Source organism: Bradyrhizobium barranii subsp. barranii, from assembly GCF_017565645.3.
In the GTDB taxonomy this organism is placed as follows: domain Bacteria; phylum Pseudomonadota; class Alphaproteobacteria; order Rhizobiales; family Xanthobacteraceae; genus Bradyrhizobium; species Bradyrhizobium barranii.
The window spans coordinates 8,239,943-8,466,862 of sequence record NZ_CP086136.1; the positions used below are offsets into that span (position 1 = coordinate 8,239,943).

Annotated in this window: 212 protein-coding genes, 25 pseudogenes and 1 riboswitch (2 of these 238 only partly in view); of the genes and pseudogenes, 119 read left to right on the plus strand and 118 right to left on the minus strand. The window is 61.9% G+C overall.

The genetic code is table 11. The features are described from left to right. Positions 1-144, plus strand: the 3' portion of a protein-coding gene (locus J4G43_RS40255) for a hypothetical protein (protein WP_223154068.1). The gene continues 72 nt to the left of window position 1, outside the view; the window shows 144 of its 216 coding nt (coding positions 73-216); its start codon lies beyond the left edge, outside the window; it ends in the stop codon at positions 142-144. A gap of 122 nt (positions 145-266) precedes the next feature. After that, positions 267-950: a helix-turn-helix domain-containing protein gene (locus J4G43_RS40260; protein WP_071915804.1), complete on the plus strand. Its 684-nt coding sequence runs from the start codon at positions 267-269 to the stop codon at positions 948-950. Positions 951-1,038: 88 nt separating this feature from the next. On the opposite strand, the gene J4G43_RS40265 is transcribed toward J4G43_RS40260, so the two are convergent. Both J4G43_RS40265 and J4G43_RS40270 read right to left on the minus strand, forming a co-directional pair. Further along, positions 1,039-1,794: an outer membrane protein gene (locus tag J4G43_RS40265; protein ID WP_208088273.1), complete on the minus strand. Its 756-nt coding sequence runs from the start codon at positions 1,792-1,794 to the stop codon at positions 1,039-1,041. Positions 1,795-1,940: 146 nt separating this feature from the next. Beyond that, on the minus strand, positions 1,941-2,207 hold the full coding sequence (locus tag J4G43_RS40270; protein WP_071913258.1) for a hypothetical protein: 267 nt from the start codon (positions 2,205-2,207) through the stop codon (positions 1,941-1,943). Between the two features lie 260 nt (positions 2,208-2,467). Between J4G43_RS40270 and J4G43_RS40275 the strand changes: the two are divergent. The 10 genes and pseudogenes from J4G43_RS40275 to J4G43_RS40315 all read left to right on the plus strand — a co-directional run bounded on the left by J4G43_RS40275 (position 2,468) and on the right by J4G43_RS40315 (position 12,477). Then, positions 2,468-2,730, plus strand: a pseudogene (locus tag J4G43_RS40275) (hypothetical protein). Positions 2,731-3,113: 383 nt separating this feature from the next. Further along, a complete protein-coding gene (locus J4G43_RS40280) occupies positions 3,114-4,874 on the plus strand; it encodes a B12-binding domain-containing radical SAM protein (RefSeq protein ID WP_208088274.1) in 1,761 nt (586 codons plus the stop codon). A gap of 430 nt (positions 4,875-5,304) precedes the next feature. After that, on the plus strand, positions 5,305-6,489 hold the full coding sequence (locus J4G43_RS40285) for a cytochrome P450 (protein WP_208088275.1): 1,185 nt from the start codon (positions 5,305-5,307) through the stop codon (positions 6,487-6,489). A 393-nt stretch (positions 6,490-6,882) separates the two neighbouring features. Beyond that, positions 6,883-8,991: a carbon starvation CstA family protein gene (locus J4G43_RS40290; RefSeq protein WP_208088276.1), complete on the plus strand. Its 2,109-nt coding sequence runs from the start codon at positions 6,883-6,885 to the stop codon at positions 8,989-8,991. A 94-nt stretch (positions 8,992-9,085) separates the two neighbouring features. After that, positions 9,086-9,244 (plus strand): YbdD/YjiX family protein, encoded by a 159-nt coding sequence (locus J4G43_RS56155; protein WP_071915810.1) that lies wholly within the window; start codon positions 9,086-9,088, stop codon positions 9,242-9,244. A gap of 344 nt (positions 9,245-9,588) precedes the next feature. Next, positions 9,589-9,750, plus strand: a pseudogene (locus tag J4G43_RS40295) (antitoxin); the annotation flags it as partial. Between the two features lie 384 nt (positions 9,751-10,134). Continuing rightward, positions 10,135-10,926, plus strand: a complete 792-nt coding sequence (locus J4G43_RS40300; protein ID WP_208088277.1) for a GNAT family N-acetyltransferase — start codon at positions 10,135-10,137, stop codon at positions 10,924-10,926. Between the two features lie 8 nt (positions 10,927-10,934). Further along, positions 10,935-11,147 (plus strand): hypothetical protein, encoded by a 213-nt coding sequence (locus tag J4G43_RS40305; protein WP_071915812.1) that lies wholly within the window; start codon positions 10,935-10,937, stop codon positions 11,145-11,147. Beyond that, positions 11,144-11,479 (plus strand): type II toxin-antitoxin system HigB family toxin, encoded by a 336-nt coding sequence (locus tag J4G43_RS40310; protein ID WP_223153650.1) that lies wholly within the window; start codon positions 11,144-11,146, stop codon positions 11,477-11,479. Before J4G43_RS40305 ends, J4G43_RS40310 begins: the two co-directional genes overlap by 4 nt. Before the next feature lie 524 nt (positions 11,480-12,003). Continuing rightward, on the plus strand, positions 12,004-12,477 hold the full coding sequence (locus J4G43_RS40315; protein WP_208088278.1) for a hypothetical protein: 474 nt from the start codon (positions 12,004-12,006) through the stop codon (positions 12,475-12,477). A gap of 427 nt (positions 12,478-12,904) precedes the next feature. Here J4G43_RS40315 and J4G43_RS40320 read toward each other — a convergent pair whose 3' ends face one another. From J4G43_RS40320 to J4G43_RS40330, 3 genes are all read right to left on the minus strand, one after another. Beyond that, a complete protein-coding gene (locus tag J4G43_RS40320) occupies positions 12,905-13,702 on the minus strand; it encodes a class I SAM-dependent methyltransferase (RefSeq protein ID WP_208088279.1) in 798 nt (265 codons plus the stop codon). Positions 13,703-14,259: 557 nt separating this feature from the next. Then, positions 14,260-14,763, minus strand: a complete 504-nt coding sequence (locus tag J4G43_RS40325) for a gamma-glutamyltransferase (RefSeq protein ID WP_208088280.1) — start codon at positions 14,761-14,763, stop codon at positions 14,260-14,262. Continuing rightward, complete coding sequence (locus J4G43_RS40330; RefSeq protein WP_208088281.1) at positions 14,760-16,070, minus strand: aspartate aminotransferase family protein; 1,311 nt, start codon at positions 16,068-16,070, stop codon at positions 14,760-14,762. Before J4G43_RS40330 ends, J4G43_RS40325 begins: the two co-directional genes overlap by 4 nt. 99 nt (positions 16,071-16,169) lie before the next feature. Between J4G43_RS40330 and J4G43_RS40335 the strand changes: the two genes are divergently transcribed. Continuing rightward, entirely contained in the window at positions 16,170-17,033 is an 864-nt protein-coding gene (locus tag J4G43_RS40335; protein ID WP_208088282.1) for a LysR substrate-binding domain-containing protein, read from the plus strand. A 90-nt stretch (positions 17,034-17,123) separates the two neighbouring features. Here J4G43_RS40335 and J4G43_RS40340 read toward each other — a convergent pair whose 3' ends face one another. Continuing rightward, positions 17,124-17,948, minus strand: coding sequence for an alpha/beta fold hydrolase (locus J4G43_RS40340; RefSeq protein ID WP_208088283.1), 825 nt, complete (start codon positions 17,946-17,948; stop codon positions 17,124-17,126). A 62-nt stretch (positions 17,949-18,010) separates the two neighbouring features. Beyond that, positions 18,011-19,030, minus strand: a complete 1,020-nt coding sequence (locus J4G43_RS40345; RefSeq protein WP_208088284.1) for an alcohol dehydrogenase — start codon at positions 19,028-19,030, stop codon at positions 18,011-18,013. A 148-nt stretch (positions 19,031-19,178) separates the two neighbouring features. Between J4G43_RS40345 and J4G43_RS40350 the strand changes: the two genes are divergently transcribed. Continuing rightward, the gene (locus J4G43_RS40350; protein WP_208088285.1) at positions 19,179-20,120 is read left to right on the plus strand and encodes a GlxA family transcriptional regulator; all 942 of its coding nucleotides are present in this window, start codon (positions 19,179-19,181) and stop codon (positions 20,118-20,120) included. 210 nt (positions 20,121-20,330) lie between these two features. Here J4G43_RS40350 and J4G43_RS40355 read toward each other — a convergent pair whose 3' ends face one another. Next, positions 20,331-21,050: a hypothetical protein gene (locus J4G43_RS40355; RefSeq protein WP_208088286.1), complete on the minus strand. Its 720-nt coding sequence runs from the start codon at positions 21,048-21,050 to the stop codon at positions 20,331-20,333. A 474-nt stretch (positions 21,051-21,524) separates the two neighbouring features. Then, positions 21,525-22,654 (minus strand): IS3-like element ISRj2 family transposase gene (locus tag J4G43_RS40360; protein WP_085967151.1). Its coding sequence is split into 2 segments (ribosomal slippage): positions 21,525-22,402 and positions 22,402-22,654, totalling 1,131 coding nucleotides; the frame shifts between segments, so codons are not numbered across the junction. A gap of 620 nt (positions 22,655-23,274) precedes the next feature. Here J4G43_RS40360 and J4G43_RS40365 point away from each other — a divergent pair. Further along, positions 23,275-23,484, plus strand: a complete 210-nt coding sequence (locus J4G43_RS40365; RefSeq protein ID WP_225005375.1) for a PRC-barrel domain-containing protein — start codon at positions 23,275-23,277, stop codon at positions 23,482-23,484. A gap of 1,770 nt (positions 23,485-25,254) precedes the next feature. On the opposite strand, the gene J4G43_RS40370 is transcribed toward J4G43_RS40365, so the two are convergent. Continuing rightward, entirely contained in the window at positions 25,255-26,223 is a 969-nt protein-coding gene (locus J4G43_RS40370; protein ID WP_225005377.1) for a c-type cytochrome, read from the minus strand. A gap of 271 nt (positions 26,224-26,494) precedes the next feature. After that, positions 26,495-27,478 carry an ABC transporter substrate-binding protein gene (locus tag J4G43_RS40375; protein ID WP_208088288.1) on the minus strand — a complete coding sequence of 328 codons (984 nt, stop codon included), beginning with the start codon at positions 27,476-27,478 and terminating at the stop codon, positions 26,495-26,497. A gap of 248 nt (positions 27,479-27,726) precedes the next feature. On the opposite strand from J4G43_RS40375, the gene J4G43_RS40380 reads away from it, so the two are divergent. Continuing rightward, positions 27,727-28,950: a mannosyltransferase family protein gene (locus tag J4G43_RS40380; protein WP_208088289.1), complete on the plus strand. Its 1,224-nt coding sequence runs from the start codon at positions 27,727-27,729 to the stop codon at positions 28,948-28,950. Positions 28,951-29,322: 372 nt separating this feature from the next. Here J4G43_RS40380 and J4G43_RS40385 read toward each other — a convergent pair whose 3' ends face one another. Further along, a complete protein-coding gene (locus J4G43_RS40385) occupies positions 29,323-30,300 on the minus strand; it encodes an ABC transporter substrate-binding protein (protein ID WP_208088290.1) in 978 nt (325 codons plus the stop codon). Between the two features lie 132 nt (positions 30,301-30,432). Further along, positions 30,433-30,951 (minus strand): annotated as a pseudogene (locus tag J4G43_RS40390) (winged helix-turn-helix domain-containing protein); the annotation flags it as partial. Positions 30,952-31,122: 171 nt separating this feature from the next. Between J4G43_RS40390 and J4G43_RS40395 the strand changes: the two are divergent. From J4G43_RS40395 to J4G43_RS56160, 3 genes are all read left to right on the plus strand, one after another. Then, positions 31,123-31,479 (plus strand): DUF1127 domain-containing protein, encoded by a 357-nt coding sequence (locus J4G43_RS40395; protein ID WP_208088291.1) that lies wholly within the window; start codon positions 31,123-31,125, stop codon positions 31,477-31,479. Between the two features lie 79 nt (positions 31,480-31,558). Then, complete coding sequence (locus J4G43_RS40400) at positions 31,559-31,864, plus strand: hypothetical protein (RefSeq protein WP_225005379.1); 306 nt, start codon at positions 31,559-31,561, stop codon at positions 31,862-31,864. 245 nt (positions 31,865-32,109) lie between these two features. Further along, positions 32,110-32,490 carry a hypothetical protein gene (locus J4G43_RS56160; protein WP_208088292.1) on the plus strand — a complete coding sequence of 127 codons (381 nt, stop codon included), beginning with the start codon at positions 32,110-32,112 and terminating at the stop codon, positions 32,488-32,490. 52 nt (positions 32,491-32,542) lie between these two features. Here the strand turns inward: J4G43_RS56160 and J4G43_RS40410 are convergent, their stop codons facing one another. Further along, positions 32,543-32,719 carry a DUF2934 domain-containing protein gene (locus tag J4G43_RS40410; RefSeq protein WP_208088293.1) on the minus strand — a complete coding sequence of 59 codons (177 nt, stop codon included), beginning with the start codon at positions 32,717-32,719 and terminating at the stop codon, positions 32,543-32,545. A gap of 53 nt (positions 32,720-32,772) precedes the next feature. Beyond that, positions 32,773-33,009, minus strand: coding sequence for a hypothetical protein (locus J4G43_RS40415; RefSeq protein ID WP_225005381.1), 237 nt, complete (start codon positions 33,007-33,009; stop codon positions 32,773-32,775). 170 nt (positions 33,010-33,179) lie between these two features. On the opposite strand from J4G43_RS40415, the gene J4G43_RS40420 reads away from it, so the two are divergent. The 5 genes and pseudogenes from J4G43_RS40420 (at position 33,180) to J4G43_RS40440 (ending at position 37,489) form a co-directional block, all read left to right on the plus strand. Further along, positions 33,180-33,389 carry a hypothetical protein gene (locus tag J4G43_RS40420; RefSeq protein WP_208088295.1) on the plus strand — a complete coding sequence of 70 codons (210 nt, stop codon included), beginning with the start codon at positions 33,180-33,182 and terminating at the stop codon, positions 33,387-33,389. A 776-nt stretch (positions 33,390-34,165) separates the two neighbouring features. After that, positions 34,166-34,441: pseudogene (locus J4G43_RS40425) on the plus strand (septal ring lytic transglycosylase RlpA family protein); the annotation flags it as partial. Between the two features lie 326 nt (positions 34,442-34,767). Beyond that, positions 34,768-35,031: a hypothetical protein gene (locus J4G43_RS40430; protein ID WP_063984131.1), complete on the plus strand. Its 264-nt coding sequence runs from the start codon at positions 34,768-34,770 to the stop codon at positions 35,029-35,031. A gap of 1,373 nt (positions 35,032-36,404) precedes the next feature. Next, positions 36,405-36,755, plus strand: a complete 351-nt coding sequence (locus tag J4G43_RS40435) for a hypothetical protein (RefSeq protein ID WP_208088296.1) — start codon at positions 36,405-36,407, stop codon at positions 36,753-36,755. A 457-nt stretch (positions 36,756-37,212) separates the two neighbouring features. Beyond that, positions 37,213-37,489, plus strand: a pseudogene (locus tag J4G43_RS40440) (hypothetical protein). Here J4G43_RS40440 and J4G43_RS40445 read toward each other — a convergent pair. Further along, on the minus strand, positions 37,486-37,959 hold the full coding sequence (locus tag J4G43_RS40445; protein WP_208088297.1) for a nuclear transport factor 2 family protein: 474 nt from the start codon (positions 37,957-37,959) through the stop codon (positions 37,486-37,488). The pseudogene J4G43_RS40440 and the gene J4G43_RS40445 overlap by 4 nt on opposite strands. A 1,071-nt stretch (positions 37,960-39,030) precedes the next feature. On the opposite strand from J4G43_RS40445, the pseudogene J4G43_RS40450 reads away from it, so the two are divergent. The 3 genes and pseudogenes from J4G43_RS40450 to J4G43_RS40465 all read left to right on the plus strand — a co-directional run. Continuing rightward, positions 39,031-39,132 (plus strand): annotated as a pseudogene (locus tag J4G43_RS40450) (DNA ligase); the annotation flags it as partial. A gap of 414 nt (positions 39,133-39,546) precedes the next feature. Beyond that, on the plus strand, positions 39,547-39,939 hold the full coding sequence (locus J4G43_RS40460; RefSeq protein WP_208088298.1) for a Phasin protein: 393 nt from the start codon (positions 39,547-39,549) through the stop codon (positions 39,937-39,939). A 74-nt stretch (positions 39,940-40,013) separates the two neighbouring features. Beyond that, a complete protein-coding gene (locus J4G43_RS40465) occupies positions 40,014-41,282 on the plus strand; it encodes an IS256 family transposase (RefSeq protein WP_038952271.1) in 1,269 nt (422 codons plus the stop codon). 1,126 nt (positions 41,283-42,408) lie between these two features. Here the strand turns inward: J4G43_RS40465 and J4G43_RS40470 are convergent. Continuing rightward, positions 42,409-43,968 carry a hypothetical protein gene (locus J4G43_RS40470; RefSeq protein WP_208088299.1) on the minus strand — a complete coding sequence of 520 codons (1,560 nt, stop codon included), beginning with the start codon at positions 43,966-43,968 and terminating at the stop codon, positions 42,409-42,411. 1,532 nt (positions 43,969-45,500) lie between these two features. On the opposite strand from J4G43_RS40470, the gene J4G43_RS40475 reads away from it, so the two are divergent. Continuing rightward, the gene (locus J4G43_RS40475; protein ID WP_208088300.1) at positions 45,501-45,932 is read left to right on the plus strand and encodes a hypothetical protein; all 432 of its coding nucleotides are present in this window, start codon (positions 45,501-45,503) and stop codon (positions 45,930-45,932) included. Between the two features lie 625 nt (positions 45,933-46,557). Here the strand turns inward: J4G43_RS40475 and J4G43_RS40480 are convergent. From J4G43_RS40480 to J4G43_RS40490, 3 genes are all read right to left on the minus strand, one after another. Beyond that, positions 46,558-48,162 carry an MASE4 domain-containing protein gene (locus J4G43_RS40480; protein WP_225005383.1) on the minus strand — a complete coding sequence of 535 codons (1,605 nt, stop codon included), beginning with the start codon at positions 48,160-48,162 and terminating at the stop codon, positions 46,558-46,560. Between the two features lie 330 nt (positions 48,163-48,492). Beyond that, positions 48,493-48,837 (minus strand): potassium channel family protein, encoded by a 345-nt coding sequence (locus J4G43_RS40485; RefSeq protein WP_225005387.1) that lies wholly within the window; start codon positions 48,835-48,837, stop codon positions 48,493-48,495. A gap of 131 nt (positions 48,838-48,968) precedes the next feature. Next, positions 48,969-50,162, minus strand: a complete 1,194-nt coding sequence (locus J4G43_RS40490) for a cupin domain-containing protein (protein ID WP_208088301.1) — start codon at positions 50,160-50,162, stop codon at positions 48,969-48,971. A 389-nt stretch (positions 50,163-50,551) separates the two neighbouring features. Between J4G43_RS40490 and J4G43_RS40495 the strand changes: the two genes are divergently transcribed. Then, positions 50,552-51,082: a hypothetical protein gene (locus tag J4G43_RS40495; protein WP_135178336.1), complete on the plus strand. Its 531-nt coding sequence runs from the start codon at positions 50,552-50,554 to the stop codon at positions 51,080-51,082. A gap of 14 nt (positions 51,083-51,096) precedes the next feature. On the opposite strand, the gene J4G43_RS40500 is transcribed toward J4G43_RS40495, so the two are convergent. The 7 genes and pseudogenes from J4G43_RS40500 to J4G43_RS40525 form a co-directional block, all read right to left on the minus strand. Further along, positions 51,097-51,249: a DUF6745 domain-containing protein gene (locus J4G43_RS40500; RefSeq protein ID WP_208088302.1), complete on the minus strand. Its 153-nt coding sequence runs from the start codon at positions 51,247-51,249 to the stop codon at positions 51,097-51,099. Positions 51,250-51,337: 88 nt separating this feature from the next. Continuing rightward, a pseudogene (locus J4G43_RS56165) lies at positions 51,338-51,763 on the minus strand (DUF6745 domain-containing protein); the annotation flags it as partial. Positions 51,764-51,784: 21 nt separating this feature from the next. Continuing rightward, positions 51,785-52,093, minus strand: coding sequence for a hypothetical protein (locus J4G43_RS40505; protein ID WP_208088303.1), 309 nt, complete (start codon positions 52,091-52,093; stop codon positions 51,785-51,787). A 108-nt stretch (positions 52,094-52,201) separates the two neighbouring features. Further along, entirely contained in the window at positions 52,202-52,546 is a 345-nt protein-coding gene (locus tag J4G43_RS40510) for a DUF8820 family protein (protein ID WP_208088304.1), read from the minus strand. 74 nt (positions 52,547-52,620) lie between these two features. Next, positions 52,621-54,015 carry an ammonium transporter gene (locus J4G43_RS40515; protein ID WP_028158034.1) on the minus strand — a complete coding sequence of 465 codons (1,395 nt, stop codon included), beginning with the start codon at positions 54,013-54,015 and terminating at the stop codon, positions 52,621-52,623. 292 nt (positions 54,016-54,307) lie between these two features. After that, positions 54,308-54,889 (minus strand): amidase family protein, encoded by a 582-nt coding sequence (locus J4G43_RS56170; protein WP_249814695.1) that lies wholly within the window; start codon positions 54,887-54,889, stop codon positions 54,308-54,310. 108 nt (positions 54,890-54,997) lie between these two features. After that, a complete protein-coding gene (locus J4G43_RS40525) occupies positions 54,998-55,372 on the minus strand; it encodes a hypothetical protein (protein WP_225005390.1) in 375 nt (124 codons plus the stop codon). 179 nt (positions 55,373-55,551) lie between these two features. Here J4G43_RS40525 and J4G43_RS40530 point away from each other — a divergent pair, with 179 nt between their 5' ends. Next, complete coding sequence (locus J4G43_RS40530) at positions 55,552-56,298, plus strand: C13 family peptidase (protein WP_207794596.1); 747 nt, start codon at positions 55,552-55,554, stop codon at positions 56,296-56,298. Positions 56,299-56,893: 595 nt separating this feature from the next. After that, positions 56,894-57,097 carry a hypothetical protein gene (locus tag J4G43_RS40535; RefSeq protein ID WP_225005392.1) on the plus strand — a complete coding sequence of 68 codons (204 nt, stop codon included), beginning with the start codon at positions 56,894-56,896 and terminating at the stop codon, positions 57,095-57,097. A gap of 467 nt (positions 57,098-57,564) precedes the next feature. Here the strand turns inward: J4G43_RS40535 and J4G43_RS40540 are convergent, their stop codons facing one another. Together J4G43_RS40540 and ppk2 are read right to left on the minus strand one after the other, a co-directional pair. Continuing rightward, positions 57,565-58,005, minus strand: a complete 441-nt coding sequence (locus tag J4G43_RS40540) for a YybH family protein (protein WP_208088305.1) — start codon at positions 58,003-58,005, stop codon at positions 57,565-57,567. Between the two features lie 177 nt (positions 58,006-58,182). Further along, positions 58,183-58,914 (minus strand): polyphosphate kinase 2, encoded by a 732-nt coding sequence (ppk2, locus tag J4G43_RS40545; RefSeq protein WP_208088306.1) that lies wholly within the window; start codon positions 58,912-58,914, stop codon positions 58,183-58,185. A 298-nt stretch (positions 58,915-59,212) separates the two neighbouring features. On the opposite strand from ppk2, the gene J4G43_RS40550 reads away from it, so the two are divergent. From J4G43_RS40550 to J4G43_RS56175, 4 genes are all read left to right on the plus strand, one after another. Beyond that, a complete protein-coding gene (locus tag J4G43_RS40550) occupies positions 59,213-60,076 on the plus strand; it encodes a transglutaminase family protein (protein WP_038935054.1) in 864 nt (287 codons plus the stop codon). Positions 60,077-61,040: 964 nt separating this feature from the next. After that, complete coding sequence (locus J4G43_RS40555; protein WP_225005394.1) at positions 61,041-61,388, plus strand: hypothetical protein; 348 nt, start codon at positions 61,041-61,043, stop codon at positions 61,386-61,388. A gap of 510 nt (positions 61,389-61,898) precedes the next feature. Further along, positions 61,899-62,063 (plus strand): DUF3309 family protein, encoded by a 165-nt coding sequence (locus tag J4G43_RS40560; RefSeq protein WP_018646276.1) that lies wholly within the window; start codon positions 61,899-61,901, stop codon positions 62,061-62,063. A 187-nt stretch (positions 62,064-62,250) separates the two neighbouring features. Next, the gene (locus J4G43_RS56175; protein WP_208089545.1) at positions 62,251-62,508 is read left to right on the plus strand and encodes a hypothetical protein; all 258 of its coding nucleotides are present in this window, start codon (positions 62,251-62,253) and stop codon (positions 62,506-62,508) included. A gap of 179 nt (positions 62,509-62,687) precedes the next feature. Here the strand turns inward: J4G43_RS56175 and J4G43_RS40565 are convergent, their stop codons facing one another. After that, positions 62,688-62,957: a hypothetical protein gene (locus J4G43_RS40565; RefSeq protein WP_038958099.1), complete on the minus strand. Its 270-nt coding sequence runs from the start codon at positions 62,955-62,957 to the stop codon at positions 62,688-62,690. A 187-nt stretch (positions 62,958-63,144) separates the two neighbouring features. Between J4G43_RS40565 and J4G43_RS40570 the strand changes: the two are divergent. Beyond that, positions 63,145-63,482 (plus strand): annotated as a pseudogene (locus tag J4G43_RS40570) (IS701 family transposase); the annotation flags it as partial. Between the two features lie 28 nt (positions 63,483-63,510). Here J4G43_RS40570 and J4G43_RS40575 read toward each other — a convergent pair. Beyond that, positions 63,511-63,786 carry a hypothetical protein gene (locus tag J4G43_RS40575; protein ID WP_018648614.1) on the minus strand — a complete coding sequence of 92 codons (276 nt, stop codon included), beginning with the start codon at positions 63,784-63,786 and terminating at the stop codon, positions 63,511-63,513. Between the two features lie 209 nt (positions 63,787-63,995). On the opposite strand from J4G43_RS40575, the gene J4G43_RS40580 reads away from it, so the two are divergent. The 6 genes and pseudogenes from J4G43_RS40580 (at position 63,996) to J4G43_RS40605 (ending at position 71,694) form a co-directional block, all read left to right on the plus strand. After that, a complete protein-coding gene (locus J4G43_RS40580) occupies positions 63,996-64,244 on the plus strand; it encodes a hypothetical protein (RefSeq protein WP_225004675.1) in 249 nt (82 codons plus the stop codon). Positions 64,245-64,545: 301 nt separating this feature from the next. Continuing rightward, positions 64,546-65,910: an alpha,alpha-trehalose-phosphate synthase (UDP-forming) gene (gene otsA, locus J4G43_RS40585; protein ID WP_208088307.1), complete on the plus strand. Its 1,365-nt coding sequence runs from the start codon at positions 64,546-64,548 to the stop codon at positions 65,908-65,910. Positions 65,911-66,208: 298 nt separating this feature from the next. Further along, the gene (locus J4G43_RS40590; protein ID WP_038935046.1) at positions 66,209-66,739 is read left to right on the plus strand and encodes a DUF1003 domain-containing protein; all 531 of its coding nucleotides are present in this window, start codon (positions 66,209-66,211) and stop codon (positions 66,737-66,739) included. 742 nt (positions 66,740-67,481) lie between these two features. Further along, positions 67,482-68,824: pseudogene (locus tag J4G43_RS40595) on the plus strand (IS1380-like element ISBdi2 family transposase). A 597-nt stretch (positions 68,825-69,421) separates the two neighbouring features. After that, positions 69,422-70,540: an IS110 family RNA-guided transposase gene (locus tag J4G43_RS40600; RefSeq protein ID WP_208088308.1), complete on the plus strand. Its 1,119-nt coding sequence runs from the start codon at positions 69,422-69,424 to the stop codon at positions 70,538-70,540. A gap of 443 nt (positions 70,541-70,983) precedes the next feature. Beyond that, the gene (locus J4G43_RS40605; protein WP_208088309.1) at positions 70,984-71,694 is read left to right on the plus strand and encodes an IS110 family RNA-guided transposase; all 711 of its coding nucleotides are present in this window, start codon (positions 70,984-70,986) and stop codon (positions 71,692-71,694) included. A 1,558-nt stretch (positions 71,695-73,252) separates the two neighbouring features. Here the strand turns inward: J4G43_RS40605 and J4G43_RS40610 are convergent. The 3 genes from J4G43_RS40610 to J4G43_RS40615 all read right to left on the minus strand — a co-directional run bounded on the left by J4G43_RS40610 (position 73,253) and on the right by J4G43_RS40615 (position 74,674). Further along, complete coding sequence (locus J4G43_RS40610; RefSeq protein WP_208088310.1) at positions 73,253-73,480, minus strand: hypothetical protein; 228 nt, start codon at positions 73,478-73,480, stop codon at positions 73,253-73,255. A 269-nt stretch (positions 73,481-73,749) separates the two neighbouring features. Next, the gene (locus J4G43_RS56515; RefSeq protein ID WP_442869651.1) at positions 73,750-73,833 is read right to left on the minus strand and encodes a DUF3309 family protein; all 84 of its coding nucleotides are present in this window, start codon (positions 73,831-73,833) and stop codon (positions 73,750-73,752) included. 433 nt (positions 73,834-74,266) lie between these two features. Next, the gene (locus J4G43_RS40615) at positions 74,267-74,674 is read right to left on the minus strand and encodes a peptidoglycan-binding domain-containing protein (RefSeq protein ID WP_225005396.1); all 408 of its coding nucleotides are present in this window, start codon (positions 74,672-74,674) and stop codon (positions 74,267-74,269) included. Positions 74,675-74,818: 144 nt separating this feature from the next. Between J4G43_RS40615 and J4G43_RS40620 the strand changes: the two genes are divergently transcribed. Then, positions 74,819-75,948, plus strand: a protein-coding gene (locus J4G43_RS40620) for an IS3-like element ISRj2 family transposase (RefSeq protein WP_129557670.1) whose coding sequence is annotated in 2 segments (ribosomal slippage) — positions 74,819-75,071 and positions 75,071-75,948 — 1,131 coding nt in all. Because the reading frame shifts where the segments join, the coding sequence is not laid out codon by codon here. A 429-nt stretch (positions 75,949-76,377) separates the two neighbouring features. After that, complete coding sequence (locus tag J4G43_RS40625; RefSeq protein ID WP_208088311.1) at positions 76,378-76,605, plus strand: hypothetical protein; 228 nt, start codon at positions 76,378-76,380, stop codon at positions 76,603-76,605. A 286-nt stretch (positions 76,606-76,891) separates the two neighbouring features. On the opposite strand, the gene J4G43_RS40630 is transcribed toward J4G43_RS40625, so the two are convergent. Then, entirely contained in the window at positions 76,892-77,380 is a 489-nt protein-coding gene (locus J4G43_RS40630) for an SIR2 family protein (RefSeq protein ID WP_208088312.1), read from the minus strand. Between the two features lie 986 nt (positions 77,381-78,366). On the opposite strand from J4G43_RS40630, the gene J4G43_RS40635 reads away from it, so the two are divergent. The 6 genes and pseudogenes from J4G43_RS40635 to J4G43_RS55740 all read left to right on the plus strand — a co-directional run. Further along, positions 78,367-78,762 (plus strand): PRC-barrel domain-containing protein, encoded by a 396-nt coding sequence (locus J4G43_RS40635; RefSeq protein WP_038934996.1) that lies wholly within the window; start codon positions 78,367-78,369, stop codon positions 78,760-78,762. 318 nt (positions 78,763-79,080) lie between these two features. Further along, on the plus strand, positions 79,081-80,106 hold the full coding sequence (locus J4G43_RS40640) for an AI-2E family transporter (protein WP_225005401.1): 1,026 nt from the start codon (positions 79,081-79,083) through the stop codon (positions 80,104-80,106). A 274-nt stretch (positions 80,107-80,380) separates the two neighbouring features. Next, positions 80,381-81,787 (plus strand): TAXI family TRAP transporter solute-binding subunit, encoded by a 1,407-nt coding sequence (locus J4G43_RS40645; RefSeq protein WP_208088314.1) that lies wholly within the window; start codon positions 80,381-80,383, stop codon positions 81,785-81,787. A gap of 72 nt (positions 81,788-81,859) precedes the next feature. Next, on the plus strand, positions 81,860-82,024 hold the full coding sequence (locus J4G43_RS40650) for a hypothetical protein (protein WP_208088315.1): 165 nt from the start codon (positions 81,860-81,862) through the stop codon (positions 82,022-82,024). A gap of 133 nt (positions 82,025-82,157) precedes the next feature. Next, positions 82,158-83,192, plus strand: a complete 1,035-nt coding sequence (locus tag J4G43_RS40655) for a Cj0069 family protein (protein ID WP_208088316.1) — start codon at positions 82,158-82,160, stop codon at positions 83,190-83,192. Between the two features lie 3 nt (positions 83,193-83,195). After that, positions 83,196-83,291, plus strand: a pseudogene (locus J4G43_RS55740) (ABC transporter ATP-binding protein); the annotation flags it as partial. A 704-nt stretch (positions 83,292-83,995) separates the two neighbouring features. Here the strand turns inward: J4G43_RS55740 and J4G43_RS40665 are convergent. From J4G43_RS40665 to tnpA, 5 genes are all read right to left on the minus strand, one after another. Then, entirely contained in the window at positions 83,996-84,376 is a 381-nt protein-coding gene (locus tag J4G43_RS40665) for a hypothetical protein (protein WP_208088317.1), read from the minus strand. Between the two features lie 877 nt (positions 84,377-85,253). Beyond that, positions 85,254-85,904 (minus strand): UPF0149 family protein, encoded by a 651-nt coding sequence (locus J4G43_RS40670; RefSeq protein ID WP_063712394.1) that lies wholly within the window; start codon positions 85,902-85,904, stop codon positions 85,254-85,256. Next, positions 85,901-87,451, minus strand: a complete 1,551-nt coding sequence (tnpC, locus tag J4G43_RS40675) for an IS66 family transposase (protein ID WP_035681142.1) — start codon at positions 87,449-87,451, stop codon at positions 85,901-85,903. The genes J4G43_RS40670 and tnpC overlap by 4 nt, the downstream gene beginning before the upstream one ends. 50 nt (positions 87,452-87,501) lie before the next feature. Then, on the minus strand, positions 87,502-87,858 hold the full coding sequence (gene tnpB / locus J4G43_RS40680) for an IS66 family insertion sequence element accessory protein TnpB (RefSeq protein WP_018273742.1): 357 nt from the start codon (positions 87,856-87,858) through the stop codon (positions 87,502-87,504). Beyond that, positions 87,855-88,277, minus strand: a complete 423-nt coding sequence (gene tnpA, locus J4G43_RS56180; RefSeq protein WP_018273743.1) for an IS66-like element accessory protein TnpA — start codon at positions 88,275-88,277, stop codon at positions 87,855-87,857. The genes tnpB and tnpA overlap by 4 nt, the downstream gene beginning before the upstream one ends. Positions 88,278-88,368: 91 nt before the next feature. Between tnpA and J4G43_RS40690 the strand changes: the two are divergent. Continuing rightward, positions 88,369-88,578: pseudogene (locus J4G43_RS40690) on the plus strand (hypothetical protein); the annotation flags it as partial. Positions 88,579-89,045: 467 nt separating this feature from the next. Here the strand turns inward: J4G43_RS40690 and J4G43_RS56185 are convergent. From J4G43_RS56185 to J4G43_RS40705, 3 genes and pseudogenes are all read right to left on the minus strand, one after another. Continuing rightward, a pseudogene (locus J4G43_RS56185) lies at positions 89,046-89,207 on the minus strand (hypothetical protein); the annotation flags it as partial. 23 nt (positions 89,208-89,230) lie between these two features. Continuing rightward, positions 89,231-89,833: pseudogene (locus tag J4G43_RS40700) on the minus strand (DUF2130 domain-containing protein); the annotation flags it as partial. Positions 89,834-89,923: 90 nt separating this feature from the next. Continuing rightward, entirely contained in the window at positions 89,924-90,142 is a 219-nt protein-coding gene (locus J4G43_RS40705) for a hypothetical protein (protein ID WP_208088318.1), read from the minus strand. A 71-nt stretch (positions 90,143-90,213) separates the two neighbouring features. Here J4G43_RS40705 and J4G43_RS55745 point away from each other — a divergent pair, with 71 nt between their 5' ends. Further along, a complete protein-coding gene (locus tag J4G43_RS55745) occupies positions 90,214-90,447 on the plus strand; it encodes an HGGxSTG domain-containing protein (RefSeq protein ID WP_321576356.1) in 234 nt (77 codons plus the stop codon). Positions 90,448-90,666: 219 nt separating this feature from the next. Here J4G43_RS55745 and J4G43_RS40710 read toward each other — a convergent pair whose 3' ends face one another. After that, positions 90,667-91,359 (minus strand): Crp/Fnr family transcriptional regulator, encoded by a 693-nt coding sequence (locus J4G43_RS40710; RefSeq protein WP_208088319.1) that lies wholly within the window; start codon positions 91,357-91,359, stop codon positions 90,667-90,669. Between the two features lie 212 nt (positions 91,360-91,571). On the opposite strand from J4G43_RS40710, the gene J4G43_RS40715 reads away from it, so the two are divergent. Next, positions 91,572-91,802: a hypothetical protein gene (locus J4G43_RS40715; protein ID WP_166350443.1), complete on the plus strand. Its 231-nt coding sequence runs from the start codon at positions 91,572-91,574 to the stop codon at positions 91,800-91,802. Between the two features lie 1,313 nt (positions 91,803-93,115). On the opposite strand, the gene J4G43_RS40725 is transcribed toward J4G43_RS40715, so the two are convergent. From J4G43_RS40725 to J4G43_RS40735, 3 genes are all read right to left on the minus strand, one after another. Continuing rightward, a complete protein-coding gene (locus J4G43_RS40725) occupies positions 93,116-93,646 on the minus strand; it encodes a PRC-barrel domain-containing protein (protein ID WP_208089547.1) in 531 nt (176 codons plus the stop codon). A gap of 1,664 nt (positions 93,647-95,310) precedes the next feature. Continuing rightward, positions 95,311-95,589: a hypothetical protein gene (locus tag J4G43_RS40730; protein ID WP_208088320.1), complete on the minus strand. Its 279-nt coding sequence runs from the start codon at positions 95,587-95,589 to the stop codon at positions 95,311-95,313. Positions 95,590-95,688: 99 nt separating this feature from the next. Next, positions 95,689-95,934, minus strand: coding sequence for a hypothetical protein (locus J4G43_RS40735; RefSeq protein ID WP_208088321.1), 246 nt, complete (start codon positions 95,932-95,934; stop codon positions 95,689-95,691). Positions 95,935-96,084: 150 nt separating this feature from the next. Here J4G43_RS40735 and J4G43_RS55750 point away from each other — a divergent pair, with 150 nt between their 5' ends. From J4G43_RS55750 to J4G43_RS40755, 4 genes are all read left to right on the plus strand, one after another. After that, the gene (locus tag J4G43_RS55750) at positions 96,085-96,354 is read left to right on the plus strand and encodes a hypothetical protein (protein WP_208088322.1); all 270 of its coding nucleotides are present in this window, start codon (positions 96,085-96,087) and stop codon (positions 96,352-96,354) included. 222 nt (positions 96,355-96,576) lie between these two features. After that, positions 96,577-96,942: a phasin family protein gene (locus J4G43_RS40745; protein WP_208088323.1), complete on the plus strand. Its 366-nt coding sequence runs from the start codon at positions 96,577-96,579 to the stop codon at positions 96,940-96,942. 87 nt (positions 96,943-97,029) lie between these two features. Then, on the plus strand, positions 97,030-97,275 hold the full coding sequence (locus J4G43_RS40750; protein ID WP_208088324.1) for a hypothetical protein: 246 nt from the start codon (positions 97,030-97,032) through the stop codon (positions 97,273-97,275). Positions 97,276-97,869: 594 nt separating this feature from the next. After that, on the plus strand, positions 97,870-98,052 hold the full coding sequence (locus tag J4G43_RS40755; RefSeq protein ID WP_208088325.1) for a hypothetical protein: 183 nt from the start codon (positions 97,870-97,872) through the stop codon (positions 98,050-98,052). 357 nt (positions 98,053-98,409) lie between these two features. Here J4G43_RS40755 and J4G43_RS40760 read toward each other — a convergent pair whose 3' ends face one another. The 3 genes from J4G43_RS40760 to J4G43_RS56190 form a co-directional block, all read right to left on the minus strand. Beyond that, the gene (locus tag J4G43_RS40760) at positions 98,410-98,703 is read right to left on the minus strand and encodes a hypothetical protein (RefSeq protein WP_208088326.1); all 294 of its coding nucleotides are present in this window, start codon (positions 98,701-98,703) and stop codon (positions 98,410-98,412) included. Between the two features lie 504 nt (positions 98,704-99,207). Continuing rightward, the gene (gene mgtE / locus J4G43_RS40765) at positions 99,208-100,590 is read right to left on the minus strand and encodes a magnesium transporter (protein ID WP_208088327.1); all 1,383 of its coding nucleotides are present in this window, start codon (positions 100,588-100,590) and stop codon (positions 99,208-99,210) included. 134 nt (positions 100,591-100,724) lie between these two features. Then, positions 100,725-100,844 (minus strand): recombinase family protein, encoded by a 120-nt coding sequence (locus J4G43_RS56190; protein WP_208088328.1) that lies wholly within the window; start codon positions 100,842-100,844, stop codon positions 100,725-100,727. A gap of 35 nt (positions 100,845-100,879) precedes the next feature. On the opposite strand from J4G43_RS56190, the gene J4G43_RS40770 reads away from it, so the two are divergent. Beyond that, the gene (locus tag J4G43_RS40770; RefSeq protein WP_011084514.1) at positions 100,880-101,944 is read left to right on the plus strand and encodes an IS630-like element ISRj1 family transposase; all 1,065 of its coding nucleotides are present in this window, start codon (positions 100,880-100,882) and stop codon (positions 101,942-101,944) included. Between the two features lie 150 nt (positions 101,945-102,094). After that, positions 102,095-102,547: pseudogene (locus J4G43_RS40775) on the plus strand (type II toxin-antitoxin system VapC family toxin); the annotation flags it as partial. A gap of 102 nt (positions 102,548-102,649) precedes the next feature. On the opposite strand, the pseudogene J4G43_RS40780 reads toward J4G43_RS40775, so the two are convergent. From J4G43_RS40780 to J4G43_RS40820, 9 genes and pseudogenes are all read right to left on the minus strand, one after another. Continuing rightward, positions 102,650-102,909 (minus strand): annotated as a pseudogene (locus tag J4G43_RS40780) (integrase core domain-containing protein); the annotation flags it as partial. Continuing rightward, positions 102,908-103,270 carry a hypothetical protein gene (locus J4G43_RS40785; RefSeq protein WP_208088330.1) on the minus strand — a complete coding sequence of 121 codons (363 nt, stop codon included), beginning with the start codon at positions 103,268-103,270 and terminating at the stop codon, positions 102,908-102,910. The gene J4G43_RS40785 and the pseudogene J4G43_RS40780, both read right to left, overlap by 2 nt. A 132-nt stretch (positions 103,271-103,402) precedes the next feature. Further along, positions 103,403-104,191 (minus strand): 3-hydroxybutyrate dehydrogenase, encoded by a 789-nt coding sequence (locus J4G43_RS40790; RefSeq protein ID WP_208088331.1) that lies wholly within the window; start codon positions 104,189-104,191, stop codon positions 103,403-103,405. 85 nt (positions 104,192-104,276) lie between these two features. Then, positions 104,277-105,068: an acetoacetate decarboxylase gene (locus tag J4G43_RS40795; RefSeq protein ID WP_208088332.1), complete on the minus strand. Its 792-nt coding sequence runs from the start codon at positions 105,066-105,068 to the stop codon at positions 104,277-104,279. Positions 105,069-105,107: 39 nt separating this feature from the next. Then, positions 105,108-106,258: pseudogene (locus J4G43_RS40800) on the minus strand (DUF3734 domain-containing protein). Positions 106,259-106,599: 341 nt separating this feature from the next. Further along, positions 106,600-107,118, minus strand: a complete 519-nt coding sequence (locus tag J4G43_RS40805) for a hypothetical protein (protein ID WP_208088333.1) — start codon at positions 107,116-107,118, stop codon at positions 106,600-106,602. Positions 107,119-107,131: 13 nt separating this feature from the next. Continuing rightward, positions 107,132-110,284 carry an efflux RND transporter permease subunit gene (locus J4G43_RS40810; protein WP_208088334.1) on the minus strand — a complete coding sequence of 1,051 codons (3,153 nt, stop codon included), beginning with the start codon at positions 110,282-110,284 and terminating at the stop codon, positions 107,132-107,134. Further along, the gene (locus tag J4G43_RS40815) at positions 110,281-111,357 is read right to left on the minus strand and encodes an efflux RND transporter periplasmic adaptor subunit (protein WP_208088335.1); all 1,077 of its coding nucleotides are present in this window, start codon (positions 111,355-111,357) and stop codon (positions 110,281-110,283) included. The genes J4G43_RS40810 and J4G43_RS40815 overlap by 4 nt, the downstream gene beginning before the upstream one ends. Then, positions 111,354-112,487, minus strand: a complete 1,134-nt coding sequence (locus J4G43_RS40820; protein WP_208088336.1) for an efflux RND transporter periplasmic adaptor subunit — start codon at positions 112,485-112,487, stop codon at positions 111,354-111,356. The genes J4G43_RS40815 and J4G43_RS40820 overlap by 4 nt, the downstream gene beginning before the upstream one ends. Before the next feature lie 196 nt (positions 112,488-112,683). Between J4G43_RS40820 and J4G43_RS40825 the strand changes: the two genes are divergently transcribed. Beyond that, entirely contained in the window at positions 112,684-113,346 is a 663-nt protein-coding gene (locus tag J4G43_RS40825; RefSeq protein WP_208088337.1) for a TetR/AcrR family transcriptional regulator, read from the plus strand. Positions 113,347-113,365: 19 nt separating this feature from the next. On the opposite strand, the gene J4G43_RS40830 is transcribed toward J4G43_RS40825, so the two are convergent. Next, complete coding sequence (locus J4G43_RS40830; RefSeq protein ID WP_208088338.1) at positions 113,366-114,019, minus strand: TetR/AcrR family transcriptional regulator; 654 nt, start codon at positions 114,017-114,019, stop codon at positions 113,366-113,368. A gap of 11 nt (positions 114,020-114,030) precedes the next feature. After that, positions 114,031-114,468 carry a hypothetical protein gene (locus J4G43_RS40835; protein ID WP_225005405.1) on the minus strand — a complete coding sequence of 146 codons (438 nt, stop codon included), beginning with the start codon at positions 114,466-114,468 and terminating at the stop codon, positions 114,031-114,033. Positions 114,469-114,936: 468 nt separating this feature from the next. Between J4G43_RS40835 and J4G43_RS40840 the strand changes: the two genes are divergently transcribed. Together J4G43_RS40840 and J4G43_RS40845 are read left to right on the plus strand one after the other, a co-directional pair. Then, positions 114,937-115,146, plus strand: a complete 210-nt coding sequence (locus J4G43_RS40840) for a hypothetical protein (protein WP_208088339.1) — start codon at positions 114,937-114,939, stop codon at positions 115,144-115,146. A gap of 660 nt (positions 115,147-115,806) precedes the next feature. After that, on the plus strand, positions 115,807-116,409 hold the full coding sequence (locus J4G43_RS40845; protein ID WP_208088340.1) for a PepSY domain-containing protein: 603 nt from the start codon (positions 115,807-115,809) through the stop codon (positions 116,407-116,409). A 513-nt stretch (positions 116,410-116,922) separates the two neighbouring features. Here J4G43_RS40845 and J4G43_RS40850 read toward each other — a convergent pair. Beyond that, positions 116,923-117,453 (minus strand): PRC-barrel domain-containing protein, encoded by a 531-nt coding sequence (locus J4G43_RS40850; protein WP_208088341.1) that lies wholly within the window; start codon positions 117,451-117,453, stop codon positions 116,923-116,925. Between the two features lie 237 nt (positions 117,454-117,690). Further along, the gene (locus J4G43_RS40855) at positions 117,691-118,266 is read right to left on the minus strand and encodes a hypothetical protein (protein WP_208088342.1); all 576 of its coding nucleotides are present in this window, start codon (positions 118,264-118,266) and stop codon (positions 117,691-117,693) included. A gap of 180 nt (positions 118,267-118,446) precedes the next feature. Here J4G43_RS40855 and J4G43_RS40860 point away from each other — a divergent pair. Continuing rightward, positions 118,447-119,212: pseudogene (locus tag J4G43_RS40860) on the plus strand (response regulator). 13 nt (positions 119,213-119,225) lie between these two features. After that, a pseudogene (locus J4G43_RS40865) lies at positions 119,226-120,553 on the plus strand (ATP-binding protein). A gap of 8 nt (positions 120,554-120,561) precedes the next feature. Here the strand turns inward: J4G43_RS40865 and J4G43_RS40870 are convergent. Then, positions 120,562-120,762, minus strand: coding sequence for a hypothetical protein (locus J4G43_RS40870; protein ID WP_028153771.1), 201 nt, complete (start codon positions 120,760-120,762; stop codon positions 120,562-120,564). Positions 120,763-120,986: 224 nt separating this feature from the next. On the opposite strand from J4G43_RS40870, the gene J4G43_RS40875 reads away from it, so the two are divergent. The 8 genes from J4G43_RS40875 to J4G43_RS40910 all read left to right on the plus strand — a co-directional run bounded on the left by J4G43_RS40875 (position 120,987) and on the right by J4G43_RS40910 (position 127,932). Further along, on the plus strand, positions 120,987-121,523 hold the full coding sequence (locus J4G43_RS40875) for a lytic transglycosylase domain-containing protein (protein WP_208088343.1): 537 nt from the start codon (positions 120,987-120,989) through the stop codon (positions 121,521-121,523). Between the two features lie 151 nt (positions 121,524-121,674). Continuing rightward, positions 121,675-121,803, plus strand: a riboswitch (TPP riboswitch). Next, a complete protein-coding gene (locus J4G43_RS40880) occupies positions 121,791-122,801 on the plus strand; it encodes an FAD-dependent oxidoreductase (protein WP_208088344.1) in 1,011 nt (336 codons plus the stop codon). (Overlaps the previous riboswitch by 13 nt.) Continuing rightward, positions 122,792-122,989 (plus strand): sulfur carrier protein ThiS, encoded by a 198-nt coding sequence (thiS, locus tag J4G43_RS40885; protein WP_063981493.1) that lies wholly within the window; start codon positions 122,792-122,794, stop codon positions 122,987-122,989. The genes J4G43_RS40880 and thiS overlap by 10 nt, the downstream gene beginning before the upstream one ends. A 172-nt stretch (positions 122,990-123,161) precedes the next feature. Then, positions 123,162-123,944 carry a thiazole synthase gene (locus J4G43_RS40890; RefSeq protein WP_208089549.1) on the plus strand — a complete coding sequence of 261 codons (783 nt, stop codon included), beginning with the start codon at positions 123,162-123,164 and terminating at the stop codon, positions 123,942-123,944. Then, positions 123,931-124,539, plus strand: a complete 609-nt coding sequence (locus tag J4G43_RS40895) for a thiamine phosphate synthase (RefSeq protein WP_208088345.1) — start codon at positions 123,931-123,933, stop codon at positions 124,537-124,539. The genes J4G43_RS40890 and J4G43_RS40895 overlap by 14 nt, the downstream gene beginning before the upstream one ends. Before the next feature lie 24 nt (positions 124,540-124,563). Continuing rightward, positions 124,564-126,462 (plus strand): phosphomethylpyrimidine synthase ThiC, encoded by a 1,899-nt coding sequence (gene thiC / locus J4G43_RS40900; protein WP_208088346.1) that lies wholly within the window; start codon positions 124,564-124,566, stop codon positions 126,460-126,462. A gap of 141 nt (positions 126,463-126,603) precedes the next feature. Next, entirely contained in the window at positions 126,604-127,338 is a 735-nt protein-coding gene (locus tag J4G43_RS40905) for a cobaltochelatase CobT-related protein (RefSeq protein WP_208088347.1), read from the plus strand. 84 nt (positions 127,339-127,422) lie between these two features. Further along, positions 127,423-127,932: a mismatch-specific DNA-glycosylase gene (locus tag J4G43_RS40910; RefSeq protein ID WP_208088348.1), complete on the plus strand. Its 510-nt coding sequence runs from the start codon at positions 127,423-127,425 to the stop codon at positions 127,930-127,932. Between the two features lie 164 nt (positions 127,933-128,096). On the opposite strand, the gene J4G43_RS40915 is transcribed toward J4G43_RS40910, so the two are convergent. Both J4G43_RS40915 and J4G43_RS40920 read right to left on the minus strand, forming a co-directional pair. After that, entirely contained in the window at positions 128,097-128,825 is a 729-nt protein-coding gene (locus tag J4G43_RS40915; protein ID WP_208088349.1) for an SDR family oxidoreductase, read from the minus strand. A 181-nt stretch (positions 128,826-129,006) separates the two neighbouring features. Then, positions 129,007-129,444: a VOC family protein gene (locus tag J4G43_RS40920; protein ID WP_208088350.1), complete on the minus strand. Its 438-nt coding sequence runs from the start codon at positions 129,442-129,444 to the stop codon at positions 129,007-129,009. A gap of 165 nt (positions 129,445-129,609) precedes the next feature. Here J4G43_RS40920 and J4G43_RS40925 point away from each other — a divergent pair, with 165 nt between their 5' ends. From J4G43_RS40925 to J4G43_RS40935, 3 genes are all read left to right on the plus strand, one after another. Continuing rightward, entirely contained in the window at positions 129,610-130,260 is a 651-nt protein-coding gene (locus J4G43_RS40925) for a glutathione S-transferase family protein (protein ID WP_208088351.1), read from the plus strand. Between the two features lie 81 nt (positions 130,261-130,341). Then, entirely contained in the window at positions 130,342-130,848 is a 507-nt protein-coding gene (locus J4G43_RS40930; RefSeq protein ID WP_225005407.1) for a hypothetical protein, read from the plus strand. 11 nt (positions 130,849-130,859) lie between these two features. Next, on the plus strand, positions 130,860-131,552 hold the full coding sequence (locus tag J4G43_RS40935) for a glutathione S-transferase family protein (RefSeq protein WP_208088352.1): 693 nt from the start codon (positions 130,860-130,862) through the stop codon (positions 131,550-131,552). A 127-nt stretch (positions 131,553-131,679) separates the two neighbouring features. Here the strand turns inward: J4G43_RS40935 and J4G43_RS40940 are convergent, their stop codons facing one another. Beyond that, complete coding sequence (locus J4G43_RS40940) at positions 131,680-132,114, minus strand: hypothetical protein (protein ID WP_208088353.1); 435 nt, start codon at positions 132,112-132,114, stop codon at positions 131,680-131,682. A 528-nt stretch (positions 132,115-132,642) separates the two neighbouring features. On the opposite strand from J4G43_RS40940, the gene J4G43_RS40945 reads away from it, so the two are divergent. The 3 genes from J4G43_RS40945 to J4G43_RS40955 all read left to right on the plus strand — a co-directional run bounded on the left by J4G43_RS40945 (position 132,643) and on the right by J4G43_RS40955 (position 133,965). Further along, complete coding sequence (locus tag J4G43_RS40945; protein WP_038941868.1) at positions 132,643-133,026, plus strand: RidA family protein; 384 nt, start codon at positions 132,643-132,645, stop codon at positions 133,024-133,026. A gap of 183 nt (positions 133,027-133,209) precedes the next feature. Then, the gene (locus J4G43_RS40950) at positions 133,210-133,473 is read left to right on the plus strand and encodes a hypothetical protein (protein WP_063981484.1); all 264 of its coding nucleotides are present in this window, start codon (positions 133,210-133,212) and stop codon (positions 133,471-133,473) included. Between the two features lie 240 nt (positions 133,474-133,713). Next, entirely contained in the window at positions 133,714-133,965 is a 252-nt protein-coding gene (locus J4G43_RS40955; RefSeq protein WP_208088354.1) for a hypothetical protein, read from the plus strand. A 106-nt stretch (positions 133,966-134,071) separates the two neighbouring features. On the opposite strand, the gene J4G43_RS40960 is transcribed toward J4G43_RS40955, so the two are convergent. Then, the gene (locus J4G43_RS40960; protein ID WP_208088355.1) at positions 134,072-134,557 is read right to left on the minus strand and encodes a J domain-containing protein; all 486 of its coding nucleotides are present in this window, start codon (positions 134,555-134,557) and stop codon (positions 134,072-134,074) included. A gap of 111 nt (positions 134,558-134,668) precedes the next feature. On the opposite strand from J4G43_RS40960, the gene J4G43_RS40965 reads away from it, so the two are divergent. From J4G43_RS40965 to J4G43_RS40975, 4 genes are all read left to right on the plus strand, one after another. After that, on the plus strand, positions 134,669-135,436 hold the full coding sequence (locus J4G43_RS40965) for an SDR family NAD(P)-dependent oxidoreductase (RefSeq protein WP_208088356.1): 768 nt from the start codon (positions 134,669-134,671) through the stop codon (positions 135,434-135,436). 204 nt (positions 135,437-135,640) lie between these two features. Beyond that, the gene (locus tag J4G43_RS40970) at positions 135,641-135,889 is read left to right on the plus strand and encodes a helix-turn-helix domain-containing protein (protein ID WP_014492884.1); all 249 of its coding nucleotides are present in this window, start codon (positions 135,641-135,643) and stop codon (positions 135,887-135,889) included. A 50-nt stretch (positions 135,890-135,939) separates the two neighbouring features. After that, entirely contained in the window at positions 135,940-136,062 is a 123-nt protein-coding gene (locus J4G43_RS55430) for a hypothetical protein (protein WP_256461348.1), read from the plus strand. Positions 136,063-136,284: 222 nt separating this feature from the next. Further along, on the plus strand, positions 136,285-136,782 hold the full coding sequence (locus J4G43_RS40975; protein ID WP_208088357.1) for a collagen-like protein: 498 nt from the start codon (positions 136,285-136,287) through the stop codon (positions 136,780-136,782). Here the strand turns inward: J4G43_RS40975 and J4G43_RS40980 are convergent. Both J4G43_RS40980 and J4G43_RS40985 read right to left on the minus strand, forming a co-directional pair. After that, the gene (locus J4G43_RS40980) at positions 136,779-137,018 is read right to left on the minus strand and encodes a hypothetical protein (protein ID WP_028152311.1); all 240 of its coding nucleotides are present in this window, start codon (positions 137,016-137,018) and stop codon (positions 136,779-136,781) included. The genes J4G43_RS40975 and J4G43_RS40980 overlap by 4 nt on opposite strands. A 95-nt stretch (positions 137,019-137,113) precedes the next feature. After that, positions 137,114-137,380, minus strand: a complete 267-nt coding sequence (locus tag J4G43_RS40985) for a DUF2277 domain-containing protein (RefSeq protein ID WP_063981478.1) — start codon at positions 137,378-137,380, stop codon at positions 137,114-137,116. Between the two features lie 242 nt (positions 137,381-137,622). Between J4G43_RS40985 and J4G43_RS40990 the strand changes: the two genes are divergently transcribed. After that, complete coding sequence (locus J4G43_RS40990; protein WP_208088358.1) at positions 137,623-138,684, plus strand: alpha/beta fold hydrolase; 1,062 nt, start codon at positions 137,623-137,625, stop codon at positions 138,682-138,684. Positions 138,685-138,884: 200 nt separating this feature from the next. Here J4G43_RS40990 and J4G43_RS40995 read toward each other — a convergent pair. Further along, positions 138,885-140,011: pseudogene (locus J4G43_RS40995) on the minus strand (IS3-like element ISRj2 family transposase). On the opposite strand from J4G43_RS40995, the gene J4G43_RS41000 reads away from it, so the two are divergent. Then, positions 139,975-140,409: an MmcQ/YjbR family DNA-binding protein gene (locus tag J4G43_RS41000; protein ID WP_408581388.1), complete on the plus strand. Its 435-nt coding sequence runs from the start codon at positions 139,975-139,977 to the stop codon at positions 140,407-140,409. The pseudogene J4G43_RS40995 and the gene J4G43_RS41000 overlap by 37 nt on opposite strands. 165 nt (positions 140,410-140,574) lie before the next feature. Then, entirely contained in the window at positions 140,575-140,928 is a 354-nt protein-coding gene (locus J4G43_RS41005) for a hypothetical protein (RefSeq protein ID WP_028152315.1), read from the plus strand. Positions 140,929-140,933: 5 nt separating this feature from the next. On the opposite strand, the gene J4G43_RS41010 is transcribed toward J4G43_RS41005, so the two are convergent. Together J4G43_RS41010 and J4G43_RS41015 are read right to left on the minus strand one after the other, a co-directional pair. Continuing rightward, positions 140,934-141,176 carry a hypothetical protein gene (locus J4G43_RS41010; protein ID WP_208088360.1) on the minus strand — a complete coding sequence of 81 codons (243 nt, stop codon included), beginning with the start codon at positions 141,174-141,176 and terminating at the stop codon, positions 140,934-140,936. A 45-nt stretch (positions 141,177-141,221) separates the two neighbouring features. Next, entirely contained in the window at positions 141,222-142,646 is a 1,425-nt protein-coding gene (locus tag J4G43_RS41015; RefSeq protein ID WP_208088361.1) for a S8 family peptidase, read from the minus strand. 170 nt (positions 142,647-142,816) lie between these two features. On the opposite strand from J4G43_RS41015, the gene J4G43_RS41020 reads away from it, so the two are divergent. Continuing rightward, the gene (locus J4G43_RS41020; protein WP_028156299.1) at positions 142,817-143,419 is read left to right on the plus strand and encodes a pyridoxamine 5'-phosphate oxidase family protein; all 603 of its coding nucleotides are present in this window, start codon (positions 142,817-142,819) and stop codon (positions 143,417-143,419) included. Positions 143,420-143,591: 172 nt separating this feature from the next. On the opposite strand, the gene bfr is transcribed toward J4G43_RS41020, so the two are convergent. The 3 genes from bfr to J4G43_RS41035 form a co-directional block, all read right to left on the minus strand. Further along, positions 143,592-144,080, minus strand: coding sequence for a bacterioferritin (bfr, locus tag J4G43_RS41025; protein WP_014492874.1), 489 nt, complete (start codon positions 144,078-144,080; stop codon positions 143,592-143,594). Positions 144,081-144,211: 131 nt separating this feature from the next. Then, positions 144,212-144,484: a (2Fe-2S)-binding protein gene (locus J4G43_RS41030; RefSeq protein WP_063981474.1), complete on the minus strand. Its 273-nt coding sequence runs from the start codon at positions 144,482-144,484 to the stop codon at positions 144,212-144,214. Positions 144,485-144,645: 161 nt separating this feature from the next. After that, on the minus strand, positions 144,646-144,936 hold the full coding sequence (locus tag J4G43_RS41035) for a hypothetical protein (protein ID WP_225005806.1): 291 nt from the start codon (positions 144,934-144,936) through the stop codon (positions 144,646-144,648). A gap of 134 nt (positions 144,937-145,070) precedes the next feature. On the opposite strand from J4G43_RS41035, the gene J4G43_RS41040 reads away from it, so the two are divergent. Beyond that, a complete protein-coding gene (locus tag J4G43_RS41040) occupies positions 145,071-145,397 on the plus strand; it encodes a hypothetical protein (protein ID WP_063981473.1) in 327 nt (108 codons plus the stop codon). A 213-nt stretch (positions 145,398-145,610) separates the two neighbouring features. Next, positions 145,611-145,892, plus strand: a complete 282-nt coding sequence (locus J4G43_RS41045) for a hypothetical protein (RefSeq protein WP_071910256.1) — start codon at positions 145,611-145,613, stop codon at positions 145,890-145,892. Between the two features lie 100 nt (positions 145,893-145,992). Here the strand turns inward: J4G43_RS41045 and J4G43_RS41050 are convergent, their stop codons facing one another. Together J4G43_RS41050 and ettA are read right to left on the minus strand one after the other, a co-directional pair. After that, positions 145,993-147,219: a lytic murein transglycosylase gene (locus J4G43_RS41050; RefSeq protein ID WP_208088362.1), complete on the minus strand. Its 1,227-nt coding sequence runs from the start codon at positions 147,217-147,219 to the stop codon at positions 145,993-145,995. A 7-nt stretch (positions 147,220-147,226) separates the two neighbouring features. After that, entirely contained in the window at positions 147,227-148,876 is a 1,650-nt protein-coding gene (gene ettA, locus J4G43_RS41055; protein ID WP_166102215.1) for an energy-dependent translational throttle protein EttA, read from the minus strand. Between the two features lie 236 nt (positions 148,877-149,112). On the opposite strand from ettA, the gene J4G43_RS41060 reads away from it, so the two are divergent. Further along, on the plus strand, positions 149,113-149,328 hold the full coding sequence (locus tag J4G43_RS41060) for a hypothetical protein (protein ID WP_028152324.1): 216 nt from the start codon (positions 149,113-149,115) through the stop codon (positions 149,326-149,328). A 145-nt stretch (positions 149,329-149,473) separates the two neighbouring features. Then, a complete protein-coding gene (locus J4G43_RS41065) occupies positions 149,474-150,436 on the plus strand; it encodes a D-2-hydroxyacid dehydrogenase family protein (protein WP_208088363.1) in 963 nt (320 codons plus the stop codon). 56 nt (positions 150,437-150,492) lie between these two features. On the opposite strand, the gene J4G43_RS41070 is transcribed toward J4G43_RS41065, so the two are convergent. Next, positions 150,493-151,689, minus strand: a complete 1,197-nt coding sequence (locus J4G43_RS41070; RefSeq protein WP_208088364.1) for a L,D-transpeptidase family protein — start codon at positions 151,687-151,689, stop codon at positions 150,493-150,495. Between the two features lie 366 nt (positions 151,690-152,055). Here J4G43_RS41070 and J4G43_RS41075 point away from each other — a divergent pair, with 366 nt between their 5' ends. Beyond that, complete coding sequence (locus tag J4G43_RS41075) at positions 152,056-152,826, plus strand: hypothetical protein (RefSeq protein WP_208088365.1); 771 nt, start codon at positions 152,056-152,058, stop codon at positions 152,824-152,826. Between the two features lie 2 nt (positions 152,827-152,828). On the opposite strand, the gene sseA is transcribed toward J4G43_RS41075, so the two are convergent. The 4 genes from sseA to J4G43_RS41095 form a co-directional block, all read right to left on the minus strand. Continuing rightward, positions 152,829-153,683: a 3-mercaptopyruvate sulfurtransferase gene (sseA, locus tag J4G43_RS41080; RefSeq protein WP_208088366.1), complete on the minus strand. Its 855-nt coding sequence runs from the start codon at positions 153,681-153,683 to the stop codon at positions 152,829-152,831. Between the two features lie 73 nt (positions 153,684-153,756). After that, entirely contained in the window at positions 153,757-154,932 is a 1,176-nt protein-coding gene (locus J4G43_RS41085; protein WP_208085346.1) for an IS481 family transposase, read from the minus strand. Between the two features lie 211 nt (positions 154,933-155,143). Next, a complete protein-coding gene (locus tag J4G43_RS41090; protein ID WP_028152329.1) occupies positions 155,144-155,557 on the minus strand; it encodes a rhodanese-like domain-containing protein in 414 nt (137 codons plus the stop codon). Between the two features lie 56 nt (positions 155,558-155,613). Beyond that, positions 155,614-156,789 carry a vWA domain-containing protein gene (locus tag J4G43_RS41095; RefSeq protein ID WP_028156289.1) on the minus strand — a complete coding sequence of 392 codons (1,176 nt, stop codon included), beginning with the start codon at positions 156,787-156,789 and terminating at the stop codon, positions 155,614-155,616. 123 nt (positions 156,790-156,912) lie between these two features. On the opposite strand from J4G43_RS41095, the gene J4G43_RS41100 reads away from it, so the two are divergent. Continuing rightward, positions 156,913-157,158 (plus strand): GlsB/YeaQ/YmgE family stress response membrane protein, encoded by a 246-nt coding sequence (locus J4G43_RS41100; protein WP_028152331.1) that lies wholly within the window; start codon positions 156,913-156,915, stop codon positions 157,156-157,158. A gap of 105 nt (positions 157,159-157,263) precedes the next feature. Beyond that, positions 157,264-158,106 (plus strand): AAA family ATPase, encoded by an 843-nt coding sequence (locus J4G43_RS41105; protein ID WP_063981465.1) that lies wholly within the window; start codon positions 157,264-157,266, stop codon positions 158,104-158,106. A 66-nt stretch (positions 158,107-158,172) separates the two neighbouring features. Here J4G43_RS41105 and J4G43_RS41110 read toward each other — a convergent pair whose 3' ends face one another. The 9 genes from J4G43_RS41110 to J4G43_RS41150 all read right to left on the minus strand — a co-directional run bounded on the left by J4G43_RS41110 (position 158,173) and on the right by J4G43_RS41150 (position 167,119). Next, complete coding sequence (locus tag J4G43_RS41110) at positions 158,173-159,009, minus strand: hypothetical protein (protein ID WP_208088367.1); 837 nt, start codon at positions 159,007-159,009, stop codon at positions 158,173-158,175. After that, the gene (locus J4G43_RS41115) at positions 158,906-159,970 is read right to left on the minus strand and encodes an IS630-like element ISRj1 family transposase (RefSeq protein WP_026192128.1); all 1,065 of its coding nucleotides are present in this window, start codon (positions 159,968-159,970) and stop codon (positions 158,906-158,908) included. The genes J4G43_RS41110 and J4G43_RS41115 overlap by 104 nt, the downstream gene beginning before the upstream one ends. 12 nt (positions 159,971-159,982) lie before the next feature. Then, positions 159,983-161,464 (minus strand): hypothetical protein, encoded by a 1,482-nt coding sequence (locus tag J4G43_RS41120; RefSeq protein ID WP_208088368.1) that lies wholly within the window; start codon positions 161,462-161,464, stop codon positions 159,983-159,985. 306 nt (positions 161,465-161,770) lie between these two features. Beyond that, complete coding sequence (locus J4G43_RS41125; RefSeq protein ID WP_208088369.1) at positions 161,771-162,250, minus strand: hypothetical protein; 480 nt, start codon at positions 162,248-162,250, stop codon at positions 161,771-161,773. 89 nt (positions 162,251-162,339) lie between these two features. Further along, entirely contained in the window at positions 162,340-162,645 is a 306-nt protein-coding gene (locus tag J4G43_RS41130) for a hypothetical protein (protein ID WP_208088370.1), read from the minus strand. A 111-nt stretch (positions 162,646-162,756) separates the two neighbouring features. Beyond that, positions 162,757-164,403: a GMC family oxidoreductase gene (locus J4G43_RS41135; protein ID WP_208088371.1), complete on the minus strand. Its 1,647-nt coding sequence runs from the start codon at positions 164,401-164,403 to the stop codon at positions 162,757-162,759. 14 nt (positions 164,404-164,417) lie between these two features. Beyond that, entirely contained in the window at positions 164,418-165,011 is a 594-nt protein-coding gene (locus J4G43_RS41140) for a GNAT family N-acetyltransferase (protein WP_208088372.1), read from the minus strand. 95 nt (positions 165,012-165,106) lie between these two features. Next, entirely contained in the window at positions 165,107-166,033 is a 927-nt protein-coding gene (locus tag J4G43_RS41145) for an SMP-30/gluconolactonase/LRE family protein (RefSeq protein WP_208088373.1), read from the minus strand. A 240-nt stretch (positions 166,034-166,273) separates the two neighbouring features. After that, positions 166,274-167,119, minus strand: a complete 846-nt coding sequence (locus tag J4G43_RS41150; RefSeq protein WP_208088374.1) for an AraC family transcriptional regulator — start codon at positions 167,117-167,119, stop codon at positions 166,274-166,276. Between the two features lie 170 nt (positions 167,120-167,289). Here J4G43_RS41150 and J4G43_RS41155 point away from each other — a divergent pair, with 170 nt between their 5' ends. Beyond that, complete coding sequence (locus J4G43_RS41155) at positions 167,290-168,393, plus strand: mandelate racemase/muconate lactonizing enzyme family protein (RefSeq protein ID WP_208088375.1); 1,104 nt, start codon at positions 167,290-167,292, stop codon at positions 168,391-168,393. A 9-nt stretch (positions 168,394-168,402) separates the two neighbouring features. On the opposite strand, the gene J4G43_RS41160 is transcribed toward J4G43_RS41155, so the two are convergent. Then, the gene (locus tag J4G43_RS41160) at positions 168,403-168,759 is read right to left on the minus strand and encodes a hypothetical protein (protein ID WP_208088376.1); all 357 of its coding nucleotides are present in this window, start codon (positions 168,757-168,759) and stop codon (positions 168,403-168,405) included. A gap of 185 nt (positions 168,760-168,944) precedes the next feature. Here J4G43_RS41160 and J4G43_RS41165 point away from each other — a divergent pair, with 185 nt between their 5' ends. After that, positions 168,945-169,169, plus strand: coding sequence for a hypothetical protein (locus J4G43_RS41165; RefSeq protein ID WP_041953164.1), 225 nt, complete (start codon positions 168,945-168,947; stop codon positions 169,167-169,169). A 280-nt stretch (positions 169,170-169,449) separates the two neighbouring features. Here the strand turns inward: J4G43_RS41165 and J4G43_RS41170 are convergent, their stop codons facing one another. Beyond that, positions 169,450-170,106: a glutathione S-transferase family protein gene (locus tag J4G43_RS41170; RefSeq protein WP_208088377.1), complete on the minus strand. Its 657-nt coding sequence runs from the start codon at positions 170,104-170,106 to the stop codon at positions 169,450-169,452. A 169-nt stretch (positions 170,107-170,275) separates the two neighbouring features. Between J4G43_RS41170 and J4G43_RS41175 the strand changes: the two genes are divergently transcribed. Continuing rightward, complete coding sequence (locus J4G43_RS41175) at positions 170,276-171,499, plus strand: polyhydroxyalkanoate depolymerase (protein ID WP_187387949.1); 1,224 nt, start codon at positions 170,276-170,278, stop codon at positions 171,497-171,499. A gap of 42 nt (positions 171,500-171,541) precedes the next feature. On the opposite strand, the gene J4G43_RS41180 is transcribed toward J4G43_RS41175, so the two are convergent. The 11 genes and pseudogenes from J4G43_RS41180 to J4G43_RS41230 form a co-directional block, all read right to left on the minus strand. Continuing rightward, entirely contained in the window at positions 171,542-172,012 is a 471-nt protein-coding gene (locus tag J4G43_RS41180; RefSeq protein ID WP_225005409.1) for a hypothetical protein, read from the minus strand. A gap of 152 nt (positions 172,013-172,164) precedes the next feature. Continuing rightward, positions 172,165-173,291, minus strand: a pseudogene (locus tag J4G43_RS41185) (IS3-like element ISRj2 family transposase). Positions 173,292-173,376: 85 nt separating this feature from the next. After that, positions 173,377-176,238: pseudogene (locus J4G43_RS41190) on the minus strand (adenylate/guanylate cyclase domain-containing protein); the annotation flags it as partial. Between the two features lie 316 nt (positions 176,239-176,554). Continuing rightward, positions 176,555-177,070: a hypothetical protein gene (locus J4G43_RS41195; protein ID WP_166102263.1), complete on the minus strand. Its 516-nt coding sequence runs from the start codon at positions 177,068-177,070 to the stop codon at positions 176,555-176,557. Positions 177,071-177,487: 417 nt separating this feature from the next. Further along, on the minus strand, positions 177,488-178,480 hold the full coding sequence (locus J4G43_RS41200) for a helix-turn-helix domain-containing protein (protein ID WP_225005412.1): 993 nt from the start codon (positions 178,478-178,480) through the stop codon (positions 177,488-177,490). A gap of 273 nt (positions 178,481-178,753) precedes the next feature. Next, positions 178,754-180,622: an ABC transporter ATP-binding protein gene (locus J4G43_RS41205; protein WP_208088378.1), complete on the minus strand. Its 1,869-nt coding sequence runs from the start codon at positions 180,620-180,622 to the stop codon at positions 178,754-178,756. A gap of 9 nt (positions 180,623-180,631) precedes the next feature. Next, positions 180,632-181,558: a 2-hydroxyacid dehydrogenase gene (locus tag J4G43_RS41210; RefSeq protein ID WP_208088379.1), complete on the minus strand. Its 927-nt coding sequence runs from the start codon at positions 181,556-181,558 to the stop codon at positions 180,632-180,634. A gap of 13 nt (positions 181,559-181,571) precedes the next feature. After that, a complete protein-coding gene (locus J4G43_RS41215) occupies positions 181,572-182,900 on the minus strand; it encodes an NAD(P)/FAD-dependent oxidoreductase (protein WP_208088380.1) in 1,329 nt (442 codons plus the stop codon). Between the two features lie 55 nt (positions 182,901-182,955). Further along, positions 182,956-183,831: an ABC transporter permease gene (locus J4G43_RS41220; protein ID WP_208088381.1), complete on the minus strand. Its 876-nt coding sequence runs from the start codon at positions 183,829-183,831 to the stop codon at positions 182,956-182,958. 2 nt (positions 183,832-183,833) lie between these two features. Beyond that, a complete protein-coding gene (locus J4G43_RS41225) occupies positions 183,834-184,784 on the minus strand; it encodes an ABC transporter permease (RefSeq protein ID WP_166102277.1) in 951 nt (316 codons plus the stop codon). Between the two features lie 27 nt (positions 184,785-184,811). Next, positions 184,812-186,503: a peptide ABC transporter substrate-binding protein gene (locus tag J4G43_RS41230; RefSeq protein WP_208088382.1), complete on the minus strand. Its 1,692-nt coding sequence runs from the start codon at positions 186,501-186,503 to the stop codon at positions 184,812-184,814. A 203-nt stretch (positions 186,504-186,706) separates the two neighbouring features. Here J4G43_RS41230 and J4G43_RS41235 point away from each other — a divergent pair, with 203 nt between their 5' ends. After that, a complete protein-coding gene (locus J4G43_RS41235) occupies positions 186,707-187,339 on the plus strand; it encodes a cupin domain-containing protein (RefSeq protein ID WP_208088383.1) in 633 nt (210 codons plus the stop codon). Positions 187,340-187,473: 134 nt separating this feature from the next. After that, a pseudogene (locus J4G43_RS41240) lies at positions 187,474-189,335 on the plus strand (ATP-binding protein). An 11-nt stretch (positions 189,336-189,346) separates the two neighbouring features. On the opposite strand, the gene J4G43_RS41245 reads toward J4G43_RS41240, so the two are convergent. Continuing rightward, entirely contained in the window at positions 189,347-190,372 is a 1,026-nt protein-coding gene (locus tag J4G43_RS41245; RefSeq protein ID WP_208088384.1) for an AraC family transcriptional regulator, read from the minus strand. A gap of 187 nt (positions 190,373-190,559) precedes the next feature. Between J4G43_RS41245 and J4G43_RS41250 the strand changes: the two genes are divergently transcribed. The 4 genes from J4G43_RS41250 to J4G43_RS41265 all read left to right on the plus strand — a co-directional run bounded on the left by J4G43_RS41250 (position 190,560) and on the right by J4G43_RS41265 (position 194,888). Continuing rightward, positions 190,560-191,009: a cupin domain-containing protein gene (locus tag J4G43_RS41250; RefSeq protein WP_063981444.1), complete on the plus strand. Its 450-nt coding sequence runs from the start codon at positions 190,560-190,562 to the stop codon at positions 191,007-191,009. A gap of 107 nt (positions 191,010-191,116) precedes the next feature. Further along, positions 191,117-192,610 carry a flavin-containing monooxygenase gene (locus J4G43_RS41255; protein WP_208088385.1) on the plus strand — a complete coding sequence of 498 codons (1,494 nt, stop codon included), beginning with the start codon at positions 191,117-191,119 and terminating at the stop codon, positions 192,608-192,610. Positions 192,611-192,712: 102 nt separating this feature from the next. Further along, a complete protein-coding gene (locus J4G43_RS41260) occupies positions 192,713-193,786 on the plus strand; it encodes a hypothetical protein (protein WP_208088386.1) in 1,074 nt (357 codons plus the stop codon). A 319-nt stretch (positions 193,787-194,105) separates the two neighbouring features. Continuing rightward, on the plus strand, positions 194,106-194,888 hold the full coding sequence (locus J4G43_RS41265) for a hypothetical protein (RefSeq protein ID WP_166343939.1): 783 nt from the start codon (positions 194,106-194,108) through the stop codon (positions 194,886-194,888). 113 nt (positions 194,889-195,001) lie between these two features. On the opposite strand, the pseudogene J4G43_RS41270 reads toward J4G43_RS41265, so the two are convergent. Together J4G43_RS41270 and J4G43_RS41275 are read right to left on the minus strand one after the other, a co-directional pair. Continuing rightward, positions 195,002-196,344 (minus strand): annotated as a pseudogene (locus J4G43_RS41270) (cytochrome-c peroxidase). A 16-nt stretch (positions 196,345-196,360) separates the two neighbouring features. Further along, positions 196,361-198,106, minus strand: coding sequence for a phospholipase C (locus J4G43_RS41275; RefSeq protein ID WP_208088387.1), 1,746 nt, complete (start codon positions 198,104-198,106; stop codon positions 196,361-196,363). A gap of 269 nt (positions 198,107-198,375) precedes the next feature. Here J4G43_RS41275 and J4G43_RS41280 point away from each other — a divergent pair, with 269 nt between their 5' ends. After that, on the plus strand, positions 198,376-199,551 hold the full coding sequence (locus J4G43_RS41280) for a beta-propeller fold lactonase family protein (protein ID WP_208088388.1): 1,176 nt from the start codon (positions 198,376-198,378) through the stop codon (positions 199,549-199,551). 39 nt (positions 199,552-199,590) lie between these two features. Here the strand turns inward: J4G43_RS41280 and J4G43_RS41285 are convergent, their stop codons facing one another. Together J4G43_RS41285 and J4G43_RS41290 are read right to left on the minus strand one after the other, a co-directional pair. Next, positions 199,591-200,109, minus strand: a complete 519-nt coding sequence (locus tag J4G43_RS41285) for a GNAT family N-acetyltransferase (protein WP_208088389.1) — start codon at positions 200,107-200,109, stop codon at positions 199,591-199,593. Between the two features lie 13 nt (positions 200,110-200,122). Beyond that, the gene (locus J4G43_RS41290; RefSeq protein WP_208088390.1) at positions 200,123-200,914 is read right to left on the minus strand and encodes an ABC transporter substrate-binding protein; all 792 of its coding nucleotides are present in this window, start codon (positions 200,912-200,914) and stop codon (positions 200,123-200,125) included. Between the two features lie 238 nt (positions 200,915-201,152). Here J4G43_RS41290 and J4G43_RS41295 point away from each other — a divergent pair, with 238 nt between their 5' ends. Both J4G43_RS41295 and J4G43_RS41300 read left to right on the plus strand, forming a co-directional pair. After that, positions 201,153-202,346: an efflux RND transporter periplasmic adaptor subunit gene (locus J4G43_RS41295; RefSeq protein ID WP_208088391.1), complete on the plus strand. Its 1,194-nt coding sequence runs from the start codon at positions 201,153-201,155 to the stop codon at positions 202,344-202,346. Between the two features lie 13 nt (positions 202,347-202,359). Then, entirely contained in the window at positions 202,360-205,518 is a 3,159-nt protein-coding gene (locus tag J4G43_RS41300) for an efflux RND transporter permease subunit (RefSeq protein ID WP_208088392.1), read from the plus strand. A gap of 280 nt (positions 205,519-205,798) precedes the next feature. On the opposite strand, the gene J4G43_RS41305 is transcribed toward J4G43_RS41300, so the two are convergent. Next, positions 205,799-206,971 carry an MFS transporter gene (locus tag J4G43_RS41305; protein WP_208088393.1) on the minus strand — a complete coding sequence of 391 codons (1,173 nt, stop codon included), beginning with the start codon at positions 206,969-206,971 and terminating at the stop codon, positions 205,799-205,801. Positions 206,972-207,024: 53 nt separating this feature from the next. On the opposite strand from J4G43_RS41305, the gene J4G43_RS41310 reads away from it, so the two are divergent. From J4G43_RS41310 to J4G43_RS41330, 5 genes are all read left to right on the plus strand, one after another. Beyond that, positions 207,025-207,831, plus strand: a complete 807-nt coding sequence (locus tag J4G43_RS41310) for an AraC family transcriptional regulator (RefSeq protein WP_408581389.1) — start codon at positions 207,025-207,027, stop codon at positions 207,829-207,831. A 268-nt stretch (positions 207,832-208,099) separates the two neighbouring features. Continuing rightward, complete coding sequence (locus J4G43_RS41315) at positions 208,100-209,452, plus strand: malonyl-CoA decarboxylase (RefSeq protein WP_208088395.1); 1,353 nt, start codon at positions 208,100-208,102, stop codon at positions 209,450-209,452. A gap of 230 nt (positions 209,453-209,682) precedes the next feature. Continuing rightward, positions 209,683-210,426 (plus strand): MmgE/PrpD family protein, encoded by a 744-nt coding sequence (locus J4G43_RS41320; protein WP_208088396.1) that lies wholly within the window; start codon positions 209,683-209,685, stop codon positions 210,424-210,426. Continuing rightward, positions 210,423-211,130, plus strand: a complete 708-nt coding sequence (locus J4G43_RS41325; protein WP_208088397.1) for an MmgE/PrpD family protein — start codon at positions 210,423-210,425, stop codon at positions 211,128-211,130. The genes J4G43_RS41320 and J4G43_RS41325 overlap by 4 nt, the downstream gene beginning before the upstream one ends. Positions 211,131-211,321: 191 nt before the next feature. Then, positions 211,322-212,467, plus strand: coding sequence for a DUF418 domain-containing protein (locus J4G43_RS41330; RefSeq protein ID WP_208088398.1), 1,146 nt, complete (start codon positions 211,322-211,324; stop codon positions 212,465-212,467). 123 nt (positions 212,468-212,590) lie between these two features. On the opposite strand, the pseudogene tarD reads toward J4G43_RS41330, so the two are convergent. From tarD to J4G43_RS41365, 7 genes and pseudogenes are all read right to left on the minus strand, one after another. Next, positions 212,591-213,049 (minus strand): annotated as a pseudogene (gene tarD, locus J4G43_RS41335) (D(-)-tartrate dehydratase); the annotation flags it as partial. Positions 213,050-213,335: 286 nt separating this feature from the next. Further along, positions 213,336-214,496, minus strand: a complete 1,161-nt coding sequence (locus J4G43_RS41340) for an IS110 family RNA-guided transposase (protein WP_018273816.1) — start codon at positions 214,494-214,496, stop codon at positions 213,336-213,338. A 69-nt stretch (positions 214,497-214,565) separates the two neighbouring features. Further along, positions 214,566-215,270: pseudogene (locus tag J4G43_RS41345) on the minus strand (enolase C-terminal domain-like protein); the annotation flags it as partial. A 187-nt stretch (positions 215,271-215,457) separates the two neighbouring features. Then, positions 215,458-215,715, minus strand: coding sequence for a DUF3297 family protein (locus tag J4G43_RS41350; protein ID WP_015684132.1), 258 nt, complete (start codon positions 215,713-215,715; stop codon positions 215,458-215,460). Next, a complete protein-coding gene (locus tag J4G43_RS41355) occupies positions 215,712-216,188 on the minus strand; it encodes a glutathione peroxidase (protein ID WP_085405205.1) in 477 nt (158 codons plus the stop codon). The genes J4G43_RS41350 and J4G43_RS41355 overlap by 4 nt, the downstream gene beginning before the upstream one ends. Before the next feature lie 2 nt (positions 216,189-216,190). Continuing rightward, positions 216,191-217,591: an amidase family protein gene (locus J4G43_RS41360; RefSeq protein WP_038957047.1), complete on the minus strand. Its 1,401-nt coding sequence runs from the start codon at positions 217,589-217,591 to the stop codon at positions 216,191-216,193. A gap of 212 nt (positions 217,592-217,803) precedes the next feature. Further along, positions 217,804-218,061 (minus strand): DUF6894 family protein, encoded by a 258-nt coding sequence (locus J4G43_RS41365; protein WP_063981427.1) that lies wholly within the window; start codon positions 218,059-218,061, stop codon positions 217,804-217,806. Positions 218,062-218,308: 247 nt separating this feature from the next. Here J4G43_RS41365 and pqqA point away from each other — a divergent pair, with 247 nt between their 5' ends. The 9 genes from pqqA to J4G43_RS41410 form a co-directional block, all read left to right on the plus strand. Beyond that, on the plus strand, positions 218,309-218,389 hold the full coding sequence (gene pqqA / locus J4G43_RS41370; RefSeq protein WP_007595659.1) for a pyrroloquinoline quinone precursor peptide PqqA: 81 nt from the start codon (positions 218,309-218,311) through the stop codon (positions 218,387-218,389). Between the two features lie 124 nt (positions 218,390-218,513). Continuing rightward, positions 218,514-219,443: a pyrroloquinoline quinone biosynthesis protein PqqB gene (gene pqqB / locus J4G43_RS41375; protein WP_208088399.1), complete on the plus strand. Its 930-nt coding sequence runs from the start codon at positions 218,514-218,516 to the stop codon at positions 219,441-219,443. Positions 219,444-219,463: 20 nt separating this feature from the next. Continuing rightward, a complete protein-coding gene (gene pqqC / locus J4G43_RS41380) occupies positions 219,464-220,219 on the plus strand; it encodes a pyrroloquinoline-quinone synthase PqqC (RefSeq protein ID WP_175618535.1) in 756 nt (251 codons plus the stop codon). 12 nt (positions 220,220-220,231) lie between these two features. After that, the gene (gene pqqD, locus J4G43_RS41385) at positions 220,232-220,543 is read left to right on the plus strand and encodes a pyrroloquinoline quinone biosynthesis peptide chaperone PqqD (protein ID WP_028147039.1); all 312 of its coding nucleotides are present in this window, start codon (positions 220,232-220,234) and stop codon (positions 220,541-220,543) included. Next, entirely contained in the window at positions 220,540-221,733 is a 1,194-nt protein-coding gene (pqqE, locus tag J4G43_RS41390; protein WP_208088400.1) for a pyrroloquinoline quinone biosynthesis protein PqqE, read from the plus strand. The genes pqqD and pqqE overlap by 4 nt, the downstream gene beginning before the upstream one ends. Next, positions 221,723-222,709, plus strand: coding sequence for a prolyl aminopeptidase (pip, locus tag J4G43_RS41395; RefSeq protein WP_208088401.1), 987 nt, complete (start codon positions 221,723-221,725; stop codon positions 222,707-222,709). Before pqqE ends, pip begins: the two co-directional genes overlap by 11 nt. Before the next feature lie 143 nt (positions 222,710-222,852). Further along, the gene (locus J4G43_RS41400; RefSeq protein ID WP_208088402.1) at positions 222,853-223,530 is read left to right on the plus strand and encodes a DUF4286 family protein; all 678 of its coding nucleotides are present in this window, start codon (positions 222,853-222,855) and stop codon (positions 223,528-223,530) included. A gap of 235 nt (positions 223,531-223,765) precedes the next feature. Further along, the gene (locus J4G43_RS41405; RefSeq protein WP_208088403.1) at positions 223,766-225,565 is read left to right on the plus strand and encodes an FAD-dependent oxidoreductase; all 1,800 of its coding nucleotides are present in this window, start codon (positions 223,766-223,768) and stop codon (positions 225,563-225,565) included. Continuing rightward, on the plus strand, positions 225,535-226,920 hold the 5' portion of the coding sequence (locus J4G43_RS41410; RefSeq protein WP_071910167.1) for a 2-oxoacid:acceptor oxidoreductase subunit alpha. It continues 462 nt past the right edge of the window; the window shows 1,386 of its 1,848 coding nt (coding positions 1-1,386); its start codon is at positions 225,535-225,537; the stop codon falls past the right edge of the window. The genes J4G43_RS41405 and J4G43_RS41410 overlap by 31 nt, the downstream gene beginning before the upstream one ends.

Sequence of the window (226,920 nt, forward strand, 5' to 3'; positions counted from 1 at the left end):
TTGTTGGCGCGATTAGTCACGCTGGAGCTACCAACAATCACCGTAGCGCCGGTCTTAAGCTGCAGACCGGTGGCAGAGTTCTGCGCCGCAGCGCCGCAAGCAAACAGATCCAAACTCGGGCCCTGCTGTCCTTTGGTGCAATGAACTTTAGGACAATACCGAGAATGCACTATCCCTGAAAATCTTGTCACCACGCACGCCGCTAACCCGGCACCGGAATTGCACGGTTACCAGGCCCATCATCACCAGATTAAGGAATGGGTCCAATGCTGATGCATATCACCTCAGTGTCGGTGCCTCATCCGCACTCCCTTTGCGAACTGGGGATACCGACCGAAACCAATCCGATCGTCAGCCTGAGCCAACTTACCTATCGGAAGTGCAACAAGATCTACGGCGAAAAGGAACCCGCCGATTATGTCTATCAGATCAAGTCAGGCGCGGTACGAAGCTTCAAGCTGCTTCGTGATAGCCGCCGGCAAATCGGCGCCTTTTACGTTTCCGGCGATATCTTCGGACTGGAGAATGGAAGCCTGCACCGCTCTACGGCAGAAGCCGTCGTGGACACGACGGTTCGCCTCATTCGGCGACAAAATCTCGATGTAATTTCCGGCAGTGATGGCGCGCTGGCCAAGCATCTGCTCCGCATGACCACCAGCAATCTGAAGCATGCGGAAGACCATATGCTGCTCCTTGGACGCAAAACCTCGATCGAGCGCGTCGCGGCCTTCATCCTTGAGATGGACAAGCGGCTCACCGACGCCGGCATTTTAGCACTGCCAATGTCACGGCGTGATATCGCGGACTACCTTGGACTCAAGCTGGAAACCGTTTCGCGGGCGTTATCGCATCTGCGCGCGCTTGGCATCCTCGGCTTCATCGGTGCCACCCACCGCCAGATCGTACTGTTGGACCGGCAGCAACTCGCCGGCTTCGATCCTCAGAATTGACAGCCGGGTCGAAGCGAAGACCCTTTGTCGTTCTTAATTGAGAGGCCCCGGTGCCATGCCGGGGCCTCCAATCTGCGCGAAGTACGGTTCAATAGCGAGCGGTGACCGGTGCCGAATAACCGCCGAAACGATAGTTCAACCGAAGTGTGACCAAGTCCACATCCTGACTGACCCCGTTGCCGAGAAGGGTGATGCCCCCTGGCGTGACCACGCCTGCGAAGGATGTGTTGTCACGCCCCATCCAGAGATGGTCGTATTCGATGCCGAGCGACCAATTCGGCGAGAAACCGTATTCCCAGCCGACACCGAGGGCACCGCCCCAGCGCGTGTGACCTGCGGAGGCCAGGCCGACTCCGGTGAGGTTGTTGAAGACATCAAAGCGATTGCGCGTCACCGCAGCGCCACCTTTCACGTAGAACAGCGACGCGTTCCATGCCCATCCGAGTTGAGCCGTGAACAGCCCAATGCCATCAATCTTGCCTGTGGTTGAGATCAATGGATCGATCAAGCTGACGCGTGTGTTCTTGATCTCGGCCCAGTCACCCTGCGCCTCCAAGCCGAGCACAAACTGGTTCGTTTGCCAGCGGTACCCGATCTGCCCGCCAACAAGGCCGCCCGAACGATCAGCGCAACCACCTGCGACTGTCCCGGCGGGCGTCAGGAAATCCACGCAACCATGGCTCTGCCCCCAGCCTCCGTTGGCGCCAATGTAGAATCCGCTCCAGTTGTAGATCGCCACCACCGGCGCCGGCGGCGCCGCCTTGACGGCCATATCGGCGGCCATGGCAGGAGCCGTCATGCTCAGCGCTGCGAGACTGAGCGCAGCCATCGAAAGCCTTTTCATCGTCCATATCCCCTTGCTCAGAGCTTTTCGTTCAGAGAACGCGAGCTCTTATGAGGTGCTGCGAACGTCCAAAGTCAAAAGCGATGAGACCCTAAGCCCGTAACAAAATGGCAACACTCGAGAGCGGTGTGTGCACCGGAACGTGCTTATTCCGCGTCGGGACCTGTATCTGGCTCAGCGTTCCATTGTTCATCGACAAGCCAAGCTTGGATGCGGGGCGACGGAATGAGTTGCCTGGGGACGTGCGGATTGATCGTGCCCGCAAATACAACGAGACCTTCGTCGAGCTTTGCACGAACGAATGCCTTGGCCTCTGCTTCCGTAGCGAAGGTCCTTGTTTCCCGAGGGCTCCGCTGCTTCGGCAGCGTGCCGCGTTTACGAACCTCGAAGGTGACATACCAAGTCGGCGTCATGCACGCACCAACTAATCGCCCTAGCCCAGTCGGTCTCTTGTTTTGGTGCGGGTATCACGAAGCTGGTTGATCTGAATCAAGATCGCGGTTGGTGCTGTCAGCAAAACGAGGTGACGGGAGGCAAGAACACGGAGGATGTCCGACGGAGTTAACGCACAGCCCAGTTCACCCTCGATGTACGTCAAGGTCGCTCATGTCTCCGCGCACACGCTATCGTAAGCCGTAGGAATGCGGCTTCTGCTACCCTTAGGAGGACCATCATGAAGGCTAAGATGCGACTTTCGATCAAGTCAGTGACGGTTACAAGAGTCGCTGCCAGCGCACTTCTGGGACTTGCAGGGGCCACGCTTGCTCCATCACCGGCCCGCGCGATCGTGTATTGCCAGTACGTCGACTATCCGGTGGGTTGCGTTGCCCGGGCTGGCGTTGCCCTCCGGCCACGGCCCGTCGCGCGCGCCGCATCCGTCATAACGTGGGCGGTAATGCCAATGGCGGCGTTAATCGCGTCGGAGCGCGTCGATAGAGGATTTGCCGCGGGCCACTAGCCGTGGTGCATAAACCAACCTCGTGACCCGCGGTAGCATTCAACACCACTTCTCAAGTAGCGATGTCGCCTCTTGGCCCCAAGCGGTCGACCCAGCATGTCCGCTAGATGTCCGCTCCTTGGGGTGAAGCAGACTTGATATGCTCAGGCCGAGTTCTTCCGGGTGTGACCCAGAACGGACGTCTGGCGCATGACTAGCTGGCGACTGCGCACCCCAATTTGTGCCGAACATGCGATTGCGCCGTGTGCGGTTAGCCGAGGTACTCGGATAGGATGTTTTTCGTGTCACAGTTCGTCGTTTTTTGCGAGGGACCTCGCGGAAAGCAGTTGGTCTTTGACCGACATCGAGCTACCCCTTGCTTATGAGCAAGAGCAGGAGTTTCCGGCTTGTTCTGATCAAGCCGTCACAATACGACGCCGATGGCTACGTCATTCGATGGTGGCGCGGCGGCCTGCCTTCGAACTCATTGGCCTGCCTTTACGGCATCGCGCTCGATTGTCGTGAACGCCAGGTTCTCGGGCCCGATTTCGACATCGAGATCGACGCCATCGATGAGACCAACTGGAAGGTGCGTGTCGCGGATCTGGCGCGCGCAATCAAGGCCGCGGATTCCGGCATGGTGATGCTGGTCGGAGTCCAGTCGAACCAGTTTCCCCGATCGCTTGATCTGGCGAGACGGTTTCGCAAGCTCGGAATCCACGTTGCGATCGGCGGCTTCCATGTGTCCGGCACCCTCTCGATGCTGCCGGAGCGCGATCCCGGCGTTCAGGAGATGATGGACCTCGGTGTGTCGGTCTTCGCAGGCGAGGCCGAGGGACGGCTGGAGGAGCTGTTGCAGGACGCGGCCGCCGAACGATTGCAGCCTCTCTACAACTACATCGACGATCTGCCGCACCTGGAGAGCCAGCCATTGCCGATCATTCCCCGCCAGCAGATCCGGCGGGTTATCGGCCACACCACGAGCTTCGACGCCGGGCGTGGCTGCCCGTTCCAGTGCTCGTTCTGCACCATCATCAACGTGCAGGGCCGCAAGTCGCGACGCCGCAGCGCCGACGACATCGAGGCCGTGATCCGCGCCAACGTCGCCCAGGGCGTCTTCGCCTTCTTCCTCACCGACGACAATTTTGCGCGCAACAAGGATTGGGAAAGCCTGCTCGACCGCATCATCGCGCTGCGCGAGAAGGAGGGCTGGGACCTCCGCTTCACGATCCAGGTCGACACGCTTTGCCACAAGCTACCGAACTTCATCGAGAAATGCGCCAAGGCCGGCGTCCGGCGATGCTTCATCGGCCTCGAAAACATCAACCCGGACAGTCTGCTCGGCGCCAAGAAGCGGCAGAACAAGATCACCGACTATCGCGAGATGATGCTGGCCTGGAAGAAGGCCAGGATCATGACCGTCGGCGGCTACATTCTGGGCTTTCCCAACGACACACCGGAATCGATCGTCCGCGACATCGAGATCATCAAGCGTGAGCTGCCGATCGACATGCTGGAGTTCTTCTTCCTGACGCCGCTGCCGGGCTCGGAGGATCACAAGACGCTCTACATGAAGGGCGTCGCGATGGATGCGGACCTCAACAAATACGACCTGGACCACGTCACGGTCGACCACCCCGCCATGTCCAAGGCGGACTGGGAGCGGGCCTGCGAGCTCGCCTGGAACACCTATTACAGCTGGGAGCACATCGAGACCCTGATGCGGCGTGCCGCGGCCATGGGCAACAATGTCGGCAAGATCGGGACCTACGCGCTTTATTTCAAAGGCTACCATCCCATCGAGCAGGTCCATCCGCTCGAAGGGGGTGTGCTGCGGCTCAAGAGCCGCGACGAGCGGCGTCCGCATCTGCCGGTCGAGCCGGCCTGGTCGTTCTATCCGCGCTATGTCGCCGAGACCGTCCTGAAGGCCGCGCAATGGGCATCGCTAGCGCTGCGCCTCCACCGGCTGGCGCGCAAGGTCAAGTCGGATCCGCACCGGCTCACTTATGTCGATGAGGCGATCACACTGCGGCCCGACGAGACCGAGAATCTGGACTTGTACAAGACGCGGTCTAGCCAGGCGTTTCTCGATCAGCGGCGGCATATCGAAGAGGCGCAGAAACCTAAGCTGTCCGTGCGGTAGTTGCAAACTCGCGCTAGTTGATTCTCAAGCCGCCACGAACCATCGCATCCTCACAGATTGACGGACAAGCGACGTGCGTTTGCACCGAACAGCCCCAAAACGTCCACTTCCGTTCTGCCGCCAGGAGCAGACATGCCGGTGACCGGCCGCTTTGCGCCAGAAGCGGTCCTTCCATAATTGCTCATTCCGTAAATTGAGCCATCGGGAAAGTCTGGCTTCGGCAACAGTGCTCCTCAACCGATGATCACAGGCAGCCGGTCTGAGCCATCGAGAATCGGTGTCTGAGGCCCGTTAACGGCAAGGTGAGATTAAAGTTTCCGGCTTTGCGCCAGCGGGCGCGGCGGACACCGGGTTGCGCTGTTTTGCGCCTGCCCCATTGCGCTTGCCGCACCTTGGCTCATACTGACGCGTGGCAACAGGACCATCCGCCATGTCGAATGCCGCCTTGGCCCCCCTGAACGAGACGATCACGATCGCGGAGCTCACGCGCGATCCCTATCCGATCTATAAGCGCCTGAGGCGCGAAGCGCCCGTGTTGCGCGTCAAGTCCGTGGGCCGCACGTTCCTCACCAAGGCTGCCGACACCAAATACGTGAAGGACAATGCGGCGTTGTTCAGCTCCAACGATCCGAACACGCCCATGAAGCGCGCCTTTCTCGCGCATACGCTGATGCGCAAGGACCACGACGAGCATCGGACCGAACGCATGGCGATGATGCCGGCCCTGATGCCGAAGACGATCGAATCCGTCTGGGGGCCGCTATATGCGAACCTGGCGGCGGCGTATCTCGACCGGCTGCCGCGCGGCGAGGTTGTCGATCTCTTTCCCGCGCTCGCGGGACCGCTTGCCGCGCGGATGCTGGCGCATGCGATAGGCGTTCCGGACGCGAGCGATGAGGACATGCAACGATGGTCGCAGACGCTGATCGACGGTGCCGGCAATTTCGGCTGGACGCCAGGGCCTTTCCAAGCGACCGATATCGCCAATGCGGAAATGGACAAATGTATCCGCGCGAACGCCGAACGCGTGCGTGCCGAGCCGGATTCCTCAGCGCTCTCCTTCATGGTGAACGCGAAGACTCCTATTCTGGAAAGCCAGATGATCGCCAACGTAAAAATCGCGATCGGCGGCGGCATCAACGAGCCACGCGACGCCCTGCTGACGATCCTCTACGGCCTCCTCACCAATCCCGATCAGCTCGACAGCGTGCGCGCAGGCGACAAATGGCGCGCCGCCTTCGAGGAAGGGGTCCGGTGGGTGGCGCCGATCCAGGCGAGTTCACGGCTCGTTATGGAGGACACGGAGATTCGCGGCTGCTTCATCCCGAAGGGCGACACCGTGATGACGATCCAGGCCTCCGCCAACCGAGACGAGGACGTCATCGAAGACGGCGAGAACTACAACGCGCTTCGCGCCCCCAATCCTCACCAGGCCTTTGGCAACGGCCCGCATCATTGCGCGGGCGCGCACCTGTCGCGGCGAACTGTCGGGGACATCCTGATGCCGATGCTGTTCGAGCGCTTTCCCAACATGACCTTGCCTGATCCTGCGAGCGTGCGCTGGCACGGATTCGGTTTCCGCGGCCCCCTCAATCTGCCGCTTCGACTGCAATAGGGTCGGCGCGAGGGACGAGGGAGAAGCGTTTAGTTTATTTGTCTCACCAAGCGATGACACAGAATTCCTCGACGCTTGTGAGCGGGCTCTGATTGGTTTGTCGGAGCCCCGAACAGGGAAAGAAGGCGCAACTCTAAAACCTTCTCTCAACTTGTAAAACGGAGCGAGAAGGTAGAGAATAAACTTCATCAGCTCGGTATTACACTATGCCGATTCAGGTGCGCAGGCCGACGCCATCACCTCAGCGAGGTTGCTGTCCTTGCCGCGCCACCCTCATGTGCTCAACGCGAAAATGGTCACCACGCCGGCCTGGTAAACTACTTATCGCAGGTAGCCGAGCGAGGATTCCTTGGGCAATACCTCTGGACTGGAGCCAACCTAGGGAGGAAGGCCATGTCGCAACACGCACTCACAAATCCTGAGCTGCCGAAGCGGACACTATCTTGGGTGATATGGACAGGTATAGCGGCGCTGGGCGCATTCGCACTTGCTGGCATCGCGCTCAATCGCAATGAGCCAGTTAGTGCGGCCTGGCTAGTGACCGCGGCTATCTGCGTTTACCTCATCTCTTATCGGTTTTACGGCAAGTTCATCGCCGAGAAGGTCTTGAAGCTGGACGACACACGCCTGACGCCGGCCGAACGCCATAATGATGGGCTCGACTACGTTCCTACCAACAGATACGTCGTCTTCGGTCATCACTTCGCGGCCATCGCGGGGGCCGGTCCACTGGTCGGGCCGGTGCTCGCTGCACAGATGGGCTATCTGCCGGGAACTCTTTGGATCCTCGTAGGAGTGGTGTTTGCGGGCGCGGTACAGGATTTCGTTATTCTGTTCTGCTCGATGCGACGCGACGGCCGCTCACTCGGCGAAATGGTGAGAATGGAAATGGGCCCAATCGCGGGCGGCGTCGCCCTCGTTGGCACCCTCGGGATTATGATCATAATCCTCGCCGCGCTCGGCCTGGTCGTCGTGAAGGCATTGGGCGAAAGCCCATGGGGCACGTTCACGGTTGCCGTCACGATCCCGACCGCCATGGTCATGGGCGTCTACATGCGGAGCATTCGGCCAGGCAAAGTGGGAGAAGCCTCTGCATTCGGCGTGATAGTTCTCTTACTCGCCATCTGGTATGGCCAGTACGTGGCCCAGGACGCAACGCTCGGGCCAGCTTTCACCTACAGCGCACCTGCCCTGGCTTTGGCAATCATCGTTTATGGCGCCATCGCCTCCATGCTGCCAGTATGGCTCCTCCTCGCTCCTCGCGATTACCTCAGCACGTTCCTCAAGATCGGCGTCATTGTCGCGCTCGCGATCGGTATATATCTGGTCCAGCCCGACCTAAAGATGGGAGCGGTGACCCGTTTCACCGACGGTAGCGGACCAGTGTTTTCCGGCCCACTATTCCCGTTCCTCTTCATCACCATCGCATGCGGCGCAGTGTCAGGCTTTCACGCGTTAATCTCGTCGGGCACAACGCCAAAGATGATCGAGCGAGAGTCGGACGCCCGTTTTGTCGGTTACGGCGGCATGCTAATGGAGTCTTTCGTCGCCATAATGGCACTTTCCGCTGCATGTGTGCTCGATCCTGGCATCTACTTCGCCATGAACAGTCCGGCGGCGGTAATCGGCGACACGCCCCAAAGGGCAGCCGAGGTAATTAGCAATTGGGGGTGGGTGATCACCCCTGAAGCGATCAATCAGACCGCAACTGACGTGGGCGAACACACTATCCTCAACCGAGCCGGCGGCGCTCCGACTTTAGCGGTGGGTATGGCGCAAATCATGGCTCAGGCCTTTGGAGGTAAGGCGCTCGAGGCGTTTTGGTACCACTTCGCCATCCTATTCGAGGCACTGTTCATCCTCACGGCGGTTGATGCCGGCACCCGCGCAGGCCGATTTATGATTCAGGATCTGCTCGGCAACATCTACGCCCCGCTCGGCCGCACAGAGTCCCTGTTTTCCAATGTGGTTGCTACACTGCTCTGTGTCGCCGCGTGGGGCTACTTCGTCTATCAGGGCACGATCGACCCGCTTGGCGGAGTGAATACGATCTGGCCGCTATTCGGCATCTCGAACCAGATGCTCGCCGGCATTGCACTTCTGTTGGCTACTACCGTGCTGATCAAGCTCAAGCGGGAGCGCTACGCATGGGTGACGCTTGCGCCCACGGCTTGGCTTCTGGTTTGCACCCTGACGGCAGGGTGGATGAAGGCATTCTCGTCCGATCCGCGCATCGGATTCTACGCGTTGGCCAACAAGTACAGCGAGGCGGCTTCGGCTGGCACCGTCCTCGCTCCGGCCAAGAGCATTGCCGAGATGGAGCGTGTGGCTTTCAACAACTACATATGCGGCACGCTCACGGTGCTGTTCGTTGCTCTCGTGCTAGTCATGGCTTATTTCACGCTGCGAATGTCGCTGAAGGCGTTCCGCAACGCCATGCCGAGTGCGGCTGAGACGCCACCTGCAATTCGTGAGGGAGGATTGTCTGGTGCTCCTGCGTAATGTTCGGAAATCGGTCCTGTCGTGCCGGGAAGTCACTGGGGCGACGGTAGAAGAGTGCTTTGCGTGCGCGCGGGACGCGGCCAAACAACTGCGCATGGGCTGGCTTCGGGCCATTGGTGCGCCCGATTATAAGGCCTACTTGATCCACCATGCGAGGCGGCATCCTGGCACGGCACCAATGGCTGAGCGCGAATACGTCAACATGTTCATCGAGCGGCGCTTCGATGGACGTAATGCTGGGCGCTGCTGCTAGTTCATACTCCGGAGTGGCAAGATCAGGCTCTAGCCGATTGAGGTACTCGGTTCCATCGCCGGTGCTCCCGACCGCGTGAGGTGATGCCTTCAACTCGGTGCGGCCGCGGATTTGACGGAAGTCAATCTTTCGGCTTCATCCTACAAAACGACCAGGGAGCTTCGTATTGGCGTTACGCAGTATTGCAGTGGTGGAGCCGGCTAAAAATCAGCTTTTGCGAAATTTTTTGCGTCCTTCAATTTCCGACTTTTGCAACACTATCCGCCACAGGTGGTCATCGAACACTTACTGAAGCGCAGGTTCCGTCACGTCGTGTTCTCAGGACGATGTCCGCCTACATTCCGCAGCCACTGAGCCCAGAGCAAAGTGGGCGAACATGGAAGCTCGCGGGAGTCCTGGCGAAAGCAGCCTCCATTTTCGATTCCATGCAGGAAGCTGAGCAATGGTTGGAACGGCCGGCTATCGGCTTGAACCGTATGCGTCCGGCGAAGGCCCCGGGTAGTCCGTTTTTTGACTGCAGCCGCGGGCAAAGTACGCCCCCTATAAGTTTGTCCCCTAATCGGGGCAAAGTAGGTCCCCTAGCCCAAAGAGCTCCGCTGGCGACGGCGGAGCTCTTCGCATTCCTTCAAGTTTGTTGCTGCCCAATAGACCCTCGCTGGGAAGCCTCCATTTCCGCCGCGGCGATCCTGGTCACACTGAAGCGGTAACCATCACCGGCACGCAATTGTTGAGGCCGGCCGGAAAAGCCCCATATTCTGGTAACGTGCGGGGATCCGCTGTCGGACCGGCCCGCCGATTGAAGAATTCGTGAGTCCTCCCGGTCCGCTCAAGAAGCGTCGCAGAAAACAGGCTTCAAATGACGGAGGCGCCGCGGCGCGTCAGGAGAGCAGATGGCGAATTTTGGCGAAAACGACCGGTTCCGATCCCGGATGTTCGAAGAAGGCAACAATCTCCGGTTCGAGCGGCCTATCGACGAGGCGTCGCGCCAGTGGTGGCTGGGGAAGTTCTACGACACGTTCGATCTGACACCAGAGGGCATGGCCGACCGCATCACCAAAAGTGCGCCTGGATCGAAGTCTACCGTCTATCATTTCATCGACGGCGCCAGAGAGGCATTCTCACTACGGGTCGACGGAGATTTTCCGGGTACGCAGGAGTTCGGGTTCGCCCATCGGGAGCTCGATCTGAAAGGCTCAGCCTTCAACGCCGAAGGAATGGCCGTCTCCGACGCAATGCAAGGCGGCGGCTATGGAAGCCGTCTCATGGGAGACCTGATCGACACCCGCCTGATCGGGATCGACCGGATCAAGCTGCGTGCGGAGCGCATCGGTCGCTATGTCTGGATCAAGATGGGGTTTCGTCCCACGGATGACGCATGGCGCCAGATGAAGATCGAAGCCTACGGATTCCTGGTGCAGCACATGGAGACTTTGCGCCGGCAGAAGCTCGACGTGACCGAGCTGATGAGGGAGATCGAGGCTGGCGGCCCCAAAATGGCCCTCACGATCGCGGCCTTGGGCGCGAAGGTCCCGAGCAATGATATTCCGGCCCGCTTTGGACCGAAGCTGATGCCGTTCGGGAAGGTCTTCTTCCTGGAAGTCGCGTCGCCGTGGAGCGGCACGCTTGATCTCCGGGACGGCGAGCAGATGAAGAACGTAGAAACCTACCGCGAAACGAAGTAGACTGAGGCATGTCTCAACTTCCCGATGGTCACGTTCGATACCCCAGCCATAGCTGGGGGCCGTTTGCCGAGGACCCCTCGCTCGACGTGGGGATCACCGGAGAGGCATTGGCCGAGGCCGTCAGGGGAGCCTGGATCGAGGCCGGCGGCACCGATGAGACCTTCGGAGAGACGTTCCCGCATCTTGCCGAAAGCAGGCCTAAGCAACCGATGCCGGCTTGATCCGGGACCACCCTCCCGAACGAACTCGAAGCGGAACGCGCCTGCTCACCGGGTTCGAGACCTACATCCTCAATCGCATCAACGACGGATCGGCCGGCAGCGGATTGATCGATACACTGCCGTTCCACGTGGCCGTCGCCGCGCGGGAACTGTTCGGCGCCGTCGCCTCGTTCGAGCGCGCCTGCATTCCGGAAGGCGGACGTGTGGTGTTCAACATCAAGGCCAATGACTACCGCCTGATTGCCATAGTTCAATATCGTGATGGCGTGTTGATACTCCGCTTTTTCGGCAATCATGAAGACTATGAAAAGGTCAACGCGGAGACGGTGTGATGAAGGCAACATTGATAATTATCCAGCCGGAGGGGCGAGTGGGTAGGGAGCTAAAGTTACCTCTCACCTCGGCCGGGCAGCAGAGGCAAACCCAATTCGCGAGCTCGTCGCCTAACGGATGCGATGTGACGTCCAATCTCCCGCGCCATCGCTGGCACTCTTTCCTTACGTTGCGCGAGTTCGATCAGCAGCTTGGTCTCTTCTTCGGTCCATTTGCGGGGTTTTGCGGGCTCCATTGCTGCTCTTGCTCCACGAATCGAAACCGGCATCAGTCTGTGACTGCGATTCTGGCCCGATGAAGGCGATCACGTTCGCCGTCGTCGGGCCTGCACCTTGGTACAATGATGGTCTCCGGCCAGTCGCCCTGTGGCTCACCGGGCATATTCGACGTCGCGCGTCAGGAACATCTAGGCCGGTGGTTAACCCTGTTGGCAAACACCCCGTACGTGGTACGTGAGCCGCCGCCATGTTGCCTCATGGATCGATGAATTTTCACCGGCACTATTTTAAGGTGGAGAAGCATCATGCTGAGAATGGTGTCGTTGGGTCTCCTCATCCTATTGGGTGTTGGATTTCTGGTGTCGATGGAACTCAGAAATCCGGCGCGAAGTACAGTAGCGGTCGTCCAGCCCCTTGCCGAAACGACCGTAGGCATTTCCGATTCACATGGTGCGTTGGCGAAAGCTGATCGACTAGAAATTGCCGCTGCGAGCAGCGAAACTCCAGCGCAGCCTTCTCTAGTCGAGGAACGCATTTCTCCATCGGAAGGCATGGGTATCGATTCTTCGGACCCCCCCAAGGTGATCGACCACCATCGGCACCATCCCAAATCAAAGAAGGTTGCCGCTGCCCTTCCTAAGTCGAAGTCAAAGGAACCCGAAATCAAGCGAACTACCATTTCCGGGCGTTCAAAGGCTGCCGGCGACACCGAGCCCTGTCGGCTAAGCGCGTTCGGTGGTTTGCGTAAGGCTTTGAACTCAATCGACTGCGAGATCTGAATAGGAAGCTGGACGATGCGCCCTTGAAGCCCTCAGCTGCACACGGTCCGACCAACGGACCAGCAAAGGCCGCCGACAGAGCCAGCACCAGCCGGCCATTGCCCTTGGCGTAGCGCGCCACGTTCTGCTGCCTGTCAATCGGCTAGCAATTTTGGACGCCGATCCCCCGGCTTAGGGGGCAATATTGCAGGCCGAATGACAGCGTTGCCCCGCAAGGCGTACGGGCCGCCGCTAAGCGCCCGTGAGATGTCGGCTTTGATCGCTGAAGCGGTGGATGCGATCAGCGTCCGCGAACCCGCTCAGTATCGCGCGATAGACGCAAGTCGCCGGATGTAAATGCCGCTGGACGCTGATGTCCGTTTCTCCCCCAACAGCGGCGCTAAAGCGGACATCGCCGGAGGTCTGGGTTGGGCCAAAAGCCGACTCCCTACGGCACCGTACCCCTCACGACCCAGGCAGTAGCTGCGTAGGAACGGGGACCGTCCGGCTCACCATCGAGATAAGCCAATTGCACCGCATCGTGCAGCTTAGCCTTCGCGGCGCTGTCCAGCGAGCCAACAAAGGCGGCGATCGGTCCCTCGCTGCCTTCAGCAGGAGCCCAAAAATCCACAAACGAAGCATAGTCCATGCGGATGGTCCGTGTATCTTGCACGACATCATTTAAGTCTGCCGCGCGCCACGCCTGCGCCAGATTGCCGGGCCGGCTCAGGGGCCGCGTGTACGCGCGCGCCCGCGCTTCGTGCCCACGTGGATCGAGCATCGCGGCGGTGTCGAAGATCATCCGGAAAGCCACAAATCCGCCACGCGTATCCCATGTCGCGGCGGCGACGGTACCGCCCGGTCGGGTCACCCGCTTCATCTCGCGTATCGCCAGATCGGTGTCGGGCGCGAATTGCAACGCCAGCATAGAGAGTGAGTGATCGAAACGGGCATTTGCGAACGGTAAGGCACAGGCATCACCGACCTCGAATGTGAGACGCGGATTGCTATTTCTACGCCTTGCGTGTTCGATGTAGGTGAGTGCCAGGTCAAGGCCGATGACACTGCCGATCGCGGAATTGCCGGCGAGGCAAGCGGCGAGATTTCCGGTCCCGCAGCCGACGTCAAGCACACGGGCGCCACGATCAATCCCCGCAAAGTCGATCAACAGCGGTGCGAGGCGCCGACTCCATCGCCCCATTTGCAACTCGTGCGCGTCGCCGTCGTTCGCCAGAAAAGACTGCATCGGGGCGCTACTCACCGGCCTCCTCCACTATTTGCGCCCGAGGCCGGCGGAGCGGCCCAGCTCGGCATCAGTTGCGATCTGCTTGGCTACCAGTGCATCCAAAGTATCGGGGGTCAATTGCATGGGCTCGATGCCGAAGTTTATCACGCACTTTTGGATCGGCGAGCGCCTTGCGCGTTTCAACCGCAAGCCTGTCGGATCCGGACGGGAAGAGATCGCTTACTGCTGGGAGCGGGACGGCTCGGACGCTCGCCCCCTAAACCCGCGTCGGAGCCGTTTCGTCTTTGTGTGAGATTACCAATGCTGCAGATCACAGCACAGAACATGAGCGGTGATTCTGAGCAGGAATTATTTTGCTGATGGCATGGTCGGTTGCTTGGGCACTTTACATTTCTGCCCTCATGAGCGACCGAATGTACGGCGCGAGTAGCTTGAGATTACAGACGTGACCCGTTTGCGAAAATCTCGCACGTCGGCGGGTTCCCTGAAATGCGCATCCTTGATCACGGGCGTCAGCTCGTTGCGAAGGGCTTCAGGCAGTGCGGCCATAAGTTCGTTCAGCGGTCCGTGAGGTGGAATTCATCGCGACCGAAATCCGAAAGAGCAAAGCCGTCGCGCGCCAGCGTCATCGCCGGAGCCAGGACATCGGGAAGCGATTTGCGTCCAAAGCGCGCGAGCAGCTCACACCAGCCCGCGAGATTTCCGGGCGTTGAGGCCGCCTGCGCGCCGCGCTCGAGCTCGAGGCGGCTGGTGTATCTGCCGACCGGGAAGCTCGCGGGCGTCGGCGGCGCTAAGTCGAGCACGCGAACGCGCTTCTCGCTTGCGACCCAGATCGTGGCCAGTCCAAACCCGGCAAGGCCCGACATGAACGGTTCGACCACATTGAGGGCGGCCGCGGTGGCAACGGCCGCATCGAAAGCGTTGCCGCCCTGGATCTGGAGCCGTGCACCAGCCTGCGCCGCAAGCGGATGCGCGGCAACGACCATGCCGTGCCGCGAGAACAGCGTCGGACGCCCATATGTCCAGGCGAGTTGCACCTGTTCAGGCTTCCCCGCGATCAACGACCGCTCGCCGCTGCCTGGATCGCCTCCGACATGATCTCAAGACCGCGATCGATTTCGGCCTCGGACACCGTGAGCGGCGGCGCGATTCGGAACACCCCGCCCATGCTGGGCAGCTTGACGATATTCATGCTGAGACCACGGCGCATGGTTTCCTCCATGATCCGCGCGCCGAGTTCGAAGCCCGGCGCCTTCGACTGCCGGTCGACGACGATTTCAAGACCGAGCAGAAGCCCGCGGCCTCTGACGTCGCCGACGCATTCGAACCTTTGTTGCAACGACAGCAATCCATCCCGGAGCCTGTTGCCCCTGGCGGTCGCCTGCGCGACCAGCCCGTCGCGCGCGACCACGTCGAGCACCGTCACGCCGACCGCGGCGGGCAGCGGATCGGAGACATGCGTGGTGTAGAATAGAAAGCCGCGCTCGAACGCGGCCTGCTCGATGGCCTGGGTCGTCATAACCGCGGCGAGCGGCAGGCCCGCGCCGAGCGTCTTCGACAGCGTGAGAATGTCCGGCACCACGCCGTCGCGCTCGAAGGCAAACATCTGCCCGGTGCGGCCAATTCCGGTCTGGGCCTCGTCGAGGATCAGCAGCATCCCGCGCTGTTCACATTTTCGCTTCAGTGCGGCGAGATAGCCGAGCGGCAGCTCCAGAATGCCGCCGCTAGACAGGATCGGCTCGGCGATGAAGGCCGCCAGATTGCCGGTCGACTGGCTGTCGATCAACGCGAACGCATCGTCCAGCTCGGTCTGCCAGTCGTTGCTGCCATCGGCGGTCTTGAAACGTGGCCGATAAGCGTTTGGCGCGGGAATGACGAACGATCCAGCCGCAGCCGGCCCGTAACCGCGCCGGCCCGCGCTGTAGGTCGCTGATGCCGCAGCGCCGGTCATGCCGTGCCAGCTTTGCGCGAAGGCAACGATCTCGTGCCTGCCGGTGACGAGCTTCGCCATTCGGATCGCCGCTTCGTTGGCTTCCGCACCTGTCGTCAGCAACTGCACGCGCTCGAGGCCGGGAGCAAGCGCGGCGAGGCGCTCGGCCAACGTCACCACCGGGCGCGAGAGCATGCCGCTGAAGAGATGAGCGACCGCACCCATTTGCCGCGCGACGGTTGCGACGATGTCGGGATGCGTGTGCCCTAGCACGGCACTCATCTGACCCGAGGTGAAATCGAGGATGGCTCGTCCATCGGCGTCGTACACGAAACTGCCGGCCGCCCGCTCGATAATGACGGGTTCGAAACTCGGGCCGTAGCGGGTCAGATGCGTGTTGGCGGAAGCCCAGAAATCGGGATCGCTATTCAAGGTCATGACAAGCCACCTTCATTCGGGATGCCAGACCTCTAGCCAATGATTTGGCTTCAGGCTAATTGATATAATTCAACCTGGATATCAATCTGACTGATACGGATGCTGGATCTCACCCTTCTGAGAAATTTCATCATCGTGGCCCGGGTCGGTTCCATCAGTCTGGCCGCCCTGCAGATCGGCCGGACGCAGTCCGCGCTCAGCATGCAGATGCAACGGCTGGAAGAGACGATCACGCAGCCGCTGTTTCACCGCAGCGGGTCCGGAATGAGGCTGACTGCGGCCGGCGAGAAACTGCTCGCCCACGCCGAGACGCTGCTGGCGCAGCACGACGAGATTCTGGCCGACATGAGCGGTGAAGGGCTCAAGGGGACGCTGAGCCTGGGCTGCCCGGAGGACTATTCGATCGCCTTCCTGCCGGCGCTGTTGAAGGGGTTCTGCGCGCTCCATCCCAATGTCGAACTGCGCATGGTCTGCGCCCCGACCTCCGAGCTGCGCCCCATGCTGGCGCGGCGCCAGATCGACATGGCGCTGGTCTCGCTGTCTGATGCCGGTGCGAGCGACGTGATCCGCCAGGAGCGCTTCGTCTGGGTGGCGAACGAGGCCGAACCGAAAATACTGACGCAAGACGTCCTGCCTCTGGCCCTGGCAGCACCGATGAGTCTGGACTACCGCGCAGCCTGCGCCGCGATGAACGCGGTCAATCGGCGCTACAGGGTCGCTTACGCCAGCAACAGTCTCGCCGGCCTGATCGCGATCGCGCGGTCCGGTCATGCGATCAGCGTCCTGACGCGAACCGCCGTTCCGTTCGATCTTCACGTCGTGTCGGCCGGATTGCCTCTGCTTCCGACGATCGGCATCGCGCTTGAATTCTCGGAGGCCAAGCCGTCTTTGTTGTCGACAACGCTGGCCGAGCACGTTCGCACCGTGCTGCCCGGACTGAAGACCAAGGCAGAGATCGATTGAGAGGGGTATCGGGAGAGGACGTCGCTGGTGTCCCGAAGGAGCTTATTGTCATGGGCCTCGATCACGTGCTGCTGAATCTGTTTCTTCACCTCACTCGTCCAGGAAGGTTCGGCAATGGGCGACGAACCTCGCCGGATATTGGAACAGCGCGCCGTGGCCCGAGTCGGGATAGATGATGAGCTGCGCGTTCTTCGTCGCTTTGAACATGTTGTAGGCGTTAATGCTCGGAAACATGGTATCGTCGCTGCCGTGCACGATGAGCGCCGGCTGCCCGATGGCGCGTAGCGTTGCGTCGCCTTCATCCTTGCGCGCGCACCAGCCGATGATTGCCCTCGCCTGAGGCTCGCTGACAGCGTCGCCGCTGTCCGGATCACGACCTTCAGAGCGGGCCGTTGCGCGGGCAACGAAGGCACGGCCGGCGCGCTGGCTTTCTTCGGAAGGCATGAAGAACAAGGGCAGACGCACATCCGGCGCACCTCGGGAGAAGGCGTCGTCGACCACTTCGAGAAGGTGTTCTTCGCCACCTCGTGGTGCCGCGCCGGCGATGATGACCTTGCCGATCAGGTCGGGGTGCTGCACGGCGAGGACTTGGGCGAGCATACCGCCGAGGGAGAAGCCGAGAAGATCAATCTTCGACAGACCAAGGCCCCGCACGAATGACTCGGCATCGGCCGCCATCTGTTCCACCGTGTCGGGCGTCCGGCCAGTCGAAGTGCCGATGCCGAGGTTGTTGAACGCAATGACCGGCCGCGTTTCGGCAAGGCTGTTCATCACTTCCGGATCCCAGGAATCCATCGTCCCGGTGAAGTGCTGCAGCAGGATGAGCGGTGTCCCGACCGTTGGGCCAAGCCGCCTGAAGGCAAAGCGGACGTCGCCGACGTTCAAGTATTCTGTTCTTGCGGTTTCGAGTGACATGATTGTTCCTCTGTGAGCTGCCTCGCCAGAGGCAAGGTCGATCCGGATGATTGGCGGCGCATCTACATGGTGAGGACGATGCGGAAGCGGGCTTTCCCCGCCATCATCTTGCGATAGGCTTCCGGCGCGCGTTCCAGCGGCATCGTCTCGATCATGGCAGTGACGCCGGCGAGCGAGCTGAAGCGCAATGTGGCCTCGGCGGTGGCCGGGTCACCGGTCAAGGCGCCCTCGACAGAGCGCCCGCCGAACAGAAGGTCCGAGGTTGCGACCTCTACGGGTTCGGGAGATGCACCGAGTGCGATGATCCGGCCGCGCGGCCTAAGCCCCTTCACCGCGTCGGCCACGGCCTTGCCGCCCGACGCGGTGACGACGACAAGATGAGCGCCCCCCAGATCTTGCAACGCCGAAGCAACCGGGGCGGTCGAGCTGTCGATATAATGATGGGCGCCGAGCTTTCCGGCGAGGCCATCCTTGTCCGGCCCGCGTCCGATTGCCACGACCTCGAAGCCCATGCGCCGCGCGAACTGCACGGCCAGATGTCCGAGGCCCCCGATGCCGATAACGGCGACGAGGTCGCTGGCGCGTGCGGGAGAGTTGCGGAGCGCGCTGAAGGTCGTCAGTCCCGCGCAGAGCAGCGGAGCAGCGTCTTCCGAGGCGAGACCATCGGGGATCGACACGAGGCCGCTGGCGCGCGTGAGCATGTATTGCGCGTAGCCCCCATCATGATGAATGCCGGTGAACTCCTGGTTCCGGCAGTTGACGAGATCGCCGCCGCGGCACTCTGCACAATGTCCGCAACTGCCCCCGAGGAAGCCGACGCCGACACGCTGCCCGAGCGTCCAGCCCTCGACGTTATTGCCGACCGCATCGATCACGCCTACCGCCTCATGGCCCGGCACGCGCGGCCATTGGATTGGGAAGGCTTCTTCGACCGTCGCCGCGTCGGAGTGGCAGACGCCGCAAGCCTCGACGCGAAGGCGGACCTGCCCCGGGGCGGGATCGACAAGCGGCTTTTGCGTCAGTTCGAGCTGTCCCGGCCCGACGGCCTGGACGGCGGTGTATGTTGTCGGATGGTGCGACATGAAAGCTCCAGCGTCTGAAAAGCTATCAGAGCGCTACCAGCGGCCTCCCGAAGCCGACAGGACGTAGATGCCGTCATTCCGGCCATGAACATGGCGAAACGTCGCCGGAACAACCATCTAGGCGGGTAGCAACCGTTACGGAGAAAGCATGAAGATTGGCCTTGTCCTTTGCCCGAATTTCCAACCCGTCTGCTTCGGGGCCGTTGCGGCGTTCGACGTGGCCAACAAGCAAGCCGGCGAGACGCTCTACGAAGTGCGCGTCCTCTCGGAGGAAGGAGGGCTGGTCGCCTCGTGGGCCGGCATGCAGGTCATGACGGACCCATTCGACGGCGCGCCCTATGACACGCTGATCGTCGCCGCGGGCCTTGAGATACCGACGTCGTCGCCGGGATTGGTCCGGCTGCTTCGCGCCGCCGCCCGGGACGCGCGGCGGGTTGCCGCCATCTGCCTGGGCTCGTTCGTCCTGGGAGATTCCGGGTTGCTGAACGGCCGGCGCGCCACGACCCATTGGCGTTACGCGCAGGCGCTGCAGGACCGTTTCCCTAGCTGCGAGGTCGATATGGACAAGATCTTCATCGCGGATGGGCCGATTTGGACGTCAGCCGGCATGACGGCGGGAACGGACCTCGTCGTGGGCATGATCGAGCGCGACCACGGGTCCGACATCGCCCGTTCAGTCGCAAAGGGCATGGTCATGTATCATCGCCGCTCCGGCGGACAATCCCAGCATTCCACCTTGCTGGATCTCGGCGCGAATGAAGACAGGGTTCAGCGCGCATTGAACTACGCGCGTCAGAACCTTGCCGAAAGCCTGACGATTGATGACCTTGCTGAGGCCGCATGCCTCAGTCCCCGGCAGTTCACGCGACTGTTCCGGTCAGAAACGGGCACCACGCCGGCGAAGGCGGTCGAAGCGCTGCGGGTCGAAGCCGCGAAATTGATGCTGGAGCAGAGCCGGTTGCCGATCGAGGTCATCGCCCGTGAGGTGGGGTTCGCGAACCGGGAGCGGATGCGCCTGGCGTTTGCCCGCGTGCATGGAGAGGTTCCGCGAGCCATCCGCAATGACGCCGGACCGCTCGCGACGCTTTAGCCAGCGGCCCGAAGAAGCACTGCTTCCAGTTCGCGGTCGAGGTAGAGGCCGACTTGCAGGACACGATCGTCGCCGAACTGGCCAAACAGCGACAAAGGCTATCGGCTTCCGCTCCCCATTGCCCCGTGAGGAGGTTCACGGCGGAACATCCGCCATGAACTCCATCGGATGATCTTGCGCCGTTGAGTTCGAACCCCAAAAGGCTCATGGCTAGCCAAGGCGGATGTTGGAGAGATCGATCGAAACGACGAGCGGCTCGGTGCTGAAGCTGCCGTCCGGCTGACGGGCATAGATCCGACGCTTCGTCGGGAATTTGATGCCCGAGACTTCCGCATAGTCTTCGATAATGTGCGCGCCGGGCGTGTTGCCCGCGATCTCGACGTCATAGTCGTGGCGCTTCAGCAGCCCCTCGCCGTCGAAATAGAGCGTCTGTACGGTGCTATGCGTCGCGATCCCGCCGGGAAACCGTACGGCGAGGCGGCGCCAGTCGCCGCTATCGGTCGGCCAGGGCTCCAGTTCCTCGGTTTCGACGCCCGGCCACGCAAGCAGGAACGGCATGTTCAAATAGGTCCACATGGCGCATCCGGCGAAGTAAGCCAGTTGCAGCTCCGTCCACGGCGTTTGCAGCGTGTGGCCGGCGAAGCTTGCCCGCGGATCAAGCAGCTCTTCGAGAGCTGTTCCGCTCGCAGCTTCCAGGGCGACGCGGCCCGGCTCGAAGCGGGAGCGTCGATTCCCGGCGCCGAACGGGGCGTGCGAAGCCCACTCTTTCTTCAGACCCACCGTGACGTTGGTCTGCTCGAGGGTGAGCGCCTGCCCCTTCAAGGACCACAGGGCGCCCCCCTGTATGAGATCGGCGGAAACCTGCTCGAATTGCCGCCAGCGATCGAGGCCCCCATGAGCTTCGATGGCAAAATCCTTGAGTTGCTTCATTGGTGCGCTCCTGCGAGAGCCACGCGGGATCGCGCGGCCTTTGTGGCGGGAGCCTAGATGCTCGGCCAAGCCTGCCGAACGACTTAGATGCCTTGATTCCAGACACGACCGCGAGCCGGGCTTTCCAAACGCCTCTGCAAGCCGAGTGCGCTACCTTAGACGCTGGTACGATGCCGTTTCGACCCGGTCGACCGTTAATAATAAAACGGTTTCATTCGTGAAAACGCACCGCTTGAGCAACTGACGCGCGGCTGGTTCGATACATGCGAGCATCGGATTGCTCGGTTGTGGGCAAGTCCCTCAATGCGTCGGCTTGGCGCTGTAATTGAGAGCTGGCCCCGGTTGTTTGGACAGCGCCCCGCTGGATTTAAGTGGATTCCTGCCGGGTTATGCTGAACGCGGGGCTTTACGGTTTTGTCGTTGCGTCGGGAGGGCGTAGCCCGACCAGAGCGACGACAAAACCGTCGGCGACGGTCATGCGGCCATCACCATAGCTTGCGTGCCGAAGTAAGCCTCGTCGGGCGTGCGCCCGTCAAGGCTCGAGTGAGGGCGTCCCTGATTGTAGAAGGCCAGATACTTGGCAATTGACGCTCGCGCCTCGGACACGCTGTCGTAGGCGCGGAGATATACTTCTTCGTATTTGACCGTGCGCCAGAGCCGCTCGACAAACACGTTGTCGCGCCAGGCGCCCTTGCCGTCCATGCTGATGGCGATCTTCGCGTCCAGCAGCACATCGGTGAACTCGAGGCTGGTGAACTGGCTGCCCTGATCCGTGTTGAAAATCTCGGGCCTGCCGTGCTTCGCCAACGCCTCCTGGACCGCTTCGACGCAGAAGGCCGCCTCCATTGTGATCGAGACGCGATGGGCCAGGACCCGTCGGCTGAACACATCGACGACCGCCGCGAGATAGACGAAGCCACGCCGCATCGGAATGTAGGTGATGTCCATTGCCCACGCATGGTCGGGCCGCTCGATCTTCAATCCGCGCAACAGGTACGGGTAGATCTTGTGACCCGGAGCCGGCTTGCTCGTGTTCGGGCGACGATAGACCGCCTCGATCCGCATGCGCTTCATCAGCGTCGCGATGTGGCGGCGACCGGCGTATACGCCCTCCCGCCGCAGCAACGATCGCAGCATACGCGCTCCCGCGAAGGGATAATCGAGATGCAGCTCATCGAGCCGACGCATCAAGGCAAGGTCCTCGGCCGAAACTGGCCGAGGTTCATAGTAGACCGTGCTGCGAGCCAGCTTCAGGACCTTCGCCTGGCGCACGATAGAAAGATCATGATCGCGGTCGATCATCGCTTTGCGCTCAGCAGGCCCGCCCTGGTGAGCGCGCCGGACAAAAAATCGTTTTCCAACGCCAGCTCGCCGATCTTGGCATGTAACGCCTTCAAATCGACCGGCGTCTCGGCCGATGTCTTGTCATGCCCAAACACGCCGGCGGCGCCTTCCAGGAGCTGGTTTTTCCAGATCGTGATCTGGTTCGGATGAACATCAAACAGCTGCGCCAGCTCCGCCAGTGTCTTGTCGCCTTTGACCGCAGCCAAAGCAACCTTCGCCTTGAATGCCGGAGAATGCGTCCGGCGGCTCTTCTTCGTCATCTTCGCTCCTGATTCGCAGCAAGAATCCTCGCCGCTGTCAGGCAGAAAATCCACTCAAGCTACTGTCCGAATTTGCGGGGCCAGCTCTTTGTTCCCCCTTTCGTCCGACGCTGTCGCGATCAGAAATCGGGGAACGAAAGCTCCGTCAATACTTTGGAATCATGAGACCGTCGCTCGCCGTTAAACTACACGGCGCATGTCGCGGATAGCCAAAGGTTCCTACGCGGGGCCCGCTGTTCTCAACAACAAGCGCTCGCACAGATAGCCAAAAGCGGCGGTCTCCGGTTCCATTCCAGAATTGCCAGCCGCGCTCGCAAGCGGGGAGCTGCGTGAGGGGTTGCGCCGATGCTGGCGCTTTCTTACTGAGGCTTCCTATGCACAACCGCATTGATATAGATCCCCAGCACAGCCGAGCAATTGTAGAAGAGATTGGAGGGAGACTACGCGCGTTCCTGAAAGCAGAACCGGAACTACCGGGGAGCCTCAGCACGCAAATCGACCGGCTCCGGGAATTGGAGGAGCAGTCACCATCAATCATTCCCAATGCCGAGCGCTGGGACAAACCTCGGCGGTGAGCCGCCTCGGGACAGTACAGACGGCGCAGCCGAACAGGACGAGCAATGCCACCAGTGATGCTCCGTGCATCAAACATCTTGAGAGAGTACGGTGAGGCGCGATCCGAGTTGATCGGCAAGGCCGTCGTCCTTACCGATGGACAGGCAGGCACGGTCGAGCACGTTTGGCTGGATGAACTGCACGGGCTCCGCGTTTCGATCGCTGGTCATGATGGAAGATGGCCGGTCTCAACCATCAAGTTTGCTGAGTCCTAGACCTCGCGGCTGCGCGTTGCCCAGATCGCGTGCTCCTTTCAGAACATTCCAATCAAGATGAAAATCCCGACCTCGGTCAGGAAAGTGACGCTCATGATCGCGACCGTAAGGAACACGTCGCTCGCCGAGAGAGGATCCATGAATGCCTCGCATCTTGCGAAGCCCGGGGAGTAAATCATTCAGGCTAGAAAATGTTTCGGTTCCAAACGCAGACGGCGCGAGATGCGAGCGGCGCGGACATCCGAGGCGGCCTTAAGGCGAAGCCCGCTTAGGGGCATTTCGAGACCTGGCCGCTGTTCTGAACGATGTCGGGTTGCCCCTCACGAACCGACACCGCCGAGCCAGAGCATAAGGTCGGCAAGGGGGCCAACAGGCGACAATGATGAGCAAGGCCGCCAACTGGGGCGGCCTTACTCACTCTTAAATTCCGCAATCTTTCGATCTTGACACCATAGCTCTACGTCGTAGCCATCTACCAAGCATCTGGCGCGCTTCTTGGCTTCGGTTTCGTCCTTGCACATTAGAATGATGCGAAGCTCGATATGCCCTGCATCTACTGACCCCCTTCGCGCTCGGTCGGCCTGAGACGGCCTTATTCCTCAGGGGGTTGCAGACCCGAGGACGTCAGCCATTCGTCTATATGAGAAGCGGTTTCGAGCTGGCGCAGTCTGCGTTCTAGAAGATCGCGCTGCGGTCCTGGCTGCGTATTTTCGATTTCCGCTATGATGCGAGCTCGTTCCACGTGCAGATTGTCGTCGATGTGGGATTGTGAGTGTCGTCCCATGGCACTCTCCTTTCCCTGCGTGAATTGGGAGGGAGCGCAACTGGCGTTCTCACCACCGATCAAGGCACGGTGCCGTGCGGTGATAGAACTAGTATGCACCCGGAACGGGAGCGACGCCAGGATCCGGTAGTGGCCATTGAACCGGATCTGAGATCTCGCCACTTCGCTCATGGGCCAACAGGGGAAGCAGCGCGGCTCGACCGTTCACTGAGCAAGCACGTCCTGATGGCGTCCGGCGTGGCCAAGCCTGGAACGCCTCAGCGACAAGATTAGCGGAAAAGCAGCCGCCGGGTTGAGAGCGGCGACGGCTTCTTCTTTACGCGCTCAGACGGCCGCGACTACCCGTCGCGTCGCATGAAGGAAACGGTTAGCGGGCGCTGCGGCGCCATCAATTGGATGACGCTCCTGTTTGCGCAATTCATCGACTAGACGTTCGAGGTAGGGTGGCAGAGGCGAGGCTTCGAGAGATAAGTTCTGTTGCAATCCGTCACCCACCTCGTCATAGATCGACCGGGCGGCCTTATGATCAATGTGGTCCGATATTCGACTGGTCGGTTCCATATCGCGACCTTTCGATTAGGCCCCACGATTAACTCAAGTTACAGGGATGCGAAAATGTTTCGCGCACATTCGAAGAATGCCGATGGCTCCGTTGAATGGAACGAAGACACTGTGTGCGTCAGAACGATTGCCATTGTCAGCGCTGATACCTGCAACCCGCTGAATTAGTGAAACTCTTGGGGCGCGACTTTCAACACTTAGAATGTCCGTTCCGGGTCAGGAGCGTTGCTGTGGCCGTGCGCCGGTCACTTCCGATCTACCCCCGACTCCAGACGTGGCGCTGCGATGCGATAACTGACGCGAAGGGCCAGAACCGGACCTCATACGCCCTTCTATGAAGAGAGCGATGCGACATTCAGGAGTTGGGCCCGATGCTCCTGAGCATGGCCTTGTCCCGGTGTGGCGTGGCGCGGTTTCGTGCCTGCTCACGGATCGCGAGATGCGAGGTACGCGACAATCGCGAGAAGGTCCTGCTCGTCGAGATTGGCTACAATTTGGGCCATTAACGGGCTCCATTCTCCCGTTCGAGCGCCATGCTGGAAGTCATAGAGCTGCCGGAACATGTAGCTCGGTGAACGACCAGCAATGCTTGGCAGCGGTCCAAGCCCTTTCAGGTCCGCGCCATGGCACAACGCGCATTGGATCGTTTTGCCCGACCCACCTTTCATGACTAGCGCCTCGCCTTTGGCGAGGCTCCCGATTGGTGCATACGCTGTGAAGGTCGATCGAGGGTCGCGGCTTTCGAAGCGGAGCAGATCGTCGGGGATCTCCACGATCCGCGCTCCGATCGGCTCGCGCTCGCTGGTTTCCACCGCCGCCCAAAGCAGACCCGCCACATAGGTCTTTGGCGCGGTGTCGCTCTCGACCACCTTGATGCGTTTGCGCGGCTGCAAGGCCGAAAAGTAGGCTGCCGCGGCTTCGATTTCGGCGTCAGTGATCGGCTTGGAAAGCTCGATCATTAGCTTTGGCGGAATTCGCTCGGGGAGGGCTGTACTACGCGCCCCGCTCTTGTAGTCGGCCATTTGCTGGATGATGTAGCTCTTCGGCAGCCCTGCAAGGTCCGCGTTTTCCGGACCACCAGGCCCGGTGGCGCGGTGACAAAATCCGCATGCGAACACACCGGGTTTGCGACCGTTCGCGACGATGTCCGGCAGCGCGCCGTGATCGCTGGGGTGCCAAATGGGCGCAACAAAACGATCACGCAACTGGCTCCAGGTATAGCCGGCCGTGCTCTCTGGCACGCGAACTGGCTTTCCGTCATCGACGGGAGGCTTGTAGTCGGGATTGTTCGGCGTATAGGCCCAAGCGGGAGGACCGTCTGCGGCGGTTGCCATCCGTATCGCGAGTAAGCCACAAACGATCACAGACGAGAGCAGCGCGGGAACAATCCTCATTTTCAGTTCCCCGAGTGTCCGGGCCGGCAGCTATGGGGAGCTTGCCTCACCCATGAACTCCGGGCAAGCCATTCAGCTGCGACGTTTTGATCTCGGCGTTGCTGTGAAGCCCCGCCGGGTTCGACGTGACCGGGGTCATTCATGACGCGAAAGTCGGTACCCCCTATTCGGTCAAGCACGACACCAAGTATGTCTGAGTTGGGTCAAAAGCCGATATCAGCCCAACTCGTTGTTATGCCCCCAATGGGGCCACAACCGGGGCTTTGCTTGTTTACTCAATGACCGTATCGGCAATCGCGACGAGCGCAGGAGGTACGGAAAGCCCCAGCTGCTTGGCTGTCTTGATATTAATGGACAACTCGAATTTGGTGACTTGGTAGATCGGGATGTCGCCGGGCTTTGCTCCTCGGAGAATTGCGTCGATATTATTGGCGACGCGCTTATTCAATTCGATCAGGTCGAACGAATAGGCCATTAAGCCCCCGGCCTCGACGGATTCGGTAAACGAAAAAATCGTCGGAAGCTTCACGTCGCTGAGCAACTTGGCGATCAAAGTGCTGTTTTGAAAGGTCTCAGGCGAAGGGAGGACCATGACTGCATTTGCACCGTCGCGGGAGATGCTCTCGATGGCCGCCCGATAGTCTGCTTCGCTGGCACCAAATTCCACTAAAGACACCCGGAGAGCGAGGCTTGCCGCTTCGGCCGCTGCGCGAATTGCGGGGCCTGCGGTTGGCCCATTCCAGTACGCTCGAAGAGCGAGACACCCAAGTATCGAGATCGTCGGAACCATCTCGCGCAACAGTGCAATTCGCTTTCCATGAATGGATAGACCAGCGTCGATGCTGGCTCCCGTGAAATTGCCGCCTGGGTGAGCCAGACTTTCGGCGAGCCCTTGCTTAACGGGGTCAGATGTTAGCTTTTTGAAGATGACGGCGTCAGCGCCAATGACGTAGATGATTGCCGGGTTGCCCCGAACGACTTCCGTCGCCAGGGCTTCGAGGCCGGACGTGTTCTGCTCTCGGCCGTAACGTTCGACCTCGAGGTTTTGTCCCTCTATCTGCCCCAACCGCCGAAGCTCAGCGAATAAGGCTCGCCAAGCTTTGGTTTTGCTATGCTCACGCAAGACCGCGCTTGGCTCTGCTGGGCTGAAAATAGCAAGGCGCTTGCGATTGGGGATCTGCTGTGCACCCGCAGCGAGCGGCCATACGACCGCCGCACCGCCAACAAGAAGACTGATGAAATCGCGCCGTCTCATGCAGCCCTCCAAGGAGGCTCAGGACCACGCTAAATTCAGTTGGAAGCATACCACATCGCGGCATGGGAGTCGGGGTATTGGAGGCGCAAGATGTCGCGCGCGGCAATCCGCTGTTCTGCGTTGCGCCATGACCGCTAAGGGTCAAAGGCTGCCCTCGGCAGCTCCACGACGCTATTCGCTCAGCTCTCGAAAGCGGACAGTGCGAGGCCAAGAGCGGAAGTCAGCTAAGGGCCAAAACCGGAAGTGGAATGGTTTTCGATACATCTAGGGCGATTGATCTTAGGCCTGTACCAAGCGACAGTATGGACATGGAGATGCAGTGTCCGAACTGGAAAAGTCATTCTTGGCTTCCCTATTGTTGGGCCATCTTGATATTTTCTTGTTCGCGGGTGGTGGTCGCGCTCGGGCTGGTATTCTCTCAAAAATATCTGGCCATCGGGAGGGCCGATGTCTGGTCTGCGGGACCGATCTGGTACCACCAATTGTTACAATGGGACTCGGAATGGTATTTCAAGATCGTCACAGAAGGCTATCGGTATAACGGCGATCCGACTATTCAACAGAATATCGTGTTTTACCCGCTGTATCCCGTGCTCGCACGGGGCCTGACAACGATTAGCGGCCTCACGCCTGCGGATGCTTTGCTGTTGGTATCGAATGTCGCAGGATTGTTTGCTATCGTCGTTCTTTTCAAGCTGGTTCGCGAGGAATCTGGTGATCAACTCGCTCTCGCCACCATCGCGCTGTTCAGCTTTTTTCCGGCTTCGGTTTTGCTATCGGCCGGGTATACCGAATCCTTAGCACTGCTTCTAATCGTTTCGTTTTTTCTTGTTTTAAAACGAAAACATTATTTGTCGGCAGCGCTGCTCGCAGGCTTGGCACTTAGCGACCGATCAACGGGCATTGTATTATTGCCGGTCCTTCTCTGGGAGATGTGGCGCAATCGCAATGAGAAGCCATTCCTTGTTGCCCTCTTGCCATGCATCCTTCTCGCGACATCGGGTATCTGGCTGTTCATGATTTATCTCTGGAGCTCTTTCGGGGCTCCGTTTGCATTTTCAGATGGGCAGACGGCTTTCCATCAAGGAACGACCTTGGCTACACGATTGATTGCAGCACTCAAATTTGAACCCTTCACCCGAATGATGCTCAATGACTGGAATCCATGGGGGCAAGCCAGCTGGTTTACATTGTTGTTCGTTGTCCTGATTGTTGTGGGTTGGTCTCGACTGCCCTCAACTTGGACAGTGTTTGCCATGGGTGTGCTGTTGTTGCCATATCTAACACTCAGCGGTGGGCCGGCAGGCTTCGTCTCAATGAGCCGATTTAATCTCCTCTCATTTCCACTTTTTGTAGTGCTGGCTGATTTGGGATTGCGAGCGAAGTGGCTTTTTGCAGGAGTGATAGGACTTTTCGGTGCGTCTTTGCTCATGAACGCCGCCCTGTTTGCTCGGAGAATTTGGATCGGTTGATCGCTACAAGGCGCTCACGGCGACATCTCCCTAGCCGCAGCGACCAGTTTCACACTGCGTACCCCGCAATAGATCTTTCAGATCTAACGTCCGCTCCGGGTCACCAGCGGACAAATCTCGATAAGCTTCCGATAGCCCGCTCCTGCCGAAAGCAGCCTTCGCACCCTCGCTTCGCACTGCTTCGAACCCCTTCGCACTCATGTGCTTCGCACCCCCCTTATACCCCCCGGCCGGTGCGAAGCCCGGCCCCGGTCTCCGAAGACCGGGCCGGGCTTCGCCCTAACTCGTTACTCAGCTAAAAGGTGACTTTGGCGCGCGAGGCGGCAATATCTGCTAGGGACCTATAAGTCGAAATCACAGCAAACAGCATCTCTATTCGATCACCTCATCGGCGCGAAGGAGCAATAAGGTCGGCACGCTGAGACCGAGTGCGTTGGCAGTTTTCATGTTGATCACGAAGTCGAATTTGACCGGCTGCTCTACCGGCAGATCAGACGGCTTGGCGCCTTTGAGGATCTTATCGACGTACCTTCCTGCGCGGCGGAACAGATCGGCTATATCGGGGCCGTAGACGATCAATCCATCACTAGCGAATTGTCGGGAGAAATGAATCGCAGGCAGATGATGTTTCGCCGCGAGCGCGACAACTCGGGGGGCCTCGACAACGGTGAGAGTATCGCCAAAAACAATGATTGCATCCGCGCGCTGGGCTGCGGCCGAGGCAAAGGCAACATCAAGTTCCTCGGCCGTGGTCGCCTGAACTATCGGCAGAGCCGCGCCGAGGTTGCGCGCCGTACTTGGTACCTCATCGGCTAACAACAGCCTGTGCATTGGGTTGCCGGGATTGACCAAGATCGCAATTTGCGAGGCACCGGGCACCAGTTCCCGCAGGATTTCTATTCGTTTTGCGACGAAACTTCCTGGCACGTAGGTCGCAAGCCCCGTTATGTTGCCGCCCGGACGCGCTAGGCTTTGTACGAGGCCGAGTCCCACGGGATCGGCCACAGCTACGAATACAATGGGAATGGTCGTGGTCGCCGATTTCAGGGCTTCGGTTGCCTGTGGTGCCGCGACGACGAGCACATCGGGACGGAGAGCAATCAGATCGGCAATTGAAACTGGCAGTCGGTCCGGGGGTTGGGAAAAACGATAGTCAATAGTCAGGTTTCTTCCGTCTATCCAGCCATTGTTTCGCAATCCATCGAACAACGCCCGCTCGGCTTGATTGAGCGCCTGCCCGCCTCCGTCACCTACGGCGAGAAAGCCAAGTCGATGGCGTCTACCCTGCGCGCGCAAACGCCCTGACCAAGCGAGAAACGCCGCAGCGGCTATAAACTCTCGCCGCTTCATTCGACCCTCATCGCAACTTGAGGAGGACGCAGTGCAGAGTATCAGATTTCAAGGGTCGTGGTACTCGGTGAGATGCTTTGCTGCGTCGCAAAGCGGGAAGGCGCATGCCCGCAACCGGTCACTACCAGCCTCAGCCTGACGTGCGATAACAAACAGAGACTTAAACCGCGACAGCGCTGTGATGATCTCTTCTACCATGCCCTCCGCAAAATATTCCTGCTCAGGGTCGCCGCTCATGTTCTCAAACGGCAGCACGGCGATGGAAGGTCTGTCGGGGAGCGCAAGATCGAGTTTTTGAAGTTCTACCTGATCGTCGGCAACTGTTGCGCCTGCCGGTTCCTTCGCTTCCCGAACAGCTCCAACGAAACGAAAGCCCTTGCGCTGTAGTGTCTTGATGAAGCGTTGTTCGTCGCCAGAATCGCCAATTGCAATCCGGGCGGCGTTTAAGCGGGTTGTCAGCGCCGCATCGGATACGCTTCGCCCATTCCAAATGGCTTTGATGAGGTCATCCGTGCTGACAACTCGCTCCCTATTGCGGATCAGGTAATCGATCAGGTCAAATACCTGTGGTGCGACGGAGACGACGTCCGCCCCGCGATGCAGCTCGCGTCGGTCCGTGTCGAATACGTACTCCGCGAAGAGATAGCGCAAGATGCGAATCCCGTTGGATGAGGGCTCCCATAACCGGGTAGCGCTTTGGCCTCGCCGAAAATCGCGAGAATAAGCCGCCGGTTGGGACAATGTAAGCTGCCGGTCAAGCGTCCCCGCCAATCCCGCGGCACTCTCCCGTCGGGCGAAAAACACCGTCCAGGAGACACCAGAATGACCACGACGCACGGCACTACGTGGCTGGAATGGACATCCGTATCGACCTGGCATGTCACCAGCTTCATCTCGAAATGTTGGGATGCCTTTCAGGAGCGCCGCGAACGCCAAAAATTGAGCGCCACCTTGTCCGACCTAAGCGACGGAGAACTGATGGATCTCGGCACCACGCGCGGCGAGATCGACTACGTCGCCTCGCACCGAGGTATTGACCCGGGGGGCATCCGATCCGGCGAATGGCTGCGATATCTGCCAACGGTGGACGGCCAGGTTGGGCCTAGGCCAACAGCTGACATCGAGGGACGTCAATGGAATGACAGAAGCGGACAGATTAAGTCGGGCTTTATTCGATAACCTCGTCGGCGCGTGTTAGAATGCTCTCCGAGATGTTCAGGCCGAGCCAGCTGACCGCCTCGACCGCGACATTTATCTGGTGCTTGAAGACTTCGGCGCGCGTGCCGGTTGCGCCTGGCGCGAGACCGACGAGACTGACACCGACCTCGAGACGATCCTGCAAAATCTCCGGTCCGGCCAGTACGCCTATCCGGTCCGAATTGTATCCTTCAATGCGGTCGAGGGGTGGTCGCGGGATGCGACTTCCGGGGTCGCCGACGCATTGGCCCAGCGCGCAACCGACACCGACGCCAAGATCTCGTCTGCGCTGCAAGACTTCATCGCCGCTAACGCCACAAAGCGCTTCGACATGCAGCTAGCGCTGCCATTGCAGTGGGTCGCCTGATGTTCAGCGAGGGTAACCCGGCGGCGGCCGGTGCCACGACCACGACGTGCGTCAACTGTGACGATCACGGCTGGGTATCGGGACAGAACATCACCCTGATCAGATTTGGGCGACACAATCAATGAGGGTTGGCCCGAACGCTTCGCAATGCGCGCGAATGCGATCGGCCTTCAAAGAATCAAAAAGAACTTAGGAGCCAGTGAGCCCTTCTCACGTTGTTGAGGAAACAACCCAAGGAGGAACTCATGCGTCGCATCGCACTTGCAGCAATCGTTGTTGCCGTTGGCTTGACGCCAGTGGTGGCTCAACAGACCTCGCCAAACATGCAAAACGAAGCCGATAAAGGCATCAAGACTCAAAACTCCGGTGCGTCGGGTTACGTCGGTGAACAGGACAGACCAGGTTCCGCAGCGCAGATGCCGGGCAGCAGCTCGGGTCGCGCCGATTCTACGACGACGGCACCAAGCGCTCAAAATTCGGGAACAGGAATTGCCGGAGCACCGGGTAGCACAAGCGGCCCCTCTCCTAAAGGTACTGTCGGCCAGAACACGACGACCCAGCAACAGGACTCATCGAATATCAAAGGTCTGCCGGGAAACAAGAGCGGCCCGCCCGCCAAGCGTTGACGGCTCGTTGCTCGAAGGCGCGTGGCGTAATCGCCACGCGCCCTGATTGCTCTTATACCGGCAAATTATCGGTCATGCCGGGAGGAAGCTCATCTGGTTGCGACCGTTCCGCCAGAAGCTGTTTTTCGGCTTCAAACCAGAAGGTCTCCATGTCCCCGCTTGGCTCGCCCGCAGCACGCCAAAGCTCGTAGGCACGAATACGAATGTCTTCCTGACTTAAGTTTGGCATGGTCGCTCCTCCTATTGCGCAAACCTTGCTCTAGAAGTTCTCGCGATCGATCTTCAGTGCCGCCGGAAAACGTATCGACGTTTTAATCTTGCGGTTGTCGTCCGAGCGGCATACTCGATGCGATCTATGTCGGCGTTATCGGCCGCAGTAACGTCCAAACGCCAATTCATGCCGTTCGGATAACCTTCGTCGCATTCGATTTCGACCGCGATGACCAATTCGCCTCCCGGAAAGCTCCGGATCTCCTGCAGTGCTATCAGCTCCAGATCTTTCCTTGACACGCTGATCATTGCGAGGCTCCGCCCGCCACTTCCTCTGACAATACGTTGCGTTATTGCCTCGTTCCTAAAGCTTGAGACGAACAGCATGCCGTCTTGTCGCACACGTCAGGCACAGCAGACCCCCTCAGTTCGTGAGGAACCAGGCTCTCCGCGGTTCATTGTCGCTCGAGGAGGACGCCATGACTGACACGCCATCCCAAACCCAAACCTCAACTTTCGCTGCCGCCAACGAAACGGTCCGCGAGGTCGCACGCGATGTCCGCGAGGGGCTCGGCGACGGCGAGCCGCCTGGCCAGTGGAAGGCTATCGTCAGCGACCTAACGCGCGAAGCTCCGCTCGCATCGCTCGGAATCGCCTTCCTGATTGGATATATATTGGCGCGCCGTTGATCGCTCCCCGCTCTTGGCGTCGAGGACGAGGAACGTGCGGCCTTCCAGGTCGAGGCCGAAACCAACGGCAAGAACGCCGAATGCGTCAAAGCGCGCTGGCCAATTTCCACGATAACCGCGGCACAGCGCGACGCTGCTCGCTGAGGCCGGCGCAGAGATCGCCGAGGCGCTATGCTGGAGCGTCGACATGGCGCAGAAGGTGATCGATCTCTACCTCGCCAGACGTGGCGTGCTGGCGGCCAATGCAATGCAATTTCGAGATCGAAGGACTGCACCACCGGAGTAGAAGCCAAGCAGCGGCTGCTGGAGGCGAATATGATTTGCGCCTTCGGTTTTGCGGCTTCTACGGCGTGATGCGTCGCAGCGATGGTGGCCTGCTGCGCTGCGTCTAAACACTCTTGGAACCACCCATCGGACCATCGGTATGCATTCACCTTTGTTCTGCACGTGGATGCGCGTGCAGGAACACAGGCCGATGAGTTCGCATTGTCCATCAGTTTCATTTGTGCGTGAGGCCGATCATGCAAGTTCTTTGTAGAATGATCGCGATTGCAACAATCCCAGCTTGGATGGCAATCTACTCAACTCCTGCTGTCGGACAAAACTTCGATGACAGGTGGTCCATCATTCCAAGAGCTCACGCGGAGCCAGCTCCTGAAGGAGGCGACCAGACAAGGAAGGACGAAACGCAAACGCAACCTTCGACCACACAGCAAACGCAATCTCAGACTTCGGAAGAGCCCTCGAAAGATCGTTCAAGAGCTCAATCTCAGAATCGAGTCTTCTCCGGCACGGCCTCCTACTATTCTTATGCCAAAGGCAAGACAGCGAGCGGTTCATCGTTTGATCGTAATCGGCTAACAGCAGCGCACCGCCGCCTGCCCTTCGGTACCAAGTTGCGCGTCACCCACGGAAGCCGAAGCGTCATCGTCATAGTCAATGACCGCGGTCCGTTCGTCCGCGGTCGTGTCCTCGACCTTTCGTTGGCCGCGGCGCGGAGCTTGGGTATTACGGATCGTGGCGTGGCTCAGGTTCATGCGGAGGTGTTGTGAACATTCGACCACTCGGGGAGTATCGGACAGATCGCTTGTGCAGATAGATAGCCGCCACTCGAAGCCGCGCGCGAGGCTTTCGAGACCGCATGGTCGGAGCTACAGCCGAGCATTCCCGACAATGCCTTCGCCGAATGGCGCCACGATCGCGACTGGCGGGCCGAGGTTGCGGCCAAGCGGGCGCGGGGCGAGAAGCTCGACAGCGAAATCCGGAGCACGCTGATGCGCTGCGTCTGCGGCACCACATTCGACAGCTGGAAGCCGGCGGAGAGCTACCAGCACCGCGCACACATCACCGCCGCGCGGGCGGCCAATGGGATACGCCGATGAAGCACACCGAAGAACGACCCTATGCTGACCCGGAAGCGGCCGCGCGCAAGCTCGTCGAGCTCGCAGCGAGCGTCGACCCTGTCCAGGACGGCCGGATCTATATCGAGAGGATCAACGCGCCCTTCTTGTTCAAGCTGAAGGGCAGCGGCAGCGAATTCGGCGCCGGGCTCAAACACGCGATCGAGCGCGGCTGGCTCCAGATGCACGAGAGCGGGACTTACGTGCGCTTGCTAGGCCCGGGCGGCCTACTCACTCAATAGATCAGGGTAAAGGACAACCAGCCCGAGAGAAGCGCGCAAAAACCAATTCCCACATAAGGCAATGCAAGGCGCATCGGGTATTCCCTCCGAGACGCGAAATATGCCGTCAGTCTTTCATGGCGGTCGGCCGACGACAACGAATCTGAAGTTGTATCCTTGCGCTTCTTGCGCCGCGCGCCACCTGCAGCATGAAAGAGGCCGCCAACTGAGGCGGCCTGCCTTAATGCCTGCTGATCGGCTCAAATCTATCGAGCCTGGTTGCGCCTTCCCAAAGCTCTACCGTGTACCCGTCTACAAGCAATTTGGCTCGCTCCCTAGCCTCCGCCTCATCGTGTACCTCAAGGTCAACTCGGAGCGTTATGTGCCCCTCATCATCGATTATGTATGCGCGAAACTCTCGCATGACTCCGCCCAAAACACCGCCTCGTTCCGAAGCAGGAACGCTATCGAAACTAGGCGACAATTTCAAACTAGGCCACTGAGCCCGGAAACCGGCTAATGAACAAAAATGAGGTATAGGAGGGCTGCCGCCAGCAGGACGCCCAAAACCGTATTGGCATTGGGACCCATCTTTGAATCCTCTGCCCGTGGAGGCCCCAGCATCGGGCCGGGGGGCGTGATGATGCTGGGGCTTCCGGACAGGCTTCTGTCTCGTGGGACCGAGACCGTCACCGCATAACACAAGCCGGGCGCGACATAGACGTTCCCAGCCAAGTTCTAAATCTCCCCTGCGTGTGGCTGTTTCACACAGCGCGCGCTCGGCCGATCGGGGTCCAGCTGGTGCTACCCCTGCACCGTTGACGTTTTGCGCCGCAGGGATTCTGCCGAGCCAGAACATCGTGGTTTTTGCCAAGTTTTCCCGACGCCCTCGGGCTCGCCGAAGGTAACCTCTAGGCCCCGGCTCATCCCCATTTTAGCTGGGGCCCTTTTTTGGGAACTGTATAGGCGCCCGCACGACGAAAAGTTTCGCAAGAGTTCCTTCACCTTGATCTAGGGATACGGCCGGTGGGCAATAGCGGGAGATCGCTTCGCATGGAAGATGGCGCTCAGCCGTTACCTCGGATGCGAGATACATGAAAATGTCAGGCATAACTTTCGTTGTTTACAATCCGCCCCAGCTGGGGCTCCCGTACCTTGCCGTGATGATTGCACCGAACGGCGAAGTCGTAGCGGTGCCATTCGAAACTCCAGCAGAGGCCGAAAACCACAACATTGAGAGCGCTGCCAAGACTACGCGCTATGCGCCCGCGAGCAGTCGCGAATGACGCCCGCCATCTTGGGGCCAGCCCCGCTCCAAATCCGCCATCCCCACAAACATCCCCGTGGTGCGGCTGAACCTTTTCGCGCGCATCTCTTAGTGGATATCCGGGATTTTGCTGATTCCTCCCGGGCTGGAAGCCGCCGCCCGCGGTATATTTAAGTGGGCGGCGTTCATGCGGAATATGCAGCCTGGTGTCACGGTTCCATCGATGCGGCTGAACAAGCACCGCCATCGAAGAAACACCTCAGACAGGATATATCAGCCTGATAGCCAAGACGGTCGTAAACGCGCCAAGGGCGATGACAGCAATTTTGAAATGAAGATCCTTATCCAAGCCACTTGCCTCCACTCACTCAGCGGCGTCAGCCCCTGGCCACTGGCAAACCGGAAAAACCCGGCGGCCCTTGGAGGAGACCGCCGGGCTGATCCGCCGATCACACCACTTCAATGGCTGACAGGCTGAATAAATGGCGCTGGCTCGTCTGTCCGAATCCCGACAAACCGTCTCGGTTTAGTCGGACGTGTGGCCGACAAGCCACGTCCCCAGCTTGCACTCCCCCTGCCTGGCTGGAGCCGCTTGTAGCTCAGTGGTAGAGCGGCTGACCTGTAATCAGTGTGTTGCCGGTTCGAGTCCGGCCACGGGCGCCAGCAAGCCATCGCGCAGGAACATCGCGGCTAGTGCCAAGTTTTCCCGACGCCCTCGGGCTCGCCGAAGGTAACCTCTAGGCCCCGGCTCATCCCCATTTGAGCTGGGGCCCTTTTCTTCCGGGACAAGGGTCTCAAGGGGAACGACAAGAGCAGGCGAATATTTGAATCGTCGCTGGCTCGCTGCCAGAGTTGGCGGAGCGGACTCGGCCTACCCCCTTGATCCCTCCGGAGCCGGGGCCGTTCTCTTCGCCTTCGTAGTATCGGAGTAGCGTATGCGTTCCTCGCCCTCGATCGTGCCAGCCGACCGCCTCGACCGCGACATCTATCTGGTGCTTGAAGACTTCGGCGCGCGCCGGTTGCGCCTGGCGGGAAACGGATGAGGCTGACACTAACCTCGAGGGCGTTCTGCAAAATCTCCTGTCCGGCCAGTACGCCTATCCGCTCCGAATTGTATCTTTCAATGCCGTCGAGGGGTGGTCGCGGGATGCGACTTCCGACGTCGCCGACGCACTGGCCCAGCGCGCGGCCGACACCGACGCCGAATGCTAAAGCTCGAGGTCGGATAGGCTGGGATGATCCGCGGGACGCGGGGCGCTACGGTCCCAATGATACTTGCGCTCCGATGCCTTGATTGGGAGGTCGTTGATGCACGCGAACCTGCGTCGCATCAGTCCATCTTCGTTGAACTCCCAGTTCTCGTTCCCGTACGAGCGGAACCAATTTTCCGAGTCGTCGTGCCATTCGTACGCGAAGCGAACGGCGATCCGATTTTCATTGAAGGCCCAGAGCTCCTTTATGAGCCGATAATCCAACTCCTTAGTCCACTTCCTAGTAAGAAACGCGACGACTTCCGCGCGTCCTTTCGCGAACTCGGCCCGATTTCTCCAATAGGTATCGGTCGAGTACGCCAAGGCGACCTTTTCTGGGTTGCACGAATTCCAGCCATCCTCGGCCTGCCGTACCTTGATGATGGCGGTTTCACGTGTGAACGGGGGAAAGGGGGGGCGGCTCTCGGACATTTGGGGCTCCATTGGCGAGATTAACTAGAGACCTTCACAACAGTTACTCTAGTGGCATCAGGGCGGCCGTCGAGAACCGACCTTGCAAATTTGCACGATCCTTTTTGACGCACCCTGTTACCACATTGTCCCGACTTGTCGTCGGGCACGGTGTGCAATCAAGAAGCTGCTCTGGCAGCTAAGCGGAGCCCTCCTTCAGCACGTGCATTTAACAAACTGCCTGTTTTTCCCGGTGTATCACAACCACGTGCACGAAATTCTTTGGTGAGCCCACGAAACACAGTGGAAACAGGCCAGGCCTAACGCTCCCCGCTTGGAGTTGAAGAGGGGAGTTCCAAATGACGATTTTCGAAGTGATTGCTGTCGCACTTTCCGCCGGCGTTCTGCTTTCGGCATATGCCTCAGACCTGGGCGCTGACGTTGTCCTAGCGATTGTCTCCTGCCTTACGTGATGAGAAGGCCCGCCAGCGTGAACCGGCGAGCGCAGTCACAAACCTGTGGCACGCCCATTGCAAAATTAGCGCTAACTGGGATTTCAGTGCTCAGTTTGAGAATGAGGCGCTGCCGGGACATGTATTTCGAGCTCGGCAGCGTTCTATTTTGAGACTAGTGGGACAGCCAGCCATGCGTCATCATCCACTGGTGGGCTCCCGGGAGTGCTAGGCCCGCCAGCGTGCACTGGTGGCCCCTGAAACCTTCCTAGGTTTCGTGCGTAGGACCTATATCCGAGGTTTTTGTTAGGTCCCATCTCGGGGCTGGAAATGAACACCGCCGCCGGGACATGTATTTGAGCCCGGTGGCGTATTTCCTTCTCTGCTTCCTTCTTCTCCTAGCATGCCGTCAGTCGCTCCCAGTCACGCTTCCTGTGCGTTCAGCGCCGCCGCTTCATGCTGCCCCTGCTTGAACCCGGCTCCTACGCCCGACTCTACTCGGATCTGCTCCTAGATGCCGGCGCCGGTGAAGGCGGCGAAGGTGTCGCGAACACGCGCGGACATAGCCGACCAAGATCCCACCGTCTCGATGAAGCTGCCGAAACCAGGCCCTGTCGCTGCACCTCATGCAGGCTGCGCTCTCGCCGACACCGACGTCCAGTTTAGCGAGAGTTCTGAGATCGACGGGGGCGAGATGTTTGCCCATGCTTGCAAGGTCGGGCTCGAAGGCGTCGTCTCCAAGTGCGTGACAGCAATTGTCCGTCGCGAAGCTGAATTGAGGGTCGGCCAAAAGATGCACGCGGCTTTCGAAGCCCCTGCAAGTCTAATGGCTGGAGCTTCGGGCAATGAAATAGTCCGTCAGTATCGACGGCATGTCGCGGCGAATGCGAAGCGACTTGGCGGGCTCAATTCGGGTCGGCGTCGAAAACGTGCGCTCAGGCGGATCGCTGTCCAGACGGAACTAGCTTAACGGCATTAGGTGAGAGAAACTGACGGATTAAAAGCCGTCAAAGACGTTCGAAGTTGCAAAGGTACGACAGGGGATCAACGAACATGAGATGTCGGCCTCAGTAAGTGGGACTTTCGGAACGTCGCGCTGCATAGCAGGTTGTCGTCTGGCAACGACCTTGGTCGATCGTCATCCTTGGAGTGTCAGATGAGCAAACGTAAACCGGCAACGGCGTCAAAGCACGCCCGCCGCCCGAGAATGGTCGCGAAGGCCCAACGGACTGCGCAAGCTATTATCAGGAGCCCGAAAGCGGGCGTTCCGCCCGTGAGCGCAGATTCGCAGCAAGACGCCCTCCCCGTTAAGAATCCGCTTCTTGTCACGGATGCAGCCTTACAAAATGACTCCAAACAGATGACGGAAAACAATTCAAAGAGAGGGGTTGATATTCTTTCTTCAGCCAACGCAAACGTGCGAGCTTATCAAGCGCAGCTACTGGAAATGGCACAAACCAACATGCAATTTGCTTTTGAATTCGCTCAAAGGCTTGCGATGATTAAGGCGCCCCTAGAATTTCCCGGAGCTATGGCGGAATCTGGGTGATGACGGTGTGAGGAAGGCGGCGTATCGAGGCGGGTGACGAGCCTGCCAGAACCTCTCGAGGAGAGCGATACGCCATGACCGAGACTACCAATGTTCTTGCTTTCCGTCAGCCGTCCGCGGTTGATGATCCACTGACCGATATCGTTCGTGCCGGCGCGCGGGACCTGCTTGCCAGGGCGATCGAGATCGAGGTTGGCGCGTTTCTGGCCAGCACGGCCAATCTGACGCTGCCCGACGGTCGAGCGCGCCTGGTCCGACATGGGCACGGTCCGGTGCGCGAGATTGCGACCGGCATCGGTCCGGTGGAGGTCGCTCGTCCCAAGGTCCGCGACCGCGGAGCGAGCGGGCCAGGCGACCGCCTCCGCTTCAGTTCGGCAATCCTGCCGCTATGGGCGCGGCGGACGAAGAGCCTGGATGCCTTGATCCCGGTCCTCTATTTGCGCGGCATCTCGACCGGCGACTTCCAGGAGGCGCTCTCGGCGCTGCTCGGCAAGGATGCGCCGAACCTGTCGCCTTCGGTGATCGCCGGCCTGAAGGCCGATTGGCAGGTCGAGTACGAACGCTGGCAGAGACGCGATCTGTCGGCGCGTCGCTATGTCTACATCTGGGCCGATGGCGTGTACCTGCAGGCCCGCATGGAAGATCACAGCGAATGCATGCTGGTGCTGATTGGCACCACGCCGGAAGGCAAGAAGGAGCTGATCGGCTTCCAGGTCGGCGTGCGCGAGAGCGCGCAGAGCTGGCGCGAACTCCTGATCGACCTGCGGCAACGCGGGTTACGGATTGCCCCGCAACTCGCCATCGGCGACGGCGCCCTCGGCTTCTGGAAGGCACTGGACGAGGCCTTTCCCGGCACGCGGCACCAACGATGCTGGTGCCATAAAGTGAGCAACGTACTCGACAAGGTCGCCAAATCCGTGCAGGGCCCCATGAAGAACGACCTGCGGAACATCTATCTGGCCCCACACCGGGCCGAAGCTGAAACCGCGATCGACGTCTTCGTCGAGAAATACCACGTCAAATACGGACGTGCGGTGGAGTGCCTGATCAAGGATCGCCATGCGCTGCTCGCCTTCTTCGACTTCCCTGCTGAGCACTGGATCCACCTACGCAGCTCGAACCCGATCGAGAGCGTCTTCGCCACGGTGCGCCACCGAACGGTGCGGACCAAGGGATCGCTGTCGCAACAAACTGCGAAGCTGATGGTGTTCAAGCTCATCGACGCCGCATCGAAGACCTGGCGGCGATTGAAGAGCACGAACCAGTTGCCGAAAGTCATCGCCGGTGTAAAGTTCATCGACGGAATCGAAGTCATTCCGAACACTGAAAGCCACGCCGCCTGATCAGGCCGCGTCACCCAAAATCAGCCATAGCTCAATTTCCCGGTGTAATCGCAGAATTCACAAACAAGCGGATCGCCATGTTCCGGAAGCATTCCTCGGAGATGGCTGAACTAAGTACCAAATCGTGGACTTTCTAAAAGCCAAGCTCACCCCAATTAAGGACGTTTCCGCTCTGCACCGATAGCGGCCTTTCGGATAGTTACTATTGGCCCATGCCCGAACCAGCTAATCGTGTTCAGAGATGCTTCTGAACCCGAAGCGGGACGACGAGAGTAGTATCAGGCTCTACGTCAGACGTATCCACTGACGCGCAACACCCGCATTGAATAGATCAGCTCTTCAATTCCAGCGAGAAACGACTGCGAGAACTGCGCATGCCGGAAGGCTTTCGGGGTGGAGATCGACAAGAACGGCTGGCGCCCACTGAGGCGCGTGTACGGGTGAGTGGCCCCAAGCGCCTCCGGGGCTCGAGAGGAGCGGAGACGCCGGGACCGCCACGACGCACCGGCTCAAGGCTGGGCGTCGGTAGATATTCTCCGCCCCTGGATTCATCGCAGGCTCTAACAAATGTTGAGCGTTCGAGATTAACTTTGCCGAGAACTCTTCTCTCATGTCGGCGGACGAGCCAACCGTCTATCTGGTCGCCAACGACTTTGGACAGGCTGGCCGTGCCTGGCGCGAAGCCGACCTTGAGACTACGAATCTCGAAACCGTCATTCAAGATCTCCTCGTCGGCGATATTGCAGGTCGATCAAGGTCGTCGCCGTCAACATGGAGAGCGCTGGTCCGAGAGGGATGTTGCATCGCTGCAATGTGCAACTGAGCGACGTCCCGTCGTATCTCAGGAGTTCACAAGCCTGCGCCTCGTATAGCGATGGCCTTCCAACGGAAAAAGCTGGAAGCGCATGGCATCAAGGCGCCGTTTCCCGTTTCGTGCAGCCGGCACTCGCCTCCGCGATCGAGCGATGGATTCACGAAATCAAGTTCGACGGCTATCGGGCGCAGGTCCAGATGCCCACGAAGTCGTCAAGGTCTTCACGCGGTGCGGCCACGGGCTGGACCTGTCGCATCCCTAGCCGCTTGCGCCGTCGGCCGATCGCGACCATGGTAACGAAGAGGAGCGCTCTCAAACAAACAAAAAGTCATTCGCCGTCATCAAGTCGGTGAAGTTTGCAAGCGTTACCTGATCAGCTCCCGCCATGATAATGGTGCTAGTTCCGCTCTGGGTGATGACAAGGTCACCAAACGAGTGCACACCCGCAACGTCAATGAAAGCGATCCTATCATCCTGGCATTGGCTGAAATCTTGGATGAGATTGTTGGCTCCAACAGTCATTAGACCATTGTCCTTGAATACAAACGTATCGGAACCTCCATGAGCATTGCCGCTCAGTTCACCATCTCCCCACATCTCATTGCTGACTGTGCAACCTTGCCCAGCCGTCCCCGCGTATAGGACATCGCTGCCGCCCTTAGCACGACCTGAAATTTGCGCCGCATCGCCCCATAAGAAGTTGTCGACCCGGCCGCTGTCAACGGCGTGGCCCCCGAAGATAAGATCATCGCCTCCTTGGGTCGCCCCGCCCATGACTTGCGCGTCTCCATAGAGCTGGTTCACAACATCCGTCAACGAACTGTCGCCGCCGCTGAGACTGTCATTACCTCCGCTGGTAGCGTCGAGCATCGTAACAGCATCGCCAACGGCGAAGTTCTTGGTACCCTGCAACGTCGCAAGGTCGTTCCCGCCTTGCGCATGGCCGGACATTGTGGCGCCGGCGTCCCCGTAAAAAGACACCGTGGAGCCGCCCTCGTTTATGAAAGTATCGTTGCCACCCTTGGCAAAGCCGGAGATGTCACCGCCGGCATCGCCATAGAAGGTCTTTGACATGATCGCCCCACCGGAGCCCGTGAAACGGTCGTCGCCTCCCTCAGCATGGCCGGACATGTTGCCTCCGGCATCACCGTAGAACACCTGCGTTGCGAACAAGGCCCCGTTGAAGGTGTCGTTGCCACCTTTGCTGTGGCCGGTCATGTCACCGCCGGCATCCCCGTAGAATGTGTTGCTTGAGTCCGTTCTGGCGGTGAATGAGTCATCGCCGCCCTGGGCGTGACCGGACATGTTGCTTCCGCTATCACCAAAAAAGATGTTTCCAGCCTGCCTAGAGCCCTGAAAGCTGTCGTCCCCGCCCTTGCTATGGCCAGACATGTCGCCGCCCGCGTCACCGTAAAAGGTGTGGGTGCCGCCCTGTACCGTCTGGGTTATGAAGCTGTCATCGCCGCCCTGAGAATGACCCGACATGGCGCCGCCAGCGTCGCCGAAGAACGTATTGATTTGCTGTCTGCCGGTACCACTCAAGAAGGTATCGTTGCCGCCCTTACTTTGGTCCGACATGTCGGCACCCGCGTCGCCGTAGGCAGTGACACTGGTCGCGGTGAGTCCGTTAAAAATGTCATCGCCGCCCTGAGCAGAATCGAAAATACTGCCGACCACGTCCCCATAGAATGTGTAGTTGGAAGGTCCGATTTCATCGAAAGTGTCGTTCCCTCCCTTCGAGAAGTCGAACATGCTGCCACCAGCATCACCGAACGAGGTCGGTGCGCCTGGGGTGCCTATCAGGTTGTCGTCGGTGCCGAATTGATGATTGACCAGGTCACCCGGGGTAAGCGGAACAGGCTGCCTGCGCATCGGAAGTCCTCCTCGGCTGCATCCAATACAATCTTAGGCTGTTTCGTCAGGCTAGCGAACCAACTATAAGTGGGTACATCCTTTAAGCCATCCCGTCCTAGAGGCCGAAGACGTCGCGTCTCGCTTCATCTAACCGGGATGAGGTATGGGCGGCTAGATCCGCTTTGGGTCACACGGCGACATGCCGAGATCTCGCCACGTGACAACTACATGCCGTAGCTTGCTCTTCCTGGTGCGGCTCCGAGACCCATCAATTCCCGATAGCGCAACAGCACGGCTTCGCGTAGCGCACGGCTTGAGCTCGATACGGAGCCGACTCCTAAGACGATCAGCAGCAAGCCCAACCAGGTCACCGCCCAGCCCCTCCCCTCATCGCCGGCCCCCCTAGGGCCCATGCCCACCGGCAGAACCGGGGGCATCGAGGCAGCAGCGGCGTCACTCGCAGCCGCAAGAAGCTTCTCTACGTCAACTTGGGGCGGCACGGAGAACTCCGACGTGAGCTGGTTGGTACGCCGATGCAGATCGGGTACCGCTGGTATCGGGGCCGTCGTGCTCGTTCCAAGTTCGGAAGCAGCCTCAGCTACTTTGAATTCAGGGACAGGGGGCTGAGACTGCTCGGCCGGTCTGGGCCGCAGCAACTCTACGCGCGCGTCAACGACCGGGCTCCGCTTACGACTAGCCACGGGATCTTTAGCTATGCGAGAACGAACGGGCTTCTTCACCGTCGCAATGCCCTCGGCCAGGAACCAACATTTGCGGCGACCATCGACTCGATAGACCCAATGCTGGCCATCGGGGACCGAGTCGCCGGGCCGCGCCAAGCATTCCGCTCGCGCCGGATAGGTCGGAGCACGTGCGCGCGGAGCGATATTGAACAAGTCGTCAAGAGGGTCGGAGGACGCGGGCGTCGTTGAAAGAATTCCAGCGAGAGCAAAACCAGCGAAGCAAAATCTCAAATAACCGGACATCGAAAACTCCCGGTGTATCGCCCCCACCCCCTCGACCCTTCGCGCCGACATGGGCGGCCATACGGCTCAAAACTGGCGGCGCAAGGGATTCATTGTGTTCGTGACTAGTCCGGGTCCGAAGCAGCCGCAGCTGCGACGTGCAGCAGCCTGCCAAATCTCTTTCGCCGCGGCACTCGGACCGTGGCTTACGACCGTGGATGAGCTGAGGATTTGGCCGATCAGTTGCCATATCCCTTTGCACGTGCGGAAGAATGCGGCCAGGGTGCGAAGGAGTGGATATCCGCAAACGTTAATGGATCGGCCTGCAGGCGCTGTTTTCCGCGTTTACTGTTCGTATGTGCGTTGCAGAGCTACTGCCGTTGGGGCATCAGCGGAGGTGAATCCTACCCTAGCTAGCCTGCTCAGTCCGCTTCAACCTGAGCCAGGAGCCGACTAGTTAGTAAGATTCGCGTTTGAACTCTCCCGCGCCGTCATTACTGTGACTGGATTGCCAATTGCCTTTCCCGCCGCGCGGATGGTGTCAATGAACAGCTTCGCGGCCGGGTTCAAACCAATCGGACCACCATGTCCTCTAGCTCCAAAGCTAGTATCGCCAAGAAAGCGCGCACGAAGGCTGAAGCGGATTTTGCCACCTGGCTCATGATGGCCAAGCTCGGTGGTTTCGATGACCTGCCGTCCAGCGCCCAAAGCTTTCTGACTAACTATCGAACTCGGCTCGAGACAATGAGCGAGGCCGAGTCCACGGCCCTAGCCGTTCGCGAGGTCTACAGCGCTTATTACAGCGAGATGGGAGGCGTGGGCGCGCCCCCGGAACCAAAGGCTCGCACACCAATGACAGAGGGCAAAGTCGTGCGGCTCGAGAAACGGCCCAATCAGCCCGGTCTATCGGCTGCACTGCATTCGACGAAGCCAATGATCCGAAAACCCCTTCCAGCACTGCTGATTTTCGCGAGCATGGTGGCTCTGATTGTCGCATATAGATTTCTGGCGCAGTAACACTGCTCGCGGATTGTGGGGACGAAGTGCCGCTCACAGTAACCGCGGACATCGCTGCACTTCGCATTTGTGCCAAAGGCGGAAGTGATCCCGACTCGCGGCGTCGCGAAACGGCGATTGTGCGACACATTGAGAATGCGGCCGCCGCGCCGGCCCCTCCCCATTTTGGCTGCGGGGGCGAGCCACGTCCTCGTGTGCCGTCGGAGACGGGCAATGACCATAAGAGCCTTTTGCACGCTCGCCGCCGCCATCTTTGCCTTGAGCGCGCTTTTGTAGTTGATCCGGATTGTGATGGATGGTCCGTCACCTTGAATGGCGTCGATGTGCCGTTTTGGGTGAGCTGGATTGCCGTCACCGTGGCGGGCGCGTTGAGCTTCGTCGGTTTCCGCGCCGCCATGCGCAGCTAGTTGCTGGCAGAGCCCACCCGGGCCGATCTGTCGCCGGGCAGCGGAGCCACTTCCCTACTCGCGGATATCGAGCCGTCGTGCTCTACCGCGACAGCGGCTTAGTGCAATTCGCGTCGGTTTGGCATACCTGCATCCATGTCCGGTCTTCCCCGAACAGCCGACGCCGAAGTGATGGGTACGCTTCGACGCTAAGGGCCAAAGTCGGACTCAGGCGGCTACTAGGATGGGCTGTCCGAGTCTACCGGAACCGTGAAGTGAAAAATGGCGCCGCGGCCTTTATCGGCGGTCACCCATACTTGTCCTTCATGCGCCTCGATGATCGACCGGCAGATTGACAGCCCCATGCCCATGCCATCCGTTTTGGTCGTGAACATCGGGTTGAATATCCGATCCACGGCGCCGCCGGGCTCTAGACCTTCCCCCGTGTCTTCTACCGATACCATCACGTATCTGAAGTGATGGACTTCAGACCTTATGGATAGGACCCGCTCCCCATTCTTCGTGGCCATGGAGTCAATTGCGTTCGTAATCAAATTCACCAGCACTTGCTGGAGCTGAACCTGTTCGCCTCTTATCCGCGGTAGCCGTTTGTTAACGTCAGCTTGAACGGCGACCCGATGTCTCCGCAATTGGTCACGGACGACGGCCAGAGCTTCCTGGATGACATCGTCGATATCGAGCGAAGTCCGGGTCCGTGCACCCGTCTTGAAATGCACCCGGATATTTTCGATCACGGCGTCCGCATGGTGTCCGGTGGTCACGACGCGCCGAAATGCATTCCTGGCACTATCGAGGTCAGGCTCGACACGATCAAGCCAGTGCAATCCCGCGTTGGCACTGGCTATGATCGCCGTTAATGGCTGTTTGATTTCGTGGGCAATTGAAGCCGAGACGGCGTCGCCGGTCATCAGCCGCGCCTCACGTTCGCGACGTTGCGCCAGGACCGCGCCGAGCAGCTGCGCGTGAAGCGTCGTTATCTCATACAGCAGGATAAAGAGAACAAGAATGCTAGACACGAACCCGAAGACCCGGCCAGCATACCAGCCGGCGCTGAACCGGGCAAAACCGGGAAACGAGACCAGATAGATCTCAATTGCATATGCGCAAACAACCACCATCAGCCACAGATCGAGCACCGAACGCTGGCGCATCCAGAGCAAAGTGAGCGCAACTGCGTTCCACAGGATTAGACAACTGGCAATATAGAGCGCGAGAGTAGAAAAATGGACCGGGTCGAGCATGATGCGGGGCAAGTATGCCTCACCCACTGTGACAAGAACTGTCACGGCACACACAACGGCTGACGTCATCGCAACACTCGAAAGAATCGTCGCGCCCACTGAGCCCTCCCACAATCGCTTGGGCGGATCGGCAACCTTCAAAAGGGTATATGCGATGACGAACGTAGGAAAACCGGCGTACCTTAGAGCGTTGAGCCAATCCGTGCTCTGTAGCCCCGCGCCAAGCAGGCCAACTGGCGCGAACGCCCCTGGAAAGACCAGCATCCAGGGGACAAGCATGAGACCCGTGAAGAGATACCCGGTTGAGATTGCGAGGAGGGCACTCGAACGCAGGGTGGCGAACTGGTTGAACAGCAGGACCGCGGTGATCATGTCATTCACGAACATCGCCGTGCCGTAGGCCGGGACGAAGCTATCGATCCGCGCCAGCTGGACGTTCGAGAGCACCCCTGCCAAGATTAAGACGACGCCCAGGAAAGCGAGCATGACCGCAAGGGCAAGCCGTTTCTGCGCCCGGCCGGGCGGTAAGGTCGCAAGGGCGAAAGACTGATCCTCCGGGATAATGACGGCGGGCTTCATCATCGGAGCGAATCTTCCCAGCGGCTGGAACGCGCGGCACGAAGCTGCCCTGAGTTTCGTCTGGACGGAGCGTATGTTTTCGAGACGATGTTTTCAACTTGCCGAAGACGCGCTTGCAGGGTTTCAGTGGCCTGCTGCTAGTCCGGACCGGGCGGCACTTAAAGGTCCGCTTCGGGTCAAAATGCGAAGAACTCAGAGTGAGCAAAGTCAGTCCGCTCTACTCCACTAAGCGGACCTCAATGAAAGGTGTCGCCACTTCGCTGATGGGCCAAGGGCTGACTCATCCAATGCAGCAAACGGCACTCTTACTTGATCACCTCATCGATATCAGGATCACTTGCCTCCGTTCCCGGCATTGGTGAGCGCAGAGTGCATGGCGTAGACCGCAATTGCCGCTATGAGACCCGTGACAAAGAGCCCGAGAAAGCCAATTCCTATCGCAAGTGCGCGCGTCAACGTCTGCCTCGGGACGAGATCACCGTAACCAATTGTAAGGCCGGTAATGAAAGTAAAATAGACTGCATCCCCGAGAGACCAGCCCTCAACAAAACCAGTCAGCAAGCCCAGGGCAAGCTGAATCGCCAGAATTGCCGACAACACCGGCCACGTCACGTGAATGGCATGACCAAGCGCCAAGAAAAAGCGCCGCTGCAACGTTTTCGGTGTTGGTCGGTTCATGTCGGGGCGATCTCCGCAAATGCCGCGCTGCAGAAGTGGCGCAGCTCATCAACGGATCGACACAAAATTTAGTTCGGGCACTTCGCGGTTAGAAGCTCCGTGTCCCGATTGCTGCTGTGGACCCTCACGTACTACCGCCCATCTGATCGCGCCGATTTGTCAGGGCCGCTGGCGCTCGCGAGAAACACGTCGTGCTTGGGAAACTTCTCGAATAATTCCGACGGTTGGGCGAAATTGACGGCGAGCACGTCAGCGGGGTTGCCGGCAATCCACTGCGACAGATTGATCGTCTCGTAAGTGCCGGCGTTGAACCCGATCAGGATGCGCGCAGGCGTATTGCCAACATTTTCGATCGAGTGCCCGTAGCCCTGCGGAATGTCGCCAACGTCGCCTTTCTCCAGCGTCTCGACGCGGAACCGTCCGTGGGAGCCGAACAGGGTGACGGACACCCGCCCGTCGATTACGTATTGCCACTCGTCCGCGTTAGGATGCCAGTGCAGCTCGCGTAACGCACCAGGATCGAGATCGAGGATGACGCCGGTCACGGTCGTCGAGATCGGGAACCGACTGGCATCGACGCGCCACTCCCGGCCGCCCTTGTAGACCCCGTGTGGTTCCTGGGCGAGCAAACGGTATTTGTGCGTCTGCGGCGGCAGATTCACGCCTTGCAACGGGGCGGCCGGCTGTGCCGGAGCGATTGCCCCGCGGGCAAAATAGACCTCCGTCTTCGGAAACGAGTCAAACGTCGCCGCGGGCACGCCGAAGTTCTTGGCCAGAAGAGTCTTCGGCGCGTGGCCGATCCAGTCCGTGATGCTGAAGGTGCCGAACTCGGAAAAGTACCCGTTGTCGAAAATGAGAATAAAGTGGCAGGGCTGGCTACCGAGACACTGCAGCATGTGGCCGTGCCCGCGGGGAAAGTACCAGATATCGCCAGGTTCGAATTCGTTGGTCTCCGCCCGGCCCTGCGGATCGATGACCGTGGTGCGAACGCCGCCCTCGATGACGAATGCCCATTCGGCTGCTGTGGCGTGCCAATGAAGCTCGCGCATCGCGCCAGGTTCGAGCCGCATGGAGACCCCAGCGATGCCTTTGGAGATCGGCAGCTGCTTGACCGTCGCCTCCTTGCCGGAACTTTCGCCGATGACTTTTCCCTCGGATTTCTCCAAGGCGAACTTGAAGGTCGGCAGGTCATCGGCCGCGAGAAGCGGATCGGGGACGTTGTTCATGAAGCTCGGATCGCCGGCCAGCGCTGGCTTTGCCGCGGCCACAGCCGCCGCAGCAAGCGCTGAGCCGATAAGAACGTCACGCCGCTGCACGTTTGACATGATGATATCTCCATGATGGCGTTGATCGTGATGTACCGAAACCACGCGCCCGCTCGGGCCATTCATTGCGGCAGGTTGCCCCGACACCTGATGTCGCACTACCGAGCGACCGCGGTAAGTTGCTGGAAATATTTAGACCGCTCGCGGGCCGGCGCCCCGAATGCCTTGCCTCCTTTTGATGCAATGTTACAACTGGTCAAAACCACCGTACAGCGGTGTTAGTGTCAGCTTCGGGTCAGAAGCGGCCCATCACGACCAGGCCGCGCGACGTCCGCTCTAGACTCCCAAGCGGCCGCACATAAGGACAAACCCCTAGGCCACCTGCAGCACCGACGGGGCCCTCGCGACCCCGTTTTTATTTGCGGCCGATGGTCGTAGCCTCCACGTCCATGATCGCAGCCTTGGACGAGGGACATGTCGGTGGCTATTCGGTCGCTTATGGCCGCGACGATACTTATTTCCCGGTCTACGTCACGGCGGCGCTGGCCGCGATCTTCTGCACGGCCGCGCTTCTCACCGGCGCGCTCTACTGGCTTGCGCTCGCGGCGCTCGCGGCCGGGTTTACCTATTACAACATTCCGCTGCTCGAGACCGGCCGGCCCACGATCGGCGCGAACCAATACGGCATCTTCATCCAGGCCTTCGGCCTGATCCGGTGGCGCGCCATCGAGCGCATCGATCTTGTCGAGATCGCCGAGCGCGCCATGACGGTGCATGAACTCCAGATCGTGCTGAACGCACCGCTCACCAGCGCGCTGGTGGCCGACTGGCGCAAGCAGCCGTTCTGGCGCTGGTTGATGCGCCTGCCCTGGCGGATGAGCCACACCAACATGGTGCGGATCAATGTCGAGCCGTTCGATCAGCCGCCGGACATGATCCATCGCACCTTCCTGCGGATGTGGCGCTACTACCGCAGCTAGCGACCACGCATGCATCACGTCCTCAGCACGAGGTGTGCGTAGGCCTCTGCCCTCATGCCGTAGGTCCATGCGACCGCTTCGCGCGCCGTGCGCAGATTGGCCGGCACCTGGAGGAAGAAATGCCTGCGCGTGCCGTCCGGCTCGGGCGTGGCGTTGACGACCTCCACGGCCGCCCAAGGCGTCCGCGGCGAGCCAGTTGCGGCGCCACAGGATTCCGGTCTCGTCCTCGGCCACACAGGTGGCGCCGCCGAGCGCGACGTAACGTTCCGGCGTCATGATCTCGATCATGCAGCGGCGGACCTGGACGTCGACTTGCTCGTCGATCGCAGCGAGCGTGATCCGGTCCCGATGTTCTATGATCCAGCGGGGCACCTCCACCCCGCGCCAGGCCCAGATCGACCAGCCGTCGGGATAACGCAGTGCCGGACCGCTGGCGTGATCCAGCCGGTCGCGCGCGTCACCGCACATGAGGTTCGGTCGCTCCGCGGGCCAGCAGGTGTACTCGTGCGGCTGTAGCCAGCCCACGCTCGTCGCGAGCTGCATCAGGCCGCGCAGCGGCTCCGCCTCTGCGTGCAGACCAAGGACCTCGCGGAGATAGTCATAAGCGCCAAGCCACGACAGATCGTGCGGCCCCGCTGCGCAGGTCGAAAAGCCCCGCGGAGCAGCGAGCGCCTGTAACACGCCGGAGAACGACAGGCCGGTTCAGCGCAGCTGGCCCAGCATGGACAGATTTTGCTCCGGCACGCTGCGTATCACCGCGTCGGCCGCAGCGGCGACCAGCAGGTCGGCGGGATCGACTGCGCTGTCGACTGCGGCAAGCACCTTCCGGTGAACCCGCGCTTCAACCTGCGAAGCTATGCGCCGGCGCAGGCGATCGAGGAGACGAAAGCGCACATTGCCGCCGTCGCCCTGCGACATCCGGCCGGCAAGCCCGGACAGCGCCAGCGGGCTGTCGCACCATACGATGCGGGCCGGCGGCTCCAGTCCTGCGGCCTCATAGGCAAGACGCACGCCCTGCTCCGCGGTGTCGCGATCGGCAGGCGCCGTCGAGCGTCGGATGGCTCTCCACCGCGCGCGGTAATCGCCCAACGCCGCCATCTGCCCGCAGACAGCGCCTGCTCAGTCGGCGAGGACGCGCGCATCCCGAGGCCCCAGTTCACGCTGGCGGCGCACCCCATAGGTCCCTCGCGGCAGCGTCAGCGGCGCATGCTCCTGATGCGTCACCCGCGCATAGGCCGAGGCGATCTGGAGATGCCCGAGATAGAGCCCGGCCGGAATGTCGCGCGCCAGATCGTCGTCGCGAAACAGCGTCACGCGCTCGTGGATCGCATGACAATGTCCCGTGGCCTCGCCCTCCAGCAGGACCAGAGGCGCACCTTCGGCGATTTCGGCGAGCGTTCCCGATGGCGCTACATCGGGTACCCGCTCGATCAGCAGGTCACCTTGCGCAAAAATCTCGGCCATCGTGCCTTCTCCCGTGCCGGCGCATCCGCGGGGAACGCGGATGGCCGGATTCGTTCAACATTGCCGTCGGCGATCTAGTGCACGACCTCGCCATGCAGTGCGAGGTCGAGACCGTCGCGCTCCATATCCTCCGACACCCGCAAACCGATAAACAGCTTGATCACGTACAGGATGATCAGGCTGACGACGGCATCGTAGACAAAGACCGTGGCGACGCCGATGCACTGGTTGATGAACTGGCCCGGGTTTCCCTCCAGAGCCCCCGCGGTGCCGCCATATTGCTCGACGGCGAAGACGCCGGTGAGCAATGCGCCGACGATGCCGCCGACGGCGTGGACGCCGAAGCAATCGAGCGCGTCGTCATAGCTGAACATGTTCTTGAGCCCGGTGCATCCCCAGTAGCAGAGGACGCCGGCCGCGATGCCGATCACGAAGGCGCCGATCGGGCCGACGAAACCGGACGCGGGCGTGATGGCGACGAGGCCTGCCACCGCGCCCGAGCAGATGCCGACGACCGTCGGCTTGCCCTTGAGCGACCACTCGACCAGCATCCAGGTGAAGCCGGCGACCGCGGTCGCGATCTGCGTCACCAGCATCGCCATGCCGGCCTGCATGCCTGCCGTCACCGCGGAGCCCGCGTTGAAGCCGAACCAGCCGACCCACAGCAGCGAGGCGCCGATGAAGGTCAGCACCATGTTGTGGGCCGGTCCCGCCTCCTTGCGCTTGCCGAGCATGATGGCGCACATCAGGCCTGCCACGCCGGCATTGATATGCACGACAGTCCCGCCGGCGAAGTCGAGCACCTTGACCCAGGCGGCGTCGTTGCCGGAGGCGAAGATGCCGTCAGGGCCCCACACCCAATGCGCGACCGGCGCGTAGACGAAGATCGCCCACAGGCCGATGAACCAGAGCATCGCGGAGAACTTCATCCGCTCGGCGAAGGCCCCTGCAATCAGCGCGGGCGTGATGATCGCGAACGTCATCTGGAAGCAGATGTAGACGCTTTCGGGGATCGTCGCCGCGAGCGGATTGGGATTGCCGATCCCGCCCTTGCCGATGTCGCTGAGGATGTCCTTCAGGAACATGCGGTCCAGCCCGCCGATGAACGGCGTGCCGGCGCGGAAGGCCAGGCTATAGGTCAGGATCGCGAACAGAATCGTAACTAGGCAAGTCACCGCAAAACTCGTCATCACGGTGTCGCCCACGTTCTTCTTGCGCACCATACCGCCATAGAACAGCCCGAGCCCCGGGACCGTCATCATCAGCACCAGCGCAACGGAGGTGAGCATCCAGGCGGTGTCGCCGGGATTGGGCGTGCACTTCTCGAGGATCTTGCCGCCGCAGGCTGGCGGGCCCGCATCCTCCGCGAGCGCAACGTCGCCGAGGGCGAGGTAGAGCAGTGCAATTCCCAGCAACGCGACCACCAATGTCACGAGCCTTTGGCGCGTGGATGTTCTTGATTCCATCATCGTCCTCCCAAGTCGCAAGAGATGTCTTCTGGGCCCTGTTTGAGTGGAACCGCAGAGATGATCATGCGCGCCGGCGCGACGACGCCAGCGAGATCAGCTCGGATTTTCGGGACACAATGAGCGCGGCTCGGCGCGATGAGGTCGTCGAGCGTCGATGGCTGGAGACTGGCACCGACCAGCCTCATGGCTTATCGGCCTTTCCCTTGTCGCCAGATCGGAAAGCGTCAGAGACGGTTCCAATTCTTGGTCAAAGGACGAGCAAGATTCGCACCATCGACACGATTCATTCAAGCTACTGAATGCGCTTCGATTCCGGTTTGCTGCTTTGCGGCAACCGCGCCACGCGCTGCTTCACGCAGCAGCCCATCGCCCAACGAATGAGCAGTGGCTTGACGATGCCTTTGGTTCGCATCAAGGGCGGCGCGGTCGGCTTGATCAGCGCAAACGCGATCTCGACGATGCCGGCGGCGAGCCCCACCGCCACGCCGATGCGCCAGGCCATGTTGTAGGAACCGAGCGCGTCGTAGATCAGCCCGCCGCCATAGGTGTAGTCGACCGGCCGCCGCTGCCGCTCCGTCGCCGGGTCGAGCGGGTCTTTGGCCGCCAGCACGTTCAACAACATCGCCGCGTCGCGCACCGTCCGCGTCATCGGCCCTGCAGTGTCCTGGCTGTGCGCGATCGGCACGATCCCGGCCCGGCTGACCAGCCCAACGGTCGGCTTCACAGTGACGAGGCCGTTTTGGCTCGCGGGATACAGCAGCGAGCCCGACGTCTCGGTGCCGATCGAGGCTGCGCACAGGCCGGCCGCCACCGCGACAGCCGAGCCCGCGCTCGATCCGCCCGGCGGCACGACTGGGATGCCGCGATCATCCATCAGCGCCGGCGCGTAAGGGTTCTTCACTTGACCGCCCATTGCGTGGCACTACGCCAACTGAAGCGATGGGCCAACTGCAGACATGCTCGAGTATGCAAGGTTGGCTAACTACTCGGGCAATCCGGCCGTCTGCAATGCCGCGCCGAGCTTCGTGGCGAGCGCCGGCGCGCAGTCAACATCGCTAAACTGCTGACTGATCCTAAAATTGGGCTGCAATTCAATTACGCGCGCAGCGGCTGCCTTCGCCTCGTCGAACCGGCGGAGCGTGACCAGGGGCCCGATCAGGATGACATAGTTGATGCTGTGCCCTGGATTGGACTGCACCGCCCGGTAAGCCGCCTTTGCCGCCTCATCCGGTCGCTCCAAAAGAAAGTGTCCGAGCGCCTGCGAGCCAAACGCCGCGAACGACCAGGAATCGAACGGAGACAGCCGCAGCGCGCGCTCGCCCCACGCAATTTCTGGTTCCGCTTCGGCGGCCCACATGAACACATGCCTTCCGGGATATCCCTGAATGCGGACATCGCTCGGTGCAGTTGGATGTCTCGGACGGGCCATATCCGGACCAATACCCGTGCCGTTTCGAAGGATGAAAATTCACTGGCTTTCGGCTATTTTGCGTTGAGCCGCAGTTCTGTGGCGGCGATCTCGAATCGAGGTTCGCCATGACCTCCAGGTCCTCGATCAGGCGGCTCGTCGCGCCGCTCGTCGCTTTTTTTCTGACCATCTGGCCGTTGGTTTCGCCGGTACATGCTGTTGAGGACGCCGGAAAGGTTGGCGTGGTGTCCTTTGGCCTGTTCGGCGATCAAGGCGTGTTTAGATCCGAGGCGACCGGCGCAGCTCAGGTCGTAGCCGGCCGTTTCGAGACTGGCCCGATCAACGTGGAGTACAATTCCAAGAAAGGCGGAAATGCAACGATCGAAGCTCTGACCAGGTCGTTGCAGGCGGCAGCCAACCGCTTGGATACCGAGAAGGATGTTCTCTTTTTGATTCTCACCTCGCATGGCTCTCCTGACGGCCTTGCAATCAAGGCGGGGCGGCTCACAGAAACGCTCACGCCATCTCGTCTCGGCGACATGCTCGCGAAAACAGGTGTGCGGCACAAGGTGGTGGTCATCTCGGCTTGTTATTCGGGGGTTTTTATCCCGCGTCTGGCGAATCCCGACGTGCTGGTCATCACCGCGGCCGATGCCAACCATCCGTCGTTCGGCTGTCAGGACAAGGCCAAGTGGACCTATTTCGGCGACGCTTTTTTCAATGTCGCGCTCCGGAAAGCGGTCAGCCTGAAGGATGCGTTTCTCGATGCGCGCTCACTCGTCCGGAAGCGAGAATTGCGGGAGCATTTCGAGCCGTCGAATCCCCTCATGGCAGGCGGCGCAGACGTGCTGCCATTGCTTGTCGCACGCCCTTGAACAACCGGCCGCGAGCGCAGAAGCTATTGCTCGCGGGCGCAACGCCGTTTCCGGTCTACCCCGATAAGCAGACTGTTTGGCGGCCCGCTTAGACTTCGCATTCGGGCCAGGGGCCTGACATGCAGGTCCATGCTGCTGCATGTGCGCAGATGGCTCAACCAAAAGTGGTTATGTCTCGATCTCGCTCATGAAGATGAATGGAGCTCGATGAGATGTTTCGCATTTTATGGCACAGGTAACCCTTGCGCGCCGGTTTCGCCGAGCGCACTCTTGCCGAGCGTTTTCACAAGAACTGCGGAGGGTGCGACCACGCCACGGGTCAAGCAAGCTTCGAAGCAGAAACGCACAGCCAAAGCCACCACCGTGAAGGCGCTAGGTGCCGCCGGACTGGGTCTTTCGCTGGCGGGTAGTGCATCCGCATCCACGATGCCCGCTGCCGATATCCCGCAATCCAATACCTCGCCAAATCAGCGCTTCTTTCTTGGCGAAGAGGAAATGGCCGACGTCAGTCTGGCCACGTTCCATCTTTTCGATAGAGAAAACTTTGGCAGCGGCGTGCAGCTAGCGCGCGGGTGCGGTGGTTGCGGGTGCGGCCATGGTGGCGCGGGGTGCGGCGGCGGCCGGGGTTGCGGTGGTGGTGGGTTTGTTGGCATCCGAGGTTGCGGTGGTAGCGGGTTTGTTGGCGTTCGTGGTTGCGGTGGCTTCCGTGGTTGCCGTGGCTTCCGTGGTTGCGGTTGCGGCGGCCAGCATCGGGTTCTATGACGACATCGGGTTCGATGACTGGGGGTATGGTGGCTAGGGGTTCGGTGGTTGCGCGGGTTGCTGCGGATCCTGGGGAGCGTGCCGCTTGTGCTAAGTCCCACCAAGGACTCTGCTAAGCTGCGATCAGCCTCTCGCTGGTTACAAGTTTAAGGTCGCCTTCGGGTCTTGGTTGTGTGAAAACGCCAGGACGTTTGGCGGCGATAGAACAAGGTATTCGTTCAAGACCGTCTTAGCGGTCAAACTCGCAAGCGCGTTCAACTTAGAGAACGAGCTGAAGAATGTAATTCTTGCCATGTTTTGATCTTCGCGTTTTTACACGGCCAGGGTCATAAGCGGTCTTGAAACAACCCGCTGTGCCTAGTCCGGTCTACCCCTTGGAGCAGACATCACAGTTGCCCGACAGAAGGACGGCTACAGGCCAATAGGGCGCATGACCATCATTTATCACCTGCTACCCGTCGCAGTCAGGTTTGTGGGCGCCGACTGTCTGTGGCAGACGCGAATTTATTCTTTAACAAAGATATGAGATTTTATCTTCCACTGCCCGTCGGGTTGGCGTTCAAGCAGTCTCACAGTGCTGCCGGAAACTGGCGCCGCCTTCTCATTCACCACTAACGTGGCCGTGAAATGGGACGTGGTATAGGCATAGTTCCCGATGGGTAGCACGTCCACAAGCTCAAGCTTATGATCTCTGACGCTTCTTCCCCGCCCAGCAAAGAAATCACGGATTGCGAGAGGGCCAGTGACGGGCTGCGCGCCAGGCGGCAACAATCTGCCGTCATCGGTATACAATGGTAATAGAGCATCGAAGTCCGCGTTGTTAATGGCAGCATCCCATTGGGCGTTCATCGACGTCAGCTTATCTGCGAGCGGATCTGCCAATCCTTGACTGGCAGGGCTGACGATCAGAATAAGCGCGAATGAAGCGAGTGATATGCGAGTCATCTTTGCCTCCATTAGCTGAGATACTCAGCGCGTGAGCGTATTCGCAGCTACTGCTGGGGGAAGCGCTAGTCCAAAAAGTGGACTGGAGATGGTGTTCTCAGCTGGCTAAGACTTGATCTGCGGCCCGCAGGCGCCTCACGGCATATTTGCTGCGCGGGAACCAAGCCGGCATGCTCTTCACAAGATGGTTAGGACCGTCGATCTCAATCTTGCCGAGCTCAGCCGCCACAGCACATCGCGAATGATATTAAGCCGCGCATGTTCCTTGTCACCGCCGCGGACCACGGTCCAGGGCGAGGTGACGGTGTGCGTCCGCTCCAGCATCTTGTCCCGTGCTTCGGAATAAGCTTTCCAAAGCTTCTGCGCCTTGGCATCGATGGGGCTCATCTTCCATTGCTTCAGGGGATCCCTTTGGCGGTCGGCGAGCCGTCGCTTCTGCTCCTGTTTCGAAATATTAAGATAGTACTTGAGCAGGGTGATCCCCGAACGCTCAATCATAGCTTCGAAACCCGGCACGGTCTCGAGGAATTCCTCGGTTTCCTCCTTGGTGCAAAAGCCCATGACACGCTCAACTCCAGCACGGTTGTACCAACTGCGATTGAACAGCACGATCTCTCCCGCCGCGGGCAAGTGCGAAACGTGACGCTGGAAGTACCATGAACACCGTTCCCGATTGCTCGGCGGCCCCAGCGCTACGACGCGGGTATCACGCGGGCTTAGATGTTCGACAATCGACTTGATTGTGCCATCCTTGCCGGCGGCGTCGCGACCCTCGACGATGACAAGGATACGCTGGCCGCGCTCAATCACGCAGCGCTGCAGCTTGACGAGCTCGATTTGCAGCCGGACCAGCAGCGCGTGATACCTATGGCGACTCAAATGTTGCGGAAGTGGTGGCCGGTTCTTCATGGTTCGATCCCTCCTAGTCGCCTCACTATCCAGGAATGTCGCGCGACACGAGGCTGTCCACACATTGCAGCACGTCACACTTGTCGAATCCTATCGCACCGCGAACTGATGTTGTGCTTGCACATCGACACCCGTTAACATGCCCGTATGAATGAATCTCAGCGTTCTTGCACGGTGCCTCGTCCGGTTTCGGTCGTCTGGATCGACATTTGCATGGGCATCTTCAACTCGGCCATACTTCCCGAGGGGACCACCGGATAAGGGGCCTGGCCAGAGGCCGCCCCGATCGGAGCTTTCGTTGATTATGCTGAAGGTTCTTCACACGACGACTTATCGATTCAACGAACACGTGCACCTGTTGCCGCACCGCTTGATGCTTCGTCCGCGCGAAAGCCGCGAGCTCCGCTTGATTTCGAGCAACGTCACGATGACGCCGCATGCGGCCTTGACCTGGGCGCACGATGTGTTTGGCAATGCAATCGCGACGGCCACGTTTCAGATGACAGCCTCCAACCTGGTGATCGCCAGCCTCGCGGAGCTTCAGCTCGACGCGGTTGCATGGCCGGTGTTCGATATCGCTGTCTCGGCCATGTCTTACCCATTCCGCTATTCGGATGACGATTGGACCGATCTCGGCGCCCTGGCTCTCCCCCAGTACTCGGACACGGCGGGGGTCCTACGAAATTGGGCACAAATGTTCATTCGAGGAGGTCGGACTGATACGCTGTCGCTGCTAAAGGACCTGAGCGTCGGCGTTTCGGAAGCTGTCCGGTACCAGAGCCGTGAGGATGAGGGTACCCAAACGCCGGTAGAAACATTAAATCGTGGCTGGGGATCATGCCGGGATTTGGCGGTGCTGTTCACCGAAGCAGCACGCATGCTCGGGTTTGGAGCCAGGATCGTCTCCGGCTATCTTTACAATCCAGAGCAACAGAGCGTCGGATCGAGCGATGCGGGATCAACCCATGCGTGGGCCGAGGTCTTCGTACCGGGCGCCGGCTGGATCACTTTCGACCCGACGAATCGTAGCCTCGGCGGCTTCAATCTGATCCCGGTCGCGGTCGCGCGCGACATCCGGCAGACGATTCCGGTGTCCGGCAGCTTCGTCGGCAGCATCGGCGCCTTCGCCGGGATGTCCGTAGAAGTTCTTGTCACATCATAGATCGACGCATTGGACCTTCGGCAGCCTTTCTGATCAGTCGTTCAGCTTCAAGGCCCTCACGTTTTCTAGAAAGGCCTTCAGGCTCCTGCTCATGATGGGCATCGCCGATTGCGCCTACTCGTCAGTGGGGCTTGGGCCAAAGAGTGACATTGCGATGAATGATGCCGTCCTAATCTGATGGCAAATTCCCTTTCGTTAAATTTTCTTGAATGAGCAATTTTGACCATGAGCTCGCGCGGCGTTGCGGCACAATACTTCTTGCCGCCCTGCTCTCGGCATCCATCGGTGATTGAGAGAATGTTTGCGAGGGCCGCGGCTATAGCCAATTGATTCCCGCTAACGGCAACACCCGCTGAAGGATCGCCGCTAGGCAGAATGGAATTGGGCGATTGGCACAACCTGTCGACAGACTTTCGGGGCTGTCACTGATCCACGCGGATCCACACGCAACAAACAAATCGGCGATAGCTGGAACTCTTGTCGGCTTGCCCTGTTCATTCTTTGTCCGATTCCGGACGCATAAGAATTGGTGGATACTATGAAAAGAATTCTATTAACGACAGTCGCCGTTCTCGCATTCGCTTCTCCGTCATTCGCGGCGGAGACTGGCAAAACCGTTGGCCAATCGCCCTCCTCGTTCTATCTGGCTCAGGATGCTGCGACCATGAAGTGTCAGATTGTCGAGAGCCAGCCTGCTACCGGCGGCAGCATGAAGGTTGTCGGTGCCGCCCACACGACAAAGGCCTCGGCAGAAGCCGCTTTGAAGGCGGACAAAACTTGCGCCAAGTAATCGGCTAAGTCGCGGCGCGAGTACAGAGGCGGGTCAGTGAGTTCGCTTAGAACCACGAATCCTCGGATCCGCCCCCACCAGCGCTTCGAGCACTCTGGGTCGAGGTTCTTTATCGGCCAGCGGCACGCAATCGACTTCCCGCTTGAGATGCTCCAAGTTCGAGAGGATACGACCATGAACCAGCAGACAATGAAATACGCGATTGCGGTCGCGCTCTTCGGTGCGGCGATGCTCGGCTCGGTGCTGCCTTCGGGGGCAGCTCCGATCTCGCCGAGCACGACTCTTCTGACACAAGCGGCTTCTTCGTCCGGGGTGACAGAAATCTACTACCGACGCCACTACCGCGGTCGCGGCTACTACGGCGCTCCGGGGGCCGCAATTGGTCTTGGCATCCTGGGTGCCGCGGCTGGAGCCGCCGCTTATGGAGCCTACGGTGGTAGCTATTACGGGCCGGGCTACTATGCGCCAGGCTACTACGGCGGCCCGTATCCCTATCGCCGCCAATACTACGCCCCGTATTGAGCGCACGAGCGACGCTGTTTGGGCGTGGCAACCTCTGTCACAGACCATGCCCACTCAACGCGCGCTCAAGCGCACTGGAGCGCGATGGCGCGGCTGCGCCCCTGTGATCCGGTCGACTGCATCGGCCCCTCCCATCCGGGGTCGCCTGCGGACTTTTGCAGGAGTCGGCGAATCGCAAGACAGACAAAACTTGCGCCAGGGAGCTAAAGGCGCGAGCGCGGGGCGGGTCTATCGGCTCGACCAGCAATCCCGAAGCGACTGACTCGTCCCGGCAACGCCACGGGCACCGCCGACCACGAGCCAAACAATACCAAGGCTGCCTCTCTCAAGCTCAAACTGCCTCCTGCTCCGCGTCCGCCGCGCTGGGTGGCATTTCAATCGAGAAGAAGTAGCGCAGCACTTGCCCAGTGATGCCGCCGACAGTCGTCGCCGGAAGCTTGAAGATCGCGCACTCAACTCGGACTACCGTGAGACCCAATATCCACAAGGTCCCACCAAAGGAGTCGGACAATGTCGATCGGACTTATCCTCATCATCCTCCTCATCATCTTCCTGCTTGGTGGCTTCAGCGGCCGCTTCGGCGGCTACGGCTACGGCTATGGCCACGGTGGGATGGGGGTCATCGGTACCATCCTGGTCATCCTCGTCGTATTGCTACTTCTGGGTCGGCTCTGACCCTCGCAGGGTCGGCTGTGTCGACCCGGCGCCTCCCAAAATATCCTTTCCCCGGCGTACCGGGTCCCAACGAGCTCGACCAGCTGAAGCCGACAATGCCCGCCGATGAAGGGGTGTTTGTGCCTGCCTCGGTCCTGCTGCAGCGGCTGCACGGCACCGGCAAGATCGCTTTACCCTGGGCTGGCTGATGGGTCGCCTACACAAGCGCTCCTTCGGCCCTATTATGCCGCTGCTCGCTGTGGTCGCTATTGCACCGGGTGTCTCGACCGTAGCCGGCCTGCTACTCATGATCCCCGCGTCCCAGATGATCGCGGTCTTCGGTCTAATCACGGGGACGACCAACCAGGGCGGAGCTATGCACTTCCCAAAATCCAGTAACGGTGGGGTGCGTCCTGACTGGTTTGGTAACAATTCTCACCCGCCACCCGGCTGCATCGGCGGCTAAGGATCCGGTGAAGGCCAGCTGTGTGGTGCGAAAGTCGTTGGACGCCGCGTCATCAAATTTAAGAAAGCTTCCCATCGCGCAGGGGCATTGCGTTGTTCTCGACGTGCGCCAGAATACGCCGGACGTCGGTCGCTTCTTGTGCAGCCATTCAGCGGTGCTTGTCGAGATCGAGTGGCTCGTCACTCACGAGGCGCGTCGGCATCAATGCGCTGAGCGTCAGCCAAATCGACCGGGTTGATGGAAATCCTCTCCACCGTTGAAGTGCGCGGCGGCGCCGCCGGCACCGTGATCATAGTGGCAACGCGGCGAAACGCCTCGAACGACAATCCTTCGATCATCTCCTCATCGGTAATGACCTCGTAGGCACCCGGAGGCAGGAGGCGGTCGATGCCCTTGATCCGGAAGGGATGCTTGAAGGTGACCGTTTCGCGTCGGGAGCGCATGGTCATGATCGGCTATCCTTCAGAAACGGCTTTGCATCGGCGCGATAGTGAAGCAATCCGTTTACAGTGCTCTCTGTGCCGAGATTAGCTATCTCTTTATCATAAGATGGCTGCGAAGTCACCAAACACAAGGCAATACACATCGCGGATTTGTTATAGATGCCGGCGGACGAAATGCTTGCTGATGCCAAGTGAAAAAATGCGAGTTGGCGATCGGCAAGCATCGCGACTCGGAGAGAAGAAATGCTATCTCGCAAATCTACCAGCCGAGATAGACTTGCGGCGGTTGGCTACAACCGTCATGGCGCGATGGGACGGTTCTGGCACGGTCTTCATCGTCACGCTCTTATGACGATGATTGCTTACGCCTTCTTGCAGCACTTCCGCATTGCCAAGACGGGGCGCAAAAATGAATCGACGGCCACCACCTCAGCCCAACCTGCCAGCCGCGCGTCCCGTCATCGTCGCTCTCATTCTTCAGCCATCAGATCCGCGATACGGATACTGCAGAACACAGGTCAGCGAAGAGCAAGGCGTGAACAAATCAGCCAAAGTCGTGTTAGCGCCCACCCGAAGCGCCTTTATGATCGTGCAGGAAACGGGCGATCCGCGTCTTCAACACGGTGGCGTCGTGCGATTTGCCCGAGGCCGCGTGCTCGAAGAGCCTGCGCTGGACGTCAGTAGGCAGATCATTCCATTCGCTGACAAGGGCGGCACCCAGACATTCCAGGACTCTGCGCTCCACATCGCGCAAATCGCTGGCTTCATAGGGTAAAGGCCACGCCAACTCCTGCGCTCCGCCTTCCTCGTCCCAACGGTCGAGAGCGGTTGCCATTTCTTCTCCCGACGTTGGCCTTCGACCTTTCTTTTTGACCATTCTATATAGTCGCACATGTCGGCATTAAGCGCCATTCGCTCGATCGCGGGGCGATCCGAAGCGCCAATCCTTCCAGTACCGAGAATGCCGCGGCCGCGGAACTCGGTAGTTCGCCCATCGGTTATTGCAACGGTTTGTTCGCGCGGCGTACAGACTCAAGGTTCACCATGGATGTGATCGTTACACCCGCAGAGGGAGGCACGGTTTGGCAGCTGACGGACCTGCTCGGCCGCTCGATGGGGCGCATCACGGCAAGCGCTCCCCGTCAATTCATGATCTATCCGGGGGGCCACGCCTCGGAAACTATGGCCGGCATACAGCAAGGGCCGCACGCCTCGCTCGACGCCGCACTGGCTGAGATCGAAAGGCACACCCGGGGCGTCTGCCGACGCAATCCTGGTGAAGATCAGCTTTAGACAGCGCCCAACAATCCAGCTCGTCGCTAGAGTATCTACTGCGAGAGGATTTATGTATTTTACAAGTAACACCCTGATCTTGCAGCTCAATGTCCATGCGTCGCGCCCGACCTCAAGCGCCCAGATTGCCTGATGACGGGACCATCGGTTCCGGTAGAAGGACTTGTGGATTTTCGCGTGAGGACCGAGGCGAATGTGGGCTCCGGCGGATGTCACCGCTCGATCATTTGCGGTGCCGTGTTCGCCGAGATCTTTTGGCGGCTGGGCTTGACGCAACCCTGACAGTGCGGAGGGAACCCGCTTGAGCCGCTTGGTCATCGTCTCCAACCGTGTCGCCTTGCCGGGGGAAGCTGCGCAGCGCAGCGGCGGGCTTGTGACCGGCCTCGTCGACGCTCTGCATCAGGCTGGAGGCTTATGGTTCGGGTGGAGTGGCAAGCTTGGAGAAACAACACCAGAGCCGAACGTTTTTGAGACCGAGGAAGTGACGTACGCTACCGTCGATCTTACCCGCGCGGACCATGACGGCTACTACAGCGGCTTCTCCAACGCGGCACTGTGGCCCTTATTCCACTATCGCCTTGACCTCATGAACTTTACCCGCCGGGACTTGGCCGCCTATCGACGGGTGAACGCCCTGCTCGCCGACGCCCTCGCGCCGCTGCTCAGGCCGAGTGACCTCGTGTGGGTGCATGACTACCATCTGATCCCGATGGCCGAGGAACTTCGCCGCGCCGGGGCCACACAACGGATCGGGTTCTTCTTGCATACGCCGTTTCCGTCGTTGGGGGTGCTGGCGACCCTTCCTCACTACAGCGACCTGCTGAAATCACTGTGCGCTTACGATCTCGTCGGCTTCCAGACGGTGGAGGATTTGACCGCCTTCCATGACGCCATCCTTCGCCGCGCAGGCGGCAAGGTTTCGTCCGATGGCCACGTTCACGCCTTCGATCGGGATCTACGCGCCGGCGCCTTCCCGATTGGTATCGATACTGAAGCCATCGCCGACATGGCCGGTCGCGCTGTGAAATCCCGAACGGCACGCCGGCTGCAGGAGAGTCTCCGGGGGCGCAAGCTCATCATTGGGGTTGACCGGCTCGATTACAGTAAGGGACTCGAGCACCGGTTCAAAGCGTTCGCCGCCTTTCTCGACGGCTATCCCGCGTACCGCAACCACGTCCGCTTCCTGCAGATCGCCACCGCAACGCGCAGCGACGTTCCTGAATACCGTGCGCTGCGGCAGAGGCTCGGTGCGCTGGCAGGCGACGTGGCCGGTCGCTTCGCGGAACTCGATTGGGCACCGATCCAGTATTTGAACAGGAGCTTTTCGCAGCGCTCGCTCGCTGGCTTCTTTCGGCTCAGTCACGTCGCTCTTGTCACTCCGTTGCGCGACGGAATGAACCTGGTTGCCAAGGAGTATGTCGCTGCACAGGACCCCGATGACCCCGGCGTGCTCATTCTCTCACCCTTCGCCGGCGCGGCCTATGAACTCGACGCTGCCGTGATCGCCAACCCGTATGACCCCGACGCCGTCGCCGAAGCATTGCAGACAGCGCTGGGGATGCCACTTGGGGAGCGATGCGAGCGTTGGCGGACCATGATGGCGGTACTACGCCGCAATAGCATTGCGGCGTGGCGCGAGAATTTTCTTGGCGCTCTCAGCCGCTAACTTGGGATGTCGTCCGGAACGTAGCATCGGTGCAGCAAGTCGCGATAATCTCGTTCGTCAACGAGGTTGCCCCAGTCCGCCGATAAGGTGTTACTTCGAAATCATCTCCCCGGCGGAAATGATCCACGAGTGACGGGACCACTTGCATCCGCTTCATCGTCGCGCTGAACCAGATAGACCAAAGGCAAGTCGTCCACAGTTCTCCGCTTTCGCGTCAACGTAGTACACTTCTCCTGCTTCCCATCCCAAAGCGGCCTGTACCGGATCGTCACACCCCTCTTAACTGTGGATGCAACGAATGACCAACGAGCAAAGCCACAAAGTGCACCTAGGTCCCGAAGATCAGGAGCGGTTGCGAGAACTTCGGGCGCAAAAGCCAGCCCGCAACGTACCCAAGCTCGCACTGACGCCGGGCGCGATGCTTGCCGACCGGGTTGCTGAAACAGTTGGTTCTTGGCGCTTCATCATCATCCAAAGCGTCCTTCTTGGCATTTGGATCATTCTGAACATGATAGCATTCATCAACCATTGGGACCCCTATCCCTTCATTTTGCTGAACTTGGTCCTTTCTTTCCAGGCAGCCTACGCAGCGCCCATCATCATGATGAGCCAGAACCGCCAATCTGAGATTGACCGCAGGCACGCAGAACACGACTACCGAATAAATGTGAAGGCTGAACTCGAGATCGAATTGCTGCACAACAAGATTGACGCCTTGCGCGAGCAAGAAATCTTGCAGCTACTCAACATCATTCAGCGTTTGTCCGCGCACCTTGCGCCCGAGCTTGTCGCGGCTATCGAGGCCGAAGCGGTGCCGGGTAAGACCTAGGCGGTGACGACCTTGTCTGTCATGGACCAGAAGGGAAGCGGGAAGCACTGATGTTTATCGGGCACGAGATTTTCATTCCCGCTCTATCGTCGAGGTTGTCAGTTAGAGGGCACTTGTAGCGCTGACACCTTCGAGGCGACGCCAAGTTCGACCGGATCCGCTAGTCAAGGCACAGGCTGCTCGCGATGTTCCTGAAGCAGTTCGTCAAGTCGTTTTTCACACCACGTGAACACCTTCGCCTCGGCCAAGGCAACGGCCTCAGTGCGGGGGCATCTGAGGCCGCTAACCCGTCTTATTCGCGAGAGGGCGCCTGAGAGGCTGGCGAGCGTGGTGTAAAGCGCTGATGCGGCGTAGGATTCGGTTGCGAAGCCACCCCATCACCTTCAACCGCGAACGCCACGCCCGCCATGACCGATGATACGATTTCAGACCACTATCGAGAAGCAAGAATTCAACACAAATAAAACCTCTGCCTCGCGCTCGATCTCTTCATGCTTGATAGTCTCGTTTCGGAGGCTGATCACCTACCGCGTCTAATAGGCCGCTCGCGCCGGTTTCTTTGGACGCGGCACGACCGCGACTCCACGTTTCGGCACAGAAATGATCGGGAGTCACTCAATCTTTCTTCAACTTAACCCGTCTTATTCGTAAGAGTGCGCCTGAGGGGTAAAGCGCTGATGCGGCGTAGGATTCGGTTGCGAAGCCAACCCCATCACCTCCAACCGCGAACGCCACGCCCGCCATGACCGACGATACGATTCCGCCCTTCTCGTTTCCAGCCGTTCACGCCAAGAAAGTCACAGCTGCCTTCGATGGTGGGCGCCTAACCTCGAACGGGGGCGTGATGCTTCTGGCGATGGCCGAGCGGCGTCTCGGTTTGGCCAACAATCTGGCCCGGGTGTTCCCGGATCGGCGCGATCCGACGCGGGTCGTGCACAGCCTGGTCGATATGCTCCGCGCTCGCATGTTCGCGATCTGCTGCGGCTACGAGGACGCCGACGACCTCGATCATCTGAGGTCCGATCCGGCATTCAAACTGGCCTGCGGACGGCTGCCGGACACGGGCCGGGATTTGTGTTCCCAGCCGACGCTGTCGCGGCTGGAGAATGCTCCGCGCCTGCGCGACGTGATCCGGCTGACCTACATTTTGGTCGACGCATGGATGGATAGCTACCCCCACGAGCCGGCATCCGTCACGCTCGACATCGATGATACCTGCGACGTCGTCCACGGCCATCAGCAGCTCTCGCTGTTCAACGCTCATTATGACGAACGCTGCTTCCTGCCGATCCACGTCTACGACACGGAGAAGAGCCGGCCCGTGGCCGTCGTGCTGCGGCCCGGCAAGACGCCGGGCGGCGTCGAGGTGCGTGCCCATCTGCGCCGCCTGGTACGGCATATCCGGACGCGATGGCACAACACGCAAATTACGTTCCGTGGCGACGGGCACTATGCCCGGCCGGAGGCCATGGCGTGGTGCGAGACCAACGGCATCGACTACATCTTCGGTCTGTCCGGCACCAAGCCTCTCGCCAGAAAAGTCGACGAGGTCGCCGACGACATCCGCACGCGACGCGCCATCGAGAACCTGCCGGTTCTGCGTGGCTATACCGAGACGCGCCACAAGGCAAAGTCCTGGGATCGCGAACGGCGCACTGTCGCCCGTATTGAGGCGACGAGCTCGGCCTCGACATCCGCTTCGTCGTCACCAGCCTCGATGTCGGCTCGGCCGAGTGGATCTACGACAGCCTGTATTGCGCGCGCGGCCAAGCCGAGAATCTGATCAAGCTGCATAAGACGCAGCTCGCCTCCGATCGCACCAGCTGCCGTTCGGCGCTCGCCAACCAGGTCCGTCTCGTGCTCCATACGGCCGCTTATTGGCTGATGCTGACCGTGCGCGACGCCATTCCCAAAGCCCGGGAATTGGCCGCTGCCGAGTTCGCGACGCTGCGTCTTCGGCTCTTGAAAATCGCCGCCCGTGTCGTCGAGACCACGAGCCGCATTCGCCTTGCGTTTGCCGCGGCATGTCCCGAAGCCGACCTGATCTGCGGCTTGCCCGGCGCGCTGCTGCCGCTCGGTCCTTGACCGGCGGGGCGTCCGCCCCCGTTCGCCCAACCCATCCCTCAAGCGCGTTGCAAAGTACCGGTCGTCAGGCGGCGAAAAGCCGAAGGCAATCCTGTGCGCCTCGTCAGACAAGATGTGCGGCCGCATCAATCGGGCCCAAAAGCCGCACTCTCACGAATAGGACGGGCTAAGCCTTCCGCCGGGCATTGGGGCAAAATGTCGACCGGTCAGTGGGCTTGGTTCTCGAAGATAAGATCTCCGATTGCGGAGGACCAAGAAGTCCCAAGATCAATCGTTCCAGCCGTTTGAGAATATTGCCTGTCCTAACTTGGGCAATATTCGAAAGACTCAGGACGTGCCCCTCCGCCCTCGGGGCTCACCGCCGGCACTGACTTGCCATTTGGCGGAAGCGATGACTTCGGTGCGTCGCCGTCTTTGGGTAGCGCTCGGACAAGCAATCCGCTCGAGCATGCCAGCACGCTACGCCGATTCTGCACCTGATGAATAACTCCCGCTAGACTGTATGTCCCCTCCACAAAATGAGGCGACTCACCCTCGATGTTGCGACGAGGGTTGCCTGGATGGACCGGGCAGAGCCTCAAACAAGGAGGGCGAGTCGTGGGTCATCATACCGAGGTCTTTGTCGGAATCGATACGTCAAAATCGCGCAATGCAATAGCCATTGCCGATGGCGGCCGTGGCGGCGAGGTACGATATCTCGGGGAGTTTCCTGCCACGGAGGCAGCGATCCGAAAGCTGGTGGCAAAGCTTGCAGCGAAATGCTGTCATCTGACGTTTTGCTACGAAGCAGGGCCGACAGGCTATGGCCTCTACAGACTGCTCAAGAGCCTCGGCCATGACTGCCTGGTGGTGGCCCCCTCGCTCGTTCCGAAGAAGGCCGGCGATCGAGTGAAGACGAACCGGCGCGATGCGGTAAGCCTCGCCAAGCTGTTGCGCGCGGGCGAGCTCACTGCAGTGTGGGTGCCGGACGAGCGCCATGAGGCGATGCGCGATCTCTCGCGCGCCCGTCAGGCAGTGAAGAAGGACCTCCAGGGCAAGCGTCAGCAGATCTCGTCATTGATGCTGCGGCTGGGACGCATCTATCCGGGCAAGACAACGTGGGGACCCGCCCACATGAGATGGCTGATGTCGCAGAAGCTCGAGCATCGCGAGCAGCGCATCGCATTCGAAGAGTTACTTGAGGGGATACGCCAGGAAAGTGAGCGAATGGAGCGTTTGGAAGATGCCATCCGCGAGGTAGTACCCGAGTGGTCGCTTGCCGAGGTTGTCGCGGCCCTACAGGCGATGCGGGGGATTGATCTCATCGCGGCTGTGGGGGTGCTGGCCGAGATCGGTGATCTCTCCCGCTTTCAAAATCCGCGCGAGCTGATGAGCTATCTGGGTCTGGTGCCCAGGGAAAACTCGACTGGCGACAAGGTCAAGCGAGGCGGCATCACCAAAGCCGGTAATGGGCGGGCGCGACGTATTCTTGTGGAGGCGGCCTGGAGCTATCGATATCCGCCGCGCGTAAGCCGAGATAAGCAGCCAAAGGTGGAGGCCGCACCGAGACGCGCGCGAGAGATTGCGTGGAAAGCGCAAACCAGATTGTGCGGACGCTTCCGCTCACTCGAGCGGAAGGGCAAGCGGCGAACCGTAATCGTCACGGCGATTGCCCGAGAGCTATCCGCCTTCATTTGGGCAATCAATCGCGAGCTCATGCCACCTCGACAGGCGTAACGTCGCTGGGGGCTGTGGACCGCTCGAGTCGTGAGGTGCGCTCGACCGGCCCACAGCCCCCTTTGTTGCAATCAGGATCAGGGTAGTCGCAGACATCAATCGTGCAGAGGTGAAGGTGGGACCACGGCAGGGGAAATCCTGAAACCCATTATGTGGCCGATCATCCGATCGACGCCCGACGCTAGACCAGGGACAGCCCCAGACGAAAAAACGGAAATGCGGTATCCAACCCGCGCATCAGAGCCTGTTCACCGACGTCTTTGGGTTCCGCCTTCTCCTCTGCACGATCCATCGGCGCAAGAACTTCACGATGAGTCCTCGTGGAGATGGAAAACCGTGCGTTGTGTGCTTGACTGGGGACATCAGAATGGAATGGTCCGGCCGTGCTCCGGCCCTGCCGGTACGAGAAGCTGGCAAGGGGTGTTCAAGACAAGGAGCACGCCATGTCTCAGAAACTCAACGCTGCGATCGCCATAATCGGCATCGATATTGGCAAGAACTCGTTCCACATCATTGGCCAGAATCAGCGCGGCGCCATCGTGCTGCGGCAGAAGTGGTCGCGCGGCCAGGTGGAAACGCGGCTCGCCAACCTGCCGCCGTGCTTGATCGGTATGGAGGCCTGCGTTGGCGCACATCATCTCAGTCGCAGGCTCCAAATGCTTGACTGGCGTCGGCTGGATGCGCGGATCGAGGGGCTGTCGAGCGAGATCGAGACGCTGGCCCGTCAAGATCAGGCCTGCGAGCGACTGATGACAGTGCCCGGCATTGGCCCGCTTATCTCGAGCGCAATGGTGGCCGCGATCGGCACTGGAGACGTGTTCTCGAAAGGCCGCGACTTCGGCGCCTGGCTTGGGCTGGTGCCGAAGCAGATCTCGACCGGCGACCGCACGATCCTCGGCAAGATATCAAGGCATGGCAATCGCTACCTGCGCGCGCTGTTCGTGCAAGCCGCGTGGGTCGTGCTGGTCAAGGTCAAGTGTTGGGAGCGCTATGGCCTCAAATCTTGGATCGAAGCCGCCAAGAAACGATTGCACCACAACGTGCTGGCGATTGCGCTCGCCAACAAGCTCGCCCGGATCGCGTGGGCGGTTCTCAACAAGGGACGCGCCTTCGAATGCGTCAAGACGGAGGAGATGGCGTCCCGACCTGCCTGATCCTCGCGCCGTGCTCGGGGCCGTCAAGGCGCAGCCTCGCCGCGGTCGAGCAAGACGTCAGGACAGCACGACGGCCGGCCTTGACGGCCCTTGCGCGCGGCGCGTCTGCGCGCGCAGGCCGGGACAAAGGAACGACCGCCAGGCACGAACGAAGGAACGGCGCAAAGTGAGGTGCGATCGATGACGTAACCAACATCCCTTAAGCGGCTTCGCATAGCACACGATATGAAATCTCCTCGAGCAAACGCGAAAAGCATACGAGCAGCAACTCGTCCCAGGCGAGTATCTCGCGACGAAACCCGTCAGGCCTATGTGACCGGCGCATTCGCACTATCGATGCTCATCGCCCGGTTCATTTCGGTTGAGCGAGAGAGATCCAAACCGCTTGCCTGACACGCGCTTGGTCTGCCGGAAAATGCCATACTAGACCAAATCACGAGCTACTAAGATTCGGAGAAAATTCGGTTCTCCGGGCCTGTCGAACGCATAATTGGGTCGACGATGGGACTTCTCTGGCGGGAAAGACGGCCGGATTTTCGGCCTGTCTCCACATCGAAGTACGAAGTGACTTCGGGTGGCTGGCGGAGGGAGAGAAACTGGGATCGAACCTTAAGTGCCGCACTTGCTTGGCTAATGCGCCGGTGATGCGCCCCGGGCGAAGCCCTCGTCTTCTAGGCGCGGCACGCGTCCGGATGTGGGAGTGTCGCATGACGCTGAGAACTATTTTACTGGCTCTCTTCCTCTTCAACTGGAGTGGGAGAGAGCTACCGGATTGAGGAAGGCAAGTTGGTTGAGACTTGGATCACCTAGACCCGCGAACTGACAGACGTCTTACGAACTCCCTTGGGCCTTGGAACGAGCGTGAGCTACTGCGGGTCGTGAGTGTGGACAATCGGGAAGCAAAGAGGCCGCCAACTGAGGCGGCCTTACTTCTTCGGCGTCGTCCATCGTTCCTGCGGCGTATCGGTCCATGACGTGCCGAGCGGACGCATAATTGTCCGCGACGTGGGCGAGTGGCTGGTGCGTGACTTTCAGGGATCTCCCGTCCAAGGCTGGATGATCGCGGCCGCCGTCGTCGTAGTAAGTGCTTCACTCTGTTACGGCCCATCGGATCGCTCAGCAGCCCAAGGCCGCCTTCGTCGCAGGGCTCCGACCCAGCCAGTTACCCGGCCGAGCCACCTGCCAGCTTCCGGACCAATCGACAATTATCCGGGTGAGATCCTCCCTCACTGGTAGTTCGCGCCCTCGGGGCGCACGGTCAATCGCGTCGCTTTGACGATCGGCCAGCCACTTTCGACATTACTTCAACTCCGGACACGCGGCTGCACCGCACCAACCGACGCGAAGGGCCAGAAGCAGGCATCAGAACGTCTTGTTGCAATGCTCATGGTAAGGCGAGTGTAGCGTTGCGGGGGGAGCGCCAAACGCACAGGCGATTCTGTCAGCGTGTTTGAGGCCCTGTTGATCGACGGTTGTCGCTGTTTTCAATCTTTGGCGGGAAATTGGCCAAGTCTTTTTGGAGTTTTGCAACACTAGTAGCCAATATGAGACGTCTGCCTTAGCTCAACAAAGTGCGGACCTTGTTGGCGGCGTCGTAGATCTCGATCTGAAGCATCGGATATATCGCCTTCAGTTTTCGACCCGATGCTTCAGCGGCCTCGACATCGTCAAATTCTGATTTGAAATGCCCGTCGACTATTGTCACGAACCCTTCCATCGGAGGCCGATCGGCTCTTAGTATTTTCTTTGGCTCTTGCTCGTCGATTGAGAGAACAGGTTTTTTCACTAGTTTTCATTCCTTCTGCGGCGTCGCGATCCTTGCGACCGCCGCCGGTTCAAAAGTTGGACGCGCCCAGATCGTAAGACCCCCGGCTGCCGGGGACATAAATCTTAGCGGCCGCGGCGCATATTTTGTCTCGGTTGCCGTCAAAGGCATTCAGCAAGCCTGATCATCGGGACGACCCCCGGCTGGATTCGTGCCAGCGCAACTCAGAAACGCACAGCGTGCCGGGCGGCGTCATAGGAGCGACTAAGGTCGGAAAAGTCGATCATCGTTCACCAGTGGCCGCGCCGCCTACCCCAGTATCCCCCGCCACCGAACAGCAGCAACACGACCACAATAATTAGGATCAATTCCATCGGAATTCTCCGCTGACACCGGCGAGTGTTTGCCGCGCGCCAAAGTATTCAACGCCGCCTCCAGGTGATTGTTCGCGACAACCTGTAAGCCTCGTCCAATCAAGCCGCCGCCGATCCGGCACCACCTTATCCACTTGCGGCGATAGCGACACCTGCCTACGCGCGTCAGCCGCCCCGAAAAGTGGCACTCCCTAGGGGAATCGAACCCCTGTTTCAGCCTTGAGGGGCACAGCTCATATCCTGCCGACACTCGGCGATCTGGTGGTGAGTGAATTAACAGACGATACGCTCCGGCATTGGCGCAACACGCTGGCGGCTTCCCCTTCTCAGAACCGTCCTGGCATCCTTGAAGGCATGCTTGAGTGAATGGGTCGATCAGACCGATGCTCTCGGCATCGCGCCGGGTGGATGCCCCCCTTTACAATTTGTCGGGTCACCTGCGTCCGAACAGTCCGCCCACTACGCCACCAATCAGTCCACCTGGACCGCCACCGCTGCGGTGATGGTGAGCACCGCCCCCACCGTGACGACGGGCCAGACGTCCTTCATCGGATTTGTCACTGCTGCTGGAGCTAGCGTGCGCCGCTGAGACTGACTCGGTCAGTAGCGCCTGATGCTGTTGCGTGTTGAGGAAGCCAGTCTTGGGATAGCCGCGTGCCGCCTGCCAGCTGGTAATGACAGACCGGGTCGACTCGTCGAACCGTCCGTTGACCTTGGTGTCGAAGCCGAGACGGGTCAGCCGGCGCTGCACGTCTCGACGCCTTCCCTTGTCGAGGCCTACCTGATCTTCGGTTTCCTGAGTTGCCTCCTGGCCAAAGGTCGCCGGATCGACGGATGCCAACAGTTCGCGGTCGGCCGTGCTCGGGCCCGCTTTGGCAACATTTGCACCGACGAAAAAGAGCTGGCCCCGCAAATTCGGACAGTAGCTTGAGTGGATTTTCTGCCTGACAGCGGCGAGGATTCTTGCTGCGAATCAGGAGCGAAGATGACGAAGAAGAGCCGCCGGACGCATTCTCCGGCATTCAAGGCGAAGGTTGCTTTGGCTGCGGTCAAAGGCGACAAGACACTGGCGGAGCTGGCGCAACTGTTTGATGTTCATCCGAACCAGATCACGATCTGGAAAAACCAGCTCCTGGAAGGCGCCGCCGGCGTGTTTGGGCATGACAAGACATCGGCCGAGACGCCGGTCGATTTGAAGGCGTTACATGCCAAGATCGGCGAGCTGGCGTTGGAAAACGATTTTTTGTCCGGCGCGCTCACCAAGGCGGGCCTGCTGAGCGCAAAGCGATGATCGACCGCGATCATGATCTTTCTATCGTGCGCCAGGCGAAGGTCCTGAAGCTGGCTCGCAGCACGGTCTACTATGAACCTCGGCCAGTTTCGGCCGAGGACCTTGCCTTGATGCGTCGGCTCGATGAGCTGCATCTCGATTATCCCTTCGCGGGAGCGCGTATGCTGCGATCGTTGCTGCGGCGGGAGGGCGTATACGCCGGTCGCCGCCACATCGCGACGCTGATGAAGCGCATGGGGATCGAGGCGGTCTATCGTCGCCCGAACACGAGCAAGCCGGCTCCGGGTCACAAGATCTACCCGTACCTGTTGCGCGGATTGAAGATCGAGCGGCCCGACCATGCGTGGGCAATGGACATCACCTACATTCCGATGCGGCGTGGCTTCGTCTATCTCGCGGCGGTCGTCGATGTGTTCAGCCGACGGGTCCTGGCCCATCGCGTCTCGATCACAATGGAGGCGGCCTTCTGCGTCGAAGCGGTCCAGGAGGCGTTGGCGAAGCACGGCAGGCCCGAGATTTTCAACACGGATCAGGGCAGCCAGTTCACCAGCCTCGAGTTCACCGATGTGCTGCTGGACGCGAAGATCGCCATCAGCATGGACGGCAAGGGCGCCTGGCGCGACAACGTGTTTGTCGAGCGGCTCTGGCGCACGGTCAAATACGAAGAAGTATATCTCCGCGCCTACGACAGCGTGTCCGAGGCGCGAGCGTCAATTGCCAAGTATCTGGCCTTCTACAATCAGGGACGCCCTCACTCGAGCCTTGACGGGCGCACGCCCGACGAGGCTTACTTCGGCACGCAAGCTATGGTGATGGCCGCATGACCGTCGCCGACGGTTTTGTCGTCGCTCTGGTCGGGCTACGCCCTCCCGACGCAACGACAAAACCGTAAAGCCCCGCGTTCAGCATAACCCGGCAGGAATCCACTTAAATCCAGCGGGGCGCTGTCCAAACAACCGGGGCCAGCTCTAAAAGTCCCAAGACTGACAATGCGATGATGAAGACACGCAATGGCTTATTCTTCCCTAATCCTAGAGCCTCTCAGTGATTTCGATTTTGAGAGCTGATGTCGGGCAACTGTTATCGGGGTCACTTGTTCCTTATCCCGCATCGAATGTTACACCGCATTACACTGAGACTGCCCAATAAGAGAGGGCCGATGCGCGCCCGCCTGTCCGAATTGGGTTGCCCTCAACCGGGGTGCGACCACCGTCAAAAACGGTCCTGATGCCCTTGAAATGGGATGTCTGTTTATGCTGTCTATTGGCGACGTCATCGTCTGCTACGGTCGAGTGAAGCTCACCGACAAGCACCTCGCCTCCAAGATCCATTGCGTTGACGACGAGGTCATCGGATGGCGGGAGCGCCGCAAGCAGCGCAGGCGCGACCGCCATGGCTCTGGCTCCCTTAGCTCCGACGGGAATTGGCTTCTCGTATTCTGGGTCCGCTTCAGTAAAACGTCGCGCAATGGTTCGTCTTAAAGGCGGCCTACCTCGTATCTGAGTGCAAGAGCCTCGCGGCTGACCGACCCTGAAGGGGACGTTTCTTTGCGCATATCTAGCCACACGCAAAAGCCGCCAAGGTCTCCCTCGACGGCTCGTGCCGTTGCGTTTGCGTAGAGGTACTGTGTCGAGCGGTGCTCGAACGCAGCCCGTGCTCGCTCTTATTGGACGCACGCGACCGTCAATGAGGGCCGGTGGGTGCGTTGCCAGTGTGGCGGGCCAACGATCCCCGATCCTTATCACATGTGACTGGCGGCGATGCTCTTCAAGCGAGCACTGCTGTCCCATTCGATGAAATGGCAAGCCCACGGATAAGCCGTTTTTTCTTCTGGTCCACGGACGCAAGCAGCTGAATGCGGCCAATAGGATGCGGCTCGGGCGCCAGTCCCATCTGCGGCTCGACGCTCAAACGCTCGTTGTGTTTCGCCGCGTATTCAAACCCCAAGTCATAGTTCGTGGTGAACACACGCGCGCGTGGCTTCCTTGCACCGCGTCGGGCGATTTTTCTTAGGATCGCCTGATGTGCAGACAGGTCCGTTTGATCGCTCACGAAGTCGACACGAGCCGCAATAGACTTTTCGGCTGATGCGATGAATTCAGCGACGTCACGAGCCTCCTCCAGTCCGAACAGCTCCAGGTAGATTTTGCAGTGAGTTAGGAGTTTCTCGATGTTCTTTTCCGCGATATCTTGATTTGAACGAGGCATATAGCGGGCGATTACGTCAATCGAGCCTTGGATGGCTTCGTATCCCAAAGGTCTCTCATGCCGGGCGCCGTAATGGCGTTCGGGCCGCTATTCTTCGCACAGAAGGAGGAGCCTGCCCCTGTCAGGAGGATGCGGTTGCAGCATCTCAAACAGGCTCAAGAGTCAGCGGCTCGGACGCTCCATGATCGATCAATGATCTACAGCATGTAACAATGAGATATCCCTCTTGTTGAAGCTTCGATTGGCCATGTAAGGGACATCAAAGGGTTACGCTGGATCTGGTAGCGGGGGAGGACTCGGACCTCCGACCTTACGATTATGATCCCCCGCTCCCCTCATTGTTACGACTAACTCCATCGAGTCGAGACGCGGCCCTACCTCGCTGATGGCGCCCTTCAGGCTGCCGGTCCACCGAGGCTTCAGCTTGCCCGTTACGCGCTTCAGACAGAGCGCTCGATTCGCTTGCTCGGTGACGTGATCCAAACGGGAATGTCCACCGGGACGGCAATCCCGAGCAAGGCGGCGCCGGCCCTTTGTTCAATCCGTGCTGCTGGGCGGACCCAACAATTTGCGCTGCTGCATTTCCAAGGAGTGCTTTTTTTGTTGCGGCAGATAGGGAACCGAAAATGTGGTGCGAGACGTGGTGCAAAAAATTCGCAGCGAACGAAATGGAATTAAGTCATTGATTTTACTGGTAGCGGGGGAGGGACTCGAACCCCCGACCCCAGGATTATGATTCCTGAGGCTTAACCTGCAGCAGCCTCCTGGGCGCCACGATCATGGCCGTTCCGGCGATCCAGTGACCTTCGCCGGCAACCGCGACCGCGACCAATTTCAACGGCTCCACAGTCGCCGTCGGCACCGCCAACAAAAACAGCGATTGGTAGGGTCCGAGATTCTCGATCCGTTGTCAGAGGCTCATGAGCAGCTCCTGGGTCTAGTTCAACGACGCAACGAACGGCGACGTTCCATCGTCGGAACATTTGCCACTTTATCCCGTTGCATGGGACCCACATAAATCGAGGAGCTCGGATATGAAGAAAGATTTCGCAATCGGATGTCTGCTGGCCGCAACGATGGCAACCGGTGCATTCGCCGCGACCACCGTGCTGACCGCGGCACCGACCGAAAGTTGGACGGTGACGAACTACTACAAGCAGGCCGTGTACGACCCGAAGGAAAGCAAGATCGGCGATGTCGACGATGTCCTCGTCGACAAATCGGGCAAGATCACGGGACTGGTGATCGGGGTCGGCGGATTTCTCGGCGCTGGCGAGAAGGATGTCATCGTGCCGTTCACCGCGGTCAAGACCGCCAAAAAGAACGACAAGTGGTGGCTGACCCTCGACGAAACCAAGGACGACCTGAAGGGCGCCCCAGGTTTCAGGTACGATCGAGCCAGCACCACCTGGGTGCCGGAAAAGAAATAGTCAGTCGGTTCGTCGCGGAGAGCGAGCGGGACCTCGACGCTCGCTCTCCGATCTAGGAGGGGGTGCCTCGACACGTTGGCGCACCCTGCACCCCTCCGCTTCCACGCCATCTACCGACCCAGGTAATCCGATTCCGGGAGGCGTTCTGGCTTCTCGGCGCAACCAGTGATGTAGGGAAACGTGGGACGGGCAAATCCGAGCATGAGCCGAAAGAAGCCGGACGAATCCAGATCGGTGGATTCCAAGGAGAAGGCCCGGGCGAAACCGGGGCATAAGCCGTTGCCGCTTGGATCGGACGCACGCAAGAATGCGCGCGTCGTGTTCGCTTTGGCGATCGTCGCACTCTCCCTTTGGACCGCCGCGGGCTTCCTCTCCGCGTTGATATGGGCCACCATACTGGCCATTGCTCTGTGGCCCCTGTACGTAGCATTCGCAACTCGCGTGACGTCGGGCCCGTCCGGCTGGGCCGCGTTCGCATTCACGTGCTTCGTTGCCATCATCCTGTTCACGCCTATGGCCCTCGCGATCTATCAGGTAGCACAGCAGAGCGGGGAGATCGCGGGTTGGCTGAAGAAGGCCCGCGAGAGCGGCATCGAGGTGCCTGATTGGATCGCCCGCCTGCCGATTGCGGCGGAGATCGCGCAGCAGTGGTGGCGCGCCAACCTTTCGGATCCGCAGGCGGCCACCGGCTGGTTGAAGGCGATCAGCGCCGACAGCGCGTCGGATCTCTTCAATACTTTGGGCGGCCAGTTGCTGCATCGCATGTTCATGCTGCTCTTTTCGCTGGTCGCGCTCTTCGTTCTTCTCAGCAACGGCCGATCCGTCGCGAGCCGCTTCCTTGAGACGAGCGAACGAATCCTTGGCCATCCCGGCGAAGGCGTGGTCGAGAAGATCGTCGATTCCATTCGCGGCACGGTGAACGGCACCGTCGTGGTCGCGGTTGGCGAGGGGCTGTTGATAGGGGTCGGCTATCTCGTTGCGGGCGTGCCGAACGCCGTCATGTTCACCATTTTCACCACTGCATTCGCGATGCTTCCTTTCGGTGCCTGGGCGGCCTTCTCCGCGGCGGCGCTTGCCTTGATATCGAACGGAAACGAAGCCGCGGCGGCAGGTGTGTTCTGCTGGGGAGCGGTGATCATGCTCGCCGGCGATCATTTCGTGTGGCCGGTGCTGGTCGGGGGTTCGGCTCGCCTGCCCTTTCTGTTCGCTTTCGTCGGGATCTTCGGAGGCTTGGCGGCCTTCGGACTTATCGGCCTATTCCTCGGGCCGGTCGTGATGGCAGCCCTGTTGACGGTGTGGCGTGAATGGGTGTTCCGCCCTGTCGCAGCGACACAGTTCGATTAGTCGAGCGCGGATACTCTGCGTGGCGAAGGCATACGGCGGCAGCCCACGTCGGCGCCGGCAGAGCCAGATCCCATTCTCCGGGCCCGCCGACGGTCTGGCTACCCTCGTCGTCGCTCAGTGACGTGCTACTGGATGGTGGCCAACTCGCTACGCAGTCAAATTCGGCCCTTCGTGAACTCAGTCTCGCCCGTACGGAACATTCCGGTCGGACACCGGTTCGACCTAGTTCTCGGCGGCACGCCTCAGCAGGCGTTTGTTCAGGTAGGTTTTGCCGATGTCACCGTCCGATTACCCGATCAGGAGCGCCCACGATCGACGCCAACAAAGGCTCTTAATCGTGTTGGCTTTGGGATTCGTTGTTTTCGGCGCTGCTGCGGCCGCCCTGTTCTACGTCTTGCAGCCTGAGACCCTTCGGATCGCCGTCGGGCCCGCAGGCAGCGACGATCATCAGGTGGTCCAGGCGATGGCCGAAGCTTTCGGCGACGAAAGCAGGACCGTCCGGCTCTCCCCGATCACGACCGAGGGAGCGGCCGAATCCTTGGCTCTGCTGGGCGCCGGCAAAGCGGACTTGGCAATCGGTCGCGGCGACCTCGGTATGCCGGCCGACGCGCAGACACTGGCGGTCCTGCGTAAGAACTACGTCGTGCTTTGGTCGCCTACCGGGGGGCCTCGGAAGGGCCCCAAGAAAAAGGCCTCCGGGAGGATCGGAGAGATCGCCGATCTGGCGGGTCGCAAGGTCGCCATCATCGGAAGGACCGGAGCCAACCTCGAATTGCTACGCACCATTCTCGTCGCCTCCGGCGTGGAGTCGGACAAGGTTGCGACAATCCAATTTGGGACCGATGAAATCGAAAAGCTTGCGCAGGACGCGACTGTCGACGCCTACCTCGCCGTCGGCCCGCTCGACAGCCGGATCACCGCCGCCGCGATCGCCGCGACCTCGCGATCGCGCGGAGCTCCGAAGTTTCTTCCGGTCGAAACATCCGAGGCCATCGCCCTGAAGCACGCTCGCTACGAAGCCGAGGAGATTCCGGGCAGTGTTTTCAACGCGAAGCCGGCCTGGCCCAAGGACAAAGTCGACACCATCAGCGTCAACCATCTCATTCTGGCCAGGAAAGAACTGTCCGAAGCAAAGGCGGCGGCCTTCTACCGGGAGCTTTTCGCTGTCCGCGACTCGATCGCGCAACGCGTTGCCGGCGCCGCGCACATCACGAAGCCCGACACGGAGAAGGAGGCGGAGCCCGCTGTGCACCGGGGCGCCGCGGCGGTCATCAACGGGACCGCGCGGACCTTTCTGGACAAGTACAGCGACTACTTCTGGTTTGCCTTGCTTCTTCTTTCCGGGATCGGTTCGGCCGCCGCCTGGCTGCGTCGCTATCTGAACCGGGATGACCGGGACGACACCACCGGCCACCGCAACCGCATTCTCGCCGTGGTCTCGGAGCTTCGCGATGCCGGGTCCGAACAGGACCTTCTGCTGTCGCAACAGGAAGTCGACACGATCATCGGCGAAACCCTGAAGTGCTACGATGACGGAGCGATCGAACAAGATGACCTGGCCGCACTCGGACTGGTCCTTGAACTGTTCGATCATGCCGTCGCCGAACGGCGAGCGACGCTGCAGAGCGCCCCCACCGATCAAGCAAAATCTCCGGGTCCAACACTTGCCTCTCGCCGGTAGGCGCACCTGGCAGGACTGCCTCGCGGAACGTCTTGGCTTCTTGTGTCTTGCCTTCTCAGGTCGGAGGATAAAATGGCGCGCGATCTTCGCTATCTGGCATCCAAGTTGGACAACCTGAGACGCTCGCACGAAGGGACTAGGATCTCCTACGTGACGAGCGCCGGCGTGGAGAGCACGCTGGTCGCGTTTGACGCCTCCGGGAAGATCAAGGCGCTTAGCTGCGGCCCATCGCACTGAGGCCGACCGAGCTTCTCGCGCCGACTTGAAAGCACCTTACAAGTTCGCGTAAGGTGCTCGTGAGGGGAAAAGCAGGCTCCCCGTGAGACTTCGGTCCAAGCTCTGCGCAGCACGCGACACGTGGAGCTTGCGCATGGACACCGAACGACACCCCTCCCCCCGACGTACCATCGCTATCCTCTCGCGAGGAAATGCCGTCGCGCGTCGAGATGCAACTTCGAAAGGCGGCCGTTTCGCCGACGTCTTCGAGGCGCTCGCCGCCGTGGGCGTCGAAGCTCGCCCGGCGATCTACGACGAAAGCTTCGCCGACGCGGTCCGCGAGCAACTGCTCGCAGTGGACGGTGTGCTCGTCTGGGTCAATCCGATTCAAGACGGCCGAAACCGCGCCGGTCTCGACGCCCTGCTGCGCGACGTCGCCGCCCAGGGCGTGTGGGTCAGCGCCCACCCGGACGTCATTCTCAAAATGGGCACCAAGGAAGTCCTCTATCGAACCCGTTCGATGGGCTGGGGATCAGACACGGCGCTGTATCAAACCGCCGCGGAGATGCGCGCCGAACTACCGACGCGGCTTGCCACCGGTCCACGTGTGATCAAGCGCAACCGGGGCAACGGCGGCCAGGGCGTTTGGAAGGTCGAGAGGCTGCCGACCTCCTCCATGAAAAGGGTGCTGGACGCGACCAAGGACGCGCCGGAGGAACTGACGCTGGATGATTTTCTTCGTCGCTGCGCGGAGTATTTCGAAAACGGCAGCGTCATCGACCAACCGTTCCAGCTTCGCCTGAACGAGGGCGTGGTCCGCTGCTACATGGCCGGCGATCGCTGCGCGGGCTTCGGCCACCACAAAGTCAAAGCTTTGGTCGACTCGCCGGCCGCTCGTTCCGAGGCCGGGCCGCGGCTCTACACGTCCAACGCAGACCCGCGCTTCCAGCGGCTGCGCCGGCTGATGGAGGACGAGTGGACGCCACAGCTAACCTCGTTGCTGGAGATCGCGCGAGATGACCTGCCCATGATCTGGGACGCCGACTTCATGCTCGGCCCCGTCCACTCTGATGGGAGCGACAGCTACGTGCTCGGTGAGATCAACGTCAGCTCGGTGCATCCCTACCCGGGCGAGGCGCCGACGGAGATCGCCAGGCGGGTTGCCGATCGCCTGCAGCCTAAGCCTTGACGCATGCTGACGGTCAGCGGGCTCAAGCGCCTGCACATTTCGGTGTCGTTCGACTTGCAGGACGGCGAATGCGTCGCCCTGCAGGGGCCGTCTGGGGTCCCGTCACTGTGGCAAATGCTTGCTGATTGCAGTGGATCGGCCACCGTGATGCCCGCAGCCCAAGAGGCCGCGATCGGCGCCAGTATTTGCATCACCAGCGCAAGCACGACGATGGGAAGAAATCGTTCTAGCCGTCGACGCATCGGTCCACCCTACGCTGGAGGCTACCCCAGGGAGGGAAGATGGTCGAGGTGGGCGGCCATACCGGGGTGCCGCAAGCAGGGCGGGGCTTACGATCTACTGGACGTGTGTTGTGCCCCGGCAACGGTCCATCCCAGACGTCGACCGAGCCGCGCCCTTGAGCTGGCCCACCTCCCGGGACCCAAATTTGGTTGCGTTGTGCCGTCGAGCCCAAACTAGCAGTTCCTTCGGCGGTTCATGTCAAACAGCGTGATGGATTACTCACCCGATCGAACCGTCGGCGATCAGGCTGACAGTTGCCGGTCAGTTTTCGACCTAGAGCTAAAACCGCACAGAGCCGAAGTCGCCTATGGGTCAAAATGCCAAGAACCCAATGTGAGCAGATCCAGTCCGCTATGCCCCATTGCACGGACCTCAATGACGCGTGCCGCCACTTCGCTGCATGGGCCACATGCCGACAGCGCAGTGCGATAGACGCACGTTTCATCGCGCGTCCCGCACAGAACGGCGGGGATCAATCACTGCCGATCTTAAAAACCTATACGGACACAGAAACCGCGAGATCAGCGGACCGGCAGCATCAAATGCTCGTATTGCGTGCCAGGCCACATCACATAGGGCCTCGTTGGGTCGGCCTTCGCGTCGCGTGGATAACCATCCAACATCTTAGCGCCAGAGCCGACGATCATTACATGGGCGCCGGTTTTAATCCAATTGTTACCGGGCTCTTCTTTGGTTGCATACGGGTCGGTGTTGCTCGCACCCCCGTCCCCTCGGAGCATGTACATGAATCCTATCTTATTCACGGGCGGCTCCTTGTGGTTCATCCAGGCCGAAGCCCACTCGATCGCATTCTTATCACCGCACATCGGGTCGGGATTGGCCGGATCAGCGTGACCTGGCATGCACGTCCACTGCCCGGTTCCTTCGCGCAATGTACGCATCTTACCATATGATCCATAGCGAGGATGGTAGCGTCTTTGGCGATGGCCTCGGGCGCGGCCGACAGCGACAGCTTAATTAGATCTTCGTCGCTCATCTTGTGCTCTTGAGCGAAAGCGAAGCTGGAGGTAAGCGCAAACAGAGTTGCGGCATAGGCTAGCGATTTCATCGCGAAATCCTCCCATGACCTTTTGCTGATGCCAGCCGCGGAGGAGCCGCGGCGGGCGTCTCGCGCAAGTGCTTGAACGTAGTTATTTTACTCCCCCCTTAGCTAGTTGAAACGCGAAATTTGACCGCTGCGGAACGATCAGTCGCCCTGGCCGAAGCTTCCGCTCAGGGTCTATCGTGTCGGTCGGGCCGAGGGTAGGCGGCTTGCGGTCTACCCTAACAAGCCGACGTTTTCAGAGGCCCGCCGAACTTCCCAGTTGGGCCATAAGCGGACTCCCCGGACCAAACATGCAGCTGCGCTGACCTTTAGTTAAGCTGTCGTTGCGGAACCTTTGCCCGAGTTGAAGGACTCACGTCCATAAGCGCCGGGGACGAAAGTCTCCCATGACGAGGCCTCGAACGATTGTGGCTGTTGCGCCCATCACCGAGACGCAGCTGTAAGCGCCATCTTGTTTTCCGGGTTGCCAGCCTTGTCCGCATCAGGCCCGCGGATCGGGCGGTGAAGATCGCGGAGGCAAAGAGATGTTTCCAGCAATACCTGCGGCACTGTTGCTTGGACTGTTGCTTGGCTTGACGGCGCTAGTGACGCCAGCACTCGCGCACGATGGCCCGCTGAAGTCATGGTTTGAAAGCTTGCAGAGCGAATTTGGACAGTGCTGCACCGTAAACGGTACGAGAGGCCCACGGAGCCACGGACTTGGTGCGGACGGCCTACGCACCGCGCTTGAAGCGTATAGGCATCCAGAACTGCCGGAGGGCCTCGACGGTTGCTGGAATGTTGCGCCAGGCGTTTTGGATGATGGGCTGCGTTCCCAGCGTGCGCCGGGCCGGGGGTAGCAAGGGTCGACCGGCGTCGTCGATGCAATGGACCAAGATCGGCCGCAGCATAAGGTGTTCGGTTCCATTCGGGGGGAGAAGCCGCGACCAGACGAGAAGCCGAAGCTTCATGACGGCGTAGAAGCCCATGCACCAGGGCTGCGGGTCGACTTCGCCGTCCGGTGATCGCACGAACAGCGGCTCGAAGCTCTCCGGTCTCGTCGACAGCGTCTCGCTGATAGCGTTGTGGCGCATCAGCGTGGCGGCGATTGCCGAGAACTCCTCGGTGTCGTGATTGAAGGCGTCGGGATCTACGCCGAGGAGCGGGCACACCCATTCCTCGGACGCCATCGAGACCGGCCCGGCGACGACCGCGGCCACCGCGCCATCGAGCATGGAGAGCGACGTCGCCCGCGGATGCCGAAGCGTCGGCGACCTGGCGCGCTTGCTGATCCATTGCCCGAGCCGTTCGAACGACATGGCATAGTCCGCCATCGTCGTCTTGCGTGCTTTTCGCGTTCCCCGCCCTTGCTTCGGCTTCGTCATGCCACGGCCCGCTTTTCGGCTTCGCGTGCGGCCTTCCAGTTCCAGGCCAGAAGTTCGTGAAGCTGGTTGGTCTTCGTGGCGCCGCTCACCATGCGATCGAGAACGTCGACGAGATACGCCTCGGGGTCGAGGCCATTCAATTTCGCTGTGTTAAGAAGCGAAGCGAGTATCGCCCAGGTCTCGCCCCCGCCTTCGTCACCACTGAACAACGAGTTCTTTTTTCCGATCGCAATTGGCCTGATCGATCGTTCGACCGTGTTGGTGTCCGGCTCGAGCCGCCCGTCATCCAGGAACGTCGTCAGGCCCTGCCAGCGTTCGAGCATGTAGTCGATCGCCTTGATGAGCGTCGAGCGGCGGGAGATCCCGTCCTTCACCGCGATCAGACGGGCCCTCAACGCCTCCATCAGCGGCTTCGTCTCGGCCTGTCGCGTCGCGCGGCGTTCCCCAGCATCGAGACCGCGGATCCTCTCCTCGATCGCGTAGACGGCCGCAATGCGCTCGATGACCTCCGCGGCGAAGGGTGAGTTCGTCGTCTTGTGCACCCTCACGAAGTTGCGGCGCGCGTGAACGAGACAATACGCCAGCTGGATCTGGCCCGACATCATCGCATCGCCCGCCAGCGAGGCGTAGGCGGCATAGCCGTCGACTTGCAGCACGCCTTCGAAGCCGGCTAACTGCGCCACGATCTCCTTTTTGCCGCGACCACCTGCGAACACGTAGGCGACCGCCGGCGGCGCCGGCCCCTTCCACGCCCGATCGTCCGTCGCGTGCGCCCAGAACTGGCAGATCCTCGTGCGGCCGCGTCCCGGATCGAGCACTGGCATCGGCGTCTCGTCGCAGAACAGCCGCTCGAAGCCGTGCATAGTCTTCAGTTGCAGATCGTAGAGGCCCCTGACCAGCCACGCCGCGCTCCCCATCCAGCGCGCCAGCGTCTGACGGTCGACGACGACACCCTGACCCGCCAGGATCTGCGTCTGGCGATAGAGCGTCGATTGCCAGGCATATTTGGCCGCGGCGATATGCGCGATCAGCGCCGTCGTTGCCATGCCGCCCTCGACGAGCCGCGCCGGTGCCGGGGCCTGGACAATCGGGCCCTCACAGGAGCGGCAGGCGTATTTTGGACGGATCGTGCGGAGCACACGCAGCCACGCGGGAACCCGATCGAGCGCTTCGCTGCTCTCCTCGCCGATCCGATGCATCTGACCCGTGCAGCACGGGCACAGCGTGGACGCCGGCTCGATCACCCGCTCGACCCGAGGCAGATGCGCCGGCAGCGCGCCGATGTTGCGCTTCGCTTTGCGCCGCTCCGGCCGCGGCGCGTCCGGTTTGTCGTCATTGGCCGGGAGCTGTGAGCCGGCGGTCCGTTCCAGATCAAACGCGATCTGTTCGGCGCAGACGATCGCCGCGCGCTCCGATCGTGCGCCGAAGATCAGGCTCTTCAACGTGGCGATCTCTGCGCGCAGATCATCGTTCTCGCCTTCGAAAGCCAGCACCATCTCGGCAAGAGCCGCAGGGTCAGAGGGGAGATCTTCGGGGCGAAGCGCCATATCGCAGAGCTACACGAACGCACTCGCAATCGCCAGCAAAACAAGACGCTTCAGGCAACCTTCGTCGGCCGCTTCGTCACCTTCGGGACCACACGCGACCACTCCGCAAGACCTTCAATCAGCATCGCCAGTTGCGCCCCCGTCACCGGCATCGTACCCTCGCGAACAGGTGGCCAGGCAAAGCCCCCATTCTCCAGCCACTTCGTCGCTAGAACCATTCCCGAGCCGTCAAAAACCAGTAGCTTCAAACGATCCGATCGCTTCGATCGGAAGACATAAACGTCACCGCTGTAGGGCTTGCCGCCTAATCCCTCCGCTACCAGCGCGACAAGGCCATGAACGCCTTTACGAAAGTCAATCGGCTGCGTCGCGACGAACACACGGACCATTGGACCGAAAGAGATCATCGCGTCGATCTCACCGCCGCCAGCACGCGCTCCAGCGTCGCGGCGTCGACGCCGACGGGCACGCGCACCGTCGCGCCCGCGATCATCACCTCGATCCGCTCGGCCGGATCCGTCAGAACATGCGCCTTATCGATCGCGTTCGGCTGCGCCTCGACGGCGGCCTCGAGCCTGACTTGCACGAACTGCGGCGCTTCGCTCGACGCGAGCCGCGCCTGGCGCCGCCACACACTGAGCAGTCCCCGGTTCACCCCGTTGCGTCGAGCCACCTCGGAAATGCTCGTCTCCGGATCGGCACTCTCGGCCACGATCCGCGCCTTCTCCGCATCGCTCCAACTGCGCCGTCGCCTCTCCCCTGTGATCACCTCGATCCGCTGATAGGAGGCGGCATCATGCCCGTCTTGATGTCTGTCTTGATGCATGGAACGAGCGTCCCTCGCGTTGTCAAATCCACGCGCGAGTCTCGCTCATCCCGTCCACCTAAACGAGGTGGGGTCGTCGTACCGCTATCGCTGCACCGATATTGACGGGTACATCGTTTCTGATGCCCATTGGGAGTCCAATAGCGGGCGTTACCGCGTCATCATCGACAACGAATGGGTCAACGTGCCAAACGGCGCCGTTATCAAGGAACCAAACCGTTTCGGCCGTACAATGGTCTGGAAGAATTACATCGACGGCCATCCACGCATCCGGTGCTTCATGCCTGGCAGCATGACTTGATGCAGTTCTAAAAATAGGCCGCTTAGGGTCAAAAGTTGACGGTGTGTCCGACCAAGAGACGGCTGTCTCCTGTCGCTCGATAAGCAGACATGTAGCTTAGCTTCCAGACCTTTTCTCATTATCGCTCAGGCGCATCAGCGGGGTGCGTCTCGAGCGTTGTGGTAGCGAGAACTTCCCGAACTGGATCCTTGCCCAGAGTGAAGCCCATTGCGACGACGTATCGCCGCTTTGGGTTTATGGTGCGCTCGGAGGGCGCTCGCATTCCCTAGTATTTCAACGACTTAGCGATGCGAAGTGAAGCAATAGGTGCGATCAGTTCTAAAGCTACCATTGCGGGTGCCGTCTTCGTTCGTATCGAACGCGCTCACAAAGCGATTGCGTCAGCTCTGACGCGGCTCACTTGTCGTAAGGGCCACCGCGCCGACGGCAGGCTCAAACGCTCCTAGCCGGTATTCTTGCGAGGAATTCTCGATGTCGACGCGCCAGGTTTCCAGATAGGCGCAGACCGCGCCCTTGCGCTTGCCGCCCTGGTTGACGGCGATCGCGGTGTCGTTCGCGACCTTCAGGAACCGAATGATGGCCTGGTTCTCGCCATTGGCACCCCTGATGTGCGCGCCGAGGCCACGCAGAATGAGGAAGTAGCTTGGCGGCCTTATTCAGCCGCTTCAGCGGGCTGATTTTTCAGCTCCGCAAATTTCGCGGCCATCGTCGGATTGCCCCGGGTTAGCTTCTTGATCGTCACGTCCTGCGCCTTGTCGTTCGCAAGGCGCAGATTGCGGTCCGCGCCGATCAATGCATCCTTGGTCTTCTGCAGGTGATCAATGGATTTATCGATCTCGTTGATCGCGGTCTGGAAATGCCTGGATGCCAGATCGTAGTTCTTCGAGAATGCGTTCTTGAACGTCTCGAGTTGGCTCTCAAAATGGGTGATGTCGATATTCTGCGCCTTCACAAGCGCAAGCTCGGTCTTGTACTTCAGCGAGTTGGTCGCCGCGTTCCGCAGAAGCGTAATCATCGGCAGGAAGAACTGTGGCCGGATGACATACATTTTCGGATAGCGGTGGAAGACGTCGACGATGCCTGCGTTGTAAAGCTCGCTTTCAGGCTCAAGTAGGGAGACTAGGACAGCGTACTCGCAGCCCTTCTCTGCCCGGTCCCGATCGAGCTCCTTGAGGAAGTCCTCGTTCTTGCTTTTTGTCGCGGTTTTGTCGCCTTCGTTCTTCATCTCGAACATGATCGAAATGATCTCGGTGCCAATCCCGACGCTGAGCGCATTCACGAACGGCAGGTTTCGTCGCTCAGCCTGCTTGCGGGGATTTCGCCGAATGACGAATTCGAGGGAATGCTAGCGGCGCAGCTTCTCGCCTCGCACAATGCGGCGATGGAGTGCTATCGGCGGGCGATGATTGCCGAGCAGACACTTGAAGGCCGTAAGGAAACTTTGGGGCAGGCTAACAAGCTGTGTCGCACGCACGCCACATTGCTGGAAGCGTTGAACCGGCATCGCGGCAAGGGCCAGCAGAAAGTCACGGTCGAGCACGTTCACGTCGACAACGGCGGGCAAGCGATTGTCGGCCACGTTCAGGGGGGGTGGGGTGCTAACCAAATCGGAGAATCAACCCCATGCTCTTGGATATGCAGCGGGCGAAACGTTGCGGAGCGAGAACGCGAAGCGGGAAGTCGTGCCAGTCGCCGGGAATGGCAAACGGTAGGTGCCGGATGCACGGCGGATCATCACCGGGCGCACCGAAAGGGAATCAACACGCGTACAAGCATGGGCGCTACACGGCCGAGGCGATTGCAAACCGGCGGAAATTTTCCGCGATGCTCATAGGAATGAAGTGCCTCGCCGGTTTGGTTTGCGATTAAATTTCCATCGGCGTCCGATGTCGCCTATGACCCGAAGCGGTCATGGGACGATATCAAAGCGAGCGTGTTTTTGACATCATCGTTGCCGTTCATCTGCTACGTGACGGATTGGGAGACCCTGCCGAACGCAGCCGTCATCACAGAGATAGTCTCGGGACAATCGCAGCGGTCAAGTTGAACTAGGACCGTGCTGGCCACTACTGACCGGATTCCCCAAATTCATTCTTCCCTTTCGGCACTCTTCCTGAGGTGAGGACCGTCGTGCAGCACCACGTTTAGCAGGGAATTATGGACCTCCAGCGTTCCGTTGTATTTGATGAACCCAAGCCTGCGGAACTTGTTCATGAACATGCTGACGCGCGACCTCGTGGTCCCGACCATCTCCGCGAGTGTCTCCTGGCTTACCTTCGCTATGACCCGCTCGGGCTTACTCTCCTTGCCGAAGTTCGCCATCAGGAGGAGCACCCTCGCCAGACGCTTCTCACTGGAATTAAATAGTTGGTCGACCAAGTCCTCCTCGACTCGGGCGTTCCTAGACAACAGGTAAGCCATGAACATCTCGGAGAACTTCGGCTCCTCGCGGAGTGCACGCACGATAGCTGCCTTTTCGAGCCGCATGATGACGCATTCCGTCACCGTCACGACCGTCGCCACCCGCAGCGGATGCCCATTTAGGCAGCTCTCACCAAAGAAGTCCCCATTTCCGTGGAGCGCGACGACCGCCTCCTTGCCCTGCTCGGAGACGACGCAGACCTTGACCTTGCCCTCCTGAATGTAGAAGACGGCATCACCTGGGTCTCCTTGGGAGAAGACCTTCCGATTCTTCCGATAGTTCGAAACGGTCCTCCCCCCGGCCACGGTGTTGAGGAACACCTGGACGTCGAAGGGCTGCTTCTTCCTTTCCTTGGCCACCGCTTCCTGCCTTTAATTCTCGCGAGTTTATATTCTAGGGCAAACCGAACATCGGGAAACCCCCCGAACAAGTGCTGGTCGCGGAGTAACTGGCACGTGCCCGGCCGGCGAGTGAGCAATAAAGGTCAGACTCCCGCTCCCAATGCGCCCAGACTCCCTCGTTAATGGAGATGTCGAACCAAGAGGCGTCCCATAAACAGAGGAGCTGAATTATGGGTGTCATCCTTCCGTTCGTATTGGACGGCGTATTCGAGCCCAACGATATTGAGGCGATGTCCCTGGCGTGTGAGGAAGCCTGCAACTCCCTTCACATCAATGGCGACGCGCGGGCTCGCGAGACCATCGCGGCGAGAGTCATCGCGTTTGCCCGGCGCGGCGAACGTTCTCCCATGGTCTTGCGCGACCGGGTGCTTGCAGAAGCCAACGCGGACGCCGGATGCTAATGGGCTCGGCGTCATCTAGTGATGCCCGCTAACGATGGATCATCTCAGCTGTCCGATCTCGGCCCGTACGCAAAGTCCCGGCTGGCTCGCGGGCAGTACCGGTTTTGTGGGCAGAGCGGAAGCGGCTCGGCCGTGCGCACCCGACGCTGTTGACCCAAAGCAGAGCTACTGCGTCGTCAGCGAGCCAGAGCGCGCCGCTTGGCTCCGACTTGTCGCGGGATGGTTGAGCCTTCTCGCAAAGCGGAGCCAGTCCGCCAAGAAGGATTCGATCAACAGGTTTCCGACAACGGAACTGGGCAGGACGCAAACAAGCCATCGAATTGAGGCCGCCTCGGGCGCTCGCCGCCGTGTCCTAAGTTGGATTTGGGCGTCCTAATTCGAGTCGTTAACTATTTCGCCCAGCTGGGCTGTATTGACCAGTTATTGGCGACGGGGCATGCTAAATTATCCCTATCACCGCTCGGCCAGTGGCTTTTATCGGTGATGAGAACGCCGTTTGCGCTCCCGCCTTCCTCACTGGAATGGAGCAGCGCCATGCGTCATCGTTTCACACAAACCCAATCCCTTGAAGAACGTCTAGCCGAAGAAGCGGAGCGCCTGCATGAACAAGCCAGACTGCTTCCGTATGGCGCTCTGCGCGATGAAGTCGACAGGAAAGCACGACTGGCTGAGACCGGCTCACACATCAGCGAGTGGCTGCGGTCGCCCGGTCTAAGGGCCCCCACTTGAAGGTAAGGCCGCCTCAAATTGGGCTCGCATCCAGCTTCGTTTAGAATGGCCCAAACAAGGTAACGGCGGTACACGGGCTGGGAGGGACTATACGAGCCGCATGGGTGAGAACTCAGCGGCTCCTTTTCTTAGGAACGTGTGGCTTTGCAGTGCATGCGAAGGAATGCGGCACCTGACCTTCAACGTCACTGATCTAGATTCCTTTGCTTCTCCGATCACCGCTGTTTGTCTTGATGACAACGATGTCGGCACCTTCACAATCATCCTCGCCCCGGGACATGCAACTTCGTCCTTTGGAACAAGCCGAAAGACATGTAGCGCAGGGTGAGCGCCACATTGCCGAACAGGAGCAGCGTGTTGCCACTTTGGACCGAGATGGCCACGATACGATGAAGGCTCGTAAGCTGTTTGAGGCCTTCCGCGCATCCCAAGAACGCACTTGGCCCACCGCATTTTGAGAGAGCTGGATCAGTAAGCTAGAGGGGGTGGCCTTTCCACGCAACGGAGAATCCCGCGTCATCGATCCGGCCAATCAAACAAAAGACCGCCCCGTTGGGGGCGGCTTTTGGATTGTACGTCGAGAGCTAGTACTTAAACTCCGGCATGGCCTTCAATTCATCCTTGGTGGCGCTAAGCACGGCGTGATCGGGATACCAACTTTTACTAGCGCTGGTGGTGGTGGTGGTCGTGGTGGTAGTTGCGGCACCGGTGGTGGTTCGCGTGGCACTCTCTGGAGCGGAAGTCGGTGCAGGAGCATTCGGCGGTGCGGACGTTGTCGACGCAGTTGTCGAGGTCACCGGCTGGTCAACCCACTTCAGCTTATCGAAGGCGACCGCCACGTAGTGCTCGCCCACGCCGAGAACACCGCCCACACCCAGAATGACATTGGCCACCTTGCCTGACCTATCCACAATCACGTCGTGGATGTTGCCGATCTTCTCGTTTGCTTCATTGTAGATATCGACGCCGGCGAGCTTAGACGCGCGCCATTCACCCACCTTGTGCGTGGTAGCACTGGTAGTCGTAGCCACTTGGTTTGTGGCTGTTTGCGCCGACGCCGCGCCGCTCATCGATGCGGTAGCCAGGATTGCTATTGCAAGACATTTGGAAATCATGATGTTTCTCCATTGTTTAAGGGAACAATAGGGCGGCGGGATTTTGGTTCCAGCGACGGAAAAGCGAATAATTTCCGTCGCGGACACGGGGCAAATTCCCGCCGCAGGCCAAGACGTGTCCAGGTAGCCGACACCTTCAGTTAGACGATGTCATCCGAACATTCGTAAACGGCATCGCCCGCATCCGCACGCGAAGGCCGCCGCGCTGGACCGCGATCTGGACACAGATGTCGGCTGATGGCACCAACAACGCACAGCTGCGGGCAAGCAATTGTCGGCAACGTCGAGGGGGGGTGGGGTGCTAACCAAATCGGAGGTTCAACCCCATGCTCTTGGATATGCAGCGGGCGAAATGTTGCGAAGCGAGAACGCGAAGCGGGTAGTCGTGCCAGTCACCCGCGATGGCGAACGGTTTTGATCAAGCTAACCCTGCTCTTTTGATTGACGCTCGAAATCCTGGAGCACATCCGCGAGCGGCATCTCCGGTTGGGGGATCGGCGGCGGCTTTACATGAAGCGGGCTAGGTCTGTTCGGCAGTCGCATTCCCATCGCGAAAAGGATCACGACACTCAACACGATAAATGCAACCCCAATCAACTCACCCATGGCTGTAGGGCGACCACCAGCAAACTAATCGCCACTGCCACCTTGTCATCGGCGACAAACCCGAACGGGTTTCCGGGCCGTATACCTCCACTCACGCGCGAGCAAGCTGAGCTCTTTCACGCACAGGCCCCAGACTGGCAACTGGCGGCGGACGCTCACGGCATCGGGCGCGAGCTTCCGGTTTCGCAATTTCGCTGGGCGCTTACCCTCCTTCCAAATATCTGCGAATTAACTCGCGTTTGAGATCCCTCAGGCGCATACTCAGACGCCTTCTAGGCATTACCAGTGACAGAGAGTGTTGCGCTCCCGCCTGCTCGAGGGAGGCATCATGCCCCAACCTCCACGCCTCTCGTCCGTCATTCCATTCGCTGCAATTGGGCGCCCCGCCTGTCCGAAGTGCAAGGCCCAGATGATGCTCGTTAGCATCGAGCCAGCACGCGTCCGGGGCGTCGACTTGCTAACGTTTGAATGCGCTGTCTGCAATCAGGTCCTTACGACCTTTGCCGCGTTTGAGGACCCCACGAAGTCCAAGGGCCCTGGACGCTGGCCTTGGACGCTGGCTTCAAGGCGATTTGCACCCACCGAAGTAAGGCCCGCCGGCGGGTCGGGCGGCGTAGGACTGGCTCGCGCCCTCGTTGTCAGATCTCCTCGGTTTCAGCCTCCGGCTGGCTGCGGTAGGCGTCTCGGAGCCACAGGCGATTGAGGGGGGCGTCCGGGCTAAACGCGCGCGAGCCGCCGGGCTTCCCCAGCGGCTCAGGCGTTGCGTAGCGATGTGGTGCGACGTGGTGCGACGCGCAGCGTCGCGTGGTGGAACGTTGCGATGCGCCGAGGCGCGCCGCGTTGCCTACCGTGATGTCGATAAGTCCTACGCGTCTCATCGACTAAGCTAAAATGGCTGTCGTGAGGCGACCTTCAAGACAGCGCTGCTGCCGTAGTCGCGGTTTGTTTCGACCGCGCCGAAAAAGTCGCGACTGCTGGAATGGAATGCAAACAAATAGCGGTCGGTTTGGCGCTGACTACGATACTTGCGCATGGTGCCGCTCAGCCATCGCACCTTGTCAAGGCGTGATACGCCTAGCGAAAGCAGCGGGAGACCGAGATGTCAGAAGAACCCCCTTATTGTCATAACAAGCGCCATCAAAACCGCTTTCAATGATCATCCCGGTTCTGGGCACGGCACGACGTGGAACCAAGTCACGAAAAGTGACGAAGAAAGTATTCATCTCGCCAAGGCTGTGCTCGTTGCTCTTCGCAAAGCCGGAAATTCCGTTACCAAGGTCGAGGACCAGAATACCCCAAAGCCCTAAACCTCCTGCCGACGTCATCGGGAATGCCATTTGTCGGTGCTGCGTCTGCTTGCTCGCGCGTTTGATTGTTGTGGCTGTAAGGCAACTCTAGCGGCGAACATCGACGCAAGAAGCGCCATGCGAGAACCGTCAATCCGCCGTCCGCAGCCGCCTGATGGTGAACTCGACCCGCCCGTTGGGTTGCTCACGCCAGTGCTCGACCTCGCTCATGTATGCCGCCTTCGGGTAGTGATCGAGGAACGCCCTCGCCGTTTGGCGGGCATCGTCACGGGGTTGGGTGAAGGACTCTCGCACGAAACCATCGTGGGCGCGGTGCTGCGCGCGATGATCGCGCATTCGGTTCGCCAGTTCATGCGGGGTTTTGGGTTCTGCCATCGCTGATACTCCATACAAAACGACACTTATTAGATCGGCGCACCAGTGCCCCTGTCGCGCTATGCTCGATAGGCTGCACGCTCATCGGGCCAGTGGATGGTGATGTGCGGTTAGGCATCAGGGACAACTCGTTGCTCTCGAGTTCGTTCAATGGCTCTCCGACGGGACTGCCCGGCGAAAACCGCAAGCTCACCAGAGTATCCCCACGCTGCCTGGATCGTGGCCGGTCTCCAAAATGCCCACCACGGCTTCCTTGCCTTGCTCGGATATGACCACAACCTTGACCCGGCCTTTTTAAATATAGAAGACCGTATCCGCCACGTCGCCCTGCGAAAAGACAATCTCATCCTTGCGAAATTCAAGGATGGTCTTCCATTCGCCCACCTTGGCGAGAATTCCTTGGGATCAAGTATTGCTTGATTGGTATTGTTTGGCATGTCCGCTTTCATCCCCGCTTCGGGACGCCTACTTTCCATTCACGCCGCCGACGTCCGAAGTAAAAGTGCCTAGCACCGAGTTCCGATAACATCATACGAACACACAACCACCGCCAAGGAACAAGCGGGAACTGCCTTTTCGGTGCAACCATTGGTGACGCGCAACATTGACTCACTGCTAAGCAACCAAGGAGTTTTATTCATAATGTCTAATCCAATCCAGAATAACGCAAATCGGGATTTATCACAGCTGCAGGATGATAGCAGAGAACATATCAGTTCCGCTGATGCATCGATGAATTCCTTCCCGGGCGCCTTTCATGCGATTGCCACGGCTTACAGCGACTACACCAAGAAATCGTTTGAAGACACCAGGTCGTTTGTCGAGAAGCTTTCAGGCGTGAAGTCGATCGACAAGGCGATTGAAATTCAGACCGAATTCGCTAAGTCGGCTTTCGAGACGTTCATGGCCGAGTCGCAGAAGATTGGCGCGTTGTATCGCGATCTTGCTACGGAATCCTGCAAACCATTCGGTAGTTTTCTTGCCAAGATTACCCCGACAAATCGATAAGTCTTACCCTCGCGATATAAGCGCACTGCTATTCGCGGGGCCTTTGCCGCAGCCCAGAGCCTGCCTGCCGTTTCATGAGGAGACATCATGTCCGATGTTAATCCGCCTTTCCAAAATCTGTCACTCGATCCAGCGGAGATGATCGCTGCAAGCGAGGCATACGATCTCGCGTGTCGAACGCTTCAGAACATCGGCCAGTTGGAAGTGGATCGCGAAATCATTGCCCGAGGAATTTTGCGAGCCGTAAAAACCGGTGAGCGGAACGCCAACAAACTATGCGAGCGTGCCATCCATGGATTGACCGCGTTCGATTACCGGCAGCATAACGCGTGACACTTGTTTTGGCGCTGTCCACACTTTAGTTAAAGCGCCTCGATGATGTTTCGCTCAACTCTCTTGCATTGTGGGCAAGAAACGTTCGCGAGTCTTGGCCCCGACATGCCTGGCTCAATCGTCACCAACACAAAGATCGGCTCAATCAACTCTGTGCCCCGGAACGTCATGCCAACTGTGTAAATTGGCGCGTCCACGATCCTCGGCGAATTCCAGCACGCTCACGCTCTGGACGAAACTTTGTCTCAACCCCAAAGCAAGTGAGAGTGACGAGCGTACAATGGCCTCACTTCCGAGGCCATTGTCCTCAAATCCGTGGTGATGATGCCGGTGACGACCCTCGGTGAACGACCAGGACTTGTTCGACGCGCCACGATCCCAGCTGGGTCCCGACTTCCGAGGTGAGTTGTTGGACACTCGCACAACATAGGTAGAGCTGATTACCTCCGGCCGGACCAGCCGATTATTTCTGGCCATGGCATTCTCCCGAAGTTTTCGGCAGGTGCATTCCCGAAACCACGCTGGAAAGACCGCCCAAGGTCAGGCTGAACATTTGTCACGCTCCGGCGTTTTATAGCTAGCTGGAGCGGCGTCATGGATTGCCGAGGCGAACTTCAAAGGCTGCAGCATCAACTCGAACTGGCCAACCGCGCGATCTCACTGATCGGCGACGAAGCCACCGTGGAGCGGCTTGAACATTTCGCAAATGAGATCAAGCGCAAACTCGAAGAGCTTCGCGCGGCTGGTTTGCGCGACGAGACCCAAAGGCGCTCATGAGCTTTGGCAAGAAGCGGGCCGACCTGAGAGGGGCGCGACCTGGAATTCTGGCTGCGCGCCCAGTGAAGAGGAGTGGAGGGGCTCGCACGCGATATCGAGGAGCGCCTGCGCCGACAAGGCGCGGCGAAATGCGCGCAACGCGTGGGAGCCGGTGCTTTGGAACTGCTAGTGCATCGATGACTTGGGTCCTCGGGACAGTTTTCCCGCCGATTGCTAGCCTGCACGGCCTTGACTCGATGACTCCTCCACGCACTCCGGCACGATGCAGCGGCTAACGCCGATCCGAGCCTCGGCGCCTTGTCTAAGTGCGATCTTCCGGAAGGCCGTTATCCGTCGGGTTCTCTAAATGCCGTTAAGCTACTTCCGTCTAGACTGCGTTCGCCTGAGCGCACGTTTTCGACTCCGACCCGAATTAAGCCCGCCCAGTCGCTTCGCATTCGCCGCGACATACCGTCGATATTGGCGGACTATTTCATCGCCCGAAGCTCCAGCTATTAAACTTGCAGAAGCTTCCAAAGCCGCATGTACCTTTTCGCTGACCATCAACTCCGCTTCGCGACGGGCAATTCTGCCGCCGCGCATCAGCTTCATCATCCGCAGCGCAATTACGCCGTTTGCTTCGAATGCCAACAACATCAAAGAATTGACCATTTCCTACCCTCTACATAGCCAAGACGAATGAGCGAAAATGGTTCCGCAAGTTCAGTCAGCTGCAAATCATGTTAGAGATTCGCCAGCGAGCATACTCCCAAAGAGAGCCGCCAGAACATGCCGCTTACTTGGCCGCGCGCTAGGCCGAAGGGAAAACGCCTACCACCATTAGGCCGACAATAAGCTCCGCGTCGCGCGCCTCGGGTCCAGACTGTGGATCATTGTCTGCCACCCTCTTGAGAATGTGGCGGCAAATTAGTCGTTGCTACCCTTGGACCTGCGACATCTCCTGCGATCAACAGCCCAACAAGGACCACGGCAGCGCATAGGCTGGCAGCGATCAACGTGAAGAACGCAAGGTTCGGGCGGCCGTTGGGCATCTCACTCTCCTGGCTGACAACCCCGCGCAAGGGCAAAGGTTGCCCAAGCGCGTTCATCCAGCGAGTGACCACCGACAGTAATAGTTCAGCCTGTGGGCCTTGCCCTTCGCTCCGCTTTGCCGAACTACAGCAGCGTTCCTCGAAGGATAATGGAAGCGACAGTGAAATAGATCACCAATCCCGTAACATCGACTAGAGTCGCGACGAACGGTGCCGAAGCGCTGGCCGGATCGAACCCGGTTCGTTGCAGGAGGAATGGGAGCATGGATCCGGTCAACGAGCCGAACATGACGATGCCGACCAGGGTGGCGCCGACCGTCAGCGCAATCAGCACCCAGTGCTCGCCGTAATTGTAGAAGCCCAGATACTGCCAGAGCGAAATGCGTACGATGCCGACAAGGCCCAGCATCGCCCCGAGAGCCAGCCCATTGGCGATTTCCCGCAGCGCCACGCGCCACCAGTCCTTGATTTCAATTTCGCGCAAGGCCAATGCGCGTATCAGAAGGGATGTGGCTTGCGATCCGGAATTGCCCCCCGAACTCATGATCAGTGGGATGAACAGCGTCAGCACTATGGCTTTCTCGAGCTCGCCTTCGTAGCTCTGCATCGCCGACGCCGTCAGCATTTCGGACAGGAACAGCGCGCACAACCAGCCGCCGCGCTTCTTCATCATCTGCCAGAAGCGGATTTCCATATACGGCTCGTTGACGGCCGCCATGCCACCGAACTTCTGCACGTCCTCGGTGCTTTCCTGCACGATGGCGTCGATGACGTCGTCGACCGTGACGATTCCAATGACGCGACCGTGGTCAACGACCGGCACCGCGAGCAGGTCGTACTTCGAGATCAGGCGCGCGACATCTTCCCGGTCCATGAGGGGAGTGGCGGTGATCAGACGGCCAGGACGGGCTACCGAGAGCACCGGTGCTTGCGGATCTCCCGTGATGAGCCGGCGCAGGGTGATCGTCTTGACCAGCTTCTTGCTGAGGGGATCTAGCACGTAGATCGCGTAAACGGTTTCCCGGCTGCGTTCGACGTGCCGGATATAGTCGAGTGTCTGCTGGACGGTGTAGGTCGAGGGAACGCTGGCGAATTCCGTCGTCATGATCGCTCCCGCGGTGTCTTTCGGATACTCCAGGAGGCGTCGGATGTTGAGCCTGATGTCGAGGTCCAGCAGATCAAGAAGTTCGGAGCAGTGTGGCTCTTTGACCTGGTGGAAGACGTCGGCGAGGCGGTCCGCCGACACGCCGGCAAGCAGCTTTGCGGCTGCTTCCCGCGGCATCAGAGCAATGAGTTCTGGCTCGCGCTCCAACCCAGGCTGGTCGAGGACTTCAATGGCGCGATCGGGGGGTAGATGAAGCAGAACCGCGACTGCGAGTTCCGAAGGCATGTCGTTGAGGGCCTCGACAATGTCAGCGGCGCGTTCTTCGATCATGCTTGCGGCGAGGAACGCCGGATTGACCATGTTGTCGGCCTTCGCCGCATCCTGGACGTCAAGGTTGGTCATGATTCACAGCTCGGTACAGACGACGGACGGATATCACTTCCGATCTACCCCGATAAGCAGACAATTTCAGAGCCCGTCGGCACTTCGCCGATGGTAGACTACAATTTCCCGCCTATAAAACATAGGAGACCGTATCAGGAGCTCGCGCGGGATAGCACGTTCGCTACAGAAGAGACGTGCCACTTGCCGCCGCGAGCGGATTTGACGCCGCGCTCATTGAGCGCACTGGCAATGGACGCGAAGCTAGTACCCACTTTTCTTGGAACGTGAGTCGTGATTCAAGGTCGGGATGATACCCGAAGCAAGAGAAGTCCACCTTTCGAGGAAAGATCGCAAGGTGCTTGAGGCGTGCTGTCGCTCACCGGTGACGTTGCAGCGCGATTTGAAGCGGGCGCGGATAGTTCTGTTGGCGGCGGATGGGCGCAGCACCCGGTCGATCGCCAAGGAAGTTGGGGTCCAGCCGCGGATTGTCAGCCTTTGGCGGCATCGCTATGCCGACCATGGCCTTGAAGGGCTGCAAGACAAGCCGCGGCCTGGCAAGCAGCCGATCTATACGAAGACGACCGACAAGCGGATTCTGAAGCTGCTGGATAAGCCGCCACCGCAAGGGTTTGCGCGCTGGACCGGCCCCCTGCTGGCCGAGGCGCTGGGCGATGTCGATGTCCAATATGTCTGGCGGTTCCTGCGCAGCCACAAGATTGACCTGGTGGCTCGCAAGTCCTGGTGCGAGAGCAACGACCCGAACTTTACGGCCAAAGCCGCCGATGTTGTCGGCCTCTATGTCGCGCCGCCGGCGAAGGCCATTGTGCTGTGCGTGGACGAGAAGCCCTCGATCCAGGCTTTGGAGCGAGCGCAGGGTTATCTGAAGTTGCCCAATGGCCGCGCCTTAACCGGCCAAAGCCACGATTACAAGCGGCATGGCACCACAACATTGTTTGCGGCGCTCGAAGTCGCCACCGGAAAGATCATCGCGACCCATTCAAAACGCCGGCGCCGCGTCGAGTTTCTCGATTTCATGAACAGCGTCACCGCGACTTTTCCGAACCGCAAGCTTCACGTCATCCTCGACAACCTCAACACCCATAAAAAGAACGAGGACTGGCTCAAGGCCCACCCCAACGTGCAATTTCATTTCACGCCGACAAGTGCGTCATGGCTCAATCAGGTCGAAGTATGGTTTTCCATCTTGCAGGGGCAGTCGCTCAGCGGCACCTCCTTCACGAGCCTCAAGCAGCTTCAGGAACACATCGATGCCTACGTCAACGCATACAACGACAGAGCCGAGCCCTTCGTCTGGACCAAGAAAAAGGTCCGTCAACGCCGTTTCAAAGGCCGCCGTATCACTCAGCTCTGATTCCGGGTACTAGTGCTCCCTGCTGCCTGGATAGCCGGATCACCGGCAGAATGCCTCGAGCGAACTCGTCTGCCGCCCTAACCTGGATTGCGCGTCCCTGGGAGCCGGCGGCATCAAGGTTGCGCAGGTTGCCGAGCCTTATCCCGCTTCGGCGCGCTAATTCTCGATACCAGCGTTTACCTCGACGTCTTGCAGGCACGCACGCCGGACGCCGTCGATGAATTGCTGACATATCGCGTCTGCCACCACTCGGCCGTCTGCCTAGCCGAACTAACGCATGTGTTCGGGCGGCTCGATCCGGCCCACCCCTCAACGAGTGGGGTTCTGCAAACGGTACGGGATGTGATTGAAGACATTCCGCAGCATCGCTTGCAAGCTCCAGATACGGCAATGTGGGGCGAAGCGGGAATGCTTGCGGGCGAGCTCTTTCGTCTCAGCGGCGCGCCGAAGGGTGCGGGTCATGAGCGGAAATACCTCAACGATGCGCTCATCTATCTTCAGGCGCGGGGCATCGGTGCCAGCATATTGACAGGGAATGTCGGCGACTTCGACTTCCTGAACCAACTTGTTCCGGGCGTTCCGATCATTCTGTATCGGCAGGCGCGAGCCAATGCCAGTCGCTCAGAAAATTCCCGCGGTGCCTCAAGAACTCCGGGTAGCGAAGGATTAGAAGCTCCCACGGCAGTAAAGGCCACGACGCACGCGTCATTCCACACGATAATCCGGATAGCCGAAGTTTAACCTCAATATTTTATCCCGGTTGAACCGAGTCTGCTGACTGGCGGCTTTGATTTGACGCTGCCGCCAGGTCGGTGCCAATTGTAGTGATGAAGCCATCGCGGCAGATCGGCGGCGCGTTCGGGTGAAGTGTTGTACGCCTGGGCATTCCCATTCGCGCAAGCTCGTCTGAATGAATCGTTCGGCCTTGCCGTGGTCTTCGGCGAGTATCCCGGTGGTTGCGTCCTAGTTGTTTCGTTGTGCGGTCCAATATCCCGAGCAGCGCCCACCTGCTGCGTGGCCGCTCCAGGTCCCGCCGCCGGCGTCTCGCGTCAGCCTTCCCGAGCCTGATGCGTATTTGTCATGGACCGTCACCGACGCGCGAACGGCGCCTGATCTTCCGACATACCCACTGAACTTCACCAGATTGGGATGCGTCACAACGCCGTCGTCTATGTTCACTGCGAAATTGTAGGTCGGATCGCAGCTTCCGCGTTGCGTCACGAAGACGAGATTCCAGGGACCGTCGTAAGAGGTTCGGGCTTCGGCAGCAGTCGCCAGCATAAGGCAGGCACAGCCAATGACATTCGTGATCAGTCGCTTGTTCATGATCTTCTCTCCAGAGGAATTGGTTGATGTTCAGTAGGCAGTCGTATGTACTTGGGTTGGTCTAGTGCAGCTGTTCGTCGACCATCTTCTTTGACCGCGCGTTCCACGAGCCAGTGCGCATTTCGCGCGGGCCTACGCGGCCGTCCAGCCGCCGTCGATCGAGAGGTTGGCGCCGGTGATCTGCGCGGCGTCTTGGCTGCACAGGAACAGCGCCAGCGACGCCACCTGCTCGACCGTGACGAACTCCTTCGTCGGCTGGGCCGCGAGCAGGACGTCGTTGATCACCAGATCCCTGCTCATGTTGCGCGCCTCCATTGTATTCGGGATTTGCTTCTCCACTAATGGCGTCCAGACGTAGCCGGGGCTGATGCAGTTGCAGGTGATCATAGACCGGGCGAGTTCCAGCGCCACCGTCTTGGTGAGTCCCACGATGCCGTGCTTGGCCGCGACATAGGCCGACTTGAAGGGGGACGCGACGAGCGAATGCGCCGAGGCCGTGGTGATGATACGGCCCCAGCCGCGCCTCTTCATGCCAGGAGTAACGGCACGGAACGCATGGAATGCGGAGGGGAGATTGATTGCGATGACTGCGTCCCACTTTTCGACCGGAAAATCCTCGATTGGCGAGACATGCTGGATGCCGGCATTGTTGACGAGCACGTCCACACTGCCAAACGTCCTCTCGGCAAACGAGATCATGTTGGCGATTTCGATTGGCTCGGTCATATTCGCGGGCGAATAGATAGCCTTCACGCCAAAATCGCTCTCGATTGCAGTCCGCGTTTTTTCAACGTCGGCCGGCGCCCCAATCCCGTTGAGCACAATATTGGCGCCAGCACCTGCGAATTCCCGCGCATACGCAAGACCGATGCCGCTGGTCGAGCCAGTCACGACTGCGACTTTACCTTTCAAAATATCCATTTCGCCTTTCCTTGTTGATCTGTGACGGTCTTGTGGCTCAACGCCAGGCTGTTTCCGGGTTCGCGCAGCCGATCGCGGTCATCCATCATGTGACCAGACTTCTCTCGTAGTTCCGGACCGGGCGTCGAACCGGCTGTTGCAGATAGTCGTGAACGACCTTGCCGAGCCCCAGGGTAAGGTCTGCACGGATGTGAACCGCGGACACGATCTCAAGAACCGGCAAGTCGGCCACGGGGGCCAGGGCGTGAGGCGTCAAGGCGAGAGCCGCGGGTCCGGTCCACGCCCCTTTCAAGACAAGCTGCTCGAGGTGATATTCGACCAGTTCGCAGATACGTGGCGTGCCGTCGACGTGCGGAATGATCTTGAGAAGGAAGTTCGGCTCCTCGAGAGCGGCTTTGACTTGCGCCAGGTCGGCTTCGCGGTGCTTGTATCCCATCGTGCCGGTTGCTACCCGCAACGGACCGTAATCCAGAGTGCCGATGAGCGTATCGATCTCGGTCCGCAGCGTCGGCTGGGCAAGCTTTTTCGGAAAGCCCCAGAGCTCGCGGCCGCCTGCGATCGGTCCCTCATCGTTCAGGAACATGCAGTGGGTGTAGCCGCCCCTGCGACCGCGGAACGACACCGGGATGACCTGGCCGCTCTCGGTGTAGTCGCCAAAACCGTTGGAATCCGGCATCCGGATGAATTCGTATTTGACCAGCGCTTCGCGTTCATCAAGTTCGAGCGGAGCCGGAACGACCGATCGCAGCTTCGCCGGATCGGTGCGGTAAGTGATGACCAGGTATTCGCGGTTGACGAAGCGATACGGTCCCGGAGGATAGGCCGGATTGGTGAGCGGCATCGCGAACGCCCGCCTCACGACTTCATTCTCGTGCATTCAATTTCTCCTGTGACTGGGAATAACCGGCTGGCTGGCCTATTCGCGACCATCCTGCTCAAGATCGAAGGTGGAGACGCCGTCCGCACTGGTCGGGCGGGCCAGCACCTCGGGATGTCGGAGGGTGCGCAACGCATCGTGATAGCCGGCGCGCCAATGATCCTGCATCGAGAGGCGGGAAAATTCGTAGTCCTTTGAGTGGCCTTCGTAGTCCCGCGCGCGATAGATCAGGTGAACGAGGCTGTGCACGTTGTGAGAGGCAGCTGTCTTGAGCAGCCTGACGTCCTCTTGCTCGCGCAGATCTTCAGGCAGCCTGCTCAAGAGAGCCGCCACCTCTCGCTGCAACCGGTGCAGGCTCTTGAACTGGTCTGTGCTCGCTCGCGTGCGGCTCGAATATTGAATCTCCTTTTGACGCGTAATGACGTCGGCCATATTGCGCGGAATCTGGCCGCGCGCGCTCCAGAGATCGACCTGAAACACAAGCGTGTCATGACGGGCGCCACACTCGATCACCCACTGCAACGGAGTGTTGGATACGAGGCCGCCATCCCAATAGTGTTCGCCATCGATTTCGACCGCCGGAAAGCCCGGCGGCAGCGCCCCACTCGCAAGGATGTGCTCGGGCCGAATCGTATGCTTAGCCGTGTCGAAATAGACCAGATTGCCGGTCCTCACATTGACGGCACCTGCGCTGAACCGCGTCATACCGGCGTTGTGCGATCGAAATCGACAAGGCGCTCCAATGTCGTCTTTAGCGCGCTCGTGTCGTAGATGCTCGTGGCGGCAAGCGTTCCACCCGCTTGCAACCACGGCGCCAGTGGCCGCGCAGAGAAGAAACCGCTCGCGCCAAACATCGCCGCGAAGCTCGCATTCACCTGATTGAGAAAATTGCGGGTGTGATCGCTATTCATCAAATCGGTGAATGGCGCGTCCAGCGTCACCTGCGTCCAAAACTCGCGAAGCCGGTCAACCCGGGAATTGGGAGGATTGCCCGCGATGATTGCAGCGTTGATCGCTCCAATCGAAATGCCGGCAATCCAATCGGGATGGATGTTGGCTTCAGCCAGGGCCTCGTAGACGCCTCCCTGGTAAGCCCCCAAAGCGCCGCCGCCTTGCAAGAGCAACGCGATGCAATCGAATGGCAGACGCCGCTCGGCGGTCGCGAAGTGTGGGCGAGTCTGAAAGTTCATGGTTCGTGTGCTCTTGGTTTGCGGTTGCTCAAGCCCGCGTTCTGTCCGGATCGCGTTCGTCGTCCGGCTTACTAAAATATACCGTATAGTTTATTTAGTGTCGCGTCAAGCGGGCGCATTCACAAGCTCGTGCTGCAACTGATTGAGTCACGTTCGCTCGACGTTGTTATCGACTGCCCAACCGGTTCGGCACGCTGGCGCAACGCCAAATTCTGCTTCGACGTCACGCCACTGTGGTGAACGAACCGGTCTTTGTTACGAGCACCAGCGATGCCCACGCGCTTACGATATCAACCGCAGTGTTCGTCGGATGAGGTCCGCCCTGCCCGATCTCGTGTTGGCTAGTTGCAGACCAGAACGCGTCGGTGGCGACTGTAGGCATAGTAGCAGTCGCTATCGGAATAATTGCCCTCGTTCGAGCTGCTGCCATAGGCATAGCCGGCATAGGCTCCAGCGGCATAGGCTGCACCATAACCGTATCGCCGCCCGCCATAGCCATGGCTGAAGCTTCCGGAACGGCTGTCGCTGACCAATGCAGAGCGAGCCTGGACCGAGCGTGCAACCGTGGGTCCGTCGCGACCGCCGGCGTGGACGCCGCCAAGCGCCCTTAGATCGCCGCGAGGACCAACGCCGGTGCCCAACCGAGGAGCCGGACCGCCGAGGCCGGCATGGGCCGCAACGCCAGGCCCCATGGGAGGTGGACTTGCGAATGCGGGAGGACCGCCGGCCGCGATCGGCGGAGGACCGCCCGGCCCCATGGGAGGAGGACCGGGAAATTGCGCATACACCGCGGTCGGCGCCAACGAAATCGCTGCGAGCGTCGAGCTGAGCGACAACGTCAAGAGTGTCTTCCTGGACATGATAGTCTCCGTTTCAGATTTGCGTTTCAAGGACCGGCACCGGCGCGGCCGGCGCAAGAGTCGGGTTCGACGAATGAGTTTCGTGCGCCGGGTCAACCGTCTCTGACATTGGCCGGCAATCGTCGTGGACAGGGTGGATCCGGAACCACGCCACATAGAGCGCCGGCAGGAACAGGAGCGTCAGCAGCGTGCCGACGATGATGCCGCCCATCATCGCGTAGGCCATCGGGCCCCAGAAAATCTCGCGCGCGATCGGAATCAGTGCGAGACTTGCGGCGGCTGCTGTCAGCAGGATCGGCCGCATGCGATGCTCGGTCGCTTCCACGACGGCATCCCAGGCCGGGCGCCCCTCCTTCCCCAGATCCTCAATCTGCACGATCAGGATCACTGAGTTCCGGACCAGAATGCCAATCAGCGCCAGCACGCCCAGGATGGCAACGAAGCCGAGAGGAGCGCCGCTCGGCAGCAGGGCCATGACGACGCCGATCACCGCAAGCGGTGCGACCGCAAACACCAGGAACAGGCGATGGAAGCTCCGCAGCTGAATCATCAGGACCGTAGCCATGACGAACAGCATCAGCGGAACGACGGCAACGATCGGCGACTGGCTCTTGGCGCTTTCCTCCACGGAGCCGCCGATCGCCACCGAATAACCCGCCGGCAGTTCCTTGCCGAACTCCGCCACCTTCGGCGCCAACTGGTCCATGATTGTCTTCGGCTGGACGTTGGTGACGATGCCGGCCTTCAGCGTGATCGTGGGAATCCGCGCGCGGCGCCAGATCGTCGGCTGCTCGATTTCGTAGCGCAGATTCGCCACGGCCCCGAGCGGCACCGACTGCCCGCCCTGCCCGGTCAACTGCAGATCCCGGAGCGTATCGATCGAGCCGCGATCGACCGCAGTAGCGCGTCCCGTGACATTGACGAGGTAGATGCTGTCGCGAACCTGTGTGATCGGGGTGCCCTCGAGCACCGAGTTCACTGCCGTGGCGATGTCTTCCGACGTCACGCCGAGCTGGCGCGCCTTGTCCTGGAGAACGTCGACCTTGACGACGCGCGCGGGCTCCATCCAGTCGAACACGACGTTGCCGAGACCGGGGTTGCTCCGGACGATGCCGGCAAGTTCCTGCGAGAGATCTCTGACCTTTGCGATATCTGGTCCGCTCACGCGGTATTGCACGGGACGTCCCACGGGTGGGCCGACCTCAAGCAATTTGACGTAGGTGTCGGTGCCTGGAAACGTCTTCCTCAGATATTCCTCGAACTGCGCCTTGACGAGATCGCGCGCCTTTATGCCACCCTTGGTCACGACCACTTGCTGGCCGAACCATGCATTGGCCGTCTGCACGTCGAACGACAGCACAAACCGCGGCGCGCCGGTGCCGACATACGTCGACCAATGCTCCACGGAGCCATTGCCCTGCAGCTGTTCACGCTCGAAGCGCGCCATCTGCGCATTGGTGTCTGCAATCGAGGCATTTTGCGGCAGATTCCAGTCGATCACCAGCTCGTCACGGTCCGACGAGGGAAAGAACTGCTGCTGCACGAAAGTCATGCCGAACAACGCCACGAATAAGGCCGCAACCGTCACGCCGACCGTGATCCAGCGGTGATGCATGCAGACGAGCAGCAGGCGGGCGAACATCTGCGCCAGCCGGCCCTTCTTCCCGTGGTGCCCCTTCATCTTTGCGGGCAGGATGGTGACGCCGAGCAGCGGCGTGAACAGCACTGCGACGATCCACGACACGATCAGGGAGACCCCAATCACCACGAACAGGGTGAAGGTGAACTCACCGGCATTGCTGGCGTTCAGCCCGATCGGGATGAAACCGGCGACGGTGACCAGCGTGCCCGTCAGCATGGGAAAGGCGGTCGACGTATAGACGTGGGTCGCCGCCTTTTCCAGAGGATCGCCGACCTCCAGCCGGGCCACCATCATTTCGACCGCAATCATCGCGTCATCGACCAGAAGGCCCAGCGCGATGATCAATGCACCCAGCGAAATTCTCTGCAATGAAATGCCGGCATAGTTCATCACCACGAACGTAATGGCGAGAACCAGCGGGATCGCAATTGCGACGACAAGCCCGGCGCGCATGCCCAAGCTGAGAAAGCTGATGGCGAGAACGATAACGACGGCCTCAAACAGCGCTTCAGTAAAGCCCGACACCGCATGCTCGACGACAACAGGCTGATCGGCGACCAGGTGAACGCCGACGCCGATCGGCAGGTCGGAAATGACCTTCGTCATTTGCTCTTTCAGCGCCTCGCCGAAGTGAAGCAGGTTTGCGCCGGACTTCATGCCGATGGCGAGCCCGATTGCAGGCTGGCCGTTGTACCTGAACAAGGTCTTGGCCGGATCGGCATAACCGCGCGTGATGGTCGCGACGTCAGTGAGCGGAAAGAAGCGGTCGTTGATCCGAAGATTGACCGCGTTCAGGCTTGCCTCCGACGTGAACCGGCCGTTGACCCGCACGCTGATCCGCTCGGGCCCGTCCTGGAAGACTCCGGACGGCGCGACCGCGTTTTGTCCCTGCAAAGAGGCCATGATCGAGTGGACGTCGAGGCCAAGGGCCGCGACCTTCCGGGTAGAGAATTCGAGGTAAATTACCTCGTCCTGTGTTCCCAGAATGTCGACCTTACCCACATCCGGCACGGTCAACACCTTGGCGCGGATACCCTCGACCTCGTCGCGCAGCTGACGCTGGGTCAAGCCGTCGCTGGTGAAGGCATAAATGTTGCCGAACACGTCGCCGAAGCGATCGTTGAAGCCCGGCCCGATCACGCCTTGCGGGAATTCGCCCTTGATATCCGCGATCATGTTGCGGACGCGGACCCAGGTTGGCTTGACGTCAGCCGCTTTTGTCGTGTCTCGCAGATAGACGAATACGGTGGTCTGGCCCGCGACCGTCACGCTCTTGGTGTAGTCTAGCGATTCCAGCTCCTCGAGCTTCTTTTCGATCCTGTCAGTGACCTGGCGCGTCATTTCGTCGGGCGCTGCGCCCGGCCACTGCGCCTGGATCACCATGGTCTTGATGGTGAAGTCGGGATCTTCCTGACGACCAAGCTGAAGATAGGCAAAGAGGCCTGCCGCCATGAAGGCGATCATGAAATACCAGACGAGCGAACGGTGGCGGAGCGCCCAGTCGGAAAGGTTGAACGACGTCATGGCTTCTGATCCTTTTCGATACGGACGTGTTGTCCTTGTTTGAGGCTGTGGATTCCGGCGGTCACGATGCGCGCGCCGGGGGCAAGCCCACTGGCGACGCGGGCACCTGCGGGGTCCCCGGCGAGATCGACCTTGTGCAGCGACACGGTGCTCGCAGGCTGATCGACGACCCAGACAAAATTCTCGCCATCCTTGGCGAGCACCGCCGAGGCGGGGACACGCAATGTCGGGCTTTGCGTTTTGTCGAGCGTCGCGGTGACAGTCGTGCCCAAGCGGAAGCTTTCAGGCGGATAGTTCAGGGCGATACGGACTCGCCGCAGGCGCGTCACGGGGTCTGCCTGCGGAGCGATCTCGCGAACCTTGCCGTCGCCCCGGACGGCGGGGAGCAACTGCAAGCCGACACTGAACGGCAAGCCAATTTCAAGCGGCACCGGGAAATCCTCCCCGATATCGACCACCGCCTCCCGGATGTCGGGCCTCGCAACCGTCACGACATTTTGGCCAGGAGAGACCACTTGTCCGACTTCTGCGCCCACCGCAGTGACGACACCGGCGAAATCGGCCTTGAGCTGGGCATAGCCCCGTTGCTCGATGGCCTTGATCAAGTTCGCCTGTGTGTGTGCGACCGACGCGGCGGCACCGGCTCGCGCCTGCTCGGCGTTGTCCAGTGTCTGCTTGGTGGTGGCGTCGGTTGTGATGAGGGTCCGCTGCCGCTCCTCAGTCGCCTTGGCAGTCGCCAGGAGCGCTTCGGCCTTGGTGAGCTCAGCCTTCGCCGAGCGCACCGCAAGCTCCAGAGCCATGGAATCGATGACACCGACTGTTTGTCCTTCGCTGACGACGTCACCAACGGAGACGGGACGCCCGGTCAGACGTCCCAGGACGCGGAACGCGAGATTGGTCTTATACTGCGGCTCAACAACGCCAACGGCGACGATGCCGTCCGGGCGGCTTGGCTCAAGCACCATCGACAGCACGGGTCGCACAGGCTCGGGCGCTTTCACCTCCTGCTGGCATCCAACCAGCACCAGCGCGGATACAATCGCGCCGGCTGTAATCATAGCGCGCCTCTTCATGACGGATCTCCCTCATATGTCACGGCCTGGCCATTGCTCAGCAGCTTGCCGCCATCGATCACGACGCGCTCCCCCGGCTTGAGTCCCGCCTTGATCAGCACTTCACGGGCTTCATAACCGCCGATCGTCACCGGCTTCAGCGCAGCTGTTTTGGTCGCCGGGTCGACGGTCCAAACCGCGGGCTTCGATCCCGCCGCCGCCAATGCACTCCAGGGCAATGCGATCTGCTGCTGGGCTTTCGCTTTGACGGTTCCTGCAACGGCGCTTCCAAGCGTCATCGCTGCCGATGGATCCTGAATGGCAACCTTGACGCGGATGGTCGCGCTTCTCGCGTCAATCGCGGGCGAGACTTCCCTGACATGCCCGCTCGCCATCACGCCAGCGTCGGAGACAAGCGCCAGCGATACGCTGCCGGCGTCGAGATCACCAAAGAAGAGGGATTCGTAGATGTCGAAGACGGCATCCCGTTCTCCGTCCTGCGCCAGCGAAAACACGGGTTGCGCGGCCTGTACGACCTGGCCGACTTCCAGATTGCGCGCGGTGACCACGCCTGCCGCTTCCGCGCGCAGTGCGGTATAGCCAAGGGCGTCTTTCGACGTTCCCAGCTCCGCCTTTGCTGCTTCAAGCGCACCTTCTGCGGTTCGCAATCCTTCCTGCGCCTGATCGTAGACCGTCCGCGTGGTAAAACCGCTTGCGATCAGCGCCTTCTGCCGTTCGAAGGTTACCTTGGCCACGCGCAGCTGAGATTCTGCGGCCAGCACCGCCGCGGTCGCGGCATCGACGTCGGCCTGCTGCTCCGCTGGATCGAGTACAGCCAGGATCTCACCAGCCTCGACGTGCGCGCCGACATCGACGTAGCGCGCGAGCACACGTCCACTGACGCGGAATGACTGGTCAGCGTGGAAACGGGCCTGGATTTCGCCGGTCAGCGTGACGGAGGCTTGCCGGTCGCGCGGCTGCACGATCTCCGTGCGCACGATAGCAGCGCGCATGATGGGAGCGGCAGAATGATCATTGCAACCACTCAGCGCGATTGCGGCCAGCGCGGCCGCCAGGAGGCCAGCCCCTCTCAGCCTGCCTTTGCTGGCAGTTTCAGCGTTGCCATTTTGGTTGGCTGCGTGATGTTTCATGACAAGTCCATGTGGTCAGTCACGGTTATCTCCTCAGGTTGCTCCTGCCGGTCCATCCGGACGAGCTATCGCAGACCCGGCAAGCAAAGCTGTCTGCGCTGGCTTTTATTACACTAAACCGTATATTTTCTTTTTCTTGCATTTTCCTTCCCTGCATGTCAAGCGGGATCTGCAAACTCGTAACTAGGAGATCGTGATGGCGAAGAACAAAAGCCCGAAACGCGGCAGACCGCCCAAGGACCTCGCCGGCGACGTCCAGGCGCGGATTCTCGATGCGGCCCAGCAGCTCTTTCTCGAGAAAGGGTTTCGGAGTGCCAGCATCGATGACATCTCCGAGTTGGCCCCTGCGAGCAAACCGACCATCTATGCCCACTTCCCCGGCAAGGAGGCGCTGTTTGTGGCCGTGGTGGCACGGACCATCAACGGATTGACAGATTTCGAGGGGTTCACGCCGGCAGGCCGCACCATCCAGGAAAAACTCGCCAATCTCGGCATCGAGATCGTGGAGAGATTCGTCGAGGACACGTTGGATCTCACGCGCGCGACGATCGCCGAGGCGCGGCGATTTCCCGAGTTGAGCCGAAATGTTCACGACGCGGCGCGCGACCGCGCGGCTGGGGCAGTATCGCAGCTCTTGAACGAGGCAACGCAAAGGGTCGCGCGCTCACCTAAAGGACCTTTCAGCGCAAAGCGGAGCGTAGCGACCGCGCAGATGTTCATGGATCTCATCCTGCTTCCGATGCTTATGAGATCTCTGATGGGTGAGGACCTGAAGGATCTCCAAAAAGAACTGCCGACGTTCCTGCACGAACGGGTCAATTTCTTTCTTGCGGCTTGCGAGGCAGATTGGAGGCCGTGAATCAGCCACACCCCGCCCGCTATCCTTGCGCCACCGCTTTGGGACGTAAGTCGGCGCCGAGGTCGATCGACTGCCCCCACGGTACGTGATGCAGGGCGCCCGCGCAGAAATCCATCACCTCGTCAAACGCGGGCCGAACGGTAGCCGACTTGATCCGCGATGGATTGAGATATCCGTCCATTGCTTCAAGCAGGCAACCAGTCATCGCCATCGGACTTCCCGGTCGCAGTTCGCCGCTCGCCTGTCCGCCAGCAATGATCGCGCGCACAAGTTCCCGGATCCGGTCTGCGTGAGACAGCGCGACTGGCCAGTTCTCGCTTACCGCCGCAGCGACCAATTCGTGTAATTTGCTGTCGTTCTCCAGCCGGTGTTCGTGCAGTTGCGAGATTGCGCTCAAAGCGGCCGTTAGACGCTCCAGAGCCGATCCGCTCAAGAGAGCCGCAAGGATTGCGGCCGCGGAGACCTGTTCGAACAAATCCGCCACGACCGCCTCTTCGATCGCCTGCTTTGAAGCGAAGAAGCGGTAGACGTTGGCGGGCGACATCGACGTTCCGCGAGCGATATCGGCGACGGTGGTCTTCCTGAACCCGATTTTGCGGTGCAATCGGATCGCGGCTTGTACGATCCGCTGACGAATGCACGGCGATCCGGCCTGAGGTACGCGTTCCTGCATCGCTTGGGACCTCAGTGAGATGGGATCGAATGCAATTCGCGTCGGCAGGCTTCCCCGAAGCCACGCAAGGGATCCATTTCCTCCAGGAACTCAGGCAGATCGCCAAATTCGCGGTTTGGTGACAGGTAGGTTTCGATGATCAGGCGACCTGCCCGCTCCGCGGCTTGAACCACTTGATCGCTGGACAGAATCCTCATCCGCCCTATGAGCGCATACAGATTGACCAGTTGCGGAATCTCGGATTTGTCGCTGACGAGCGCGTCGGCGTAGACTCGGGAGGCCTCCTCGATGAAGCTTCGATAGAGCCGCTCGCGCTTGGAAATCGACCGGGCATAGTGACGCTCGCGAAGCCTGCGGCGCCGAGTCACCCATCCAGTTACGATTGTGGAGATCGCTCCGAAGGCCGAGCCCCCGAACGCAGCGAAAGCGGGCGCATAAATCGTGTTCATACGATCAGTCCTCATCTCTTGCGCCGCGGTGGCGGGGCGATCCGATGGTCCTGACCGCAGCAGTTCCCGCAGCGTGATCGAAGACGGCCCTGCAAGCATCGCTCAGGTCTGACTCTCTTTGCCTGAGACAGGCCTCCACATTCGTGGCGTCGGGGATGTAGCTAAGGCACAGCCGGAAGGCGTCAGGCGCGCATGCGGCCCTCTGTTCGGGAGTGCCGCGGTTCTCCTGCGCAAAGGCAGTCCCATTGCCGAACGTCGCCGCCAGCATGACGACTAATGTGAACTTGAACATACCGAATCCCTTCTTCTGTTGAGCATCGCTCGTTCGAACAGGTGAACGCAGCGTCACGCTCCGAGACCCACCCTTCAAACAGTCTGAACACGCGCTTGTGACTCTTCGCTCTTGACACATCCCTCAGGCCGGGATGTATATGAAATATACGGTGTAGTATATTTATGGAGCCGAGAATGTCAACGCTTTTGTGGTCGCTCGCGAAGGAAAATCCGTGGCCGGGGCTTGCGCTCGCATCCCTGAACCTGGTCGTGGCTCTGTCTCTCGTGGGCCTGAGCCTGCTGCTGGGCGTCACGATATCGTTGCTTGCCGGGCTGCACGCGTTCGTCGGCGAGCGGTCTTGGATCACGCCAAAGGGACTTCAGCGCGGGAGCGGGGCGCTGTGAGCAGAACATCCGTCTTGTCAATGCGTGCGCGCGGCTCAGTCGATACTCAAGCTCCCGTGCTGGGTTACTTTCTGTGGGTCGGCGGAGCGTTGCTCGTGCTGCTCTTTGCAGCCAATTCCCTGTTGCCCGAGACCCCGGCGAGCAGGCTCATCGAATCGCATTCTACACTTCCGCCGATCCGAATCGCCTCCGAGCTGAAGAGATCGGAAGCAGTTGTCATCGATACCAGCCTGCCCGGTTTCCTGCCCATTCTCCCGCACAGGGAGATTGCAGTCCCCTCGCCGCTCAGCTCGGATGTGGCCGATGCTGTACGACAGCCGTCCGCGTTATTGTCCGAGCAATCCGATGCGAGTGACGGGAGCCCCGCAATCCCGACCCGTATCCGTGAAACGTTGGCGCAGTTAGGTCCGGGAGTTTCCGATCAAGCCGGCTCAAGCCCGAGGCCAGCCGGGCTTGCCTCCGAACCACGGCGCAGAATCGCTCCCACCCGGTCGGAGAAGCGGCGGCGACCAGCTCGGCATCCGAGTTTCGATAGCACTCTCGAATGGTGCGCTTCACTGAGCCACGGCCAAGGTTCGTGTCGATAGGCCGTCATGGACCCGCGCACACACCGATAAGACCACCGGTCAGTTTTTCACGAACAGCCACTGGATTTGCCTCATGTCGAAGAAGCGATTGTTAGCGATTATCGTTTTGTCCGCCACGCTTGCTGCTACGGGCGCGATAGCCGATGTCACCCACACACCTTTGGACGCCACAAATAGAGGCCTAGCCGCGCAAGGCGATGCCGATGAGGCGGCGATTCGTCGCCTGCTCGAGCAATTTCGCACAATAAAAATACCACTCAGTCAGGCGGTAGCGATCGCCGAGAATTTGCATGAGGGTTCAAGGACCGCGGATGTTAGCTTTGAGATTTCCGGTCCGGCCATTTATCGCGTGCGGACGGTAGGCAATGAACGACTTTGGGAAAATGTCATAGATGCGAACACCGGAAGCGTGACAGAAAAGGAAATTTCGTCATCGTTGAGGGAGGTCGACCGAGAGGATCTGGGCAACATCATTGCCCTGAAGTCCGTTGAGCAGGAGCTTTCGGACGCCGTACGCATCGCCGAGAAAGCTGCTGCGGGAAGCGCTCTCGCCGGAGGTCTGGTGAAGCAGGATGGCAAACTCAACTTCGTGGTCGTCATCGCCAGTGGTGATCGCTTGAAGGAGGTTATGCTTGAGCCGCCCAGAGTCGGCAGGGAAAAGTCGGCTCGCCATTAGGCGCCGCCGACAGCAGCAACGTCAATGCAAACATCCGAGCGCGCTCGCGTACGATAGCGCACGTCAGCGGCGGTTTGAATATTTCCGGACACCAAGGGCGACGAGGAAATTTTTCGCGAATGCGCCAGCCACAGTGAGGCATCGCGCCGAGGCTAGTCGGCTAATGTCGCCAGTAAATTCCGCACGCGCTCGCCGTTGTTCACCAGCGTCCTGTTCAGCGAACGCGGCTGATGTCTACCTAAGTGCCTGAGTTTGCTGGCGCTCCCTAGGGGAATCGACCCCCTGTTTCAGCCTTGAGAGGGCCGCGTCCTTCTATGCCCGACGCGGCCTCGTGCATAAGAGCTGGATGCCAGCCCTGGCACTTAGCATCATCCGACGCCCATGAGCGCGCCACACACGTCCGCACCAAAGGCACCTCGGTGGAACGGCGTTGAGGTGCCCTTGGCTTGACTCGACTATTCCGCTTTTGACTCAACTTATACGCAGTTGGACACGGCCGTCACGTGAGCAGCATTACTCCGAGTACTTGAACTCGGGCATGTTCTTCAGCTCGTCCTTGCTGGCATTGAACACGACGTGGTCCGGATACCATTTCGACGCGGACGAGGCGGTCGTAGCGGTCGTCGTCGTGGTCTTCTCGGTGCCGGTCGCAGCGCCAGTGGTCGTGGTCGCCGCAGGCTTCGCGCCCGTGCCGGTGTAGGCGACGGCCTCGTTGACGAACTTCAGCTTCTCGTAGGGGACGGCGACCAGATGCTCGCCCATGCCGAGGAAGCCGCCGACGCCGATCACGGCAATCTTGATGTTGCCGCTCTTGTCCATCAGCAGGTCGTTGATCGAGCCAATGTTCTCGTTGGCGTCGTTGTAGATCTTCAGGCCCGACATCTTCGACGCACGCCACTCGCCCGACGCAGTCGTCGTCGTGGTGGTGGTGGTTGTGGCCGCGGGCGCCGCCTTGTCGGTGGTGGCCGTCGGGTTTTGCGCGAACGCAACGGTCGCAAGCAGTGCGGTGCCGGCAAGGCCGGCGGCGATCGATTTCATCAACATTGTTGTCCTCTCCTTCAGCAGAAAGCTTATGCGGAGAGAACAGCGGCGATCATCCGCAGTTCCTTTTCTGCGGCAATTTCGTCACGCGATGATGGCGCTGCGCTGCGACGAAAGTTCCTGCGTCACTCAGGAACGTTCGATGAGGAACGTACCTGATGCACAGTTCCCCGCCGACGATCATGCGCCCTGGGTGAAGCACGATCGCGGCGAGGAACGCGCCGCCCTGCGTCGCTCAGGTCAGCTCTTGAAGTCGATCAGAAGCGCGGAGAAATCCGAACCGCCGAATGAGCTGCCGTTGGCGCCGTAGGACGCGCTCGACGATTGCGACTGCTGGAGCGCCTGGAGGAATTGCTGGAGAATGTCCGCCGTGGTCGTGTTGGTCGACGTGCTGCTGGTCGAGTCCGTCGAGGACGAATCCGATGAGCTGTCATCGGGCGGCGGTCCGCCCGCACCACCGGGACCGCCGGGACCACCAGGACCGCCGGCGCCGCCGGGCCCCTTGGCGAAAGCGGACTGAAACACGTTCTTCAGTTCGTCCGCCTGGTCCGAGGTCAGCGTCCCGTTCGACACTTCGTTGGCGATGAGATCGTCGATCTTCGACTTCATCTCGTCCTTGGAAGGACGCGTGCCGCTCGACTGATCGCTGGATCGGCTCGACTGCAAGGCGGTGTCGATGTCGGTCAGCGCGGTCGAGAGCGCCGACTGGTCCGACGACGAGATCGTGCCGTCGGAAACGTCCGATTGCAATTGCTGCTGAAGCCGCTGCAGGGGCGACTGGTAGTTACCGGCGGAGGCCGCCGAAATCGAGGTCATAATGGCTCCGTGGCTTTTGCGGGGTTTCGTAAGCGACACCGCCACGGTATGGTTAGCGGCCTTAACGAGACCTTGCCGCTTCCCTGCCCGGGTATTGCCTGCTGTTGCGCCCGGACAGTCAGAAACAATCCGAAACAAAAATCTTCGCCATTTGGCCCGAATCTTGGACAAACAAAGCGCATGGCCAATCCCAACATCCTGGTCGTCGAGGACGACCGCGAAACCCGGACGTTGATTGCAAAGTACCTGCGCAACAACGCCTGCAACGTCACCACCGTGAGCGATGGCCGGGAGATGTCGCGTGCCTTGGCCGATCACAGGGTCGACCTCATCATCCTCGACGTCATGCTGCCCGGCGAGGACGGCCTGAGCCTGTGCCGCAAGGTACGCTCGGAGGCGCAGACGCCGATCATCATGCTGACCGCGCGCGGCGAGGACGTCGATCGCATCGTCGGCCTCGAGATGGGCGCGGACGACTATCTGCCAAAGCCCTTCAACCCGCGCGAGCTGCTCGCACGCATCAACGCGGTGCTGCGCCGCCAGGCCGCAGCCCAGGCGGCAAGCTCGATCGAGGGCGCCTCCACGCTCGTCTTCGAGGGCTGGCGCATCGATCTGCGCCTGCGCGAATTGCGCAATCCGGAAGGCGCGCGCGTCGCGGTGACCAGCGCCGAGTTCGATCTCCTGCGGACGTTCTGCGAGCGGCCCGGCCGCGTGCTGTCGCGCGACAGCCTGCTCGACCTCACGCAAGGGCGCAACACCGGCTCGTTCGAGCGATCGATCGATCGTGCTGGTCAGCCGCATCCGCCGCAAGATCGAGCCCAATCCGGCCGATCCCACCATCATCAAGACGGTGCGCTCCGGCGGCTATCTGTTCACGCCCAGAACTGAAGCGGCCGGGACTGAAGCAGCTGGCAATGAAGCGGTCGCGGCGACCCTGAGCAATTAGCGGGGCGGTCGTCATGACGCCGTTCCGCTTCTTCCACCTCAAAAGCATCGGTGGACAGATCGCCGCACTGGTGGTGGCGTCGATCGTCGCGCTGCATCTGATCCTCACCGCCAGCTTCCTGATCAGCCGGCCGGACCGGGCCGAGCCGCCGCCCGACGCCGCCCATCAGCTTGCGGACGCGGCCCTGCTGCTCAACGGCACGGATGCGAGCGAGCGGCCGCGCATCCTCGCCAATATCGTGCGTGCGTTTCCGAATGCCGGCATCGAGCTCCTCGCGCCGGGGACCTTCTCCGTCGCCGAAGACAGCGGTGGCCCGCATCTGCGCAACGTGCGCCGGCATCTCGGCCATCAGTACAAGGTGGTCGCGCTGGCCCCGAACTTCGGCGTGCACCGCGTCGCGGTCGAGCTTCCCGACGGCAGTGTGATCGCAGGCCGCGTCGAGCAGGGCCCGCATCCGCCGCGGTTCTGGGGCGGCCCCTGGATGATAACGCTGCTGTTCGCGCTGATCAGCGTCACGATGCTCGGTCTGTGGGCGGCCTACGCGCTGGCCGCGCCGCTGTCCTCGTTTGCCAGGGCCGCCGAGAATTTCAGCCTGGACGGGGCGGCCGATCCGCTGCCCGAGCGCGGCCCGGAGGAGATCCGCTCGGTCGCGCGCGCGCTCAACCGCATGCATGAGCGGATCGCGCGGCTGATGTCGGATCGCACCCGCATGCTGGCGGCGATCAGCCACGACCTGCGAACGCCGATCACCCGGCTGCGCCTGCGCGCCGAGTTCATCGAGGACGAGGGCAACCGAAGGCGCATGCTGATCGATCTCGACCAGATGCGCTCGTGCTGGAATCCGTGTTGTCGCTGCTGCGCAACGACCGCAAGATCGAGGCGGTGACGCTGGTCGACATCGCGAGCACGCTCCAGGTCATCGCCGACCAGTTCGGCGACATGGGCCATGTCGTGCACTATGACGGCCCCGCTTCGGCGACGGCCGCCGCGCGGCCCGACGAACTGCATCGGGGCGTCACCAACCTCGTCGAGAACGCGGTGCGCTTCGGCGCCGAAGTGACGATCCGCCTCGACGTATCAGGCACCAGGCTCGTCATCGACGTCGAGGACGACGGCCCCGGCATCTCGGATGCGCGCAAGCAGGAGATGCTGGAGCCGTTCGCGCGCGGCGACGACGCGCGCACCATGGACGAGCACACCGGCTTCGGGCTCGGCCTGTCGATCGCGCGCGCGATCGCGATCGCCCATGGCGGCGAATTGTCGTTGCACGACCGCGCGCCGCACGGGCTGATCGTGCGGATGCAATTGCCGGTATGGCAGCAGCCGCGGCGGGCGGCGTAAGGCATGCCTCAGGCGGCGAGCGGCGGATGCTCGATCGGGTGCTCATCGAAGATCGCCACCGCCTCGAAGCGGTAGCCGCAGGCGTGGCATTTCCAGAGATAGGAAACGCGGCCTTCGCCCGGCTCGATCCAGTCCGGAGACGGGATCGGTGCCCCACATTGCGCACAGGGGTTCTGCTTGGGGATGTCGCCGATGTCTGCTCGGGTCATGGACGTTCTCCCGAATTTTGAATAGCGATTTTTGGGCGAATGCACGAATAGACAGACCTGCTGTCGCGTAACGCACATCGCCAAGTGCAATCCTAACCTGGGTTTGAGTCGTAAAAACGACGGCCCCGCGAAAATCGCCGCTGGCGGCGTTTCGCCACATCATCGCCGTGTTCCCACGGCCTAACGCGCACGGGTGCAGGTTCGTTCTGCCGAGGAATAATTCAATGAAAATTTTGCGTATTGCCGCGCTCGTTGCGGCCGGGCTGATGTTGCCGCAGGCCGCATTCGCGGGCGAAGCCGAGTATGCCGAGATGGTCGCGGCCCATGCCCGCGCCAACGGCGTGCCGGAAGCGCTGGTGCATCGCGTCATCATGCGCGAGAGCCGCTATCAGCCCGGCCTTATCGGCCGCGGCGGCACCATCGGCCTGATGCAGATCAAGCTCGCGACCGCCCGCGGGGTCGGCTACACCGGCGACGCCGCCGGCCTGCGCGATCCCAACACCAACCTCACCTACGCCGTCAAATACCTCGCCGGCGCCTATCGCGCCGCCAATGGCGACCTCGCCCGAGCCGTGCGTTATTTCGCGGGCGGCTATTACTACGTTGCAAAGCGGCAGCGTCAGGAGGCCGTGCAGGTCGCCAATATGGGCGACACCTGGCTCGAGCCGAACGGCAATCCGCAGCCGATGCTCGGGACGGCGCCGCATAAGAAGCTGGCCCAGCGCGTCAGCAATGCGCGGGCGCAGGTTCCCAACCACTAGCCACCGTCATTCCGGGGCGATGCGAAGCATCGAGCCCGGAATCTCGAGCTTCCCCGGTGCGCAATTGCGCACCCGGGGTTCGGTCCGGCGCGCCGGAATGACAGCCCTGTGGCTAGCGCGTTGACCACCCCGTCCCGCTGGCATACATTAGAGCCGTTCCGAGGGGTGCTCCGAGGAGGAGCTGAGATACCGCTAAATGGGTCAGAAGGCCCAGGACCGCGGTGACCCTTTGAACCTGATCCGGGTCATGCCGGCGAAGGGACAGGGATGTTACAGACCACCAAGCGACCGGATTCCCCGGTATCCATCATCGGCGCAGGCATTGCAGGTGCCTGGCAGGCGCTTTTGTTCGCGCAGGCCGGCCATGCCGTGACGCTACACGAGCGCGGTGACGCCGCGATGACCGATTCCACCAGCCATTGGGCCGGCGGGATGCTCGCGCCCTGGTGCGAGGCGGAGGTCGCCGAACCCATCATCTCCAGGCTCGGCCAGCGCTCCCTGGACATCTGGCGGCGCGAGCTGCCGGACACCCCCTTCAACGGCTCGCTCGTCGTCGCCCACCCGCGCGAGCGCAACGATTTCGAGCGTTTTGCGCGGATGACCGACGGCCACCGCCGGCTCGATGCGACCAGCCTTGCCGAGCTCGAGCCGTCGCTGGAGGGCCGCTTCCGCGACGCGCTGTTCTTCCCGACCGAGGGCCATGTCGAGCCGCGCCGCGTGCTGCCGAAGCTGCACGAGCGCATCCGCGCCGCCGGCGGCACCATCAAGTTTGATAGCGACGTCAGCGCCAAAGACCTCGACGGCATCGTGATCGACTGCCGCGGCCTTGGCGCGCGCGACGAGCAGCCGGAGCTGCGCGGCGTCAAGGGCGAGATGATTTTGATCGAGACCGGCGAGGTGCGGCTGGCGCGCCCGGTGCGGCTGATCCATCCGCGCTGGCCGCTCTACGTGATCCCGCGCGAGGACAATCTGTTCATGCTCGGCGCGACCTCGATCGAGGCCGAGGACACCGGCGTCAGCGTACGCTCGGCGCTGGAGCTGCTGGGTGCGGCCTATGCCGTGCATCCGGCCTTCGGCGAGGCCCGCATCGTCGAATTCGGCTCGGGCTTGCGCCCTGCTTTCCCCGACAATCTGCCGCGCATCGGCATTCGTGGCGAGAGGATCGCCGTCAACGGCCTCTACCGCCACGGCTTCCTGATCGCGCCGGCACTCGCCGAGCTGACGCTGCAATACGTCCAGCGCGGCCAGATCGACAATGAGGTGATGCAATGCGCGTGATCGTCAACGGCGAGCAACGCGAGGTGAATTCCGCAAGCGTCGACGCGCTGCTCAGCGAGCTCGACTACGAAGGCACCCATTTCGCGATCGCGCTGAACTACGACGTCGTGCCGAAAAGCCGCTGGGCCGAAACCCACCTCAAGGCCGGCGACGAGATCGAGATCATCACGCCGCGGCAGGGAGGGTGAGGGAGATGATGGCACGCTCTCTCCACTTGTCGTCCCCGCGAAGGCGGGGACCCATAACCACAGGGAGCGGTTATGGCGACCGGTCTCTCCCCACGTGCCCCAAGAGAAATCACGCGGTATGGGTCCCCGCCTTCGCGGGGACGACAGTTGAACTTGAGGAGACACCTTGGACATGGTGACCTTCTACGGCAAAACCTTCTCCTCCCGCCTGCTGATCGGCAGCGCGCTGTATCCCTCGCCTGCGATCATGCAGGCGGCGATCCGTGCCTCCGGCTCGAACATCGTCACGGTGTCGCTGCGCCGCGAGGCCGCCGGCGGCAAGACCGGGGACACGTTCTGGAATCTGATCCGTGAGCTCGACGTCAGCGTGCTGCCGAACACCGCCGGCTGCCGCAGCGTGCGCGAAGCCGTGACCACCGCAAAACTCGCGCGCGAGCTGTTCGGCACGTCCTGGATCAAGCTGGAAGTGATCGCCGACAACGACACGCTGCAGCCCGACGTCGTCGGCCTGGTCGAGGCCGCCACCCTCCTGATCAAGGACGGCTTTGAAGTGTTCCCCTATTGCACCGAGGACCTCTCGGTTGCGAACCGCCTGGTCGATGCCGGCTGCAAGGTCGTCATGCCCTGGGCCGCGCCGATCGGCTCGGCCCGCGGCATCACCAACCGCGACGCGCTGAAACTGCTGCGCGAGCGGCTGCCTGACATCACGCTAGTGGTCGATGCCGGCATCGGCGCGCCGTCGCATGCGGCCGAGGCGCTCGAGCTCGGCTATGACGCCGTGCTGCTCAACACCGCGATCGCAAAGGCCGCCGATCCCGTTGCCATGGCCAATGCCTTCCGTCTCGGCTGTGATGCCGGCCGCACCGCCTACGAAGCCGGGCTGATGAACGCCCGCGACTTCGCCTCCCCCTCCACCCCTGTCGTTGGGACACCATTCTGGCATGCCGTATCCTGATCGCTTCTATCCCGTCGTCGACAGCCTCAAATGGGTCGAACGCCTGACCAAGCTCGGCGTCGGCACCATCCAGCTGCGCGCGAAAGACCTCAACGACGCCGACGCGCTCCAGATCGTCACCGATGCGCTGGCGATCACGAAGGACACGCAGGCCAAGCTGGTCGTGAACGACTATTGGCGCGCGGCCGTCGTCGCCGGCGCAAAGTATCTGCATCTCGGCCAGGAAGACCTGGCGGACGCGGACCTCAAGGCCATCCGCGAGGCCGGCCTGTCGCTTGGCGTCTCCACCCATGACGACGCGGAGCTCGAGACCGCGCTTGCCGCAGAGCCCGACTATGTCGCGCTCGGTCCGATCTTCTTCACCACGCTGAAATCGATGCGCTTCGAACCGCAGGGCATTCCGAAGATCACGGAATGGAAGAAGCGGATCGGCAGCATCCCGCTGGTCGCGATCGGCGGCATCAAATTCGAGCACGCCGCGGAGATTTTTGCCGCCGGCGCCGATTCCATCGCCGTCGTCAGCGACGTCACGCAAAACGCCGACCCGGACGCGCGAGTCAAACAATGGCTTGGCGATTCCGCCAAAGCCGCCTGAACGAGAGATACAACGGAGGATCCCATGAACATCCGCTCCAACCCCGAAAAGACCGTCCCCGCCGTCACCACCGGCCCGCTGCCCTCGTCGCGAAAAATCTTCGCGTCTCCGGACGCTGCGCCCGACATCCGCGTGCCGCTGCGCGAGATCATCCTCTCCGAAGGCGCCGGCGAGCCCAACCTGCCGGTCTACGACACCTCGGGCCCCTACACCGATCCGTCCGTGACCATCGACGTCAACGCCGGCCTGTCGCGCAACCGTCTCGCCTGGGTCAAGGAGCGAGGCGGCGTCGAGGAGTATCAGGGCCGCGATATCAAGCCGGAGGACAATGGCAATGTCGGCGCCTCGCATGCCGCAAAGGCCTTCACCGCGCACCACAAGCCGCTACGCGGCCTCGACGGCCACAAGATCACCCAGCTCGAATTCGCCCGCGCCGGCATCATCACCAAGGAAATGATCTACGTCGCCGAACGCGAAAATCTCGGCCGCAAAAAGCAGCTCGATCGCGCGGAAGCCGCGCTCGCCGACGGCGAGAGCTTCGGCGCCGCAGTCCCTGCCTTCATCACGCCGGAGTTCGTCCGCAGCGAGATCGCGCGCGGCCGCGCCATCATCCCCTGCAACATCAACCACGCTGAGTTGGAGCCGATGATCATCGGCCGCAACTTCCTCACCAAGATCAACGCCAATATTGGCAACTCCGCCGTGACGTCGTCGGTGGAAGAGGAAGTCGACAAGATGGTGTGGGCGATCCGCTGGGGCGCCGACACCGTGATGGACCTCTCCACCGGCCGCAACATCCACACCACCCGGGAATGGATTCTGCGCAACGCGCCGATCCCGATCGGCACCGTGCCGATTTACCAGGCGCTGGAGAAGTGCGAAGGCGATCCCGTCAAACTGACCTGGGAGCTCTACAAGGACACGCTGATCGAGCAGTGCGAGCAGGGCGTCGACTATTTCACCATCCACGCCGGGGTGCGCCTGTCCTACATCCACCTCACCGCCAACCGCGTCACCGGCATCGTCAGCCGCGGCGGCTCGATCATGGCGAAGTGGTGCCTGGCGCATCACAAGGAGAGCTTCCTCTATACGCATTTCGACGAGATCTGCGACCTCATGCGCAAGTATGACGTCTCGTTCTCGCTCGGCGACGGCCTGCGTCCGGGCTCGATCGCCGACGCCAACGACCGCGCGCAATTCGCCGAACTGGAGACGCTCGGCGAGCTTACCAAGATTGCGTGGGACAAGGGCTGCCAGGTCATGATCGAAGGCCCCGGCCACGTGCCGATGCACAAGATCAAGATCAACATGGACAAGCAGCTCAAGGAGTGCGGCGAGGCGCCGTTCTACACGCTTGGACCGCTGACCACCGACATCGCGCCGGGCTATGACCACATCACCTCAGGCATCGGCGCCGCCATGATCGGCTGGTTCGGCTGCGCCATGCTCTGCTACGTAACGCCGAAGGAGCATCTCGGCCTGCCCGACCGCAACGACGTCAAGGTGGGCGTCATCACCTACAAGATCGCCGCCCACGCCAGCGACCTCGCCAAGGGTCACCCGGCGGCGCAGCTTCGCGACGACGCCCTCTCCCGCGCCCGATTCGACTTCCGCTGGAGCGACCAGTTCAACCTCGGCCTCGATCCTGATACCGCCAAGAACTTCCACGACGAGACCCTGCCGAAGGAAGCCCACAAGGTCGCGCATTTCTGCTCGATGTGCGGCCCAAAATTCTGCTCGATGAAGATCACCCAGGACGTGCGGGATTACGCCGCGACGCTGAACGATCCGAACAGCATCGGCATGTCGATGAGCGGCACCGCCGAGGACGGCATGAAGCAGATGAGCGCGAAGTTCAAGGAGATGGGGAGCAGCGTTTATCTGGATGCCGAGAAGGTGAAGGAGAGTAATCGGGTGTTGTGAGGATTAAATTCACGGACGACTGAACAAAGGCCGGGCGTATCGCCCGGCCTTTGCATTAACCCTTGGTTGCAATGACAGCGGTTCAATGGCAACCTGAAGGCGACTCTTTTAGATTTCAATTTTTTGTCGAGATTTTCGTCGATGAGTGAGAGACGCCCGGTAGCTTTCCTCAGTTACGTTCGATCCGATGACGACCATGATAATGGCGCGATAACTGCATTCCGAAAGAGGCTCGAAGGCGAGCCTATTACCTTCACTGCCGCTTGGTGCAATTTGATCGCAGAATGGATGGACAAGCTCAGGATTTCGACAGAATTCCTTGGATTTACCACTCGGGCTTGGAAAGGCGGTCAGTCCAAGGAACGCTGGTTAGCTACCGGAAAGCCTTCGAATCCGGGCCGGCTAAATGACTTGAGACATCTCATTTATAAATCTTTCTCGGCAAGCGTCGGAGCCTCAGCACCCAACTTTGGCATGATGACCAGAGAAGGTCTTTTGAAAGAAAATATCGATGGCGAAGCTGTTCTGTGGGCGTTCGCCCGACTTCAAAAACAACGATCCCTCAGCAAGATGCTTGTTGTGATTTCGGACGGTGCCCCCGTAGATGATACAACGCTGAGCGCTAATCCAGCCAACTATCTTGAGCAGCACTTACGAGGTGTGATTGACTCGATTTCCGACAAGGTCAGTTTGCATGCCATCGGCATTGGACACGACGTCTCGCGCTATTATCCAAATGCGGCGACGGTAACGAGTGCAAGAGACCTCGGTCCTCGCTTTTTCGAAGTTGTTGCCAACGACGAATTATTCCGATCGAGCTATGATTCATCGGAGCCGCGCAAACGGTATCGTTATGTTGCACCCAAACTCAAATAACGCAGACTAAATCGGGATCAGCGGGGGATTGAGGAGGCCAGATCTCGCCTGCGCTCTAGGGTTACAACGCCAAGGCTGATTGATTTGCCCAACGCCCCCCACCGCCTCCCCGACCAGCTCATTGCCAACCTCCGCCTCGTCTTCGTCGGGACCGCCGCCAGCACGCGCTCGGCGGAGGTCGGGCACTACTACGCCCATCCCGGCAACCGCTTCTGGCGCGCGATTCATGAGGCCGGCATCACGCCGCGGCGCTATCAGCCGAGCGAGTTCGCCGCGCTGCTGGAGCTCGGGATCGGCTTCACCGATCTCTCTAAGTCGGGCGCCGGGATGGATCACCAGATCGCGACTGAAACGATCGACGTGCCCGGCTTCCGGGCCAAGATCGAGAAACATCGGCCGAAGACAATCGCGTTCACGAGCAAGAAGGCCGCGAGCTTGTTTTACGGGAGGCCGTCGAGCGGGATCGCACTGGGGCGACAGCCGCGCGATGCAGGTTTGCCGGAGATTTTCGTGCTGCCGTCGCCGTCTGGCGCTGCGTCAGGGCATTGGACGCTGGAGCCGTGGCGGGAGCTGGCGCAATGGATCGCTTCGTAGGGTGGGTTGGCACGCGGCTGCGCGAAGCGCAGTCCGCTGGCGTAACCCACCTCTTCTCTTACGACATCGTCCGCTGTCGGGGCGTGGTGGGTTACGCCTTGCACCTTCGCGTGTTGCACGACCGCGCTTGCGAGCGGCTAACCCACCCTACGAGAGCATGCGCCCTAAAGATCAAAATTGGTCGGCAGCATCACCACGTCGCGAATGGTCATGCCGCGCGGCCGTGTCAGCATGAACATCACCACGGCGGCCACTTCGCTGGCCTCCAGCAGGCTTCCGGAGTCCCTGGCTTCCTGCAGCTTCTCGGGTGGCCAGTCCGCGAGCAGTGAGGTGACGACCGGGCCGGGCGAGATCGAGCCCACGCGAATGCCGTGCTTGAAGACCTGGCGCCGCACCGTCTGGACGAAGCAGTTGATCGCCCATTTGGACGACGCATAGACCGGCTCCCACGGCGTCGGAAAATGCGCCGCCAGCGAACTCGTGACGATGATGTCGCCGCTCCGGCGCGCGATCATGTGCGGCAGCACGTCGTGCACGTTCTTCATCACCACGTTGACGTTCAGGTTCAGCATCCGGTCGATGGCCATATTGTCGGCATCGACCAGATCGCCACCGACATACGTGCCCGCATTCGCGTGCAGGATGTCGAGTTGGCCTGCCGTCTCCAAAACGCGCGGCAGCAGCGTTGCGCAGTCCTTGGGATCCAGGAGGTCCACGACCAGCGGGATCACGGCGTCGCCATGCTTGTTGCTGAGCGCCTTCAGCGCGGGCTCGTCGCGGTCGACCATCACGACGCGCGCGCCCGCGGCCAGCATTGCTTCAGTGCTCGCCAACCCGATGCCCGACGCGGCTCCGGTCACGGCAGCAACCTTGCCTTCCAATTCGTTTCCCATGGGGGCACCATCCTGCTGATGGTCGGCAGTATAGCGATGCAGGGCGAATTGGCGATGCAGATCGCTGGCTTCGTAGGGTGGGCAAAGGCGCTCTTGCGCCGGGCCCACCACCTCTCCGCGATCCCGGTAGAACGTGGGCACGTCGCGCGAAGAGCGCGCCTTTGCCCACCCTACGGCACCGTCACCCGGCATACGCCCTGTCGAGATCTGCGATCACGATCTTCCGCATCTCCATCATCGCCTGCATGACGCGGTTCGCCTTCGTGCGGTCGGGATCGCCGAGGTAGCGGCCGAGCGCTGACGGGATCACCTGCCAGGACAGTCCAAATTTGTCCTTGAGCCAGCCGCAGCGGGATTCCTCGCCGCCGTCGGCGGTGAGACGGCTCCAGAAGTAGTCGACCTCGGCTTGCGTCTCCACGCTGATGAAGAACGAGACCGCCTCGGTGAAGCGGTATTGCGGCCCGCCGTTGAGTGCGTGGAAGCGCTGGCCTTCGAGTTCGAACACCGCCATGGAGTCGCTGACGCTCTCGACTTTTGCGTTGGGGAACACCGCCTTGTAGAAGGCGACGGCTTCCGGGACGTTGTTGGCGAACCAGAGGAACGGCGTGATTGACGTCATGAAATTGTATCCTTCGTCTTGGACCGGAGGCGCGAGCATCGCTCCAAGGACGAGCGGCGGAACACTGTTCCGACACGGGCGCCGGACTTTTTACGGCGCCTGTGTCGGAACCCGAGCCGGCCGTTCGTCCTTTGAATGCAACGCCGATCACCCCGGAGCCGCCAGATGCCCACCTTCACAGCCTTCGAAAACTCACCCGACCGCGGCAAGGGACAGGCCCGCGACATGCGGGTTCGCTGGGCGCTGGAAGAAGTGGGCCTGCCCTACGACGTCCGCCTCGTGTCGTTCGCGGCGATGAAGGACCCCGCCCATCTTGCGCGGCATCCGTTCGGGCAGATTCCGACCTATGAGGACGGCGATCTCGCTTTGTTCGAGTCGGGCGCGATCGTGCTGCATATCGCCGAGCGCCATGACGGATTGTTGCCAAAGGATGCGAATGCGAGGAGCCGCGCGATCGCATGGATGTTTGCCGCGCTCAACACGCTGGAGCGGCCGATCGTCGAGTTCGGGATGACGATGCTGTTCGAGCGCGACAAGAGCTGGTACGAGGAGCGGCTGCCGGTCCTGAAGGATCGCGTCCGCATCAGGCTCGGCGAATTGTCCCGTCGCCTCGGCGAGGCCGAGTGGCTCGACGGCACATTCAGCGCCGGCGACCTCATGATGGTGACCGTGCTGCGCCGGTTGAATGCATCTCGCCTGCTGGAGGAATATCCCGACCTCTCCGCCTATGTCGCCCGCGGCGAAGCGCGGCCTGCGTTCCGGCGGGCGTTCGATGCGCAGCTGGCGGTGTTCACCGCCGCATCGACCGGCAGATAGAGGCCGCGCCTCTCATCGAGAGCCGGTACATCACTCCGATCCCATACGTCGAACGGGCGACGCCGGGCGTCCTCCGATCGAATGACGCTGCGCACAATGCGCAAGGACAGTTGCCAGCTCGTCGCTCCGGCGATACGACTTGAGGTGGAAGAGCCTGATATCAACCGGCCCGCATCGTTCCAGGAAGGCACCGCCATGAGCGACGATCTCTCCGGCGTCTGGGATGGCAGCTACATTCAACCGGGCACCGGAATGGTCACCTTCACCGCAACTCTGGTCGAAACCGGCGGCGCACTCAGCGGAAGCGTGACCGAGCCCTGCTCGAACCCGCGATGCCCGCTGCGCACCCACAACGCCTCGATCGCGGGTCAGCGCTCCGGCAACGCGGTCTCGTTCGTCAAACACTACGAGCCGCCCGGCCACGGCTACGACACGGTCCATTACGAAGGCACGGTGAACGCCGAGGCGACCGAAATCGACGGGCGCTGGCAGCTGCCTGGCTCTTCCGGCGCGTTCCTGATGATCCGCGCCAGCAAGGCCGCGCAAGCGGCCACGACGGAGCAACACGCCAAGGTGCCATCGCGCTGAAGGGAGCAACCATGCTGACCCTCTATTCCTATCCGGAACTGTTCGGCGTCGCCGACAACAACGGCTACGGCCTCAAGGTCTATGCGTTCCTGAAGCTCGCAGGCGTGCCGTTCGTGCACGAGCATGTCTTCGATGCCTCTGCCGCGCCGCGCGGGCAGCTGCCTTACGTCGTCGACGACGGCCAGACCATCGGCGACAGCGAGACCATCATTGCGCATGCGATCGCCAAATATCGCCTGAGCATCGATGCCGCGCTGTCGCAGGAGGCACGGCGGACCAACCATCTCGTCACCCGCATGCTGGACGATCTCTACTGGGTGATGTCGTATTCGCGCTGGAAGGACGATCGGTTCTATCCGGCATTCCGCGACGCCTTCATCGCGCAGCATCCGCAACTCGATGCCGAGGGACTGGAGAAGGCGAAGGCCTACAATTCGCAGCGCTACTATTTCCAGGGCATCGGCCGCTACACGCCCGAGCAGGCTTACGCGCGGGGCCTGGCCGATCTGGAAGTGCTGACGGAGATCGTTCCCGCCGCGGGCTTCGTCCACGGCGCGGCGCCGACCAGCTGTGATGCCGGCATCTACGGCTTCATCGCCAACATCTATTATTTTCCGATCCCGACGCCGCTGAAGGCCTTCGTCGATGCGCACGCCAATCTCGTCGCGCATTGCGAGAGGATTCATGCGGCCGTGAGTTCGTAGGGTAACGCTTCGTAGGGTGGGCAAAGGCGCGCTCCTTGCGCGCCGTGCCCACCATGCATCCGCATTTGCGGTACGAATGGTGGGGACGCTTCGCTTTGCCCACCCTACGCCTCGCTACGTACCTGTCTTACCGCATCGTGATCGCGAGCCCGCTCAGATCCGCATTCGCCATCAGGCCGGTCTGGTAGCCCGACAGCTCAAGCACCGCACCCTTCTGGTTGGTCAGCACGATGGCGCGGGCGCCACGGCCGACGGCGAGGCCTGCACCGGCCGCGCCGTAGACGCCGGCGACGTCGGAGGGGCGGTTGATGTTGGAGACGCGGCCACGCAGCACGGTCTTGGAGCCGCCGAAGACGAGGCCGTAGTCGAGCCCGCCGGTCGAGATGCCATAGGAGCGGCCGCGGAAGTTCAGCACGCCCGAACCGCCCGAACCGCCGATGATCCAGCCCGCCTTGTAGATCGTCAGCACCACGGTGCCGCCGTCGGCCAGCGCCGAGGTCGAAAGGCCGGCCAGAGCGGCAATGGCGACCAGCGCGGCGCGGAAGGTGGTGGCGAGCTTCATGGGGCGTCTCCGGGGGCTATTTTTCAAGGGAGGATTCGAATCAGATGCAGCGAATGTATCCGATGGATCGCGGCGGCAACATGATGGAGCGGCCGTGAGGCGTCTGCCGCAGCAGCGCATTCAACTGTCATCGCCCGGCTCGACCGGGCGATCCAGTACGCCGAGACGGCAATGAGATGCGGAGAAGCCGAGGCGTACTGGATGCCCCGCCTGCCGCCTGCGCTAAAGCTTCGGCGCCCCTGGACCTCGACCCCGGCGAAGCCTTGGCGTAGCCGGGTCGCGGGGCATGACGCGGAGTTTGGGGCCGCCTACCGACACCACCGCCATGATACCATTCTGCCCCTGTTTTGCCCGACGGGGCAAGTGAATTGTTCGGCTATACCGAATTTGAAACACTCACGATTTCTACTGTGCATGGGGTTGTTTTCGCGTTTTTGTTTTGCCCGCCTTCCCCAATGCCGATTGCAACTCCCCCGCATGTCGCTACGCTCGTGCGGGCGACGCGACCGTTCCATCCGAGGTGATCCCATGTCGATCCAGCATTTCGCCCCCCCGCCGCACGTCAAGGCGCCGCCGCTGTCCTTTGCCACGCGCGTCGGTGATCTCCTGTTCGTCTCCGGCATTCCCGGCTTCGACGGCAATGGCGCGCTGCCGGACGGTTTCGAGGCGCAGTTCGCCAACGTCGCCGTCAACATCAAGCGCGTGCTGGACGAAGCCGGCGCGACGGTCCGCGATCTCGTCAAGGTCAACGTGCTGCTCACGCGCGCCTCCGACGTCGCCGCGATGAATGCACTCTATGCCGGCGCGTTCGGCCCGCCGCCCTACCCGGCGCGCACCACCTGCGTGGTGCAGGCCCTGCCCGACCCGAAGATGCTGATCGAGATCGAGGCGGTTGCATCGCTGGCGAAGTGAGCCACGCTTAGCGTATGTGTCTTGGCGCATGTGTCTTGGCGTATGTGTCTTGGCGGGCACTCGGCCGAACCAAGTGCACGGCTCCCTCTGACATATCCGTGAAACGGCGGCCCCTCGGCTTGCCAAGGACCTGCTTTTACCGCACGAATTTTCGGGTCCCACTTCCCCACAAGGAGATTTTTCATGCGTCGCGTTCTCGCCCTCTGTGCCGTTGCCGGCATCGCCTCTTCCGTGTTTGCCGTGCCGGCGTCGGCAGCAGCAGCCGGCTATTACGTGATCCGCTGGGACAACACCGGCATCTGCCAGGTCTGGAACGAGGACCTGAAGTACAAGCCGTTCCAGTGGGGCGCGTCGACCTACAAGGTCGTCAGCAAGCCGGTCCCGACCTTCACCGCGGCTTCGGATCTCCAGATCAAGCTGCGCTCGGAGCGCCGCTGCACGCTCTGAGCGTCACCGACGAATTTGATTTTGAGGGCGGGCCGCGCGAGCGACCCGCCCTTTTCCTTTGCAGGCGCGCGCTGGTTTTTTCCGGCTCAAATGGCGCATTTCATGCGCGCATGCTTTGAACCTGATCAGCCGACGGAGCTACTCACAACTTGTCCGGGGCGCATCCCCAAAAGCGCCCCACACCATCCCTCCCGGTCATTGTCGGGAGATGCATCACATCTTTCATTTGAGGAGCTGATCATGCGTCGTATTTCCGTGCTGTGCGCTGCTGCGGGTCTTGCCGTCACTGCCTTCGTCGCCGCGAGCCCTGCCGAAGCCAGCTATCACCTGATCCGCTGGCAGGACACCGGCTTCTGCCAGATCTGGGACGAGAGCATCCCGACCGCGCCGTGGCCCTCCGACTACGCCCGCGTCAGCACGACCGTGCCGACCTTCGTCGACGCACTCGTGCTGAAGGATCACGCGTTGAAGAACGGCCACTGCACCTGGTAAAACTTCGATCGGCGGACGACGAGCGGGCAAGGGCGCGACGCGTTCTTGCCCGCTCTTTTTTTGGCCTGCACATGGCGGACCGCCGAGGCGCGGCGACAGCGCGCGCTCACGCGTCCTTGTGCGCGCCGGGATGGATCAGGATGTCGCGCGCGGCGGCGAGGTCGATGAAGGCTTGCGCGCTGCCGCCCTGGTCGGGATGCTTGCCCTTGGCGGCGCGGCGGTAGGCCTGGTTGATGTCGTCGCAGGTGAGCTGCACGGCGAGCGGCAGGCCGAGCATCCTTCGGGCACGATCCTCGCTGGAGAGCTTCTTCGGCATGGCGTTGCGGCGGCCGAAGCGTGGCGCGGTGAGATCATGGACGACCTCGAGGATCACGCCGATGCGGCGCTGGGCCGCCAGCGTGACGCTGTGATCGTCATTGTCCACGGCCTGGCGCAGCACCGGAAGCGCCTGCTCGGCCGCCTGGCGCAGCGTGGCATCCGTGCTCATGCGTACGATCTCGGCGACGAGCCGGCCGGCCTCGGCCCAGTCGGCCGGCTGCGCCGACCGCAGGCGTTCGAGAGCGAGTTTCCAGGATTCAAGCCGTCCCATCATGCGCGCAACGTTTAGCAATGAAGATCAGTATGCCAAGGCGGCCGTTTCCGACCCCTTAATTTCGAGTTAGCCTTTCATGAAACTTCGAAACGAATCCGGGAGGAAATTGTCATGGCATTGCTCGCAAACCACATCGCCGTCGTCACGGGCGCCGGATCCGGCATCGGCCGGGCGATCGCGGCCGGCTACGCCCACGAGGGCGCGCGAGTGGTGCTGCTCGACGTCAACGCCGACACGGTCGCGGAGGCCGCGCAGGAGATCCGCAAGGCCGGCGGCAACGCCGAGAGCTTTGCGCTCGATGTGACGAAGCGTGACGACTGCTTTGCGCTCGCCAGGCAGGTCGCCGACAAGGTCGGGCGGGTCTCGATCCTCGTCAACAATGCCGGCATCACCCGCCGCAACGCCTTCACCGCGGACACGGAGACGGTGGCGAAGGACTGGAACGACATCATCTCGCTCAACCTCAACGGCGTCTTCAACGTGACGCAGGCGTTCCTCGCGCCGCTGCGGGCCGCCAAGGGCCGCATCGTCAATATCGGCTCGATCCAGTCCTTCGTGCATCTGCGCACGCCGAGCTCGGCGGCGTATACGACCTCGAAGCACGGCGTGCTCGGCTTCACCAAGGCGCTCGCGGCCGAGCTCGGCAAGGAAGGCGTGCGCGTCAACGCGATCGGGCCGGGCTTCATCGAGACCAACATCAACGCCAACGTGCGCGCGACCAATCCGGCGCTGGTGCAGGCCTTCGTCGATCACACCCCGCTGGCGCGCACCGGCAAGCCCGAGGACATCGTGGGCCCCGCGATCTTCCTGGCGTCGGATATGTCGGCCTATGTCACGGGGACGATCGTGATGGTGGACGGCGGGTACCGGACGGTGTGAGCGGGCGCGCAAAATCGGTCCGCATCGCTATGCATCCCGTGCCAATCGCGGCACCTTCGCGGCAATCCCAAGGTCAATTGGTGCGATCGTCCGCGATTAACCACTCGTTAACCAAACCCGCCCACCGTAGATCTACGGCTAGGGGGCCGTTGGTTCTCGATCGCTTCCAAAAATGGAAGCGGGCGTTGATCGGGAGGTGTGTTGATGACCACTGTTCATGTCGCTGCGTCCGATCCGGGCGCGCAATTTCTTGCCCCTAACGAAATCGTTCCGCTGTTGATCGGCGCGACCGTCGACGAGGTCGAGCGCGAGCTCGTGCTCCAGACGCTCGCACGCTGCGACGGCAACCGCACGCGCGCATCGCGCGTGCTCGGCCTGTCGGTGCGCACGCTGCGCAACAAGATCAGGATCTATGCAGCGTCCGGCATCGACGTGCCCGCGTATCACGACTAGCGCGCGACCACGCAAGTTGGATCGTTCCGCCGGCAAGAACCGCAAGCGAGATGGTCGCGACCGCGGCCGCGATCATCTCGATGGCGCGGAGCATGAAGGCGGTCAAGACCGCCCATGCCGCCTGCGGCTCCTCGGCGAACGCGACCGGCACGATATCGGGCACCAGCAGATGAGCTAGGCCGAGCGCCGCCGCGAGGATGACTACCGAAATGCAGAATAGTTTCCACGCTGCACGCATGGGTCGCTCCTCGCAAGGTTGTGGCTCCACGCCATCCAATGACACGGTGTCTCCTGCTGTCGATTGATGTTGATCAAGCCCGTCGCGATGCGCGCGCGGAATTGCTGCTGTCGTCAAACGCCGCTAAGTAGCTTGCTTCCTTAGAGGGAGTAGTGGCGTGGCAGACGATCAGGGACGGCAGGGGCCGCGTGGGCGGCAGGGCGAACCGGGACGGCCGGGACCGCAGGGTCATCCGGGGAAGCGAGGGCCGGACGGCCAGCGCGGCAAGCCGGGACCGCAGGGCAAGCCTGGGGCGGCCGGAAAGGCAGGCGCGCAGGGCAAGGCCGGTCTGCCGGGCAAGCCCGGCGAAGCCGGCGCGCGGGGCGCGGCCGGGCCGCAGGGGCCGGCGGGGCCGCAAGGCCCACGCGGCGAGCCCGGACCGCCCGGCCAGCTGCCGTCGATCGAGCAGGTGCTGCCGTGGCTCGATCAACTCTTCGACGCCTGGGACGAGCGCCGCCGCCAGCGCGAGCGTGAAGCCGCCGAGCGCGAGGCGCTGGAAGCCGCCGTGCATGAGGTTGAAGAGGCGATCGTCGATGACGAGGCCGACGACGGCGAAGGCGAAGGCGACGATCACCGGAAGAAGAAGAAAAAGAAGAAGCACGGCCACAAGGACTAGCCGGGCGGAAGTTGCTTCGACGCCCCGGAGGACTCATCCTTGCGCGGCAGCATGCCCATGCGCTCGAACTGCCAGCGCATGGCGCGGTACCAGAGATAGCCGACCAGCGTGCCGAGCAGCGTCAGGATGACGAGGTTGACGCTGCTGTAGGAGCCGCTCCACCACATCATCCATGCGGTCCACAGCACGGTGAAGGTGACGGCACCTGCTCTGAGAGGAATAAGGGGGCGGCTCATGGTCGTGCTCCGGGCTGTCAAAACCCCGGCAGACATCATCGCAAGTTGAGGCCGCTCTCACCGTGAGCCAGATCACGGAATGGACGCAGGACCGCCTAACCGAACCGCAGCCGCGAACGTTCCTTGGCCTTCTCCGCCTCGATCTCACGGTCCCGCGCCGGCGCATGGGTGTGCAGCGAAGTCAGGAGCTTTCGCGCAGCCTCCGACACTTCCGCGACCGCAAGCTCGAAGGCCTCTTCATTGGCCTGAGACGGCTTGTTGAAACCGGAAAGCTTGCGCACGAACTGGAGCGCGCTGGCGTGGATCTCGTCCTCCGTCGCCGGCGGCTCGAAGTTGAACAGCGTCTTGATGTTGCGGCACATGCAGGCTCTCCCGTAGCGGTGTTCCCCTGAGGACGATCGGCGAGGCCGAAATCCTACATCCCGGGCGCAGCCGTATCATAGGCAGGACCAGCCATATCTGATCCGCAATTATTCCCCTTGCGCGCCGCACCATCGGGGAATGTTTTTCGGGGGGCGATGATGGGTCCGGTCTCGATCCTCCGTGACCAGCTGATAAGATCGCGTCCAACGCGGCCGACCATGAGCCGCATGGGGAGAGAAACATGAAAACGTCTTGCGCGGCGCTAGCGGCCATCCTGCTGTCCATCGCAACGCCGGTTATGGCCGCCGATTATCCAGCGCCGAAGCAAGGCGACTGGATCGCCAGGGACTTCAAGTTGCACACCGGCGAGACCATGCCGGAATTGAAGCTGCACTACACCACTGTCGGCGAGCCCTCTGGCCAGCCCGTGCTGGTGCTGCACGGCACCGGCGGCTCGGGCGCGAGCATGCTGTCGCCCGCCTTCGCCGGCGAGCTGTTCGGCGCGGGACAGCCGCTCGATGCGTCCAAATATTACATCATCATTCCCGACGCGATCGGCCACGGCAAATCGTCAAAACCGTCCGACGGCATGAAGACGGGTTTCCCGAAATACAATTACGACGACATGGTCGAGGCGCAGCATCGCCTCGTGAAGGAAGGAATCGGCGTCAAGCATCTGCGGCTCGTGATCGGCAATTCCATGGGCGGCATGCAGACCTGGCTGTGGGGCGAGAGATATCCGCAGGAGATGGACGCGCTGGTGCCGATGGCCTCGCAGCCGACGGAGATGGCCTCACGCAACTGGATGATGCGGCGGATCATGCTCGACACCATCCGCAACGATCCCGACTACAATGGCGGCAATTACACCAGCCAGCCGCGCACGATGAAATACGCTATCACCGCCTACGGCATCGCCAGCATCGGCGGCACACTCGCCTATCAGCAGCAGGCGCCGACCGCGGCCAAGGCCGACAAGATCGTCGACGAGCGGCTGGCGACGCCGATCACGGCGGATGCCAACGACTTCCTCTACCAGTGGAGCTCCTCGCAAGACTACAATGCCGGCGACAAGCTCGAGCAGATCGAGGCGACGCTGCTGCTGATCAATTCAGCCGACGACGAGCGCAACCCGCCCGAGACCGGGATCACGGACGCGGCAATGAAGCGGGTCAAGAACGGCAAGCTGTATCTGATCCCCGCGAGCACCGAGACGCGCGGCCACGGCACCACCGGCAACGCGAAATTCTACGTCGAGCAGGTCAGGCAATTGCTGCAAACCGCGCCGCAGCGGACGATGTGAGCCGAGCAGCAAGACCGCATGTCGAACGCTCGCTTTCGCAAGGCTGCGCTCGCGAGAGCTGGCCCCGGTTGTTTGGACAGCGCCCCGCTGGATTTAAGTGGATTCCTGCCGGGTTATGCTGAACGCGGGGCTTTACGGTTTTGTCGTTGCGTCGGGAGGGCGTAGCCCGACCAGAGCGACGACAAAACCGTCGGCGACGGTCATGCGGCCATCACCATAGCTTGCGTGCCGAAGTAAGCCTCGTCGGGCGTGCGCCCGTCAAGGCTCGAGTGAGGGCGTCCCTGATTGTAGAAGGCCAGATACTTGGCAATTGACGCTCGCGCCTCGGACACGCTGTCGTAGGCGCGGAGATATACTTCTTCGTATTTGACCGTGCGCCAGAGCCGCTCGACAAACACGTTGTCGCGCCAGGCGCCCTTGCCGTCCATGCTGATGGCGATCTTCGCGTCCAGCAGCACATCGGTGAACTCGAGGCTGGTGAACTGGCTGCCCTGATCCGTGTTGAAAATCTCGGGCCTGCCGTGCTTCGCCAACGCCTCCTGGACCGCTTCGACGCAGAAGGCCGCCTCCATTGTGATCGAGACGCGATGGGCCAGGACCCGTCGGCTGAACACATCGACGACCGCCGCGAGATAGACGAAGCCACGCCGCATCGGAATGTAGGTGATGTCCATTGCCCACGCATGGTCGGGCCGCTCGATCTTCAATCCGCGCAACAGGTACGGGTAGATCTTGTGACCCGGAGCCGGCTTGCTCGTGTTCGGGCGACGATAGACCGCCTCGATCCCCATGCGCTTCATCAGCGTCGCGATGTGGCGGCGACCGGCGTATACGCCCTCCCGCCGCAGCAACGATCGCAGCATACGCGCTCCCGCGAAGGGATAATCGAGATGCAGCTCATCGAGCCGACGCATCAAGGCAAGGTCCTCGGCCGAAACTGGCCGAGGTTCATAGTAGACCGTGCTGCGAGCCAGCTTCAGGACCTTCGCCTGGCGCACGATAGAAAGATCATGATCGCGGTCGATCATCGCTTTGCGCTCAGCAGGCCCGCCTTGGTGAGCGCGCCGGACAAAAAATCGTTTTCCAACGCCAGCTCGCCGATCTTGGCATGTAACGCCTTCAAATCGACCGGCGTCTCGGCCGATGTCTTGTCATGCCCAAACACGCCGGCGGCGCCTTCCAGGAGCTGGTTTTTCCAGATCGTGATCTGGTTCGGATGAACATCAAACGCGCCAGCTCCGCCAGTGTCTTGTCGCCTTTGACCGACAGCCAAAGCAACCTTCGCCTTGAATGCCGGAGAATGCGTCCGGCGGCTCTTCTTCGTCATCTTCGCTCCTGATTCGCAGCAAGAATCCTCGCCGCTGTCAGGCAGAAAATCCACTCAAGCTACTGTCCGAATTTGCGGGGCCAGCTCTCGCGCTTCCCGGCGTCATCGAGGGCGCACATCACGGCCATGCCGACTTTCGCGTCGGCAAGCGCTTGTTCGAGACGCTGGGCTATCCCGATGAAAAATGGGGCATGGTGAAGCTCACTCCCGACCAGCAGGCCGTGCTCATCGACGCGGAACCGGGGATGTTTCGTCCGGTCCCCGGCGCCTGGGGCAGGAGCGGCAGCACGAATGTGAAGCTGGCGAAAATCGATCAGGTCACGTTGCGGAGCGCACTCGAGATGGCATGGCGCAATGTCGCGCCGAAATCGCTGCTTGCATCGCTCGAGACGCGATAGGAAAGATCGTACGCGCAAGTTCGCGCTGTGCGTCTGGCTGGCCGCTCATACCGCAACGCATCATATGCGGCATCTCTCGCGCCGCATATTATTTGAGCATGCATTGCGCTGACAGCTCGGGCTTAATCGCATCAACGATACGAATCGAACGCGACGGAGGATCGCATGCACAGGCTCGCGCTGTGCGTTTGGTTGGCCGCGACGATGGCGCAGACGAGCGCCGCGTTCGCGTTCGACAACGGCCAATACGACCACGTGCCGCCCGACATCCGCGCCTGGTTCAAGAGCGTGATCGCGCCGAACGGCGTGCCCTGCTGCGACATCTCCGACGGCCATCGCACCGACTACGATGTGCGAGGCGGCACCTATTGGGTACCGATCGAGGGACAGTGGATGGAGGTGCCCGAGCGCGCCATCATCCGCGATCGCGGCAATCCGGTCGGCCAGGCCGTGGTGTGGTACGTCCACCATCGCGGCGCGATCATCATCAGTTGCTTCGTGCCGGCCGATGCGGTGTAGGCCGCTCAGGCCTTGAGGTCTCGCCTGGGCGAGGCCTCGACATATTCGATGTCATCGCCGAAATCGTCGAGCGCGGCACGAACGGATTTGGCGTCGGCCTCGGCGATGGTGAAGATCGCGGCCAGGTTTTGCCGCTTCTGTCCCGGAAACAGGCTCTCGGCGGCATAGCCGGCATCGCCGAGCGTCTTGATGATCTTGCGCCGCCGGCGCTGATCGACATGGTCGTGGAATTTGAATTGCACGGACATGATGCAAAGCTAGCCGCTCGCGGCACCCGATCAAGGGCGCAGAATCTATTTTTGTCCCTTTCTCGCCGGCTTCGCTTTAGCTGTTTTCTTGGCAGTTTTCCTGCCCGATTTCCTCGCCGGTTTCGCGCGGCCAAGCGCAGCGGCAACATCCAGCAGGCCGGCGCCGTATTCCGGCGTAAAATCCTTGCCTCGCATCGCCGGCAATTTGGTCGCAGTCGCGATCAGGCGCTTGGCGACCGCAAGTCCGGACGCCCTGGATTTTGCCTTGTTGATGTAGATGAGCGCAGCGGCGCCCGTCACATGCGGTGTTGCCATCGACGTCCCGGGCCAGGAATCGTAGCTGGTATGGTCGGCGAAGCTTGCCTTCACCCGGGGCACCGTCGACAGGATGTTGACACCCGGCGCGACCAGCTTGATGTGCTTCCCCGTATTGGAGAACGAAGCGCGCCGATGGGACTCGTCGACGGCGCCAACTCCGATCGTGTCCACGTAGCCCGCCGGGTATTCCTTCGGATTGCCGTCCTCGAACTCGTTGCCCATCGCGGTTGAGATGACGACGCCGGCTTCGATCAGTTCGGCGAAGGCCGTCGCTTCCGTCTTTGAATGGTCCTCGCCGCCAATGCTGAGGTTGATGACCTTGATGTTGGAATCGAGCGCGGCCGCGAGCGCCTTGCTGTAGAAATCGAAGTTGAAATTCTCGTCGTCGCCTGCGCGCTTGGGATCGTCGAACACCTTCCAGCAGTGCAACCGGCAATTGGCCAGGCCTGCGATACCGACCGAGTTATTGACCACGGCCGCGATCGTGCCGCTGACATGGGTGCCATGACCGAGAAAATCACGCGGTCCGTTGCCGTCGTGCCTGTAGTCCTCGATCGCGTCCACGAGATCGGGATGTCCGGCGTCGACACCGCTATCGAGCACAGCGACATGAACCCGCCCCGCACCTGGCCGCGGTCGATCGAACCATCTGATGGCGCGAAGCCCCCACTGCCTGATCTTCATGGGATCGGCGGCGGCACTGAGCCACCGGTTGGGCACGGGCTCGACCAGATCCACCGCCCTGGAAGCACGCAGGCGCTTCAGGAGGCCCGCATCTACCTTCCCGTCCTTCAACTGCACGATCTGAAATCCGGCCAGCGCCTCCCGCGGTGGCGCCGTTGCGGAGCGTGCTATCGAGCGATGAACCGCGGCCAAAGCCATCGCCTGGGGCTGCGCGGGTGCCTCATCGTCGCCGACCACGAACAGCGGCTTCATCGACTGAAGCCCGAAATTGTCACGCAGGAAATCGATCGGACCTCTGACATCGTCGGGCATTGCAGCCATCAGCGCGCGTGATGTTGTCGCCTGAAGCGAGGCTGCCGCGATCTGCCGGACAGCAGCCGGCTTCAACCGAACGATCAATTGTCCCGGGACATGCTTGCGACGGCGCGGCCGATCGCCCGCGACCCGCATTGCCTGCGTTGAGGCCATGACGAATTCCTCGCTTGAAAAGCAACAAAATACGACACCCGTTATAAGCGAAATTTATTGTCTACGCCACCTGCGTCATGCCGTGGCTACACCGGGCCGCACCTGCTATTTCGGGGATAGCGGTCGAGCCGGAGAATGCTATCCTGTGCCCCTCAATCAGGGAGACCTTCGTGACCGATCTCTGCGCCGAAGACCTCGCCACCATCTATGCCAAGCCGAGCCCACGCGTGATCGCAAAGGCACGTCCCGCGATCGATGCGCATGCGAAGAAATTCATCGAGATGTCGCCGTTCTGCGTGCTTGCAACGTCAGGCGTCGACGGCAGCGTCGACGCATCGCCGCGCGGCGGAGGGGTGGGCTTCGTCCATGTCGCCGGCCCCAACCAGGTGCTGATGCCCGACCGTGCCGGCAACAACCGGATCGACAGTTTTCGCAACGTCGTCGAAGGCTCGGGCTTCGTGCATCTGCTGTTCTTCGTCCCCGGCATCGACGAGACGCTGCGTGTCGGCGGACGCGGCACGCTCTCGGCCGATCCGGATCTGCTCGCATCGATGGTGGAATTCGGCAAGCCGCCGCGCGCGGTCCTGAACGTCGCGGTCAGCGAAGTCTATTTCCACTGCGGCAAGGCGCTGATGCGCTCGAAGCTGTGGTCACCGGAGAAGGTGCAGCGCTCGGTGATGCCCAGCATCGGCCAGGTCATTCACGACCAGACGGGCCTGGGGGAACCGGAGAGCCAGGAGATCGTGGAAGAGCGCTACAAGACGCAGTTGTAGGTGAGAGCGTTCGCCGCTCGAAAGAACCGTCATGCCCGGGCTAGTCCCGCCTGCGTAGCCGAAGCCGCTTCGGCGAGGCGAAGGCCCGGGCATCCACGTCTTCGTCGCGCGGCCAAACGTGGATGGCCGGGACAAGCCCGGCCATGACGAAGGAGAGAGCCGGTGCCGGAGCTTAGTGCCCCTCGCCCTCGAGCCCACCGACGTGCTTCTGCGTGTACAGTTCGAGGCCGATGCGGCCGATCAGGTCGAGCTGGGTTTCGAGGAAATCGATATGGTGTTCCTCGTCGCTCATCAGCTTCTCGAACAGGTCACGCGTGACGTAGTCCTTGGCGCCGTTGCAATAGCCGGCGGCCTCCTGGTAGAGCGCCCGCGCGCTCATCTCGGCGGCGAGATCGCACTCGATGATCTCCTTGACGTTCTGGCCGATGCGCAGGGGGTCGAGCACCTGCATGTTCGGGAAGCCGTCGAAGAACAGGATCCGCTCGGTGAGCTTGTCGGCGTGCTCCATCTCTTCGATGGACTCCTTGCGCCAGACCTTGGCCATGTCCCGCAGGCCCCAATTGTCGAGGAAGCGGTAGTGCAGCCAGTATTGGTTGATTGCAGTCAGCTCGTGGCGCAGCGCCTTGTTGAGATAGTCGATGACTTTTGCGTCGCCCTGCACGATGCACTCCAAATCTTGCGTCCAAATCGGCCCTAACCGACTTTAGAACGCTTCTAAATCAGTTTCAGGACGAGAGCAACCGGCCACGGGGACGCAGCCGGGGAAAAGCTCAGCCGAAATTGCGGAAGTTTTCAGCAGGCCGCGAGGGCGAACCGGGGGAGTTCCGCCGTCTCGTCATTGGCGGCCACGGTGTGGCTGTGCGGGCAGCCCGAGCAGCAGGACTTGGCGCAGGGGCCAAGCGTTTCGTCGATGATGGTCTTGATGGTACGGGCGCAGCGGCCGCATTCGGCGCTACAGCCGAGGCATCCATAGACCTGCTTGGCATGACGTACGGCGTCGTCGGACTCGGCGACCGCGGCGCGGATGTCGTCATCGCTCAGCACGTTACAGGAACAAACGATCATGGAAGCGGCAGGCCCTTCGGTGATGCGTCATCATCGATATTTAAGGGGCCGTCCGGATGCAAAGGGAAAAACCGGTATTTGAAGCTATTCCAAACTGACCCGGAAACAGCCTAGAACGGCTCTAAAATAGGGTGTTGCGCTCGATCAAGATTTTGGCGGACCTAGTCACCGCCTCCACCACCATCGCCGCCACCTCCGCAATCCCCGCCACTGCTACCGCTATCGCTGCTGGAACAGCTGTCGCTCGAGCTCCCGGAGCTGTCGCTGGAAAACCAGCTCCCCAGCGAGAAGCCGTCGCTGGCCCCTGAATAGCCGTCGCCGCTACTCCCTCCGTCACTGCCGGCACCCGCGCGCGAGCGCCGTCCGCGGTTATGGAGATGGGCGAACCAGCCATAGCCAATCGCAAAAATGACCCCGGCAGCGATCAAAGTATTCATCATCGCGTTGCCCATTGTCGCCCCCTTCGCGGACCTGCGCTCCATTAATTGGTCGCCCTCGGCGAAGGCGCCGTTCATTGATCATTCAAACGAAGTATGGAACTTTACCCCCAAAGAGTTCCCACCTGTTCGTGCGAAAGGTCACGCCAATGAAGAAGTTCTTACTGACGGTCGCCGCCGTCGCCACCCTGGCCCTCACGGCCGGGACACCGGCCCACGCTCAACGTGGTGTCGCCGCCGGCGTGGCCGCCGGGATCATCGGTGGCGCAATTGTCGGTGGCGCGCTGGCTTCTCCGTATTATTACGGACCCGGCCCGGGCTATTCCTATGGCCCCGGCTATTACCCGCCCCGCTACTACGCGCCGGGTCCCGGCTATGTCGCCGACGACTATTACGGTGACGGCTGCGTCTGGCAGCGGCAGCGCTTCTGGGATGGCTACGCCTGGCGCACCCGCCGCGTCAGAGTCTGTGGCTGAGGCGCGCTGAACAGGTTCGCTACGGACGCGCGCCGTTCATCTCCGGGCCTGAAAAAGACCGCTTTTTCTCGTCACAGCTCCGTGCGCGTTTACCGTGGATTGACCAATTGCGCGCTTCCTAGCTGCACGGTCGATTTCATCAGAGTGTGCGTGAACCTTTGAAACCCGGGCGCTCCTAACAAGGGACGTCCATCTCCCAGGAGAGCCAAGAGCATGAAGAAGACTTTTGTTGCCGCCCTCACGGTTGCGACGATCGCCGGTTCGCTGGTGACCGCCACTCCGTCCGCGAAGGCCCATGACGGCGTCGGCGCCGGCATCGCAGCCGGCCTGATCGGTGGCGCCATCGTCGGCGGCGCCATCGCGTCGAGCCGTCCCGCCTATGGCGGACCGGTCTACATTGCCGAGCCCCCGCCGCCCGCGCCCTGCTACTGGCAGCGCCAGCGCTATTGGGACGGTTACGGCTGGGTCGTCCGCCCGGTTCGCGTTTGCTACTGATCTGATCGCAAGATCCGATCGCATGGCGCATCCGCGCCGCGATCGAAGCCCGGCCGAGCACCTCGGCCGGGCTTTTTTCTTTGGTGAAGAGTTGAGCCCGTTACCGCGCCGCCTGGATCGAGCGCAGCACCTCTTCGCTCGGCCAGCAATCGACCTTAATGCCTGCCGACTTCTGGTAGGCGCCGAGCGCCGCGCGCGTCTGCATCCCGGCCTTGCCGTCGATCTTGTCCTTGTAGAGCCCGACGCGCGTGAGCCCGCGCTGCATGGTCTCGACGTCCTTGGTGCGCAACTGCTTGGAGGCCGCCCATTGTGTCGCGAATGGCAGCGGGCTCGTCATGCGGTCGCCGAGATGGCCAACGAACAGCACGTAGAGGTCCGAGAAATTGTACTCCTTGATGACGAAGTAGTTCTTCGTCGTCAGGAACGACGGGCCGTAAATGCCTTCCGGCTGCAGCAGCGAGGCCGGCTGCGCCTGCTCGGCAGCGCTCAGCTTCTCGCCACGCACCGGCACAAAACCTTCGCGCAGCCACTGGCCGATCGGCTTCGTCACCTCGGGCACGCCGCTGGTGCAATCGACCTTGGCCGGCGCCTGCACCTCGTAAGCCCAGCGCACGCCGCTCTGCCAGCCCTTGTTGACGAGCTGTTGCGCGGCCGAGGCCAGTGCATCCGGCACCGAACGCCAGATGTCGATGCGGCCGTCGCCGTCGAAGTCGACACCGTGCTTGTAATATTCGGACGGCAGGAATTGCGTGAGCCCGGTGGCACCCGCCCAGGACGAGCGCATGTCCTTGCGCGTCACCACGCCCTCGCCGAGGATCTTCAGCGAGAGGATGAACTCGTTGCGATAGGTGTCCTTGCGGCGCCCGACATAGGCCTGCGTCGCCAGCACGCGCACGAGATCGTAAGGCAGCGTGTAGCGGCCGTAATCGGTCTCGCGGCCCCAGATCGCGAGCATGATGGTGGCCGGCACGCCGGATTTCTTCTCGATCTCGCTCAGCGCCGGGCGATATTTTTGCAGCAGCCGCTGCCCCTCGCCCGCAAGCCGCGCGATCGAGGCTTCCTTGACGTAGTCGGCAGGCACTTGAACGAACTCGGCCTGCGACGGCGCACCGGTGGCCGGCCGCCCGGGCAGGATCAGGTCGGGCAGCTTGTAATCAGGCTCGAGCCCGCGCGTCTGCTCATCGAATGTCGCGCGCGACACGCCGGCGGCCTGCGCCTCCGGCCAGAGCGAGGCGATGAACTGCGTGAAGGCGGCGTCGGCAGCGCGGGCGGGCGACAGGCCGCAGATGATAGCGATCACCGCAGCTATGAGCGCCCGCCGCATCATGCCCTCATCACCGCGTCAGCTTCTTGTACTTCACGCGGTGCGGAATGATGCTGTCCTGGCCGAGGCGGCGCATCTTGTCCTTCTCGTAGTCCTGGAAGTTGCCTTCGAACCATTCGACGTGGCTCTCGCCTTCGAAGGCCAGGATGTGGGTCGCGATGCGGTCGAGGAACCAGCGGTCATGGCTGATGATGACGGCGCAGCCGGCGAAATCTTCCAGCGCCTCTTCGAGCGCGCGCAGCGTGTCGACGTCGAGATCGTTGGTCGGTTCGTCGAGCAGCAGCACGTTGGCGCCGGACTTCAGCATTTTTGCAAGATGCACACGGTTGCGCTCACCGCCGGAGAGCGCACCGACCTTCTTCTGCTGGTCGGCACCCTTGAAGTTGAACGACGAGCAATAGCCGCGCGAGTTCACTTCCTTCTTGCCGAGCAGGATCAGCTCGTTGCCGCCGGAGATCTCCTCCCACACGTTCTTGTTGCCGTCGAGCGCGTCGCGCGACTGGTCGACATAGCCGAGATGCACGGTCTCGCCGACCGTGATGGTGCCCTTATCCGGCGTTTCCTGCTTGGTGATCATCTTGAACAGCGTGGTCTTGCCGGCGCCGTTGGCGCCGATCACGCCGACGATGCCGCCTGGCGGCAGCTTGAAGGTAAGATCGTCGATCAGCAGGCGATCGCCATAGCCTTTGCTGAGCGTTTCGAAATCGACCACGTTGGCGCCGAGCCGCTCGGCGACGGGGATGATGATCTGCGCGGTCTGGGTCTGCTTCTCGCTCGCCTGCTTGAGCAGGTCCTCGTAGCGCTGGTAGCGCGCCTTGGATTTGGCCTGGCGCGCCTTCGGCGAGGACGCGACCCATTCCTGCTCGCGCGCGATCGTCTTCTGATGCGCAGCGTCTTCACGGCCTTCCTGCTCGAGCCGCTTCTGCTTCTGCACCAGCCAGGACGAGTAGTTGCCCTCGTAGGGAATGCCCTTGCCGCGGTCGAGCTCGAGAATCCAGCTCGTGACGTTGTCGAGGAAGTAGCGGTCGTGGGTGACGATCAGGATCGCGCCGGGATAGTTGCGCAGATGACCTTCCAGCCACGACACCGACTCGGCGTCGAGGTGGTTGGTCGGTTCGTCGAGCAGCAACAATTCCGGCTGGTCGAGCAGCAGTTTGCACAACGCGACGCGGCGACGCTCACCGCCCGAGAGTTTTGTCACATCGGCATCGTCGGGCGGACAGCGCAGTGCGTCCATCGCCTGGTCGACCTTGCTGTCGAGATCCCAGAGGCCCTGGGCCTCGATCTCGTCCTGCAGCTTGGTCATCTCGTCGGCGGTTTCTTCCGAATAGTTCATCGCCAGCTCGTTGTAGCGATCGAGGATGGCCTTCTGCTTGGCGACACCCAGCATGACGTTCTCGCGCGCGGAGAGCGCCGGATCGAGATGCGGTTCCTGCTCGAGATAGCCGACGCGGGCGCCCTGGGCGACCCAGGCCTCGCCGTTATACTCCTTGTCGAGGCCGGCCATGATCTTGAGCAGCGTCGACTTGCCCGAGCCGTTGACGCCGAGCACGCCGATCTTGGCGTCCGGGTAGAACGACAGATGAATGTTATCGAGCACCTTCCGGGTCGGGTAGCTCTTGGTCAGGCCCTGCATGAAATAGATGAACTGGCGCGCCATCGGTCCCGTGAAACCTTCGATTTGAGGAAATTTGCTTGCCGCCGATGTAACGATCCCGCCCCCAAAGGGCAATGTTTTCCCTCCGTTCACCACGGATCAATACGGAATGGACACCATCCGGCCGCCGATCCGGACAATTGAAACCATTTTTTAATAAAGTGGGCCAAAGCTCGTCATGGCGCCGAAAAAGACGCCACCCGCGGCAGAAGCGACGGGGAGAACAGCGAGGCCACATCATGGCTCTGATCGAGACCAATTCCATAGCCGTTCCGGCACGAGCCGGTAGCGCTTCCGGACTCGTCACGGAGATCAAGGGCTTCTGGAAGCGCTTCTTCGCCACCGCTTTCAACCCCTACCGCCCCGAGCTGCACTACATGCGTGGTCCCGGCCCCGCCTGGCGCGCCAAGCACGGCATGGATACGCCGTTCCGCCTCAAGCCCCGCGACCTCTGAACCCTTCTCCCCTATCGGATCTCCTATCGGATTTTTGAACACGTCAGCTGCTTGCGCGAAGGCGTGATTGCGCGCAACCATGGCCAGGTTCCGACGATGGCGCTCCCCGCCTGGCGCCGTCACCTCTCGCCATGGATGAAAGCTGATGACGCGGCTGCGCTGTGCAATTCTCGACGACTATTTCAACCTCGCCCTCGACGTCGCCGACTGGCAAAAACTGTCCGATCGCGTCGACGTCAGCGTATTCAGCCATCCCTTTGCCTCGGAGCAGGCCGCGGCGAGCGCGCTGGCCGATTTCGAGATCATCTGCGCGATGCGCGAGCGCACGGCGTTCCCCAAGAGCCTGTTCGCGTCGCTGCCGAAGCTGAAGCTGCTTTTGACCTCCGGCATGCGCAACGCCTCGATCGACATGGAGGCTGCGAAGGCGCAAGGCGTTGCCATCGGCGGCACGCAATACTCCCGCGATCCGACCGCGCCGCTGACCATGGGCCTGATCCTCGAACTGACCCGCGGCATCGGCCGCGAAAATGCACGCATGCATGCGGGCGAGCCCTGGCAGAGCTTTGCCGGTGTCGAGATCGAGGGACTGACGCTCGGCGTCGTCGGGCTCGGCAAGCTCGGCAGCAAGATGGCGGGTATTGCGAAAGCGTTCGGCATGAACGTGATCGCCTGGAGCCCGAACCTCACGCCGGAGAAGTGCGCGGCGGCCGGCGTCGGCTACGCCACCAAGGAGGAGCTGTTCGCCAAGGCCGATATCGTCACCATCCATGTGGTGCTGAGCGATCGTTCGCGCGGACTGGTCGGAGCTGCCGATCTCGCGCGGATGAAGCCGACGGCCTTCCTCGTCAACACCGCGCGCGGTCCGATCGTGGACGAGCAGGCGCTGCTGGAAGCCTTGCAGCAGCGGAAGATCGCGGGCGCCGGCATCGACGTATTCTCGGTCGAGCCGCTGCCGGTCGACCATCCCTTCCGCAAGCTCGACAATCTCGTGCTGACGCCGCATCTCGGCTACGCCACCGAGGACGGCTTGCGCATCCATTACGGGCAGATGGTCGAGGCGATCGACGCCTTCACCGGGGGTCGCGAGCTGCCGCGCAAGCTGGCCTGAAACGAAAAGGGCGTGCCGACGGCACGCCCTTCGCGATTTGAGCTGTTTCGAAGCGCTTAGCGCACGGTGACCGGCGCGGGCAACGGCGGCACCACGGTCGGCTGGGTGCCCGGGACGGGGCCAGCCTGGGCAGCCATCGGAGCCGGACCGGCAGCGCCCGACGTCGGCGCAGCGGAGGCGGTCGCCGTTCCCGGCGGCGGGCCACCCGGCATCACAACCACGCGGGTGCCGACCTTGACGCGGTCGAACAGGTCGGAGACGTCCTCGTTCAGCATGCCGATGCAGCCCGACGACACGAACTTGCCGATCGTCGAAGGCTGGTTGGTGCCGTGGATGCGGTAGACGGTCGAGCCGAGATACATCGCGCGTGCGCCGAGCGGATTGCCGGGGCCGCCGGCCATGAAGCGCGGCAGATAGGGCTGGCGCTCGATCATCTCGGTCGGCGGATGCCAATCCGGCCACTCGGCCTTGCGGGTGATCTTCTGCACGCCGGTCCAGGTGAAGCCATCGCGGCCGACGCGGACGCCGTAGCGGATCGCACGGCCGCCTCCGAGCACGTAGTAGAGGTAGGTGTTCGGGGTATCGACGATGAGCGTTCCAGCCGGCTCCTTGGTCGCCAGCGAGACTTCCTGGCGGCGCAGGTTCGGCGACAACTGCGCGGGAGCAGCGTCGGGCTGCTCCTCGGGCGGCAGCGAAGCGATTGCCATCGGCCGGCCATCGTTGCCCACGGGCGGCTGGCCGGACTGAACCGTTCCGGTCGCGGCGGGACTACCGACGGCCTCCGGCGGACGCAGGCCGTCCCTGCCGGGTGCCTGACCCGGGCGATCGGCATAGATCACCGCGGGCGGGCCGGCGGGGCGGCCGTAGCGGGGATCGTCGGGCGACATCACGGGACCCTGCGGCGGCGCCGCCGAATAGACCGGCGGAGCGCCAGCCGGACGGCCATAGCGCGGATCATCGGGCGACATCACCGGCCCCTGCGGCGGGGTGGCGGAATAGACCGGCGGAGGGCCAGCCGGGCGGCCGTAGCGCGGATCGTCGGCCGGACCGGGCGGCGGCAGCGACGCCTGCGGCATCGCGTCGTCTTCGTCGTCCAGCGAGTCGAAATTCGGCGTGCGGTCGCCGGGGCGATATTCGGCCGGAGCGCCATAGCTCGGCGCCTGCTGGACCGGATAGCTCTGAGCCTGTGCGAGCGAGGTTCCCGCCGCAGCGACTGTTGCGGCAGCGCATATCGTCAGAAAATGTTTGATCATCATCGCTCTTGTATAGTCCCCGAGCCCATCCGGACCGTTAACGGCCAGATGACCGAAGATAGCGGCACATTCAAGACATTACAGGCTGATTTGTGCCTGAGTTAGCGATTTGTGATGCAGGCACACACAGTTGCCTCGTTGCATCACGGGGCGGAAATCGCATCGGGCCGTAGATTGCCGGAGTCTCCGGCCCCGAATTTAAGGGAACGGCGCGGAGGCGTTGCGATATGTTCGAATCAGCCTGATTCGCCTCCGCTCTGAGCTTCTGTCCCGGCGTGGCGAACGGCAATCAGTACCGTCACCGCGTTCAGATGGCTCTTGGGTCCCGGCCGCCACCCGCCGGGGCGGAAATTCGTAACCCGTCCGATGCTTCCCGGCTTTCGCTTCCTGTTTGCCGCGATCGTGCTGTCAACCTCCATCCTGGTGTTCGGCCTAGGTGCCGCCGCGCTGCTGCGGGCCACCCACGAGCAGTATGTCAGCAACCCCTCCTGGCGGAACGGCCCGCAGGAGAAGGTGTTTGCGCAGGCTTCCGAGCCGGCCCAGCCGGTGCTGGCGGCCCTCCGCGCCGAGCCGGAGCCGGCCGCCGAGCCCACGCCATCGCTGCGCGACCGAGTGCCGACCATCGGCTTGCCGGCGAACGAGCCCGAACAGGTGGCCGCCCTGACGACCGAGCCCGACGTGCCGCCGCAGGTCACCGAGGCCGCGCCTCCGGTCGCCGAACCGGTGCAGGCCGAGGCCACGACGGAAGCCATCGCGCCGGCTCCTGCCGACACACTCACCCCGGCCGACACAACGGCATCGATCCCCGAGGCCACGCCTGCCGTGACGGCCAGCGAACCGGCGCCGGCCGATCCCGGTGCGGCCCTCGCCTCCCCGGTGCCCGACATTGCCCCGGCCAAGGTGGCCGCGCTGAACGATCCGGCGGCACCGGCCTTGAAGGATGCGCCGGCGAAGGCCAAGGGAGACGCGAAGGCGGACAGCAGCGCCCCGGACAGCAAGGCGGCCAAGCGCCAGGCAAAGGCGAAGAAGCGGCACCGCATGGTGCAGCGTCCTCCGCCCCAGCAGTTGCGGCAGAGCTATGATCTGTTCGGCCAGCAGCAGATGCTGGCGACAACGGCCACGCGCACGCGTCAGTAAGGCTACGCCGGCCCGGTCGCGACCGGCGGGCCGCCGGTCTGGCCCCACTCCGACCACGAGCCGTCATAGAGCGCGGTGTCGGTGATGCCGAGGCGATAGAGTGCGAGCGTCAACACGCCGGCGGACACGCCCGAACCGCAGCTCGTCACGATCGGCGCATCGAGCTTGACGCCGGCGTTCGCGAAGGCGGCGCGGAGATCGTCGAGCGGCTTCATGGTGCCGGTCGCGGCATCGAACAGCTGATTGTAGGGCACGTTGCGGGCGCCGGGGATGTGGCCGGAGCGGATGCCCGCGCGCGGCTCGGGCGCGCGGCCCTCGAAGCGGTCGGCGGCGCGTGCGTCGATTACCTGCTCCTTGCTGCTTTCGACGTTGGCGATCAGCTGCTGCATGCTGCGCACGCGCTTTGAATCGTAGCTCGCCCTAAACGTCGCGGGCTTAGGCTTCACCTCGCCGCTCTCGACCGGACGCCCCTCGGCGCGCCACTTCTTCAGCCCGCCATTGAGGATGCGCACATTGCTGTGGCCGAAAGCTAGGAACATCCACCATGCGCGGGGAGCAGCAACCCAGCCGCCGGCATCGTAGAGGACGACGGTGTCGACATTGGAGATGCCGAGTTGGCCTGCGTCACGGCCGAACTGCTCGGCGCTCGGATACATGTGCGGCAGCGGGTTGGAATGATCCGACACCGCATCGACGTCGAAGAACACGGCGCCCGGCAGATGCGCGGCGAGATAATCGTCCTTCGGCAGCGGCAGCACGCCCGGCAGCTTGAAGCTGGCGTCGAGGATCTTGACGTTGGCGTCGCCAATGTGGGCGGCGAGCCATTCGGTGGAGACGAGGGGGTCGGTGGCGGTCATGCGAGGTCTTTCTTGTCATTCCGAAGTTGAAGCAATGCGCATCAAACTCCGCTGTCATCGCCCGGCTTGATGTTTAGTCCGGAGACATGGCTGACACCTGTTCGGACACATCACTGACAGGTTGGCCATTGGTCAAGTCGATCGATGCGACCTGCCAGCTGGCGAAGAAGATTCCGTAGTGGCCGTCACGAACCAGTGGCCGGATGGCAAGGCGTTCGCGGGCGAAGGCCTGGGGAACTTTCCAGAAGCGTCCCTTGAAGGAGATGTAGGGTCTTGTCGATGAGACCCTGCGCACGATCTCGCCGCTGTCGTATTCGACGTTCGGAACGCGGGCCGGCATGGGGCGAGCACTTGGCCGGAAGCGATCGGCAGGGACCTGCATATCGAGGCCTTGGTGAGGCCGCTCCAGATTGTAGACCGGCCGCCAGGCGTCGAAGGCGCGCTGGACTTCCGGGAGAGTTCGGAAGCGGCGCATTGCAAACACCTCGGCCTTCAGGGTGCGATGGAAGCGCTCGTTCTTGCCGCGGGCCTGTGGGTGGCATGGCCTGGCGTGCACCACCCTGACGCCAAGCTTGAGCAGCCACACCTTCAGTCCGGTCCAACGAATGCCGGACGTATCGCCCCAGGGTGAGCCATTGTCGGTGTAGAAGGCCTCTGGCAGGCCATAGCAGCGGAACGTCGTCGACAGGTGATTCTGCACGGTGAGACGCTGCTCGTCGGCACATGCCTTCAGGCACAGCACGTAGCGCGAGTGATCGTCGACGATGGTCAGCGGATGGCATCGTGTCCCGTCGGCCAGCGGCAGGTGGCCCTTGAAGTCCATCTGCCACAGCAGATTGGGAGCTTCCTTCTCGAACCGGTGGCCCGGATTGGGCGGCGCATTCTCACTCGGTTTGACCCGGCCGTTCCGACACAGGATCTGGTGCACCGTTGATGGCACAGGCACCGTCTGCCCGCCCCGCTTCAGGCAATGGGCAATCTTCCGTGCTCCCCAAGCCGGATGCTTGTCGCGTACAGCCAGGACTTCTACTTCGACCGCAGCCTCACTCCGCTTGGGCATCGCATGCGGGCGCCGGGAGCGGTCGGCCAGCTCCCGATCGCCGGCCTGCCAGCGCGCCAGCCACTTGTAGCCGACGTCAGGACTGACGTTGAACCGACGGCACAGTTCGCGCCGGTTGGCGCCCTCCTGCAAAGCCAGCCGCACAAACTCGTGACGCTGATCCATCACTGACACCTCGCTCCAAGGCATGGACGGCCTCCCGAATCGGACCAATCCAGCCAATGTTGATGTGTCAGCTATGTCTCCGAACACCCGTCAGTGATCTGTCCGGGCTAAACACTTGACCGGGCGATCCAGTATTCCAGAGGCGCTTGTGATTGAGTCGAGAAGCTGCGGCGTACTGGATTCCCCGCTTTCGCGGGGAATGACAGCGGAGATTGGTGCGACAGCGCAGCACTTCTCACCCCTTCTTCTTCGGCTCCCACTGCTCCACCGGACCGCCGGCATCGCGCCAGGCGGCATAGCCGCCGGCGATGTGGGCGACGGGCTTCAAGCCCATGTCCTTGGCGGTCTTCGCCGCGAGCGCGGAGCGCATGCCGCCGGCGCAATGGAAGACGAATTTCTTGTCTTCCTGGAAGATCGGTTTTGCGTAGGGGCTCTGCGGATCGATCCAGAATTCGAGCATGCCGCGGGTGCAGGCGAACGCGCCGGGGATGCGGCCGTCGCGCTCGATCTCGCGGGGGTCGCGGATGTCGACGATGACGACGTCACCGTTCTTGGAGATCTCGATGGCCTCCTTGGCGTTGAGCGTCTCGATCTCGGCATTGGCCTCGTCGATCAGCGCCTTGATGCCGCGGGTGATGGTCTGGGGCATGTGGTTCTCCCTCTTGTCGGCCTCTGCGCGGCCGTCCGGACTGACGGCGCGTGCAGCTAGTGCGTCAATTCCTTCATCGCACCCTCAAGCCCCTCGATCGTGATCGGGTACATGCGGTTGGCAAAGATGCGTTTGATGATGGTGGTCGATTCCGAATAGTCCCAGTGCTTCTGCTGCACCGGATTGAGCCACACCGTATGCGGATAGGTGCGGATGATGCGATCGAGCCAGACCGAGCCCGGCTCCTCGTTGACGTGCTCGACCGAGCCGCCCGGCACCATGATCTCGTAAGGCGACATCGAGGCGTCGCCGACGAACACGACCTTGTAGTCGTGCGGGTATTTGTGCAGCACGTCCCAGGTCGGCGTGCGGTCGGTGAAGCGGCGCTTGTTCTGCTTCCACACGCCCTCATAGAGGCAGTTGTGGAAGTAGAAATACTCCATGTGCTTGAACTCGCTCTTCGCCGCCGAGAACAGCTCCTCGACCTGCTCGATATGCGAGTCCATGGAGCCACCGATGTCGAAGAACACCAGGAGCTTCACCGCATTGCGCCGCTCGGGGCGCATGTGGACGTCGAGATAGCCGTGATTGGCGGTCTCGCGGATGGTGGTGTCGAGATCGAGCTCGTCGGGCGCGCCGGTGCGCGCAAACTTGCGCAGGCGGCGCAGCGCCACCTTGATGTTGCGGATGCCGAGCTCGACATTGCCGTCGAGGTCTTTGAACTCGCGCTTGTCCCACACCTTCACGGCGCGGTTGTTGCGGTTCTTCTCCTGGCCGATGCGAACGCCTTCGGGATTGTAGCCGTGGGCGCCGAACGGCGAGGTACCGGCAGTGCCAATCCACTTCGAGCCGCCCTGGTGCCGGCCCTTCTGCTCCTCGAGGCGCTTCTTCAGCGTCTCCATGAGCTTGTCCCAGCCCATGGCCTCGATCTGCTTTTTCTCCTCCTCGCTGAGGTATTTCTCGGCAAGCTTCTTCAGCCACTCCTCGGGGATCTCCGCCTTCTCCATGGCGTCGAGCAGGCTTTCGAGCCCCTTGAACACCGTGCCGAAGACGCGGTCGAACTTGTCGAGGTTGCGCTCGTCCTTCACCAGCGAGGTGCGCGACAGATAGTAGAAATTCTCGACCGAATAGTCCGACAGATCAGCGTCGAGCGCCTCCATCAGCGTGAGGTATTCGCGCAGCGTCACGGGGACCTGCGCATCGCGCAGAGAAGTGAAGAATTGCAGGAACATGGGTGACAGATTGCCCGTCGGGGGGCGAACGTCAAGGGGCCGAGCCCGCCGCGGGACGCTGGACCGGTCGGCTTTTTGCTCTAGAATTGACCGTCTCACGGGGGTGTTTTGGGGACGTTTGCAATGGGAATTCTCGCAGCGCTCATCATTGGCGCGATCGCCGGCTGGCTTGCCGGCAAGATTGTCCATGGGGCGGGATTTGGGCTGATCGGCAACATGGTCGTCGGCATCATCGGCGCGCTGGTGGCGAGCTGGGTGCTGCCGCAACTGCATATTGCGCTGGCCACCGGCACGATCGGCGCCATCGTGGACGCCACCATCGGCGCGGTGATTGTGCTCGTCATCCTTTCGCTGATAAAACGGGTCTGAAAGCCTGACCGAACCAGGAACGGCCGCCATGAGCGGCCGTTCCCATGTCGCGACCGGGGCAATGAAATTGGCAACGCCCGGGACGACGACCAACAAGGACGCGCGATGAAATTTACCGGCACCAAGGACTATGTTGCGACCGACGATCTCAAGGTCGCCGTCAATGCCTCGATCGTGCTGGAGCGCCCGCTGCTCATCAAGGGCGAGCCCGGCACCGGCAAGACCGTGCTGGCGGAGGAAGTGGCGAAGGCGCTGAACGCGCCGCTTTTGACCTGGCACATCAAGTCCACCACCAAGGCGCAGCAGGGCCTCTACGAATACGACGCGGTGTCGCGCCTGCGCGACAGCCAGCTCGGCGATGCCCGCGTCTCCGACATCAGGAACTACATCAAGCGCGGCAAGCTGTGGGACGCCTTCACCGCCGAGCAGCGCCCGGTGCTGCTGATCGACGAGATCGACAAGGCCGACATCGAATTCCCGAACGACCTGCTCCTCGAGCTCGACCGCATGGAATTCCATGTCTACGAGACCGGCGAGACGATCAAGGCCAAGCAGCGCCCGATCATGATGATCACCTCCAACAACGAGAAGGAGCTGCCGGACGCCTTCCTGCGCCGCTGCTTCTTCCACTACATCAAGTTCCCCGACGCCGACACGATGGGACGCATCGTCGACGTCCACTTCCCCGGCATCAAGAAGCGCCTGGTCGAGGAAGCGCTGCGCATCTTCTTCGAAGTGCGCGAGGTGCCCGGTCTGAAGAAAAAGCCCTCAACCTCCGAGCTGCTCGACTGGCTCAAGCTGCTGCTCAACGAGGACATGAGCGTCGAGCAACTGCGCGAACGCGACCCGCGCAAGCTGATCCCGCCGCTGCACGGCGCGCTGCTCAAGAACGAGCAGGACGTGCACCTGTTCGAGCGGCTGGCGTTCTTGAGCCGGAGAGAGGTTTGATCTGCCAGCGCGCAGAAACAACCTGACCGCAATTCCTACCGCTACTCTGGGCCGCGCTTCCCAGCGTCATCTCGGATTCGGATGACCGTCAAGGCGGAGCTGATAAACGAAATAGGTTGGGGTACAGAACCCGATCTTTCGGCTTCTCAAGTTATTCAACGCCGGAGCACTGACGTTGAACCTAGCACTCGTGACAAAATCCGGCATCTGCTGGCAAATATAGTCCTCGCGGCAAAACCGCGACGGCGAGCATGTGTTCAGGAGGCCGCGGCCGACGCCAGCGGCGAAAATGCCGCTGTCGAAATATCCCTTGGCCATCTGCTCAAAGCCCTTGCCTCCGACGATCGCGCAGATTTCCTCGGGCACGCTGCCCGGCCGGATCACCGCCAGCGACGCCTCCTCGGGCTTGCAGGGACGCGTGACGCGGCCCAGCGGCACGCCGATCTTCGTTGGACGGCAGTTGTAGCCGTAGCCGCTCAATTTTCCTTCCGACAGCTTGTAGACGAGTTCTTCCTTGCTGACGCGGTCGCTGAACGCGCGCAGGTTGAAGCCGAACGGGTTGTTGGCGGCGGTCTTCGCTGTGGAGTCCTCGATGACGTTTGAGCGGCAGCTCAAACCGGCGGCGACATTCTGTGCCGCGGCCACGCATTGGCCGAGATTGGAGGAAGTCGCAGCGTTCGTCACCAACGCCTGACAAGTGAGGTTACGCGTGGCATTGCAGCTCCATTTCGCGGCCTGCGCCAGATCCGCATTCAAAGGGCACGGCATGTTGTCGCCGGCGACAACATAGTACCCGGAATCAGAGCTGAGTGATACGGCGGCCTTTGAAACGGCGTTGACGGACCTTTTTCTTGGTCCAGACGAAGGGTTCGGCTCTGTCGTTGTATGCGTTGACGTAGGCATCGATGTGTTCCTGAAGCTGCTTGAGGCTCGTGAAGGAGGTGCCGCTGAGCGACTGCCCCTGCAAGATGGAAAACCATACTTCGACCTGATTGAGCCATGACGCACTTGTCGGCGTGAAATGAAATTGCACGTTGGGGTGGGCCTTGAGCCAGTCCTCGTTCTTTTTATGGGTGTTGAGGTTGTCGAGGATGACGTGAAGCTTGCGGTTCGGAAAAGCCGCGGTGACGCTGTTCATGAAATCGAGAAACTCGACGCGGCGCCGGCGTTTTGAATGGGTCGCGATGATCTTTCCGGTGGCGACTTCGAGCGCCGCAAACAATGTTGTGGTGCCATGCCGCTTGTAATCGTGGCTTTGGCCGGTCAAGGCGCGGCCATTGGGCAACTTCAGATAACCCTGCGCTCGCTCCAAAGCCTGGATCGAGGGCTTCTCGTCCACGCACAGCACAATGGCCTTCGCCGGCGGCGCGACATAGAGGCCGACAACATCGGCGGCTTTGGCCGTAAAGTTCGGGTCGTTGCTCTCGCACCAGGACTTGCGAGCCACCAGGTCAATCTTGTGGCTGCGCAGGAACCGCCAGACATATTGGACATCGACATCGCCCAGCGCCTCGGCCAGCAGGGGGCCGGTCCAGCGCGCAAACCCTTGCGGTGGCGGCTTATCCAGCAGCTTCAGAATCCGCTTGTCGGTCGTCTTCGTATAGATCGGCTGCTTGCCAGGCCGCGGCTTGTCTTGCAGCCCTTCAAGGCCATGGTCGGCATAGCGATGCCGCCAAAGGCTGACAATCCGCGGCTGGACCCCAACTTCCTTGGCGATCGACCGGGTGCTGCGCCCATCCGCCGCCAACAGAACTATCCGCGCCCGCTTCAAATCGCGCTGCAACGTCACCGGTGAGCGACAGCACGCCTCAAGCACCTTGCGATCTTTCCTCGAAAGGTGGACTTCTCTTGCTTCGGGTATCATCCCGACCTTGAATCACGACTCACGTTCCAAGAAAAGTGGGTAATAGGCCGGATTTCCGCTTTCCCAGGCCGCCGGGGGCGCCGAAGGATGCGGGCGAAAACTGTTCGGCGCCTGACCGAGCGAAACCCGGTCGACATAGTCCTTGCGGCGAACAAGTTCCGCGTAGACATGGGGCGAGAACGGCAATTGCAACTCGTTACCGTCAAGGGCGTTTCTGATGGCGTCCGCGTCGCGGCCGAAATCGAACCGGTCCACGCCGAGAAAATGGAATCCGGCGGTCGAGGATGATTGATGGCAGCCCATGCAGGACGACGTGTTCAGGCGTTCGAGCAGACCCGCGCCGGATTGCACGAATTTTGGTGACCTCCCGGGGACACCCGCCGCCGCGACGATCCGTGCCGCCTGCTCGCTGCCGATTGCGAGATCGAAGGGACGATTGGCCATGCGCGCGCTGCCGGCAGTGGAAAAACTCAGCGCGATATCGGCCTCCAGGCTCTCCGGTATCCTGAAGGTGCCGTTGTCGATCTCGGCGATGTGGCCGGCGAGATAGTCCTGCAACTGCTTCTGCTTGGCGGGATCCTTCAGGATTGCCTGCACATCAGGCGTATTTTCCAGCCGCGTCGGCTGAAACTTGCCATCCCTCAGCGCGAAGATCCGCATCCAGTAGATCGCCTGTCCGGCGAATTTGCGGTTCTCCATGTTTTCGAGGTCTGATGGAAAGCGCACCACCTGCGCATTGATCTCCATCTGTTTGAAGATTAGTCGCGAAAAATCCAGCGGCCCCTGCAGCAGGCGTTGGGCAACCACTGCCGGATCGTCAGCATCGATCCCGGCGACGCGCCAGAGCGAGGCGACGTCCTGGCAATTCCTGCCGTCATCCGCGTAACTGAACACCATGTTCACGGTGAACGGCATGCGCGACGCGTAAGTCTTGCCGTTCATCCTCACTTCGTAGCCGAGCCGGTAGATGAAGCGCAATTCGCCGCAATGCGCGGAATCGAAATCGCGGCGGTCCATCCGATTGACTACGCCCGACAGGAGGAACAATCCGTCGCTGGAGCCGAGCCATTTCTCGTTAAACACGCGCGCAACATTGCCATTCAGCCGCAGCGTCTTGCCAGCGTCCGTTTTGGCCGACTTCAGGTCGTAGGTTTTCAGGATCTCCTTTTCCCAATCGATGCCGAGTCCCGCTGTGATACGCGTGATGTCGGCGGACATCACGGCAGCGAACTGCGCGTAGGTCCCACTGAATTGAGACAAATCGCTCGCCCGCGTCGGGCCGTCGGCGACCGCCGGCTGCGGCAGCTTTTGCGCGGCGTGAATTTTCCTGAACAGGGTCACCAGCGAAAGCGCGGATGAATTGTCATGATCGAGCACCGCGAGCAGAGGCCCCTGGCTGATCAGGGTCGTCACCTCTGCGGAGGCCCGGGGAGACTGGGCAAAGCAGGGAGAGATCGTGAGGATCAAGAGGCAGAGTATTGAGATGAAGCGCATCTGCTGTTTCTACTACGTCAAGGCGCATCCTGCAATTTAAGGGTGAATGTCCCGAGGAGCCCGAGCTCGAGGAAAGAGGGAAAGCGCACGCTCTCCACATCGTCATTGCGAGCGCAGACACGCCGCAGCATCCTCGCGGCGCATTTCGCCCGAGCTTCCGAGACTTTCTGACGCGCCTCGTCATCACCGACAAGGGCACGTATCTTCTCCCGAACCTCAGAACGGGTTGGTTCGCCAAGCCCCTCATAATCCGACATACGCCACCATTTGGTCGATTCCCGCCTGCGCATTGCTTCGACAATGCGTCTACCCATCCAAAGGACCAGGTTTGAAATAGTGAAAGGCGACGGTCCGCCCTTTTTGCAGAGGCAATGCCAAGTCGACATCGGCACGTAGCGGCCACTTATCGGGCTCACCGCTGATCCAGGTAACTCCGCTCATGTCAGATGTTACGACAGCGTCGGCCAGTGCCGTCAGCATAACTTCCGCTCTGTCGTAAAATCGGCCACCGCTCGGCAGCGGTATCAAGCGCTGGAATGCATCCAGACAGATGACTCCGGATTCCCTCATCAGCCAGTCCCTCTCTGCATACACGGAATACCAGGCACCTGCGCGCCCCACTCTCAGAGGGGCGGCGTCCAGCAGGATCAAAGTCTCTACAAGGCGCGCCAAAAGCAGAGCGCCGGTGGGAAATTCACCGACATACATATCAGGCTTGGCGCGAATGGCATCGGCCGCGCTTATGGTCGGAATTTCATCATCCGGATGATTTGAGTTTTCGTTCATGCGTCAGCGTAACCCACCACTTCTCTCGACGCGGAAACAAAAAGGGGGGCCTACGCTACGCTACGCTACCCCACCCTACGCAGTTAGCTCTACGGCACGCCAAGGACCTCTTGCAGAGTATTGAGGATCTCGGTCACGAAGCGCTCATAGGCGGTCCGGTTTCCGCCCTTCTCGGCTATCCGTTCGGTCTGCCAAGCCAGGAAAGACGGCAGATACCAGAGCAAGGATAGCAAGCGCTTTGGTACCATCTTTTCGTCGCCGATCTTGATTGCGCGCAAGATGGCAAGGACCGCTTGTCCTCGAGTTGCATCATAATCGCCATTGCGGACGCGATCGAAGAAGCCATGCGTATTCCACTCGGTTTCCAGCTGCTCGATGATCGCGGCAATAGTCATCGGCAGGTCCCTTGGAAAGCGAAAATCTGACTCGCGGAGAGTCCCCCTCACCCGGATCGCATCTTCGATGCGATCCGGCCTCTCCCCGCAGGCGGGGAGAGGCGAAGTATCTCACGCCACCGCTGCGTCCGGCACGCGCGCGGATTCCATCGGCTGCTTGCCGCGGATCAAATCCGAGGCACGATCGGCGATCATCATAGTGGACGCATTCAAATTCGCCGAGATCATGCGCGGCATCACGGAGGCGTCGATGACGCGGAGGCCCTCCAACCCATGGACGCGGAGCTGGTCGTCGACCACCGCCCACGTGGAATCCGCCGGGCCCATGCGGCAGGTGCAGCCGGGGTGGAAGGTGGTGGTGCCGCGTTCGGTGGCGGCGGCGAGGAATTCGTCGTCGGTGTTGATGTTGGGGCCGGGGAAATCCTCGTAGGCGTAATAGGGCGACAGCGGCGCACTCTTCAAAAGCCTGCGCGCGAGCTTCATGCCGCCGACGATGACGCGGCGGTCGAGCTCGGCGTCGAGATAGTTGGTCTGGATGATCGGCGGCGCGAACGGATCGTTGGAGCGGATGCGGACATAGCCGCGGCTCTCCGGGCGCTGCTGCCAGGACGCCACCGTCATGCCGGGCTCGTCCTCGAGCTGGCCCTGCACGCCTTCCTTGTAGCTCGCCGGCGTGAAGGTGAGTTGCAAGTCGGACGAGTCCGCGCTCTCGCCGGAGTGCCAGAAGCAATAGACCATGGTCGGCGACAGCGAGAGCAGGCCGCGGCGCGCGGTCGCCCATTTCAGCGCTTCGATCCACAGCGAGAAGCCGCGGCGGAGCTCGTTGATGGTCTTGATGTCCTTCACGCGCGCCACGGTGCGCGGGGCGTAGTGATCCTGCAGACCTTCGCCGACCGGCAGCGCATGGCGCACCGCGATGCCGTGCGCGCCGAGCAGATCGGGTGAGCCGATTCCGGAGAGCTGGAGCAGCTGCGGCGAATTATAGGTGCCGCCGGACAGGATCACTTCCTTGTTGGCGCGCACTTCGACCGGCGTGCCGCCGCGGCCGCCCTTGCTGTAGCGCACGCCGACGGCGCGCTTGCCTTCAAAAATGATCTCGGTCGCGTGCGCGTGGGTGTGCACATGCACGTTCGGGCGCTTCATCGCGGGCTTGAGGAATGCGGTCGAGCCGGAGACGCGCAGGCCCTTGTCGATGGTGCGCTGGCAGTAGGAGACGCCTTCCTGCTTAGCGCCATTGTAATCGGGGTTGCGGGGAATGCCGAGCGAGACCGCGCCTTCCATGAAGGCTTCGCAGAGCGGATCGCGCCACTCCATGGTCGTGACGGTGAGATTGCCGTCGCGGCCGCGATAGGTGTCCTCGCCCTCGCCGACCCGCTTTTCCAGCCGCTTGAAGTAAGGCAGCACGTCGGCATAACCCCAGCCGCGATTGCCCATCTGCGCCCAGGTATCGAAATCCATCCGCTGGCCGCGATTGTAGATGTGGCCGTTGATCGAGGACGAGCCGCCGAGCGTCTTGCCGCGGGGCGCATAGATGCTGCGCCCGCCGGTGTAAGGCCCCGGCTCCTGCTGGTAGGCCCAGTTGATGCTCTTGATGTGGAAGGTCTTGATGAAGCCCGCCGGCAGATGGATGTAGGGGTGCCAGTCGCTCGGGCCCGCCTCGAGCACGCAGACGCTCACATTCGGATCTTCGCTGAGCCGGCTGGTCAGTACGCAGCCGGCGGAGCCCGCGCCGACGATCACATAATCGAATCTGTCCATGGTGCCTCGGCCGCTCAGCGCGGCTTGTCGTTGAGTTGATAGTTCAAATGCGTCCGCACCGTTGGCCATTCAGCGGCGGTGATGCTGTAAACCACGGTGTCTCGCAGCGTGCCGTAGGGCGTGACCTGGTGGCTGCGCAGAATGCCGTCCTGCTTGGCGCCCAGGCGCTCGATGGCGCGGCGGCTCTGGTGGTTGAAGAAATGCGTGCGGAATTCGACCGCGATGCAGTTCAGCGTCTCGAAGGCGTGGGTCAGCAGCAGAATCTTGCACTGCGTGTTGAGCGGCCCGCGCTGCGCGCTCTTGCCATACCAGGTCGAGCCGATCTCGACGCGGCGGTTGGCGGCATCGATGTTCATATAGGTGGTCTGGCCGACGATCTTGCCGCCGGCATCGAACACGGTGAACGGCAGCATCGAGCCTGCGGCCTGGAGGCCCAAGCGGCGGTCGATCTCCTTGGCCACGTTCTCCGGCGTCGGGATTGCGGTGTACCAGATCGTGTAGAGCTCGCCGTCCTTCACGGCCTCCACCAGCCCCTCGCGATGCTCTTTCGACAGCGGCTCGAGACGGGCGTGCTGCCCACGCAGGGTGACGGGATCAGGCCAGGGCATTTCTCTCTCCATAATGACTGCCGTCCATCCGGGGCGCGACGACGTCGCGAGCCCGGAATGGCGACGGACGCATCGGCACGGCTGCTCAGATACATTCACTTATTCAGAAAGTTCAACGGCAAACCGCCACGCGGCCAGTCCATGGCGATCAGCTCGCCCTTGCCTGAGAGCGTGATGTAGGCGGTCTTAAGCTCGGGGCCGCCGAAGGCGATGTTGGTGGTGACGCGGTCGCCGGTCGGGACCTGCTCGACCAGGGTCCCGTCAGGCGCGATCACCGAGATGCAGCCGGAAACGAGGGTGGCGACGCAGACATTGCCGTTCGCCTCCACAGCGAGCGAGTCGAACATCTGGTAGCCGCCGAGGCCGCAGATCGGCTTGCCGCGCTCGCCGCGGTAGATCACCTCGCGCGGCTTGAGCGTGCCGGGCGCGGAGAGCTCATAGGCCCAGAGCCGCCCCGTCGGGGTCTCCGCGATGTAGACGGTGTTCTCGTCCGGCGAGAGGCCGATGCCGTTGGCCGGCAGCACGCCATGCACGACCTCGACGATCTCGGTCATGCCGGGCTTGAGATAATACATGCCGCCGACATCCATCTCGCGGGCGCGGCGCTTGCCGAGATCGGAGAACCAGAGGCCGCCGTGCTTGTCGAAGACGAGGTCGTTCGGCCCGCGCAGATCGTGCTCGCCGCATTTGGTCACGACGGTCTCGACCTTGCCCGATTGCAGATCGACGCGCTGGATCGAGCCGCCGAGATAGCCGTCCGGCTGCGGGCCGGGCATGATCATCTTGGCGGTCGGAATCCAGGAGAAGCCGCCATTGTTGCAGATGTAGATCTTGCCGTCGGGGCCGAGGGCGGCGCCGTTCGGGCCGCCCGGCACCTTGGCGACGACCTCCTTGCGGCCGTCGGGATAGATTCGGGTCAGGCGCTGGCCGCGAATTTCCACCAGCACCACCGAGCCGTCCGGCATCACCACCGGCCCTTCGGGAAATTCGAGGTCGGTGGCGAGAACGCGAACGTTGGACATGGGGACCCTCCCGGCTGCTTGTTATGGCTTGCACGGGATGTCCGGCACGGGCCCCACACGCAAGATTTGCCTGCGGTTATGACAAAGTCGCCGGGGCTTGCCAAGCAAGCGGGATGGTATGCCAGCGTTGCAACGTAAAGCGCGATGACATATCGCGCTTTAGGTCTTGTTCGAGCATGATCTCTTCGGAAAACCGCCGCGCACTTTGCGCGAACGCGGCCCTTCGGGTCCGGATCGTGCTTACTCCCGCACTGGTATCCAAATCTCGAAGCCGCCATTGCCGGTCGCGGGATCAAATTTCTCGTCATAGCGCTCGAAGTTCGGCGCATCCGCGGCCTTCAGGCCGGACGCCGGCAGCCACTGATTCCAGATCGTGTTGACGGTGCGGCGGATCGAGGCGCCGTGCTCGGTGTGGGCGAACACCGCGTAGCGCTGCTCGGGAATGCGGATGCGACCGAAGCGGCGCGGCAGGTCAGAGAAATCGGCGACCTCGACGCCGGCGATGTAGTCGAAATTACCGGAATCATCGCCGTTGCAGCAGACGCCATAGGCGACTTGAGATTTTCCCTGGCCGATGCGTGCGGGAATGTCGGCGACTTCCTGATGGAAGCGGTGCCACAGTCCCGGAATGGCGGCGCCGTTGTCGCAGGAGATGCGCTCGGCGGGGCCGGCGACGAGGAAGGCCTTCGCGGTTTCGAAACGCGGCGGGACCAGATGGTCGAGCATGGTGGAATCCATGAGGATCGGCTCCTGAAGCTTGAGTTTGTCGAGGCACGTTGCCGCCCGCACCGCTTCGGGTGTGGTGCCAAACTGGTCGCGGAACGCGCGGGTGAACGCTTCGTGCGAGCCGTAATCCGCCTCCAGCGCCAGCGACAGGATGTCCGGCGCGCCGTTCGCAAGACTACGCGCCGCTTCCGTCAACCGCCGCGCGCGCACGTAGCGCATCACCGGAAGTCCGGTGGCTGCGGCAAACGCCCGCACGATGTGGAACCGCGACACGCCTGATATCGCAGCAATCTCGTCGAGCGTCATCGGCTCGGCCAGATGGCTCTCGATATACCAGAGCGCGCGCTGGGCTGGGTTCATGCGTCAAGGGCCCTCGTTCGAAGCCTGGCGATGATGCGCTGCCGGCCACCGCCTCGCTTGATCGGCATTGCTGTCCTCGCATGAGAATAGTTCCGGAATAGCCACTGGCAACGCCCCGGCATTGGCAGCTACACTCATTGCAACCGCTCACCAGAAAGAGGAACCGCGTCGTGGAAATCACCGATGTGCGGGCGCACCATATCCGCATCCCCTATGACGCCGGTGTCGCGAGCTTTCGCCAGGGCGCGTCCGCAATCTCCGCGCTCGACATGGTGCTGGTCGAGGTCACGACCGATGCCGGACTGACCGGCTGGGGCGATGCCTTTGCCTATGTCTCCCCGCGCACCACGCGAAGCGCCGTCGAGGAGATGATCGCGCCGCAGGCCCGCGGGCTGAAGGTTCCCGATGCCGCCGGCATTCCCGCGGTGATGGAACAGATCCAGCGCAACCTGCATCTGTTCGGCCGCTACGGCATCACGATGTTCGCAATATCAGGGCTCGACATCGCGCTGTGGGACCTGGCTGCGAAGATCGAGGGCGCGCCGCTGCATCGCCTGCTCGGAGCAAGCAAACGCTCGAACATCCCCGCTTATGCGAGCCTGCTGCGGATCGGCTCGCCCGAAAACATCGCCGGCGAATGCAAGAAGGCGCTCGCGCTCGGCTATGGCGCCATCAAGCTGCACGAGACCACGACGCCGGCGGTGTTTGCCGCGCGCGAGGCGATCGGGCCCGGCATCCCGCTGATGGTCGACATGAACTGCCCGCTCACAGGCGAGCAGGCGATCGCATTCGCGAAGGCGTGCGAGGACGCGCAGCCGATGTTTCTGGAAGAGCCGGTCTGGCCGCCGGAGGATTTTGCCACACTCGCCGAGGTCCGCCGCAAGGGCGGGCTCGGCGTCGCCGCCGGCGAGAACGCCTGCACGGAGTATCAATTCCGCCAGATGATGAATGCAGGCGCGGTCAGCCATGCCCAGCCGTCGGTGACCAAGGTCGGCGGCATCACGGAATTTCTGAAGGTCGTCGCACTCGCCGATCAGCTCGGCGTCAAGATCGTCCCGCACTCCCCGTATTTCGGTCCGGGCCTGCTGGCGACATTGCACCTGCTGGCGACGCGTGACGACGGGTTGGTCGAGATGTTCTATCTGAAACGCGAAGCGTGTCTGTGGGGCGGCCGCGCCGATGTCGATGCCACCGGCCACGTCGCAGTGCCTTCGGGACCCGGGCTCGGCTATGAGCCCGATCGCGGCGTGATGGAGCGCTACCGCGTGGCGTGACGGCGACCGCTATTTCGCCGCATCCTTCGGTGGCGGCGCGTCCTGCTTCTTCTTCAGATCGTCCGCGATCTTCACCTGTGCAGCCTGGAGATCGCCCAGCGTCTTCTGCAGGCCGGCCACAAGCGTCTTCAGCGCGTCGATCTGGCGGTTGGCGGCATCGAGCTTCTGCTGATGATCGAGCGTCAGCTTGGTGATCGTCTTCTGCAGGAAGTCGACGTTGCTCTGCAGGCAGCTCGTGCGCCGCTCCATGGTCTGCTCGACGGTGCAGATCTCGATGCCGGGCACGTCTTGCGCGCGGACCGGCGCAATCGCCAGCGGGGCGAGCAACAACATCGCGAAACAGACGCCGGCGCTTCGAAGCAGCATGCAGGTTCCTCGTCCGAATCAATCACGGCAATGTGCGCTTTTTGCTCGCCGACGCCGGAGGCTACCACACTCGTACCGCATTCTCGCGTTGAGCTTAGCTTGTTCCCTTGGACGGGGATCAGTGAACCGTGCGCGGAAGAAAGTGGGCGCTCTTTCCGCGACTTTGATTAGGGGAGATTTTTGGAATGGCAACGCGCGATAGACGTCTGGCGGAATTCGATGGCGCCGGCGAACCGCCACCTGGCCTGCCGGTGGAGGTGCTGTGCGAGGACCATAGCGGAACGTATCAACTGCCGTTCGCCTGCCGCTATGTCGAGGGCCGCTGGCAGAACGACGCGGCCGGCGTCCCGGTGGAGGCCACTGTCATCGGCTGGCGCGTGCCGCGCGCCAAGCACTCGGGCTTCGCCTGACGAGCGGCGTCTGTCTCAAAATGCAACGGGGCCGCGCTCTGCCTTAACGAACGGAACGCGGCCCGAACGAATCACGTCCGAATCAGCCGAAAGGCCGTGTACGCGGCTGTTCACGGCTAGATGTCGCAATAAGCCCGCACGCGTATACAATATCTGCGCAGCACGTGGGCCGGCCCGAGCCCGCCACGGGTGCTAAAAGTTAACGGCTTCAAAGACATGGCTGCCGGGTGCGGCAGCCCGGGCCTCGCTCCCAAAACAGGCAGGCGGGCGCCAGGCCTGCCTAATATTCGACCTCGAGCTCCTCGATCTCGGCCGGCTCATCCTTGGCCGCCGCGATCCATTCCATCATCTCGGGCATGGCCATGATGGTATCGGCATAGGCCTTCAGCAGCGGCTCGAGCTTGACGTCATAGGTCACGAAGCGCGTCACCACGGGGGCGTACATCGCATCCGCCATGGTGCGCCTCGCGCCGAACAGGAAGGGTCCGCCTGATTTCTCCAGGCAGTCGCGCCAGATGGAACAGACGCGGTCGATATCGGCCTGCGCGCGCGACCAGATCTTGAAGCCGGGGAAGTGCCCCTTCAGATTGACCGGCAGCGACGCGCGCAACGTTGTGAAGCCGGAATGGATTTCGCCGCAGATCGAGCGGCAATGCGCCCGCTGGACGCGGTCATCAGGCAACAGACCGGCTTCCGGCATCGCCTCGTTGAGATATTCGGCGATCGCCAGCGTATCCCAGACCACGGCGCCCTCGTGGCGCAGGCACGGCACCAGGATCGACGACGACAACAGCAGGATTTCCGCGCGCGCCGACGCGTCGTCCGGCGCGGTGACGATCTCCTCGAAATCGAGCCCGGAAAATTTCGTCAGCAGCCAGCCGCGCAGCGACCAGGACGAATAGTTCTTGCTGCTGATTGTCAGTGTCGCCTTCGCCATATGGCCTCTTCCCTACGCCTGTGACTTGCACGCCGCCCGGCCCGCGGGAGTGCTCATGACCTGTGCTTCCCGCAAAAGGAGGAGCAAGCGATGTGCCAGTTTTGAGGGCGGTAGGGCTCCCGTTTGGCTTCGATATTGCATGACAGCACGGGAAGGTGGGCGTTTCAGTATGATGTCGATGTATTATCAGGCCTTTCAGAACCATATGGACCTCACCGCGCCGTGGCGGGCGGGAGCTTCGTCCGCACTCAGATTCCTCAATCTGGTGCCGCAGGGCCTATCGGATCAGGTCGTCGGCCGGCTCTCCGCCGCGCTGGAGCTGATCTCGCGCTCCACCCTCACCTATCACCGTCCGGCCTACGGCATCGACAGCGTGATGGTGGGCAACCGTGAGGTCGGCGTCACCGAGGAGGTCGCCTACGCGACGCCGTTCGGCTCGCTGCTGCACTTCAGGAAGGACGGCGTGCCGGAGCAGCCGCGCATGCTGCTGGTGGCGCCGATGTCGGGCCATTTCGCCACGCTGCTGCGCGGCACCGTGAAAACGCTACTGCAGGATCACGACGTCTACATCACCGACTGGCACAATCCGCGCGACATTCCACGCCGCGAAGGCCGCTTCGGGCTCGACGATTACACCGATCATCTCATCGACTTCCTCGGCCAATTGGGCCCGCGTCCGCACATGGTCGCAATCTGCCAGCCCTCGGTCTCGGCACTCGCGGCCGCCGCGGTCATGTGCGAGGGCAACCACCCCTCGCGGCCTGCGACGCTGACGCTGATGGCGGGTCCGATCGACACGCGCATCCAGCCGACCAGGGTCAACGAGTTCGCCAAGAGCAGGCCGATCGACTGGTTCGAGCAGAACCTGATCAACTACGTGCCGGTGCAATGCCGCGGCGCGCTCCGCAAGGTCTATCCCGGCTTCGTGCAACTCACGGCGTTCGTCTCGATGAATCTCGAGCGCCACATCAAGCAGCACATGGATCTCGCCAACCATATCGCCAAGGGCGAGAAGGAGAAGGCCGCGAGCATCAAGACCTTCTACGACGAATATTTCGCCGTGATGGACCTGCCGGCCGAGTTCTACATCGAGACCGTGCGTGACGTGTTCCAGGAGCACCTGTTGCCGCAAGGCAAGTTGATGCACCGTGGCCGTCCCGTGAACACCAAGGCCGTCAGCCGCATGGGGCTAATGACGGTCGAAGGCGAGAAGGACGACATCTGCTCGATCGGCCAGACGCTCGCCGCGCAAGACCTCTGCACCGGTGTGCGCGCCTATCGCCGCGTCCACCACATGCAGGCCGGCGTCGGCCACTACGGCGTGTTCTCGGGCAAGCGGTGGAATAACGAGATCTATCCGCTGCTGCGGGATTTCGTGCACGTGAATTCCTGACTGTCATTCCCTGCCCATCGACTGGGGGAAAACGGCACGTGCCTAATGCACTTGCTCCAGCAGCTCTTTCGCTTCCACGACTTCAGAAAGATTTCGCTCCACATCGAATTCGGCCAGCACGGGAGCGAGCATTTCGGATACCCCGCCTGCTCGGCCATTTCTCTTGTGCAGGCGAGCAAGTCCAAGGGCGCTGCGCAGCTCGAAAGTCTTCGTCTGCTGGTGTCGTGCGATCTCAAGCGCTCGGTTGAGGGAAGCTTCGGCACTGGCTTCGTCCGAAGGATCAAGACGCGACAAAAGCTCGCCGCGGGCGCGATGCAACTCGGCATCAAGCCAATGCTGGCCGGATTGCCCGGTCCACGCGATCAATTCGCTCAAGATTTCCAGCCCGGTTTCGAGTTGGCCCGACGCTGCGTTCGCCAAGGCGACGTGCATCCCCCAAAACGGCTCACAGAGATAGCAGTCATTCTCGTGCAGCAAAGTCCAGCCGCGACGCATTTCCGTCAGTCCGGTCATTTGGTCAGAGCTGGCCCCGGTTGTTTGGACAGCGCCCCGCTGGATTTAAGTGGATTCCTGCCGGGTTATGCTGAACGCGGGGCTTTACGGTTTTGTCGTTGCGTCGGGAGGGCGTAGCCCGACCAGAGCGACGACAAAACCGTCGGCGACGGTCATGCGGCCATCACCATAGCTTGCGTGCCGAAGTAAGCCTCGTCGGGCGTGCGCCCGTCAAGGCTCGAGTGAGGGCGTCCCTGATTGTAGAAGGCCAGATACTTGGCAATTGACGCTCGCGCCTCGGACACGCTGTCGTAGGCGCGGAGATATACTTCTTCGTATTTGACCGTGCGCCAGAGCCGCTCGACAAACACGTTGTCGCGCCAGGCGCCCTTGCCGTCCATGCTGATGGCGATCTTCGCGTCCAGCAGCACATCGGTGAACTCGAGGCTGGTGAACTGGCTGCCCTGATCCGTGTTGAAAATCTCGGGCCTGCCGTGCTTCGCCAACGCCTCCTGGACCGCTTCGACGCAGAAGGCCGCCTCCATTGTGATCGAGACGCGATGGGCCAGGACCCGTCGGCTGAACACATCGACGACCGCCGCGAGATAGACGAAGCCACGCCGCATCGGAATGTAGGTGATGTCCATTGCCCACGCATGGTCGGGCCGCTCGATCTTCAATCCGCGCAACAGGTACGGGTAGATCTTGTGACCCGGAGCCGGCTTGCTCGTGTTCGGGCGACGATAGACCGCCTCGATCCCCATGCGCTTCATCAGCGTCGCGATGTGGCGGCGACCGGCGTATACGCCCTCCCGCCGCAGCAACGATCGCAGCATACGCGCTCCCGCGAAGGGATAATCGAGATGCAGCTCATCGAGCCGACGCATCAAGGCAAGGTCCTCGGCCGAAACTGGCCGAGGTTCATAGTAGACCGTGCTGCGAGCCAGCTTCAGGACCTTCGCCTGGCGCACGATAGAAAGATCATGATCGCGGTCGATCATCGCTTTGCGCTCAGCAGGCCCGCCTTGGTGAGCGCGCCGGACAAAAAATCGTTTTCCAACGCCAGCTCGCCGATCTTGGCATGTAACGCCTTCAAATCGACCGGCGTCTCGGCCGATGTCTTGTCATGCCCAAACACGCCGGCGGCGCCTTCCAGGAGCTGGTTTTTCCAGATCGTGATCTGGTTCGGATGAACATCAAACGCGCCAGCTCCGCCAGTGTCTTGTCGCCTTTGACCGACAGCCAAAGCAACCTTCGCCTTGAATGCCGGAGAATGCGTCCGGCGGCTCTTCTTCGTCATCTTCGCTCCTGATTCGCAGCAAGAATCCTCGCCGCTGTCAGGCAGAAAATCCACTCAAGCTACTGTCCGAATTTGCGGGGCCAGCTCTGTCGCCTGCACGCCACTTGGCGAGGCCATTCAGATAGGTGCCGGCGGCCACATACAACGGCATCGTGTGGTCGCGCGCGAGACCGAGCGCCAAGATCGTCTCCGTTTGCTGCAACACGCCTCCGCATAGTCCGTCGAACACGGCGCGATGAACCAGCGCGTTGGCCTGGGACAGCGCCCGTTTTTCTCCCGAAGCACTCACCGCTTCGGCAGCGAGGCGGCGTGCACGCGCGATCCTGCCAAGCGGCCAAAGCACCAGGGCAAGAAACCTCATGATCACGAACGGGAGATCCAGTGCCGAAGCCCTGAACGTCGCTGGATCCCGCTCGGCGCCGTAGATCTCTAGTGCCTGCTCAAGATGCGTTCTCGCGTTCAAATAGTCGCCCCCGAACCAGCAGGTAGCCCCGCCCGTCCAATGTGCGACGACGACGGCGGCCACCGGTGAGTCCGGTCGTCGGTCAGCGGCGCTCATGATGGCATCCGCGAGCTCACGCATCGGAGCGAGTTCGCCGTGTGTCAGGCAAGCATTGAAGAGACCCGAATGGACCGGCGCGAGTTCAACGGGATCATTGATGTCGGCCGCGAACTGTCGGGCACGCGTCCATGCGGCTACCGTTTCGGGAGCGCTGTGGCCGAGGCGGCCTCGCAATGCACGGCCATACTCGATTTGAAGATGCAGCCTGCTCATCATCCGGCGGGGATCATCCGGCACCTCATCGGCGGACGCGATCGCCTTGCCGAGATGCGCGATCGCCTCGGAATAGGCCGAGCGCTTCAGCGCTTGCTGGCCCGCCTTGCGCCACCATTCGAAGGCGATCTCGCTCAGCCCCGCCTCAGTGAAGTGGTGTGCCAGAACTTCCGGCTCAGTCTCGGCAACGACGGGAAACTTCTCGCGCAGGACATCGCCGATGCGCTTGTGAAGCACCTGCCGTTTGCTCTTGAGCAGGCCTTCATAGGCCGCTTCCTGAACGAGAGCGTGCCTGAAGCTATAGTTTGCGTCCGGCGGTGTCCCGCGACGCACCAGCAGTTCCGCCTCTTCGAGTTGCCCCAGCGCAGCGCTCAGCGTCAGATCATCGCGTCCTGTCACATATCTTAGCAGCGCGTATGAAAAGTCGCGGCCGATGGCGGCGCCTATCTGCGCCACCTCCTTGACGGGAGCCAACCGGTCGAGCCGCGCCATCAGCGAATCCTGCAGCGTCGCGGGAATAGCGAGCGGCGGGAGCGGGCTATCGAGGCGGTAGCGTCCGGAATCCTCGACGAGCAGTCCGGACTCCAGCACCATCTTGGTCAGTTCCTCGACGAATAGCGGGATGCCGTCCGTCTTGTCGATGATCTGCTCGATCATCTCGCGCGGCAGCTGGCGGCCAACGGTCACCTGCTCGACCAGCGCACGCGTGTCCTGCCGGTCGAGCCGGTCGAGCCGCAACAGGCTGACGTTGGCGAGGCCCGACCAGGAGGGCTCGAACTCTGGCCGGGACGTCATGAGCATGAGTATCGGCAGTCCCCTGATCCGGTCGACCCCGAGATCGAACAGTTCAAGTGTCGTGGCATCGGCCCAATGCATATCCTCGCAGATAACCAGCAGGGGTTGCTCTCGCGCCAACCCCTCGAGCTGATCGAGAAGCGAGGCAAATGTCTGTCGCCGCTGCTGCGCCGGGCTCAAACCAAGCGGCGGATAATGGTCGCCGGTTGGAATCGAAAGGAGAGCCGCAATGAGCGGTGTCGCCCGGGCGACCTGTTGCGTTCCAAGCGCCAGCATTGCCTCAAGCTTGTCGAGCTTTTGCCCCGGCGTGTCGTGCGAGCGGATACCGGCTGCGCGCTCCAGCTGCGCGACAAAGGGATGAAGCGCGCTGTTGGTGTGGTAGGGCGAACACTGATATCGCACCCGGCGGTGCGCCCCCAACGCGGGGTTTTCAGACAGCGTTGCGACAATGCGCGACTTGCCGATGCCTGCTTCGCCGGAGATCAACACCATCTGGCCCTGCCCCTGCCATGCCAATCGCTGGCGCGAGAGCGTGAATTCGATCTCCTCCTTGCGACCGACAAAGCCGATCGAACGCGCTGCGCGGACCGCCTCGAAGCGACTTTCCGATGCGGCCGCCCCCTCGACCGCCCAGACCGCGATGGGTTCGGCTATCCCCTTGACCTCGCGACGGCCGAGATTGCGAAAAGTGAAGAGATCGCCAAGCAGCCGCCGCGTCGACGAGGCGACGACGACCACTCCCGGTTCCGCCAGGCTCTGAAGCCTGGCAGCAAGGTTTGGTGTATCGCCGACCGTTGCGTGCTCCTCCGACGCATCGCCGCTGATGAGGTCACCGATCACCACAAGCCCGGTCGCGATTGCGATCCGCAGTTCAACCCGTTCAGTGGCGCCCGTCCTGAGGCGCCCGACCGCAGCGATGGTGTCGAGGCCCGCTCGCACTGCGCGCTCCGCATCGTCCTCGTGGGCGCGGGGATAGCCGAAATAGACCAGTATTCCGTCCCCGACGAACCTGGCGATCCTGCCGTCATAAGCAGCGATGACGCCCGCACAAGCGGCGCGGTAGGCCCGGATCACTTCCCACATATCCTCGGGATCGAGACGCGCGGAGAGCGCAGTCGAGCCGACCAGGTCGCAAAACATAACGGTCAGGTGACGCCGCTCGGCGTCGTGAGGAGGAGCCGGCGATGCGATCAACGCGGCTGGATCGAGGTCGGCAATGGCACGCAGCATCTTGCGGCGATGGCCAAGCAGGACTCCGAGCTTATCGAAGTCCTCGGCCATCAGTTCGGGAAGGACGCCCATGTCGATCCCATTTTGGACAAAACGCTCTGCGTATTGTCCAAGCCCCAGCTTCTCGAGCCACTCCGCAATCTGCATTGGCTCCACCGATCGTGCGGTTGGCGGTTAGCAGAATTTTGGGCCACGGCGCGCGGGGACAATATCTCAACGCCACCATGATGGCACGTCTTGTTTGTTGCGCGATAACTTAGGTTGCTCAGTACCGATGCCGCTTCCAAGCAAGGACATTGCTCGATGCAAACTGCGGCGCTACTAAAAATCGTCTGCACGCAGCGTTGGACGACAGAAGTTGCGATGAGCCGTCAACCACTCGCCTTCAGACCTGACGTCAGCACTGGCACTGGTGCCCACATCACGACGCCAAGCAGACGTTTTTCCGTGAGCACAATTGTCCTCATTCCTCGTCCTTGGGCACTACGTAGTTGCGCGCCATCGTTCCCGCCGCAACTTGAAGCGAAGACCCAACGACCCAACAGCCGGCGAGAAAAGCTATCAGCCCATTGGGTAGGCTTTGATCAAGGACAAGGATGCTGACGGACAGAGTTGCTGCAATCGCCGCGCCGAACGTACCGGCCGCACTCATGATCTCAGCAACCTCAGAGCCGTTGTATTCTTCCGAGGTGCTCGAAATCGACCTCCGAGCGACAGACCGGGACAAATCAATTCCAACATAATAGCTGAGAGCTCCGTAGAGCATTGTTAGCAGCACGATCCAGCCGCTTTCAAAAAGCCCGCCTTTCTGACGCAACAGGGTCGCACCCACATAGAGGCCGCAAGAGGCCCCAACGGCTGCGAGCCCAATTCTTTCGAGGAGATGGGCCGACTTGATAAGACTGGAACGGGCGATCCCAAGATTACCGGCGTACCTCGTCAGGGAAAACGCGCTGGAAACTGCGTTGCCTATCTTCATTGGGGGCTCCTCAATAAGTAGCAGCCTACCGGCCGACCCCGATTAGAAGCTGCGTGGACGCGCTTCGCGATGCCCTTGATTCCAATTTCCAAAAGATGTGGCTGAGTGATGGGGCTGGCTTGCTCGTAACCAAGACGAGGGCCAGTCCAAAGCTGCGAGCTCGCGGCTTCGCAGGCATTGCATCTCACCCGTGTCTGTCAATCAGCTCCGGGTGCAGCAATTTCTTGGGGGAGAGTTAGCTCGAAAAGAGAGTGATGGACTATGAGACTGTTCACAGACTGATGCTCCCTCCCGCTCCATCCAGTCACGATCTCAGGAGGACTAAGTTTGCATCGTTGCATACGCGGGAGCGCAGAAGCGCGAACTGACAGGCGCCGTGAGTTCGCAAGCTGTCCGCGGCGCGCCGCAGAAATCTCGTCAGGCGGATGGCCGATGCCGTCGGCGAGATTGGCCGGATTGAAGATGGAACTTTGACGCGAAAACGCTCCACGTGTCGCGCCCGCCATGGGTTTCGCGGCGCCATGCGCCCGGACTGACGCCGACCATCTGCGTGAACACCCGCGTGAAATGGCTTTGATTGGCAAATCCGGCCGAGATCGCAATCTCGGACAGCGGCAGGTTGCGGACCGTCATCAGCTGCGTGGCCGCCTTCACGCGCTGGCGCAGCAGCCATTGATGCGGCGGCAGGCCGGTGGAGATCCGGAATGCGCGTGAAAAGTGGCTGACCGAAAGGCCGAGCTCGGTCGCGATCTGCTCCAACGCGACCTTGCCTGAGAGATCGGAGTCGAGCCGGTCGCAGGCGCGCTTCACCTGCCATGGCGCGAGGCCACCACGGTTAGGCTCTGCGACAGGCTTCAGCCCGCCATAGGTCTGGGCGACGTGGGCGGTGAGCGCGAGCATCATGTGATCGACGAAAAGCTGGTTGGTCTCGTCAGGCCGACGCAGTGCTTCCTGCAAGCTGGCGCCGATATGACGGATGACCCCGTCGTCATGGCCCACACCGGGCTCGTAACTGAGCTCGCCAATGCGCGGCGCGCCGGGTTGCCTTGCCATGTCGTGAAGGGCCGAGCGCGGCAGATAGAAGAAGAGCGAGTGAAACGGCTTGTCGATCACATAGCGCGGGTCGCGCTTGAGGTCGTACAGATAGGTCGCGCCCGCACGAATATCCTCCCTGGTGACGTAGCGGCCTTCCTCCCAACATTCGCAAGCGGGATAGTCGCGGAGCTTCAGGCTGACGAGGTAAGCATCTTCAGCCGGCAACGAGCCGGAAAGTTCGGACGTCGGCTTGTCATTGCGGACTTCGGTGACCGCAAGCTCCGCGCTGCGCAGCGAGCGCGTGATCAGAACCGGAGCTTCCTTCACGTGAAGGCCCCGCCCGAGCCTCTGCCCGTAGACGCCTGCTTGTGTCATTTCAATATTCCATCCGTGAAAGGCACGTCTGCGTCGGCCTTTCCGAGTCGATGCATTATCGGAGATCGACGGCCGACGGTCCAGCTTCGCCGGATTAGCATATAGATTGTGGCAGCCGGTCGCACTCCGTCGCGACGAGGTGAATTCATTGTGATTTCAGCACGATTTCACAGGCTTGGCATCGCGAAGGACAACACCGTTAACGTGTGCGGCAGATCATGGCACGATTTTATCGTGCGTTCTGGAAAGCACCCGCTGCGCGCCTTTGCGCCGCTAGGCCGACCATTCCTCGCCCCAGACCTGGACGACGTGGCCGGGCGAGACTTCGCGATACTGCCGGACCGGCGGCTGATAATCCGGTGCGCGCACCGGACTTCTGATCTCGTCGTTCGAGGTCTCGCGCTTCGTGCCGCGGCGCGATGGATCGGGCACCGGCACCGCGGCCATCAGCTTCTTCGTGTAGGGATGCTGCGGATTGCCGAACAAGGCTGCGCGCGGGCCGGTCTCGACGATCTCGCCGAGATACATCACCGCGACACGATGGCTCATGCGCTCGACCACCGCGATGTCGTGGGAAATGAAGAGATAGGCAAGGCCCATGCTGGCCTGGAGGTCGAGCATCAGGTTGACGACCTGCGCCTTGACCGAGACGTCGAGGGCGGAGACCGCTTCGTCCGCAACGATCAGCTTCGGCCCGAGCGCGAGCGCGCGCGCAATGCAGATGCGCTGGCGCTGGCCGCCGGAGAATTCGTGCGGAAAGCGCGCGGCCATGTCCGCGGTCAGGCCGACGCGTACGAGGAGGTCGGCGACCTTGTCGCGCGCCTGAGAGGCAGTCGCGAGACCGTTGGCCTGCAGCGGCGCTGCGATCGCCGTCCCCACCGACATGCGCGGATTGAGGCTCGCGAACGGATCCTGGAAGACGATCTGCATCTGCTTGCGGAAGTCGCGCAAGGTCCGGGCGTTCATGGCGAGGACATCCTGGCCGTCGACCAGGACGGTGCCGCTGTCCGGCTCCGTCAGCTTGAGGATGGAGCGACCGGTGGTCGACTTGCCGCAACCGGATTCGCCAACCAGCGCCAGCGTCTCGCCGGCGCGCAGGGTGAAGGAGATGTTCTCGACCGCGTGGACGCGGCCCGAAACCTTGCCGAACAAGCCGGAGCGGATCGGAAAGCGCGTGGTGAGATTGGCGACTTCGAGCAGCGGCCGCTCGGCGGTTGAGACCGTCTCAGGTGTCTCCGTCGGCTCGTCCGAGGTGCCCGTCACCTTGTCGACGATCGGAAACCGCATCGGCCGCGTCCGCCCGCCCATCGAACCGAGACGCGGCACAGCCGCGAGCAGCGCGCTTGTGTAGGGGTGCGAGGGTGCTGCGAAGATGCGCGCGGTCGCATCGGTCTCGACGGCCTGCCCGCCATACATCACCACGGTACGGTCCGCGATCTCGGCGACCACGCCCATGTCGTGGGTGATGAAGAGGATCGACATCCCCTCCTCCTGCTGGAGCTCCCTCAGCAGCTCCAGGATCTGCGCCTGGATGGTGACGTCGAGCGCCGTGGTCGGCTCGTCGGCGATCAGCAGCTTCGGCTTGCAGGCGAGCGCCATCGCGATCATCACGCGCTGGCGCATGCCACCGGAGAAACGATGCGGATGCTCGTGGAAGCGTGATGCCGCCGCGGGAATGCGGACACGATCGAGCAGACGGATGGTCTCGGCCTCCGCCGCCGCGCGCGACAGGCCGCGATGCTGGATCAGCGCCTCGGCGATCTGGAAGCCGATGGTGAGCACCGGATTGAGGCTCGTCATCGGTTCCTGGAAGATCATGGCGACATCGTTGCCACGAACATCCGTCATGCTCGCTTCGGACAGCGTCAGCAGATCGCGGCCCGCGAGCGTGACGCGCCCCTCGACGCGGCCGCTCTCCTTCGGAATGAGCCGCATGATGGAAAGCGCGGTGACGCTCTTGCCCGAACCGGACTCGCCGACGATCGCCACGGTTTCTTTGGCCGCGATATCGAACGACACGTCGCGGACGACGGGAATCCATTGCCGCTCGCGCAGAAAGGACGTGGTCAGGCCCGCGACCGACAACACGGGCGCCTGCGCTTCGGCAACGATCGGATCAGGCGTGCTTGCGCCGGTGCTCATGCGATTGCCCTAATAGCCGCGACTACGATCGACACGCCCCGGCAGATCTTCGCCGCGGCGGTGGCGCGCGATGACGTCGAGCACGAAATCGACGGCCGTATCAGGTGTCGTCATGCTGGCATTGTGCGGCGTCAGCAGGATGCGCGGATGGCTCCAGAACGGATGGCCGGCGGGCAGCGGCTCGGGATCGGCAACGTCGAGCACCGCACCGGACAGCGCGCCGCTGTCGAGCGCCGCGAGAAAATCGGCTTGGACGAGATGCGGGCCACGCCCGACATTGACGAGCCCTGCTCCGCGCGGCAGGCGCGCGAACAGATCGGCATTGAGGATGCCGCGGGTCTCGTCGGTCAGCGGCAGCAGGCAGACGAGGATGTCAGCCTGCGCAAGGAAGTCCGGCAAGGCGTCCACGTCGGCGTAACAGGTGACGCCTTCAATCTCGCGCGGCGAACGATTCCAGCCGAGAAGCGGAAAATCGAACGCCTTGAGCCGGTCGAGCACGGCCTGGCCGAGCTGGCCGAGCCCCATCACGCCGACACGCCGACGTTTGGCCGGCGTGATCCGGATCTCGCGCCAGACCTGTTCCCTCTGCTGGCTGACGAAGTGCAGGAGATCGCGATGCAGCGCGAGCACGGCCATGGTGACGTATTCCACCATGGTCTCGGCGATGCCGGGCTCCAGCATGCGGACGAGCGGTATGTGCGCCGGAACTTTCGTGGCATCGAACTGATCCACGCCCGCACCGACCGAAAACACCAGCTCGAGATTGGGAAAGGTCGTCGCGATGTTATCAGGCGGCACCCACGCCACCAGGTAGCGCACCTCTGCGGGATCGCCGATGTCGGGCCAGAGCCGGAACGGCACATCGGGCGCGCGCTCGGCGAAGAAGCGCGCCCATTCGGCGCCGCGAACCATGTTGGCCTTGTAGAGAACCGTCATGCCACCAGCACTCTCAGAACGGGCTGACCGGCGCGAGACGCCGGCCGTCGATCATTCGCTTGTGGCTGTAGGCCGCGGGATCGACCAGCGGCGTCGCGCCGGTCACAATGTCGGCGGCGAGCTTGCCGGCCGCAGGACCGATGCCAAAGCCATGGCCAGAGAAGCCGGTCGCGAGGAAGAAGCCCGGCAAGGCATCGACCGGCGAGATCACGGGAATGGTGTCCGGCGTGCAGTCGATCGTGCCGCCCCAGGCTTCCGCGATCTCGATGTCCTTCAATTCGGGATTCGACTTGATCAGCGAAGCCAGCGCCGCGTTGACCAGCGACATGTCGGGTGCCGGATCGCGCACCCGCTCGGTCTCGAACGGCGACGGCTTGTCGAAACTCCAGCTCGTGCCGCGCACGATCTGGTCGAAGAACGACTTGCCGAACGACAGTTTCAGCCCGTTCTTGCGATGCAGGTAGGTCGGCCAGAAGGTGCGCGCGTAGCGGAACAGGTCTGGCGACAGTTCGACAGTCCCGCGGCCGCGTAGCGCCAGTGTAAAACCGCCGTCGAGACGGCGGCGGATACAGTAGAAGTCGGTGCCGAGTGCGCCGGACGTGATCTCCGGTCCCGGCGTGGTTCGGCATGCGGTGGCGTTGACGAGACCGATCGGCAGCTCGATGCCGTGACGGCGGCAGAACAGCGACGACCATGCACCGCCCGACAGCAGCACGGACTGGGTGCGAATGGTGCCCTTCTCGGTGACGACAGCGCTGACCCGTCCGCCCTGCGTTTCCAGTCCGCGTGCAGCGCAGCCCTGATGGATGGTCACGCCATGCTTGCGTGCGGCGGTGGCGAGCGCCGGCACGGCCATCGACGGCTCGGCGCGCCCGTCGCTCGGCGTGTGCAGGCCGCCGACCCATTTCTCGGAATTGCCGGGCAGGCGCTCGGCGACTTCCGCCGGCGTCAGGACGGTCGAGTGGACTTGCATCTCGCGCGCCGTTGCGGCCCATCGCTCCCAACTGGCCAGTTCGTCCTTGCTCTTGGTCAGGAACAGCACGCCGGTGCGGCGGAAGCCGGCATCGACACCGGCGTCGTTCTGCATGTCCTCCCAGAGCCGGAGCGCCTCGCGGGCCAGCGGGACCTCCTCACGGGCGCGGCCCTGCTGGCGGCACCAGCCCCAATTGCGGCTCGACTGCTCGCCGCCAACATGGCCTTTCTCGACGAGGGCAACGGAGAGACCCTTCTTCGCCAGATGATAGGCCGCGGAAACGCCGATGACGCCGCCGCCGATGACGACGACGTCCACCTGCGCCGGCAGGCGTTCGTCGCCGTTTATACGGGTGAGCGGCGGGGACATGGGACACTCCAGCTATTCAGTTCGATCGAAGCAAGTCGGCTCGGGGTCAGGCTCGTCATGGGATGTTCATTCGCGGGTCGAGCGCGTCGCGCAAGCCGTCGCCGAGGAAATTGAAGCTCGTCACCGCGAGCGTGATGGCGACGCCCGGCGCGATCGCAAGCCACGGCGCGCTGGTGAGGTAGATCTGCGCATTGTTGAGCATGTTGCCCCAGCTCGCGGCCGGCGGCTGGATGCCGTAGCCGAGATAGCTGACATAGGATTCGAGCAGGATCGCCTTGGCGACGTTCAGCGTCGCCGCCACCACGATCGGCGCGATCGCGTTGGGCACGAGTTCGCGAAACATGATCCGCAGATTCGATGAGCCGAAGGCGAGCGCGGCAACCGCGAATTCGCGCTCCCGCAGCGAACGCACTTGCGCTTCGACGACGCGCGCCACGGCCATCCACGCTGTGGCAGCGATCAGCACGGTCGTGGTGGCGAGACCGGGCTCGGTGAGCGCCGCCAGCGCAAGCAGGAGGAAGATCGTCGGAAAGCACAGCACGGCGTCGACCAGCCGCATCAGGACCGCGCCGACCACGCCGCCATAGAAGCCGGCAAAGGCACCGACGGCGATTCCGACCGCCATCGCGATCACCATCGCGACGATGCCGATCGTGAGCGAGACGCGTCCGCCCATCATCAGCCGCGCGAGCACATCGCGGCCGAGCTCGTCGGTGCCGAGGATATGCGCGCCCGACAGCGGCGGCGCGAACCGCTTCATGATGTCGATATAGGTGTCGTCGAACGGCAGCAGATAAGGACCCAAGGCCGAGCCGAGGACGAGAACCAGAATGATGACAGCCCCCGCAAGCGCGAGCCGGTGCCGGCGAAAGCGCCGCCATGCGGCCTGGCCGGGCGCGAGCTGAACGGTCGAGAGGGTCGCAGCCGTCATCCCTAGCCCACCCGGATGCGCGGATCGACGACGGCGTAGAGGATGTCGGCGAGCAGCGAGCCGATCAGCACCATGGTCGCCGAGAACATCAGGATGCCCATCACCACGGGATAGTCGCGGTAGCCGATGGAATCCAGGAACAGCCGGCCCATGCCGGGCCAGGTGAACACGGTCTCGGCGACCAGCGCACCGCCGAGCAGCGTCGGAAACTGCAGGCCGGCCACCGTGATCATCGGCAGCAGGGCGTTGCGCAGGGCGTGCACGGTGAGGATGCGCCATTCCGGCATGCCCTTGGCGCGCGCGGTGCGGATGTAATCCTGGTTGATGACCTCGAGCATGGAGGAGCGCATGAAGCGGCCCCACATCGCGGTCTCGACCAGCGCCAGCACCAGCGCCGGCGCAATCAGATGATGCAGCAGGTCGAGGAAGGAGCCATCGCCGACGGTTTGGCGATTGCCGGCCGGCAGCCAGCCGAGCTTCACCGAGAACACGTAGATGGTGACGAGGCCGAACCAGAAGGTCGGGATCGACAGCGCGATCATGGCGCCGACGGTGGCGAGCGTGTCGAACAGCGAATAGCGGCGCAGCGCACCGAGCACGCCGATCCAGCAGCCGAGCAAAACCGCGATGATGGTCGCCGTCGCCATCAGCTCCAGCGTGGCGCCGAGATGGGAGGAGATCACCGACAGCACCGCCTCGCCGTCGCGATAGGACTTGCCCCAATCGCCTTTCAGCATGCGGCCGAACCAGTCGAGATACTGGATCGGCAACGGGCGATCGAGGCCGAGCTGCCTGGTGACGCGGTCGAGGTCCTCCTGCGTCATCTGCGCGGACGCAGCGTATTGCGACAGCGGACCGCCGGGTGCCAGATGCAGGATGGCAAACCCGATCGCGGAGACGATCACCAGCAGCATGATCGCCTGCGCCAGGCGGTTGACGACGTAACGGGCCATCTCAGGCGATCCAGCCAGCCTGAGGCATCAGGCCCAGTACCATTCGCGGATGTTCCAGCAATTGATCGAGGTGTTGATGTTGGGGCGGAAGCCTTGCAGCCCCTCCTTCACGCCCTCGGCGATAAAACCCTGGAACAGCGGCAGGATGGCGAGGTCGTTGCGGATCAGCTTCTGCAGATCGCCATAGGTCGCCTTGCGCTGGGCGAGATCGAACTGCTTGGCGCCCTCGGCGAGCAGACGATCGGCCTCGGCGCTGTTGTACTGATAGGTGTTGAAGCCACGGCCGCCCTTGGCAGGGATAGCGCCGGAGCCGAAGCGCGGCGTCACGTCGGGGTCGCTGCCGAGCATGAAGTTCACGGACACCAGCACCGAATTGAACTTCGACTGCTGCCAGAAATCGCCCCAGATCACGGCGGCCGGCATGTTGTTGACCCGCATCGCCGCGCCGATCGCGCGCCAGTCCTGGATCAGGAGCTGCTGGGTCTGCTCGCGCACCGCATTGCCCGACGTCGTCGAGTTGGTGAATTCGAGCTTGACCCCACCCTTCTCGCGGATGCCGCCGGAGCCGCGGGTCCATCCGGCCGCGTCGAGCAGCGCGTTGGCCTTGGCCGGATCGTATTTGTGTTGCGGCAGGCCCTGCTGGAACGACCAGGCCTGTTGCGGCACGAAGCTCTCGGTCTGGGTCGGCAGGCCGTAGTTCAGCGCATCGATGATCGCCTGCTTGTTGATGGCAAGGTAGAGCGCCTCGCGCACCGCGCGATCGGCGAAGGGGCCGAATTCGAGATTGGGCGCGACGTGCTCCACCGACGAGGTCGCGGAGACGAAGATCTTGCGGCCCTTCAGCGTCTTCGCCTCCTGCACGAAGTTCGGCAAGATGCCTTGCAGGCCGGTGTAGTCGACCTGCCCCGTGCGGAACTGGGTGTAGAGGACGGTGAGATCGGGAATGTATTTGAAGACCACGCGTTCGACGTAAGGTCCTTTGCCGTGATAGCCGGCGTGGGCATTCAATTGAATGTGGTCGCCGGGCACGCGCTCGCCCCAGCGGAACGGCCCGGTGCCGACAGGCGCATTGTGGAACGGCGAGGCGTTCGGATCCGACAGCTTCTCCAGGATGTGCTTCGGCACGATGAAGGTGAGCGACAGGATCGACATATAGGGCGAATAGGGAGCCTCCATCCGCCAGTGGATCTCGTCGGGCGCGACGACCTTGATGTCCTTGACGAGGTTGTGGCCGACGCGGTTGCGGACGCGGAAGTCGGGATTGTTGATCAGGTCCAGCGAGAACTTCACGTCCTCGGCCGTGAACGGCGTGCCGTCATGCCATTTCACGTCGCTGCGCAGCTTGATTTTCCAGGTCAGGCCGTCGGCCGACAGGCCGCCGTTCTCGACGGTCGGGACTTCGCGCGCGAGATCAGGGACGAACTTGCCGTCGGGTTCGATGAACCAGAGCGGCGAGAATACCTGCCACCAGATGCCCTGATCGACCTCGATCCCCGGCATCAGCGGATGGAAGACGGTCGGCTCCTGCGACAGCGCCGCAATCACCTGCCCGCGCGGCTTGTCCGGCGGATTGGTCGGGCGTTCGCTCTGCGCAAAGGCGTCGCCTGCAAGGGTCCATCCCGCTGCGGCGCCTGCGCCGAGCTGGAAAAATTGTCGGCGATTTGGAATGCCGAGATGACGCAGTCCGCCAACGCCGAACTTGCCGGTGCTGTCTGCCATGACCAGTCTCCGTTCCCGCACACGGCACCGTCTCCCGCGCCCCCGAGACCCGGCAAAGGGACAGGAGTGGACTTTAGTGCTTCTAAATTTTTCAGTCAAAAGTTCATCATGACTAAATACAGCTGTCAATCACATTGCTAGGATGCGCGACCTTTTCACGCCGCCGGCCATTCCGGCGGCCAGGCAATGCATGGGAGAGCGACATGGATGGTCGCGGCGAGACCAACAGCCCGAAAGACGCCCCGGCGATCGAGGCTGACGATGCGGTCGACCAGCGGCTCGGCGAAACCGTGCGGCTGCTGCGGCAGCGCGCCGGCCTCTCGATCCAGGACGTCGCCACCAAGACCGGGCTCTCCAACGGCATGATCAGCCAGCTCGAACGCGCGCGTGCCATGCCGTCGATACGGACGCTGCGCCTGCTCAGCATCGCGCTCGACGTGCCCATCTCCTATTTCTTCGAGACCACCGATCCTGCCGACGTGCAGCGCTACATCGTGCGCAAGAACAGCCGGCGCCTGCTGCGGCTCACCGCCAGCGGCGTCGTCAAGGAAGCGCTGACGCCGGAGGACAAGGGCCAGCTCGAACTCTACGAGCTCACGCTCAACCCCGGCGCCTCGTCCGGCACCGACTTCTTGCAGCACACCGGCGAGAAGGCCGGGTACATCCTGTCCGGCAGCCTGCGGCTGTGGCTCGACAACCAGGCTCATCTGCTCGAGGCCGGCGACAGTTTCCGCTTTCCGAGCATCGTGCCGCACATGTTCGACAACCCGACCCAGCAGGCCGCACGTGTGATCTGGGTCACGACGCTGCGCCAGACCGACTCGCCGGCAGGTTGAGCGCGAGGAACGCCGGCGCCCCACCGGAAATTGCCCCTCGACGCAGGCCCGCGGAGCCTGTAGCTGACGTGAAGCCGGAGCAATCTACAGCGCGAACGCGAGGGTCCCGCGATTGACGTCGCTGGTGTGAGACCATGAAACTCAGACCGCTTCTGACACTCGCGATGGCCGCGCAGGTCGCCGTGACCGCCGCGGCCCTCCTCGCCTCCTATGCCGCGACCGGGACCGGGACCGGGTTCGGCTTGGCCCAAGTCGTCGTCTTGCTGGCAAGCGGCGCCGTCGCGGTCCTGCTCGCACGGCTGTGCACGCGCGCGATCGAAACGGCGCAGGACAAACGCGCTGCCGCGCAACTGGCCGAGCAGGCCCAGGCCGGCGCACAGATGACCCAGGCCGTCATCAAGACCGCGCTCGACGCCTTCGTTCAGACCGATGCGAACGGCATCGTCCTGGAGTGGAGTGTCCAGGCCGAGGCCCTGACCGGATGGACCCGCAAGGAGGCGCTCGGCGCCGACGTCGTCAACCTCCTCATCGCCGAGCCGCTCCGCGACGGCTTCAGGCAACGCATGATGCGGCTTTTGCCGGAACTGTCGGATACGCCGATCGGCATCCGGTTCGAAGCGACGCTGCTGCACCGGAACGGCGACCAGATCCTGATCGAGGCGTCGAGCACGGCGCTCCAGCTCGGCGGGCGCACCATCATCAACAATTTCGTCAAGGACGTCACCCAGAAGCGCGCCGCCGAGGAGCAACTGATCCAGGCCCAGAAGATGGAGGCGGTCGGCCAGCTCACCGGCGGCATCGCGCACGAATTCAACAACATGCTCACCGTGATCACGGGCACGATCGAGATCCTCGCCGACGCCGTGAAGGACGACCCGCCGCTTGCGACCATCACCAAGCTGATCAGCGAAGCGGCCGATCGCGGCGCCGCGCTGACGTCGAGCCTGTTGTCCTTTGCCCGCAAGCAGGCGCTCCAGCCGGCCGAGATCGACGTCAACGAGCTGCTCGAAGAGGTGGCAAAGCTGCTGCTGGCGACCTTCGACAAGACGATCGAGATCGTGTCCAGGCTTGACCGCAACGTCTGGCTGGCTTTCGCCGACCGCGGCCAACTGAGCGCGGCGCTGCTCAACCTCGCGATCAACGCACGCGACGCGATGCAGGTGGCGGCAAGCTCACGCTGACGACACGCAACGTGGTGTTCGGCGTGCGCGAGGCCGTCGCGGTGGGCGCCGGCTATGCCGGCGACTATGTCGAGATCGAGATCGCCGATACCGGCACGGGTATTCCGCAAGCCATTCTCGAACGCATCTTCGATCCGTTCTTCTCGACCAAGGATGTCGGCAAGGGCACCGGGCTCGGCCTCAGCATGGTGTTCGGCTTCGTCAAGCAGTCCGGCGGCGGCATCAAGGTCACGTCCGAAGAAGGCCGCGGCACGATTTTCACGATCTACCTGCCGAAGGCCGATACCAGCACGCTCCGTCCGGCCGGCTATGACGAGCGCAAGGTGGTGGGCGGGACGGAAACCATCCTTTGCGTCGAGGACGATCGCGACGTCCGCCAATATGTCACCGTCCAGCTCGAAAGCCTCGGCTACAGGGTCATCTCCGCTGCCAACGCGACCGAAGCGCTCGCCATCGTGGCCGAAGGCACGCCGTTCGATCTGCTCTTCACCGACATCGTGATGGCCGGCGGCGTCAACGGACGCGAGCTCGCCGAACAGATGGTGGCTGCGCGGCCCTCGCTGCGGGTGCTGTTCACGTCGGGTTATGCCTACGATTCGCTGCACGCGCAGGGACGCGCCACCATGGGCGCGCCGCTGCTGGCAAAGCCGTACCGAAAGGCCGAGCTCGCGCGCATGCTGCGCCGCTCCCTCGACACCGCCGTCGACGCAGCGGGCGATCCGATCCCGACGCCGTACTCGGTGCAGGCGGATGTCGAGGGCTTTTTGCGCCGGCAGGCGGCTGAAGACAGCGGCGCGACGCGATCGCGAAAATAGGCGTCTGCCGCCTAGCTCATCCTTCGCCGCAGCGTTGCCGACGGCGTCTCGCCGAATTTTTCGCGGTAGGCACCCGCCATGCGGCCGAGATGGGTGAAGCCGAGATCGAAGGCGATCTCGGTGATGGAGACATCCGGCGAAGCCTGCGCGAGCCGGGCGTGCAGAGCAGCGAGGCGCATGTCGAGCAGCATCTCCGAGATCGACACGCCGAAGTGGCGGCGGAAGCCGAGCTGGAGCGCGCGGACGCCGATCCCGGACGCGCAGGCGAGCTGCGCGAGGTCGAGCGGCTCACCGGCATTTTCCGCAAGATGGTCCCGCGCGGCGCGGAGTGCACGCGGCAGACGCTCGGCTTGCCCCGAGAACCTCCTGATGGCATCCGACAGGCCATGGCGCTGGCCATTGAGGAGATGATCGAGCAGCACCTCGCGCCAATCGGCCATTGCGACCGGTGAAAGTCTGCCGGACGGCCCGAGACGCTCGGCGAGCAGCATCAGCTTGGCAAGGCTGGTCCTCAGGGCCTGCCCCGCCGGTGCGTCCAGGTCGATCGCGGCATCAAACTCGACTGGGCCGGCCGCCCTGCCCGACAGCGACGCAGCGCGTTGCTCGACCATGCGACGGTCGAGCAGCAGGATCGCCTGCGCACAGTCGCTCCACATCATCCGGGTCGGGATGGTCGGCGACAGCAGCGACGCCGTCCGGCCCGGCGCGACATCGATTTCGCTGAGGCCAGCGCGAATGCGGGCGGTGCCAGTGAGCGGGACCTGTACCAGGAAGAAGCGCTCGAGGCAGCCGGGATCGATGCTCACCGACCCGCCATAGGCGACATAGTTGATGGAGAAGCCGTCGAACGCCGCACAATTGTGCCGGGCGGAGAAGCCGGGCCCTCGCGGCCGTACCGGCTTGAGATCGTGCGGGCAGAAGATGCGTCCGATCTGCTCTGCCGCTTCGTCGACATCGTCCGTGGTGACGCGGGCGAAGTCCGCAAGCCGTTCGGCTTCGGACCGCCGCGTGCTCATTTCCAGCTCGGCTGCGGACATCGTCGACCACGCCTCGGGTCACGGAGTTGCTTTAAGCCTATAATAGTTCCCGGGGCGCGAAAAGAGCCGCATCGCAAAATCGTCGTGCTGCATGGCAAAAGCTCCATCCGGATTCGTTTAGCGGATAGACAGGCAACCGGTCGCCGGCCGAAGCTCCATCCTCGCCGGAATCCATGAGGAGTGAGCCATGACTGCACTCGAAAAGGGCATAACCGCTGTTGGCACGGGCTATGGCGGCAAGAGCTGGAACATCCTTGGCCAGGTTTATTTCCCCAAGGCCGTCACAGATTCCACCTTCGCGTTCGAGACCAACAGCGAGCCCGGCCAGTTCGTGCCGGTGCACATCCATCCGACCCAGGACGAGTTCATCCTGGTCCAGGAAGGCACGCTCGACCTCAAGCTCGACGGCCAATGGGTCAAGGCCCATGCCGGGGATCTCGTGCGCATGCCGCGCGGCATCCCGCACGGCTATTTCAACAAGTCCGACAAGCCATGCCGCGCGCTGTTCTGGGTCTCGCCGATGCAGAAGCTGGAGGCGCTGTTCAACCAGCTCCACAATCTGACCGACCCCGCCGAGGTCGTGCGCATCTCGGCGCTGCACGAGGTCGACTTCCTGCCGCCCGAGGCCAACGACTAGGCGGCCAGCCTTCTCGTCCAGCTTCATCTGCTTGCGAGTCCACCGGTCGCGCATCGCGGCCGAGCGTGGTCGCTTGCGACCGAAACACATTGATTGCGAGGAATCTCATGGTGAACCCCAAGCATGTCTGCGTGATCGGCGCCGGCGTCTCCGGCCTCGCCGCCGCAAAGGCGTTCTCGAACCACGGCCACCGCGTCACCATCGTCGAGCGCAGTGCCGATCTCGGCGGCGTCTGGGAGCCCGCGCGCTCCTATCCTGACGTGCAGACCCAGAGCCCGAAGGAGCTCTACCGCTACACCGATCGCGCCATGCCGGACAGTTATCCGGAATGGCCGACCGGGCCGCAGGTCCATGCTTATCTCTGCGACTATGCGAAAAACTTTGGCCTCGACCGCATGCTGCGCCTCAACACTGGGGTCGCCGGCATGGAGCGCCGCGCCGATGGCAAACCGGGCTGGACGCTCACGCTATCAAGCAAGGACGGCGCGACCACGAACGAGAATTTCGATTTCGTCGCGGTCTGCACCGGGCAGTTCAACGAGCCGCGCGAGCTGCATTGCCCGGGCGAGGACGGCTTTCTGGCGCAGGGCGGCCAGATCCTGCATTCGTCGACATACAGCGATCCGACGCTGGCGAAAGGGCGGCGCGTCGTCGTGCTCGGCGGCTCGAAGTCCGCGACCGACATCGCCGTGAACGCGGTGAAATCGGGCGCGCGCGAGGTCACCATCGTGATGCGCGAGCCGGTGTGGCGCATCCCCTATTTCATCGGCGGGCTCGTGAACTTCAAGCGCATCCTCTACATCCGCGCGCAGGAGGAGATGTTTCCGGGCTGGGGCGCGAGCTCCATGGCACGGCTCGCGCACCGCATCGCCGCGCCGCTGATCTGGGCGAACTGGCGCGGACTGGAGAGCCTGTTGAAGGCACAGCTCAAGCTGAACCGCTGCAAGATGGTGCCGAAGGAGCGGATCGAGGACGGCGTCAACTGCTCGGTGCCGATCGCAACGCCGGACTTCTACCCGATGGTCGCCGACGGCCGCATCAAGGCGGTGTTCGGCAGCTTCGATCACTATGAAGGCGACAGCATCGTGATGAGCGGCGGCGAGCGCGTCGCGGCCGACGTCGCTGTGCTCGCGATCGGCTACAAGCTCGGCGTGCCGTTCCTGCCCGAGGCCTATCGGCAGAAACTTGTCGATGCGGACGGGCAGTACCGGCTCTACCGCCTGATCGCCAACCCTGATCTGCCGGAGATGGGCTTCGTCGGCTTCAACTCGTCGTTCTGCACCGTGCTCTGTGCCGACCTCGCGGCGAACTGGCTGGTTCGCTATGCCGACGGACAGCTCGCGAACCAGCCGACAGCGCAAGCGATGCGCGACAATGTCGAGATGATGCTGCACTTCAAGCGGGTCGAACGGCCGGCTGCCGGCGTCTATGGCGGCCTCTGCGTCGCGCCCTATCACTATCGCCATTTCGACGAGCTCATGGCCGATATCGGCGCCAAGAACCAGAAACGCGGCGGGCTCGCCGGACACTTCCAGCCGCCGGATGCGGATGCCTATGCGAAGTTCCTGGCGACGGCGCCGGAGTACCGGGCCACAGCGTAAGGTCGGAGAACCCGGACTGTGCGTGATTTGCAACTCGCCAGTCCGCGCGTTTGATGTTTACGATCCCGTGACCGACGAATCTCCGGCACATGGGAACCGGCCATGGGACGACGATGTCACGCCGCCATAGCCCTGGCGGTGCTTGGGCTGATCCTCACGACGTTCACAGTCAGCCACGCACAAACGCCTAACGCGAAGCAATCGGAGGCGCTCGCCACCTATGATCGCGCGCTCGGCGATTTCAAATCCATCCTTGCCGAGCGGCGCCGACAGATCGAGGCGAAGGAGCCGCTGCCGAACCTGCCGGGACAGGCGCTCTATCTGGCACGCGTCGCGGTCATCAGTTCTTACAAGGATCTCACCGACGCCATGCCGTCGCGAATCGGCAAGCCCAACAAGTTCGAGATACCACCGGCCTATTTCGACGCCGACATCGAGCCGCTGATCGACGAATATTCAAAGCTGTTCGACGTCATGGAGGCGCCGCCCGCGGGCGCGCAGAACTCGGCGACGCCGTTCAAGGACGTCGTCGATCTCGCCACAGCGATCGCGCGGGCCAAGGGGCTTGCACCAGCTCACGCCGAAGCTGCGGGCCGGATCAGCCTCGGGCTGTTCTTCGCCGAGACCAACGGCAAGCAGAATGTCCGCAACGGGCGTTCGAACACCTATATGGGCAGCTTCCAGACCGGCCCGTCCGAGGACCGCAACGGCCGCAGGAAATGGGAGGCTATCAAGGGAGACATCGCGGCAGCCGATCCAGAGCTGAGCGCGCGCGACGACAAGGAAGAGGCACGCGCCCGCGGCACGGACTATCGCTTCAACCACTGGACCAACGTGCGCGACGGCCTGATGAACGCGCACGCGGAGGTGTTTCGGGAGATCCCGGGAATCGTGAAGACGCTTCCCGATCCGATCGACCAGATGAAGTTGTTCGAACTGATCCAGATCGTCCCCACCCCGACGCGGTCCGCGCTCAAGTCCGGCGATCTCCTGAATTACAGGGTGTCCAGTCCAACGATTATGAAGCACCTGCGCAACAACAGCATCTTCGCGTTTGGACAGGCCGACCGGGCGCGCAACTCGGCCAGCTTCCGGGAGATCCTCGCTGCGATGTGGCTGTTCAACCGCAAGTTCGAGCGCGCGATGGTGAAATATTCGGAGATCAAGGGGCGCTGAGGACATACAGAAGGGCGACGCCCCGCGAGACTCAGCACAATTATAGATAGAGTGTGAGCTAGTTCATATCAGCGACCCCATGCCGGGCGTAGTTTTGCAAGGAGATGTCTCGCGTCCCGGCGCCAAAGCGTTGCGGGTTTCCGGACGTCAAGCCGAGCGAACATCTGTCAATCCATAGGAGGACAGGCCATGAAGTTCGCAGCACTGCTTTTTGTCTTCACTCTCGCCGCACTCACGACGACTGTTCCTGCAGATTCGGCCAACGCGTGCGCGCGCCCCTGCGGACACTATTGTTGCGGATAATCGGCGGAGAATTCCAATGCGCCCATTGGTCAAGTGGGGGGCATTAGTCGCGATCGTGAGCATCGCACCACTGGCATCCGTGGCCGCGATACATCTACGCACGCCCCCAAATAGGCTCAACGAAGCAATCACCGCTATCGGCTTTCACCCGATAACGCCACCGGTCCTCCTGCGCGCTCCAGGCTCCATCTATCATGTCTCTCCGAACGGCCAGGATTACGACATGCTGTGCGAAGTCTCGCCGGATCGGCTGGTCGGCGTCACTCGTACTTCATCTTCAGCGACCCAGGTCACTTCGGAGCTACGAAAGACACAGTATTCGCTCGACTCAAAAGTCGTGCGTTCGATTCAGTCACATACCGATGCAAAATTGGCAGAAGCTGTAAAGCTCGAGCTTGATGACGTTCAAGTGTTGGAAATCTCACTTGAAGATCTATCAATCATCGCGGAGGAGCTGTTCCGTCGCGAGTCCTGCGATCGGGAAGTGAAACGTTATCTGGAAAACGGGGAATACGTTTGCCAGGGACAGCGGGTTCTCAAGGCGTCGACGAAATACGTCGCGGCCTATGACAATTCAGCGGCGGGCTCCGTGGAGCAAACGACGGACTTGATAAGGAATAATTTCGATCCGACTGTCAGCATACAGGGCGGTCAGAGCCTCTCCGGAGCGAACCTCTATTATGGAATGAGACTGGCACCGCGGTGCCTGTCCCTCCAGGATGCCAAAAGGCAGCCACGGCCGCCGTCCTCGCTCTGGGACAGACTGGTCAATCACTTTCCTTCGCTTGAGTTCTTTTGAATACGGCCACGCGATCCGACACGGCGGCAGGAGTGTTCATGCAGGCGATGACTGACTTTTTCGCCGCATCCGCATCCCGAAATCATGCGTCGACACTCTAATTCGTCGGCACTCTAATTCTCCGCCTTGTAGCCGTCGGTCAGTGTCTTCAGAAACGCGATGATGTCGGCTTCGTCCTGCTCCGTCATTGCCGGCTTGTCGCCGGGGTGGCGATCGAAGGGCGGATCGGTGACGTCGACATTGACATGATATTTTTGCGGCAGGTCGTCGTATTTCCGCACCGCGCCGTCGGCGCCGCGCGGAAAAACCTTTTCCGGATTGGTGTCGCGGAAATTGTAGAAGTCCAGCACCTGCTCCAGGCACTGAAGACGCCGTTGTGGAAGAAGGCGTGGCGCGTCGCCGTGTTGCGCAGCGTCGGCGTCAGGAACATGCCGCAATATTGCGTCTGCTCGGGAATGTCGGTGCGCTGCGGGCCGCAGACGCCGAGATCGAAATGGCTGGGATCGCGATTGCCGGCGAGCGCGGCATTGCGCGGCGCGCCGAGCGCCTCGTATTGGTGATCGGTGAACAGCGGCGGCAGGCCGTCGCGGGTCGGCGCCGAGGTGTGACAGCCGGCGCAATTGGCCTTGTCAGGGTCGTTGAACATCTGCAGGCCGCGCAGCTCGCTTTCGGACAGTCGCGCCTTGCCCTCGAGCCAGTAGTCGTACTTGCTGGTGTAGGGATGGAAGCTGACTTCCTCCACCTGATAGCGCGCCACCGCGAACATCGCCTCCGCGATCAGGAGCCGCTGATTTTTGAGCACGCCGGCGCCGAACAACTCGACGAAGCGATTGGCGTAAGGCGCACGGCGCAGCTTGTCCGCGACGATCTCGGCACTGCCGCCGTCCATCTCGTTAGGGTCGAGCAGCGGGAACAACGCCTGGTCCTGGAGCGTGTCGGCGCGGCCGTCCCAGAACAGGCCGCCCTGCGGCACGATGTTCGCCGATGCGCCGCTGCCGCCGGCGGTCTTCGTCGTGCGCGCAGCCTGCTGGCCGATTGCGGCCATCTGCGCGAGGTCGATGACATTGTCGTCGTCGCCCTTGTCGGGGCCGATGCTGAAATTCGGATGGCGATCGAGATAGGTCAGCGACGGCACCGCGCGTGCGCCTTGCCGCGACAGGGCGGCGCCGCCGAGCATCACCGGTCCGTCGTTGGGGGGACCGTAGGCGTGATCCGGGCTGTGGCAAGACGCGCAGGACAGCGCGCCGGACGACGACAGCGAGGCGTCGTAGAAGATCTCCTTGCCGAGCTGCGCCATCGCGGACAATGGCGCGACGGGCGGGCGCATGAGGCGAACCGGATTCGGGTTCGCGCCGAGCTGGCTCGTCTCCGCAAGTCCTTGCGTCCCGGCCGCAAAGACGGCGCCGGCCAGACAAAGCAGGCCGGCGCCGAGGAGCCACATGGTGCGGCTGTTCATCAAGCGTCCCGTTGGACTAGTGGTGGTGGTGCTCGTCCGGCGGGCTGGTGATCGCCGTGCCGGAGGTCGGATCGAGGAACAGCGCGTCGGTCCGGTAGTCATGGCTGTGATCCTGATCGAAGTCGAACAGGTCCATGATCGAGCCGGAGCTGGCGTCGAACGAGCCGCCGCCGATACGCTGGCCGCGCAGCCAATTGTCTTCGATGAAGCGGACCACGGACGCCTGCGAGATGTAGGTGCTGCTCACATGGTTGGTCCTGGCGTAGGGCGAGACCACGATGAACGGAATGCGCGTGCCCGGACCGCAGCGGCCGTTCACCGGCTTGCCGGAGAGACCCTTCGGTGCCGGCTGCTTCTGCGGGCCGAGGCCGCACAGGCCCGGACCGTTGACCTGATCGGCGGTCGGATCGTAAGAAGCGGTCTTCGGCGCAACGTACTGGTGGTCGTACCAGCCGTCGGAGTCGTCATAGGTGATGATGACCGCGGTTTCGCGCCACTCCGGCTGCTTCTGGAGGAAGTTGATCAGCTCGACATTGCCGACCTGCTCGTCGAGCGGATCGGAGTTGCCGGCGTGACCGTCCTGGTAGGCCGACATCTTGATGTAGGAGACGGCCGGGAAATTGCCGGCCTTCACGGCGGCGTAGAAGTCCTCGAGGTCGTAGGCGTGGTTGGCCGGATCGACGGTCTTGCCGCCCTTCTCGTAGGTGTGGCCGATCGCATCGACCGAACTCGGCCGCGCATGGGTCGGGTTGGCGGTCGACTTGTAGTACTGGAACCAGGCGTGGTGCGGGCTGTAGTCCACGATCGTGCCGTTCACGTTGCTGGAGAACGTGGTGCGCGCGCAGCCGGTGGTGCCGTTGGCATTCTTGAGCGTCAGGTCAAAGCCGCCCATGAAGCTGCCCCAGCTGATGCGCTCGTCGTTGAGCAGGTCGCCGATGTTCTTGCCTGTCATCAGCACGGTGCTGCTCGTGCTCGAGCAGGAATCGTAGGCCGGGTCGGTGTCGCCGATCAGCGTCAGGCCGCCCTGGCCGTCGGCGATCGACGCCGAGGTGCCGACGATGTTCTGCGCGCCATTGGTCTGGCCGGAAATCACCGCGAGCGCGCCCTGCGTCGACGGACCGAAAGTGTCGGTCCAGGCATTGTCGCTCATGGCGAAGTGCTGGGCGTAGTTCCAGAAGGCGGTGGTGGTGTTGCCGTCGAAATAGCCCATGACCTGACCGTTGGTGCCGAACGCACCGGCGCCGCCGGCGGTGCCGCGGCCGGTGAATTTCGGAAACAGGTCTTCCTTGCCGTTGTCCACGGCCTGCTGCTCGGGCGTGTAGGAGTGGTTCTGCGAGCGCGTGTTGGCCTGGGTGCGGTCGAGGCGGAACGGATCCGTCGCGCCGGTGCCGTTGGCCGCGCTGTTGTTCGGATTGTTCACCAGCAAATGCGCGTTGGCGAGATTGTTGACCTTCGGCGTATGCGGCTTCGGCACGAAGGGGATCGAGCCGGACGGATTGGCCGCGTTCGGATAGGTCGCGAAGTAATGATCGAACGAGCGGTTCTCGTTGAAGATGATCACGAGATGCTTGATCGGCGTCTCGGTGTGGATGTCATGCGGATGACGGTGATGATCGCGGTCATGATCGTGATCGTTGTCGCGACCTTGATCATGCCCGTGATCGCGGTCACGGCCGAAATCGTCCGCAAGGACGGGAAGAGTGCACGCGAGCGCGCTCGCGGCCGCGACAATCGCAGCCGTCGTCAGTAGTCTCGATTTCATTTTTTTGACGCCCCGGAAATGAGGATGTTTACGATCAGAAATGTTCTAAACATCGCGAGTGACAGAGCCGTGTCAGTTTGACGCACGAGGCACTTTGCGCAGTGGTCGAGGCATAATTTTTTATGCAGCCACCCGCTTCGGCCGTGCCGGAGCGCGTCTTGCCGTTTTATTCCAAGGGCGAAGGCAAAAATGATCGCGTTCAGATTGTTGCGTGATGCACCGGGTTGCATTTAGCTTTGCCGGACAAGAACAAAGTCTCAGGGGGAAACATGAAAGCCGCTGTTCACAGGCGCACGCGCGATGTCGCGTCGGCTCTGGTCGCAACGTCCTTTGCCGGCTTTGCAAATTTCGCCGCTCATGCCGAGATCGTCGTCACCGCCAATGACGGCAAGATGATGCTGGAGAACGGCAATGCCGTGGTGCGCAAGCAGCCGCTGCCGGACACGGTCAGCGTCATCGATCTCACCGATGGTGCGCTGAAGCTTTTGGGCGAGGTGCCGGCACCCGCCAGCGTAGTCGGGCCGCCGCCGAGCGTCGCGATTGCGCCGGACGGCTCGCTTGCGCTGGTCACGGGTGCGATGAAGCTCGATCCCGCGGATACGACCAAGACGGTCCCCGACGACAAGCTCTCGGTGATCGACCTCAAATCCACCCCGCCAAAGGTGCTCGCGACATTGCAGGCCGGCCCAGGCGCCGCCGGCGTCTCGATCAACCGTGCCGGCACGCTGGCGCTGGTTGCCAACCGCGGCGAAGGCACCGTCTCGGTCTTCGCTATCAGCGGCAATACGCTGACCGCAGGGGGGAAGATTCAACTCGGCGATGCCAAGTCCGGCCCCAGACATGTGGTGTTCTCCCGCGACGGAGCCACCGCGCTGGTCACCCGCGACGGCGACAGCAAGATCTCGCTTCTGAGCGTGGACGGGACCAAGGTCGAATACACCAAGCGCGACCTCTCCGCCGGCATCCGCCCCTACGACATCGACCTCACCGGCAGCGCGGTGGCCGTCGTCGGCAATGTCGGTGCCAGCAGCGGCGACAGTGACACGATCAGTCTGATCGACATGACCGCCAAGCCGATCCGCGTCGTCACGACGGTTACCGTTGGACAGACACCTGAGGCCGTGAAGATGTCGCCGGACGGCAGCCATGTCGCCGTCACCGTCATGAACGGCTCGAACAAGCCATCGGCCTCGCCCTTCTTCAACGATTTCGGCCTGCTCAAAGTCTACAAGATCTCGGGCACCGACCTCACGCCGGTGGCGGAGGCCAAGATCGGCCATTGGTGCCAGGGCATGGTGTGGTCAAAGGACTCAAAACATGTCGTGGCGCAGTGCATGGTCGAGAACGAGCTGATCGCGTTCTCGTTCGACGGCAAGACGCTGACCAGGACGTCCACACTCAAGCTGCAGGTGAGCCCCGCAGGCATTCGCACCGCGGAGCCGTGAGGCCAGTCGTAACAGCAGGCGAAGAGCCTGGAATGGCCGTCAGAGCCGCTTGGTGAAATGGTAGCGACGAATGCCGCCGCCCAATGTCTTGTTGCTGGCGGCATCGGCGATCTCCTCGCGCACCTTCTCGTATCCTGCGTTTCGATACAGCGCCAGCGCGTCCTGCTGAAGCTCGGACGTACTCAGCTGCAATTGCAGCCGATTGCGGCGGCGGCATTCCTCCTCAGCAAACGCCAGCATCGTTCGCGCGATACCCCGGCGCCGCGCGCCGGGAGCAACGTACATGCGCCGTAACTCCATCGCGTGTTCGCCAGAGGCCTCCAGTCCAAACATGCCGACGATTTCATCGTCATCGACGGCGACCCAGAAACCGCCGCTCCGATCCGAATAATAATCGGCGAGACGATCTATCTCCTCCGCGAGGGAGCGGGTGATGTATCCTTCAAACGCCTCCGCCAAATGCGCCGGCGCCAACAGACGATTGACCCGGATAAACAGCTCGCGCACGGTGGCCGCATCGGCCAGCAAGAAAGCGCGGATCTGAATCTCGCTTGCCATGGAGCCGCTGCCGCTACTCCGTCCGGATCGGCGTGTCCTTCAGGCCGTTGTTGTCATAGGCCTTGCGCAAGGTGCCGTTCGTCGTGGCTTCCGTCATGAACCTGGAAACGAACGTCAGCGCCTGGGGATGACCGAGCGGGACGGCGACGGCCGTCACCGTTTTCTTGAAGGTCTCGTCCAGCACCTTCGTGCCCGCGATCTTCTGTGCCATCTTGTTGAGCTGGTCGCGCGACAGCGCGAAGGCGTCGATCTCGCCGCTCTTGAGAAGTCCGAAGATCTCGTCATAGGTCTGATAGCCCGTGACTTTCGCATTCTTCAGATGCGCTATCGCGCCGCGCATGGTCGTGGTGGCATTGACGGCCGCGACCTTGATGCCGGGCTGGTCGAGGCTGGCGAAGTTGGTGATGGCTGAGCCGGGCTCGACGATGTAGGTGGCATCCGCGACCTCGTAGATCGGGCCGAACATCATCTTGGTCTCGCGCTCGGGATCTTTTGGCAGCCAGGTGACGTCCCAGGTCCCCTTCGACGCCGCGTCGGTGATCTGCCCGGAATTCTGGTGCACGACATATTCGACGGGCACGCCGAGCTGCGCGGCCATCTCCTTGCCGAGGTCGACCGGCACGCCGGCATAGCCGGCTTCGGTCTTGGTCGACCAGAACGCGCCGCCCGCCGGGCTGATCGCGATCGCGACCCGCAGCTTGCCGGTCGGCGCGATCTCGTCCTTCAGGCCATCGGCTAGCGCGGGCATGGCGACTGCCGCTGCGAAAACGAGGCCGGCAAGGGCCGCCTGGAGGGACGTGGGCATGTCATGTTCTCCTCACCTTTTCTTCTCTGCTTCTCGACCGCTTCGTTTCCGTCACTCGGCCTTTGACACAATTCTGGTCGATCATGCACGATGAAAAGCGGTTTGCCATGACAAACGTGTCAAAGGCCACTGCGCCATTTGCAGTGCAAGGCTGGTGACCGCCATGGCTATGGTGTTCCACGGCCGGGCATTTGTTGGTAGCCTGCCACACCGACAGACAATAATCGGGGGCCACCGAATGACCTGCGCGAATCCCGCTGATCTCGCACAACGGAACGGAGCGTGGAGAGATGTCGGGCGGGCACTCGTCGCCGCGGCGGCCGTGGTGGCGCTCGCCGGCTGCGAGGACAAGAACACGTTCGTGGCGCCGCCGCCGCCGAAGGTGGACGTCGCGGCGCCGGTGCAGCGCGCGGTGACGCGCTATGTCGAAGCCACCGGCAACACCGCGCCGGTCAAGAGCGTCGATCTGGTGGCGCGCGTACAGGGCTTCCTGCAATCGATCGACTATCAGGACGGCAGCTTCGTCAAGCAGGGCACCCAGCTTTTCTTAATCGAGCCTGAGACCTACAAGCTCAAGCTCGAGCAGGCGCAGGCGGCCGAGGTCGGTGCGCAGGCCACGCTCAAGCAGGCCGAGGCCGATTTCAAGCGCCAGGTCGACCTCGTGCAGCGCCAGGCTGTCTCGCAGGCGACTCTCGACACCTCGACATCCACCCGCGACAACGCCCAGGCCAGTCTCCAGCAAGCCCAGGTCAATACGAGGCTCGCCGAGGTCAATTACGGCTACACCAAGGTGAGCGCGCCGTTCGACGGCATCGTCAGCGCGCACCTGGTCTCGATCGGCGAGCTCGTCGGCGTCTCCTCCCCGACCCAGCTCGCAACCATCGTCGCGCTGGATCCGATCTGGGTGAACTTCACGGTCAGTGAGCAGGACGTCCTTCGCATCCGCGCCGAAGCGGCCCGTCGCGGGCTGACCGTGGCCGACCTCAAACAGTTGCCGATCCAGGTGGGCCTCCAGACCGAGACCGGCTATCCGCATGAAGGCCACCTCGACTACGTCTCGCCGACCCTCAATACATCAACGGGCACGCTCGCGGTACGCGGCGTCTTGCCCAACGGCAAGCGAGCGCTGCTACCCGGCTATTTCGTCCGGGTCCGGGTGCCCTTCGACCAGGACAAGAACGCCCTCCTCGTGCCCGACACCGCGCTCGGCAGCGACCAGGGCGGCCGCTATCTCCTGGTGGTCAATAGCGACAACATTGTCGAGCAGCGCAAGGTGCAGATCGGTCAGGTCGACAACGGCCTGCGCGTGATCGAAAGCGGCTTGAAGCCGGACGACCGCGTGGTGATCGCGGGGCTACTGCGCGTGATCCCGGGTCAGAAGATCGATCCGCAACCGACGAAGATCGACCAGCCGCAGGCGTCGGCCAAGTGAGGGGTCGCCAGCCATGATCTCGAAATTCTTCATCGAACGGCCGGTCCTCTCGAACGTCATCGCGCTTCTGATGATCCTGATCGGCGGCGTCGCGCTGTTCAACCTCGCGGTCGCGCAATATCCCGACGTGGTGCCGCTGACGGTGCAGGTCACCACGCGCTATCCCGGCGCCAGCGCCAAGACTGTGATCGACACCGTCGCGCTGCCGATCGAGCAGCAGGTCAACGGCGTCGAGGACATGCTCTACATGCAGTCCTACAGCGGCTCCGACGGCACCTATACGCTGACCGTGACCTTCAAGATCGGCACCGACCTCAACTTCGCGCAGGTGCTGGTGCAAAACCGCGTCTCCAGCGCGCTGTCGCAACTGCCATCCTCCGTGCAGAACCAGGGCGTCACCGTCCAGAAGAAGTCGACCTCGATCCTGCTGTTCGTGACGCTGAGCTCGCCGGACAAGACGTTCGACAGCCTTTATCTGAGCAACTACGCCACCATCAACATCCGCGACGAGCTTTCGCGCCTGCCCGGCGTCGGCAACGTCACGGTGTTCGGCGCCGGCCAGTATTCGATGCGGGTGTGGCTCGATCCGAACAAGCTCCAGGTCCGCGGACTGATGCCGTCGGACGTCGTCACGGCGATCCAGCAGCAGAGCCAGCAGGTCTCGGCCGGCCAGGTCGGCGCGCCGCCGACGCCGCCGGGACAGGCGTTCCAGTACACGCTCAACGTCAACGGCCGGCTCGACGACACCACCCAGTTCGAGAACATCATCGTCAAGACCGGCACCAGTGGCGACGTCACGCGCGTGCGCGACGTCGGCTGGGTCGAATTGGGCGCGCAGACCTACAGCCAGATCTTCTCGCTGAACAATCAGCCGGCCACCGGCATCGGCGTGTTCCAGTCGCCGGGCGCCAACGCGCTCCAGGTCGAGCAGGCCGTCGAGAAGAAGATGGCGGAGCTTGCAAAGCGATTCCCCGAAGGCATCAAATACGACACGCCGTTCGACACCACCAAATTCGTCGAAGCCTCGGTGCACGAGGTCTACATGACGCTGATCGAGGCCGGCCTGCTGGTCCTGGTCGTGATCCTGGTGTTCTTGCAGGACTGGCGCGCAATGCTGGTGCCGGCGACCACCGTGCCCGTCACCATCATCGGCGCGTTCGCGGCGATGGCGGCGCTCGGCTTCACCATCAACATGTCGACGCTGTTCGCGATCGTGCTCGCGATCGGCATCGTCGTCGACGACGCCATCGTCGTGGTCGAAGGCGCCGCGCACAACATCGAGCAGGGCATGAACGGCCACGACGCCGCGATCAGGGCAATGGACCAGCTGTTCGCGCCGATCGTCGGCATCACCCTGGTGCTGATCTCGGTGTTCCTGCCGGCATCGTTCCTCGCCGGCCTCACCGGGCGCATCTATTCGCAATTCGCGCTGGTGATCGCAGCGACCGCGCTGCTATCCGCCATCAACGCGGCCACGCTGAAGCCGACGCAATGCGCGCTCTGGCTGCGGCCCACGGTGCCGCCGGAGCAGCGCAATTTCTTCTACCGCGGCTTCAACGCCGTCTATAACCGTGTCGAGCGGGGCTACACGCGCCTCATCGGCGTGCTGTGCAGGAACAGCACGATCTCGGTCGCATTCGCACTGGTGCTGATCGGGATCGGCGGCTACGGCCTGTCGCGGGTCCCGACCGGCTTCCTGCCGATCGAGGACCAGGGCTATCTGATCGCGGCCGTGCAACTGCCCGACGGCGCCGCGCTGGAGCGGACCCAGACGGTGCTCGACAGAGCGAGCGAGCTGATCAAGGACACGCCGGGTGTCCAGCAGGTCATCACCATCGCCGGTATCTCCGCGCTCGACAACAGCGCCAGCCTTGCCAACGCCGGCGTCGCCTACATCATCCTGAAGGACTGGTCGGCGCGCAAAGGGCCCGGCGAGGATCTGCGTTCGCTGGTCTACGGGCTGAACGACAAGCTCGCGACCATCATGGAGGCGCGCACCCTGGTGCTGCCTCCGCCGCCGATCCAGGGCATCGGCAACGCGGCCGGCTTCTCGATGCAGATCGAACTGCGCGACGGCAACAGCGATTTTGCAAAGCTCCAAGCCATCACCGGCGCGATGGTTTCCAACGCCCAGAGCCAGAGCGCGCTGCAGCGCGTATCGTCCTCGTTCCGCTCGTCGGTGCCGCAGTTCAACGTCGAGATCGACCGCATCAAGACCCAGACGCTGCACGTCACCACCGATCAGGTGTTCGCGGCGCTGTCGACATATCTCGGCTCGTCCTACGTCAATCAGTTCAACAAGTTCGGACGCGTGTTCCAGGTCTATACCCAGGCCGATCCGGCATTCCGCGTCACCGAGCGCGACATCGCCAACATGCAGGTACGCAACTCGAACGGCGACATGATCCCGATCGGCACCGTCGCCACGATCACGCCGGCCACCGGCCCGTCGCTGATCAGCCTCTACAACCTCTACCCTTCCTCGACCATCGTCGGCCTGCCGGCGCAGGGCTACTCGTCCGGCCAGTCGCTGCAGCTGATGGAGGAGATCGCGGACAAGACGCTGCCGCCGGGCACGGGCTATGAGTGGACCGCGATGTCCTACCAGGAGAAGGCCGTCTCGAACCAGATCTACTGGGTATTCGGCCTTGCCATGCTGCTGGTCTATCTCGTGCTCGCCGGCCAGTACGAGAGCTGGTACGCGCCGATCTCGGTGATCCTCGCGGTGCCGCTGTCGCTGATCGGGCCCATGCTGGTCCTCAATGCCTTGAAGATCGACAACAACCTCTATTGCCAGATCGGCCTGATCCTGCTGATCGCGCTGTCGGCCAAGAACGCCATCCTGATCGTCGAGGTCGGGCTCGAGCTGCACGGCCGCGACGGCAAGCCGGTGCTGGAATCCGCGATCGAGGCGGCGCGCGCTCGTTTCCGGCCGATCCTGATGACGTCGTTCGCCTTCATCCTCGGCGTGGTGCCGCTGGTGATCGCGACCGGCGCCGGCGCCAGCGCCCGCAAGTCGATCGGCATCACCGTGTTCTCGGGCATGCTGGCCTCGACCTGCCTTGCGGTGCTGTTCGTGCCGGCCTTCTTCGTGGTGGTGCAGCGGTTCGAGAACTGGCGTGCGTCGAAGAAGGCGCCGAAGGCAAAGACGGTGGCCGAGGTGAAGCCGTAGTTTTTCCGCGGAGGCGGGCTGCCGACAAACAAAAAAGTCGAAAACAACCCCATGCACAGTAGAACGGCGTTGATGGCATTGGGGTTTTTGGAGCGTTCCGGTGCTTTGACACGTCGGGCAAGACACCGGCAGAATGGCATTGTGGGCGGGGTGCTCGATGCGCCGGTCCATCCCCCGTCATTGCGAGCGCAGCGAAGCAATCCAGAGTCCCTCCGCGGAGACAGTCTGGATTGCTTCGTCGCTACGCTCCTCGCAATGACGAGCGGAGAGAGCGCTGTCCTCACGCCGCCGCCGGCGTCCTGATCTCGCGCGGCAGGATGATCGCGGCGGCGATTGCGAGCAGGCAAAGCGCGGCGAAGGCGTGCAGCATGGTGACGAAGCCGCCCTGCTCGTAGAGCCAGGCGACCAGGCCGACGGAGGCGCCCGCGGCGGTGAAGCCGATGAAATAGCGCACCGCATAGGCGCGCGAGCGCCATTCCTCGCTGGTGTATTTGCCGACCATGGCATCGTTCACCGTGACCTGCCCGAACGCACCCATGACGATGCCGATCGAGACCAGGATCAGCGGCAGATTGGACAGGCTCGCGGCGAGATACAGGAACGGCGCCAGCATGAAGGACAGCGGCAGCGCCACCGTCTTCAGCGAATAGCGGTCGAGCAGGCGGCCGATCGTGTACTGCGTCATCGCGCCGAACACGTAGACGCAGGCCGCGATGACACCGAGCAGCGCCGGGCTCTTCGTCAGGTCGGCAAGCCGTTCCGCGAACAGTTTTGGCAGCGCGACGGTCACGGCATTGAAGGTCGTCGAGATCGCGATCACGACGATCAGCAGCGACAGGATCACGCGCCACATGTCTTTCTTCGCCACGCGCGCCTGCGCAGCCGCCTGCTTCGAGCCCTTGCGGTCCTCGTGCACGACCATCATCGCAAAGGCGATGCCGACCATGATGGTGACGACACCGGGCACAATGAAGGCAAAACGCCAGCCGAAATACTGGCCGATCACGCCGGTGACCAGCGCGGAGGAGGCAACGCCGAGATTGCCCCAGACGCCGTTGATCCCCATCTCGCGGCCGAGCCGGTCGGCATAGGACACGATCATCGCGGTGCCGACGGGGTGATAGATCGAGGCAAAAATGCCGATCGCGAATAGCGCCGCGCCAAGCTGTGCCGGGGTCTGCACGAAGCCGACCGAGATCATGGAAGCACCGATGCCGACGAAGAAGATCAGCATCATGTGGCGGCGGCTCCAGCGGTCCCCGAGCCAGCCGGTGAGCAGCGAGCCCGCGCCGAAGGCGACGAAGCCCGGCGTCGCATAGGGCAGAAGTTCCGAATAGGCCATGCCGAGCGCCGGCCCCATGATGATCACGGCGGCGGCGAAAATCAGCATCGCATAATGGTCGATGAAATGGCCTGCGTTGACGAAACTGATCACCCGGCTGGGGCTGTTCATTTCCCGAATCCTCTCCTGCTCCGAAATGAGTTATATGTCCTGGGCATGACGGGATGCTGCCAATGACTGTCTTGGAAACGCCAATCCTGCGGGAGGTCCGGAGCAACCATCGCTCGCCCGCGGGCGTGCACTTGGTCGCGCGCGACTATCCCAAGGGCATGCGGATCGATCTGCACATGCACCGCGAGGCGCAGCTGATCTATGCCGCCAAGGGCACGATGCAGGTGACGACGCCCGGGGGACGCTGGCTGGTGCCGCCGGACCGCGCCGTCTGGGTGCCGGCCGGGCTCAAGCATGCCATCGACCTGCTCGCCGACATCGAGATGCGCACGCTGTATTTCGACCTGCCCTGGCTCAAGCGCGAGCAACGCTATGAGGGGCTGACCAAGGAATTCGTGGTGCGGGTATCGCCGCTGCTCAACCAGGCGATCCTGGCGCTGTTCGACGCACGCAACACCGAGGAGCGGACCGAGCTGCTGGTCCGCCTGGTGATGCTGGAATTGCACCAGGCCGAGGATTCCGCGACCTTCGTGCCGCTGCCGCATGAGCCGCGCTGCCGGCGCGCCGCGATGATCGTGCTCGACGATCCCACCGGCCTGCACGACATCGACACGCTGGCGCGCGAGGTCGGAACCTCCGCGCGCACGTTGTCGCGGCTGTTTTCGACCGAGACGCAACTGAGCTTCAAGAGCTGGTGCCAGCGCGCAAGGGTTGCGGCAGCGATCCAGCGGCTGTCGACCGACCCCAATGTGTCGGTGAAGCAGCTCGCCACCCAGCTCGGCTATGCCAGCGTGCCGGCGTTTTCGGCAGCATTCCGTCAGGTGACGGGGCGGACCCCGACGGAGTTTGCGGGGAAATAGTCACGGTGTCGTCGCCCGGCTTGACCGGGCGACCCAGTATTCCAGAGACGGCCGTGATTGAGCCGAGAGGCCGCGGCGTACTGGATGCCCCGGTCAAGCCGGGGCATGACAGCTTTGGTGGCACTCTCGCCCTCGCGGGGCATGACAGCTTTCCTGGCGGCGCATGGCACCACGAAAGATACAAAATCCCCCTGCTTGATTGTGATCGGCTTCCGCCTAAATCCCGTGTAAGCTTCCGCAGCGCACAAACCGGAATCGAAACGACCAGATGGCCAACGCCTTCTTCTCAGACCTGCTCGCCACCATCTCCGATCGCGGCCGCACGCTGCTGCGCCGCGGGGATTCCGCCGACACCAAGCACGATGCCGAAGGCCTGATCGAGCTCTGCGGTGCGCTGCTGTCCGGTCGTGGCGAAGCTTCGGGCACCGCCATGGCGCGTGAGGTGCTCGACATCTACCAGGAGTTGGATGCGGCAGGACGCCGCGCCTTCTTCGAAGCCCTGGTGCGCGATTTCGGCCCCGATCGCGAACGCCTGTCCAAGGCGATCGAAAAATGGCGCGCCAAGCCCAGTGACGAAGACGCGAGCTCGCTGCATTTCGCCTCCGAGCCGCGCCGGCAGGAGCTGATCCGCCGCCTCAACCGCGCGCCGGGCGGCACCGGCGATCTCGTCAACATGCGCGCCGATCTGCTCGGCATGATGAACGGACACACCGATCTCGCCGCGCTCGATCGCGATGTCTCGCACCTTCTCTCGTCGTGGTTCAACAGGGGGTTTCTCGTGCTGCGCCGGATTGACTGGTCGACCCCGGCCAACATCCTCGAAAAGATCATCCGTTACGAAGCCGTGCACGAGATCAGCGACTGGGACGATCTGCGCCGCCGCATCGATCCGGTCGACCGGCGCTGCTACGCCTTCTTCCATCCCGCCATGGTCGACGAACCCCTGATCTTCGTCGAGGTGGCGCTGACCGAGACGATCCCCGGTGCGATCGCGCCGCTGCTGGCGGTCGACCGCCAGCATCTGCCGATCGAGCGCGCGCGCACCGCGGTGTTCTATTCGATCTCCAACACCCAGCGCGGCCTTGGCGGCATCTCCTTCGGCAGCTTCCTGATCAAGCAGGTGGGCGAAGAGTTGCGCCGCGAGACGCCCAAACTCGACACCTTCGTGACGCTGTCGCCGGTGCCGGGCTTCATGCAATGGGTGAAGCAGGACAGGGACCTGCCGCTCTCGGACGAGGACCGCGAGGTGCTGAAGCGCCTCGACGATTCCAAATGGTTCGAGAACCCCGAGACGACGACGCTGCTCCGCACCGTGATCGAACCGCTCGCGGCCTATTACTTCCTGAAGGCGCGCACGCCGAAGGGCAAGCTGATCGATTCCGTCGCCCGCTTCCATCTCGGCAACGGCGCACGGCTCGAGCGCATCAACTGGCTCGGCGACCTCTCGCCGAAAGGCGCGCGCGAGTCCGCCGGCGTGATGGTCAACTACCTCTACCGCCTCGACGACATCGAGAAGAACCACGAAGCCTACGCCAATGACGGCGAGGTCGTGGCGTCGAGCGCGGTGAAGAAGCTGCTCAAGGGCGAGGGGCGCAGGCTGCTGGACATGCGGCTGTCGTAAGCGCGGAGATGTCGCTCCAGAGACGGTGTCATCGTCCGCGAAGGCGGACGATCCAGTATTCCAGAGGCCGGCGTTGAAGAGCTCGCCCTAACCACATTCGCCGCGGCGTACTGGATGCCCCGCCTTCGCGGGGCATGACAGCTGGGTTGTGGATGCGTCGCCGACTGGACATGCGGCCGTCTTGAGCGCTAGACGGTTCATCGGATTCCTGCATTCAAGAACGGGACACCATGAACCGACGCGACTTCCTCGGCCTCACCGCGGCCGCTGCCACCAGCCTCGCCCTCGCGCCCGCACGGAGTTTCGCGGAGGGATCTGGCTCCGGGCCAGAAATGACGGCGCTGTGCGACTACATGAGCGCTGCGAAAACCCGCGCGCTGCCGCCCGAAGTCGTCGAACAAGCAAAGCACCACATCCTCGATACGCTGGCGTCGATGATATCAGGATCGGAGCTGCCGCCCGGTCAGGCGGCGCAGCGCTACATTCGCGCCAATGCTGCGCAGGGGACATCGACCATTGCCGGCACATCGCTCACCGCGTCGCCAGTCGAGGCTGCGCTTGCCAACGGCGTCATGGCGCATGCCGACGAGACTGACGATTCGCACAGCCCGTCGCGCTCGCATCCCGGCAGTTCGACTGTTCCCGCGGCACTTGCGCTCGGCGAACACCTCGGAATCGACGGCGCCCATTTTCTGCGTGCGGTGACGCTCGGCTATGACGTCGGCACGCGCGTGGTGATGGCGATGGGCGGGGCCGATTTCAGCTATGAAAGCGTGCTGAGCACGCACAGCATTTCCGGCACGTTCTGCGCTTCCGCTGCGGCGGCTAGCGTCGCCGGCTTCGACGCGCGCCGGATGCGCTGGGTGCTCGACTATGCCGCGCAGCAATCCTCCGGCTTCATCGTGTGGCGGCGCGACGTCGACCATATCGAGAAAGGGTTTGTGTCGCCGGCATGCCGGCCCGAAACGGCGTGACGTCGGCACTGCTGGTGCGTTCGGACTGGAACGGCGTCGACGACGTGTTCTCAGGGCCAGACAATTACTTCCTGGCCTATGCGCCGAAGGCTGCGACCGGCAAACTCGTGGAGAAGCTTGGCGAGCGTTACGAGATCGCAGGCACCGACATCAAGAAATGGACGGTGGGTTCACCGATCCAGGGACCGCTCGATGCGGTCTACACCATCCGCAGCAAGCAGGCGTTCGAGGCCGGAGAGGTCAAGCGCGTCACCGTACGTCTTGCGCCGTCGGTCGCCGAGGTCGTGGACAACCGCGACATCCCCGACATCTGTCTCCAGCACATGGTCGCCGTGATGCTGCTCGACAAGACCGCCTCGTTCCACGCCGCGCACGACAAGCCGCGCATGCAGGACGCGGCGGTTTTGAAAGAGCGCGCCAAGGTGAATTTGGTGCGCGGCGAGGAGCTGGCCAAACTATTGCCGGTGCGCGTCGCCGTCGTCGAGATCGAGCTCACTGATGGAAGCCGCCTCTCCGAACGCGTCACCGCCGTACGCGGCACGCCGCGCAACCCGATGACGCGCGACGAGGTCATCGACAAGGCGCGCGATCTGATTGCCCCGGTGGTCGGAGGTGAGAAGGCGGAGCGGCTGATCAAGTCGGTGTATGAGATTGAGGCGGTGACGGACGTGCGCACGCTGCGGCCGTTGCTGCAGCGGGCGTGAAGGCGGCGCAATTTCGTAAGGGATGGCAGACTTTCGCCACATCGTCATTGCGAGGAGCTCTTGCGAAGAAACAATCCAGACTGCCTCCACAGAGAGATTCTGGATTGCTTCGCTACGCTCGCAATGACGGAGCGTGTGGCAGGCATCTCGCCCCGCGCCACGCGTCGTCGAGCTACAATTGGAATTCTTCCATGACATCCGATGGTGCCGCATCTCCTCGGCCAATAAGCCCCTCGGACCGGATCGACGCCATCGACGTGCTGCGGGGCATTGCCCTGTTCGGCGTCATGGCCATCAACGTGGTCATGGAATTTCGCATTTCGATCTTCGAGCAGTTTCTTGGTGCCAGGACGCTTGCTTCGCCGGTTGATCGCGCCGTCGAAACGATCCTGACGCAGGCCGTGGAGCTCAAGGCGTTTGCGCTGTTCTCGCTGCTGTTCGGCGCAGGCCTTGCCATTCAATTCGACCGGCTCGCGAACAGCGAGCGCCGCACTTTCCTGCTCCTGCGGCGGCTCGCTGTGCTGCTGGTGTTCGGCGTCATTCATTTGTGCCTGATCTGGAACGGCGATATCCTCACCGAATATGCACTGGCGGGATTCATCGTGCTGCCGTTCCTGTTTGGCCCGCGCTGGTTGCTGACGCTCGCCGCGCTGGCGTCTCTCGCGCTGTATCTGGCCATGCAGGCCTTTCCGCCCGCGGGGTTGTTTCCCGGCAGGACCGCGATCTGGCGGGACGTCATCGATGCAAATCGCATCTATGCGACGGGCGGCTTCCTCGACGTGCTGGCGTTTCGTCTCCGCGAAATTCCTCTCATCGCGTCCCTGCACGCGTTCGTCTTCTTGCGCACGATCGGGCTGTTTCTCGTCGGAGCGCTGGCCTGGCGGAGCGGCATTCTGCAAAATGCCCGCGGCCTGCTCGTCATCGCGCTTCCGGCTATCTGTCTCGGCGCGGCCTTGCTTTACGTCGGCATCGAGCCGCTCGGCAACATCCTGCTGGCGCTGGGCTATGGTGCCGCCATCCTCTTCATCGCCAGTTTCGGACGCGGCAAGAGGCTCCTCGGCTGGGCCGCGCCGCTCGGCCGGATGGCATTCACCAACTACGTCGCACAATCGCTCATCTTCGGCTGGATCTTCTACGGCTACGGCCTTGGCCTGTTCGGACGGCTCGGCATCACCCAGGCCCTCGCTATCGGCATCGCCGTCTACGTCGGACAGGTGCTGTTCAGCGCATGGTGGCTGCGCCACTACCGATACGGCCCGATCGAATGGCTGTGGCGCACGCTGATGTATGGTGCACTGCAGCCGATGTTGTTGTCACGGGTGGAGGGCGTGCAGTGACCAAGGTCCCTCCGCCGTCATTGCGAGGAGCACTTGCGACGAAGCAATCCAGACTGCCTCTGCGAAAAGACTCTGGATTGCTTCGCTGCGCTCGCAATGACGGAGTGTGGTGCAGCAGTCGGGCTACTCCGCCAGCGCCTTCATTTCCTTGTAGAGATCCGACTTGCCTTCGAAGCCGATGCCCGGCAGGTCGGGCATGGTGATGTGGCCGTTCTCGACGCGCACGCCATCCGGGAAGCCGCCGTAGGGCTGGAACAGGTCGGGATAGCTCTCGTTGCCGCCGAGGCCGAGGCCGGCTGCGATGTTGAGGGACATCTGGTGGCCGCCGTGGGGGATGCCGCGGCTCGGCGACCAGCCGTAGGTTTTCAGGACCTCCAGCGTGCGCTGGTATTCGCAGAGGCCATAGGACAGCGCGCAGTCGAATTGCAGCCAGTCGCGGTCGGGACGCATGCCGCCGTAGCGGATGAGGTTGCGCGCGTCCTGGTGGCTGAACAGGTTTTCGCCCGTGGCCATCGGGCCCGGATAGAATTCGGCGAGCGCGGCCTGCAGCGCATAGTCGAGGGGATCACCGACCTCCTTATATGATGATTGGTCAAGCCATCGGCTCTCCATTGTTTTGCTCCATTAGTTTGGCCTCCAGTATCCAGGTGAACCCAGGTCTTTCCTCGACCGGTAAACAGCCGGGACAACCTTATATCCGGTCGCTGCGCCAAGCAGCGGCACCACATTCCCGCATTCGATGGGCTGGGCTCAGGAAGGCGCTACCATCCTCATACTCGGCTGTTTAAGCCAAAGAAGACTTCCGGTTCGCCCGCCTGGATCTGCTGAAGCTGATCAGGCTTCAGTAGATGACGATGTGGAGCAGTTTCTACGCATTCTTCAGCTTCGCCCCGTCAATCACGACGCCAACCGTCACATATTTCCACAAAGCAACGAGTAGTTTGCGGGCGAGTGCGACAACGATTTTCTTGCGCTGGGCAGAACCACTCGATGCTGCTCGCTGCCGGAACCAGCGGGTTAGCGCAGAATCAGGCTGATGGCGCAGCCAGAGCCAGGCCAGCTGTATCATCGTGGTGCGTAACCGCGGGTTGCCAGCTTTCGACACTCCTTGATCACGATCAACGGATCCGCTCTGCCACGGTGTTGGTGCTAATCCCGCGTAAGCCGCGATTTGTCGGCGATTGTCAAAGTGCCTGTAAAAGCCTTCCGTCCAGAGCAGAGATGCGAACTCAGGTCCGATACAACGCACGTTCTCGAGCATGGAAATGGCGCTATTTGCCTCTTTCCGTTCGGACGCCAGAAGCTTATCGCGCTCCGCCTCGATCACTTTGATCTGCTCGATCACCAATTCAAGACGGTCAAGTTCTCGCGATATCTGGGCTTTCAAGAAAGGTGCGAGCGGCCGACCATCGCCAGTGCGAAGCTCTTCGAGGCGAGATCGTCGATCGCGATTCAGTGGTCGGTAGCCCGAAATACCTTGTGCGAACAGAAGTCCCTCAATCCGGTTGACGTGCGTCAGTCGCTCGACAACCAGGGCTTTCCTTTCCCGGACGAGCCGACGCCGGTCTTCCTCGTCATGGGATGGAATCCGAACCATCGCACATGTTCGTGGCTCACCCCGTTTGAACGACATAAGTGCGCGGACGAGTGTTTCTCCGTCGATACGATCGGTTTTAGCTCGGCGTGCTTTTCTGGGCACCGCTATCGATGTCGCATCCACCACATGGCTCTCAACACCTTCGTCGGCCAAGACGCGATGGACCCAGAACCCATCAAGGCCTGCCTCCTGGATAACGATCACGGGGAGCCAAGAATCGGTCTTACGGTGCGCCCTGGCGCGGAGCTCGTTGAGCAAGCTGAGCAGCCGTCCGATCTGGCCGGCTGGGAGACCCTTCCGCGCCATCTTGGTATCGATGGCCGGCACGAATGAAGTCACCAGCCAAGTTGACTGGCTCAACTCCACCGAGACGTAAATTGCCTTGGCTACATCCATCCGGGTTTCCGCTGCTTGCTGAGACATCACTTTCATCTGTACTCGCTCCCCATGATTACGACTTGCCCAGCCTTTCGCCGGCCGGCGCCGACGTCAATCATGGGACTCGTACCAGAACAGCGGATAGTCCCGCAGCATCTTGGCGTAGGCGATACCGGTCTCGAGATCGAAGCGGCCGTTGGCATCGACCGCGAGCTGCGCGTCCTTGCCGATCTCCTTCAGCACCGCCTCGATGCGGGTGCGGTCGTCCTCGATCGACGCGCCGCCGATCTTCATCTTCACGACGTTGTAGCCGCGATCGAGATAGCCGCGCAGCATCGAGAGATCCTTGCCGGGATAGTAGTAGCCGCCGGCGGCGTAGACGAAGACGCGCGGATTTGCTTTCACGCCGTGACGTTCGGCGAGCAGCCGGAACAGCGGCTTGCCTGCGATCTTCGCCACCGCGTCCCACACCGCCATGTCGATGGTGCCGACTGCGACCGAGCGCTCGCCATGGCCGCCCGGCTTCTCGTTGGTCATCATCGCGGCCCAGACCTTGTCGGGGTCGAGATTGTCACCGGCCGCATTCAGTAGCGACTTCGGATCGGCCTCCAGGATGCGCGAGGCAAAGCGCTCGCGGATCAGGCCGCCCTGCCCGTAGCGGCCGTTGGAGTTGAAGCCGTAGCCGACGACGCGCTTGCCGTCGCGGACGACGTCAGTGACGACGGCGACGAGGCTCGTCGTCATCTTGGTGAAGTCGATATAGGCGTTGCGGATCGGCGAAGAGATCGGTTTCGTGATCTCGCGGACGTCAACGATACGGACGGACATGGGCTTGGCCTTTCACTTTCGTCATTGCGAGCGCAGCGATCCAGAAGACCCTCACCCTGAGGAGCCTGCGAAGCAGGCGTCTCGAAGGGCGAGGCCACCGGCCGGGCCTTCATCCTTCGAGACGCGCGTTCCGCGCTCCTCAGGATGAGGGACTACTAGCCGAGCTCGCTCCTCACAGTGACAGTACTTACTTCTTATCCCTGAAATACGGCTCCACCGGGCCGTGCACCTTGATCGTCAGCGGATTGCCGTGGCGGTCCTTGGCGTTGCCGGCGGTGACGCGGACCCAGCCTTCGCTGATGCAGTACTCCTCGACATTGGTCTTCTCGACACCCTTGAAGCGGATGCCGACGTCGCGAGAAAGAATATCCGCGTTGTAATAGGGGCTGTTCGGGTCGACCGACAGGCGGTCCGGAAATTCGTCGCTCATGATTGTCTCGCTCATAACAGGGTCTCGATTTGATTCCGCAGTCCTTCCGGCCGTGCGGTCGGCGCGTAGCGCGCGATCACCTTGCCGGCACGGTCCACGAGGAACTTGGTGAAATTCCATTTGATGGAGGCGCCCAGCAGGCCGGATTGCTGGCGTTTCAGGTAGTCATACAGAGGGTGCGCATGGGCGCCGTTGACGTCGATCTTCTCGAACAGGGGAAAGGTGACGTCGTAGTTGGTGGAGCAGAAGGCCTGGATCTCGCTCGCCGGCCCCGGCTCCTGCGCGCCGAACTGGTTGCAGGGAAAGCCGAGCACCGAGAAGCCGCGCGGCGAGAGGTCGCGATAGAGATCCTCCAGCCCACGATATTGCGGCGTGAAGCCGCATTTGCTCGCGGTGTTGACGATCAGCAGCACCTGCCCCTCGAAACGGCGCATGGGCACCTCCTCGCCGAGAAGCGAGTTGGCCTTGAAGTCGTAGATCACAGACATCGCTAACCCACGGGATCGATCGGCGACGGCGGCACGCCGCCGGCCTCGATCGCTTCGCCTGCGAGCAGACACAGATCCTCGCGATAGCGGCCGGACACGATGTGCACGCCGACAGGCGCCTTGCCGACCAGACCGGTGGAGACCACGAGGCCCGGCAGTCCCATGAACGGGGTCGCGATTTGCGGCATCTGCGCCTCCCAGACGCGCTCGAAGGATTCGTTGTCCTTGCGGTCGAGATGATCCGGGAACGGCAACTCGCCGGACACCGGCGTGAGCACCACGGCATATTTTTCGAAGAACAGCATCCAGTCGCGGGTCAGCGTGGCGCGTCGCGTGAGCGCCTTGGCGTAGTCCGCCTGGTCCATCGGAGTGACCTTGGCGCGATTGCCGCGCAGGCAGGCCAGCGCACCGGGATCGCCTTCGCGCTCAGCCATCTCCAGCTGCGCCTCATAGCCGTCGCCAAGCCAGAGTTTTCTCTGCCACTCGACCGCCTCGCGCATCGGCGGCGTGTTCTCGATGACCTCGACAGTCCAGCCGGCGCGCTCCAGCCGCTTGCCGGCGTCCGTCACCGCCGCCTTCACCTCCGGTTTGGTCGCAAGTCCGTCCGGGTTGAGGCAGAGCGCGGCGCGCTTCGGCCGCGCGGGGCCCTGCAGTGGGACCGGCACGAACCAGGGGTCGCGGATGTCGCGGGCCGACATGGCTTCGAGCGAGATCCTGAGATCGTTGACCGTGCGCGCCAGCGGTCCCGACACGGCCATGATCTGCGGCCCGATCGGACGCTCCGGCAGCGCCGGGTTGAAGGCGGGGATGCGGCCCAAGGTCGGGCGCAGGCCGTGCACGCCGCAGGCATAGGCGGGATAGCGGATCGAGCCGGCGATATCGGTGCCGTGGGCGATATGGCCGATGCCGGCCGCGACCGCCGAGCCGGCGCCGCCGGACGAGCCGCCCGGGGTCAGCGAGGCATCGCGGGGGTTCTTGGTGTCACCATGGACCAGATTGGTGGTGAACCAGCGGTAGGAGAAGGCCGGGCAATTGGTGCGGCCAAGGAGAATGGCGCCGGATTTGCGGAAATTGGCGACCACCGGATTGTCCTCGCGCGCGATCAGGTCGCGCTGGAGTTTCAGGCCGTTGGTGGTGGCAAAGCCTTCCTGGTCGACATTGGCCTTGATGGTCACGGGCACGCCGGCGAGCACACCGGGATCTTCTCCCCTAGCGATGGCGGCATCGACGGCATCAGCCTGCTTGAGCACGTCCTCCGGTCGGTGGTCGATCACCGCGTTGAGCTGGGGATTAACGGCGTCCAGGCGGGCCAAACCGGCCTTGGCAGCCTCCCGGGCGGAGACCTTTTTGGATTTGACGAGGGTGGCGAGGTCGGCGGCCGACAGGCGCCAGAGATCTTGCATGGCTTGCTCCGCTTAACCGGCGTCTTTTAGCGCCGGGAACGCAGCAAAGCCATGCGGATTTCGCGGGGAGGAAGAGCGGGTTTGGCGCCGGGTGGCGCCTCATTCTCCGTCATTGCGAGCGCAGCGAAGCAATCCGGAATCCCTCCGCGGAGACAGTCTGGATTGCTTCGTCGCAAGGGCTCCTCGCAATGACGGGGGAGAGCGCGGGGGCCTCAATGCCTGGTCGCGGACTGATCCGGGATGTCCAGCAGGGCCTCGGTGAACGGGAATTCGAGCACGATCTCCCCGTCGTCGTCGGTCACCTCGATGACGGCCTCCATGAGCGCCGGCTGGGCGCCTTCCGACTTCACCACCTCCAGGATCATCTGGCGGGCGACCTCCCAAGCGCGATCGGGGTTACGCAGGTCCTCTCCGTCAGGATCCACGATCAATTCGTCGCCGATGCGGGTGTTGAAGAAGTATCTGGGCATCACGAGGGTCCAAATTGGGAGGCCTGTACCGGATTGAAAGCTGCACTGCACTCACAACTGCTTTATCAGGACAGGGTTCGCGACCGAATGCGCCACGCGCAAGGCAGCATCACGGGAAGTGATGTTCCACCATCATTTTCGCGGCGCAACATGGCTTTCTCGGGAAGATTTCACTAGCGAACTTTTCTGCTCGCATTACTTTAACGGTTGGGCGGATACGTCCGAATTCGTGAAATGGAGAGCCAAAATGGCTTGGAAAGCCCCGAAGATCGTCGAAGTGCCCTGTGGCATGGAAATCAACATGTATGTGAGCGCCACCCGCAAGTAAGCGGTTGGTGGTTTCTGCGCAGGTGGATCTTTCGGTCACGATCGGTTTCCGGAAGACACGAACTTTGTCGGCATCCGTGTCGGCCTGAGATCCACCTCGCGACGTTCCCTCCAGGAGACGTATTATGCTTCGCGTCGTCGTCCTGGGCGCCGGGGCCGGCGGCGGAGTCCCGCAATGGAATTGCGGGTGTGAGGGCTGCCGGGCGGCCCGTGAAAACGGCCAGGAGCTTCAGAGAACCCAGGCCTCGGTCGCTTTCAGTGGCGACGGCGAGCACTGGTTCCTGATCAACGCCTCCCCCGATCTTCGCCAGCAATTGAACGCCACGCCGCAGCTGCATCCCAAGGCCGGCGCGCTGCGCCATACGCCTGTTGCAGGCGTGATCCTGACCAACAGCGAGGTGGATGCGGTCGCGGGTCTGCTGTCGATGCGCGAGGGCTCACCCTTCACGGTCTATGCGCATCAGAAGGTGCTGGCGATCCTGAAGAGCAACAGCATCTTCAACGTGCTGAACGAGAAAAACGTACAGCGCCAGCCGATTTCCATCCACGAGCCGTTCGCGCCGCGGCTGCCTGATGGCGCGCGCTCAGGGATAGAGGTGCTGCCCTTCGCCGTGCCCGGCAAGTCAGCCTGGTATCTGGAAGGTAAGGCGCATCCGGGCGGCGAGACCGGCGACGGCGATACGTTGGGTCTGAAGATCACGGACAAGAGCACCAGTAAGTGCTTCTACTTCATCGCCGCCTGCGCCGAGGTGACCGATGCGCTCAAGGCCGAGATCGATGGCGCAGCACTAGTGTTCTTTGACGGCACGGTCTGGCAGGATGACGAGATGATCAAGGCCGGGCTCGGCCACAAGACCGGCAAGAGCATGGGCCATGTCGCGATGTCCGGTCACGATGGCGCGATCGCGCGCCTCGCCGACCTCACTCTCGACAGGAAGATGTTTCTGCATATCAATAACTCGAATCCGGCGCTGCTGCCCGATACGCCCGAGCGCAAAGCGCTCGAGGCCGCGGGCTGGCGGATACCCGCCGACGGAACGGAGATCGTGCTGTGAATGCCGCGTCACTGACTGGAATGACCGCGCTCTCTGTTGGCAAGGACATCAGGCTCAACTCGGCGGAGGAGCTTGAGGCGACGCTGCGCCACATTGGTGCTACGCGCTATCACAGCCTGCATCCGTTCCATAAGCTGCTGCACGGCGGCAAGCTCAACAAGGGCCAGGTGCAGGCCTGGGCGCTCAACCGCTACTATTACCAGAGCACGATCCCGATCAAGGACGCCGTGGTGATCTCGCGCTTCCGCGACCGCGCCACGCGGCTGGAATGGCGCCACCGCATCGAGGACCATGACGGCGACGTCGGCTCCGAGGGCGGCATCGAGCGCTGGCTCAAGCTGACCGAAGGCCTCGGTCTCGACACGGCCTATGTGGAATCGACCGAAGGCATCTTGCCGGCGACGCGCTTCGCGGTCGAAGCCTATGTCCACTACTGCCGCGAGAAGAGCCCGCTGGAGGCGATCGCCTCCTCGCTCACCGAATTGTTCGCGCCGAACCTGCACGAGGAACGGATATCCGGCATGCTGGAGCACTACGACTTCGTCAATCCCGATATCATGAGCTACTTCAAGCGGCGGCTGGCGCAGGCGCCGCGCGATGCCGGCTTCGCGCTCGACTACGTCAAGGCGCATGCCACGACGCCCGAGCAGCGCGCCTCCGTCTGCAACGCGCTGATCTTCAAGACCAACGTGCTGTGGGTGCAGCTCGACGCGCTCCAGCACGCCTATGTCGAGGGCCATATTCCGCCGGGCGCGTTCGTGCCCAAAGCGAGCTGAGGGACAAGCGCAATGGCCGGGCCGCGGAACATCAGCGTCAGCGAGGCAAGCCGCCCGGTGCTGCCGCGGCATGCCAAGCTGAAATATGACGAGACGCGCAAGGTCTGGGTGATCCTGGCGCCGGAACGGGTGCTGGCGCCCGACGAGATCGCGGTCGAGGTCTTGCAGCTCTGCGACGGCGAGCGCAATGTCGGTGACGTCGCCGACCAGCTGGCCGCGAAATACGCCGCGCCGCGCGAGGCGATCCTGGCCGACGTCATCGTCATGCTGCAGGATCTCGCCGACAAGGGCTTTCTCACCGAAGCCCGGGAGAAGACGTCATGAGCGACCTGCTCGGCAATCTTCCGCCCGACATCAGCGACAGCCTCGCGGTGCTGGAGAAGCAACGCTCGACAGCGGAGACGTTCGGCATTCCGCTCGCCGTATTGCTCGAGATCACCCATCGCTGCCCGCTGCAATGCCCCTATTGCTCCAATCCCGTCGAGCTCGACCGCTCCGGCAAGGAGCTGACCACCGAGGAGTGGAAGAAGGTCTTGAGCGAGCTCGCCGAGATCGGCGTGCTCCAGGTGCATTTCTCCGGCGGCGAGCCGACCGCGCGGAAGGACCTCGTCGAGCTGGTCAAGCATGCGAGCGATGCCGGCCTCTACACCAATCTGATCACCTCGGCCGTGCTGCTGACGCGCGAGCGGCTCAGCGCGCTCGCGGACGCCGGCCTCTGCCATGTGCAGATCAGCTTCCAGGGTGTCGAGGAAGGCATCGCCGACCGCGTCGCCGGCTACAAGAACGGGCATCGCAAGAAGCTCGAAGTGGCGAAATGGACCCGCGAGCTCGATCTGCCGCTCACCGTGAACGCGGTGATGCACCGGCAGAATTTGCATCAGCTCCCCGACATCATCCAGATGTCGATCGACCTCGACGCCGACCGGCTCGAGGTCGCCAATGTCCAGTATTACGGCTGGGCGCTGAAGAACCGCGCCGCCTTGATGCCGACCGTGGCGCAGTTAGATGAATGCACCCGCATCGTCGAGGAGGCGCGCGAGCGGCTGAAGGGCACGCTCGCCATCGACTATGTCGTGCCCGACTATTACGCGCTGCGGCCGAAGAAATGCATGGGCGGCTGGGGCCGGCAGTTCTTCAACATCTCGCCGGCCGGCAAGGTGCTGCCCTGCCACGCCGCCGAGAGCATCACGGGGCTCGAGTTCGAATCCGTGCGCTCCAACCATTCGATCGCCTGGATCTGGCAGAACTCGGATGCCTTCAACCGCTATCGCGGCACCGGCTGGATGAAGGAGCCGTGCAAGACTTGCGAATTCCGCGAGATCGATTTCGGCGGCTGCCGGTGCCAGGCCTTTGCGCTGACGGGCGATGCCGCCAACACCGATCCCGCCTGCGCGCTGTCGCCGCTGCACGAGACCATCTTCAAGCAGGCCGAGCGCGAGGCCGAGGGCGAGACCAACCGCTTCCTCTATCGCAATTTCGCCGGCGGCACTCTGGAATCCGGGAATGATGCCTGACGCCGACGCGGCCGCAGCGGCCAAACGCGCCGATCCCTTTGCGCCGCTGACCTCCGACATGCTCGACGTCGGCGACGGCCACGAGCTCTATGTCGAGAGCGTCGGCCGCGCTGACGGCATCCCCGCCATCTATCTGCATGGCGGGCCCGGCAGCGGCTGCCAACCCGACCATCGCAAGCTGTTCGATCCCGAACGCTTCTGCGCGGTGCTGTTCGACCAGCGCGGCTGCGGCCGCAGCCGTCCCAAGGAATCGCGGGAAAATAACACGACGGCGCATCTGATCGCGGACATGGAGAAGATCCGCGAGAAATTCGGCTTCGACCGCTGGATGGTGGTCGGCGGCTCCTGGGGCGCGACGCTGGCATTGGCTTATGCCGAGGCGCATCCCGAGCGTGTCTCGGGCATTGCGCTCCGTGCAACCTTCCTGGGCACCCGCGCCGAGGTCGAAACCGCCTTCACATCGCGCCTGTCGCAATTCTATCCAGCGCTCTACGAGGATTTTTTGAGCGTGCTGCCGCTCGAGGAGCGCGCGCACCCGGTGGACGCCTATTGGCGCCGCATCCTCGATGCCGATCCGTCGGTGCACGGCCCCGCCGCGCGGGCCTGGCACGACACCGAGCGCGTCCTGTCCGAGCACAAGGCGGCCAAGACGCGGCTGGACCTCGCATCGCTGAACGTGTGGCGCACGCTGCCTGCGACGCCATTCATGGAGGCGCATTATTTCGTCCACGACAGCTTCATGACGGACAACCAGCTGTTGCGGAATGCGGGCAAGCTCGCCGGCATTCCCGGCATCATCGTGCAGGGCCGCTACGATCTGTTGTGCCCTCCTGAGACATCCGAGCGGCTTGCGAAAGTTTGGCCGGGTTCCGAGATTCGGATCGTGGAAGAAGCCGGACATTCGCTCTATGATGCCGGCGTGCGGGACGCGGTCATGAAGTCGATCGCCGATCTCGCGTCGAAAGCCGCGCGCTAGATCGATCTCCTCATCCTGAGGAGCGCTCCAAAAGGAGCGCGTCTCGAAGGATAAGGCCCGGATCTAGCAGCGGGGCCTTCATGGTTCGAGACGCCACTTCGTGGCTCCCCACCATGAGGGTCTGAATGGGAAGGACAAGAACAATGCCGCTCGCCGGGCAAGGCATGCTGCTGACGTCGATGAACATCGACGTTCCAGATGAGGCCGATTTCAACCGCTGGTACGATCGCGAGCATCTGGAAGAGCGCGTCGCGATCGAGGGTTTCCTGGAGGCGCGGCGCTATGTCGCGCATGCCGCCAACCCCAAATATCTCTCGCTGTACTCGACCGCAACGCTCGACGTGCTCGACAGTCCCGCCTATCGGGCCCGCCTCGCCAACCAGACCGAATGGTCGCGGCGGACCATGGCGCATTTCAAGAATATGCTGCGCGTCGTCGCGCGCATCACCATCAGCAAGGGCACCGGCCGCGGCGCAGCGCTCGGGCTGGTGCGGCTGCGGCCGAGCGCCGACAATGCTGCGACATGGCGTGATGCACTGCACGAAAAGCTGACGCCCGGGGAGCGCGAGGGCATCATCTCGATGCATCTGCTCGAAAGCGAGCCGGAATTGTCGGGCGCGACCGCCGACATTCCGGCGGTGCGCAATGAGGGCGCGCGCGACTGGTTCGTGCTGATCGACGGCACGCATGTCGGCGCGGTCTCGGCCGTCATCGCCGAACGCTTCACCGGCCCGGCTGCCGCGCCCTTCCCGCTTCCGGTCTCGGTCGGCACTTACAGCCTGATGTGGGACCTCGCGAAGAGCGACATCGCGCAGAGCTAAAGCGCCATCCGCATTGCAACATATTGCACCGCACGCATCTTGCGTGCGGCGTCAATGCTGTGCGCGCGCAGCTCCCATGAAAGGCGGTGATCGCGAAAATTTGCCGTTGTACTTCGGAACGGTTCTAATAAGCTAACCCAATGACGTCATTCATAAACCAGATCGACGCGCATTAGCGTTCGCCAAGCTCAAGAAAAGGCCGCCGGGTCTTTGGGCCTGTGCGGACAGGGTAGGAATGAAACCGACCGATATCGCGGCCCCCGACTACTTTCACAAAGTGGTCGATTGCCAGTGGGCCTGTCCTGCACACACCCCGGTTCCCGAATACATCCGACTGATCGCACAAGGCCGCTACAGCGACGCCTACATGATCAATTGGAAATCGAACGTGTTTCCCGGAATTCTGGGACGCACCTGCGATCGTCCATGCGAGCCGGCATGCCGGCGCGGACGCGTCGAGGAGACGCCGGTGGCGATCTGCCGCCTCAAGCGCGTCGCCGCCGACTTCAAGGACGACATCAGGCAGCGCCTGCCGCGCCCGTCGCAGAAGAACGGCAAGCGCGTTGCGTTCGTCGGCGGTGGCCCCGCCTCGCTGACGGTGGCGCGCGATCTTGCCCCGCTCGGCTATCACTGCACCGTGTTCGACGGCGATCCCGAGGCCGGCGGCATGATGCGCACGCAAATCCCGAAATTCCGCCTGCCCAATTCGGTCATTGACGAGGAGACCGGCTACATCCTCGATCTCGGCGTCGCATTCAAAGGCGGCCACCGCATCGAGAGCATGAAGGCGCTGCTCGCGGAGAAATACGACGCGATCTTCGTCGGCTCCGGCGCACCGCGCGGACGCGAGCTCGACGTTCCCGGCCGGAAAGAAGCTGCCGCCAACATCCATATCGGCATCGATTGGCTGTCTTCGGTGTCATTCGGCCATATCGACAAAATCGGCAAGCGCGTGATCGTGCTCGGCGGCGGCAACACGGCGATGGATTGCTGCCGCACCGCGCGCCGCCTCGGCGGCGCAGACGTGAAGGTCATTGTGCGCTCCGGCTTCGAGGAGATGAAGGCCTCGCCCTGGGAGAAGGAAGACGCGATCCACGAGGACATCCCGATCCTCAACTATATGGTGCCGGTGGCATTCAAGCATGTCGCCGGCAAGCTCATCGGCGTCACCTTCCAGCACGTCAAAGCCGAATACGACGCCAAAGGCCGCCGCAATCTGGTGCCTTCGGGCGACCCCGATCAGACCATTCCCTGCGACGACGTGCTGGTCGCGGTGGGCCAGGAGAACGCCTTCCCCTGGATCGAGCAGGATTGCGGCATCGAGTTCGACAAATGGCACATGCCCAAGGTCGATCCGAAGACCTTCGTCTCGACCAATCCGAAAGTGTTCTTCGGTGGTGACGCCGCGTTCGGCCCGAAGAACATCATCTGGGCCGTGGCGCAGGGCCACGACGCCGCGCTGTCGATCCACAAGATGCTCTCGGGCGATGACATCACCGAACGGCCGCTGCCGGAGGTGCAAATCTCCTCGCAGAAGATGGGCATCCACGAATGGAGCTATGACAACGACATCTCCAACGACAAGCGCTTCAAGGTTCCGCATCGCGACAAGGTGATTGCGCTGAAGGACATCCGAACCGAGGTCGAGCTCGGCTACGACGTCAAGCTGGCGCTGGGCGAAGCCGAGCGCTGCCTGAACTGCGACGTCCAGACCGTGTTCTCGACCTCGCTCTGCATCGAGTGCGACGCCTGCGTCGACATCTGCCCGATGGACTGCATCACCTTCACTGATAATGGCGAGGAAAGCGACCTACGCCAGCGCCTGAAGGCGCCCTCGCCGCATCCGGACCAGGACCTTTACGTCTCCAGCGACCTCAAGACCGGGCGCGTGATGGTCAAGGACGAGGACGTCTGCCTGCATTGCGGGCTGTGCGCCGAGCGTTGTCCCACCGGAGCCTGGGACATGCAGAAATATTTCATCGAGATGACTTACGCAGGTTCGACATGTCCGACAAAAAGCCGCTCAGCAGCGTAAACGACTTCGTCGTCCGCTTCGCCAACGTCAACGGCTCGGGCTCGGCCAGCGCCAACGAGATGTTCGCGCGCGCGATCCTGCGTCACGGCGTTCCGGTCTCCCCCCGCAACATCTTCCCCTCCAACATCCAGGGCCTGCCGACCTGGTACGAGGTGCGGGTGACGGAAGACGGCCACCTCGGCGCCCGTGGCGGCGTCGACATGATGGTGGCGATGAACCCGCAGACCTGGGACAAGGACATCGCCGGCATCGAGCCCGGCGGCTATCTGTTCTACGATTCCACCAAGCCGATGCCGTCGACCAAATTCCGCGACGACATCACCGTGATCGGCGTGCCGCTCACCGCGATCACCAACTCGACCTACACCGATCCGCGCCAGCGCCAGCTGTTCAAGAACATCATCTATCTGGGCAGCCTCTCGGCGCTGCTCGACATGGACCCGAAGCTGATCGAGCAGCTGATCGGCGAGCAGTACAAGGGCAAGGAGAAGCTGCTCTCCTCCAACGTCCATGCGCTGCATCTCGGCCGCGACTGGGCGCTGCAGAATTTGAAATGCCCGATCGGGCTGCGGGTGAAGAAAACCGACAAGGTCGGCGACCGCATCTTCATCGAGGGCAACAGCGCCGCAGCGCTCGGCGCGGTCTATGGCGGCGCCACCGTGTGCGCCTGGTATCCGATCACGCCGTCCTCGTCGGTGGCGGAGGCTTTCACCGCCCACTGCAAGAAGTATCGGCACGACCCTGAAACGGGCAAGGCGAAATACGCGATCGTGCAGGGCGAGGACGAGCTGGCTTCGATCGGTATCGTCATCGGCGCGTCCTGGAACGGCGCCCGCGCCTTCACCGCGACCTCCGGCCCCGGCATCTCCTTGATGACCGAGTTCATCGGCCTCTCCTATTTCGCCGAGATTCCGGCCGTGATCATGAACATCCAGCGCGCCGGTCCCTCGACCGGCATGCCGACCCGCACCCAGCAATGCGACATCATCGCCTGCGCCTATGCTTCGCATGGCGACACCAAGCACGTGCTGCTGTTCCCGGAAGATCCGGCCGAGGCCTTCGAGTTCGCGGCGGCCGCATTCGATCTTGCCGAGCGGCTCCAGACCACGATCTTCTTGATGCTCGACCTCGACATCGGGATGAACCACCGTCTTTGCCGCCCGCTGAAGTGGGACGACGCGAAGCAGTATGACCGCGGCAAGGTGATGACCACGGAGATGCTGGAGGAAGGCCGCGACTTCGGCCGCTATCTCGACGTCGACGGCGATGGCATTCCCTACCGCACCTATCCCGGCACGCATCCGACCAAGGGCTCCTATTTCACCCGCGGCACCTCGCGCGATCGCTATGCGCGT

Coding starts and splice junctions, on each gene's coding strand:
- J4G43_RS40260 (WP_071915804.1), top strand. CDS start 267: ATGCTGATGCATATCACCTCAGTGTCGGTGCCTCATCCGCACTCCCTT.
- J4G43_RS40265 (WP_208088273.1), bottom strand. CDS start 1,794: ATGAAAAGGCTTTCGATGGCTGCGCTCAGTCTCGCAGCGCTGAGCATG.
- J4G43_RS40270 (WP_071913258.1), bottom strand. CDS start 2,207: ATGACGCCGACTTGGTATGTCACCTTCGAGGTTCGTAAACGCGGCACG.
- J4G43_RS40280 (WP_208088274.1), top strand. CDS start 3,114: ATGAGCAAGAGCAGGAGTTTCCGGCTTGTTCTGATCAAGCCGTCACAA.
- J4G43_RS40285 (WP_208088275.1), top strand. CDS start 5,305: ATGTCGAATGCCGCCTTGGCCCCCCTGAACGAGACGATCACGATCGCG.
- J4G43_RS40290 (WP_208088276.1), top strand. CDS start 6,883: ATGTCGCAACACGCACTCACAAATCCTGAGCTGCCGAAGCGGACACTA.
- J4G43_RS56155 (WP_071915810.1), top strand. CDS start 9,086: ATGGGCTGGCTTCGGGCCATTGGTGCGCCCGATTATAAGGCCTACTTG.
- J4G43_RS40300 (WP_208088277.1), top strand. CDS start 10,135: ATGGCGAATTTTGGCGAAAACGACCGGTTCCGATCCCGGATGTTCGAA.
- J4G43_RS40305 (WP_071915812.1), top strand. CDS start 10,935: ATGTCTCAACTTCCCGATGGTCACGTTCGATACCCCAGCCATAGCTGG.
- J4G43_RS40315 (WP_208088278.1), top strand. CDS start 12,004: ATGCTGAGAATGGTGTCGTTGGGTCTCCTCATCCTATTGGGTGTTGGA.
- J4G43_RS40320 (WP_208088279.1), bottom strand. CDS start 13,702: ATGCAGTCTTTTCTGGCGAACGACGGCGACGCGCACGAGTTGCAAATG.
- J4G43_RS40330 (WP_208088281.1), bottom strand. CDS start 16,070: ATGACCTTGAATAGCGATCCCGATTTCTGGGCTTCCGCCAACACGCAT.
- J4G43_RS40335 (WP_208088282.1), top strand. CDS start 16,170: ATGCTGGATCTCACCCTTCTGAGAAATTTCATCATCGTGGCCCGGGTC.
- J4G43_RS40340 (WP_208088283.1), bottom strand. CDS start 17,948: ATGTCACTCGAAACCGCAAGAACAGAATACTTGAACGTCGGCGACGTC.
- J4G43_RS40345 (WP_208088284.1), bottom strand. CDS start 19,030: ATGTCGCACCATCCGACAACATACACCGCCGTCCAGGCCGTCGGGCCG.
- J4G43_RS40350 (WP_208088285.1), top strand. CDS start 19,179: ATGAAGATTGGCCTTGTCCTTTGCCCGAATTTCCAACCCGTCTGCTTC.
- J4G43_RS40355 (WP_208088286.1), bottom strand. CDS start 21,050: ATGAAGCAACTCAAGGATTTTGCCATCGAAGCTCATGGGGGCCTCGAT.
- J4G43_RS40365 (WP_225005375.1), top strand. CDS start 23,275: ATGCCACCAGTGATGCTCCGTGCATCAAACATCTTGAGAGAGTACGGT.
- J4G43_RS40370 (WP_225005377.1), bottom strand. CDS start 26,223: ATGAGGATTGTTCCCGCGCTGCTCTCGTCTGTGATCGTTTGTGGCTTA.
- J4G43_RS40375 (WP_208088288.1), bottom strand. CDS start 27,478: ATGAGACGGCGCGATTTCATCAGTCTTCTTGTTGGCGGTGCGGCGGTC.
- J4G43_RS40380 (WP_208088289.1), top strand. CDS start 27,727: ATGGTTTTCGATACATCTAGGGCGATTGATCTTAGGCCTGTACCAAGC.
- J4G43_RS40385 (WP_208088290.1), bottom strand. CDS start 30,300: ATGAAGCGGCGAGAGTTTATAGCCGCTGCGGCGTTTCTCGCTTGGTCA.
- J4G43_RS40395 (WP_208088291.1), top strand. CDS start 31,123: ATGACCACGACGCACGGCACTACGTGGCTGGAATGGACATCCGTATCG.
- J4G43_RS56160 (WP_208088292.1), top strand. CDS start 32,110: ATGCGTCGCATCGCACTTGCAGCAATCGTTGTTGCCGTTGGCTTGACG.
- J4G43_RS40410 (WP_208088293.1), bottom strand. CDS start 32,719: ATGCCAAACTTAAGTCAGGAAGACATTCGTATTCGTGCCTACGAGCTT.
- J4G43_RS40415 (WP_225005381.1), bottom strand. CDS start 33,009: ATGATCAGCGTGTCAAGGAAAGATCTGGAGCTGATAGCACTGCAGGAG.
- J4G43_RS40420 (WP_208088295.1), top strand. CDS start 33,180: ATGACTGACACGCCATCCCAAACCCAAACCTCAACTTTCGCTGCCGCC.
- J4G43_RS40430 (WP_063984131.1), top strand. CDS start 34,768: ATGAAGCACACCGAAGAACGACCCTATGCTGACCCGGAAGCGGCCGCG.
- J4G43_RS40445 (WP_208088297.1), bottom strand. CDS start 37,959: ATGTCCGAGAGCCGCCCCCCCTTTCCCCCGTTCACACGTGAAACCGCC.
- J4G43_RS40460 (WP_208088298.1), top strand. CDS start 39,547: ATGAGCAAACGTAAACCGGCAACGGCGTCAAAGCACGCCCGCCGCCCG.
- J4G43_RS40465 (WP_038952271.1), top strand. CDS start 40,014: ATGACCGAGACTACCAATGTTCTTGCTTTCCGTCAGCCGTCCGCGGTT.
- J4G43_RS40470 (WP_208088299.1), bottom strand. CDS start 43,968: ATGCGCAGGCAGCCTGTTCCGCTTACCCCGGGTGACCTGGTCAATCAT.
- J4G43_RS40475 (WP_208088300.1), top strand. CDS start 45,501: ATGTCCTCTAGCTCCAAAGCTAGTATCGCCAAGAAAGCGCGCACGAAG.
- J4G43_RS40480 (WP_225005383.1), bottom strand. CDS start 48,162: ATGATGAAGCCCGCCGTCATTATCCCGGAGGATCAGTCTTTCGCCCTT.
- J4G43_RS40485 (WP_225005387.1), bottom strand. CDS start 48,837: ATGAACCGACCAACACCGAAAACGTTGCAGCGGCGCTTTTTCTTGGCG.
- J4G43_RS40490 (WP_208088301.1), bottom strand. CDS start 50,162: ATGTCAAACGTGCAGCGGCGTGACGTTCTTATCGGCTCAGCGCTTGCT.
- J4G43_RS40495 (WP_135178336.1), top strand. CDS start 50,552: ATGATCGCAGCCTTGGACGAGGGACATGTCGGTGGCTATTCGGTCGCT.
- J4G43_RS40510 (WP_208088304.1), bottom strand. CDS start 52,546: ATGGCCGAGATTTTTGCGCAAGGTGACCTGCTGATCGAGCGGGTACCC.
- J4G43_RS40515 (WP_028158034.1), bottom strand. CDS start 54,015: ATGATGGAATCAAGAACATCCACGCGCCAAAGGCTCGTGACATTGGTG.
- J4G43_RS56170 (WP_249814695.1), bottom strand. CDS start 54,889: ATGGATGATCGCGGCATCCCAGTCGTGCCGCCGGGCGGATCGAGCGCG.
- J4G43_RS40525 (WP_225005390.1), bottom strand. CDS start 55,372: ATGTGGGCCGCCGAAGCGGAACCAGAAATTGCGTGGGGCGAGCGCGCG.
- J4G43_RS40530 (WP_207794596.1), top strand. CDS start 55,552: ATGACCTCCAGGTCCTCGATCAGGCGGCTCGTCGCGCCGCTCGTCGCT.
- J4G43_RS40535 (WP_225005392.1), top strand. CDS start 56,894: ATGGTGGCGCGGGGTGCGGCGGCGGCCGGGGTTGCGGTGGTGGTGGGT.
- J4G43_RS40540 (WP_208088305.1), bottom strand. CDS start 58,005: ATGACTCGCATATCACTCGCTTCATTCGCGCTTATTCTGATCGTCAGC.
- ppk2 (WP_208088306.1), bottom strand. CDS start 58,914: ATGAAGAACCGGCCACCACTTCCGCAACATTTGAGTCGCCATAGGTAT.
- J4G43_RS40555 (WP_225005394.1), top strand. CDS start 61,041: ATGAACCAGCAGACAATGAAATACGCGATTGCGGTCGCGCTCTTCGGT.
- J4G43_RS40560 (WP_018646276.1), top strand. CDS start 61,899: ATGTCGATCGGACTTATCCTCATCATCCTCCTCATCATCTTCCTGCTT.
- J4G43_RS56175 (WP_208089545.1), top strand. CDS start 62,251: ATGGGTCGCCTACACAAGCGCTCCTTCGGCCCTATTATGCCGCTGCTC.
- J4G43_RS40565 (WP_038958099.1), bottom strand. CDS start 62,957: ATGACCATGCGCTCCCGACGCGAAACGGTCACCTTCAAGCATCCCTTC.
- J4G43_RS40575 (WP_018648614.1), bottom strand. CDS start 63,786: ATGGCAACCGCTCTCGACCGTTGGGACGAGGAAGGCGGAGCGCAGGAG.
- J4G43_RS40580 (WP_225004675.1), top strand. CDS start 63,996: ATGGATGTGATCGTTACACCCGCAGAGGGAGGCACGGTTTGGCAGCTG.
- J4G43_RS40590 (WP_038935046.1), top strand. CDS start 66,209: ATGACCAACGAGCAAAGCCACAAAGTGCACCTAGGTCCCGAAGATCAG.
- J4G43_RS40605 (WP_208088309.1), top strand. CDS start 70,984: ATGTCTCAGAAACTCAACGCTGCGATCGCCATAATCGGCATCGATATT.
- J4G43_RS56515 (WP_442869651.1), bottom strand. CDS start 73,833: ATGGAATTGATCCTAATTATTGTGGTCGTGTTGCTGCTGTTCGGTGGC.
- J4G43_RS40625 (WP_208088311.1), top strand. CDS start 76,378: ATGCTGTCTATTGGCGACGTCATCGTCTGCTACGGTCGAGTGAAGCTC.
- J4G43_RS40635 (WP_038934996.1), top strand. CDS start 78,367: ATGAAGAAAGATTTCGCAATCGGATGTCTGCTGGCCGCAACGATGGCA.
- J4G43_RS40645 (WP_208088314.1), top strand. CDS start 80,381: ATGTCACCGTCCGATTACCCGATCAGGAGCGCCCACGATCGACGCCAA.
- J4G43_RS40650 (WP_208088315.1), top strand. CDS start 81,860: ATGGCGCGCGATCTTCGCTATCTGGCATCCAAGTTGGACAACCTGAGA.
- J4G43_RS40655 (WP_208088316.1), top strand. CDS start 82,158: ATGGACACCGAACGACACCCCTCCCCCCGACGTACCATCGCTATCCTC.
- J4G43_RS40665 (WP_208088317.1), bottom strand. CDS start 84,376: ATGCGTACATTGCGCGAAGGAACCGGGCAGTGGACGTGCATGCCAGGT.
- J4G43_RS40670 (WP_063712394.1), bottom strand. CDS start 85,904: ATGACGAAGCCGAAGCAAGGGCGGGGAACGCGAAAAGCACGCAAGACG.
- tnpC (WP_035681142.1), bottom strand. CDS start 87,451: ATGGCGCTTCGCCCCGAAGATCTCCCCTCTGACCCTGCGGCTCTTGCC.
- tnpB (WP_018273742.1), bottom strand. CDS start 87,858: ATGATCTCTTTCGGTCCAATGGTCCGTGTGTTCGTCGCGACGCAGCCG.
- tnpA (WP_018273743.1), bottom strand. CDS start 88,277: ATGCATCAAGACAGACATCAAGACGGGCATGATGCCGCCTCCTATCAG.
- J4G43_RS55745 (WP_321576356.1), top strand. CDS start 90,214: ATGCAGCGGGCGAAACGTTGCGGAGCGAGAACGCGAAGCGGGAAGTCG.
- J4G43_RS40715 (WP_166350443.1), top strand. CDS start 91,572: ATGGGTGTCATCCTTCCGTTCGTATTGGACGGCGTATTCGAGCCCAAC.
- J4G43_RS40725 (WP_208089547.1), bottom strand. CDS start 93,646: ATGATTTCCAAATGTCTTGCAATAGCAATCCTGGCTACCGCATCGATG.
- J4G43_RS40730 (WP_208088320.1), bottom strand. CDS start 95,589: ATGGCATTCCCGATGACGTCGGCAGGAGGTTTAGGGCTTTGGGGTATT.
- J4G43_RS40735 (WP_208088321.1), bottom strand. CDS start 95,934: ATGGCAGAACCCAAAACCCCGCATGAACTGGCGAACCGAATGCGCGAT.
- J4G43_RS55750 (WP_208088322.1), top strand. CDS start 96,085: ATGGCTCTCCGACGGGACTGCCCGGCGAAAACCGCAAGCTCACCAGAG.
- J4G43_RS40745 (WP_208088323.1), top strand. CDS start 96,577: ATGTCTAATCCAATCCAGAATAACGCAAATCGGGATTTATCACAGCTG.
- J4G43_RS40750 (WP_208088324.1), top strand. CDS start 97,030: ATGTCCGATGTTAATCCGCCTTTCCAAAATCTGTCACTCGATCCAGCG.
- J4G43_RS40755 (WP_208088325.1), top strand. CDS start 97,870: ATGGATTGCCGAGGCGAACTTCAAAGGCTGCAGCATCAACTCGAACTG.
- J4G43_RS40760 (WP_208088326.1), bottom strand. CDS start 98,703: ATGGTCAATTCTTTGATGTTGTTGGCATTCGAAGCAAACGGCGTAATT.
- mgtE (WP_208088327.1), bottom strand. CDS start 100,590: ATGACCAACCTTGACGTCCAGGATGCGGCGAAGGCCGACAACATGGTC.
- J4G43_RS40770 (WP_011084514.1), top strand. CDS start 100,880: ATGATACCCGAAGCAAGAGAAGTCCACCTTTCGAGGAAAGATCGCAAG.
- J4G43_RS40785 (WP_208088330.1), bottom strand. CDS start 103,270: ATGAACAAGCGACTGATCACGAATGTCATTGGCTGTGCCTGCCTTATG.
- J4G43_RS40790 (WP_208088331.1), bottom strand. CDS start 104,191: ATGGATATTTTGAAAGGTAAAGTCGCAGTCGTGACTGGCTCGACCAGC.
- J4G43_RS40795 (WP_208088332.1), bottom strand. CDS start 105,068: ATGCACGAGAATGAAGTCGTGAGGCGGGCGTTCGCGATGCCGCTCACC.
- J4G43_RS40805 (WP_208088333.1), bottom strand. CDS start 107,118: ATGTCCAGGAAGACACTCTTGACGTTGTCGCTCAGCTCGACGCTCGCA.
- J4G43_RS40810 (WP_208088334.1), bottom strand. CDS start 110,284: ATGACGTCGTTCAACCTTTCCGACTGGGCGCTCCGCCACCGTTCGCTC.
- J4G43_RS40815 (WP_208088335.1), bottom strand. CDS start 111,357: ATGAAGAGGCGCGCTATGATTACAGCCGGCGCGATTGTATCCGCGCTG.
- J4G43_RS40820 (WP_208088336.1), bottom strand. CDS start 112,487: ATGAAACATCACGCAGCCAACCAAAATGGCAACGCTGAAACTGCCAGC.
- J4G43_RS40825 (WP_208088337.1), top strand. CDS start 112,684: ATGGCGAAGAACAAAAGCCCGAAACGCGGCAGACCGCCCAAGGACCTC.
- J4G43_RS40830 (WP_208088338.1), bottom strand. CDS start 114,019: ATGCAGGAACGCGTACCTCAGGCCGGATCGCCGTGCATTCGTCAGCGG.
- J4G43_RS40835 (WP_225005405.1), bottom strand. CDS start 114,468: ATGAACACGATTTATGCGCCCGCTTTCGCTGCGTTCGGGGGCTCGGCC.
- J4G43_RS40840 (WP_208088339.1), top strand. CDS start 114,937: ATGTCAACGCTTTTGTGGTCGCTCGCGAAGGAAAATCCGTGGCCGGGG.
- J4G43_RS40845 (WP_208088340.1), top strand. CDS start 115,807: ATGTCGAAGAAGCGATTGTTAGCGATTATCGTTTTGTCCGCCACGCTT.
- J4G43_RS40850 (WP_208088341.1), bottom strand. CDS start 117,453: ATGTTGATGAAATCGATCGCCGCCGGCCTTGCCGGCACCGCACTGCTT.
- J4G43_RS40855 (WP_208088342.1), bottom strand. CDS start 118,266: ATGACCTCGATTTCGGCGGCCTCCGCCGGTAACTACCAGTCGCCCCTG.
- J4G43_RS40870 (WP_028153771.1), bottom strand. CDS start 120,762: ATGACCCGAGCAGACATCGGCGACATCCCCAAGCAGAACCCCTGTGCG.
- J4G43_RS40875 (WP_208088343.1), top strand. CDS start 120,987: ATGAAAATTTTGCGTATTGCCGCGCTCGTTGCGGCCGGGCTGATGTTG.
- J4G43_RS40880 (WP_208088344.1), top strand. CDS start 121,791: ATGTTACAGACCACCAAGCGACCGGATTCCCCGGTATCCATCATCGGC.
- thiS (WP_063981493.1), top strand. CDS start 122,792: ATGCGCGTGATCGTCAACGGCGAGCAACGCGAGGTGAATTCCGCAAGC.
- J4G43_RS40890 (WP_208089549.1), top strand. CDS start 123,162: ATGGTGACCTTCTACGGCAAAACCTTCTCCTCCCGCCTGCTGATCGGC.
- J4G43_RS40895 (WP_208088345.1), top strand. CDS start 123,931: ATGCCGTATCCTGATCGCTTCTATCCCGTCGTCGACAGCCTCAAATGG.
- thiC (WP_208088346.1), top strand. CDS start 124,564: ATGAACATCCGCTCCAACCCCGAAAAGACCGTCCCCGCCGTCACCACC.
- J4G43_RS40905 (WP_208088347.1), top strand. CDS start 126,604: ATGAGTGAGAGACGCCCGGTAGCTTTCCTCAGTTACGTTCGATCCGAT.
- J4G43_RS40915 (WP_208088349.1), bottom strand. CDS start 128,825: ATGGGAAACGAATTGGAAGGCAAGGTTGCTGCCGTGACCGGAGCCGCG.
- J4G43_RS40920 (WP_208088350.1), bottom strand. CDS start 129,444: ATGACGTCAATCACGCCGTTCCTCTGGTTCGCCAACAACGTCCCGGAA.
- J4G43_RS40925 (WP_208088351.1), top strand. CDS start 129,610: ATGCCCACCTTCACAGCCTTCGAAAACTCACCCGACCGCGGCAAGGGA.
- J4G43_RS40930 (WP_225005407.1), top strand. CDS start 130,342: ATGACGCTGCGCACAATGCGCAAGGACAGTTGCCAGCTCGTCGCTCCG.
- J4G43_RS40935 (WP_208088352.1), top strand. CDS start 130,860: ATGCTGACCCTCTATTCCTATCCGGAACTGTTCGGCGTCGCCGACAAC.
- J4G43_RS40940 (WP_208088353.1), bottom strand. CDS start 132,114: ATGAAGCTCGCCACCACCTTCCGCGCCGCGCTGGTCGCCATTGCCGCT.
- J4G43_RS40945 (WP_038941868.1), top strand. CDS start 132,643: ATGTCGATCCAGCATTTCGCCCCCCCGCCGCACGTCAAGGCGCCGCCG.
- J4G43_RS40950 (WP_063981484.1), top strand. CDS start 133,210: ATGCGTCGCGTTCTCGCCCTCTGTGCCGTTGCCGGCATCGCCTCTTCC.
- J4G43_RS40955 (WP_208088354.1), top strand. CDS start 133,714: ATGCGTCGTATTTCCGTGCTGTGCGCTGCTGCGGGTCTTGCCGTCACT.
- J4G43_RS40960 (WP_208088355.1), bottom strand. CDS start 134,557: ATGATGGGACGGCTTGAATCCTGGAAACTCGCTCTCGAACGCCTGCGG.
- J4G43_RS40965 (WP_208088356.1), top strand. CDS start 134,669: ATGGCATTGCTCGCAAACCACATCGCCGTCGTCACGGGCGCCGGATCC.
- J4G43_RS40970 (WP_014492884.1), top strand. CDS start 135,641: ATGACCACTGTTCATGTCGCTGCGTCCGATCCGGGCGCGCAATTTCTT.
- J4G43_RS55430 (WP_256461348.1), top strand. CDS start 135,940: ATGGTCGCGACCGCGGCCGCGATCATCTCGATGGCGCGGAGCATGAAG.
- J4G43_RS40980 (WP_028152311.1), bottom strand. CDS start 137,018: ATGAGCCGCCCCCTTATTCCTCTCAGAGCAGGTGCCGTCACCTTCACC.
- J4G43_RS40985 (WP_063981478.1), bottom strand. CDS start 137,380: ATGTGCCGCAACATCAAGACGCTGTTCAACTTCGAGCCGCCGGCGACG.
- J4G43_RS40990 (WP_208088358.1), top strand. CDS start 137,623: ATGAAAACGTCTTGCGCGGCGCTAGCGGCCATCCTGCTGTCCATCGCA.
- J4G43_RS41000 (WP_408581388.1), top strand. CDS start 139,975: ATGCCGGAGAATGCGTCCGGCGGCTCTTCTTCGTCATCTTCGCTCCTG.
- J4G43_RS41005 (WP_028152315.1), top strand. CDS start 140,575: ATGCACAGGCTCGCGCTGTGCGTTTGGTTGGCCGCGACGATGGCGCAG.
- J4G43_RS41010 (WP_208088360.1), bottom strand. CDS start 141,176: ATGTCCGTGCAATTCAAATTCCACGACCATGTCGATCAGCGCCGGCGG.
- J4G43_RS41015 (WP_208088361.1), bottom strand. CDS start 142,646: ATGGCCTCAACGCAGGCAATGCGGGTCGCGGGCGATCGGCCGCGCCGT.
- J4G43_RS41030 (WP_063981474.1), bottom strand. CDS start 144,484: ATGATCGTTTGTTCCTGTAACGTGCTGAGCGATGACGACATCCGCGCC.
- J4G43_RS41035 (WP_225005806.1), bottom strand. CDS start 144,936: ATGGGCAACGCGATGATGAATACTTTGATCGCTGCCGGGGTCATTTTT.
- J4G43_RS41040 (WP_063981473.1), top strand. CDS start 145,071: ATGAAGAAGTTCTTACTGACGGTCGCCGCCGTCGCCACCCTGGCCCTC.
- J4G43_RS41045 (WP_071910256.1), top strand. CDS start 145,611: ATGAAGAAGACTTTTGTTGCCGCCCTCACGGTTGCGACGATCGCCGGT.
- J4G43_RS41050 (WP_208088362.1), bottom strand. CDS start 147,219: ATGATGCGGCGGGCGCTCATAGCTGCGGTGATCGCTATCATCTGCGGC.
- ettA (WP_166102215.1), bottom strand. CDS start 148,876: ATGGCGCGCCAGTTCATCTATTTCATGCAGGGCCTGACCAAGAGCTAC.
- J4G43_RS41060 (WP_028152324.1), top strand. CDS start 149,113: ATGGCTCTGATCGAGACCAATTCCATAGCCGTTCCGGCACGAGCCGGT.
- J4G43_RS41065 (WP_208088363.1), top strand. CDS start 149,474: ATGACGCGGCTGCGCTGTGCAATTCTCGACGACTATTTCAACCTCGCC.
- J4G43_RS41070 (WP_208088364.1), bottom strand. CDS start 151,689: ATGATCAAACATTTTCTGACGATATGCGCTGCCGCAACAGTCGCTGCG.
- J4G43_RS41075 (WP_208088365.1), top strand. CDS start 152,056: ATGCTTCCCGGCTTTCGCTTCCTGTTTGCCGCGATCGTGCTGTCAACC.
- sseA (WP_208088366.1), bottom strand. CDS start 153,683: ATGACCGCCACCGACCCCCTCGTCTCCACCGAATGGCTCGCCGCCCAC.
- J4G43_RS41085 (WP_208085346.1), bottom strand. CDS start 154,932: ATGCCTTGGAGCGAGGTGTCAGTGATGGATCAGCGTCACGAGTTTGTG.
- J4G43_RS41090 (WP_028152329.1), bottom strand. CDS start 155,557: ATGCCCCAGACCATCACCCGCGGCATCAAGGCGCTGATCGACGAGGCC.
- J4G43_RS41095 (WP_028156289.1), bottom strand. CDS start 156,789: ATGTTCCTGCAATTCTTCACTTCTCTGCGCGATGCGCAGGTCCCCGTG.
- J4G43_RS41100 (WP_028152331.1), top strand. CDS start 156,913: ATGGGAATTCTCGCAGCGCTCATCATTGGCGCGATCGCCGGCTGGCTT.
- J4G43_RS41105 (WP_063981465.1), top strand. CDS start 157,264: ATGAAATTTACCGGCACCAAGGACTATGTTGCGACCGACGATCTCAAG.
- J4G43_RS41110 (WP_208088367.1), bottom strand. CDS start 159,009: ATGCCTACGTCAACGCATACAACGACAGAGCCGAACCCTTCGTCTGGA.
- J4G43_RS41115 (WP_026192128.1), bottom strand. CDS start 159,970: ATGATACCCGAAGCAAGAGAAGTCCACCTTTCGAGGAAAGATCGCAAG.
- J4G43_RS41120 (WP_208088368.1), bottom strand. CDS start 161,464: ATGCGCTTCATCTCAATACTCTGCCTCTTGATCCTCACGATCTCTCCC.
- J4G43_RS41125 (WP_208088369.1), bottom strand. CDS start 162,250: ATGAACGAAAACTCAAATCATCCGGATGATGAAATTCCGACCATAAGC.
- J4G43_RS41130 (WP_208088370.1), bottom strand. CDS start 162,645: ATGACTATTGCCGCGATCATCGAGCAGCTGGAAACCGAGTGGAATACG.
- J4G43_RS41135 (WP_208088371.1), bottom strand. CDS start 164,403: ATGGACAGATTCGATTATGTGATCGTCGGCGCGGGCTCCGCCGGCTGC.
- J4G43_RS41140 (WP_208088372.1), bottom strand. CDS start 165,011: ATGCCCTGGCCTGATCCCGTCACCCTGCGTGGGCAGCACGCCCGTCTC.
- J4G43_RS41145 (WP_208088373.1), bottom strand. CDS start 166,033: ATGTCCAACGTTCGCGTTCTCGCCACCGACCTCGAATTTCCCGAAGGG.
- J4G43_RS41150 (WP_208088374.1), bottom strand. CDS start 167,119: ATGAACCCAGCCCAGCGCGCGCTCTGGTATATCGAGAGCCATCTGGCC.
- J4G43_RS41160 (WP_208088376.1), bottom strand. CDS start 168,759: ATGCTGCTTCGAAGCGCCGGCGTCTGTTTCGCGATGTTGTTGCTCGCC.
- J4G43_RS41165 (WP_041953164.1), top strand. CDS start 168,945: ATGGCAACGCGCGATAGACGTCTGGCGGAATTCGATGGCGCCGGCGAA.
- J4G43_RS41170 (WP_208088377.1), bottom strand. CDS start 170,106: ATGGCGAAGGCGACACTGACAATCAGCAGCAAGAACTATTCGTCCTGG.
- J4G43_RS41175 (WP_187387949.1), top strand. CDS start 170,276: ATGATGTCGATGTATTATCAGGCCTTTCAGAACCATATGGACCTCACC.
- J4G43_RS41180 (WP_225005409.1), bottom strand. CDS start 172,012: ATGACCGGACTGACGGAAATGCGTCGCGGCTGGACTTTGCTGCACGAG.
- J4G43_RS41195 (WP_166102263.1), bottom strand. CDS start 177,070: ATGAAGATAGGCAACGCAGTTTCCAGCGCGTTTTCCCTGACGAGGTAC.
- J4G43_RS41200 (WP_225005412.1), bottom strand. CDS start 178,480: ATGACACAAGCAGGCGTCTACGGGCAGAGGCTCGGGCGGGGCCTTCAC.
- J4G43_RS41205 (WP_208088378.1), bottom strand. CDS start 180,622: ATGAGCACCGGCGCAAGCACGCCTGATCCGATCGTTGCCGAAGCGCAG.
- J4G43_RS41210 (WP_208088379.1), bottom strand. CDS start 181,558: ATGACGGTTCTCTACAAGGCCAACATGGTTCGCGGCGCCGAATGGGCG.
- J4G43_RS41215 (WP_208088380.1), bottom strand. CDS start 182,900: ATGTCCCCGCCGCTCACCCGTATAAACGGCGACGAACGCCTGCCGGCG.
- J4G43_RS41220 (WP_208088381.1), bottom strand. CDS start 183,831: ATGACGGCTGCGACCCTCTCGACCGTTCAGCTCGCGCCCGGCCAGGCC.
- J4G43_RS41225 (WP_166102277.1), bottom strand. CDS start 184,784: ATGGCCCGTTACGTCGTCAACCGCCTGGCGCAGGCGATCATGCTGCTG.
- J4G43_RS41230 (WP_208088382.1), bottom strand. CDS start 186,503: ATGGCAGACAGCACCGGCAAGTTCGGCGTTGGCGGACTGCGTCATCTC.
- J4G43_RS41235 (WP_208088383.1), top strand. CDS start 186,707: ATGGATGGTCGCGGCGAGACCAACAGCCCGAAAGACGCCCCGGCGATC.
- J4G43_RS41245 (WP_208088384.1), bottom strand. CDS start 190,372: ATGTCCGCAGCCGAGCTGGAAATGAGCACGCGGCGGTCCGAAGCCGAA.
- J4G43_RS41250 (WP_063981444.1), top strand. CDS start 190,560: ATGACTGCACTCGAAAAGGGCATAACCGCTGTTGGCACGGGCTATGGC.
- J4G43_RS41255 (WP_208088385.1), top strand. CDS start 191,117: ATGGTGAACCCCAAGCATGTCTGCGTGATCGGCGCCGGCGTCTCCGGC.
- J4G43_RS41260 (WP_208088386.1), top strand. CDS start 192,713: ATGGGACGACGATGTCACGCCGCCATAGCCCTGGCGGTGCTTGGGCTG.
- J4G43_RS41265 (WP_166343939.1), top strand. CDS start 194,106: ATGCGCCCATTGGTCAAGTGGGGGGCATTAGTCGCGATCGTGAGCATC.
- J4G43_RS41275 (WP_208088387.1), bottom strand. CDS start 198,106: ATGAAATCGAGACTACTGACGACGGCTGCGATTGTCGCGGCCGCGAGC.
- J4G43_RS41280 (WP_208088388.1), top strand. CDS start 198,376: ATGAAAGCCGCTGTTCACAGGCGCACGCGCGATGTCGCGTCGGCTCTG.
- J4G43_RS41285 (WP_208088389.1), bottom strand. CDS start 200,109: ATGGCAAGCGAGATTCAGATCCGCGCTTTCTTGCTGGCCGATGCGGCC.
- J4G43_RS41290 (WP_208088390.1), bottom strand. CDS start 200,914: ATGCCCACGTCCCTCCAGGCGGCCCTTGCCGGCCTCGTTTTCGCAGCG.
- J4G43_RS41295 (WP_208088391.1), top strand. CDS start 201,153: ATGACCTGCGCGAATCCCGCTGATCTCGCACAACGGAACGGAGCGTGG.
- J4G43_RS41300 (WP_208088392.1), top strand. CDS start 202,360: ATGATCTCGAAATTCTTCATCGAACGGCCGGTCCTCTCGAACGTCATC.
- J4G43_RS41305 (WP_208088393.1), bottom strand. CDS start 206,971: ATGAACAGCCCCAGCCGGGTGATCAGTTTCGTCAACGCAGGCCATTTC.
- J4G43_RS41310 (WP_408581389.1), top strand. CDS start 207,025: ATGCTGCCAATGACTGTCTTGGAAACGCCAATCCTGCGGGAGGTCCGG.
- J4G43_RS41315 (WP_208088395.1), top strand. CDS start 208,100: ATGGCCAACGCCTTCTTCTCAGACCTGCTCGCCACCATCTCCGATCGC.
- J4G43_RS41320 (WP_208088396.1), top strand. CDS start 209,683: ATGAACCGACGCGACTTCCTCGGCCTCACCGCGGCCGCTGCCACCAGC.
- J4G43_RS41330 (WP_208088398.1), top strand. CDS start 211,322: ATGACATCCGATGGTGCCGCATCTCCTCGGCCAATAAGCCCCTCGGAC.
- J4G43_RS41340 (WP_018273816.1), bottom strand. CDS start 214,496: ATGAAAGTGATGTCTCAGCAAGCAGCGGAAACCCGGATGGATGTAGCC.
- J4G43_RS41350 (WP_015684132.1), bottom strand. CDS start 215,715: ATGAGCGAGACAATCATGAGCGACGAATTTCCGGACCGCCTGTCGGTC.
- J4G43_RS41355 (WP_085405205.1), bottom strand. CDS start 216,188: ATGTCTGTGATCTACGACTTCAAGGCCAACTCGCTTCTCGGCGAGGAG.
- J4G43_RS41360 (WP_038957047.1), bottom strand. CDS start 217,591: ATGCAAGATCTCTGGCGCCTGTCGGCCGCCGACCTCGCCACCCTCGTC.
- J4G43_RS41365 (WP_063981427.1), bottom strand. CDS start 218,061: ATGCCCAGATACTTCTTCAACACCCGCATCGGCGACGAATTGATCGTG.
- pqqA (WP_007595659.1), top strand. CDS start 218,309: ATGGCTTGGAAAGCCCCGAAGATCGTCGAAGTGCCCTGTGGCATGGAA.
- pqqB (WP_208088399.1), top strand. CDS start 218,514: ATGCTTCGCGTCGTCGTCCTGGGCGCCGGGGCCGGCGGCGGAGTCCCG.
- pqqC (WP_175618535.1), top strand. CDS start 219,464: ATGACCGCGCTCTCTGTTGGCAAGGACATCAGGCTCAACTCGGCGGAG.
- pqqD (WP_028147039.1), top strand. CDS start 220,232: ATGGCCGGGCCGCGGAACATCAGCGTCAGCGAGGCAAGCCGCCCGGTG.
- pqqE (WP_208088400.1), top strand. CDS start 220,540: ATGAGCGACCTGCTCGGCAATCTTCCGCCCGACATCAGCGACAGCCTC.
- pip (WP_208088401.1), top strand. CDS start 221,723: ATGATGCCTGACGCCGACGCGGCCGCAGCGGCCAAACGCGCCGATCCC.
- J4G43_RS41400 (WP_208088402.1), top strand. CDS start 222,853: ATGCCGCTCGCCGGGCAAGGCATGCTGCTGACGTCGATGAACATCGAC.
- J4G43_RS41405 (WP_208088403.1), top strand. CDS start 223,766: ATGAAACCGACCGATATCGCGGCCCCCGACTACTTTCACAAAGTGGTC.